196 protein-coding genes and 1 tRNA gene are annotated in these 224,711 nt (G+C 62.9%); 113 read left to right on the top strand and 84 right to left on the bottom strand.

The window, feature by feature from the left end; genetic code table 11:
* Nucleotides 1–238 precede the first annotated feature (238 nt).
* Entirely contained in the window at nt 239–1,429 is a 1,191-nt protein-coding gene (locus R2N11_RS15790) for a M20 aminoacylase family protein (protein ID WP_199032840.1), read from the bottom strand.
* Nucleotides 1,430–1,806: 377 nt separating this feature from the next.
* On the opposite strand from R2N11_RS15790, the gene R2N11_RS15785 reads away from it, so the two are divergent.
* Genes R2N11_RS15785 through argE form a run of 6 tightly spaced genes read left to right on the top strand, consistent with a single transcriptional unit; the run spans nt 1,807 to nt 8,555 of the window.
* Nucleotides 1,807–3,357, top strand: a complete 1,551-nt coding sequence (locus tag R2N11_RS15785; RefSeq protein WP_368735558.1) for an ABC transporter substrate-binding protein — start codon at nt 1,807–1,809, stop codon at nt 3,355–3,357.
* Nucleotides 3,358–3,384: 27 nt separating this feature from the next.
* Nucleotides 3,385–4,362: an ABC transporter permease gene (locus tag R2N11_RS15780; protein WP_199032841.1), complete on the top strand. Its 978-nt coding sequence runs from the start codon at nt 3,385–3,387 to the stop codon at nt 4,360–4,362.
* 1 nt (nt 4,363) lies between these two features.
* Complete coding sequence (locus R2N11_RS15775) at nt 4,364–5,278, top strand: ABC transporter permease (RefSeq protein WP_199032842.1); 915 nt, start codon at nt 4,364–4,366, stop codon at nt 5,276–5,278.
* Nucleotides 5,275–6,291 (top strand): ABC transporter ATP-binding protein, encoded by a 1,017-nt coding sequence (locus tag R2N11_RS15770; RefSeq protein WP_316681667.1) that lies wholly within the window; start codon nt 5,275–5,277, stop codon nt 6,289–6,291. Before R2N11_RS15775 ends, R2N11_RS15770 begins: the two co-directional genes overlap by 4 nt.
* On the top strand, nt 6,288–7,343 hold the full coding sequence (locus tag R2N11_RS15765; protein WP_199032844.1) for an ABC transporter ATP-binding protein: 1,056 nt from the start codon (nt 6,288–6,290) through the stop codon (nt 7,341–7,343). Before R2N11_RS15770 ends, R2N11_RS15765 begins: the two co-directional genes overlap by 4 nt.
* A gap of 12 nt (nt 7,344–7,355) precedes the next feature.
* Nucleotides 7,356–8,555 carry an acetylornithine deacetylase gene (gene argE, locus R2N11_RS15760; RefSeq protein WP_316681666.1) on the top strand — a complete coding sequence of 400 codons (1,200 nt, stop codon included), beginning with the start codon at nt 7,356–7,358 and terminating at the stop codon, nt 8,553–8,555.
* A gap of 69 nt (nt 8,556–8,624) precedes the next feature.
* Here argE and R2N11_RS15755 read toward each other — a convergent pair whose 3' ends face one another.
* Entirely contained in the window at nt 8,625–9,770 is a 1,146-nt protein-coding gene (locus tag R2N11_RS15755; RefSeq protein WP_316681665.1) for an ABC transporter substrate-binding protein, read from the bottom strand.
* Between the two features lie 262 nt (nt 9,771–10,032).
* On the opposite strand from R2N11_RS15755, the gene R2N11_RS15750 reads away from it, so the two are divergent.
* The 3 genes from R2N11_RS15750 to R2N11_RS15740 all read left to right on the top strand — a co-directional run bounded on the left by R2N11_RS15750 (nt 10,033) and on the right by R2N11_RS15740 (nt 15,113).
* On the top strand, nt 10,033–12,141 hold the full coding sequence (locus R2N11_RS15750; RefSeq protein ID WP_316681664.1) for a molybdopterin-containing oxidoreductase family protein: 2,109 nt from the start codon (nt 10,033–10,035) through the stop codon (nt 12,139–12,141).
* 11 nt (nt 12,142–12,152) lie between these two features.
* A complete protein-coding gene (locus R2N11_RS15745) occupies nt 12,153–13,253 on the top strand; it encodes an aminopeptidase (protein WP_316681671.1) in 1,101 nt (366 codons plus the stop codon).
* A 150-nt stretch (nt 13,254–13,403) separates the two neighbouring features.
* Complete coding sequence (locus R2N11_RS15740; RefSeq protein ID WP_316681663.1) at nt 13,404–15,113, top strand: long-chain fatty acid--CoA ligase; 1,710 nt, start codon at nt 13,404–13,406, stop codon at nt 15,111–15,113.
* Nucleotides 15,114–15,188: 75 nt separating this feature from the next.
* Here R2N11_RS15740 and trhA read toward each other — a convergent pair whose 3' ends face one another.
* The gene (gene trhA, locus R2N11_RS15735; RefSeq protein ID WP_316681662.1) at nt 15,189–15,806 is read right to left on the bottom strand and encodes a PAQR family membrane homeostasis protein TrhA; all 618 of its coding nucleotides are present in this window, start codon (nt 15,804–15,806) and stop codon (nt 15,189–15,191) included.
* A gap of 59 nt (nt 15,807–15,865) precedes the next feature.
* On the opposite strand from trhA, the gene arfB reads away from it, so the two are divergent.
* A complete protein-coding gene (gene arfB, locus R2N11_RS15730; RefSeq protein WP_199032776.1) occupies nt 15,866–16,300 on the top strand; it encodes an alternative ribosome rescue aminoacyl-tRNA hydrolase ArfB in 435 nt (144 codons plus the stop codon).
* A 40-nt stretch (nt 16,301–16,340) separates the two neighbouring features.
* Here arfB and R2N11_RS15725 read toward each other — a convergent pair whose 3' ends face one another.
* On the bottom strand, nt 16,341–17,657 hold the full coding sequence (locus tag R2N11_RS15725) for an MFS transporter (RefSeq protein WP_316681660.1): 1,317 nt from the start codon (nt 17,655–17,657) through the stop codon (nt 16,341–16,343).
* A 170-nt stretch (nt 17,658–17,827) separates the two neighbouring features.
* Nucleotides 17,828–18,988 carry a porin gene (locus tag R2N11_RS15720; RefSeq protein WP_199033293.1) on the bottom strand — a complete coding sequence of 387 codons (1,161 nt, stop codon included), beginning with the start codon at nt 18,986–18,988 and terminating at the stop codon, nt 17,828–17,830.
* 393 nt (nt 18,989–19,381) lie between these two features.
* Between R2N11_RS15720 and coq7 the strand changes: the two genes are divergently transcribed.
* From coq7 to lpxC, 18 genes are all read left to right on the top strand, one after another.
* A complete protein-coding gene (gene coq7, locus R2N11_RS15715) occupies nt 19,382–20,035 on the top strand; it encodes a 2-polyprenyl-3-methyl-6-methoxy-1,4-benzoquinone monooxygenase (RefSeq protein WP_316681659.1) in 654 nt (217 codons plus the stop codon).
* A 362-nt stretch (nt 20,036–20,397) separates the two neighbouring features.
* A complete protein-coding gene (gene mraZ, locus R2N11_RS15710) occupies nt 20,398–20,826 on the top strand; it encodes a division/cell wall cluster transcriptional repressor MraZ (protein ID WP_021196112.1) in 429 nt (142 codons plus the stop codon).
* Between the two features lie 9 nt (nt 20,827–20,835).
* Nucleotides 20,836–21,795 carry a 16S rRNA (cytosine(1402)-N(4))-methyltransferase RsmH gene (rsmH, locus tag R2N11_RS15705; protein WP_316681658.1) on the top strand — a complete coding sequence of 320 codons (960 nt, stop codon included), beginning with the start codon at nt 20,836–20,838 and terminating at the stop codon, nt 21,793–21,795.
* Nucleotides 21,796–21,812: 17 nt separating this feature from the next.
* Nucleotides 21,813–22,139 (top strand): cell division protein FtsL, encoded by a 327-nt coding sequence (gene ftsL / locus R2N11_RS15700; RefSeq protein ID WP_048933145.1) that lies wholly within the window; start codon nt 21,813–21,815, stop codon nt 22,137–22,139.
* Entirely contained in the window at nt 22,136–23,923 is a 1,788-nt protein-coding gene (locus R2N11_RS15695) for a peptidoglycan D,D-transpeptidase FtsI family protein (protein WP_199032261.1), read from the top strand. Before ftsL ends, R2N11_RS15695 begins: the two co-directional genes overlap by 4 nt.
* Nucleotides 23,920–25,464 (top strand): UDP-N-acetylmuramoyl-L-alanyl-D-glutamate--2,6-diaminopimelate ligase, encoded by a 1,545-nt coding sequence (locus R2N11_RS15690; RefSeq protein WP_316681655.1) that lies wholly within the window; start codon nt 23,920–23,922, stop codon nt 25,462–25,464. Before R2N11_RS15695 ends, R2N11_RS15690 begins: the two co-directional genes overlap by 4 nt.
* On the top strand, nt 25,461–26,900 hold the full coding sequence (locus R2N11_RS15685) for a UDP-N-acetylmuramoyl-tripeptide--D-alanyl-D-alanine ligase (RefSeq protein ID WP_316681654.1): 1,440 nt from the start codon (nt 25,461–25,463) through the stop codon (nt 26,898–26,900). The genes R2N11_RS15690 and R2N11_RS15685 overlap by 4 nt, the downstream gene beginning before the upstream one ends.
* Nucleotides 26,901–26,915: 15 nt before the next feature.
* A complete protein-coding gene (gene mraY, locus R2N11_RS15680; RefSeq protein ID WP_048933141.1) occupies nt 26,916–28,085 on the top strand; it encodes a phospho-N-acetylmuramoyl-pentapeptide-transferase in 1,170 nt (389 codons plus the stop codon).
* A gap of 164 nt (nt 28,086–28,249) precedes the next feature.
* Entirely contained in the window at nt 28,250–29,746 is a 1,497-nt protein-coding gene (gene murD / locus R2N11_RS15675) for a UDP-N-acetylmuramoyl-L-alanine--D-glutamate ligase (protein ID WP_316681670.1), read from the top strand.
* Nucleotides 29,743–30,984, top strand: a complete 1,242-nt coding sequence (ftsW, locus tag R2N11_RS15670) for a putative lipid II flippase FtsW (RefSeq protein WP_199032264.1) — start codon at nt 29,743–29,745, stop codon at nt 30,982–30,984. Before murD ends, ftsW begins: the two co-directional genes overlap by 4 nt.
* Nucleotides 30,981–32,069, top strand: a complete 1,089-nt coding sequence (gene murG, locus R2N11_RS15665; protein WP_199032265.1) for an undecaprenyldiphospho-muramoylpentapeptide beta-N-acetylglucosaminyltransferase — start codon at nt 30,981–30,983, stop codon at nt 32,067–32,069. Before ftsW ends, murG begins: the two co-directional genes overlap by 4 nt.
* A 15-nt stretch (nt 32,070–32,084) precedes the next feature.
* Nucleotides 32,085–33,536: a UDP-N-acetylmuramate--L-alanine ligase gene (gene murC, locus R2N11_RS15660; protein ID WP_316681653.1), complete on the top strand. Its 1,452-nt coding sequence runs from the start codon at nt 32,085–32,087 to the stop codon at nt 33,534–33,536.
* Nucleotides 33,533–34,528, top strand: coding sequence for a D-alanine--D-alanine ligase (locus R2N11_RS15655; protein WP_316681652.1), 996 nt, complete (start codon nt 33,533–33,535; stop codon nt 34,526–34,528). Before murC ends, R2N11_RS15655 begins: the two co-directional genes overlap by 4 nt.
* 23 nt (nt 34,529–34,551) lie before the next feature.
* Nucleotides 34,552–35,439 (top strand): cell division protein FtsQ/DivIB, encoded by an 888-nt coding sequence (locus R2N11_RS15650; protein WP_316681651.1) that lies wholly within the window; start codon nt 34,552–34,554, stop codon nt 35,437–35,439.
* Nucleotides 35,436–36,668, top strand: coding sequence for a cell division protein FtsA (gene ftsA / locus R2N11_RS15645; protein ID WP_199033303.1), 1,233 nt, complete (start codon nt 35,436–35,438; stop codon nt 36,666–36,668). Before R2N11_RS15650 ends, ftsA begins: the two co-directional genes overlap by 4 nt.
* 140 nt (nt 36,669–36,808) lie before the next feature.
* Nucleotides 36,809–38,011 carry a cell division protein FtsZ gene (gene ftsZ, locus R2N11_RS15640; RefSeq protein WP_316681650.1) on the top strand — a complete coding sequence of 401 codons (1,203 nt, stop codon included), beginning with the start codon at nt 36,809–36,811 and terminating at the stop codon, nt 38,009–38,011.
* A 460-nt stretch (nt 38,012–38,471) separates the two neighbouring features.
* Nucleotides 38,472–38,972: a peroxiredoxin gene (locus R2N11_RS15635; protein ID WP_316681649.1), complete on the top strand. Its 501-nt coding sequence runs from the start codon at nt 38,472–38,474 to the stop codon at nt 38,970–38,972.
* A 242-nt stretch (nt 38,973–39,214) separates the two neighbouring features.
* Nucleotides 39,215–40,132, top strand: coding sequence for a UDP-3-O-acyl-N-acetylglucosamine deacetylase (lpxC, locus tag R2N11_RS15630; RefSeq protein WP_039599895.1), 918 nt, complete (start codon nt 39,215–39,217; stop codon nt 40,130–40,132).
* Nucleotides 40,133–40,181: 49 nt separating this feature from the next.
* On the opposite strand, the gene R2N11_RS15625 is transcribed toward lpxC, so the two are convergent.
* The gene (locus tag R2N11_RS15625; RefSeq protein ID WP_316681648.1) at nt 40,182–40,703 is read right to left on the bottom strand and encodes a DciA family protein; all 522 of its coding nucleotides are present in this window, start codon (nt 40,701–40,703) and stop codon (nt 40,182–40,184) included.
* Between the two features lie 80 nt (nt 40,704–40,783).
* Here R2N11_RS15625 and R2N11_RS15620 point away from each other — a divergent pair, with 80 nt between their 5' ends.
* The 5 genes from R2N11_RS15620 to R2N11_RS15600 all read left to right on the top strand — a co-directional run bounded on the left by R2N11_RS15620 (nt 40,784) and on the right by R2N11_RS15600 (nt 47,456).
* Complete coding sequence (locus tag R2N11_RS15620) at nt 40,784–41,749, top strand: M23 family metallopeptidase (protein WP_316681647.1); 966 nt, start codon at nt 40,784–40,786, stop codon at nt 41,747–41,749.
* A gap of 258 nt (nt 41,750–42,007) precedes the next feature.
* Complete coding sequence (gene secA / locus R2N11_RS15615; protein ID WP_316681646.1) at nt 42,008–44,812, top strand: preprotein translocase subunit SecA; 2,805 nt, start codon at nt 42,008–42,010, stop codon at nt 44,810–44,812.
* Between the two features lie 74 nt (nt 44,813–44,886).
* The gene (gene argJ, locus R2N11_RS15610) at nt 44,887–46,116 is read left to right on the top strand and encodes a bifunctional glutamate N-acetyltransferase/amino-acid acetyltransferase ArgJ (protein ID WP_199031771.1); all 1,230 of its coding nucleotides are present in this window, start codon (nt 44,887–44,889) and stop codon (nt 46,114–46,116) included.
* Nucleotides 46,117–46,132: 16 nt separating this feature from the next.
* Nucleotides 46,133–47,017, top strand: coding sequence for an ATP-binding protein (locus R2N11_RS15605; RefSeq protein ID WP_199031770.1), 885 nt, complete (start codon nt 46,133–46,135; stop codon nt 47,015–47,017).
* Nucleotides 46,995–47,456 carry an NUDIX domain-containing protein gene (locus R2N11_RS15600; protein WP_430715448.1) on the top strand — a complete coding sequence of 154 codons (462 nt, stop codon included), beginning with the start codon at nt 46,995–46,997 and terminating at the stop codon, nt 47,454–47,456. The genes R2N11_RS15605 and R2N11_RS15600 overlap by 23 nt, the downstream gene beginning before the upstream one ends.
* Here the strand turns inward: R2N11_RS15600 and yacG are convergent.
* From yacG to ispB, 9 genes are all read right to left on the bottom strand, one after another.
* Complete coding sequence (gene yacG / locus R2N11_RS15595; RefSeq protein WP_104657216.1) at nt 47,449–47,652, bottom strand: DNA gyrase inhibitor YacG; 204 nt, start codon at nt 47,650–47,652, stop codon at nt 47,449–47,451. The two genes, R2N11_RS15600 and yacG, sit on opposite strands and share 8 nt — an antisense overlap.
* A gap of 8 nt (nt 47,653–47,660) precedes the next feature.
* Nucleotides 47,661–48,419 (bottom strand): cell division protein ZapD, encoded by a 759-nt coding sequence (zapD, locus tag R2N11_RS15590; RefSeq protein WP_199031777.1) that lies wholly within the window; start codon nt 48,417–48,419, stop codon nt 47,661–47,663.
* A 129-nt stretch (nt 48,420–48,548) separates the two neighbouring features.
* Nucleotides 48,549–49,163 (bottom strand): dephospho-CoA kinase, encoded by a 615-nt coding sequence (gene coaE, locus R2N11_RS15585; RefSeq protein ID WP_316681644.1) that lies wholly within the window; start codon nt 49,161–49,163, stop codon nt 48,549–48,551.
* 13 nt (nt 49,164–49,176) lie between these two features.
* On the bottom strand, nt 49,177–50,058 hold the full coding sequence (locus R2N11_RS15580; protein ID WP_316681643.1) for a prepilin peptidase: 882 nt from the start codon (nt 50,056–50,058) through the stop codon (nt 49,177–49,179).
* Between the two features lie 4 nt (nt 50,059–50,062).
* Entirely contained in the window at nt 50,063–51,328 is a 1,266-nt protein-coding gene (locus tag R2N11_RS15575) for a type II secretion system F family protein (RefSeq protein ID WP_316681642.1), read from the bottom strand.
* Nucleotides 51,329–51,372: 44 nt separating this feature from the next.
* On the bottom strand, nt 51,373–53,100 hold the full coding sequence (pilB, locus tag R2N11_RS15570; RefSeq protein ID WP_199031765.1) for a type IV-A pilus assembly ATPase PilB: 1,728 nt from the start codon (nt 53,098–53,100) through the stop codon (nt 51,373–51,375).
* Nucleotides 53,101–53,371: 271 nt separating this feature from the next.
* Nucleotides 53,372–54,646, bottom strand: a complete 1,275-nt coding sequence (locus tag R2N11_RS15565; RefSeq protein WP_199031764.1) for an HlyC/CorC family transporter — start codon at nt 54,644–54,646, stop codon at nt 53,372–53,374.
* 155 nt (nt 54,647–54,801) lie between these two features.
* Nucleotides 54,802–54,878 (bottom strand) — tRNA-Pro (locus R2N11_RS15560).
* Between the two features lie 16 nt (nt 54,879–54,894).
* Nucleotides 54,895–55,824: an octaprenyl diphosphate synthase gene (gene ispB, locus R2N11_RS15555; protein ID WP_316681669.1), complete on the bottom strand. Its 930-nt coding sequence runs from the start codon at nt 55,822–55,824 to the stop codon at nt 54,895–54,897.
* A 339-nt stretch (nt 55,825–56,163) separates the two neighbouring features.
* Here ispB and rplU point away from each other — a divergent pair, with 339 nt between their 5' ends.
* From rplU to proB, 4 genes are all read left to right on the top strand, one after another.
* Nucleotides 56,164–56,475 (top strand): 50S ribosomal protein L21, encoded by a 312-nt coding sequence (rplU, locus tag R2N11_RS15550; protein WP_004633023.1) that lies wholly within the window; start codon nt 56,164–56,166, stop codon nt 56,473–56,475.
* Between the two features lie 37 nt (nt 56,476–56,512).
* A complete protein-coding gene (rpmA, locus tag R2N11_RS15545) occupies nt 56,513–56,773 on the top strand; it encodes a 50S ribosomal protein L27 (RefSeq protein WP_004633021.1) in 261 nt (86 codons plus the stop codon).
* Between the two features lie 177 nt (nt 56,774–56,950).
* Nucleotides 56,951–58,060 carry a GTPase ObgE gene (gene obgE / locus R2N11_RS15540; protein ID WP_316681641.1) on the top strand — a complete coding sequence of 370 codons (1,110 nt, stop codon included), beginning with the start codon at nt 56,951–56,953 and terminating at the stop codon, nt 58,058–58,060.
* 38 nt (nt 58,061–58,098) lie between these two features.
* Nucleotides 58,099–59,223: a glutamate 5-kinase gene (proB, locus tag R2N11_RS15535; protein WP_316681640.1), complete on the top strand. Its 1,125-nt coding sequence runs from the start codon at nt 58,099–58,101 to the stop codon at nt 59,221–59,223.
* A 101-nt stretch (nt 59,224–59,324) separates the two neighbouring features.
* Here proB and R2N11_RS15530 read toward each other — a convergent pair whose 3' ends face one another.
* Entirely contained in the window at nt 59,325–59,966 is a 642-nt protein-coding gene (locus R2N11_RS15530; RefSeq protein WP_199031441.1) for a CNP1-like family protein, read from the bottom strand.
* The gene (locus tag R2N11_RS15525; protein WP_199031440.1) at nt 59,963–60,673 is read right to left on the bottom strand and encodes an RNA pyrophosphohydrolase; all 711 of its coding nucleotides are present in this window, start codon (nt 60,671–60,673) and stop codon (nt 59,963–59,965) included. Before R2N11_RS15525 ends, R2N11_RS15530 begins: the two co-directional genes overlap by 4 nt.
* Before the next feature lie 229 nt (nt 60,674–60,902).
* On the opposite strand from R2N11_RS15525, the gene R2N11_RS15520 reads away from it, so the two are divergent.
* The 3 genes from R2N11_RS15520 (at nt 60,903) to R2N11_RS15510 (ending at nt 64,352) form a co-directional block, all read left to right on the top strand.
* On the top strand, nt 60,903–62,627 hold the full coding sequence (locus tag R2N11_RS15520; RefSeq protein WP_316681639.1) for a proline--tRNA ligase: 1,725 nt from the start codon (nt 60,903–60,905) through the stop codon (nt 62,625–62,627).
* Between the two features lie 14 nt (nt 62,628–62,641).
* Nucleotides 62,642–63,397: a lytic transglycosylase domain-containing protein gene (locus R2N11_RS15515; protein WP_199031438.1), complete on the top strand. Its 756-nt coding sequence runs from the start codon at nt 62,642–62,644 to the stop codon at nt 63,395–63,397.
* 70 nt (nt 63,398–63,467) lie between these two features.
* Nucleotides 63,468–64,352 (top strand): 2OG-Fe(II) oxygenase, encoded by an 885-nt coding sequence (locus R2N11_RS15510; RefSeq protein ID WP_316681638.1) that lies wholly within the window; start codon nt 63,468–63,470, stop codon nt 64,350–64,352.
* Between the two features lie 105 nt (nt 64,353–64,457).
* Here R2N11_RS15510 and R2N11_RS15505 read toward each other — a convergent pair whose 3' ends face one another.
* Together R2N11_RS15505 and ffh are read right to left on the bottom strand one after the other, a co-directional pair.
* Nucleotides 64,458–65,009 carry a hypoxanthine-guanine phosphoribosyltransferase gene (locus R2N11_RS15505; RefSeq protein ID WP_199031436.1) on the bottom strand — a complete coding sequence of 184 codons (552 nt, stop codon included), beginning with the start codon at nt 65,007–65,009 and terminating at the stop codon, nt 64,458–64,460.
* A gap of 55 nt (nt 65,010–65,064) precedes the next feature.
* Nucleotides 65,065–66,477 (bottom strand): signal recognition particle protein, encoded by a 1,413-nt coding sequence (gene ffh, locus R2N11_RS15500; RefSeq protein ID WP_316681637.1) that lies wholly within the window; start codon nt 66,475–66,477, stop codon nt 65,065–65,067.
* Nucleotides 66,478–66,638: 161 nt separating this feature from the next.
* On the opposite strand from ffh, the gene R2N11_RS15495 reads away from it, so the two are divergent.
* From R2N11_RS15495 to ampD, 5 genes are read left to right on the top strand one after another with little or no spacing between them, the layout of a single operon-like run.
* A complete protein-coding gene (locus R2N11_RS15495; protein WP_199031434.1) occupies nt 66,639–67,547 on the top strand; it encodes a cytochrome C assembly family protein in 909 nt (302 codons plus the stop codon).
* Between the two features lie 48 nt (nt 67,548–67,595).
* Nucleotides 67,596–67,862: a hypothetical protein gene (locus tag R2N11_RS15490; RefSeq protein WP_316681636.1), complete on the top strand. Its 267-nt coding sequence runs from the start codon at nt 67,596–67,598 to the stop codon at nt 67,860–67,862.
* Nucleotides 67,863–67,891: 29 nt separating this feature from the next.
* Nucleotides 67,892–69,964 (top strand): ATP-binding protein, encoded by a 2,073-nt coding sequence (locus R2N11_RS15485; protein WP_430715450.1) that lies wholly within the window; start codon nt 67,892–67,894, stop codon nt 69,962–69,964.
* 26 nt (nt 69,965–69,990) lie between these two features.
* Nucleotides 69,991–71,640 carry a sigma-54-dependent transcriptional regulator gene (locus R2N11_RS15480; RefSeq protein ID WP_199031432.1) on the top strand — a complete coding sequence of 550 codons (1,650 nt, stop codon included), beginning with the start codon at nt 69,991–69,993 and terminating at the stop codon, nt 71,638–71,640.
* Nucleotides 71,633–72,235: a 1,6-anhydro-N-acetylmuramyl-L-alanine amidase AmpD gene (ampD, locus tag R2N11_RS15475; RefSeq protein ID WP_316681634.1), complete on the top strand. Its 603-nt coding sequence runs from the start codon at nt 71,633–71,635 to the stop codon at nt 72,233–72,235. The genes R2N11_RS15480 and ampD overlap by 8 nt, the downstream gene beginning before the upstream one ends.
* Nucleotides 72,236–72,314: 79 nt before the next feature.
* On the opposite strand, the gene R2N11_RS15470 is transcribed toward ampD, so the two are convergent.
* The 3 genes from R2N11_RS15470 to R2N11_RS15460 are packed head-to-tail and all read right to left on the bottom strand — an operon-like array spanning nt 72,315 to nt 76,746.
* Nucleotides 72,315–74,462: a phosphocholine-specific phospholipase C gene (locus R2N11_RS15470; RefSeq protein ID WP_199031430.1), complete on the bottom strand. Its 2,148-nt coding sequence runs from the start codon at nt 74,460–74,462 to the stop codon at nt 72,315–72,317.
* Nucleotides 74,463–74,501: 39 nt separating this feature from the next.
* Nucleotides 74,502–74,699, bottom strand: coding sequence for a hypothetical protein (locus R2N11_RS15465; RefSeq protein WP_199031429.1), 198 nt, complete (start codon nt 74,697–74,699; stop codon nt 74,502–74,504).
* A gap of 25 nt (nt 74,700–74,724) precedes the next feature.
* Nucleotides 74,725–76,746, bottom strand: coding sequence for an alkaline phosphatase family protein (locus tag R2N11_RS15460; RefSeq protein ID WP_316681633.1), 2,022 nt, complete (start codon nt 76,744–76,746; stop codon nt 74,725–74,727).
* Nucleotides 76,747–77,398: 652 nt separating this feature from the next.
* On the opposite strand from R2N11_RS15460, the gene R2N11_RS15455 reads away from it, so the two are divergent.
* The 4 genes from R2N11_RS15455 (at nt 77,399) to R2N11_RS15440 (ending at nt 83,540) form a co-directional block, all read left to right on the top strand.
* On the top strand, nt 77,399–80,362 hold the full coding sequence (locus R2N11_RS15455; protein ID WP_199033166.1) for a ribonucleoside-diphosphate reductase subunit alpha: 2,964 nt from the start codon (nt 77,399–77,401) through the stop codon (nt 80,360–80,362).
* 154 nt (nt 80,363–80,516) lie between these two features.
* On the top strand, nt 80,517–81,725 hold the full coding sequence (locus tag R2N11_RS15450) for a ribonucleotide-diphosphate reductase subunit beta (RefSeq protein WP_199033066.1): 1,209 nt from the start codon (nt 80,517–80,519) through the stop codon (nt 81,723–81,725).
* 148 nt (nt 81,726–81,873) lie between these two features.
* On the top strand, nt 81,874–82,305 hold the full coding sequence (locus R2N11_RS15445) for a DUF1090 domain-containing protein (RefSeq protein ID WP_199033065.1): 432 nt from the start codon (nt 81,874–81,876) through the stop codon (nt 82,303–82,305).
* Between the two features lie 140 nt (nt 82,306–82,445).
* Nucleotides 82,446–83,540 carry a M14 family metallopeptidase gene (locus tag R2N11_RS15440; RefSeq protein ID WP_316681631.1) on the top strand — a complete coding sequence of 365 codons (1,095 nt, stop codon included), beginning with the start codon at nt 82,446–82,448 and terminating at the stop codon, nt 83,538–83,540.
* Nucleotides 83,541–83,547: 7 nt separating this feature from the next.
* On the opposite strand, the gene R2N11_RS15435 is transcribed toward R2N11_RS15440, so the two are convergent.
* The 7 genes from R2N11_RS15435 to R2N11_RS15405 all read right to left on the bottom strand — a co-directional run bounded on the left by R2N11_RS15435 (nt 83,548) and on the right by R2N11_RS15405 (nt 91,314).
* Complete coding sequence (locus R2N11_RS15435) at nt 83,548–84,444, bottom strand: EamA family transporter (RefSeq protein ID WP_199033063.1); 897 nt, start codon at nt 84,442–84,444, stop codon at nt 83,548–83,550.
* A gap of 107 nt (nt 84,445–84,551) precedes the next feature.
* Complete coding sequence (locus tag R2N11_RS15430; RefSeq protein WP_316681630.1) at nt 84,552–85,907, bottom strand: peroxidase; 1,356 nt, start codon at nt 85,905–85,907, stop codon at nt 84,552–84,554.
* A 149-nt stretch (nt 85,908–86,056) separates the two neighbouring features.
* Entirely contained in the window at nt 86,057–87,604 is a 1,548-nt protein-coding gene (locus R2N11_RS15425) for a methyl-accepting chemotaxis protein (RefSeq protein ID WP_199032957.1), read from the bottom strand.
* Nucleotides 87,605–87,819: 215 nt separating this feature from the next.
* Nucleotides 87,820–88,275, bottom strand: a complete 456-nt coding sequence (locus tag R2N11_RS15420) for a DUF2147 domain-containing protein (protein ID WP_316681629.1) — start codon at nt 88,273–88,275, stop codon at nt 87,820–87,822.
* A gap of 64 nt (nt 88,276–88,339) precedes the next feature.
* Nucleotides 88,340–89,449 (bottom strand): collagen-like triple helix repeat-containing protein, encoded by a 1,110-nt coding sequence (locus R2N11_RS15415; RefSeq protein WP_316681628.1) that lies wholly within the window; start codon nt 89,447–89,449, stop codon nt 88,340–88,342.
* A gap of 140 nt (nt 89,450–89,589) precedes the next feature.
* Nucleotides 89,590–90,405: a collagen-like triple helix repeat-containing protein gene (locus R2N11_RS15410; protein WP_316681627.1), complete on the bottom strand. Its 816-nt coding sequence runs from the start codon at nt 90,403–90,405 to the stop codon at nt 89,590–89,592.
* A gap of 378 nt (nt 90,406–90,783) precedes the next feature.
* Nucleotides 90,784–91,314 carry a hypothetical protein gene (locus R2N11_RS15405; protein ID WP_316681626.1) on the bottom strand — a complete coding sequence of 177 codons (531 nt, stop codon included), beginning with the start codon at nt 91,312–91,314 and terminating at the stop codon, nt 90,784–90,786.
* A gap of 851 nt (nt 91,315–92,165) precedes the next feature.
* On the opposite strand from R2N11_RS15405, the gene R2N11_RS15400 reads away from it, so the two are divergent.
* Nucleotides 92,166–92,774, top strand: coding sequence for a histone H1-like DNA-binding protein (locus R2N11_RS15400; protein ID WP_199032962.1), 609 nt, complete (start codon nt 92,166–92,168; stop codon nt 92,772–92,774).
* Between the two features lie 246 nt (nt 92,775–93,020).
* On the opposite strand, the gene R2N11_RS15395 is transcribed toward R2N11_RS15400, so the two are convergent.
* The 10 genes from R2N11_RS15395 to R2N11_RS15350 form a co-directional block, all read right to left on the bottom strand.
* Complete coding sequence (locus tag R2N11_RS15395) at nt 93,021–93,488, bottom strand: outer membrane lipoprotein (protein WP_199031473.1); 468 nt, start codon at nt 93,486–93,488, stop codon at nt 93,021–93,023.
* A gap of 9 nt (nt 93,489–93,497) precedes the next feature.
* A complete protein-coding gene (locus R2N11_RS15390) occupies nt 93,498–94,433 on the bottom strand; it encodes a carbohydrate kinase family protein (RefSeq protein WP_199031474.1) in 936 nt (311 codons plus the stop codon).
* Between the two features lie 95 nt (nt 94,434–94,528).
* Nucleotides 94,529–95,029, bottom strand: a complete 501-nt coding sequence (gene tpx / locus R2N11_RS15385; RefSeq protein ID WP_199031475.1) for a thiol peroxidase — start codon at nt 95,027–95,029, stop codon at nt 94,529–94,531.
* 49 nt (nt 95,030–95,078) lie between these two features.
* The gene (locus R2N11_RS15380) at nt 95,079–96,563 is read right to left on the bottom strand and encodes a DUF3426 domain-containing protein (RefSeq protein ID WP_316681625.1); all 1,485 of its coding nucleotides are present in this window, start codon (nt 96,561–96,563) and stop codon (nt 95,079–95,081) included.
* Between the two features lie 96 nt (nt 96,564–96,659).
* Complete coding sequence (prmA, locus tag R2N11_RS15375; protein WP_199031477.1) at nt 96,660–97,556, bottom strand: 50S ribosomal protein L11 methyltransferase; 897 nt, start codon at nt 97,554–97,556, stop codon at nt 96,660–96,662.
* 1 nt (nt 97,557) lies between these two features.
* Nucleotides 97,558–98,925 (bottom strand): acetyl-CoA carboxylase biotin carboxylase subunit, encoded by a 1,368-nt coding sequence (gene accC / locus R2N11_RS15370; protein ID WP_199031478.1) that lies wholly within the window; start codon nt 98,923–98,925, stop codon nt 97,558–97,560.
* Nucleotides 98,926–99,065: 140 nt separating this feature from the next.
* Nucleotides 99,066–99,536, bottom strand: a complete 471-nt coding sequence (gene accB, locus R2N11_RS15365; RefSeq protein ID WP_316681623.1) for an acetyl-CoA carboxylase biotin carboxyl carrier protein — start codon at nt 99,534–99,536, stop codon at nt 99,066–99,068.
* A gap of 142 nt (nt 99,537–99,678) precedes the next feature.
* Entirely contained in the window at nt 99,679–100,158 is a 480-nt protein-coding gene (gene aroQ / locus R2N11_RS15360; RefSeq protein WP_199031480.1) for a type II 3-dehydroquinate dehydratase, read from the bottom strand.
* Between the two features lie 182 nt (nt 100,159–100,340).
* Nucleotides 100,341–100,865 (bottom strand): TlpA family protein disulfide reductase, encoded by a 525-nt coding sequence (locus tag R2N11_RS15355; RefSeq protein WP_316681622.1) that lies wholly within the window; start codon nt 100,863–100,865, stop codon nt 100,341–100,343.
* Between the two features lie 66 nt (nt 100,866–100,931).
* A complete protein-coding gene (locus R2N11_RS15350; RefSeq protein WP_199031482.1) occupies nt 100,932–101,609 on the bottom strand; it encodes a UDP-N-acetylmuramate--alanine ligase in 678 nt (225 codons plus the stop codon).
* An 82-nt stretch (nt 101,610–101,691) separates the two neighbouring features.
* On the opposite strand from R2N11_RS15350, the gene mpl reads away from it, so the two are divergent.
* The 7 genes from mpl (at nt 101,692) to mtgA (ending at nt 109,180) form a co-directional block, all read left to right on the top strand.
* Nucleotides 101,692–103,077, top strand: coding sequence for a UDP-N-acetylmuramate:L-alanyl-gamma-D-glutamyl-meso-diaminopimelate ligase (gene mpl, locus R2N11_RS15345; RefSeq protein WP_316681621.1), 1,386 nt, complete (start codon nt 101,692–101,694; stop codon nt 103,075–103,077).
* A gap of 7 nt (nt 103,078–103,084) precedes the next feature.
* The gene (locus tag R2N11_RS15340) at nt 103,085–103,717 is read left to right on the top strand and encodes a YqiA/YcfP family alpha/beta fold hydrolase (protein ID WP_316681620.1); all 633 of its coding nucleotides are present in this window, start codon (nt 103,085–103,087) and stop codon (nt 103,715–103,717) included.
* Complete coding sequence (locus R2N11_RS15335; protein ID WP_199031485.1) at nt 103,714–104,292, top strand: chorismate--pyruvate lyase family protein; 579 nt, start codon at nt 103,714–103,716, stop codon at nt 104,290–104,292. Before R2N11_RS15340 ends, R2N11_RS15335 begins: the two co-directional genes overlap by 4 nt.
* A 158-nt stretch (nt 104,293–104,450) precedes the next feature.
* Nucleotides 104,451–106,556 carry a ribonuclease catalytic domain-containing protein gene (locus tag R2N11_RS15330; RefSeq protein WP_199031486.1) on the top strand — a complete coding sequence of 702 codons (2,106 nt, stop codon included), beginning with the start codon at nt 104,451–104,453 and terminating at the stop codon, nt 106,554–106,556.
* A 53-nt stretch (nt 106,557–106,609) separates the two neighbouring features.
* Nucleotides 106,610–107,524, top strand: coding sequence for an energy transducer TonB family protein (locus R2N11_RS15325; RefSeq protein ID WP_316681619.1), 915 nt, complete (start codon nt 106,610–106,612; stop codon nt 107,522–107,524).
* An 11-nt stretch (nt 107,525–107,535) separates the two neighbouring features.
* Complete coding sequence (aroE, locus tag R2N11_RS15320; protein WP_199031488.1) at nt 107,536–108,453, top strand: shikimate dehydrogenase; 918 nt, start codon at nt 107,536–107,538, stop codon at nt 108,451–108,453.
* Nucleotides 108,454–108,475: 22 nt separating this feature from the next.
* Nucleotides 108,476–109,180 carry a monofunctional biosynthetic peptidoglycan transglycosylase gene (mtgA, locus tag R2N11_RS15315; RefSeq protein ID WP_199031489.1) on the top strand — a complete coding sequence of 235 codons (705 nt, stop codon included), beginning with the start codon at nt 108,476–108,478 and terminating at the stop codon, nt 109,178–109,180.
* A gap of 14 nt (nt 109,181–109,194) precedes the next feature.
* On the opposite strand, the gene corA is transcribed toward mtgA, so the two are convergent.
* Nucleotides 109,195–110,157 (bottom strand): magnesium/cobalt transporter CorA, encoded by a 963-nt coding sequence (gene corA / locus R2N11_RS15310; RefSeq protein WP_199031490.1) that lies wholly within the window; start codon nt 110,155–110,157, stop codon nt 109,195–109,197.
* 212 nt (nt 110,158–110,369) lie between these two features.
* Here corA and pyrF point away from each other — a divergent pair, with 212 nt between their 5' ends.
* A complete protein-coding gene (gene pyrF, locus R2N11_RS15305; protein ID WP_199031491.1) occupies nt 110,370–111,185 on the top strand; it encodes an orotidine-5'-phosphate decarboxylase in 816 nt (271 codons plus the stop codon).
* 44 nt (nt 111,186–111,229) lie between these two features.
* The gene (locus R2N11_RS15300) at nt 111,230–111,439 is read left to right on the top strand and encodes a metal transporter (protein ID WP_316681617.1); all 210 of its coding nucleotides are present in this window, start codon (nt 111,230–111,232) and stop codon (nt 111,437–111,439) included.
* 3 nt (nt 111,440–111,442) lie between these two features.
* On the opposite strand, the gene R2N11_RS15295 is transcribed toward R2N11_RS15300, so the two are convergent.
* From R2N11_RS15295 to thiL, 3 genes are read right to left on the bottom strand one after another with little or no spacing between them, the layout of a single operon-like run.
* Nucleotides 111,443–111,943, bottom strand: a complete 501-nt coding sequence (locus R2N11_RS15295; RefSeq protein ID WP_199031493.1) for a CinA family protein — start codon at nt 111,941–111,943, stop codon at nt 111,443–111,445.
* A gap of 33 nt (nt 111,944–111,976) precedes the next feature.
* Nucleotides 111,977–112,555, bottom strand: coding sequence for a phosphatidylglycerophosphatase A family protein (locus R2N11_RS15290; RefSeq protein WP_316681616.1), 579 nt, complete (start codon nt 112,553–112,555; stop codon nt 111,977–111,979).
* Nucleotides 112,552–113,559, bottom strand: coding sequence for a thiamine-phosphate kinase (gene thiL / locus R2N11_RS15285; RefSeq protein WP_316681615.1), 1,008 nt, complete (start codon nt 113,557–113,559; stop codon nt 112,552–112,554). Before thiL ends, R2N11_RS15290 begins: the two co-directional genes overlap by 4 nt.
* Before the next feature lie 240 nt (nt 113,560–113,799).
* On the opposite strand from thiL, the gene R2N11_RS15280 reads away from it, so the two are divergent.
* The 3 genes from R2N11_RS15280 to R2N11_RS15270 all read left to right on the top strand — a co-directional run bounded on the left by R2N11_RS15280 (nt 113,800) and on the right by R2N11_RS15270 (nt 117,672).
* Complete coding sequence (locus R2N11_RS15280; RefSeq protein ID WP_199031496.1) at nt 113,800–116,145, top strand: NADP-dependent malic enzyme; 2,346 nt, start codon at nt 113,800–113,802, stop codon at nt 116,143–116,145.
* Between the two features lie 484 nt (nt 116,146–116,629).
* Nucleotides 116,630–117,061 carry a ribonuclease gene (locus tag R2N11_RS15275; protein WP_316681613.1) on the top strand — a complete coding sequence of 144 codons (432 nt, stop codon included), beginning with the start codon at nt 116,630–116,632 and terminating at the stop codon, nt 117,059–117,061.
* The gene (locus R2N11_RS15270) at nt 117,058–117,672 is read left to right on the top strand and encodes a barstar family protein (protein WP_199031498.1); all 615 of its coding nucleotides are present in this window, start codon (nt 117,058–117,060) and stop codon (nt 117,670–117,672) included. Before R2N11_RS15275 ends, R2N11_RS15270 begins: the two co-directional genes overlap by 4 nt.
* A gap of 85 nt (nt 117,673–117,757) precedes the next feature.
* Here the strand turns inward: R2N11_RS15270 and R2N11_RS15265 are convergent, their stop codons facing one another.
* The 4 genes from R2N11_RS15265 to gcvA all read right to left on the bottom strand — a co-directional run bounded on the left by R2N11_RS15265 (nt 117,758) and on the right by gcvA (nt 120,669).
* Nucleotides 117,758–118,372 (bottom strand): YidB family protein, encoded by a 615-nt coding sequence (locus R2N11_RS15265; protein WP_316681612.1) that lies wholly within the window; start codon nt 118,370–118,372, stop codon nt 117,758–117,760.
* Between the two features lie 83 nt (nt 118,373–118,455).
* A complete protein-coding gene (locus R2N11_RS15260; RefSeq protein WP_199032635.1) occupies nt 118,456–119,205 on the bottom strand; it encodes a 16S rRNA (uracil(1498)-N(3))-methyltransferase in 750 nt (249 codons plus the stop codon).
* 40 nt (nt 119,206–119,245) lie between these two features.
* The gene (locus tag R2N11_RS15255; RefSeq protein ID WP_199032636.1) at nt 119,246–119,668 is read right to left on the bottom strand and encodes a VOC family protein; all 423 of its coding nucleotides are present in this window, start codon (nt 119,666–119,668) and stop codon (nt 119,246–119,248) included.
* A 74-nt stretch (nt 119,669–119,742) separates the two neighbouring features.
* Nucleotides 119,743–120,669 carry a transcriptional regulator GcvA gene (gene gcvA, locus R2N11_RS15250; RefSeq protein WP_316681611.1) on the bottom strand — a complete coding sequence of 309 codons (927 nt, stop codon included), beginning with the start codon at nt 120,667–120,669 and terminating at the stop codon, nt 119,743–119,745.
* 165 nt (nt 120,670–120,834) lie between these two features.
* Between gcvA and R2N11_RS15245 the strand changes: the two genes are divergently transcribed.
* The 13 genes from R2N11_RS15245 to R2N11_RS15185 all read left to right on the top strand — a co-directional run bounded on the left by R2N11_RS15245 (nt 120,835) and on the right by R2N11_RS15185 (nt 135,613).
* Nucleotides 120,835–121,911: a porin gene (locus R2N11_RS15245; RefSeq protein ID WP_316681610.1), complete on the top strand. Its 1,077-nt coding sequence runs from the start codon at nt 120,835–120,837 to the stop codon at nt 121,909–121,911.
* 33 nt (nt 121,912–121,944) lie between these two features.
* A complete protein-coding gene (locus R2N11_RS15240) occupies nt 121,945–122,964 on the top strand; it encodes a 2-dehydro-3-deoxygalactonokinase (protein WP_316681609.1) in 1,020 nt (339 codons plus the stop codon).
* A gap of 110 nt (nt 122,965–123,074) precedes the next feature.
* Nucleotides 123,075–124,079 carry an arabinose ABC transporter substrate-binding protein gene (locus R2N11_RS15235; protein ID WP_199032640.1) on the top strand — a complete coding sequence of 335 codons (1,005 nt, stop codon included), beginning with the start codon at nt 123,075–123,077 and terminating at the stop codon, nt 124,077–124,079.
* 42 nt (nt 124,080–124,121) lie between these two features.
* On the top strand, nt 124,122–125,648 hold the full coding sequence (gene araG / locus R2N11_RS15230) for an L-arabinose ABC transporter ATP-binding protein AraG (RefSeq protein WP_316681608.1): 1,527 nt from the start codon (nt 124,122–124,124) through the stop codon (nt 125,646–125,648).
* A 17-nt stretch (nt 125,649–125,665) separates the two neighbouring features.
* Nucleotides 125,666–126,676, top strand: coding sequence for an L-arabinose ABC transporter permease AraH (gene araH, locus R2N11_RS15225; RefSeq protein ID WP_316681607.1), 1,011 nt, complete (start codon nt 125,666–125,668; stop codon nt 126,674–126,676).
* Nucleotides 126,673–127,584 carry an SMP-30/gluconolactonase/LRE family protein gene (locus tag R2N11_RS15220; protein ID WP_316681606.1) on the top strand — a complete coding sequence of 304 codons (912 nt, stop codon included), beginning with the start codon at nt 126,673–126,675 and terminating at the stop codon, nt 127,582–127,584. Before araH ends, R2N11_RS15220 begins: the two co-directional genes overlap by 4 nt.
* The gene (locus R2N11_RS15215; RefSeq protein WP_233177128.1) at nt 127,571–128,443 is read left to right on the top strand and encodes an aldose 1-epimerase; all 873 of its coding nucleotides are present in this window, start codon (nt 127,571–127,573) and stop codon (nt 128,441–128,443) included. The genes R2N11_RS15220 and R2N11_RS15215 overlap by 14 nt, the downstream gene beginning before the upstream one ends.
* Nucleotides 128,444–128,446: 3 nt before the next feature.
* Nucleotides 128,447–129,244: an SDR family oxidoreductase gene (locus tag R2N11_RS15210; RefSeq protein WP_316681605.1), complete on the top strand. Its 798-nt coding sequence runs from the start codon at nt 128,447–128,449 to the stop codon at nt 129,242–129,244.
* Nucleotides 129,241–129,870, top strand: a complete 630-nt coding sequence (locus R2N11_RS15205; RefSeq protein ID WP_199031302.1) for a 2-dehydro-3-deoxy-6-phosphogalactonate aldolase — start codon at nt 129,241–129,243, stop codon at nt 129,868–129,870. The genes R2N11_RS15210 and R2N11_RS15205 overlap by 4 nt, the downstream gene beginning before the upstream one ends.
* Before the next feature lie 15 nt (nt 129,871–129,885).
* Nucleotides 129,886–131,034 (top strand): galactonate dehydratase, encoded by a 1,149-nt coding sequence (gene dgoD / locus R2N11_RS15200; RefSeq protein WP_316681604.1) that lies wholly within the window; start codon nt 129,886–129,888, stop codon nt 131,032–131,034.
* A 122-nt stretch (nt 131,035–131,156) separates the two neighbouring features.
* On the top strand, nt 131,157–133,172 hold the full coding sequence (gene tkt / locus R2N11_RS15195) for a transketolase (protein WP_316681603.1): 2,016 nt from the start codon (nt 131,157–131,159) through the stop codon (nt 133,170–133,172).
* Nucleotides 133,173–133,258: 86 nt separating this feature from the next.
* Nucleotides 133,259–134,257: a type I glyceraldehyde-3-phosphate dehydrogenase gene (gene gap, locus R2N11_RS15190; protein WP_316681602.1), complete on the top strand. Its 999-nt coding sequence runs from the start codon at nt 133,259–133,261 to the stop codon at nt 134,255–134,257.
* Nucleotides 134,258–134,578: 321 nt separating this feature from the next.
* Nucleotides 134,579–135,613 carry a LysR family transcriptional regulator gene (locus tag R2N11_RS15185; RefSeq protein ID WP_048933056.1) on the top strand — a complete coding sequence of 345 codons (1,035 nt, stop codon included), beginning with the start codon at nt 134,579–134,581 and terminating at the stop codon, nt 135,611–135,613.
* A gap of 72 nt (nt 135,614–135,685) precedes the next feature.
* On the opposite strand, the gene fur is transcribed toward R2N11_RS15185, so the two are convergent.
* A complete protein-coding gene (fur, locus tag R2N11_RS15180) occupies nt 135,686–136,117 on the bottom strand; it encodes a ferric iron uptake transcriptional regulator (protein WP_021196003.1) in 432 nt (143 codons plus the stop codon).
* Nucleotides 136,118–136,280: 163 nt separating this feature from the next.
* On the opposite strand from fur, the gene R2N11_RS15175 reads away from it, so the two are divergent.
* From R2N11_RS15175 to R2N11_RS15140, 8 genes are all read left to right on the top strand, one after another.
* Entirely contained in the window at nt 136,281–136,940 is a 660-nt protein-coding gene (locus R2N11_RS15175; protein ID WP_316681601.1) for an outer membrane protein assembly factor BamE, read from the top strand.
* Between the two features lie 110 nt (nt 136,941–137,050).
* Entirely contained in the window at nt 137,051–137,842 is a 792-nt protein-coding gene (dapB, locus tag R2N11_RS15170; RefSeq protein ID WP_316681600.1) for a 4-hydroxy-tetrahydrodipicolinate reductase, read from the top strand.
* 185 nt (nt 137,843–138,027) lie between these two features.
* Nucleotides 138,028–140,661: a leucine--tRNA ligase gene (gene leuS / locus R2N11_RS15165; protein ID WP_316681599.1), complete on the top strand. Its 2,634-nt coding sequence runs from the start codon at nt 138,028–138,030 to the stop codon at nt 140,659–140,661.
* A 30-nt stretch (nt 140,662–140,691) separates the two neighbouring features.
* A complete protein-coding gene (locus R2N11_RS15160; protein ID WP_316681598.1) occupies nt 140,692–141,216 on the top strand; it encodes an LPS-assembly lipoprotein LptE in 525 nt (174 codons plus the stop codon).
* A gap of 18 nt (nt 141,217–141,234) precedes the next feature.
* A complete protein-coding gene (gene holA / locus R2N11_RS15155) occupies nt 141,235–142,311 on the top strand; it encodes a DNA polymerase III subunit delta (RefSeq protein WP_316681597.1) in 1,077 nt (358 codons plus the stop codon).
* Nucleotides 142,312–142,381: 70 nt separating this feature from the next.
* On the top strand, nt 142,382–143,662 hold the full coding sequence (locus R2N11_RS15150) for a glutamate-5-semialdehyde dehydrogenase (RefSeq protein ID WP_316681596.1): 1,281 nt from the start codon (nt 142,382–142,384) through the stop codon (nt 143,660–143,662).
* 59 nt (nt 143,663–143,721) lie between these two features.
* Entirely contained in the window at nt 143,722–144,144 is a 423-nt protein-coding gene (locus R2N11_RS15145; protein ID WP_316681595.1) for a CopD family protein, read from the top strand.
* 17 nt (nt 144,145–144,161) lie between these two features.
* A complete protein-coding gene (locus R2N11_RS15140) occupies nt 144,162–145,583 on the top strand; it encodes a THUMP domain-containing class I SAM-dependent RNA methyltransferase (protein WP_316681594.1) in 1,422 nt (473 codons plus the stop codon).
* Nucleotides 145,584–145,616: 33 nt separating this feature from the next.
* On the opposite strand, the gene R2N11_RS15135 is transcribed toward R2N11_RS15140, so the two are convergent.
* The 9 genes from R2N11_RS15135 to R2N11_RS15095 form a co-directional block, all read right to left on the bottom strand.
* Nucleotides 145,617–146,639 (bottom strand): response regulator, encoded by a 1,023-nt coding sequence (locus R2N11_RS15135; protein WP_316681593.1) that lies wholly within the window; start codon nt 146,637–146,639, stop codon nt 145,617–145,619.
* A gap of 76 nt (nt 146,640–146,715) precedes the next feature.
* Nucleotides 146,716–147,822, bottom strand: coding sequence for a two-component system hybrid sensor histidine kinase/response regulator PhcR (gene phcR, locus R2N11_RS15130; protein ID WP_316681591.1), 1,107 nt, complete (start codon nt 147,820–147,822; stop codon nt 146,716–146,718).
* 8 nt (nt 147,823–147,830) lie between these two features.
* On the bottom strand, nt 147,831–149,174 hold the full coding sequence (locus R2N11_RS15125; protein WP_199031287.1) for a sensor histidine kinase: 1,344 nt from the start codon (nt 149,172–149,174) through the stop codon (nt 147,831–147,833).
* The gene (locus tag R2N11_RS15120) at nt 149,175–150,569 is read right to left on the bottom strand and encodes a class I SAM-dependent methyltransferase (RefSeq protein WP_199031286.1); all 1,395 of its coding nucleotides are present in this window, start codon (nt 150,567–150,569) and stop codon (nt 149,175–149,177) included.
* Between the two features lie 641 nt (nt 150,570–151,210).
* Nucleotides 151,211–152,248, bottom strand: a complete 1,038-nt coding sequence (locus tag R2N11_RS15115) for a response regulator (protein WP_316681590.1) — start codon at nt 152,246–152,248, stop codon at nt 151,211–151,213.
* Nucleotides 152,249–152,433: 185 nt separating this feature from the next.
* The gene (locus R2N11_RS15110) at nt 152,434–153,894 is read right to left on the bottom strand and encodes an NAD(P)(+) transhydrogenase (Re/Si-specific) subunit beta (protein ID WP_316681589.1); all 1,461 of its coding nucleotides are present in this window, start codon (nt 153,892–153,894) and stop codon (nt 152,434–152,436) included.
* Complete coding sequence (locus R2N11_RS15105) at nt 153,891–154,229, bottom strand: NAD(P) transhydrogenase subunit alpha part 2 (protein ID WP_199031283.1); 339 nt, start codon at nt 154,227–154,229, stop codon at nt 153,891–153,893. The genes R2N11_RS15110 and R2N11_RS15105 overlap by 4 nt, the downstream gene beginning before the upstream one ends.
* 76 nt (nt 154,230–154,305) lie before the next feature.
* Nucleotides 154,306–154,668 (bottom strand): aspartate 1-decarboxylase, encoded by a 363-nt coding sequence (gene panD, locus R2N11_RS15100; protein WP_199031282.1) that lies wholly within the window; start codon nt 154,666–154,668, stop codon nt 154,306–154,308.
* 87 nt (nt 154,669–154,755) lie between these two features.
* Entirely contained in the window at nt 154,756–155,895 is a 1,140-nt protein-coding gene (locus tag R2N11_RS15095) for a Re/Si-specific NAD(P)(+) transhydrogenase subunit alpha (RefSeq protein WP_021195986.1), read from the bottom strand.
* 274 nt (nt 155,896–156,169) lie between these two features.
* Between R2N11_RS15095 and R2N11_RS15090 the strand changes: the two genes are divergently transcribed.
* From R2N11_RS15090 to R2N11_RS15080, 3 genes are all read left to right on the top strand, one after another.
* Entirely contained in the window at nt 156,170–156,664 is a 495-nt protein-coding gene (locus tag R2N11_RS15090; protein ID WP_199033331.1) for an NUDIX hydrolase, read from the top strand.
* A complete protein-coding gene (mnmA, locus tag R2N11_RS15085) occupies nt 156,661–157,773 on the top strand; it encodes a tRNA 2-thiouridine(34) synthase MnmA (RefSeq protein WP_316681588.1) in 1,113 nt (370 codons plus the stop codon). Before R2N11_RS15090 ends, mnmA begins: the two co-directional genes overlap by 4 nt.
* Before the next feature lie 91 nt (nt 157,774–157,864).
* Nucleotides 157,865–159,463 (top strand): FMN-binding glutamate synthase family protein, encoded by a 1,599-nt coding sequence (locus R2N11_RS15080; protein WP_316681587.1) that lies wholly within the window; start codon nt 157,865–157,867, stop codon nt 159,461–159,463.
* A 24-nt stretch (nt 159,464–159,487) separates the two neighbouring features.
* On the opposite strand, the gene R2N11_RS15075 is transcribed toward R2N11_RS15080, so the two are convergent.
* On the bottom strand, nt 159,488–160,492 hold the full coding sequence (locus R2N11_RS15075; protein WP_430715449.1) for a porin: 1,005 nt from the start codon (nt 160,490–160,492) through the stop codon (nt 159,488–159,490).
* Nucleotides 160,493–160,758: 266 nt separating this feature from the next.
* On the opposite strand from R2N11_RS15075, the gene R2N11_RS15070 reads away from it, so the two are divergent.
* Genes R2N11_RS15070 through R2N11_RS15060 form a run of 3 tightly spaced genes read left to right on the top strand, consistent with a single transcriptional unit; the run spans nt 160,759 to nt 163,867 of the window.
* Nucleotides 160,759–161,643 (top strand): N-formylglutamate amidohydrolase, encoded by an 885-nt coding sequence (locus R2N11_RS15070; protein ID WP_199032725.1) that lies wholly within the window; start codon nt 160,759–160,761, stop codon nt 161,641–161,643.
* Nucleotides 161,644–161,648: 5 nt separating this feature from the next.
* Nucleotides 161,649–162,413 carry an IclR family transcriptional regulator gene (locus R2N11_RS15065; RefSeq protein ID WP_316681585.1) on the top strand — a complete coding sequence of 255 codons (765 nt, stop codon included), beginning with the start codon at nt 161,649–161,651 and terminating at the stop codon, nt 162,411–162,413.
* A gap of 35 nt (nt 162,414–162,448) precedes the next feature.
* A complete protein-coding gene (locus R2N11_RS15060; RefSeq protein WP_316681584.1) occupies nt 162,449–163,867 on the top strand; it encodes a YfcC family protein in 1,419 nt (472 codons plus the stop codon).
* A gap of 30 nt (nt 163,868–163,897) precedes the next feature.
* Here R2N11_RS15060 and R2N11_RS15055 read toward each other — a convergent pair whose 3' ends face one another.
* Nucleotides 163,898–164,506: a glutathione S-transferase N-terminal domain-containing protein gene (locus R2N11_RS15055; RefSeq protein WP_316681583.1), complete on the bottom strand. Its 609-nt coding sequence runs from the start codon at nt 164,504–164,506 to the stop codon at nt 163,898–163,900.
* 230 nt (nt 164,507–164,736) lie between these two features.
* On the opposite strand from R2N11_RS15055, the gene purB reads away from it, so the two are divergent.
* The 4 genes from purB (at nt 164,737) to R2N11_RS15035 (ending at nt 168,294) form a co-directional block, all read left to right on the top strand.
* Entirely contained in the window at nt 164,737–166,116 is a 1,380-nt protein-coding gene (purB, locus tag R2N11_RS15050; protein ID WP_316681582.1) for an adenylosuccinate lyase, read from the top strand.
* A 262-nt stretch (nt 166,117–166,378) separates the two neighbouring features.
* Nucleotides 166,379–166,960 carry a cytochrome b gene (locus tag R2N11_RS15045; protein ID WP_316681581.1) on the top strand — a complete coding sequence of 194 codons (582 nt, stop codon included), beginning with the start codon at nt 166,379–166,381 and terminating at the stop codon, nt 166,958–166,960.
* A gap of 103 nt (nt 166,961–167,063) precedes the next feature.
* Nucleotides 167,064–167,636 carry a YceI family protein gene (locus R2N11_RS15040; protein ID WP_316681668.1) on the top strand — a complete coding sequence of 191 codons (573 nt, stop codon included), beginning with the start codon at nt 167,064–167,066 and terminating at the stop codon, nt 167,634–167,636.
* 61 nt (nt 167,637–167,697) lie between these two features.
* Nucleotides 167,698–168,294 (top strand): YceI family protein, encoded by a 597-nt coding sequence (locus R2N11_RS15035; protein ID WP_199032762.1) that lies wholly within the window; start codon nt 167,698–167,700, stop codon nt 168,292–168,294.
* 130 nt (nt 168,295–168,424) lie between these two features.
* Here the strand turns inward: R2N11_RS15035 and secF are convergent, their stop codons facing one another.
* The 5 genes from secF to queA all read right to left on the bottom strand — a co-directional run bounded on the left by secF (nt 168,425) and on the right by queA (nt 174,137).
* Nucleotides 168,425–169,393, bottom strand: coding sequence for a protein translocase subunit SecF (gene secF, locus R2N11_RS15030; RefSeq protein WP_316681580.1), 969 nt, complete (start codon nt 169,391–169,393; stop codon nt 168,425–168,427).
* Between the two features lie 76 nt (nt 169,394–169,469).
* On the bottom strand, nt 169,470–171,362 hold the full coding sequence (gene secD / locus R2N11_RS15025) for a protein translocase subunit SecD (protein ID WP_316681579.1): 1,893 nt from the start codon (nt 171,360–171,362) through the stop codon (nt 169,470–169,472).
* Between the two features lie 121 nt (nt 171,363–171,483).
* Nucleotides 171,484–171,813 carry a preprotein translocase subunit YajC gene (gene yajC, locus R2N11_RS15020; protein ID WP_031329700.1) on the bottom strand — a complete coding sequence of 110 codons (330 nt, stop codon included), beginning with the start codon at nt 171,811–171,813 and terminating at the stop codon, nt 171,484–171,486.
* 108 nt (nt 171,814–171,921) lie between these two features.
* Complete coding sequence (tgt, locus tag R2N11_RS15015) at nt 171,922–173,073, bottom strand: tRNA guanosine(34) transglycosylase Tgt (RefSeq protein WP_199032759.1); 1,152 nt, start codon at nt 173,071–173,073, stop codon at nt 171,922–171,924.
* A 2-nt stretch (nt 173,074–173,075) separates the two neighbouring features.
* Nucleotides 173,076–174,137 (bottom strand): tRNA preQ1(34) S-adenosylmethionine ribosyltransferase-isomerase QueA, encoded by a 1,062-nt coding sequence (gene queA, locus R2N11_RS15010; protein WP_316681578.1) that lies wholly within the window; start codon nt 174,135–174,137, stop codon nt 173,076–173,078.
* A 92-nt stretch (nt 174,138–174,229) separates the two neighbouring features.
* Here queA and recG point away from each other — a divergent pair, with 92 nt between their 5' ends.
* Nucleotides 174,230–176,419 (top strand): ATP-dependent DNA helicase RecG, encoded by a 2,190-nt coding sequence (gene recG / locus R2N11_RS15005; protein WP_316681577.1) that lies wholly within the window; start codon nt 174,230–174,232, stop codon nt 176,417–176,419.
* A gap of 12 nt (nt 176,420–176,431) precedes the next feature.
* Here recG and R2N11_RS15000 read toward each other — a convergent pair whose 3' ends face one another.
* Together R2N11_RS15000 and R2N11_RS14995 are read right to left on the bottom strand one after the other, a co-directional pair.
* The gene (locus R2N11_RS15000; RefSeq protein ID WP_316681576.1) at nt 176,432–176,860 is read right to left on the bottom strand and encodes a hypothetical protein; all 429 of its coding nucleotides are present in this window, start codon (nt 176,858–176,860) and stop codon (nt 176,432–176,434) included.
* Nucleotides 176,861–177,089: 229 nt separating this feature from the next.
* Nucleotides 177,090–178,121 carry a diguanylate cyclase domain-containing protein gene (locus R2N11_RS14995; RefSeq protein WP_316681575.1) on the bottom strand — a complete coding sequence of 344 codons (1,032 nt, stop codon included), beginning with the start codon at nt 178,119–178,121 and terminating at the stop codon, nt 177,090–177,092.
* 744 nt (nt 178,122–178,865) lie between these two features.
* Between R2N11_RS14995 and R2N11_RS14990 the strand changes: the two genes are divergently transcribed.
* A complete protein-coding gene (locus tag R2N11_RS14990; RefSeq protein WP_316681574.1) occupies nt 178,866–180,611 on the top strand; it encodes a hypothetical protein in 1,746 nt (581 codons plus the stop codon).
* 91 nt (nt 180,612–180,702) lie between these two features.
* Here R2N11_RS14990 and R2N11_RS14985 read toward each other — a convergent pair whose 3' ends face one another.
* The 4 genes from R2N11_RS14985 to R2N11_RS14970 all read right to left on the bottom strand — a co-directional run bounded on the left by R2N11_RS14985 (nt 180,703) and on the right by R2N11_RS14970 (nt 184,208).
* Entirely contained in the window at nt 180,703–181,539 is an 837-nt protein-coding gene (locus R2N11_RS14985; RefSeq protein ID WP_316681573.1) for an undecaprenyl-diphosphate phosphatase, read from the bottom strand.
* A gap of 207 nt (nt 181,540–181,746) precedes the next feature.
* Entirely contained in the window at nt 181,747–182,643 is an 897-nt protein-coding gene (locus tag R2N11_RS14980) for an alpha/beta hydrolase (RefSeq protein ID WP_316681572.1), read from the bottom strand.
* 91 nt (nt 182,644–182,734) lie between these two features.
* Nucleotides 182,735–183,556 carry an AraC family transcriptional regulator gene (locus tag R2N11_RS14975; protein WP_316681571.1) on the bottom strand — a complete coding sequence of 274 codons (822 nt, stop codon included), beginning with the start codon at nt 183,554–183,556 and terminating at the stop codon, nt 182,735–182,737.
* Nucleotides 183,557–183,563: 7 nt separating this feature from the next.
* The gene (locus tag R2N11_RS14970; RefSeq protein ID WP_199031231.1) at nt 183,564–184,208 is read right to left on the bottom strand and encodes a TetR/AcrR family transcriptional regulator; all 645 of its coding nucleotides are present in this window, start codon (nt 184,206–184,208) and stop codon (nt 183,564–183,566) included.
* A gap of 105 nt (nt 184,209–184,313) precedes the next feature.
* On the opposite strand from R2N11_RS14970, the gene R2N11_RS14965 reads away from it, so the two are divergent.
* The gene (locus R2N11_RS14965; RefSeq protein ID WP_199031230.1) at nt 184,314–185,711 is read left to right on the top strand and encodes a DUF1254 domain-containing protein; all 1,398 of its coding nucleotides are present in this window, start codon (nt 184,314–184,316) and stop codon (nt 185,709–185,711) included.
* Nucleotides 185,712–186,031: 320 nt separating this feature from the next.
* Here R2N11_RS14965 and R2N11_RS14960 read toward each other — a convergent pair whose 3' ends face one another.
* Complete coding sequence (locus tag R2N11_RS14960; protein WP_199031229.1) at nt 186,032–186,247, bottom strand: hypothetical protein; 216 nt, start codon at nt 186,245–186,247, stop codon at nt 186,032–186,034.
* A 317-nt stretch (nt 186,248–186,564) separates the two neighbouring features.
* On the opposite strand from R2N11_RS14960, the gene R2N11_RS14955 reads away from it, so the two are divergent.
* Together R2N11_RS14955 and R2N11_RS14950 are read left to right on the top strand one after the other, a co-directional pair.
* Nucleotides 186,565–186,849: a hypothetical protein gene (locus R2N11_RS14955; protein WP_199031228.1), complete on the top strand. Its 285-nt coding sequence runs from the start codon at nt 186,565–186,567 to the stop codon at nt 186,847–186,849.
* A gap of 105 nt (nt 186,850–186,954) precedes the next feature.
* On the top strand, nt 186,955–187,815 hold the full coding sequence (locus tag R2N11_RS14950; protein ID WP_199031227.1) for a transglutaminase-like domain-containing protein: 861 nt from the start codon (nt 186,955–186,957) through the stop codon (nt 187,813–187,815).
* Between the two features lie 17 nt (nt 187,816–187,832).
* Here the strand turns inward: R2N11_RS14950 and R2N11_RS14945 are convergent, their stop codons facing one another.
* A complete protein-coding gene (locus R2N11_RS14945) occupies nt 187,833–188,093 on the bottom strand; it encodes a hypothetical protein (protein ID WP_199031226.1) in 261 nt (86 codons plus the stop codon).
* A gap of 558 nt (nt 188,094–188,651) precedes the next feature.
* Between R2N11_RS14945 and R2N11_RS26405 the strand changes: the two genes are divergently transcribed.
* Nucleotides 188,652–188,867: a YMGG-like glycine zipper-containing protein gene (locus R2N11_RS26405; RefSeq protein WP_368735544.1), complete on the top strand. Its 216-nt coding sequence runs from the start codon at nt 188,652–188,654 to the stop codon at nt 188,865–188,867.
* A gap of 75 nt (nt 188,868–188,942) precedes the next feature.
* Here the strand turns inward: R2N11_RS26405 and R2N11_RS14940 are convergent, their stop codons facing one another.
* The 4 genes from R2N11_RS14940 to R2N11_RS14925 form a co-directional block, all read right to left on the bottom strand.
* On the bottom strand, nt 188,943–189,824 hold the full coding sequence (locus R2N11_RS14940) for a slipin family protein (protein WP_199031224.1): 882 nt from the start codon (nt 189,822–189,824) through the stop codon (nt 188,943–188,945).
* Between the two features lie 90 nt (nt 189,825–189,914).
* Nucleotides 189,915–190,172 (bottom strand): hypothetical protein, encoded by a 258-nt coding sequence (locus tag R2N11_RS14935; RefSeq protein ID WP_199031223.1) that lies wholly within the window; start codon nt 190,170–190,172, stop codon nt 189,915–189,917.
* Nucleotides 190,173–190,245: 73 nt separating this feature from the next.
* Nucleotides 190,246–190,404: a DUF3309 family protein gene (locus tag R2N11_RS14930; protein ID WP_199031222.1), complete on the bottom strand. Its 159-nt coding sequence runs from the start codon at nt 190,402–190,404 to the stop codon at nt 190,246–190,248.
* Nucleotides 190,405–190,924: 520 nt separating this feature from the next.
* Entirely contained in the window at nt 190,925–191,515 is a 591-nt protein-coding gene (locus R2N11_RS14925; RefSeq protein ID WP_199031221.1) for a BPSL1445 family SYLF domain-containing lipoprotein, read from the bottom strand.
* A gap of 374 nt (nt 191,516–191,889) precedes the next feature.
* On the opposite strand from R2N11_RS14925, the gene R2N11_RS14920 reads away from it, so the two are divergent.
* The gene (locus R2N11_RS14920) at nt 191,890–192,072 is read left to right on the top strand and encodes a CsbD family protein (protein ID WP_199031220.1); all 183 of its coding nucleotides are present in this window, start codon (nt 191,890–191,892) and stop codon (nt 192,070–192,072) included.
* A 66-nt stretch (nt 192,073–192,138) separates the two neighbouring features.
* Here R2N11_RS14920 and R2N11_RS14915 read toward each other — a convergent pair whose 3' ends face one another.
* From R2N11_RS14915 to R2N11_RS14890, 6 genes are all read right to left on the bottom strand, one after another.
* Nucleotides 192,139–192,858, bottom strand: coding sequence for a Crp/Fnr family transcriptional regulator (locus tag R2N11_RS14915; RefSeq protein WP_316681570.1), 720 nt, complete (start codon nt 192,856–192,858; stop codon nt 192,139–192,141).
* Nucleotides 192,859–192,940: 82 nt separating this feature from the next.
* On the bottom strand, nt 192,941–193,993 hold the full coding sequence (locus tag R2N11_RS14910) for an AI-2E family transporter (RefSeq protein ID WP_199031218.1): 1,053 nt from the start codon (nt 193,991–193,993) through the stop codon (nt 192,941–192,943).
* A gap of 45 nt (nt 193,994–194,038) precedes the next feature.
* The gene (locus R2N11_RS14905) at nt 194,039–194,560 is read right to left on the bottom strand and encodes a hypothetical protein (RefSeq protein WP_199031217.1); all 522 of its coding nucleotides are present in this window, start codon (nt 194,558–194,560) and stop codon (nt 194,039–194,041) included.
* A 488-nt stretch (nt 194,561–195,048) separates the two neighbouring features.
* Nucleotides 195,049–195,669, bottom strand: coding sequence for a c-type cytochrome (locus tag R2N11_RS14900; protein ID WP_199031216.1), 621 nt, complete (start codon nt 195,667–195,669; stop codon nt 195,049–195,051).
* Between the two features lie 38 nt (nt 195,670–195,707).
* Nucleotides 195,708–197,048, bottom strand: coding sequence for a cytochrome C (locus R2N11_RS14895; RefSeq protein WP_316681569.1), 1,341 nt, complete (start codon nt 197,046–197,048; stop codon nt 195,708–195,710).
* 1,002 nt (nt 197,049–198,050) lie between these two features.
* Nucleotides 198,051–199,274, bottom strand: coding sequence for a glycosyltransferase (locus R2N11_RS14890; protein ID WP_316681568.1), 1,224 nt, complete (start codon nt 199,272–199,274; stop codon nt 198,051–198,053).
* A 509-nt stretch (nt 199,275–199,783) separates the two neighbouring features.
* Here R2N11_RS14890 and R2N11_RS14885 point away from each other — a divergent pair.
* From R2N11_RS14885 to R2N11_RS14825, 13 genes are all read left to right on the top strand, one after another.
* A complete protein-coding gene (locus R2N11_RS14885; RefSeq protein WP_316681567.1) occupies nt 199,784–201,169 on the top strand; it encodes a hypothetical protein in 1,386 nt (461 codons plus the stop codon).
* Between the two features lie 64 nt (nt 201,170–201,233).
* Nucleotides 201,234–208,499 carry a beta strand repeat-containing protein gene (locus tag R2N11_RS14880; RefSeq protein WP_316681566.1) on the top strand — a complete coding sequence of 2,422 codons (7,266 nt, stop codon included), beginning with the start codon at nt 201,234–201,236 and terminating at the stop codon, nt 208,497–208,499.
* A gap of 324 nt (nt 208,500–208,823) precedes the next feature.
* A complete protein-coding gene (locus tag R2N11_RS14875) occupies nt 208,824–210,995 on the top strand; it encodes a type I secretion system permease/ATPase (protein ID WP_316681565.1) in 2,172 nt (723 codons plus the stop codon).
* Entirely contained in the window at nt 210,992–212,335 is a 1,344-nt protein-coding gene (locus tag R2N11_RS14870) for an HlyD family type I secretion periplasmic adaptor subunit (protein WP_316681564.1), read from the top strand. The genes R2N11_RS14875 and R2N11_RS14870 overlap by 4 nt, the downstream gene beginning before the upstream one ends.
* Entirely contained in the window at nt 212,325–213,773 is a 1,449-nt protein-coding gene (locus R2N11_RS14865) for a TolC family protein (RefSeq protein WP_430715447.1), read from the top strand. The genes R2N11_RS14870 and R2N11_RS14865 overlap by 11 nt, the downstream gene beginning before the upstream one ends.
* Nucleotides 213,774–213,839: 66 nt before the next feature.
* Entirely contained in the window at nt 213,840–214,589 is a 750-nt protein-coding gene (locus R2N11_RS14860) for a DUF3592 domain-containing protein (protein WP_316681562.1), read from the top strand.
* Between the two features lie 271 nt (nt 214,590–214,860).
* The gene (locus R2N11_RS14855; RefSeq protein WP_316681561.1) at nt 214,861–215,511 is read left to right on the top strand and encodes a hypothetical protein; all 651 of its coding nucleotides are present in this window, start codon (nt 214,861–214,863) and stop codon (nt 215,509–215,511) included.
* 17 nt (nt 215,512–215,528) lie between these two features.
* Nucleotides 215,529–216,584: a hypothetical protein gene (locus R2N11_RS14850; protein ID WP_316681560.1), complete on the top strand. Its 1,056-nt coding sequence runs from the start codon at nt 215,529–215,531 to the stop codon at nt 216,582–216,584.
* A gap of 296 nt (nt 216,585–216,880) precedes the next feature.
* Complete coding sequence (locus R2N11_RS14845; protein WP_316681559.1) at nt 216,881–217,639, top strand: lysozyme inhibitor LprI family protein; 759 nt, start codon at nt 216,881–216,883, stop codon at nt 217,637–217,639.
* Nucleotides 217,640–217,855: 216 nt separating this feature from the next.
* On the top strand, nt 217,856–218,503 hold the full coding sequence (locus R2N11_RS14840) for a TnsA endonuclease N-terminal domain-containing protein (RefSeq protein ID WP_316681558.1): 648 nt from the start codon (nt 217,856–217,858) through the stop codon (nt 218,501–218,503).
* 2 nt (nt 218,504–218,505) lie between these two features.
* The gene (locus R2N11_RS14835; protein ID WP_316681557.1) at nt 218,506–220,428 is read left to right on the top strand and encodes a Mu transposase C-terminal domain-containing protein; all 1,923 of its coding nucleotides are present in this window, start codon (nt 218,506–218,508) and stop codon (nt 220,426–220,428) included.
* Nucleotides 220,421–221,326 (top strand): TniB family NTP-binding protein, encoded by a 906-nt coding sequence (locus R2N11_RS14830; RefSeq protein WP_316681556.1) that lies wholly within the window; start codon nt 220,421–220,423, stop codon nt 221,324–221,326. Before R2N11_RS14835 ends, R2N11_RS14830 begins: the two co-directional genes overlap by 8 nt.
* Nucleotides 221,323–222,396 (top strand): TniQ family protein, encoded by a 1,074-nt coding sequence (locus R2N11_RS14825; RefSeq protein ID WP_316681555.1) that lies wholly within the window; start codon nt 221,323–221,325, stop codon nt 222,394–222,396. Before R2N11_RS14830 ends, R2N11_RS14825 begins: the two co-directional genes overlap by 4 nt.
* Here the strand turns inward: R2N11_RS14825 and R2N11_RS14820 are convergent.
* Nucleotides 222,355–224,037 carry a hypothetical protein gene (locus R2N11_RS14820; RefSeq protein ID WP_316681554.1) on the bottom strand — a complete coding sequence of 561 codons (1,683 nt, stop codon included), beginning with the start codon at nt 224,035–224,037 and terminating at the stop codon, nt 222,355–222,357. The two genes, R2N11_RS14825 and R2N11_RS14820, sit on opposite strands and share 42 nt — an antisense overlap.
* 90 nt (nt 224,038–224,127) lie before the next feature.
* Nucleotides 224,128–224,481 carry a hypothetical protein gene (locus tag R2N11_RS14815; RefSeq protein WP_316681553.1) on the bottom strand — a complete coding sequence of 118 codons (354 nt, stop codon included), beginning with the start codon at nt 224,479–224,481 and terminating at the stop codon, nt 224,128–224,130.
* Between the last annotated feature and the right edge of the window lie 230 nt (nt 224,482–224,711).

Here is a 224,711-nt window from a genome sequence, read left to right as displayed (position 1 = left end):
CCCATCCCGAACAGGACCGTGAAACGACTCCGCGCCGATGATAGTGCGGATTCCCGTGTGAAAGTAGGTCATCGCCAGGCTCTCCCATAAAACACCCCAGCTCCACTCGAGCTGGGGTGTTTGCTTTTACGCGTGCAAAACGCGCTTCCCATCTCTTCTGCGCTGCCCTAAGCGCCCAAGCACCAGACCACAAAAAAGCCACCGATCCCGGTGGCTTTTACGCTTGCACAACACCCCCTCAGCCCCGCGCCAGGTACCTCTGTACCAACCTCACCCAGTACGTCGCCCCCAACGGCAGCAACTCATCGTTGAAGTCGTAGCTCGGATTGTGCAGCATGCACGGGCCTAAACCGTGGCCTTGCTCCCGGTGGTCGCCGTCACCATTGCCGATGAAGGCAAAGCAGCCAGGCTTCTCGATCAGCATGAAGGAGAAGTCCTCGGCGCCCATGGTCGGGTCGATGTCGGCATCCACGTTGTCTGCGCCTACCAGTTCACGCATGACTTGCGCTGCGAATTGCGTTTCCGCCTCGCTATTGACCGTGGGCGGGTAGTTGCGATGGAAGGCGAAATCGATCGTGCAGTCGTAAGCCGAGGCGATTCCCTTGGAGACTTCCTCCATGCGGCGCTCGATCAGGTCGAGAACTTCCGTGGAGAACGTGCGTACCGTGCCGCCGATCCAGGCTTCATTCGGGATGATGTTGGTGGCGTCGCCGGCGTGAAACTGGGTCACAGACAGGACAGCCGTGTCGATCGGACGTTTGTTGCGGGTGATGATGCCCTGCAGAGCCGAAACGACTTGCGCGCCGACGAACACCGGGTCGTTACCGTTGTGCGGCAGCGCGGCGTGTGCACCCTTGCCCTTGATCGTGATGCGGAATTCGTTGCTCGACGCCATCAGCGCACCGACGCGCGTGCCGAACGCTCCGACCGGCACGCCCGGCCAGTTGTGCAAGCCAAACACGGCGTCGCACGGGAAGCGCTCGAACAAGCCGTCCTTGATCATCTCGCGTGCGCCGCCACCACCTTCTTCGGCTGGCTGGAAGATCAGATGCACCGTGCCGCTGAAGTCACGGTGCTTGGCAAGGTAGTGTGCCGCACCAAGCAGCATGGCCGTGTGGCCGTCGTGGCCACATGCGTGCATCTTGCCTTCGTGCTTGGAGCGATGCGCAAACTGATTGACCTCGGCTAGCGGCAACGCGTCCATATCGGCGCGCAGGCCGATGCGCTTGCCCTCGCCGTTGCGGATGACACCAACCAGCCCGGTCTTGCCCAGACCACGATGGACTTCGATGCCCCACTCGGTCAGCTTGGCGGCAACCAAGTCGGAGGTGCGTTGCTCTTCGAAACAGAGTTCGGGATGTGCGTGGATATCGCGTCGCAGCGCCTGGATTTCGGGCTGCGCGGCTTGGATCTCTGGAATCAGCTTCATTGGGATACTCGTGTTCTGGCTGAAAGGTCTCAATCACGTTCGATGATACGCCGAAGGGCAATCTTCGGCCCACCGCACACGCGCGTGCGCCGCATGCATGCCGCCGTTGCATTCGCTCGTCACATGGAACGCTTCCTGCTTTTCACCCCCGCCCATGCGATTACGTCCCTGTTTTCGGAGGTTTCCTGAGGGGCGGCATAGGGAGATGCACCAATTTGTGGCGCCGCACATTGCCGAGCGCATGTGCGCGTCGCTATAGTCGGCGCGAGCGTTCTTCAGAAGCGCCGCCGCGCCGTCAGCAAAATCGATCTATCGATTCCTTCTTGGGGAGAAGAGCCGTGACCATGATTCGGACCTTGCGGCGTGTGGCCGCTGTGATGTGCGTGGCGGGATGTGTGATGGCGGGGGCCAGCCCGCAGGCGCTGGCTGCGGATCTGAAGATCGGCATGAGCTCGCCGCCGACGTCGATGGACCCGCACTTCTACAACCTGTTCTCGAACATCAACGTGTCGGAGCACATGTTCGAGTGCCTGGTGAAGATGGACGCCGATAGCCACATCATTCCCGGCTTGGCCGCGTCGTGGCGGATGGTCAACAACCTGACCTGGGAATTCAAGCTGCGCCCCGGTGTGAAGTTTCACGATGGCAGCGAACTGACCAGCGAAGACGTCGCATGGTCGCTTGATCGCCCGGCCACGATCCTCAACAGCCCGGGCAAGTTCGACACGTACACCAAGGCGATCATCAACAAGAAGATCATCGACAAGTACACGATCCAGTTGACGACATCGCAGCCGTATCCGCTGATGCTGTCGGACCTGACATCGGTGTTCATCGTGCAGAAGAAGGCGACGCAGGGGCTGTCGAGTGACGACTTTGCGCAAGGCAAGGGCATGATCGGCACGGGGCCGTTCAAGTTCGTCAGCTACGCGCGCGATGACCGTGTCGAGTTGGTGCGCAATGACCAGTACTGGGGCCCGAAGCCTGCGTGGGAGCACGTGACGCTGCGCTTCATCCCGAACGGAGCGACGCGCATCGCGGCGCTGCTGTCGGGGGATGTGCAAGCCATTGAGAATGTGCCGACGCCCGACCTGGCGCGTGTGCGCGGGGATGCGTCGCTGAACTTCTTCTCGAAGATCTCGCACCGCGTCATCTATCTGTATACGGATGACAAACGCGATCAATCGCCGTACGTGACGGGCAAGGACGGCAAGCCGCTCGACAAGAATCCGTTGAAGGACCCGCGCGTACGCCGCGCGATGAGCATGGCGATCAATCGCCAGGGCATCAAGGACCGCATCATGGAAGGCCTGTCCGAGCCGACCAACAACCTTGTGCCGCCGCAACTCTTCGGCCACAACCCGAACCTGAAGACACTCAAGTACGATCCGGAAGGCGCGAAGAAGCTGCTGGCCGAGGCGGGTTACCCCGACGGTTTCGGCATCACGCTGCAGACGCCCAACAACCGCTACGTGAACGACGAGAAGATTGCGCAGACCATTGCGCAGAACCTCACGCGCATCGGCATCGTGACCCGTGTGGAAGGCATGCCGATGGCGACGTTTGCGGCCAAGAGCATCCGGCATGAATACTCATTCGGCCTGGTGGGATGGGGTGCGCAGACAGGCGAAGTCAGCTCGCCGCTGCGTGCGCTGGTGGCGTGCGAGGATTCCAAGACGGGCTTCGGCACGGTCAACTGGGGCCAGTACTGCAACCCGAAGATGGACGCCGTCCTGACAAAGGCGCTCTATACGATGGACGATGGCGAGCGCTCCAAGCTGCTGCAGGAAGCGACGGCCATTGTGGTGGATGACGGCGGCATCATCCCGGTCCACTTTCAGGTGACGACCTGGGCGGCACGCAAGGGCATCACATACACGCCGCGCACGGACGAACGCACCTACGCGCACGGCTTCAAGCCGCAATAACCCTCTCTCCACAAAAGCGAGCCTCAGATGCTGGTGTTCCTGATCCGAAGGTTGCTGGAATCCGTGGCGGTGCTGTTGGTGATGTCGATTCTGGTGTTCCTGGGCGTGTACGCCATTGGCAACCCGGTCGACATCCTCATCAACCCGCAGGCTGACCAACAGGACATCGCCCGGACGATTGCCGCGCTGGGGCTCGACAAGCCGCTGTGGGAGCAATACCTGTACTTCCTGAACGGGGCACTGCACGGCAACCTGGGCGTGTCGTTCGCGCAGGGCACGCCCGCGCTCAAGCTGATCTTCGAGCGCATGCCGGCTACGTTTGAGTTGGCCATCTTTGCCATCCTGCTGTCGATCGTGCTGGGTATCCCGCTTGGCCTGTGGGCGGGGCTGCGCCCGAACGGTGTGGCCAACCGCACCATCATGACAATCTCGATCCTGGGCTTTTCGCTGCCGACGTTCTGGGTCGGGCTGATGCTCATCATGGTGTTTGCGGTGCAGCTCGGCTGGCTGCCGTCCAACGGGCGTGGCGAGACGCGCCTGCTGCTTGGCGTGCCGGTGAGCTTCCTGACACTCGACGGCATCCGCCATCTGATCCTGCCGGGCGTGACGCTATCGCTGCTGAATATCGCGATGGTGATTCGTCTGACGCGCGCGGGCACGCAGGAGGCCATGCTGCAGGACTACGTGAAGTTCGCGCGTGCAAAGGGCTTGTCGAACACGCGCATCGTCGGTGTGCATGTGCTCAAGAACATCCTGATCCCGATCGTGACGGTGGTGGGGCTGCAGTTCGGCTCGGTGATCGCGTTCTCCATCGTGACCGAGTCGATCTATGCGTGGCCGGGCATGGGCAAGCTCATCATCGATTCGATCCAGTTGCTCGACCGGCCCGTGATCGTGGCCTACCTGCTGGTGATCGTGGCGCTGTTCATCCTCATCAACCTGGTGGTCGATCTCGTCTATGGCGTGCTCGACCCGCGCGTGCGCCTGTCTGAAAGCCGGGGCTGATATGACGACTTCCGCCACTCCCGCCGCAAAATCGGCTGCTGAAGAGACGCCGCTGCGCCGCTTCGTGCGGCAGTTCTGCACCAGCCGCATCGCCGTGATCGGTGTGATCGTGCTGGCCATCATCATCGTGCTGGCGATTTTTGCGTCGTGGATTGCGCCGCAGAATCCGTATGACCTCGCCAAGTTGGACGTGCTCGATTCGCGGCTCGCGCCCGGTGAGAAGGCCTCCGATGGCATGACCTTCCTGCTCGGCTCGGATGACCAGGGCCGCGACATCCTCTCCGCCATCCTTTATGGCCTGCGCATTAGCGTGGGCGTGGGGGTGGTGAGCACGGTGTTCGCGCTGGTGCTCGGCACAACGCTCGGGCTGATCGCCGGCTTTGCAGGCGGGCGCATCGAATCGCTCATCATGCGCGTTGCCGATCTGCAGCTCTCCTTTCCGCCGATCCTGCTGGCGCTGATTCTGCTCGCGCTGCTCAAGCCGGGCATCACGAATATCGTGATCGCGCTGGTCGCGGTGCAATGGGCGTACTACGCGCGCACCACGCGCAGCGCGGCACTGGTCGAGCGCAGACGTGAGTACATCGAGGCCGCGCAGGTGCTGGGCCTGCCGCCGTCGCGCATCATGTTCCGGCATCTGCTCCCGAACTGTCTGCCTCCGCTCATCGTGATTGCTGCGCTGCAGGTCGCCTCGGCCATCACGCTGGAGGCGACACTGTCGTTCCTGGGGCTGGGCGTGCCGATCACCGAACCATCGCTGGGCTTGCTGATCGCCAACGGGTTCCAGTACATGCTGTCGGGCAAGTACTGGATCAGCTTTTTTCCCGGGCTGGCGCTGCTCGTGACCATCGTGTCGATGAACCTGGTATCCGACCAGCTCCGCGACGTGCTCAACCCGCGCCTGCAGACCCTATGACGACCGCCAACAGCAAACCGACGCTCGTCGTCGAGGGCCTGCAAACGCAATTCACTACGCGCGGTGGCATCGCACGAGCGGTGGATGATGTGTCCTTTACCGTCGGCCGCGGCGAGATCATGGGCCTGGTCGGCGAATCCGGCTCGGGCAAGTCGATGACGGGCTACTCCATCATGGGCTTGATCGACGAGCCAGGCCGCGTGGTTGGCGGGCGGATCGAGCTGACCGGCCGCGACGGCGTCACGCATGATTTGCGCGCGCTGTCTGCCCGCCAGATGCGCGACATGCGCGGCAACCGCATCGCCATGATCTTTCAGGACCCGATGATGACCCTGAACCCGGTCCTGCGGATCGACACGCAGATGATCGAGGCCGTGCAGGCGCATCAGCGCGTGAGCAAAACCCAGGCACGCGACATGGCGCGCACGGCGCTGGCGAGGGTCGGCATTCCGTCGCCGGACGAGCGGCTGACGGCGTACCCGCATCAATTCTCGGGTGGCATGCGTCAGCGTGTGGCGATCGCCATTGCGCTGCTCAACAAGCCGGATCTCATCATTGCAGACGAACCGACCACGGCGCTGGACGTGACGATCCAGGGGCAGATTCTGGCCGAGGTGCAGGCACTGTGTCGCGAAAGCGGGACGGCGCTGATCTGGATCACGCACGATCTGTCGGTGGTGGCCGGCCTGGCAGACAGCGTGTGCGTGATGTATGCCGGCCGCATTGTCGAGCAGGGCAGCGTGCGGCAGGTGCTGGAGGCACCGCGCCATCCATACACGTTTGGGCTGATTGCCTCGGCGCCCTCGCGCAACCCGCGCGGTGCGCCGCTGCGGCAGATTCCGGGCATGACACCATCGTTGCTGGCGCTGCCCAGCGGCTGTGCCTTTCGCGAGCGCTGCGCGTTCGCTACCGACGTCTGCAAGCAGGCACCGATGCTTGAGACGCTCGACGACGGCTGCGCACTGCGCTGTTTCCATCCCGTGACCATTCGCCCCGAGGAGACCGCCGCATGAACGCGATGCATCCTGAACACGATGCTGCTGCGGTGATCCAGGCCACGCCCAGCGCGGCGGTGCCCATCCTCTCGCTGCAGGGCATGTCCAAGCGCTTCGTCAAGGGCTTGGATCTCTCGTCACGCATCGCCAACTGGTTCGGCGCGGGCCTGACGCAAGAGGTGGTGCACGCGGTGGACCATGTCGACCTGGACATCGCTGTGGGTGAGGTGGTTGGGCTGGTGGGCGAGTCGGGCTGCGGCAAATCCACGCTCGGCCGACTGGCCGTCGGTCTGCACAAACCAACCGCCGGCACACGGTTGTGGAAGGGCGTCGATCTCGATCGTCTACCGCCCGAGCGCCGCCGCGAGAAGCAGCTCGCCATCCAGATGATCTTTCAGGACCCGTACGCATCGCTCAACCCACGCATGCGCGTGCAGGACATCGTAGGCGAGGCGCCCGTCGTGCATGGCATGGTCGAGGCAGCGGCACAGCGCGACTACGTGGCCGAGATGCTGACGCGCGTCGGCTTGGACCCCAGCCTCATGCGGCGCTTTCCACACCAGTTCTCGGGCGGGCAGCGGGCACGCATCGGCATTGCACGGGCGTTGGCGGTCAAGCCGGAATTCCTCGTCTGCGATGAGTCGGTGGCGGCGCTGGACGTGTCGATCCAGGCGCAGGTGCTGAACCTGTTCATCCGCCTGCGCGAGCAACTGAACCTCACGTACCTGTTCATCAGCCATGACCTGGGCGTGGTCAAGCACGTGAGCGACCGGGTGGTCATCATGTACCTCGGCCGTGTGGTGGAGTCTGCGCCCACGGAAGCGATCTTTGCGTCGCCCAATCATCCCTACACACAAGCGTTGCTGGCTGAAGCGCCTAAACTGGAGGTTCGCAAGAAGACCTACGTGGCGATCTCGGGCGAGATTCCCTCGCCGCTGCATCCGCCTGCGGGCTGCCATTTCCACCCGCGCTGCCCACATGCCATGCCGCGCTGCAAGTCCGAACAGCCTGCGCTCAAGGAGATTGCCCCGCTGCGGTTTTCAGCCTGCCATCTGAACGACCAGTCTTAGAGCCCTCGCATCATGCCCGCCGACGCAATTTCCGCTGCGCTGCAACCATCCGACGATGTCCTGCAACTGATCCGCACGCTGGTGGCGTTCGACACCGTCAGCCGCAACTCCAATCTTGGCTTGATCGAATGGGTGCGCGACCGCCTGCGTGCCCAGGGCGCCGACTGCCGCCTGACGTATGACGCCACCGGCGGCAAGGCCAATCTGTTTGCCACGCTGTCGCCGGGGCGCAAGCCTGGGCTGGTGTTGTCAGGGCACACCGATGTGGTGCCCGTGGACGGCCAGCCGTGGGACACCAACCCGTTCGATGCGCAGCTCCGCGACGGCCGCCTCTACGGGCGCGGCACGGCCGACATGAAGAGCTTCATCGCCGTCGCGCTTGCGCATGTGCCGGACTTCATGGCGGCAGAGGGCGATGCTGGCTTCCACCTGTCCCTCTCGTACGACGAGGAGATCGGCTGCGTGGGCGTGCGCAGTCTGCTGCGCGATCTGGAAGCCAATGGCATCCAGCCCGCCGGCTGCATCGTCGGCGAGCCCACGTCGATGCGCGCCATCATCGCGCACAAGGGCAAGCGCGAATACCGCTGCTGCGTGCGCGGCAGGGAGGCGCATTCCGCGCTGACGCCACAGGGCGTGAATGCCATCGAGTTTGCCGCGCTGCTGATCGCCCACATCCGTTCGCTGGCCGCGCGACTGGCTGCAGAAGAAGCGCGCGACGCGGCCTTCGTCGTGCCGAACACCACGCTCAACACCGGCACCATCAAGGGTGGCATTGCGACCAACGTGGTGCCGCGCGATTGCGAATTCACCTTCGACTTCCGCTACCTGCCGGGCACCGATCCGGATTGGCTGTTTGGCGAGGTCGAGCGCTACGCACATGACACGCTGCTGCCGCAGATGCGCAAGATTGCCGGCGATGCCGACATCAGCTTTGCCATCAAGGCCAACACGCCGGGCCTGTCGATCGCGCCGTCGCACGAACTCGTGGTGCTTGCGCAAGCACTGGCCGACAGCCGCGGCGCCGTGCCGGGCAAGGTCGACTACGGCACCGAGGCGGGCCTGTTCTCACGCGCGGGCATCCCAACGGTGGTGTGTGGCCCCGGCAATATCGAGCAGGCGCACAAGCCCAACGAGTACATCGAACTCACCCAGATCGTGCAGTGCGAGGCCTTCATGCGACGGCTTGCACAACGGCAGTTGCAGCCGGCCTAAGGGGCGGGCGCGGGCAACAAAAAACCGGGCGCGAGGCCCGGTTTTCTTTTTGGCGATGCCAGTGCCCGCTCAGCGGATCACCTGCCCACTCGAATTGATGATCGTCATCTCGACGAACTTCGAGCCAACATGGCTGGACGGCGAGAAGTTGACGTTGAAGCCACCCAGGTCATAGTTGCCCATCGACTCCAGCGCGGTGATCAGCTTCTCACGTGTGAGGTCGCGGCCGGCACGCTTGAGGCCTTCCACGAACGCGCGGGCGGCCACGTAGCCTTCCATGCTGCCGTAGTCAAAGTCGGAGATGCCATCGGCCTTGAGTAGCTTCTGGTACTCGCGCACCAGCGGCGACGAGGCCGTCTTCGGATACGGCATCACTTGCGAGATGATCACGCCGCCGCCTGCCTTGCCCAGCGTATCGGCCAGCGCCCGGGTGCCGACAAACGACACGTTGTAGAACTGGCCCGCATAGCCTTGTTCCTGCGCGCCCTTCACCAGTGCGGCGACCGTCTGGTACGCGCTGATAATGACGACCGCTTCCGGCTTCTGCGCCAGCACGGTGCTGACGGCGCTCTTCACGTCGGCGGTGTTGCGCGGCACGCTGGCTTGCGCCACGAGCGTCACGCCCTGGCCCGCGGAGGTGCCCAGCGCACGCTGCACACCGTCCAGGCCGGACTTGCCGTAGGCGTCGTCGTTGTAGATCACGGCGATGCGCTTGAGGCCGGTCGTGCGGATCTGCTGCACGATGGCGGCGGTTTCGTCGTTGTAGCTGGCGCGCACGTGGAAGACGTTGCGCGCAAACGGCTCACGCAGCGCCATCGCACCGGAGTAGGGCGCGAAGAACGGCACGCCTGCGGGCGTCGCCAGCTTGAGCGCCGCCAAGCTGGTCGGCGTGCCGACGTAGCCGAACAGCGCGAAGACCTTGGTGTTGTCGATCAGCGTCTTGGTATTGCGCGCGGCGGCATCCGGCTCGTAGAAATCGTCGAGCACCTTGAGTTCGATCTTGCGGCCGTTGACGCCGCCTGCGGCATTGACCGCGTTGAAGTACAGCTTGGCGCCCAGGTTCAGCTGCTGGCCGAGCGCGGCGGCCGGGCCGCTCATCGGCGCGGATTGGCCGATCAGGATGGTGTCGTTGGTCACGCCGACTTCGGCGTGGGCGGTGGTGGCCAGGCTCAGGCTGCTCAAGACGAGCGCGCAGGCGGACAAACGAGCGGTCATGCGAACAAGCGTGCTCGTCAACGAAATTGCCATGGTTTCTCCCCCCAGAGAAAGACAGTGATGGGCGCGCCCCCGCGCGCCGGAACAGCCCGCGCAGCCTTCTGCAAGGCCGGCGGCGCGCCATCATAATCGAATACAATCGGCACAAAAAGGCTGAAACCGGCTGCACGCGTGCCAGACGCATGCATGCAACAACCATGCGCGCAGTGCTGCACATACGTGCAACGCACGCGCCACTCCAAGTCCCTCGCGGAGCCCTCCGATGTCCACCCAAGTCATCCGTGCCGCCTGCCCGCACGATTGCCCCGACACCTGCGCCTTGCTCGTCACCGTAGAAGACGGCCGCGCCACGCGTGTGCAGGGCGACCCGGATCACCCGACCACGCAGGGCGTGCTCTGCACCAAGGTCAACCGCTACGCAGAACGCACCTACCACCCGAACCGCCTGCTCACGCCGATGAAGCGCGTGGGCGCGAAGGGCGAAGGCAAGTTCGCACCCATCTCGTGGGATGAAGCGCTCGACACCATCGCCACGCGTCTTGGCGAGATCGCCTCGCGCAACCCGCAAGCCATCCTGCCGTACAGCTACGCCGGCACCATGGGCCTGGTGCAGGGTGAGAGCATGGCCGCGCGCTTCTTCCACAAGCTGGGCGCGTCGCTGCTTGATCGCACGATCTGCGCATCGGCCGGTGCGACGGCGCTGCGCTATACGTACGGCGCAAGCCTCGGCATGGACATCGAGCACGTGCAGGACGCCAAGCTGATCCTGATCTGGGGCGCCAACCCCATCGCCTCGAACCTGCATTTCTGGACGCGCGCGCAGGAAGCGAAGCGCAACGGTGCCACGCTGATTGCCATCGATCCTTATCGTTCGCTGACGGCGGAGAAGTGTCATCACCACCTGGCGCTGCGCCCCGGCACTGATGCGGCGCTGGCGCTGGCGATGATCCATGTGCTGATTCGGGAAGACCTGCTCGACCACGACTACATCGCCAACCACACGCTGGGCTTTGATGCGCTGCGTGAGCGCGCGCAGCAATACACGCCGGAATACGCGGCCACGCTGTGCGGCATCGACGCGGCGGACATTGAGTGGCTCGCCAAGCTGTACGGCACGACGGTCGTGCGCGACAAGCAGCCGGCAGCCATTCGCCTGAACTACGGCATGCAGCGCGCCCACGGTGGCGGGCAGGGCGTGCGCGCGGCGGCGTGTCTGCCGTCGCTGGTGGGCGCATGGCGTGACAAGGCGGGCGGGCTGCAACTGTCCACCTCGGGCTTCTTCCCGATCGACAACGCCAAGCTGCAGCGCCCGGACCTGCTGCCCCGTGGCCCCAACGGCGAGGCCGCCGTGCCGCGCACCATCAACATGAGCACCATCGGCGATGCGCTGTTGCACACGGGCGATGCCGCATTCGGCCCGAAGGTCGAAGCGGTGATCGTCTACAACAGCAACCCAGTGGCTGTGGCGCCGGACTCACGCAAGGTGGCCGCCGGCTTTGCGCGCGACGACCTCTTCACCGTGGTGCTGGAGCACTTCCAGACCGACACGGCCGACTACGCCGACATCGTGCTGCCTGCCACCACGCAGCTCGAACATGTGGACGTGCATAAGGCTTACGGCCACACCTATGTGCTGGCCAACAACGCGGCCATCGCGCCGATGGGCCAGTCGCTGCCGAACACGGAGATCTTCCGTCGCCTCGCACAGCGCATGGGCTTTGCCGAGCCGTGCTTTACCGATTCGGACGACGAGATTGCCGCGCAAGCCATCCGCCGTGATGATCCGGCCGCCGCGCATATCGACTGGGCCACGCTCAAGCGCGAGGGCTGGCAGAAGCTCGCGCACCCGGCCGCGCCGCTTGCGCACGGCGGCTATCGCACGCCGTCCGGGCGCTGCGAGTTCTATTCCGAGCTGATGGCGAAGGACGGTCTTGACCCGCTACCCGGCTACGTGCCGCCGTACGAATCGGCCATCAGCACGCCGGAGCTGGCCAAGCGTTATCCGTTGTCGATGATCTCGCCGCCGGCGCGCAACTTCCTCAACTCGACCTTCGTCAACGTTGACAGCCTGCGCAGTACCGAGGGCGAGCCGCACCTCGACATCCACCCGGATGACGCCCAGGCGCGCGGCGTGGCCGATGGCGAACTGGTCCGCATCTTCAATGACCGCGGCACCATGCAGGCCCGTGCCCGCGTGACCGATCGCGCCCGCCGCGGCGTGGTGGTCGGCCTGTCGATCTGGTGGAAGAAGCTTGCACCCGACGGCACCAACGCCAACGAGCTGACCAGCCAGCGCCTGACCGACATGGGCCGTGCGCCCACCTTCTACGACTGCCTGGTGGAGGTTGCGCCGGCAGCGAAAGCAGCCTGACGATGGCATCCATGCGGGCCATCCGCGTGCTGTGCCTTGCGTTGTCGCTGGCTGCGTCAGGGTTGCTGGCCGGCTGCGACACCGTCGGCTACTACTACCAGTCGGTCTCTGGGCACCTGTCGCTGATGGCGCAGCGGCAGTCGCTCGACGACGCCATCGCCGGCGCGCGCGAAGCGCACAACGACAAGCTCGCCACACGCCTGGAGGATGCTCGCAGCATCCGCATCTACGCCTCGCGCGAGCTGGGGCTGCCCGACAACGGCAGCTACCGCGTCTATGCCAACCTCAAGCGCCCCTTCGCGGTGTGGAACGTGTTTGCCGCGCCAGAGCTGTCGGTCAAGCTCAAGGAGTGGTGCTTCCTGGTGGTCGGCTGCGTCACGTATCGCGGCTACTACGACCGCAACGCCGCCGTGGCCTACGCCGACACGCTGCGCGCCCAGGGCCTGGACGTCGACGTAGCCGGGATTCCTGCGTATTCCACACTGGGTTATTTCGATGACCCGCTGCTCAACACCTTCGTCGGCCTGCCCGAGGGCGAACTGGCGCGCCTGATCTTCCATGAACTGGCGCACCAGGTGGTCTATGCCAAGGGTGATACCGCCTTCAATGAATCCTTTGCCACCGCGGTCGAGACGATTGGTGTCGAGCGCTGGCTGGCCGATGCGGCAACACCGGAAATCCGCCAGGAATACGCCACGTACGACGCCCGCCGCGTACAATTCCGCGCCCTGTTGCTGGACTATCGGAACCGGCTTGAGATGCTGTACGCCAGCCCCGTGTCGGACGATGAGAAGCGCGCTGGCAAACGCGCCATCTTCGCGAGTCTGCAGGCGGATTACGCCAAGCTCAAAGCAAGCTGGGGCGGCTATACCGGCTACGACCGCTGGTTTGCGCAGCCGCTGTCGAATGCGCATTTGGGCGCGGTGGCGAGTTACCTGGAGTGGGTGCCGGCGTTCACGGCGCTGTATCACCGTGACGGTGGTGACTGGGCGCGCTTTTACGCCGACGTCAAAACCATGGCGCATGAGCCCAAGCCAAAGCGTGAGGCAGCGTTGCGGGCGCTGGCTCCGCCGGCGCTGCTCGATGCGAATGGCGTGGTTACGCAAAAGTGATGCCAGCGGCGGTTTCTGTGCCGGTTTCAAGCATGCACGATGGGCTGAGGGAACCGTCTAAGTTATTGTTTTGACACAAACATCCGCGTACGATGCGGAAAAAAACGAACGACCATTCGAAAAAATCGACAATCGCCAGGAGACACGCCCATGGATAAACCGTGGCTGAAGCAGTACCCCGCCGGGGTGCCGGCCGAGATCGATGCGTCGCAGTATCGGTCGCTGGCGCATCTGCTTGAAGATTCGTTCCAGAAGAACCGCAATCGCCGCGCTTTCGAGTGCATGGGCAAGGTCCTGACCTACGGCGAGATCGATACGCTGTCGCGCCAACTGGCGGCCTGGCTGCAATCGCGTGGACTGGCACCCGGCGCCCGCGTTGCGCTGATGATGCCCAACGTGCTGCAGTACCCGGTGGCGCTGGCCGCTGTGCTGCGCGCTGGCTACGTGGTCGTCAACGTCAACCCGCTCTACACCCCGCGCGAGCTGGAACACCAGCTCAAGGACAGCGGCGCCGAAGCCATCATCATCCTGGAGAACTTCGCGACGACGCTGCAGCAGGTGCTGCCCAACACGCCGGTCAAGCACATCGTGGTGGCCAGCATGGGCGACATGCTCGGCGGCCTCAAGGGCATGCTGGTCAACTTTGTCGTGCGCAGTGTCAAGAAGATGGTGCCGGCGTGGGAGTTGCCCAGCTGCATCCGCTTCAACACTGCACTGGAAGAGGGCGCCAAGCTGGCGCTCAAGCCGACCTCCGTCGGCCCGGACGACGTGGCCTTCCTGCAATACACCGGCGGCACCACGGGTGTGTCGAAGGGCGCAACGCTGCTGCACCGGAACATCGTTGCCAACGTGCTGCAGTCGGAAGCGTGGATGAACCCGGCGCTTACCAAGCCCGGCCGCGATGGGCGCATGCTGGGTGCCGACGAAGAGATCGTCACCATCACTGCGCTGCCGCTGTATCACATCTTCGCGCTGACGGTGTGCTGCCTGCTGTCGATGCGCAAGGGCGGGCTGGCCGTGCTGATTCCGAACCCGCGTGACATTCCGGGCTTCATCAAGGTGCTCAAGCAGTACCGCTTCCACATGTTCCCGGCCGTGAACACGCTGTACAACGCGCTGCTGAACAACCCGGAATTCAAGAGCGTCGACTGCTCCAACCTGCGTGTGGCCAACGGCGGCGGCATGGCGGTGCAGGAAGCGGTGGCCAAGAAATGGCTCGAGGTGACGGGCTGCCCGATCATCGAAGGCTATGGCTTGTCGGAAACCTCGCCCTCAGCCGTTTGCAACCGGACCGATACCGATGTGTTTTCGGGCACGGTCGGCCTGCCGATCCCGGGCACCGAAATCGCCATCCGTGACGACGAGGGCCGCGATCTGCCGATCGGCCAGGCGGGCGAAATCTGCATCCGCGGCCCGCAGGTCATGGCCGGCTACTGGAAGCGCCCCGACGAGACCGCCAAGGTCATGTACGCCGACGGCTTCTTCAAGACCGGCGACGTGGGCGTGATGGACGAGCGCGGCTACACCAAGATCGTCGACCGCAAGAAGGACATGATTCTGGTGTCGGGCTTTAACGTGTACCCGAACGAAGTCGAGGGCGTGGTGGCGATGTGCCCTGGCGTGCTGGAAGTCGCGGCCGTGGGTGTGCCGGACGTGCACTCCGGCGAGGTGGTCAAGCTGTTCGTGGTGCGCCGTGACCCGACGCTCACCGAAGAGAAGCTGCAGGAGTTCTGCAAAGAGCAGCTCACCGGCTACAAGCGCCCGAAGTTCATCGAGTTCCGCAACGAGCTGCCGAAGACCAACGTCGGCAAGATCCTGCGCCGCGAACTGCGCGACGAGGCGATGAAGAAGCGTGCCTGAGTCTGCGTAGCTGCAAAGAAAAAGCCGCGAGAGATCGCGGCTTTTTTGTTTCGTGGCGCCAGCAGATGCGGCCGGTCAGCCGACGTACAACAGGATGCTGATGAACTGGCACATACTGCCCGCCAGCACGAACAGGTGCCAGATGCCGTGGAAATGCCGCACGCGCTCGTCAAAGAGAAAGAAGCCGACGCCCGCGGTATAGAGCGCACCGCCTGCCACCAGCCACCACAGGCCCGGTGCAGGCAGCGCGGCCGCCAGCGGCCCCATGGCAATCAGCACCAGCCACCCCATCACCACGTAGATCAGCAGCGAGAACAGCCGCGTGCGGCGGCCGATCCAGAGTTCCTGCGCAATGCCGATGGCCGCCAGCGCCCAGTTGACGCCAAACAGCGTCCAGCCCCAGGGGCCGCGCAGCGTGACCAGCGCAAACGGCGTGTAGCTGCCGGCAATCAGCAGATAGATGGCGCAATAGTCTAGCCGCTGGAAGATCACCTTGGCCGGGCCGCGCAGGCTGTGGTACAGCGTCGAGATCGTGTAGAGCAGGACCAGCGTAGTGCCGTAGACCACGGAGCTGACGACCTTCCAGGCATCGTGGTGCAGTGCCGAGGATGTCACCAGCACCGCCATGCCGGCAGCGGCAAGGATGGCCCCGGCCAAATGGCTGAAGCCGTTGAAACGTTCTCCGTGATACATGCGTTGATCTCTCCAGGCGAACTCGGTTGATGTGCACTCTGGCGAACTACAATCCCGCCATGCCCAGCACCGACCTCAAAGTCACATCCCATTTGTCCATTCCGGAATCGGAACTGGTCGAGCGCTTCGTGCGCGCGAGCGGGGCCGGTGGGCAGAACATTAACAAGGTATCGACGGCGGTGGAACTGCGCTTTGATATCGCCCAATCGCCCTCGTTGCCGGAGGCGTTGCGTGCCCGTCTGCTGGCCAAGCGCGACCGCCGTTTGACTGCTGAAGGTGTGTTCGTGATCGATGCACAGCGGTTTCGCACCCAAGACCGCAACCGCCAGGATGCCCGTGAACGTCTGGTCGCGTTTATTGCGAGTGGGCTGTCCGTACCCAAGTCGCGCATTGCCACCAAGCCCACGCGCGCTTCCAAGACCCGGCGTTTGGATGGCAAGCGCGCACGCAGTGATATCAAGCGTGGGCGTTCCGGCGTACACACGTTGGATTAAGCGCGCCACAGGCGGATACCCGCGTGCAGCGCGTATCCACTTATATCAAGCTCGCGTCGCGCGTCTCGCGCATGCACAGCACGCCGATCAGGCTGACGGCCGCGGCCACCGAAACGTACATGCCCACCCAGCTCAGGCCACCTTGCGAGGCCAACACCTGCGCGATGTACGGCGCAATCGATGCACCGAGAATGCCGCCCAGGTTGTACGACACGCCCGCGCCGGTGTAGCGCACGTGGGTCGGGAACAGTTCCGGCAGCAGCGCACCCATCGGCGCAAAGGTCACGCCCATCAAGAAAAGCTCGATGATGAGGAACAGCGCCACCAGCGGCGTCGACCCGCTGCCCAGCAGCGGCGCCATCGTGAAGCCCGACAGGATGGCCGCGATGATGCCGACGATCAGCACCGGCTTGCGCCCGAAGCGGTCCGATGCCAGGGCAGAGAGCGGGGTCGCCAGCCCCATGAACACCACCGCCAGGCACAGCAGCCCAAGGAACTCGGGGCGCGAGAAGTGCAGCGTACTCACGCCGTACGACAGCGAAAACACCGTCGAGATATAGAACAGCGTGTAGCAGACCACCATGGCCAGCGCGCCCAGCAGCGTCGGCCACCAGTGGCGCGAGAGCAGTTCGGCAACCGGTACCTTCACGCGCTCCTGGCGGTCGATAGCGGCCTGGAAGGCCGGCGTTTCAGCAATCTTCAAGCGCACGTACAGGCCCAGCGCCACCAGCACCGCGCTCACCAGGAACGGCACGCGCCAGCCCCAACTGCGGAACTGCTCGTCCGACAGCGCGATCGCCAGCCCGAAGAACAGCCCGTTTGAGGCTAGGAAGCCCACCGACGGCCCGAGCTGCGGAAACATCCCGAACCACGCGCGCTTGCCTGCCGGCGCGTTCTCGGTCGCCAGCAGTGCAGCGCCGCCCCATTCGCCGCCCAGGCCGATACCCTGGCCAAAGCGCAGCACGCACAGCAGGATCGGCGCCAGCGTGCCGATGCTGTCGTACCCCGGCACCAGCCCGATCAGCGTGGTCGAAATGCCCATCACCAGCAGTGATGCGACCAGCGTCGATTTACGCCCGATCCGGTCGCCAAAATGGCCGAACAGGAACGAACCGATCGGCCGCGCAATGAACGCAATACCGAACGTGACGAAGGCTGACAGCGCCTGCGCCGTGGCCGAGCCGTGCGGGAAGAACACCGGCCCGATCACCAGCGCTGCTGCCGTGGCGTAGACGTAGAAATCGTAGAACTCGATGGCTGTGCCGATGAAGCTCGCAAAGACGATGCGCGAGCGGCTCGTTTCAGTGGCGGCGTCGGCGGCAGGTGCCGCCAAGGTAGAAGGCGTCGAAGAGGACATGCAGGTCTCCCGTGGAGTTCGCGTTGTTGTCGTTATGTGGGCCGCCCGTCAGGCTTCGGGCGGCTCGCCAGAGCATAGCGCGCGGCCATGCAAAAAGGCACCCGAAGGTGCCTTCCTGCGCCCGCCAAGGAGAGGGGCGGCGGGCCAAAAGCAGTCTGTGCTTGCGCGTGTCAGAACTTGTGGCGCACACCAACCGCCACGCCCACCTGGCTGTTGGAGTCAGGCGTAATGAAGTACGTCTGCGATGCGGCCGGCAGGTAACCAACGGACATGCCCGTCGAGGTGTAGCCGATCGAATCCCAGTTCAGCGAACCGTTGCGCGAGTACGCTGCCGTCAGGTACACGTCGGTACGCTTCGAGAAGTTGTAATCGGCGATGAAGTTCCACTGCTGCGGCTTGCGCGGGTTGACCGTGGTGCCGCCGATGGTCGCCGACTTGATGTTGTCGTAGTAGTACGACAGCGTCAGGCCGAGTGCCGTGGTTGCCTGGTAGTTCACGCCCAGCCAGTAGAGGTCGTCGCGGTGCGGCGTGAGCGCAGGCGTACCGGTGCTCGGGGCTTGCGTGTTGCCGTAGCGGTAGCCGCCCATCACCTTGACCGGGCCGACCGTGTAGCTGGCGGCGATGGCAGCGCGCTTGTCGCGACCGTAATCGTTGCCCGGCCCGCCGGCGAGCTCCTGCACCGACGGCACCTTCACTTCGTCATACGCCACGCCCAGGCCGAACGGGCCAGCAAAGTAGTTCGCACCGACGCCGTACGCCGAGTTGGCCGTGTTGCTGCCCGCACGCTCGCCGAAGGACCAGTGGCCCACGACCGTCAGCGGACCGAACGCGCCGGTGTACTTGATCACGTTGTCTTCGCGGAAGTTCGCGCCGAGCAGGCCGACCACCGGCTCCCACTGCGTCGCGTAGCCGCTTGGCGAGAAGTTCGCCATCATGTCGAAGATCGTGGTGTATTGGCGGCCCAGCGTGACCTTGCCCCAATCACCCTGCAAGCCCACGAAGGCTTGCCGGCCGAACAGACGGCCACCTTGCTGCAGCGTACCGGTATCCATGCCGAAACCCGATTCCAGCACGAACAGGCTCTTGAGCCCGCCACCGATGTCTTCAATCCCGCGCAAGCCCCAACGGTTGGAAGACAGGCCGCCTGCCTGCATCGCGAGGCGCGAACCGCTGCTGCCCGGAATGGCGACGCCTGCCGCCGTTACGTTCTGCTCATGGTTGACGTATTCGACGTTGGCGTCGACCACGCCGTACAGCGTCACACTTGACTGAGCCTGCGCAACACCCGCAAACGTGCCCAGCACTGCCAATGCCAGCAGCGATTTCTTCATCGGTCGGTCTCCAGATCTTTATTTATTGAACTTGGTGGCAGGCAGACCCTCCGTTCCCGTCTTCCCGCCCCACGACTTTCAAGTGAAGTCGCTGACAAATGTAGCAACGCGTCACAAGCCTCGGTCGAAATTTGCGAACGAATGTTCGCAAACGCCCGTTTGCTGTCTGATTCGGGCAACAAGCTGTTTCGAATTCAGAAATAGAAATGCGACGTGCGCTTGCGATTCCTCGCAGTTTTGGATGCGATCCCAATGCCAACAGGGTTATCCCGTACAGTTGTGTTTGGTGGTCCCGCATCTGATCGGGCGCAAGGCTATGCTGAGCCGGGGCCGTACAATGACGCATGCGCCGCACGCCATTGTCGGCGGCGCCTGATCTCAGGATCGACCCGTATGCTCGACACTTTCCTTCCCGAATTCGACCGCGCCCTGCGCGCGGTTGCCGGCATCACCCGCGCCAGCCGACCGAACCCCGCCGATGCCGTCGTCGTCTCTGGTGCATCTGCCACTGGCACCGATGACGCGGCCAAGCTCTCCGAGGCCGAGCGCCGTCATGCTGCTGGCCTGATGCGCGTCAACCATGTGGGCGAGGTGTGCGCCCAGGCGTTGTACCAGGGGCAAGCGCTGTTTGCGCGTGACCCGGCTATCCGAGCACAGCTCGACGAAGCTGCCCGCGAAGAAGAAGACCACCTGGCGTGGTGTGCCCAGCGTTTGCAAGAGTTGGGTGACCGCCCGAGCCTGCTCAACCCGCTGTGGTATGCCGGCGCCTTCGCCATCGGCGCGCTGGCTGGCCGCCTGGGCGACAAGATCAGCCTCGGCTTCGTCGCCGAGACCGAGCGCCAGGTCGAGCACCATCTCGACGGCCATCTCGACAAACTGCCCGAACAGGACACCCGCTCACGCGCCATCGTTGCTCAGATGCGCGACGATGAAATCCGCCACGGCGACAACGCCCGCCAGGCTGGCGGCATCGATCTGCCGGAACCGATTCGCCAAGCCATGCGCGCTGCGTCGCGCGTCATGACGACCGCCGCCTACCGCATCTGAGCTGCGTGCCGCCACCCGGCGGCAGCTTGCGCTCAACCGTTCGCCCGACTTGTGCCGCAGCCGCCCACTGCCTGCCGCAGCGGGCTTTGTCGCGCGCCGTTCTCTCACGTGGTTTCTACGTAAATCACGCTATCTCCTTCATTTGATTGAGAAAAGTGACACACGCGCTCAACCAGGGCGCGCTAAGTCATTGTTCTGATTGCAAATTTTCCCTCTCGCGGCCCGCCGCAAGCCTTGACCGCCTAAAGTGGTTCCTCTAAAGTGGGAAACAGTGTCAGAAAGTGTAGTTTTGTGGTTTGAATAGGCTGTTTTGAGGGCCAGTTGACGGCGGTACCACCCGCTGTCCGGAGAGAGAATCCAACGTGTTCCAGGGTGCGTCGGCGCTGACGCTGGATGCCAAAGGGCGGATGTCCATTCCGTCGCGGCACCGCGAAGCGCTTCAGCTGCAGGCCGAGGGCCGGGTGACTGTAACCAAGCACCCGGACGGCTGCCTCATGCTGTTTCCGCGCCCCGAGTGGGAACGCTTTCGCGAGCGCATTGCCGCGCTGCCGATGGAAGCCCACTGGTGGAAGCGGATCTTCCTGGGCAGTGCCGCCGACGTGGAGCTCGATACCGCCGGCCGTGTCCTCATCACTCCTGAACTACGCACGGCGGCCGCCCTCGAACGCGACGTGATGCTGCTCGGCATGGGCAGTCACTTCGAAGTCTGGGACGCCGCCACATACACCGCGAAGGAGCAGGCCGCCATGGCGCAAGGCATGCCCGACGCCCTCAAGAATTTCTCCTTTTGATGACGCGAGATGACAACCCAAGCCAGTACGGGACTGCGCCATCAAACGGTGCTCTTAGACGAAGCGGTCGATGCGCTGATCTGGCGCGACGATGGCATCTATATCGATGGAACCTTCGGGAGAGGCGGGCACAGCCGGCACATCCTGGAGCGGCTGGGGCCCGGCGGCAGACTTGTCGCCTTCGACAAGGACCCGGCAGCAATCACCGAAGCGGGCACCATCCAGGATGCCCGCTTCGCTATTGAGCATGACAGCTTCGCGCAGATGGCCCAGTGCCTGGACGCGCGCGGCATTGAACGGGTGGCCGGCGTGCTGCTCGATCTGGGCATCAGCTCGCCGCAGATCGACGAAGGCGCACGCGGTTTCTCGTTCCGGATGGATGGCCCGCTCGACATGCGGATGGACACCACGCGCGGCATTACCGCAGCCCAATGGCTGGCCGAGGCTGATGAGCGCGACATTGCGAGGGTGATACGGGACTATGGGGAAGAACGGTTTGCTGTACAGATTGCAAAGGCGATTGTTGCTCGCCGGGGCCAATCCGGGGATCGAGGTCCTCTCGATCGCACATCCGAGCTTGCCGCGCTCGTGGCGCAAGCCGTCAAGACACGCGAGAAGGGTCAAGACCCTGCGACCCGCACCTTTCAAGCTTTACGGATTCACGTCAATCAAGAGCTTGCGGACCTCGAAGCCGGTCTGAAGGCTGCCTTTGATCGCCTGGAACAGGGGGGACGTCTCGTCGTGATCAGCTTCCATTCGCTGGAAGACCGCATCGTCAAGCGCTTCATGCAGGCCCTGGCGCGCCCGGAGCAATCCGCCGCGCCGGAAATGCGTCGGATGCCGCTGCGTGCGCATGAGCTGCCGGCGCCGCAACTGCGTCTGCTGGGCCGGGTGAAACCGTCGGAGGCCGAGGTGTCGGCCAATCCGCGCGCGCGCTCGGCCATCATGCGTGTGGCTGAGCGCTGCTGACCGACGAGGCCGCCCCTATGAACCGCCTGAACATGTTCCTGCTGACCGCGCTGGTGCTGTGCGCGCTGTCGCTGGTCAGTTCGCAGCATCAGGCGCGGCAATTGTTTGTCGCGCTGGATCGCGCGCAGGCGGAAGAAAAGCAACTCAACACCGACTGGTCGCGCCTGCAATATGAGCAGAGTGCGCTGGGCAAAAGCGCTCGCATTGCCGATATCGCGAGCAAGCAATTGAAGATGTCGCCCGCGCAGGCGGGTCGTACGCAGTATCTGCAGGGGTTTGCCGATGTGCCAGTGGCGCCTGCCACGCCGGCCAGCGCGCCCACGGCTTCAGGAGTACAGCCATGAGCGGCGCACGTAAATCCAACGGCACTGCGGCGCGCGCGCGTCTCGGCCAGTTCTCTGCCAGCCCGGTGCTGGGCCTGCGCCTGCCGATGTGGCGCTCGAAGCTGGTTGTCTTCCTGATGTTCGCGGCGTTCATGGCGCTGATCGGTCGCGCGCTGTGGATTCAGGGCCCGGGCAATCGCTTCTATGAGGCCGAAGGCAAGAAGCGCTTCCAACGCACGCTGGAACTGCCGGCCACGCGCGGCAAGATCCTTGATCGCAACGGGCTGGTGCTGGCCACCAGCCTGCCGGTGAAGGCCATCTGGGCCGTGCCGGAAGATGTGCCGAACGACGTGCCCGGCTCCGACATGCAGAAGCTCGCCAAGCTGCTCGGCATGAACAATAAGGAACTGGCCGCCAAGCTGGGCGAAGACAAGGGTTTCGTCTACCTCAAGCGCCAGGTGCTGCCCGAGGTGGCCGACCAGATTGCCGCGCTCAAGATCGACGGTATCTATCAGACACGTGAATACAAGCGTTTCTACCCGGAAGGGGAGGCGATGGCGCACATCGTCGGTTTCACCAACGTCGAGGACAAGGGCCAGGAAGGCATGGAACTGGCGCGCGAGACAGATCTCGCGGGTGCGGCCGGACAGCGTCAGGTGATCAAGGATCGCCTGGGCCGTGTGGTGGAAGATGTAGGCGTGCTCAAGGCGCCGCGCGATGGCCACGACCAGACGCTGTCGATCGACGCCAAGATCCAGTACCTGACCTTCAACGAACTGAAGGCTGCGATTGAGCGCACCAAGGCCAAGGCCGCCAGCGCCATCGTGCTGGATGCCCAGACCGGCGAAGTGTTGGCACTGGCGAACTACCCGACCTACAACCCGAACGATCGCAGCCGTCTGTCGGGCGAGCAACTGCGCAACCGCGTGCTGACCGACACGTTCGAGCCCGGCTCGATGATGAAGCCGATCACCATCAGCCTGGCGCTGCAGCTCAAGCGCGTGACACCCACCACGCTGGTGCAGACCAACGGCAAATTCAACTTTGAAGGCGCGACCATTTCCGATACCAGCAATTACGGCACGCTGACGGTTGCGCAGGTCATCCAGCACTCGAGCAACATCGGCACGACCAAGATTGCGATGACGCTCAAGCCGCAGGAAATGTGGGACATGTTCACAAGCGTCGGCTTGGGGCAGGCGCCCAAGATCGGCTTTCCGGGCGCCGTGGCGGGGCGCCTGCGGCCGGCCAACAAATGGCGCCGCATTGAGCAGGCGACCATGTCCTACGGCTACGGCTTGTCGGTGTCGCTGTTCCAGATTGCACACGCCTACACCATCTTCGCGCACGACGGCGAGCTGATCCCGGTCACGATGTACCGCACCAATGGCCAGCCGCCGCAGGGTGAGCGTGTGATCTCGCCGGAGGTGGCGCGGCAGATCCGCCAGATGCTGGAGACGGTGACGGCACCCGGTGGCACTGCGCCCCAGGCGCAGGTGATGGGCTACCGCGTGGGCGGTAAAACCGGTACGGCGTGGAAGCACACTGGGCGCGGCTATGACCGCTCCAAGTATCGCGCGTCGTTTATTGGTCTGGCACCGATGTCGAACCCGCGCATCATCGTGGCGGTGAGCGTGGACGAGCCCACGGTGGGCAACCGCTATGGCGGCGGGGCGGCTGGACCGGTGTTTTCGCAGATCGTGGGCGGCACCCTGCGCGCACTGAACGTGCCGCCGGATTCGCCTGTGCGTCAGCTCGTGATGACCCCGGAAGTGCCGGAAGAGCCAGTAGGGGGGCTGCAATGACGGCCGTGCCGACCTCCGACCGCCCCTCCGTCGCCGTGCGCCTCGCGCCGGTGCTGGACTGGCTGCGCGCGCAGGTGCCGGCCGGGGCCGACATCACCAGCGATACACGCAAGCTTAGAACGGGCGACGTGTTCGTCGCGTATGTGCTGGGTAACGTACGCCAGCGCGGTGATGGCCGTCCGCATATTCCGCAGGCGATTGAAGCCGGCGTTTCCGCTGTGCTGGCCGAGGCGCATGGTTATGTGGTGCCGGCCGATGCGCCGGTGGGCATTCTGGCGGTAGACGGCTTGGCTGAGCTGGCTGGGCCGCTGGCCGCGCAGTGGTATAGCGTGCCTGGGCCGGACGCGCTGCGCGTGATCGGCGTAACGGGCACGAATGGCAAGACATCGTGCTCGCAGTGGATCGCGCAGGCACTGACCAAACAGGGCGAGCGTTGCGCAGTGGTGGGTACGCTCGGCACCGGGTTTGTCGATGCGCTGGTGGCCACCGGTTTCACCACGCCGGATGCCATCCAACTTCAGCACAGCCTGGCCGATCTGCACCGTGCCGGCGCCCGTGCTATCGCCATGGAAGTGTCCTCGCACGGCCTGGAGCAAGGTCGCGTGGACGGTACGCGCTTCGATATCGCGGTGTTCACCAACCTCACGCAAGACCACCTCGACTATCACGGCACCATGGCCGAGTACGAACTCGCCAAGGCGCGCCTGTTCAACTGGCCGGGTTTGCGTGCCGCGGTCATCAACCGTGACGACGCTGCCGGCGTGCGGTTGCTGCAAAACGCACGTGCCGGCATCGAGACCATCGAATACGGCATCGACGGCAACGCTGCCCCGCAGCACGGCGCCAAGCAATGGCTGCGCGCCACCAACGTGCGTGCACATCGCACCGGCACCACCTTCGATGTCGATGGTTCGTTTGGCCGTGCGACGGTGCATGCGCCGACGGTTGGCCTGTTCAACGTATCCAACCTGCTGGGCGTGCTCGGTGCGCTGCTGGCGGCTGGTGTGCCGTGGCAAGACGCCGTCGGCCGCGTGGAAAAGCTTCAGCCGGTGAGCGGCCGCATGGAGCGCTTTGGCGGCGAAGACGGCCCGCTGGTGGTGGTCGATTACGCTCACACGCCTGACGCGCTGGAGCAGACGCTGCGCGCACTCGCGCCGATTACCGAGGCGCGCGGCGGCAAGCTGTGGGCCGTGTTCGGCTGCGGCGGTGATCGCGACCCTGGCAAGCGTCCGCAGATGGGCGCCATCGCCGAGCGGCTGGCGCAGCATGTGTTGCTGACCTCCGACAACCCGCGCAGCGAAGACCCACAGCACATCCTCGACGAGATTGCCGACGGGATGGACGACCCTTATGCCGCCACGCAGATCGAAGATCGTGCCGCCGCCATCCTGCACGCAGTGCGCCATGCCGATGCGCACGATGTGATCGTCGTGGCCGGCAAGGGACATGAATCGACGCAGGAGATTGCCGGTCGCAAGCGGCCGTTCTCCGACCAGGAACATGTTCGCCTGGCTCTGGCCGCCCGCGGGGTGAACGCATGAGTGCCACCCAGACTGGGATGATGCAAGCCACCGATGCCGCCGCCTGGATGGCCGGTGCACACCTCGTCGGCCCGGACGCCGCCATCCGCCGGGTGACGACCGACAGCCGCGCCGTGGAGCCTGGCGACCTGTTCGTCGCGTTGATCGGCGAGCGCTTTGATGCGCACGATTTCCTGTCGGATGTGATTGCGCGTGGTGCCGCCGCGGTGCTGGTGTCGCGTGCGCTGCCGGACACGCTGGATGTGAGCAACGTCGCCGTGCTGACGGTGGCCGACACGCGCATCGCACTGGGGCAGCTTGCTGCCGGCTGGCGCCGCCAGTTCCCGATTCCGGTGGTGGCCGTGACGGGCAGCAACGGCAAGACGACGGTCAAGGAGATGATCTCCGCGATCTTCGCGCAGGCCGTGGGCGAGGATGCCCGCCTGGCGACCGCCGGCAACTTCAACAACGACATTGGCTTGCCGCTTACGCTGTTCCACCTGAACGCGCAGCACAAGCTGGCCGTGCTCGAACTCGGCATGAATCACCCGGGCGAGACGGCCGTGCTGGCCGCTATTGCTCAGCCGACCGTGGCGATGATCAACAACGCGCAGCGCGAGCACCAGGAGTTCATGGTCAGCGTGGAAGCGGTGGCCGAAGAACATGCGGCCGTGATTGCCGCGTTGCCGGTCGATGGCGTGGCAGTGTTTCCGCGTGATGGGGCCAATGGCGGTGAATACGCACCCGTGTGGCAAGCGGCGGCCGGATCGCGCCGCGTGCTGGATTTCGGTATCGAAGCGGGCGCGGTGACCGGTGTGGTAACGGACACCGCCGACGGTCAGCACGTGGATGTGCAGGCGCCGGGTCAACACTTCGCCTTCACGTTGCCGCTGCTGGGCGTGCACAACGCGCGCAACGCGTTGGCGGCCACGGCATGTGCGCTGGCGGCTGGCGTTGCGCCGGACGTGATCGCACGGGCGCTGAGCAACTTCTCGCCGGTCAAGGGCCGACTGCAGCGCAAGCCGGGCGCCCGCGGCGGTCTCGTCATCGACGACACCTACAACGCGAATCCCGACTCCATGTGTGCCGCCATCGATGCGCTGGTCACGCTGCCGGCACCGCGCTGGCTCGTGCTCGGCGACATGGGTGAGGTTGGCTCGCAAGGTCCGGCATTCCACGAAGAGATTGGCGCATACGCGCGCGAGCACGGCATCGATGCGGTGCTGGCCACGGGCGAACTGGCGCGCTACACGGTAGATGCCTTTGGCGCCGGCGCGCGGCATTTTGCATCCGCCGAAGCATTGATCGAACAAGGCGTGCCAGACATTGCACCGGGCGCGACGGTATTGGTGAAGGGCTCGCGCTTTATGCGGATGGAACGCATTGTCGAAGCGTTGGTCTTGAAAGACCCGGCTGCAGCATCGTCGGCAGATTCCACCACGCAACAGAAGCATTAAGGGAAGCAAGAACCCATGTTATTGGCATTGGCGCAATGGCTGCAGAACGACTACGGCTTCCTGCGCGTCTTCAACTATCTGACGTTCCGGGCCGTGATGGCATCCCTCACGGCACTGGTGATCGGCCTCGGGTTCGGGCCGTGGGTGATCCGTCGTCTGACGGAAATGAAGGTCGGCCAGGCCGTGCGCAGCTACGGTCCGCAGACCCACCTGGTCAAGGCCGGCACGCCCACCATGGGCGGTGTGCTGGTGCTGATCGGTATTGCCGTGTCCACGCTGCTGTGGGCCGACTGGGGCAACCGCTTCATCTGGATCGTGCTGCTCGTCACGCTTGGTTACGGCGCGATTGGCTGGGTGGACGACTACCGCAAGGTCGTGCACCGCGATCCAAAGGGCATGTCCTCGCGTGAGAAGTTCTTCTGGCAGACGGTGATCGGCCTGTTTGCTGCCGCGTACCTGGCGTTCTCGGTGTCGGAGACGAGCAACATGCGTGTGCTCGAACTCTTCCTGGACTGGGTGCGCAGCGGCCTGTCGATCAACCTGCCGGCCAAGTCGCACCTGATCGTGCCGTTCTTCAAGGAAGTCAGCTACCCGCTGGGCGTGTTCGGCTTCATCATCCTGACGTACCTCGTGATCGTCGGCTCCAGCAACGCGGTGAACCTGACGGATGGCCTCGATGGTCTCGTCATCATGCCGGTGGTGCTGGTGGGCAGCGCGCTGGGCATCTTCGCCTACGTGATGGGCAGTGCCGTGTACAGCAAGTACTTGCTGTTCCCGCACATTCCGGGCGCGGGCGAGCTGCTGATCTTCTGCTCGGCCATGGCCGGGGCAGGGCTTGCCTTCCTGTGGTTCAACGCGCATCCGGCACAGGTGTTCATGGGTGACGTTGGCGCGCTGGCGCTGGGCGGGGCACTCGGCACCATTGCCGTGATCGTGCGCCAGGAGATCGTGCTGTTCATCATGGGCGGCATCTTCGTGGTCGAGACGCTCTCGGTGATGCTGCAGGTGACGTGGTTCAAGTTCACCAAGAAGCGTTACGGCGAGGGCCGGCGTCTGTTCCGCATGGCGCCGCTGCACCACCACTTCGAGCTGAGCGGCTGGAAGGAGACGCAGGTGGTCGTGCGCTTCTGGGTCATCACCATGATGCTGGTGCTGATCGGCCTGTCGACCCTGAAGCTGCGGTGAGAACGGACATGACCGAACCCATCGCCCATCCCGACGACGACATGGAGCCGACGCTGACAGAAGCGGCGGCTGAGTCCGTCGTGGGTGCGGACCTGGAAGCTGTGGCCGCCACGTTCGACTCGACTGAGCCGATGCCCGCCGCCGAGACTGCGCAGGAACCGCGCATGTTCCTCGAGTTCGATGCGCCGTTCGTGCTGGTGCTCGGCCTGGGCGAATCCGGCCTGGCGATGGCGCGCTGGTGCGCTCGCCATGGCGCACGTGTGCGTGTGGCCGATACGCGTGAGGCGCCGGCCAATCTGCCGACGCTGCGTGCGCATGTGCCGGATGCTGAGTTTGTGAGCGGTCCGTTCACGGGCTCGTTGCTCGAAGGCGTGACGCTGGTGGCGATCAGCCCGGGCCTGTCGCCGCTGGACGCCAACGTCGCTGCGCTGCTGGCTGCCGCCAAAGAGCGCACCGTGCCGGTGTGGGGCGAGATCGAACTGTTTGCGCGTGCACTCGCCGGCCTCAAGTCCGCGCGGGGCTACGCACCGCGCGTGCTGGCCATCACGGGTACCAACGGCAAGACGACTACCACTGCGCTCACCGGCGCTTTGGCTGAACGCGCCGGTAAGACCGTTGGCGTGGCGGGCAACATCAGCCCGTCGGCGCTGGATAAGCTGACCGAGTGTGTCGACGCTGGCACGCTGCCGGACGTGTGGGTGCTGGAGCTCTCCAGCTTCCAACTGGAAACCACGCACACGCTGGATGCCGACGCCGCCACCATCCTGAATATCACGCAGGATCACCTCGACTGGCACGGCACGATGGAAGCCTACGCGGCTGCCAAAGGCCGCATCTTCGGCGCCAACACCGTGCGTGTGCTGAACCGTCAGGACGCCGGTGTGATGGCGTTCGCCAGCAAGGGTGGCAACGTTACCTTCGGGACCGACGAGCCGGCCACGCCGGATGCACTCGGCCTTCTGCGCGAAGGTGGCATGCCGTGGATTGTGTTGGCTGAGGCCGATGAAGATGATTTGCCCAAGCCCACGCGCCGTAAGAAGGGCGACACCACGCCTGCCGTGCCGGTGCCCGTGCGTCTGAAGCGCCTGATGCCCGCCGACGCGCTGCGCATCCGCGGCTTGCACAACGCCACCAACGCGATGGCCGCGCTGGCACTGTGCCGCGCCATCGGTCTGCCGGTGAGCGCGCTGCTGCACGGTCTGCGCGACTACGCCGGTGAACCGCACCGCGTCGAGCTGATCGCCGCGTTTGATGATCTCGAATTCTTTGACGACAGCAAGGGCACCAACGTTGGCGCGACAGTGGCAGCGCTGTCGGGTCTGTCCAAGCATGTCGTGCTGATCGCGGGTGGCGACGGCAAGGGGCAAGACTTCTCACCGCTGGCCGCACCCGTGGCGCAGTACGCGCGTGCCGTGGTGCTGATCGGCCGCGATGCGCCGCAGATTCGTGAGGCATTGGCCAATACCGGTGTCACGCTGGTCGATGCGCCGACGCTGGAAGCAGCCGTGCATGAGGCAGCCGGGCGCGCCCAGGCGGGGGACGCCGTGCTGCTGTCACCTGCGTGCGCGAGCTTTGACATGTTCCGCAACTACGAACACCGCGCCCAGGTATTCCATGAGGCCGTGGCCGCACTGGCGGCTGACCGAGGAGTCGTCCTATGAGCGACACCCAGATCAAGCGCAGCGGCTTCATCGGCGCCACCATCGGCAGCGCGTGGGGTGGCCTGCGCGATGCTGTTTCGGGCGTCAAGCCTACGCGCTCCAAGATGATGGAGTACGACCAGCCGCTGATGTGGGTGGCGATCGTGCTGCTCGGCCTCGGGCTGGTGATGGTGTATTCGGCATCGATCGCCTTGCCGGATTCGCCCAAGTACGCCAACTACAGCAACGGGCACTTCCTGGTGCGCCACATCTTCTCGCTGGTGATCGGTGTGGTGGGGGCTGTCGTGGCGTTCCAGATCCCGGTCAAGTTCTGGGACAAGTACGCGCCCAAGCTTTTCATCATCGCGCTGGTGCTGCTGATCATCGTGTTGATCCCGCACGTCGGTAAGGGTGTGAACGGTGCGAGGCGCTGGCTGCCGCTGGGCGTCATGAATTTCCAGCCGTCGGAGCTCATGAAGCTGGCGGTGGTGTTGTACGCCGCCAATTACACGGTGCGCAAGCAGGACTGGATGCAGAGCGTGCGCAAGGGCTTCCTGCCGATGGGCGTGGCGGTGGCCTTCGTCGGGTCGCTGCTGCTGTTGGAGCCGGACATGGGCGCGTTCCTGGTGATCGCGGCCGTGGCCATGGGCATTCTTTTCCTGGGCGGCGTGAACGGTAAGCTGTTCGGTGGGCTGGTGCTGACGGCAGTGTCGACGTTCTCGCTGCTGATCGTGGCGTCGCCGTGGCGTCGCGAGCGGATCTTCGCGTACCTGAATCCGTGGCAAGAGGAATACGCGCAGGGCAAGGCTTACCAGCTTACGCACTCGCTGATTGCGTTCGGCCGTGGCGAATGGACGGGCGTTGGGCTGGGCGGCAGCATCGAAAAGCTGCACTACCTGCCTGAGGCGCACACCGACTTCATCCTCGCCGTGATCGGCGAGGAACTCGGTTTTGTTGGCGTGCTGATCGTGATCCTGCTGTTCTATTGGATGGTGCGCCGCGCCTTCGAGATCGGTCGCACTGCGCTGCAGCTCGACCGCACGTTCGCTGGCCTGGTCGCCAAGGGGCTGGGTATCTGGATTGGCTGGCAAGCGTTCATCAACATGGGCGTGAACCTGGGTCTGCTGCCCACCAAGGGCCTGACCTTGCCGATGGTCAGCTACGGTGGCTCGGGCATCCTGATGAACTGCGTGGCGCTCGCGCTGCTGCTGCGTATCGACTATGAGAACCGCGTGCTGATGCGTGGGGGCAAGGTATGACGACTGGCTCGTCTCCGCGCACGCTTCTCGTCATGGCCGGCGGCACGGGCGGCCACATCTTCCCGGCGCTGTCGGTGGCCAAGCTGCTGGCCGCGCGCGGCTGGAAAGTGGTCTGGCTTGGCAATGCGAACGGCATGGAAGGCCAGCTCGTGCCCAAACACGGCTTCCCGATGGAGTCGGTGCAGTTTGGCGGCGTGCGCGGCAAGGGCTTTATGACGAAGCTCCTGCTGCCGCTGAACCTGCTGCGTGCGTTCTGGCAGAGCCTGGGCGTGGTGCGCAAGGTACGTCCGAACGTCGTGCTGGGTATGGGCGGCTATATCACCTTCCCGGGCGGCATGATGAGTGTGCTGCTGGGTCGCCCGCTGGTGCTGCACGAACAGAATTCGATTGCCGGTCTCGCCAATCGCGTGCTCGCTCGTGTGGCCGATCGCGTGCTGTGCGCCTTCCCGAATGCGCTGGCTGGCGCTGAATGGGTCGGCAACCCGATCCGCGCGGATCTGGCGATGCTGCCATCGCCGCAAGTGCGCTATGCCGAGCGCACCGGACCGCTGCACGTACTGGTGGTGGGGGGGAGCCTGGGCGCCGCAGCGCTGAATGATGTCGTGCCTAAGGCGCTGGCCTTGCTGCCCGCCGACACGCGCCCCGTCGTCATCCACCAGGCGGGCGCCAAGCAGATCGATACGCTGCGTGCCAACTACGCCGCTGCCGGTATCGATGACACGCACGCGCAGGCGGTGCCCTTCATCGACGACATGGCTGCGGCGTATGCGCATGCCGATCTCGTGATCTGCCGCGCAGGCGCAATGACAGTTTCTGAAGTGGCCGCGGCGGGTGTCGCGGCGTTGTTCGTGCCGTTCCCGCATGCGGTGGACGACCACCAGACCACCAACGCGCGCTTTCTGTCTGAACGCGGCGCGGCGCTGTTGGTGCCTCAGCCGGAGCTGGGTCCGGCCTCGCTGGCAGATACACTCGCGTCCCTGACGCGTGCGCAATTGGCCGATATGGCGGCTAAAGCACGTGAACAGGCAAGGCCGGAAGCGGCCGAGCGTGTCGCCGACGTGTGTGTTGCGGTGGCACGGGCATAGGGAAGGAATCGACTGATGAAGCACATCGTTAAGAACATCCATTTCGTGGGCATTGGCGGCGCCGGCATGAGCGGCATTGCCGAGGTGCTGCTGAATCTGGGCTACCGCGTGACGGGCTCGGACTTGGGAACCAGCGCGGCGACGCAGCGTCTGGCCTCGCTGGGCGCTACGGTCATGCAGGGCCACGCGCCGGAACACGTGGTCGGCGCCAACGCGGTAGTGGTGTCCACCGCCGTGCGCGGTGACAACCCGGAAGTGCTGGCCGCCCGTGCCAAGCGCATCCCGATCGTGCCGCGCGCGGTCATGCTGGCCGAACTGATGCGCCTGAAGCAGGGCATCGCCATTGCCGGCACGCATGGCAAGACCACGACCACCAGCCTGGTCGCCTCCGTGCTGGCTGAAGGTGGTCTGGATCCGACCTTCGTGATCGGCGGTCGCCTCAACTCGGCTGGCGCCAACGCGCGACTGGGCACGGGCGATTTCATCGTCGCCGAGGCGGACGAGTCCGACGCATCGTTCCTCAACCTGTTCCCCGTGATCGAGGTCATCACCAACATCGATGCCGATCACATGGACACCTATGGGCACGACTTCGCGCGCCTGAAGCAGGCGTTCATCGAGTTCACGCAGCGCCTGCCGTTCTACGGCATCGCCGTGCTGTGCGTGGATGACCCGAACGTGCGCGAGATCCTGCCGTTTGTGTCCAAGCCAGTGGTGCGCTATGGCTTTGCCGAGGATGCGCAGGTGCGTGCCGTCAACGCGCGCGCCGTGGACGGTCGCATGGAATTCACCGTCATCCGCCAGCTCAACGGCCACGCTGAGCCGCCGCTGTCGATCACGCTGAACCTGCCGGGTCTGCACAACGTGCAGAACGCGCTGGCCGCCATCGCCATCGCCACCGAGCTGGAAGTGCCGGACGAGGCCATCGTCAAGGCGCTGGCCGAGTTCAACGGCGTGGGCCGCCGCTTCCAGCGTTATGGCGAGGTGCCGACCGCCGATGGAAAGGGCCGCTTTACGCTCATTGACGACTACGGCCACCACCCGGTCGAGATGGCCGCCACGCTGGCTGCAGCGCGCGGTGCCTTCCCCAATCGCCGCCTCGTGCTGGCCTTCCAGCCGCACCGCTTCACGCGTACGCGCGATTGCTTTGAAGATTTCGTGAAGGTGCTCGGCACCGTCGATGCACTGCTGCTGGCCGAGGTGTACGCCGCCGGCGAACCGCCCATCGTCGCGGCCGACGGTCGTGCGCTTACCCGCGCGTTGCGGGTGGCCAACAAGATCGAGCCGGTGTTTGTGGAACAGATTGAAGACATGCCGCAAGCCATTCTGGATGCGGTGCAGGATAACGACGTGGTCATCACCATGGGTGCAGGGACGATCGGGCAAGTGCCGGGTCAGGTGGTTGCGCGGCAGGCAGAAGTACGCGCGCCGAATGTGGTCGATCTGAACGGAGGCGCGGCAGCATGAGCACCGGTCCGTTCGTTCCGCATCCGATGATTGACCCGACGTCCCTCGGCAAGGTTGGCGTGCTGCTGGGTGGCCGCTCGGCCGAGCGGGAGATCTCCCTGCTGTCGGGCAACGGCGTGCTGGCGGCGCTGCGCTCGCGCGGCGTCGATGCACATCCGTTCGATCCGGGCCTGCAACCGGTGGCCGATCTTGCCACGCAGGGTTTCGATCGCGTGGTGATCTCCCTGCATGGCCGCTTTGGCGAAGACGGCACGATCCAGGGCCTGCTCGAGCAATTCGGCATTCCGTACACCGGCAGCGGCGTACTCGCGTCTGCGCTGGCAATGGACAAGGAAGCCACCAAGCGCCAGTGGCAGACCCACGGCCTGCCGACACCCGACTTCGTCATGCTCAAGGCCGACACCGACTGGCAAACCGTGGCCGACCGCCTGGGCCTGCCGTTGATCGTCAAGCCGGCACGCGAAGGTTCGTCGATCGGCCTGACAAAGGTGACGAGCGCCGCCGAGCTGCCTGCCGCCTATGAAAAGGCCGCGCGACTGGACCGCGACGTGATGGCCGAACAGTTCATCGACGGCGACGAGCTGACATGCCCCGTGATCGGTGAAGGCGAGAGCGCCACCGCGCTGCCCCTCATCCGCATCGTCGCGCCGCAGGCCAACTACGACTACCAGAACAAGTACTTCACCGACGACACGCGCTACGAGTGCCCGGCACCGATTCCCGCCGATGTGGCGGCGCGCGTGCAGGCGCTGGTGGTGCAGGCGTACCGCGGGTTGGGCTGCCGTGGCTGGGGCCGTGCCGACATCATGCTGCGCAAGTCCGACAACGCGCCGTTCCTGCTGGAGATGAACACGTCGCCGGGCATGACCGGGCATTCGCTGGTGCCGATGGGCGCGCGCGCTGCGGGCATCAGCTACGAAGATTTCGTGTTGCAACTGGCGGCCAGTGCGTCGCTGGAGCTGCACGCAAGTACCGATTGGAAACCTGAGTAAGCCGAACTGGTCAGCACAACGTTATGTGGCACAACACCCGTCTCCTCAACGCCGTCGCGAGTGCGCTGTATGCGCTGCTCGCGCTCGGCGGCTTGGGCGTGGGGGCGGTCTGGCTGATGCAGCGTCCGATGTTCCAGTTGCAGCAGGTGCGTGTGATGCCGATGGCCGGCAGCGAAATGCGCCACGTGAACGTGCCGAGCCTTCGCGCCAACGCGTTGGTCAAGCTGCGCGGCAACTTTTTCACGCTGAACCTGGATGACGCACGTCAGGCCTTCGAATCGGTGCCCTGGGTGCGCCACGCCAGCGTGCGTCGCGTGTGGCCCAACGGGCTGCTGGTGGAAGTGCAGGAGCATGAGGCGCTGGGCACGTGGGGTGGCAACGATTCCGGCAAGCTGGTCAACACATACGGCGAGGTCTTCGTCGCCAACCTGGCCGAGGCGGAAGACGACGCCGATCTGGTGGCGCTGGCCGGCCCCGACGGCACCGAGCAGGAAGTGGTCGACAAGCTGGAAACCATGACCGAGTGGTTCAAGCCGATGAACACCGAGCCCGTGAGCGTGACGCTCACAGACCGCTACGCGTGGCGCGCGCGGTTGTCCAACGGCACGGTCGTCGAGTTTGGCCGCGAATTGAATGATGACGATCGCACCGCGCTGGCCGCGCGTGCCCGCCGCTTTGTGCGTGCGTGGCCGCAGGTCACGCAGCGCTGGGGTGGTCAGATTGAATACGCCGATCTGCGGTACCCCAACGGGTTCGCGGTTCGTGCGACGGGTGTGCGCTTCCTGACCGATGCGCAGGCTGCGGTGCTGGCCAAGGGGGGCAAGTTGCCCGGCACCAGCAATGCTGCAAAGCCGAAAGCGAATGCAGCGGCCAACAACAAAGCAACGCGAAGCACAGAGAAAACGCGATGAGCAAGGAATACAAGGATCTTCTGGTCGGGCTGGATATCGGCACCTCCAAGGTGGTGGCGGTGGTGGCCGAGCTGCGTCCGGACGGCGCCTACGAGGTCATCGGCATGGGCCAGACCGAATCGAAGGGGCTGAAGAAAGGCGTGGTCGTCAACATTGAGGCGACCGTCCAGTCGATTCAGAAAGCGCTCGAAGAAGCGGAGCTGATGGCGGACTGCAAGATCGGCGAGGTGTTCACGGGTATCGCCGGCAGCCATATCCGCAGCTTCAATTCGAGCGGCATGGTGGCGATCAAGGACAAGGAAGTCACCTCCACCGATGTGGCGCGCGTGATCGAAACCGCCAAGGCCGTCAACATCCCGACTGATCAGCAGATCCTGCACATCCTCACGCAGGAATTCATCATCGACGGCCAGGAAGACGTGCGCGAGCCGATCGGCATGAGCGGTATCCGCCTGGAGGTGAAGGTGCACATCGTGACCGGTGCGGTGAGTGCGGCGCAGAACATCGTCAAATGCGTGCGCCGCTGCGGGCTTGAGGTGCACGACCTGATCCTGCAGCCGCTGGCATCGAGCTTGGCCGTGCTGACGGAAGACGAGAAGGAACTCGGCGTGGTGCTGGTCGACATCGGCAGCGGCACGACCGACATCGCCATCTTCAGCGAGGGCGCGATCCGCCACACGGCTGTGATCCCCATCGCTGGCGACCAGATCACCAACGACGTCGCCATGGCCCTGCGCACGCCGACGCCGGACGCCGAAGACATCAAGGTCCAATACGGCATCGCCAAGCAGGTGCTGGCTGACCCGGACGAGATGATCGACGTGCCGGGCGTGGGCGACCGCGGCCCGCGCACGCTTTCGCGTCAGGCGCTGGCCGCTGTGATCGAGCCGCGCGTGGAAGAACTGTTCTCGCTCGTGCACCAAGTGGTGCGTGAATCCGGTTACGAGGAGCTGCTCTCCAGCGGCGTGGTCCTCACCGGTGGCACCGCAATGATGCCCGGCATGGTGGAGTTGGGCGAAGACATGTTCTTGAAGCCTGTGCGTGTGGGGGTGCCCGAGTACCGCGGCAACCTGCACGAGGTGGTGAAGAGCCCGCGTTACGCGACGGTCATGGGCCTGCTGCAGGAAGGTCGCGTGCAGCGCATGCGCGGGCGAAAGGTGGTTGTGCAGTCCGGTTCTGCCAAGCAGATGTGGACGCGCATGAAGGAATGGTTCATCGGCAACTTCTAAGTGCGGGGCGCTTGGGTGTTGGCGATGTGCTCCCTGGGGGAGCGAAGCTGAGTTTCTTGTTTTGATGTTTTTTGTTCAGGAACCAGGGGTTGCGGCGGGGAGGCTGCATCGTCTGGGACTGATCACTTCTGGAGGCAACGATGGACTTCGACATGATTGAAACGGAAATGCAGGACGGCACCATCATCAAGGTGGTCGGCGTCGGCGGCGCGGGCGGTAACGCCGTGCAGCACATGATCAACCGCGGCGTGCAAGGCGTGGAATTCATCTGCATGAACACCGATGCGCAGGCGCTCAAGCGTTCGACCGCTTCGCGCGTGCTGCAACTGGGCAGCACGGGCCTGGGCGCCGGTGCCAAGCCGGAAGTTGGCAAGCACTGCGCTGATGAAGCTCGCGAGCAGATCGCCGATGCATTGCGCGGCGCGCACATGGTCTTCATCACCGCCGGTATGGGCGGTGGCACGGGCACGGGCGCGGCACCGGTGGTCGCGCAGATCGCCAAGGAAATGGGCATCCTGACCGTGGGCGTGGTCTCCAAGCCGTTCGACTTTGAGGGCGCACGCCGCTCGAAGGTTGGCGAGCATGGCGCCAACGAACTCGAAGGCAACGTCGATTCGCTGATCGTCGTGCTCAACGAGAAGCTCTTCGAAGTCATGGGCGATGACGCCGAGATGGACAAGTGCTTCCAGTGCGCCGACGACGTGCTGCACAACGCCGTGGCCGGCATTGCGGAAATCATCAACGTCGACGGTCTGGTGAACGTCGACTTTGAAGACGTGAAGACCGTGATGGGTGAGCAGGGCAAGGCGATGATGGGTACGGCTACCGTGTCCGGCGTCGACCGTGCACGCCTGGCCGCTGAGCAAGCTGTGGCAAGTCCGCTGCTGGAAGGTGTGGACCTGTCGGGTGCGCGTGGCGTGCTGGTCAACATTACGGCCAGCCGCTCGCTCAAGCTGTCCGAAACCAAGGAAGTGATGAACACCATCCGCAGCTATGCCGCGGAAGATGCCACCGTCATTTTCGGTACGGTCTACGACGATGCCATGGGCGACGCGCTGCGCGTGACCGTGGTGGCGACGGGCCTGGGCCGTGCTGCCCGCAACAAGCAACAACAGCAGCAGACGATGACGCTGCTCAAGACCGGCACCGACAACCAGCCGGTGGCCTTTGGCGGTGGCGCCATGGGTCATTCGGTGGCGGCCGCGCCGGACTACAGCAGCTTCGACACCCCGGCCGTGTGGCGCAGCTCGCGTGAGTCGGCATCGGCTCACGTGGCAGCACTGCAGGAAAAGGGCGTCGACACGTACGACATTCCGGCATTCCTGCGCAAGCAGGCCGACTGACCGGGTAAGTTGCCCGCGCACGTCCGGCTGCCGGTGGCACCCCATGCCGCGTGCGGCTCACGGCTCCCCTCCCGTGACCGCCGTTGTGTGATGGCCTGCCGCTGAACAGCCGACAGCGCGCGACGAACCGGACACAGTCGTTGCCGCCGGGCGGGCTGGCCTCTGGCCGCCTCCCCGGAAGGGTTCATCCCGCCCGGCGGGTGTGCCCGTTCGTCGTGCCGCGCGCGGTGCAATGGTTCTGATGTGGTTGTCTCCCAAGACCGCCCGCGTGATCTCCTCACGCGGGCGGTCTCGTTCTTAAAACCTGTTCGTGATCCTGCTGCGCGGCCTGATCTTGGTCCTGCGATGCTCCCCGTACGCGTGTACGGTTGCGCTTCTCAAACCAAGCTCAGACCACTCGCCACGGATCGCGAACAGGTTTTATGATCGTGGTATCAGTGCGCAACGATTCGTCACCATCATGATCCAGCCTGGTCAACCACTTCCCGACGCAACGCTGTACGAGTTCTTTGAAGTGGAAAAGGACGGTTGCGCGCTCGGACCCAACGCCTTCTCGGTCGAGCACCTGACAGAAGGCAAAACCGTCGTCATCTTTGGCCTGCCTGGAGCCTTCACGCCGACGTGCTCGGCGCGGCATGTTCCTGGCTACGTGGCGAACTACGACGCGCTGCGCGCCAAGGGCGTCGACGAGATCTGGTGTGTGTCGGTCAACGATGCCTTTGTGATGGGCGCTTGGGCTCGCACACAGGGCTCCGACGGCAAGGTCCGCATGCTGGCCGACGGCAGCGCAGAGTTCACACGCAAGCTCGGCCTGGACCAGGATCTCTCCAAGCGCGGTATGGGTGTGCGCTCGCAGCGCTACGCGATGGTCGTGAAAGATGGTGTGGTAACAGCGCTACAGGTGGAGGCCCCGGGGCAGTTCGCCGTCAGCGATGCGGAATCGATCTTGGCGATACTCTGACGCCACGCCAAAACCCTCCAAATGGCGGAGCCCAGCCCGCCAAGCATGCCGCCGCAAGACTGATGCGGCATCCGCAGGCCATTCGCGCACGTTAAGGTTGAGCAGAATGCGCAGACCCCTAACATCCCGATACAAAAGTCGCTTTGAAGGCGGGGGCGTGAAAATGGTATGATTAGGGTTATCACCTATGCGAACCGCATAGAAAAAAACAATCGCAGAATATCCGTGAGTTGAGGGCGGCCATGTTGAAACAACGCACCATCAAGTCCGTCGTCAAGACCGTCGGCATCGGGTTGCATTCCGGCCGTAAGGTGACGTTGACGTTGCGCCCGGCAGCCGCAGGCACCGGCATCGTGTTCACGCGCGTCGACCTCGACCCGGCTGTTGAGATTCCCGCCAGCGCCAGCGCCATCGGCGATACTCGCCTGGCTTCCGTGCTGCAGAAGGATGGCGCCCGCGTGTCGACCGTCGAGCACCTGATGTCGGCGTGCGCTGGCCTGGGTATCGACAATCTGTATATCGACGTCGATGAGGAAGAGATTCCCATCATGGATGGCAGCGCAGCCTCGTTCGTGTTCCTGCTGCAATCGGCTGGCATCGAAGAGCAGGGTGCAGCCAAGCGCTTCATCCGCGTGACCAAGCCGGTGGAAATCCGTGAGGGTGACAAACTCGCCCGCCTGGACCCGTACTTCGGCTTCAAGCTCGCGTTCACGATCGAGTTTCGCCATCCGGCTATCGACAAGACGGGGCGTACCTTCGAAATCGACTTTGCCGATACCAGCTACACGCGCGAGATCGCCCGTGCGCGCACCTTCGGGTTTGCGCATGAGTTCGAGATGCTGCGTGAAGTGGGCCTCGCGCGCGGCGGCAGTCTGGACAACGCCATCGTGCTCGACGAACACCGCATGCTGAACAACGACGAACTGCGCTACGGCGACGAGTTCGTCCGCCACAAGATTCTCGACGCCATTGGTGATCTGTACGTGGTGGGTCATCCGCTGATCGCGGCCTACACGGCGCACAAGTCGGGCCACGGCCTGAACAACGCGCTGCTGCGCGCGCTGCTGGCGGACGAAACGGCTTACGAGATCGTCACGTTCGACAAGCTGGAAGAAGCGCCACGCGCCTTCCTGCCGCAGTTGCAGCCGGCGTTTTCCTGATAGGCAGCCGCGGTTGTAAGCATGAAAAAAGCGCCCTACGGGGCGCTTTTCATTTGGGTGCCGTGCGCGGCGGGATATGCCGTGCAACCATCTCCGCCAAGGCCTGGCGCAGCGGCGAATCGGGCAATTCGTTGGCCAGCGTCGCTAGGCTGTTGAGCCCAACTGCTGTCATCTTGGCGCGTTTGGGCGGCTTTTCGGTCTCTTGTGGCCATAAGCTGTCATTTCCGCCCTGCGGTTGTACCCGTACACGAATTGCGGTAATCTGCGATCCCCGGCGTTGCAGACGCTCCAGCAAGGTGGGTACCACCTGCCGTAAGCGCGCCGCAGCCGCACTATGTGCGGCGAGCAACACCAAGGTCGCTTCTCGGCTGTCGCGCGCATCGTTCTTGATGCCACCGATCGCCACGCCGCCGCCCAAGCCGGGCGGCAAGAGCGACAACACCTCCGCTTCCAACGACGCCAATTGCTTGGCTGCCTGCATCAGCGGGCCGACCGAGCCGGCACCCGAGAGCCAGTCCTGGACCGGTTTTGCTACGGGCGTCTTGAGAGCGGGATGAACAAAGATTCGCATGCCGGCATTGTAGGGCGCTTCATTGCGCTTTCGTGCCGTTGGGCGGCTTTTTTGTCCCTTCTTGGGGCCATGGGCGAGCGATGCAGATCATCCTGATTCATCCGCGCAAGACTGGCGCGGTGCACCTGTCGCGGCGCAGTGTCGTCGCGGCGATTGGTGCGGCGCTGCTGGCTGTTGCGGCATTGTCGGGCGGGGCGATGTGGTTGGCGGTCAAGCAGGGCCTAGTCCCTGGCGCAGCCCTGTCCGGTACCTCCGGTGCGGACTCCAGCGTGACCCGCGAAAACCTCAACCTGATGGCCGCGCGCATCGGTGAAATGCAGGCGCAGATGGTGCGCCTGGATGCACTGGGTGCCCGCGTGTCAGGCCTGGCCGGCGTGCCGCCGCGCGAGTTCGACTTCAAGTCGCAGCCCGGACGTGGTGGGCCGGAGGGCGCGTTCTCCCGGTCGATGTCGATGCCGGAGATTCAGTCCGAACTCGACCGTTTGACGCGCTCGGCAGACCAGCGCAACGATTACCTCAGCGTGCTCGAGAGCACACTGATGGACCGCCAGATCCACGCCAAGATGATGCCGACAGTGCGCCCGGTGGCGGTTGGCTATGACTCGTCGGGCTTTGGCGCGCGCATTGATCCATTCACCGGCCGGCGCACGCAGCATGACGGCGTGGACTTCGTTGCGCCCGTGGGCACGCCCATCGTGGCGGCAGCCGGCGGCGTGGTGGTGGCCAGCGAATACCGCAGTGACTACGGCAACATGGTCGACATCGACCACGGCAACGGCCTGAAGACGCGCTATGCCCACGCATCCAAGGTGCTCGTGAAGATCGGTGACATCGTCAAGGCGGGTGAGCGCATCGCGCTGGTGGGTCGCACCGGCCGCGCCACCGGGTCGCACCTGCACTTCGAGGTGCACGTCAACGACGTACCGCAGAATCCGGTGGCCTTCCTAGAAAACGCTGGTCAACCCAAGATGGCCGCGACCAAGGCGCCAGCCCCGCAGGTTGCAGCGGCCGACATCGGCAAGAGCATGACGGCCGCCGGCCACTGACTGCGCCGGGTTGCAATTGGGGCGCCCGTCCCCAGATCAGCGTGAGTGTGCGGTTGCCCGCCCGATTCCGGCGGGGTTCAATGCTGTGCCAAAGTGCGGCGTTCCTGCCACATCTGGCCGGTCCGCTGCCATCAAACGGGGGTTTTGCCCATGCTAAACTCCCGCCTTTGCGCCAACCCTATTCGGGCCGTTGCGCCGCCTGCGTTTCGCGGTCTTCCGCGAGGTGCTTTCCGGGTGGTTCGTCGGCCCTAGCCATCGATGATCACGGGCCTTCTCAAGAAGATTTTCGGCAGCCGTAATGAACGGCTGATCAAACAGTACCGCCGCAAGGTGGCGCAGATCAATGCGCTCGAGCCGAAGTTCGAGGCGCTCTCCGATACTGAGCTGCAGGCCAAGACCGAGGAGTTCCGCCAGCGCTTTGCCAAGGGCGAGACGCTGGATGCGCTGCTGCCTGAAGCGTTTGCCGTGTGCCGCGAGGCCAGCAAGCGCGTGATGAAGATGCGTCACTTCGATGTGCAGATGATCGGCGGCATGGTCCTGCACGACGGCAAGATCGCTGAAATGCGCACGGGCGAGGGCAAGACGCTGACGGCGACCCTGGCGGTGTACCTGAACGCCATCTCCGGTCAGGGCGTGCACGTCATCACGGTCAACGACTACCTCGCGCAGCGTGATGCGGAGTGGATGGGCCAGCTCTACAACTGGCTGGGCCTGTCGGTGGGGGTCAACCTGACCACCATGGACCACGACCAGAAGCAGGCCGCGTACGCATCGGATATCACCTACGGTACCAACAACGAGTTCGGCTTCGACTACCTGCGCGACAACATGGTGTACGACGCCGGCCAGCGCGTGCAGCGTCCGCTGAACTACGCCATCGTCGATGAGGTGGACTCGATCCTGATCGACGAGGCGCGTACTCCGCTGATCATCTCCGGCCAGGCCGAAGACCATACCGACTTGTACCGCCGCATGAACGGCATCCCGGCGCAGCTCACGCGTCAGATCGGTGAAGAAAAGGCCGATGGCACGGGCGTTGAAAAGCCGGGCGACTACTACGTCGACGAAAAATCGCACCAGGTCTACTTGACCGAATCGGGCCATGAAAAGGCCGAGCAGATCCTGCTGCAGGCTGGCCTGATCGGCGAGGGCGAATCGCTCTACGCGCCGCAGAACATCACGCTGATGCACCACCTGTACGCCGCCTTGCGCGCGCACAGCCTGTTCTTCCGTGATCAGCACTACGTGGTGCAGAACGGTGAAGTGGTGATCGTTGATGAATTCACCGGCCGCCTGATGACGGGTCGCCGCTGGTCCGACGGTCTGCACCAGGCCGTGGAAGCCAAGGAAGGTGTGCAGATCCAGCAGGAAAACCAGACGCTGGCGACCATCACGTTCCAGAACTACTTCCGCATGTACACCAAGCTGGCTGGCATGACCGGTACGGCCGATACGGAAGCGTACGAATTCCAGGAGATCTACGGCCTGGAAACCGTGGTGATCCCGACCAACCGCACGCCGCAGCGCAAGGACTTGCAGGATCAGATCTACAAGACCGGCAAGGAACGCTACGACGCGGTCATCCGCGATATTCAAGATTGCTACGAGCGCGGTCAGCCGGTGTTGGTGGGCACCACATCCATTGAAAACTCTGAGCTGCTGTCGAACCTGCTGAACCAGGTCAAGCTGCCGCACCAGGTGCTCAATGCCAAGCAGCACGAGCGCGAGGCCGCAATCATTGCTGAAGCGGGCCGGCCCAAGGCAATCACCATCGCGACCAACATGGCTGGTCGCGGTACCGATATCGTGCTGGGCGGCAACGTGGAGAAGCAGTCAGGCTTCGTGATGGCTGACGAGTCGCTCTCTGATGCGGAAAAGGCCAAGCGCGTGAAGACGCTGCAGGACGAATGGCAGTCGCTGCACGAGCAGGTGAAGGCCGCGGGCGGTCTGCATATCATCGGCACCGAGCGTCATGAGTCGCGCCGTATCGACAACCAGCTCCGTGGCCGTGCGGGCCGTCAGGGCGACCCGGGGTCGTCGCGCTTCTACCTGTCGCTGGACGATCAGTTGCTGCGCATCTTCGCGGGCGACCGCGTGCGCGCCATCATGGACCGCCTGAAGATGCCCGAAGGCGAGCCGATCGAAGCTGGCATCGTGACGCGCTCGATCGAATCGGCCCAACGCAAGGTGGAGGGCCGCAACTTCGATATCCGCAAGCAACTGCTGCAGTACGACGACGTTGCCAACGACCAGCGCCGCGAAATCTACAAGCTGCGTAACGAGATCCTCGAAGCAGGTGATATTGGCGATGTCGTCAAGAACCTGCGTGAATCCGTGTTCACCGAGCTGTTCCGCAGCTACGTGCCAGCGGAAACGATGGAAGAGCAGTGGGATGTCGCCGGGCTGGAGAAGGCGCTGCGTGATGATTGGGGTGTTGACCAGCCGTTGGTGAAGACGCTGGAAGACGCGCAGTCGATCGAAGACGAACAGCTGCTGAAGATGGTGATGGACGCCGCCGAAGCGGTGTACGAAGGCAAGGTGGCACAGGTTGGCCGCGAGTCCTTCGCCGGCTTCGAGCGTTCGGTGATGCTGCAGAGCCTCGACACGCACTGGCGCGAGCACCTGGCTGCGCTGGACATGTTGCGCCAGGGTATCCACCTGCGCGGCTACGCGCAGAAGGACCCGAAGCAGGAGTACAAGCGCGAGTCGTTCGAACTGTTCGGTCGCCTGCTCGACACTATCCGCAACGAAGTCACGCGTATCGTCTTCACGGTGCGCATCCAGTCGCAGGAGCAACTGGAGCAGGCTTCGGAGCAGATCGAAGAAGACCTCTCTGCGCTGAGCAACGTGCAGTACAAGCACGATGAATTCAGCGAACTGGCCGAAGTGGCCGCGGGCGATGCTGAGATTCACGGCGCAACGCCGGGCATGGCGGCGCCGCGTTCGGCTGCATCGGCGGCTGCCGCCGCGCTGGCCGGCGAGGTGCCCAAGGTCGGCCGCAACGATCCGTGCCCGTGCGGCTCCGGCAAGAAGTACAAGCAGTGCCACGGCAAGCTGGCCTGACGCTGTCTAGAACCTGTTTTCTGTTGATTCACGATGCCCGCACTGCGGGCATCCTCATTTGAAAGGTGTGCTCCATGGCTGTGAATCTCGTTGCGCCCGCCGCAGACTCCCTGTTGCCGATCGATGGTGTGGACCTTGGCTGGGCCGAGGCCGGTGTGCGCAAGGCCAATCGCAAGGACGTGCTGCTTGTGCGCATCGCCGAGGGTTCGAGCGTGGCCGGCGTGTTCACGCAAAACCGCTTCTGCGCCGCGCCTGTACAGGTGTGCCGCGAGCATCTGGCGAGCGGCAAGGGCGCACGTGCCATCGTCGTGAACACCGGCAATGCGAATGCCGGTACCGGTGCACCGGGTCTCGCGCATGCACGTCAGACGTGCGATGCGGTGGCTAAGCTGCTGGGCGTGTCGGCGGAACAGGTGCTGCCGTTTTCGACCGGCGTGATTCTCGAGCCGTTGCCGGTGGACCGCATCGTCGCCGGGCTGCCCGCCGCGCAGGCCAACGCGAAGCCCGACAACTGGCTGGCCGCTGCTGAGGCCATCATGACCACCGATACCGTACCCAAAGCGGCGTCCGCCACGTGCACGCTGTCGGGCAAGACCGTGCGCATGTCGGGCATCAGCAAGGGCGCGGGCATGATCCGCCCGAACATGGCGACCATGCTTGGCTTTATCGCCACCGACGCCAATGTGGATGAGGCCGTACTGCAAGGCTTGGTGCGCTACGCGGCCGATCACTCGTTCAACAGCGTGACGGTGGACGGCGATACGTCGACCAACGATTCGTTCGTCGTGATCGCCACGGGTCGTGCCGGCACGCCGCGTATCGATTCCGAATCGCACCCCGACTACGCCGCACTGCGCGAAGCACTGACGGGCCTTGCGCAAGACCTCGCACAGAAGATCGTGCGTGACGGCGAAGGCGCCACCAAATTCATGGCCATTCAGGTGGAAGGCGGGCGCAATGTCGAAGAGTGCCGTCAGATCGCCTATGCGGTCGCGCATTCGCCGCTGGTCAAGACCGCGTTCTACGCGTCGGACCCCAACCTGGGCCGTATCCTGGCCTCTGTCGGCTATGCCGGTGTGAACGACCTCGACGTGAATGGCGTCAACCTGTGGCTCGACGACGTGTGGGTCGCCCGTGACGGTGGCCGCAACCCCGACTACCGTGAAGAAGACGGCCAGCGCGTGATGAAGCAGGCTGAAATCACCGTGCGCATCGCGCTTGGCCGCGGCGACGCCACTGCCACCGTGTGGACGTGCGACTTCTCGCACGACTACGTGTCGATCAACGCGGACTACCGCTCGTAATCCGGAGCCAGCCGCCATGTCGTCTGATCTTTCCGCACGGCTTGACCGTTTCCTGGGGCGGCTCGAGCAATGGCTGCCCCCTGAGCTGACCGAAGCTGACTGGAGCGAGGCGGTTGCCTTCCGCTGGCGCAAGCGCCAGAGCCTGTTCGGCAACATCGGCTATCTGGCGCCGATCCGCCAACTGCCGCCGATCCATCTGAGCGATCTGCACAACATCGAGCGCCAGAAGGACGCCATCGTGGCCAATACGCGCCAGTTCGTGCGTAAGCTGCCGGCCAACAATGTGCTGCTCACCGGCGCGCGCGGCACGGGCAAGTCGTCGCTGATCAAGGCCTGCCTGAACGAATTCGTGAAGGAAGGCCTCCGTCTGGTGGAAGTCGACAAGGATGACTTGGCCGACCTGGGCGACATCGTTGAACGGCTCTCCACGCGCCCTGAGCGCTTCGCGATTTTTTGTGACGACCTCTCGTTCGAAGAGGGCGAGTCGGGCTACAAGGCGCTCAAGTCTGCGCTGGACGGCTCGGTGGCGGCGCAGTCGGACAACGTGCTGATTTACGCCACGTCCAACCGGCGCCACCTGCTGCCGGAATACATGAAGGACAATGAGACCTATCAGCACACGGCGGACGGTGAAATCCATCCGGGCGAGGTGGTGGAAGAGAAGATCTCGTTGTCTGAGCGTTTTGGGCTGTGGTTGTCGTTCTACCCGCCCAAGCAGGACGAGTATCTGACCATCGTCGGCCACTGGCTCAGGCACTTCGGCTGCAGCGACGAAGACATCGCCGCCGCACGTGGCGACGCGCTGGTGTGGGCGCTGGAGCGCGGTTCGCGTTCAGGCCGTGTGGCATGGCAATTCGCCCGCGACTGGGGCGGCAAGCATGGGCGGCAGCATGTCGGCTGACAACATGATGCTGGTGCCGCCGACGCATACCCCCGACGGCCGCAAGATCACCGAAGTGGCTGTGGGCGTGCTTGTGCAGCCGGACGGTCAGTTTCTGCTGGCGCAGCGCCCCGAAGGCAAGCCGTATGCGGGCTACTGGGAATTCCCTGGCGGCAAGCTTGAGGCGGGCGAATCGGTGGAAGCGGCGCTCACGCGCGAGCTGAAGGAGGAGCTGGATGTCACGCTGCGCACCTGCGTACCGTGGCACACCATTGAGCACGACTACCCGCACGCGTATGTGCGATTGCACTTCTGCAAGGTGACGTCGTGGGAAGGCACGCTGCGTGCGCTGGAGGGCCAGGATTTCGCTTGGCAGACGCTGCCGATCAGCGTCGATCCGGTGCTACCGGCGACGCTGCCAGTGTTCGAATGGATGCGCGAAGAAGCGACGGCTAGTTGAGCTTGCCGCTCGTATCACCACCCGGTGCGTCGGGCAGATCGTCGTCTTCCACCACGGGGATCGTGTACTGCTCGGCTGCCCAGGCGCCCAGGTCGATCTGTTTGCAGCGTTCAGAACAGAACGGGCGGTAGCGGCTCTCGGATACCCAAGGGACTGGCTTGCCGCAGGTCGGGCATTTGACGGTCTTCACATTCATGGCGCGGCTCAGAAATTGCAGAGCTTGAGCTGGAACGGGATATCCGCGTCGACCGGCTTGGGGCGCAGGTCACCATCCTGCTGGGTGAAGCGCACCCAGAGCATGTACTTGTTGGCGCTGATCTCAGGAATGAACCCCAGCGCTGATTCATCCAGGCGCACCTGCATGAGCTGGTATACGCGGCCCGACAGCATCTGCTGATAGCTACCCGTATTGGCAATGACCTTGCCACTCTGGCCCGATTCGCGCAGCAGGCGCAGCACGATCATCGTGGCGTCGCGCAGCGGCACCAGGGGCTGGGCCCATTTGATGATGTCGGCGCGGCGCCGCTCAGGCAGATGATGCTGCCATGCAAAATACGCCGGCAGATCGAATTCACACGTTCCGCCCGGGATGATGGCGCGGCTGCGGATGCTCGTCAGCCACTCGTTCTCGGCGATGAGCTGGCCGGCCTTGCCGTGCGTGGCGGTGAGGTTGCCCGAGGCGGTTTCCAACTCGCTGATGACGGCGTCGAGGGCATCCTGGTCGATCTGCGGATTGGCGCGCAGCGCGGTGAGCGTCTGGCGCTGGCGATCGAGTTCTTTGAGCAGGTCGGATTTGAGGTCGGCGCGGCCCGCTACGTCGACCACCTCGAACAGCGTGGTGAGCGCCACATGGTGCTGCAGCGGGTGTTCCTGCACGAGAAAGAAATCCAGCCGCTCGAACAGATCTTCGAGCCGCAGCAGCGTCCGAATGCGTTCGTTGAAGGGATATTCGTACAGGATCAAAACTTGGGTGCCCGATTTGGCTGGCACGAAGCCCGTTTGGCTTCGATCTGCCCGCATTCTATGCGAGACCCTCGCGCATCACAATGCAAAGGGGCCACAAGGCCCCGTTCTGCCGCCTTTCAGATGGTTTCAGCTCGTCCGCCAGGCCTGGTCCAGTCGGTCGATCTGCGCAAGGAGGTCGGCCAGCGTGCCGCTGTTGTCGATCACGTCGTCGGCGGCAGCCAAGCGGGCTTCGCGGGAGGCCTGGCGGGCAATGATGGCTTCGACCTGCGCACGCGGCAGGCCATTGCGGGCGATCACGCGGTCAATCTGGGTTTCGACCGGGCAATCGACCACCAGGATGCGGTCGACCAGCGTGCGCCAGCTGTGATGCCCTGCCAGCGATTCCACCAGCAACGGAACGACGTAGACGAGGTACGGATGGGCCTCCGATGCCTGCGCAGCTGCGCCACGTGACAGGGCGATCTCCCGGATCAGCGGATGCGTGATCTGCTCGAGCCGCGTCTTGGCTGTTGCATCGGAGAAGGCGAGGGCGCGCATGGCGTCGCGGTCCATGGCACCGTCGGCACGCAAGATGCCGGGGCCGAAGGCTGCAACCAGTTGGGGAATGGCAGCTCCGCCCGGCGCGCTGATCTCGTGGGCGATGGCATCGGTGTCGACGATGACGGCACCGCGCTCGGCCAGGCGGTCTGCCACGTAGCTCTTGCCGCTGCCGATGCCGCCTGTCAGGCCGATCACGCGCATGTTGATGGTGCCGTTACGGTGCCAGCAGGGGCCCGAGCCCCGTCAGCATGACCAACTGCGGGCCAGCCAGCAAGGCGATCACGCCGGCACCTGCGATGAATGGCCCGAATGAGAAGGGCGTTTCGCTGCTGATGCCGCGTGCCATGCGAAACAGCCCGAAGACCAGCCCCACCACCGAAGACAGCAGCACGAGCAGCGGCAGCGCCTGCCAGCCGAACCACGCGCCTAGTGCGGCCATCAGCTTGAAATCGCCATAGCCCATGCCCTCGCGGCCGCGCAGCAGCTTGTAGGCCCAGTAGATCGACCACAGGAAGAGGTAACCGGCCATTGCGCCGATCACTGCGTCGTGCAGGTGCGCGAACATGCTGAACAGGTTCACGCCCAGTCCGAGCCACAACAGCGGCTGGGTGACGGCGTCCGGCAGCAGTTGGGTGTCGGCGTCGATCATGGTGCCGGCCACCAAGAACCACAGCAGCACGGCCGAGGCCACCGCCACCCAGGTCGGCCCAAAGTGCCAGAAGCAGGCTCCCGTGAGCAGGCCGGTGGCCAGCTCAACCGCAGGATAGCGCCATGAGATCGGCGTCTTGCAGGCGCTGCATCGCCCGCGCAGCGCCAGCCAGCTCACCACGGGGATGTTTTCAACGGCCTTGATCTGGTGACCGCAAGACGGGCAGGCCGAGCGTGGCACGACCAAGTTGTACGCGTCAGGATGCGGGAGCGGTTCCTCGCGCAGCTCGGCGATGTAGTTGGCTTCCTCGCGCTCGATCATGCGGGGCAGCCGGTGGATCACCACGTTGAGAAAGCTGCCGACGAGCAGGCCAACCAGCCCGCCTATCCCGGTTACAAACCACGCCGGCAGTTGCTCCAGCGTGGGGATGACAAAGACATCATGCATTGCGTTAGACCACCGTACCGAGCTTGAAGATGGGCAGATACATCGCTACCACCATGCCGCCAATTAGTACGCCGAGGAAAACGATGATAACGGGCTCGATCAGCGTAGAAATGTTGGCGACAGCCTCATCCACTTCGCGCTCATAGAATTCCGCCACCTTGAGCAGCATGTTGTCCAGTGCGCCGGATTCTTCACCGATCTGCGTCATCTGCAGCACCATGTTGTCGAAGACGTGCGTGGCCTGCATGGCGTTGGTCAGGCTGGTACCGATGCGTACCGCCTGTTGGATCTCCAGGGTGGCATCGTGATAGATCCAGTTGCCAGCAGCGCCAGCCACGGAGTCCATCGATTCCACCAACGGCGTGCCCGCGGCGAACATGGTAGCTAGCGTGCGTGTCCAGCGCGCGGTGGTTGCCTTGCGGATGATGTCGCCGAAGATGGGTATTTTCAGAATGAAGCGATGCGTGGAGCGCTGAACGTTCTCAGACCGTTTGAACGCGCGCGTGAAAAGCGCAATGCCGATGACTGGGCCGAGTACGATCGGTATCCACCACTTCACGAAGAAGTCCGAGATTGCGATGACGAACAGCGTTGGGGCCGGCAGGTCGGCGCCGAAGCTGGAGAACACGCCTTTGAACGAGGGCACCACGAAGATCATCAAGACCACGGTGACTGCAAATGCCACCGTCAGCACCGAGATCGGGTAGATCATGGCCGACTTGATCTGTGCCTTCAGCGCAAGCGACTTTTCCATGTACATGGAGAGGCGCTCGAGCAGGGCATCGAGAATACCCCCCTGTTCACCGGCATCGATCAAGTTGCAGTACAGCGTGTCGAAGTACTTCGGATGACGACGGAACGCGGCCGCCATGCTGCTACCCGACTCGATGTCGACGCGGATTTCCGTCAGCAACTGCGTGAAGTTCGGGTTGGCGTGGCCCTTCGCGATGATGTCGATGGATTGCAGTAGTGGCACACCGGCCTTCAGCATGGTCGAGAGCTGGCGCGTGAAGTACGCCACATCCTTCGGCGTGATCTTCTTGCCGCGGGCGGCACGGCGGCGCTTGGATTTGGTGATCGACAGGCCCTGCTTGCGCAGGACGGCATTCACCTCGGTGATGCTCTCGGCGCGCATCTCGCCCTTGAAGATCTTGCCTTTGCGATCCTTGCCTTCCCACTCGAAGATGTACTGCGTGGGTGCCTTCGTCTTGGCGGTCTTGCGTGCCGGCGCGGCGGCCGCGCGGTTTGCGGCAGGTGCTCGTGTGGCCATGGTTGGTTCCTACCCCCCGGTATGGGAACGATTGATCGAGAAGGTTATTGGTTCGTCGTGGCCAGCACTTCCTCGAGGGAAGTCAGCCCCTGCTTCACTTTCCTCAGGCCCGATTCGCGCAGCGACAGCACGCCATCCTTGCGCGCCTGTTCGGCGATCTGCAGCGCTGTGCCATGCGTCAGGATGATCTCTTGGATCGCCTCGGTGATCGGCATGACCTGATAGATGCCGACCCGGCCCTTGTAGCCGCTGCCATTGCAGGTCTCACAGCCGACCGGATGGTACGGTTGCCAGGAACCGTCGAGGTCCGCCTCGGTAAAGCCGGCGTCGAGCAGCGTTTCCCTGGGCAGTGGACCGGGCTTCTTGCAATCTTTGCACAGCCGGCGCCCCAGGCGCTGCGCCGTGATCATCAGCACCGACGATGCAATGTTGAACGGCGCCACGCCCATGTTCATCAGGCGGGTCAGCGTGGTTGGCGCATCGTTGGTGTGCAGCGTGGAGAACACCAAGTGGCCAGTCTGCGCGGCCTTGATCGAGATGTCGGCCGTTTCCAGATCCCGGATTTCGCCCACCATGATGATGTCCGGATCCTGCCGCAGGAACGATTTCAGCGCCGCCGCAAAGGTCAGCCCAGCCTTGTCGTTCACATTGACTTGGTTGATGCCGGGCAACTGGATTTCCGCCGGGTCTTCGGCCGTGGAAATGTTGATGTCGCCCTGGTTCAGCTTGTTCAGGAACGTATACAGCGACACCGTCTTGCCTGAGCCCGTCGGCCCCGTCACCAGCACCATGCCGTAAGGGCGCTTGATTACATCCAGCAGCAACTGCTTCTGCTCGGGCTCGTAGCCGAGCTGGTCGATGTCGAGCCGCTCGGTGGACGATTCCAGAATCCGGATCACGATCTTCTCGCCGAACAGCGTTGGCAGTGTCGACACCCGGAAGTCGATGGCGCGCTCGATCGTCTCCTTGTTGTCCTTATCCTTGCGGTCTTTCGGGACGGTGATGAGCAGCTTCATGCGGCCGTCCTGCGGCACGCGTTTTTCCGAGATGTCCAGGCGCGAGAGCACCTTGATGCGGGTGGCGATTTTGTCGCGGATATCCAGCGGCGGCTGCGCGACCTGGGCCAGGATGCCGTCGATGCGAAAACGCACGCGGTAAAACGTTTCAAACGGCTCGAAGTGCAAGTCCGACGCGCCGCGCAGCAGGGCTTCGGTAAAGAGTTTCTGCAGGAAGCGCACCACGGGAGCATCGTCGATGCCGTCTGCTGTGGTGCGGCGCGTTGCGGCGGCAGCCCCCGGGTCGTACTCGATCTGCTTCGCTTCCTGCATGGGGAAAAGCGACTTGATCTCGGCCGGCGCCTCGTTGGCAAGGCTCAGTTGGCGCACCAGCTTATCGTGCTCGACGATGACCGTTTCGATGGCCACGTTCATTTTCTGGCGAAGCTCTTCGATCGGCTTCGGATCGCTCGGGTCGGACGTGGCCAGGATTAGGCGGTTATCGCGGCGGCCCAACGGCAGCAGGCGCAGTTGCGCGAAGTGCTTGTTGGCCGTGAGCACGGCCGGCACGGTGTCGAGCTTGTACTGGGCCAGGTCCAGCAGTGGCATCTGGTACTTGCCCGCTACGAACACGGCCAGGTCGTGCGCGCTCATGATCCCGCTGCCAACCAGTTCGTCGATCAGCTGCGTGCGCTTCTCGCGCGCGCTCTGTTCCAACTGGGTGAGTAGCGTCGGCGCGATCCGCCGGCTCTGTGCTAGAGCGAGTCCGAGTGTCATGAGTCCAGTCTGTCAGGCTGCAGCCGACCATTTCAGCGCACACCCAGCCCCACCGCCGAGAGGGTGCGCCCGCCCCCCAAGGCGAGTGTGTTCTATGTTTGCAGCCGGTACCCCACCCATTCGTGGGGGGTGGTGCCCGGAACCGGGGCAGTTTGCCGACCGCCCCTGGATTTGTAAAGCGCACATCAGCGCGCAGCTTGCATTTGTGCCACATCGGCAGAAAACCGCCCGGGCTGAAGTATTCGACCCGGTTTCTGTCTTGCGAGTGGTCTCAGCTACGCTTGGACGCCACTGGCCGGTGCAGGCGCACAGTGCGGATCGATTGGCTGTCCATCTGCACGATATCCATGACGCACCCGGCAATCTTCACGCTGACCGTCGCCTCGGGAATCTCCTCCAGCACTTCCAGGACCAGTCCGTTGAGCGTCTTCGGGCCGTCGGTCGGCAGGTTCAGGCCCAGGCGCCGGTTCAAGTCGCGCAGCGACATGCCCGCGTCAGCAAGATAGGCGCCTTCGGCGTCCCAGGCTTGCTTGCCGGCGCTCGGCAGCGTGGTGGTGAACTCGCCGATCATCTCTTCGATGATGTCTTCCAGCGTGACCAGCCCCAGCATGTCGCCGTACTCGTTGACGATCAGGCCGATGCGGCGGCGATTTTCCTGAAAGTACTGTAGCTGCCGAAACACGGGCGTGCCGCTCGGCACGAAATACGGCTGCGCCAGCAGTGCACGGAAGTCGTCATGCGTGAGCTCGGTGTCGCCCAGCAGCGACAGCACCTTGCGCACATGCAGGATGCCGATCACCTGGTCGCTGTCCTGCTCGAACACGGGCAGCTTGTTGTGATAGCAGGTCTCGAGCTGCTGGATCACCTCGTCAATCGGGCGCGACAGGTCGAGTGACTCGACGCGGGCGCGCGGCGTCATCACGTCATCCACAGTGATGGCGTCGAGGTCGAACAGGTTGAGCAGGATGCTGCGGTGCTTGTGGGGGATGAAGTTGCCCGATTCCAGCACTAGGGTGCGCAGCTCCTCGGTCGACATCCGTTGCTCCGGCGCGGCTTTCGTGTTGATGCGTGCCAGGCGCAACACCCCCATGGCGAAGGCGTTGACCACGGCCACCAGCGGCATCGTGATCTTCAGCAGCGGTGCGATGACGAAGCTTGCCGGAAACGCAATACGCTCCGGATACGTTGCCCCGACGATCTTGGGCGCGATCTCGCAGAAGATGATGATGAGGAAAGCGACCACTGCCGTGGCGATGGACAGCGTCGTCCCGCTATTGCCGAAGTAGTGGATGGCAAGGGTGGTGATCAGCACCGGCACGGCGGTATTGATCAGGCTGTTTCCGATCAGGATGAAAGAGAGCAGCTTATCGGTCTGGCCGAGCAATTGCTGTGTATTGCGCGCGCCCGAGACGTTGGACTTGGCGAGATGACGCAGGCGATGGCGGTTGAGCGCCATCATCGCGGTTTCGGAAATCGAGAAGAAGGCGGAGCAGCACAGCAGCAGCGCGACGGCGCCGATTTGTGCCCAGAGCGGCCAAGAGTCCAAGGTGGGGGAGGGTGAGCGGCGAGGGGCCCACTATAGCAGAGGGGGTTTGCGGCAGATGTACCCATGTCGGCTCGGCTTGCGTCGGAGGCGACTCTAGAAATTGCGCACAAACGAAAAAGCCGAATCAACATGCAGTTGATTCGGCTTTCATAATCTGGTCGGGGTGAGAGGATTCGAACCTCCGGCCTCTACGTCCCGAACGTAGCGCTCTACCAGGCTAAGCTACACCCCGAAATCTCATTGTTGCGTCAGGACTGACGTTGCAGCGAGAAAGCACACAAGTCTATCAGCGTCTGACGGAAAAGGGAAGGGGGTAATGCATTTGCTGCCGTCTCGGCAGCAGCAGCCTCGCGCTCAGCGGCCTGACGCGTGTATTCCAGCGCGCCTGACGCTTGAATGGCCGCGAAGATCGCGTCGAAATGCTCGGTGCCGCCTTGCTCGATCGCCTGGCGCACCAGGGCACGTTGTTCTTCCGTACCGTTGCGCAGCAGGTAGATGAGCGGCAGCGTCGGCTTGCCTTCGCGCAGGTCGTCGCCGGCGTTCTTGCCCATCTGGTCAGCGGTGGCGGTGTAGTCGAGCAGGTCGTCGACGATCTGGAAGGCTGTGCCGATGCGGCGGCCGTATTCAGCGGCGGCCTCTTCGGTGGCGGCATCCGCGCCCGAGAGCACCGCGCCGATCTGCGCGGCAGCCTCGAACAGCTTGGCGGTCTTGTAGCGGATCACCTGCAGGTAGCGCTCTTCCGTCACGTCGGGGTCGTGCATGTTCAGCAACTGCAGGACCTCGCCCTCGGAGATGATGTTGGTGGCGTCGGCCAGGATTTGCATGATGCGCATGCTGTCGGCCTGCACCATCATCTGGAAGGCGCGCGAATACAGGAAGTCGCCCACCAGCACGCTGGCGGCATTGCCGAACACGGCGTTGGCGGTCTTGCGGCCGCGGCGCAGGTCGGATTCATCGACCACGTCGTCGTGCAGCAGTGTGGCGGTGTGGATGAACTCGACCACGGCGGCCAACTTGTGGTGATACTCCCCCTGGTAGCCCAGCGCATTCGCCACCAGCAGCAGGATCACCGGGCGCAGGCGCTTGCCGCCAGCGCTGATGATGTATTCGCCGATCTGGTTGATCAGTACCACCTCCGAGCCGAGGCGGCGGCGGATCACGGCATCGACGGCGCGCATGTCTTCAGCGACGGGGGCGAGCAGGACGGAGGCGGAGGTCTGGGTCAAGGCGAATTCCGGCGGAAGGCGGTGTGACGGATGGTTTGCTTGCGCGCGCTCGATGCAGCGCAAAAACCGCAAGATTATAGAGCAAGCAGGTGACTTGCCCCGGCAGTGCCGCGACAGCCAGGTGGCATGGCAGGCCGTTGCGCGGGCAACACGCGATTAGTCTTTGATTTGCTTGGGTTTTTCTTGTATAGTTGCGAGTTCTCTGTGTCCGCTTTTCGCCTACGCGGATTGCAAGTGGCGCGAGAGTCACGTTTAGTTCAAGAATTAACGTTCTTTTATCGAGGTCCGACAATGTACGCGGTCGTAAAAACCGGCGGTAAGCAATACAAGGTTGCTGCTGGCGAAAAACTGAAAGTAGAACAGATACCGGCGGACGTTGGCGCAGAAATCACGCTTGACCAGGTGCTCGCAGTGGGCGCTGGCGACCAACTCAAGGTTGGCGCGCCTCTGGTGAGCGGTGCTGCCGTCAAAGCCACCGTCATCTCCCACGGTCGTCACGACAAAGTGCACATCTTCAAGATGCGCCGTCGTAAGCACTATCAAAAGCGCCAAGGGCATCGTCAAAATTACACCGAGTTGCGTATCGACTCGATCGTGGCCTAAGGCTGCATCGTCTACGTAACCGGATAGGAGTTCAGTCATGGCACAGAAAAAAGGCGGCGGTTCCACACGGAACGGCCGCGATTCCGAGTCGAAGCGCCTGGGCGTTAAGGTGTACGGTGGCCAAGCCATCAACGCTGGCGGCATCATCGTTCGCCAACGCGGCACCCGCACGCACGCTGGCGTGAACGTGGGCATGGGCAAGGACCACACCCTCTTCGCGCTGGTCGATGGCCACGTGAAGTTCGCCAACCGCGGCGAAGGCAAGAAGCAGTTCGTCGACGTTGTTCCGGCGGCCTGATTCAGCCTTGTAGTCCAAAGGCCCCGCACCCGTGCGGGGCTTTTTCGTTTCTGACGCTAACAAAACGCGACGCCTGATCCTGGGCAGTACGATGTTCCAGGTGCATTCTGTTAGTGCTGGCGCAGCAGCGCCGATTCTTTTACCTGCCGTGCGCATGCCGCACGGGCGGAGACCTCCATGAAGTTCATCGACGAAGCCCGGATTGAAGTGATCGCTGGTGATGGCGGCAACGGCAGCGCCTCGATGCGCCGCGAGAAATTCGTCCCGTTCGGCGGCCCGGACGGCGGCGACGGCGGGCGTGGCGGCAGCGTGTGGGCTGTCGCTGATCGCAATATCAACACGCTGATCGACTACCGCTTTGCCAAAAAGCACCTTGCGCGCAACGGCGAAAACGGCCGCGGTGCCGATTGTTACGGTGCCGCCGGCGAGGACATCACCCTGCGCATGCCGGTCGGCACCGCCATTTACGACGCTGACACGGAAGAGTTGATTGCCGACCTGACGCTCGACGGCCAGCGCCTGTGCCTGGCGCAGGGCGGGGAGGGTGGCTGGGGCAACATCCACTTCAAGTCGAGTACCAACCGCGCACCGCGCCAGAAGACCGACGGCAAGGCCGGCGAGCGCCGCAACCTGCGTCTGGAACTGAAGGTGCTGGCCGATGTGGGCCTGCTCGGCATGCCCAACGCCGGCAAGTCGACGCTGATCACCGCCATCTCCAACGCGCGCCCGAAGATTGCCGACTACCCGTTCACGACGCTGCACCCGAACCTGGGTGTCGTGCGCGCGGGGCCGTCGAAGTCGTTTGTGGTGGCGGACATCCCTGGCCTGATCGAAGGCGCTGCCGAAGGCGCGGGTCTGGGTCACCAGTTCTTGCGCCACCTGCAACGCACGCGTGTGCTGCTGCACGTGGTGGATCTCGCCCCGTTCGACGAGAGCGTCGACCCGGTGGCTGAGGCCAAGGCTATCGTCGGCGAGCTGAAGAAATACGACGCCGAGCTGTACGACAAGCCGCGCTGGCTGGTGCTCAACAAGTTGGACATGGTGCCCGAGGACGAGCGCGAAGCCCGCGTGAAGGACTTCGTGAAGCGCTTCAAGTGGAAGGGCCCAGTGCACCGCATTTCTGCGCTCACGCACGACGGCACGCAGGCATTGGTTCACGCGATTCAGGATTACCTCGACGAGCTGCGCGCCGAAGAGGATGCGGCGGCCGCCGCGCCGGATCAACGTCTGGACCCGACGCTGCACAACGTCAGTCATGACAGCGGCGACGACAGCGCCAACGCATAAGACACACAACACCAACATCCTTCGGAGACTCGCCCACCATGGCCTTGCGTTCGCTGATTGCCGATGCGCGCCGCCTTGTCGTCAAGGTCGGTTCCAGCCTGGTCACCAACGATGGTCGCGGTCTGGACCAATCTGCCATCGCCCGCTGGGCGGCGCAGATCGCTGCACTGCGTGCGGCTGGCAAAGAGGTCGTGCTGGTCAGCTCCGGTGCCATCGCCGAGGGCATGCAGCGCTTGGGCTGGAGCAAGCGCCCGAAGGAAATCCATGAACTGCAGGCCGCCGCTGCCGTCGGACAGATGGGGCTGGCGCAGGTCTATGAGTCCGAGTTCGCGCGGCACGGCATCCGCACCGCGCAGGTGCTGCTCACGCATGGTGACCTGGCCGACCGCGAGCGCTATCTCAATGCCCGTTCCACGCTACTCACGCTGCTGAGCCTGGGTGTGGTGCCGATCATCAACGAGAACGACACCGTCGTCACCGATGAGATCAAATTCGGCGACAACGATACGCTGGGTGCGCTTGTCACCAACCTGATCGAAGGCGATGCGCTGATCATCCTGACCGACCAGCGCGGCCTGTACACGGCCGACCCGCGTAAGGACCCGGATGCGCGCTTCGTCGACGAGGCGCAAGCCGGCATGCCTGACCTGGAACAGATGGCCGGTGGCGCAGGCTCCAGCATTGGCAAGGGTGGCATGCTGACCAAGATTCTGGCGGCCAAGCGCGCGGCCAAATCGGGGGCGCACACCATCATCGCTTCTGGCCGAGAGGCCGACGTGCTGGCGCGCTTGGCAAATGGCGAGGCCATCGGCACGCAACTGCGCGCACAGACCGGGCGCATGGCCGCCCGCAAGCAGTGGATGATCGACCACCTGCAATTGCGCGGTCGTGTCGTGCTGGATGCCGGCGCGGTGGACAAGCTCACCGCCGGCGGCAAATCGTTGTTGCCGATCGGCGTGACCGAAGTGCAGGGCGAGTTCGCGCGCGGGGAGGTGATCTCCTGCGTGGACGCGGCCGGGCGCGAGGTGGCTCGTGGGCTGACGAACTACTCGTCGGCGGAGGCGCGGCTGATTGCGCGCAAGGCGTCTTCGGAGATTGAAGCTGTGCTGGGCTACGTCAGCGCCGCTGAGCTGGTGCACCGGGACAACCTGGTACTGCTCTGACTGCCGACTTGAGCCATCTGGGCGCGATCGGCGCCAGCAAAAAAATAAGGGGATGAACCCAACGGTCATCCCCTCATCCCCTCTGAACAAGCCGTTATTTCTTACGGCCCGGTAAACCCTCTTCCCGAATCCTTCAGCCGGCGCACCAGCGTCGCAGGTTTTCCATCCCCAGCCACGGACCGCACGTCACAGAAGTACGAGCGCATCAGCGCCGAGGCATAGTCCGTCGGGCCGCCGCTGCCAACGCGCTGCCAATCGGTGGCAGGCTTGTAGGCGTTCATGCTGGCGGATTCCGCATTCGCGGTTTCGTTCATGTCGACGGCGCGGTTGCCGATCCACTGGTTGGTGTCGTTGCGCAGCGTGGCATAGATGCGGCGCTCGGCGGTGTCGCAGCGCAGGCCTTCGTAGTTGACGTTGCGCGCGCCAGTCTTGCTGGTGATCAGCACGGTGTAGCGCACCACGTTGTCCTTGCCGATGGAGACCGATTTCGGATCGATGGCAAAGCGCAGCGGCGATTCACTGCGGCCACCCACATCGAACGGTACGGCATCACGGTCGACCGGCGGGGCGGGGAAGGTGACGGCATCTTCCTTGAAGGGCTTGTCGTTGAACGGGTCCATCAACAGCTTGTCTTCGATGTTGCCGGTAGGGGCGTGGCCACATGCCGTCAGCGCCAGCGCAGTCGCCAGCGCGAGCGGCACGAGAGCGCGGTGCGCTCCACGTGTCGTCGTCTTCACATTCACGAGTTGTCCTTGGGACGTGTGTCGTCAGGGTTGGAGGATGAGGCGGGTTCCGACGTTGTCACCGTCTCGACGATGACCGTCGTGGTGGTCACCGTCATCACCGCTTGAGGGCGTGGGCCGCGCGCATTCTGTCCGCCGGGGCGGTTGTCGCGGCCTTCGTTGCCCCCGCGATTGTCTGCCCGGTGGTCGCGGTGCTGCCCGCCGCGTCCATACGGAGACAGCGGCGCGCGATTCTGCCGCTGCACGAAGCGCGAGAGCTCCGACAACGCCAGCTGATACACCTCGCGCTTGAACTCGATCACGGCTTCCAGCGGCACCCAGTACTGGCTCCACCGCCAAGCATCGAACTCCGGATGCTCGGTGGCGCGCAGTTGGATGTCGCAGTCGCGACCGACCATGCGCAGCAGGAACCAGATCTGTTTCTGGCCCCGGTAATGGCCGCGAATTTCGCGGCGGATGAACTTGTCCGGCACCTCATACCGCAGCCAGTCGCGCGTGCGACCGACGATCCGGACGTGTTCTGGCAACAGGCCGACTTCTTCGTGCAGTTCGCGGAACATCGCTTGTTCGGGCGTTTCGCCGTACTTGATGCCGCCTTGCGGAAACTGCCAGGAGTGCTCGCCAATGCGCTTGCCCCAGAACACCTCGTTTCTTGCGTTGATGAGGATGATGCCGACGTTCGGGCGAAAGCCTTCACGATCGAGCATGACTGCACCTCGAATACTTTAGAATTACGCCGATTATAGAGCGGTGCATCGTCCTTCTGTGTCCTGATGGCCGGATGCCGCAATGTTGCCGCTCACTCGCGCCTCCTGGGGGAGGAGCGCCTCGCACTCGGATGTGCGTCTGGCGTCTCGCCGTATCCCTTGATTCCGGTGGCTTTTGCCCTTGTCCTCGCGGCTTTGCATGGCCGCGCCATCCCTTATTGTCAGTCGCATGAAAGCGTCCCAGTTCTTCATTTCCACGCTCAAGGAAGCGCCCGCCGACGCGGAGATCGTGTCGCACAAGTTGATGATGCGTGCCGGCATGATCAAGAAGCTCGGCGCGGGCCTCTATACGTATATGCCCGTGGGTCTGCGCGTGATCCGCAAGGTCGAGCAGATCGTGCGCGAAGAAATGAACGCCGCCGGTGCGGTGGAAGTGCTGATGCCAGTGGTGCAGCCGGGTGAGCTGTGGCAGGAGACCGGCCGCTGGGACAAGATGGGCGACGAGCTGCTGCGCTTCAAGGATCGCCACGAGCGTGACTTTGTCGTCCAGCCGACGTCGGAAGAGGTGGTGACCGATATCGCCCGTACCGAGATCCGCTCGTACAAGCAACTGCCGGTCAATTTCTACCAGATCCAGACCAAGTTCCGCGACGAGCGCCGTCCGCGCTTCGGCATCATGCGTGGCCGCGAATTCACCATGAAGGACGCGTACTCCTTCGACCGCGACGCAGAGGGCCTGAAGGTCTCGTACCAGAAGATGTACGACGCCTACACGCGCATCTTCCAGCGCTTCGGCCTGCAATTCCGCGCGGTGGCGGCCGACAACGGCGCTATTGGCGGGTCGGGCTCGCATGAATTCCACGTGATCGCCGATACGGGCGAAGACGCCATCGTCTACTGCCCGAATTCGGACTACGCCGCCAACATCGAGGCCGCCGAGGCTGTCGCGCCCGCCACGCCGCGCGGTGCCGCCACCGAGGCGCTCACCAAGACGCACACGCCGGGCCGTGCCAAGTGCGAGGCCGTGGCTGAGCAACTGGGCATTGCTCTGCAGCGCACGATCAAGTCGATCGTGCTGGCCACCGACGTTGAGGGCGGCGAGCCCCAGATCTGGCTGCTGCTGCTGCGCGGCGATCATGAACTCAATGAGGTCAAGGCATCGAAGGTGCCTGGCCTTGCCGACTTCCGCTTCGCCACCGAAGGCGAAATCCTGCGCGTCTTCGGCACGCGCCCCGGCTACCTCGGCCCGATCGGCACGAAGCTGCCGGTCAAGGTGGTGGCTGACCGTACGGCGGCGGCCATGAGTGACTTTGTCGTCGGCGCCAACGAAGAGGACTGCCACTTCACTGGTGCCAACTGGGGCCGCGATCTGCCCGAGCCCGAGGTCCATGACCTGCGCAACGTGGTGGAAGGTGACGCCTCGCCGGACGGCAAGGGTACGCTGGCGATCTGCCGCGGCATCGAAGTCGGTCACGTGTTCATGCTGGGCACGAAGTATTCGGAGGCGATGAACGCCACGTTCCTCGACGAAAACGGCAAGACCCAGCCGATGGTGATGGGCTGCTACGGCATCGGCATCACCCGCATCCTGGGTGCAGCCATCGAGCAGAACTACGATGCACGCGGGATCATCTGGCCCGCCTCGATCGCGCCGTTCCAGGTGGTGATCTGCCCGGTCGGTTACGACCGCTCCGACGCCGTGCGCGAGGAAGCCGATCGCCTGCACGCCGAGTTGGTCGCCGCCGGCATCGACGTGATGCTGGATGACCGCGGCGAGCGCCCGGGCGCGATGTTCGCCGATTGGGAACTGATTGGTGTGCCGTTCCGCGTGGTGGTGGGCGACCGCGGCCTGAAGGAAGGCAAGCTGGAGTTCCAGGGCCGCCGCGACGAAGCCGCCACCGCAGTGGCACCGGCCGATGTGCTGGCCACGCTGAAGGCGCGTCTCGCGCAGTAATGGAGCTGACCCGCATGCGCCGCTTCCTGTCTGCCCGCTCGATCGCTGCTGTGCTGTGCGCAGGGGCGTTGCTCGCGGGCACACAGGCGGCGTGGGCGGGTGCCCAGAAAGAGGAGTATCTGGCGGATTCGGTGCGCAGCGCGCTGTCTGCCGCCGTGGCCGACAGCCGTCCGCTGCGTCCGGTGTTCGCCAGCAATGAGGAGCAGCTTGGCTATCTGCGCTGGCTGGCCGAGATGTCGGTGCGTATGTCGGGCAAGATTCCGCAGGCGTCGGTACGCGTTGAGCTGATCGAAACCGCGTATTACGAGGCCAAGCGTGCTGGGCTGGACCCGGCGCTGGTGCTGGGGCTGATCCAGGTGGAGTCGGGTTTTCGCAAGTACGCCATGAGCAGCGCAGGCGCGATGGGCCTGATGCAGGTGATGCCGTTCTGGACACGCAGCATTGGCGACAACGACGCACGCAAGCTGTTCCACCTGCAGAGCAACCTGCGGTACGGCTGTACGATCCTGCGTCATTACCTCGACATCGAAGGCGGCAATCTTTATCTGGCACTGGGCCGCTACAACGGCAGCCGAGGCCAGCCGCAGTATCCGAATGCGGTGCTGGCGGCCTGGAAGCGCTGGCAGTACCAGGAGTCGAGTGCGCTGACCGTATCGGCACCCGTGCCGGCCGAAGCACCGCCGCCGCGCGCCAAGGCGCTGCCGGATGTGCCGGCGCGCAATCCGTTCTCACCGTTGCGTATTGCAGCAGGTTCGGCGGGCGGGTCCTGACCGGCTGTTGCATGGTGGTCGGCCTACAATAAGGCCATCTTTTTCGTTCGCCGCATCCACGTCACTCCGCATGTCTACCACCCAACCGTACGCCACCATGTCCGACGCGCTGCACGACTGGCTGCAGCGTCACGTGGCAGAAGGCTTCGAGGCTGATTCGCTGGTCGCCTCGATGGTGCAGTCCGGCTACGACCGCGCCTTCGCGCGCCGCGTGGTGGATGAGGCGCTTGCCAAACGCCCGCCCGCGCCCGCCGTGGCACCCGTGCCAGCGCCCGCTGCCCAATCTGCGCAAGCTGCCGACGGGGGTATGGAGAACAGCAACGCCGTGCGCACCGCCGATGGCGACATCCCCATCCTGTTTGCGCTGGAGACGCCGCGCATCGTGCTGTTCCAGCACTTCCTGTCGGATGAGGAATGCGATCAGCTCATCGCGCTGGGGCACAACCGCCTGAAGCGCTCGCCCGTGGTGAACCCGGATACGGGGGAGGAGAACCTGATCTCTGCGCGCACCAGCGAAGGCGCGATGTTCCAAGTGGGCGAGCATGCGCTCATCGCCAAGATCGAGGCGCGCATCGCCCAGGCCACCGGCGTGCCAGTCGAACACGGCGAAGGCTTCCAGGTGCTGCACTACCAGCCCGGCGGCGAATATCAGCCGCACTTTGATTTCTTCAACCCCGGCCGCAGCGGCGAGGCGCGTCAGCTCGAAGTGGGCGGCCAGCGCGTGGCAACGCTCGTCATCTACCTGAACAGTGTGCAGGCAGGCGGTGCGACGGGCTTTCCGAAGCTGGGTCTGGAGGTGGCGCCGGTCAAAGGCAATGCGGTCTTCTTCGTCTACAAGCGCCCCGACGGCACGCTGGATGAGGACACGCTGCACGCCGGTCTGCCGGTCGAGCGGGGTGAGAAGTGGATCGCCACCAAGTGGCTGCGCGAGCGGCCGTATCGTCGCGGAGCGTGAGCTACGCCGAGTCAACAAGCCATTCCCCAGAGGGGTTGAGAGAATCCCGGGCAACAAAAAAGGGCAACCGTCGAGTCGCCCTTTTTTGTTGGTTCGTCCGCTGCGTCAGACGTTCTTCAGCGCCCGGATGGTCGGCAGGTTACGCCAGTAGCCCTTGGCGTCCATGCCGCAGCCAAACACGTAGCGGTCGGGCACGTTGAAGCCGCAGAAATCCGGGTACAGCGGCTTGTCCTTGGCGAGCGTCTTCTCGCACAGCACGGCGGAGTAGAACTCGGCGGCACCCATGTCGATGATGCGTGAGCGGATGGCCGCCATCGTTTCGCCTTCGTCGAGGATGTCGTCGAGCACCAGCACCGTGCGGCCCTTGACCGACTCGCGCGGCGCCACGCGCCACTGCATCTCTTTGCTACCCACGGTCTGGTTGTTGTAGCGCGACAGGTGGATGTAGTCGAACTCCAGCGGGAACGCCAGCTTGGGCAACAGCATCCCGGTGAAGACGGCCGCACCGCCCATCACGGACAACACCATCGGGAAGGTGTCGCCGATCTTCTCGGTGATCTCGGTGGCCATGCGGTCCAGCGAGCCGCGCACGGCGTCTTCGCTGACGATTTCTTCGGAGTTGGCCCAGAGTTCGCGGGCCTGTTCTGCGCTCAGCATCGTGTCAGTCAGTGAAACAAATTAAGTCGATCGGATCGGGGGCAGGGTGGCCGGCTCAGCGGCCGAGCAGGCCCTTCATGCCGCCTTTCATGCCGCCCATGGCGCGCATCATCTTCATCATGCCGCCGCCCTTGAGCTTCTTCATCATGCCTTGCATCTGGTCGAACTGGTTGAGCAGGCGGTTGACTTCCTGCACCTGCACGCCGGCACCCGCAGCAATGCGGCGCTTGCGGCTGGCCTTGATGAGTTCGGGCTTGGCGCGCTCGGCCGGCGTCATGGCGTTGATGATGCCTTCCATGCGGCGGACCTGCTTTTCGGCCTGGTCCATGTTGGCGCCCTGGGCCTGCTGTGCAAACTGCGCAGGCAGTTTGTCCATCAGGCTGCCCAGGCCGCCCATCTTCTTCATCTGGCCGATCTGGGCCTTGAAGTCTTCGAGGTCGAAGCCGCCGGTCTTCTTGATCTTGGCGGCAAGCTTCTGCGCCTCTTCCATGTCGACACCGCGCTGGGCTTCTTCCACCAGCGCGAGGATGTCGCCCATGCCCAGAATGCGCTGGGCCATGCGGTCGGGGTAGAACGGCTCCAGCCCGTCGAGCTTTTCGGCCACACCCACGAACTTGATCGGCTTGCCCGTGATGTGACGCACCGACAGCGCCGCGCCGCCACGTGCATCACCGTCGAGCTTGGTCAGCACCACACCGGTCAGCGGCAGGGTGTCATTGAAGGCCTTGGCAGTGTTGACGGCATCCTGGCCGAGCATCGCGTCGACCACGAACAGCGTTTCGGCCGGCTTGAGCGTGGCGTGTAGCGCGGCGATTTCCTGCATCATCGCCTCGTCGATACCGAGGCGGCCGGCCGTATCGACGATCAGCACGTCGTGGTAGTGCTTCTTGGCCCAGTCCAGCGCGGCGGCGGCAATGTCCACCGGCTTCTGGTCGGGCTGCGAGGGGAAGAAGTCTGCGCCGACCTGTTCGGAGACGGTCTTCAACTGCGCGATGGCGGCGGGGCGATACACGTCGCACGACACCGTCAGCACTTTCTTCTTCTTGTTCTCTTTGAGCCACTTGGCCAGTTTGCCGACGGTGGTGGTCTTACCGGCACCTTGCAGGCCGGCCATCAGGATGATCGCGGGCGGCGTGACGTTGAGGTTCAGCTCTGCCGCACGCCCACCCATGATGGAGGTGCCGGCGCCTTCGAGCGCTTCCTGGCCGCCGATGATGGCGGTCAGCTCGCGCTGCACGATGCCGACCAGCGCCTGCCCTGGCGACAGGCTGGTGATGACTTCTTCGCCGAGCGCCTTTTCCTTGACGCGGGCAATGAACTCGCGCACGACCGGCAGCGCCACGTCGGCCTCGAGCAGTGCCAGGCGGACTTCGCGCAGCATCTCGGCGGTGTTGGCTTCGGTCAGGCGCGCTTCGCCGCGCATGGTCTTGACCACGCGCGCGAGCCGTTGGGTCAGGTTATCCAGCATGACAGTGTGAGGATCCGGAATTGGGGACGGGGTGAAGATGAGGCCGGCGCTCGCTTGGCGCGCACCGGCTAGGAATGTGCGTTCCGCGTGGCCGCCCGACGAGGCTTTCGACGGGGGCGGGCCCCAGCCAAAACCAGGGTGCGCTGCGGTAAACTGTGCAAATGGCAATTGTACTGTATGCGCTGACGGCGCTTCTCTATGGCGCCCTCGCTTCGGTTGCGTGGGCACGACGTGGCGGGCTTGGAGCCCGGGCCGCTGCCGGTGCCATTGCGGCTGGCGGACAATCGCCGGGTGCCGCTGTACTCGTGCCACCGCCCCCCGCCACCGATGCAGGCCCCGCCTGGTGGCGCTGGGCCTTGCTGGCGGCGCTGACCGCGCATGGCTTCTTGTTGCACGAGACCATCTTCCCAGCCAGTGCGATGGTGTTCGGTTTTGCCTACGCGCTGTCGGCCATGCTGTGGCTGGGCGTAGGCATCTTCTGGATCGAGAGCCTGTTCTTCTCGCTCGCGGGTCTGGGCGTCCTGGTGATTCCCGTGGCGCTGGTTGGTAGCCTGCTGCCGCTGGCGTTTCCCGGCACGCAGATTCTGGGCTATGCGGCCAGCCCGCTCTTCAAGCTGCACTTCGCCATCGCCAATGTCGCCTACGGGCTGTTCACGCTGGCGGCGTTTCACGCGATCCTGATGCTGGCCGCCGAGCGCCGCCTGCACACCATCAACCGCCCTGCAGAGGCCAACTGGTTCAGTCGCTGGCTGGATCTGCTGCCGCCGCTGCTGACGCTTGAGAAACTGTTGTTCCGCCTGATCGGCGCGGGCTTTGTGCTGCTGACGCTGACCATCGCTTCAGGCGCGCTGTTCTCCGAGCAGCTGTTCCACCGCGCCTTCCAGTTCGATCACAAGAACGTGTTCGCCGTGCTGTCGTGGATGATGTTCGGCGGCATTCTGGTTGGCCGCCGTTTCCGTGGCTGGCGCGGGCGCGTGGCGCTGCGCTGGGTGATGGCGGCGTTCTCGATCCTGCTGCTGGCCTATGTGGGTAGCCGCTTTGTGCTCGAAGTCATCCTGCACCGCGTATAGCGCGTTCTTGGCTCCTCCCGATTTTCTTTCGCTGTCGTTTTCACTTCCATGGCCCGTCCTGTCCTGCTGATCCTGATGCTGCTCGCCGGTTTGTGGTGGCTGAGCCGCCTGGGGACGCGTCCGTCGCGTTCGTCGGGGGCGCCTGGGCAAGCGTCATCGCAACAAGGCGGCGCCAAGCGTGCGTCTGAACGTGCCGCTTCCCAGCCGATCGAGCAGTGCGATGTGTGCGGCGTGCATGCTCCGCGCACCAATATGGTGGCACTGCCCGGTGGACGCTACCGCTGCCCGGAACACGCCGACCGGGGCGGCGCGTGATGCCCGAGGTGTCCCGCTCGCAACCTGAGATGCAGTCCAAGCCCGTCGCTCCGGACGCGGCGCCCAAGATTTCCACCCGGTCTGGCTTTCGCGCGCTGCTCTCACGCCTGAATGCCTGGCGCGCATTGCGCTCGGTCTGGCTGGAGCCGGATCCCCCTGAATTCCAGTGGCGCCTGCTGCGCTATTTCGCCTTCAGCCGTGCGGCGGTGGCGCTGGTGCTGCTGCTGTTTGTCATGGTGCCGCGTGAGCACAATGAAACGGCGGGGCTGCCCAACAGCGAGGCGTTGCTCAGCCTGGTGCTGCCGTATTTGGCCGTGGCCCTGTTGATTCTGGCTGCAGCCGGATGGTGGCGCTCGCGGTTCCAGTTCCGCGTACGGTTGGATGTGGTGCTGGATCTGCTGTTCCTGGGGCTGGCGTACGCTGTGCTGTCGCGTCTGTCGGCCAGTGTGGCGATGGTCTTCCTGATGCCGGTGCTGGCTGCCGGCGCGCTCACCAGTCTGTTGTTCGCGCTGTTCACGGCGGCGGTGGCGTCGATGGTGGTGCTGGCCGATCCGTTCCTGCAGATGCTGGGCGATGGGGTGATCGCGCCGGGGCTGGCTTCGGCGGGGCTGTACGGCCTCGTCTACATGATGGCCGCGTCGATGATGTATGGCCTGTCGCACCGGCAGATTGCGCAGGAGCGCCTGACCATGGCGCGCGAGCGCGAGTTGCGCCTGCAGCAGTTGGTCAACCGCTTGATGGTCTATGACATGCAGGACGGCGTCATGCTGGTGCGTGCCGACGGCCGCGTGGTGGCAGCCAACCCGGCGGCAGCCATGCTGCTGGGTGTGCCGCAGAACGCCTTAGTGAACAGCGGCGCGATGCTGTTCGATCTGAAGGACGTGCCGCACCTGCGCCCGCTGCTCGAAACGCTGCGTCAATGGTTGCGCCGCAAGAGCCGCCATCCCAGCGCCGGCGATACCGCGGGCGAAGACGACGCGCCGCGCATCCTTGATCTGCTGCCTGTTGCTCCGGGCGGCCGGCGGACGCTGCATGCCCGCTTGCGCCTGCGCTTCATTCTGCCGAGCTTGGCCAACCTGCGCAGTGTCTATATGGATAGCCTCGTCAGCTCCATTGGCCTGGGCCTGCCGGGTGAGATTGGCGAGATGCCGCGCTTGCGCAACCAGTCGGCCGAAGCGGCAACGCAAGGCTGGTCGGCCGACGACGAAGCCTTCCTGCGGCACGAGTTGCACGACACCGTGCTGGTCCACGTGGAAAGCTGGGAGCGTGTGGCGGAGCAAGCGCAGCAGGAAAAGCTCGCCTCGATGGGCCGGCTGGTGGCGAGCGTCGCGCATCAGATCCGCAATCCGCTGGCGGCGATCAGCCAGGCTGCCGAGCTGCTGGATGATCCGGGAGAGGGCGAGCATGCCCGCTCGGTAGGCGCCAACCCGGGCTCCGGCGTCGAAACGCGCCTGCTGCGCATCATCCGTGACAACGTGCGCCGGCTCGATCAGGTGGTCGCCGATGTGCTGATGCTGTCGCGCCGGCCGCGCGGTGAGCGCGTGCGCGTGCAACTCGCGCAGGTGCTGCCAGAAGTGGTGGAGCGCTGGCGTGCCGAAGCGCTGCGCCGCGCAGGTGCCGCAGGGGCATCAGGCGTCGGCACCGAGATCAACCCCAATCTCGTGCGTGTGGCGGTGGATCTGGACAAGCCTGTGATGTTTGACCCGGCGCAATTGCAGCAGGTGGTCGGCAACATGCTCGACAACGCGTTGCGCTACTGCCGCCGCGTGCCAGGCTCGATCCTGCTGGCCGCCTATGCGCTGGATGAGACGCACGCTGAACTCGTGATCTGGAATGACGGCCCCGAGGTGCCCACCGAGCAGCAACGCAGCCTGTTCGAGCCGTTTTTCACGAATGACGCGCAAGGCACTGGCCTGGGGCTCTACATGGCGCGCGAGTTGTGCAGCGCCAACGATGCGCAGATCCGATACGGCGCCATCGCACTGGAATCCTTGCTCGATCGCACCGGAGCGTTGACCATGGAGGCGCGTGAGACGCTGCCGCGCCGCGCCTTCGTGATCACCCTGATGTTTGATCAACCTGCTTTGGCCGTAGCGGAATGAACCGCCGGCCGCCTCTCTGCTGATCCATGTCCAAAGTCGCCATCGTTCGCGAACCCATTCTCGTCGTTGATGACGAAGCCGACCTGCGCGAGCTGTTGGAGATTTCCTTGCGCCGCATGGGGCACGACGTGGTGCTCGCCAGCGGTCTGGCCGAAGCGCGCGAGGCCTTGTCCCGCCAGCGCTTTGCGCTGGTGCTGACCGATATGCGCCTGGGTGACGGCCTGGGCATCGAACTCGTGCGCCAGCTGTCTGCCACGGCGGATCGCACACCGGTGGCCGTGATTACCGCGTATGGCAGCGCCGAGAACGCCGTAGAAGCGCTCAAGGCCGGCGCGTTTGATTACATCGCCAAGCCGCTCTCGCTCGATCAGTTGCGCAGCCTCGTGCTCAACGCGCTGGGCCGCCAGCAGCGTGATCCGGACCCTGGCAGTTCCGACCTGGCCGAGCGCACCAATGACCTGTTGCCTGGGCACTCCGCTGCCATGCAGGAGGTGCGCCGCTCGCTGATGCGGCTGGCGCGCAGCATGGCGCCCGTGGTCATCAGCGGGGAATCGGGCAGCGGCAAGGAGCGTGCTGCGCGCGCCATCCATGCACTCTCGGCACGTGCATCGCGGCCGTTCGTGGCGGTCAACTGCGGGGCGATTCCCGAGAACCTGATGGAGGCCGAGTTTTTCGGCTACGTGAAGGGCGCATTCACCGGGGCCGACAGCGACCGCCAGGGCTTCTTCCAGGCAGCCAACGGCGGCACGCTCATGTTGGATGAAGTGGCCGACCTGCCGCTGACCATGCAGGTGAAATTGCTGCGCGCGCTGCAGGAGCGCCGCGTGCGCAAGATCGGCGAGAGCCGCGAAGACCCCGTCGATGTGCGTGTGGTGTGTGCGAGCCACCAGAACCTGGCGCGGCTCGTTGCCGCCGGCCGCTTCCGCGAAGACTTGTTCTATCGCCTGAACGTGCTGGAACTGCGTATGCCCACGCTGCGCGAGCGCGCGGAAGACGTGCCCGTGCTGGCTGGCGTACTGCTCGAGCAGCTCGCCAATCGCTATGGTGATCCGCGCCCCAAGCGCCTGACGCGTCCGGCGCTGCAGCAGTTGTGCGCGTACCCGTTCCCGGGCAACGTGCGCGAGCTGGAGAACCTGCTCGAGCGCGCATACGCGTTTTCCGAGGGCGAGTCGATCGATGTCGATGACTTGGGTGCACTCGGTGCCGAGATCGAGCGCTCGCCGCTGTTCCACCGTACGCGCGAGGCGCAGGCCGCGGCGCAAGGTCTGCAGGGTGGTGGTCACACGATGACGCCGCCGCCCGTGACGGGCTGGCCTGATGCGGTCTATATGCCCGCGCCGGCGTCGAGCCCAATCGCAAGCCCGATGGGCATACCGCAGCCGATGGCGCGACCCGCCGAATCGGTACCGGCCGCCGCACCCGCTGAGCCTGCGCTGCCGAATGTGGCACTGCCGATCGACTTGCCGGCGTATCTGGAATCTGTCGAGCGCAGCGTGATCCTGGCTGCGCTGGACCAGACCGGCTTCAACCGCACGGCGGCGGCCAAGCTGCTCGGCCTGTCGTTCCGTCAATTGCGCTATCGCATGCAGCAGCTCGGCATTCGTGACCCGCGCGACATCGAAACGGCAGGCGGTCTGGGTGAAGCCGGGGGCAACGGCCTGAACGGCGATGCTTGAGCAGAACGCCCTGCACGTCGATGCCGCTGGCTGGGTGGAAGGCATCCGCCGCCATCCGTCACCCAACATCGACGAGCGGCCCGAAGGCATGCCGATCGACCTGATCGTGCTGCACAACATCAGCCTGCCGCCTGCGCAGTCCAGTACCGATTTCGGCACGGACGATGTGCTCGACTTCTTTACCAACACGCTCGACTGCGACGCGCACCCGTACTTCGATCAGTTGCGCGGTGTACGCGTGTCGGCGCATTTCTTTGTCCGTCGCACGGGCGAGTGTGTGCAGTTCGCACCGTGTGGCGCGCGTGCGTGGCATGCCGGCGCGTCGGACTTTTTCGGTCGTACGCGCTGCAACGATTTCTCGATCGGCATCGAGATCGAGGGTACGGACGATCTGCCCTTCACGCCCGAGCAGTACGCCAACACGGCGTCACTCGTGCGGGCAATCTGCGCGGCGTATCCGATTGCGGCGATCGCCGGGCATTCGGACATCGCGCCCGGCCGCAAGACCGATCCGGGGCCTTGCTTCGACTGGGCGCATCTGCGTGTGCTTGGCGGCTTCAACGTAGCGCTGTTTCCGTATCAACACGCGCTCTGAAATAGAAACGGGCGGCCCCCTTGCGAAGGCCGCCCGCGTTCTCCTCCCTGCAGATCTTTCTAGTTCTTAGTTCACCGCCTTAGGTGCCCATGGCCGGGTCGGACACGCTGTCCTTGCCGGTTTCCATACGGCCGGCAAAGCGCCGCGTGAAGCCGCCCTGCGGCACCGTCACCGTGAAGTCGTACCAGTTGCCCTGGCGCGCGATCGGCCAGTGCTGGTCGAGTTGCTTGCCCGCGGGAATGTCGAACGTCCACGGGCCATCGGTGCGATACGCGTTGGGCTTGACGGTGAAGGTGCAGCCGGTGGTGCCGGTGTTCATCATCGTCACGTAGACCTCGGCGTTGGCCAGGTCGTAGCACACGCGGATCTCCGGCGCGCTCGAACCCGCGGCCGACACAGCGCTCACATCGCCTGAGAACGCACGGTGGAAGCCGTTGGGGCCGAGCACCCACAGGTCGTACTTGCCTTTGTCGGCGGTGTAGACGTCCCAGGCATCGTCGAGCATCTTGCCGGCCTCAACCGCGTAGCGGCGCGGCACGCGGTCCAGGTGCAGGCGGTCGTATACGTGGAACACCGCGGCGGCCGTGCCGGTATTGCTGAAGATCAGGCGCAGGGCACGGTTGGTGGCGTCTTCACGGGCGCTGACGTGCAGCTCGTACGGCAGGGCGCGCGAGGGGCGCGTGCCCGTTGCCTGCACCGGCAGTTGCTGTGCGGCCACGGAGGGCACCGGCACCTGCGGCTTCAACCCTTGCGCGGTGCGGATCGAGTCGGCGGTGGCCTTGTCGCGGCTGGGCAGCGTGGGCAGCGTCTCGTTGTTCGGGTTGACGAAGTTGAAGGCGCTGGTCAGGTCGCCCAGCACGGCGCGGCGGTACGCGCTGATGTTCGGCTCCTTGACGTTGAAGCGCAGCTCCAGGAAGCGCAGCACCGAGGTGTGGTCGAACGCCTGCGAGTTGACCCAACCGCCGCGGCTCCATGGCGAGACGATGTACATCGGCACGCGCGGGCCGGGGCCGTACGGGTTCTTGTCGGTGTGGTATTCGCCGGCGGTGCTCACTGTCGATTTGCCGGCCAGCACGCCGTTGTCATAAGCCGGGGCAGCGGGCGGCGGCACGTGGTCGAAGAAGCCGTCGTTCTCATCAAAGTTAATGAAGAGCACGGTCTTGCTCCACACCGCCGGGTTGGCGGTGAGCGCATTGAGCACTTCCTGCGTGTACCACGCGCCCTGCACGGGGCTCGACGGTCCGGGGTGCTCGGAGTACGTGGCCGGGGCGACGATCCATGACACTTGCGGCAACTGGCCGGCGGCAATGTCGTCCTTGAGCGCTTGCAGGAAACCGCCGTCGGGCATGGTGTTGCCCACACCCTTGATCAGCGGGCTGATCGTCTCGTCAGCCGGCGTGTATGCCGGGAACGGGCTGCCGTCCTTGGCGTTGCCGCGTGCGGCGTTGGCGTCGCGATACGTCTTGAAGCCGGCGAGCGGATTGTCGGTGAAGTTGTCCGGCATGTTCTGGTAGACCTTCCACGACACGCCGGCCGTTTGCAGGCGCTCGGGGTAGGTCGTCCAGTTGTAGGTGACACCGGCATCCAGGTGATCGCCGCTGTTGTCGATGACGGGGCCGCCTGCCGCGCCCGTCGGGTCGTTCGTGCCCGTCCAGTGGAACAGGCGGTTGGTGTTGGTGCCGCCGTGGAAGCCGCAGTGGTACGCATCACACAGCGTGAAGGCGTTGGCCAGCGCGAACTGGAAATCCAGCTCGGCCTGCTTGTAGTAGCCCATCGACTGCGTCTGCTTGTAGGTCGGCCACTTGCTCATGCGGCCGAGGTCCCACGCCTGTTGCGCATCGGGATAGCTGTGCGGCGTGCCCGAGACGCGCTGCGCGTTGCCGGCGCTGCTGTCGAGGTAGTACGGCAGCACCGTGCGCGATGTGCCGCCGCTCGTGTAGGTCTGCTGCCAGACGTTCAGGCCACCCGCCAGCGGGATCGGGAAGCGATCACCAAAGCCGCGCACACCCTGCAGCGTGCCGAAGTAGTTGTCGAACGAGCGGTTCTCCTGCATCAGGATCACCACGTGCTCGATGTCGCGCATCGTGCCGGTGGCGTTGTTGGCCGGAATCGCCAGCGCGCGGCGGATCGACGGCGGGAAGGCGGCCAACGCGGCGGCGGAAATCGCGCCCGTGCTGGCCATCTTGAGGAAGTTGCGGCGGCTGCCGTTGTTTGTGTTGGAAGTCATGTCGGTCTCAAACGCAAGTCGATGAGGAGGCAGCGCGGCTTACGGAGCGCAGTGCAGGTTCGGCTTGTTGGCCGGCGGTTGGCCGGGCTGATCCGGCTGGGCCGTGCCGGGGTTACCGGTGCCAGGCGTGCCGTCGTTCGAATCACCGCCGCAGGCCGACAGCGACAAGGTGGCGGCGCACAGCAGCGCGGCGGCCAGCCAGTGCGGCCGCGCGAGAGGGTTGATGAAGGGCTTCATGAGCGGTCTCGTTCGGGTTGGGGGGTCAGGGGTTCAGTGACGACAGCGGCTGGTGCGAGCCGTTGATCGACTTCAGTTCGTCCAGCGTCAGGCGGCGCGTCCACATGGCCAGGTCGTCGTAGGCCATCACACCCTTGAGCGAGCCTGAGTTGTTGGGCACGTAGTTATGCGTGGCGTCGTCGTTCAGGCCCCAAACCTTGGTGGCCAGGCCATTGAGCTTGGTGACGTCGGTGTTGGCGATGGCGCGGTCCTCGGTCTTCTGCACACCCAGTACCGGGTCGAGGATGTAGGCGCTGAACAGCTTGGTCTGCGTGTCGACCGACAGGGCCAGGTACGCCCACTGGTTGGCGCTGAACTTCATGCCCTGGATGTCGTCGCGCTTGCCGCCGCTGCCCAGGTTGAAGCGCACTTCGCAGCCGCCGAACAGGCCGAAGGCGATGCCCGCGTTGGCGCCCGAGGTGTAGTTCTTGTTGGACAGGATCGGCTCACCTGTGCCGTTGCCCTGCGTGCAGTCCGACTTGAACCAGAAGCCAATGGTGAATTGCGGGCTCTGGGCGATATCGGCGCCGTTCTGCGTGAGCTTGTAGGCGTCGATGCGGGAATCGACCGACAGTGCCTTGCCGCCAAACGGATCGGTCACGGCCGAGCCGCCGTCGGTGCCGGCCACCCACGGGCCCAGCGTCGAGCCGGCCTTGCGGTCGGTCGGTGGCAGCGGGTCGAAGCTGTAGTACATCGCCAGACCGTTGGTCAGCGTCGTGGCCAGCGGTGTCGGCGCCACGTAGTTGATCTGCGCCAGCATCGACACCGGCACGTTATTGCGCACCAGCGTGTAGTTGATGCGATAGAGGCCGCTTGCGGTGGCGATGCTGCTGTCGGTGTACTGCGTGGCCGTAGCGGGTAGCGTGGCGACCTGCTTACCATCGCGCAGCACGGTGATCGAGTCGCTGGCGGTGGTCGGGTTTTGCCAGTTCAGCACCAGCGAGGCGCTGTAGGCACCCACCATGCTCTGGAGGTTGCGCACGCCCACCGTGTTGCCTGTGAGCGCAGCGCCGTCGAGCTTGTGCGCCATCGCTGGCACGGCGGCGTTCAGCTGTGCGAGCACGGTCGGCACGATGTCGGCTTCGCTCGGCAGGGCGGCCAGCGCGGCTTCGGTCGTGGGCGCAGCCGTACCGTTCTTGCCCAGGGCCGGATTGACGGTCTTGTTCAGCGCGATGAAGGCGGTGCGGTTTTCCAGCGTGGGCGCCGAGGTGGTGGCGCCGGTGGCATCCAGCCCGTGGCTGGTCGTGACGACCACGAGCCAGTCTTCGTTCGGGTTGGCAGCGCGGCGCTGGGCGATGGCGGCCTGCAGCGTGCCGATGGCCTGGTCGACGCTGCCAAGAGCGGCGGCATACGCATCGCTTTGCAGGCCCGAGGCGAGAGCGGCGGCCGCGGGCGCGGTGTACTGCGCAAAGACGACGTCATAGCCGGACTGCACGAGCTTCACGCTGTTCTGTGTGACGCATGTGTCCACCTGGGCGCAGTCGACCAGCGTGTCGAGGTTGCCGGCCTGTTGGTCGGCCTTGAGCAGCGCGGGCAGCACGGCCGAGCTGACGGCTGCGCCCAGGCGCTGCGTGGTGCCGGCGGCCTTGGCGGCGCTGCGCGCGTAGCTGAAGACGGTCGGGGCGGCCAGCGTGACGACGGTGTCGTCGGTTACGCCGTGTCGGTTCTGCCAGGCGCCCGACAGCACGGTGGCCCAGCTCGGCGTATCCAACGGCGGTTGCGCGGTGGTTGTGCCCAGCGTGCCGCCGGTCGAGGCGGGCATCACGGACAGCGTGCCCAGGTTCGGCAGGCTGCGCTGCAGCAGCGCGCTCTGCACCTGCGCATAGGTCGCGCCATCCACGCCCACCACCAGCACTTTCTTGCTGGCGCTGGTGGACGGCACATTCGTGCCGCCAGGGTTGGCGACGGGCGCGCTGTCGCTGCCCCCGCCACAGGCCGCCAGCGTGGCGGCCACGGTTGCGCCCAGCGCGGCCGTGAGCAGGCGGCGGGCAGGTTGGTTCGAAGCCATGTCGGTTTTCCTCGGTCTGTGTGCGCGGCGCGCGGGCGCGGGCCGCTCTGATTGCGCTCCCCCGCAATGCGACCGAAGAGTAGGGACGGGGCCTGTCGCTCAGGTGACAGGCGCGGCAAGAATACTGATGCCGCTATTCGGATTTCTTGAGTGCACGAGGAATCATCGGAAGCCGATGCGGTGCATCTGCGCACCAGTGCAGTGCGCGCCACACATACCCCTACCGCAGATGAGGTGAGGTCTATTGATCTTGCGAAGGTGATAGAAAGAATTATTCTGGAAATGTGTCCATTGCGACGCCACACGCGAGTCCCGACGGCCCTTTGTACAGACTGGGATGGCGGGCTTGCGGCGCTGCATTCCGATTGCAAAAAAGCCCCCGAAACCCCATCTGTCAAGACTAGGCAAATTCGATTGGCCCACTATACTTAGCGCCAATCCCGGGGTGACACACTAGATGTAGTGGTGAATTTCCGGGATTCTCATTTCGGCGCCCGCGCGGGGGCGAGCGTACGGCGGGTCAAGCCGGCGCTTGGGGGCCGAGGAAAGGCAAGGGCCTTTTCCGTCTCTTTTTCTCTGCGCGGCGCAAGGGTTTGCCAAGGGTTCATCACCCCAGGCGAGCCGCCAATCGAACGGTTCAACAGGAGTCCTTATGCAAACGGCCCAATCCGAAATTCACTCCGGCACCGCCAATCCTTCCCAATTTGCGCAAAGTGCTGGCGGCACGGCCGTGGCCCCCGGCACCGGCTACGCTGACTACAAGATCATCCGCCGTAACGGTGCGGTGGTTGGTTTCGAGCCCTCCAAGATTGCTGTGGCGATGACCAAGGCCTTCCTCGCCGTGAATGGCGGGCAGGGCGCTGCTTCCGCGCGTGTGCGCGAGCTGGTCGACCAACAGACGCAGAACGTGGTGCGCGCCCTGCTGCGCAGCCGCCCGAACGGTGGCACGTTCCACATCGAAGACGTGCAGGACCAGGTGGAACTGGCCCTGATGCGCTCGGGCGAACACGACGTGGCCCGCGCCTACGTGCTGTACCGCGAGCGCCGCGCCCAGGAGCGCGCACAGGCCGGCGAAACGCAGCAGCAACCGGCCTTCATCGGCCTGAACGTGACCGACGGCGGCATCACCCGCCCGCTGGACATGGTGGCGCTGCGCAACGTGATCGTCTCGGCCTGCGAAGGTCTGGGCGACGCAGTGGACCCGGAGCCGATCCTCAAGGAAACGGTCAAGAACCTGTATGAAGGCGTGCCGATGAGCCAGGTGTACGACTCGGCCATCCTGGCCTCGCGTACCCTGATCGAAAAGGACCCGGCGTACAGCCAGGTCACCGCGCGCATCCTGATGCATACGATCCGCCGCGAGATCCTCGGCGAAGAAGTCACGCAAGCGGAAATGAGCGCGCGTTATGTCGACTACTTCCCGCAGTTCATCAAGCGCGGCATCAACGCCGAGCTGCTCGACGACAAGCTGGCCCAGTTCGACCTGGTGAGGCTGGGCGCGGCGCTGGACGCCTCGCGCGACTTCCAGTTCAACTACCTCGGCCTGCAGACGCTGTACGACCGCTACTTCCTGCACATCAACGAAACCCGCATCGAGATGCCGCAGGCATTCTTCATGCGCGTGGCGATGGGCCTGGCCCTGAACGAAATCGACCGCGAAGCCCGCGCCATCGAGTTCTATCAACTGCTGTCGTCGTTCGACTTCATGTCGTCGACGCCGACGCTGTTCAACTCGGGCACGCGCCGTTCGCAGTTGTCGTCGTGCTACCTGACCACCGTGTCGGATGATCTGGACGGCATTTACGAAGCGCTGAAGGAAAACGCGCTGCTCTCCAAGTTCGCCGGCGGCCTGGGCAACGACTGGACCAACGTGCGCGCACTCGGCTCGCACATCAAGGGTACGAACGGTAAGAGCCAAGGCGTGGTGCCGTTCCTGAAGGTGGTCAACGACACGGCTGTCGCAGTCAACCAAGGCGGCAAGCGCAAGGGCGCCGTCTGCGCGTACCTGGAAACGTGGCACCTGGATATCGAAGAATTCCTGGAGCTGCGCAAGAACACCGGCGACGACCGCCGCCGCACGCACGACATGAACACGGCCAACTGGATTCCGGACCTGTTCATGAAGCGTGTGATGGAAGGCGGCGAGTGGACGCTGTTCTCGCCGTCCACCTGCCCGGACCTGCATGACAAGGTCGGCAAGGCATTCGAGCAGGCCTATCTGGGCTACGAAGACAAGGTCGCGCGCGGCGAGATCAAGCTCTTCAAGAAGATGCCGGCGCTGCAACTGTGGCGCAAGATGCTGGGCATGCTGTTCGAAACCGGTCACCCGTGGATCACGTTCAAGGATCCGTGCAACATCCGCAGCCCGCAGCAGCACGTGGGCGTGGTGCACAGCTCCAACCTGTGCACGGAAATCACGCTGAACACCAACGACAGCGAAATCGCCGTCTGCAACCTGGGTTCGGTGAACCTGGTGGCGCACCTGGTCAAGCAGGCCGACGGTAGCGTGGTGCTGGATCACGAGAAGCTGAAGAAGACCGTGCGCACCGCCATGCGCATGCTCGACAACGTGATCGACATCAACTACTACGCGGTCAAGAAGGCACGTGACTCCAACCTGCGCCACCGTCCGGTTGGCATGGGCATCATGGGCTTCCAGGACGCGCTGCATGTGCTGCGCATTCCGTACGCCAGCGAAGGTGCCGTGCAGTTTGCCGACACCTCGATGGAAGCGGTCTGCTACTACGCCTACTGGGCATCGACCGAACTGGCCGAAGAGCGTGGCCGCTACAGCAGCTACAAGGGCTCGCTGTGGGATCGTGGCATCCTGCCGCAAGACTCGCTCAAGCTGCTGGCCGAAGAGCGCGGTGGCTATCTGGAAACGGATATGTCGTCGACGATGGACTGGGACAGCCTGCGCGGCCGCATCAAGCAATACGGTATGCGCAACTCGAACTGCGTGGCGATCGCCCCGACGGCCACCATCTCGAACATCATCGGCGTGTCGGCCTGTATCGAGCCGACGTACCAGAACCTGTACGTCAAGTCGAACCTGTCGGGCGAGTTCACGGTGGTCAACGACTACCTGGTGCGCGACCTGAAGGCACGCGGCCTGTGGGACGAAGTGATGGTCGCCGACCTGAAGTATTTCGACGGCTCGCTGGCCCGCATCGACCGCATCCCGCAAGACCTGCGCGACCTGTACGCAACGGCCTTCGAGGTGGAGCCGACGTGGCTGGTGGAAGCGGCCTCGCGTCGCCAGAAGTGGATCGACCAGGCGCAGTCGCTGAACATCTACATGGCCGGTGCGTCGGGCAAGAAGCTGGACGATACCTACAAGCTGGCATGGCTGCGTGGCCTGAAGACCACGTACTACCTGCGCACGATCGGCGCCACGCACGTCGAGAAGTCGACCGTGTCGCGCGGCACGCTGAACGCCGTGTCGTCGGGTAGCGATGTGGGTGGCGTGTCGGCGGCGGGTGCATCGCAGGCTGCGCCGACCAGCGCGCTGGATGCCGCTGCTGCCACCGCGCAGGCCATGCCGGAAGCCGAAGGCGCCGTGTGCACGATGCGCCCGGGCGACCCCGGTTTCGAAGAGTGCGAAGCCTGCCAATAAAGCACTGAGCGGGCTGTTACCAAAGCGCCCCAGGGGCCGCATGGCATCAATGATGCGGCTCATTCACTGACATCGGCGACCGGGCCGGTGGTGCGCGTGTATCGAAACATGCGCTCCACTGGTCGGTCCAACAGAAATACAACGGAGAAACTCCATGCTGAGCTGGGACGACGACGTCAAACCTGCCGCACAACCGCAAGCTGCACCGCAACCGGTGTATCAACCGCAGCCGCAACTGCAATCCGTGACGCCGGATCAGGGTGGCATGCTGCCCCCGTCGGCCACACAGGCTGTCGGTACCGGCATCCTGGGCAACAACCCGAACGCTGCTGCCGCACAAAGCAACCGCCGCGTGAACGCTGCCGACAAGCGCGTCATCAACGGCGCGACCGACGTCAACCAACTGGTGCCGTTCAAGTACAAGTGGGCCTGGGAAAAGTATCTGGCCGGCTGCGCGAACCACTGGATGCCGCAAGAAATCAACATGTCGCGCGACATCGCCCTGTGGAAAGACCCGAACGGTCTGACCGAAGACGAGCGCCGCATCATCAAGCGCAACCTGGGCTTCTTTGTGACGGCCGACTCGCTGGCCGCCAACAACATCGTGCTGGGCACGTACCGCCAGATCACCGCGCCGGAATGCCGCCAGTACCTGCTGCGTCAGGCGTTTGAAGAGGCGATCCACACGCACGCCTACCAGTACATCGTTGAGTCGCTGGGCCTGAATGAGGCCGAGATCTTCAACGCATACCACGAGGTGCAGTCGATCCGTGACAAGGACGAGTTCCTGATCCCGTTCATCGACACGCTGACCGATCCGTCCTTCAAGACCGGCACGCCGGAGAACGACCAGAAGCTGCTCAAGAGCCTGATCGTGTTCGCCTGCATCATGGAAGGCCTGTTCTTCTACGTGGGCTTTACGCAAATTTTGGCGATGGGCCGTCAGAACAAGATGACCGGCGCTGCCGAGCAGTACCAGTACATCCTGCGCGACGAATCCCTGCACTGCAATTTCGGCATCGACCTGATCAACCAGATCAAGCTGGAGAACCCGCACCTGTGGACGGCCGAGTTCAAGGCCGAGATCACGGAGCTGTTCAAGAAGGCCGTCGACCTGGAATACCGCTACGCGGAAGACACCATGCCGCGCGGCGTGCTGGGCCTGAACGCCCCGATGTTCAAGGGCTACCTGCGCTTCATCTGCAATCGTCGTTGCCAGCAGATCGGCCTCGACGCGCTGTTCCCGAACGAGGAAAACCCGTTCCCGTGGATGAGCGAGATGATCGACTTGAAGAAGGAACGCAACTTCTTCGAGACGCGCGTGATCGAGTACCAGACCGGCGGTGCGCTGTCGTGGGAATAATCGATTCCCGCTCCCAAGTTTGAAGAAAAGGCCCATTCGGGCCTTTTTTATTTGTCACGGCCTGTTGAGAATCTGTTGAACCTGATGGGCTGTGACCAACGATCATCCTATCGTGCTGTATCGATGGACTGAATATAAGGACGCTCCTATGAAGAAGACCCTCCTCGTCGCCCTCATGCCGTTTGCCGTGCTGGGCACGTCTGCGGCGTTTGCCGACACGACGAACTGCGCCACCAAGATCCGCGCGATTGAGACGCAGATTGAGATGGCCAAGCAGTATGGCAATACGTTCCGGATTGCCGGCCTGCAAGACGCACTGGCGAACACCAAAGCCAACTGCACCAATGCAGGTCAGGCCGAGTACGCAGAACGCAAGGTGCGCGAAGCCGAACGGGACGTTCAGAAGGCGCAATTGGAATTGCGCGAAGCCGAAGACAAGCTGCGGGATTCGCGTAGCAAGGGCGAGGTCAAGCGCATCGCCAAGGCGCAGAAACGACTGGCCGAGAAGCAGGACAAACTGCGTGAGAAGCAGGAAGACCTGCGCAGTGCGCAAGCAGATCTGACCGCGCTGAAGGGCTGAGTTTCCCGAAAGGTGTCATGACAGGATGGACAGGGGCTTCGGCCCCTGTTTTTGTTGCAGCACCGGAATTGCCTGCATTCGGCCCGCCCCCGATAATCCAAAGCGTACGACCGTTGTCTTCCCACCATCCTGGGCCCCACATGACCGTCGAATCCTTCTTCTCCCAAACCTACGATGAAGCGCGCGCCAAGTTCCTGGCGGCTGCCCAGGCCCGGGGGATGGGCGTCGCACGGCATCTCCACCCGGATGCGCTCGGGCCGTCCGGGGAGCCGCTTTCGATCGACACGGCGCTGTTCTCGCCGACACAGGCCGATGCGCTGCTGGTCGTCACTTCCGGCGTGCACGGTGTGGAGGGGTTCTGCGGCTCCGGCTGTCAGATCGGTTTGCTGCACGACGATGAACTCTTCGCACGGCTGGCGGCGTCCAGGCTGGCGCTGCTGTTGGTGCACGCAGTCAACCCGTATGGGTTCGCCCATCTGCGCCGTGTGAATGAAGACAACGTCGATCTCAACCGCAACAGCGTCGACTTTGCCGAGGCGGTGTCGGCCAATCCGGCCTATCTCGAGGTCGATCCGCTACTGCTGCCGCCAACGTGGCCGCCCAGCCAGGCGGATCAGGCAGCATTGCAGCACTACATGGTCACGCGCGGCGAGAAAGCCCTGCAGGACGCCGCAACCAGCGGGCAATACCGCGTGCCGGACGGCATGTTCTACGGCGGAACCGCCCCCTGCTGGAGCACTGTGCAGATGCGCGGGCTGGTGTCGCGGCATGTGGCCGCCGCTTCTGGCCACATCGCCCGCTTCATGTGGATCGACCTGCATACCGGGCTCGGCCACTACGGCCACGGCGAGAAGATTTTCAACAGCCCCGACCCGGCTGAGCTTGAGCGCGCCATCCGCACGTGGGGTGCGGATGTCCGGCCGATTGCCGCGCCGGGGTCGGTGTCATCCGTGGTCAAGGGCGATCTGGTGGGCGTGGCGTACGAACTGCCGCCCGGCATCGAGAAAACCTGCGTCACGCTGGAGTTCGGCACACTCGCCCCGCTGGCGGTGCTACAGGCGCTGCGGGCAGACCACTGGCTGCATCGACATCCGGAACGTGGCGCTGCGCAGGCGGCCGGTATCCGCCGCGCGCTGCGCGATGCGTTCTATTGCGATGTGCCTGAGTGGAAGGGCATGGTCTACGCGCAGACGCGCATGGCTGTGCTGCAAGCCGTGGCGCGGGTTTCCGGCTAGAACACTCTCACTTGCTGTGCGCTGGCTTGGGGGCGCGCACCGTCAGTGCGCACCCTGCAGACGCGGCGATGATGGCCAGAATGGCTGTCCACTGCCGTCCGGTCAGTTGCTCGTGCAAAACGATGGCCCCGGCCAGTGCACCGATGGCTGGCTCCAGGCTCAGCAGCACAGAGAACGTCTTGCCCGGCAGGTGCTTGAGTGCCACCATCTCCAGCGAATACGGAATCGCGCTCGACAGCAGCCCGATGCCCAGCCCCGCCAGAATGAGCGACGGTGTCAGCAGTGCGGACCCCGCCTGCGCCACGCCAAACGGAATCGCGAACAACGCCCCCACGGTCATGCCCAGTGACGTGGCCTGGCCCGCGGGCAAGCCACCAAGGTTCTTGCCGGTCAGGATATAGAGCGCCCAGCACACACCGGCTGCCAGCGCGTACGCCGCCCCCAGGTGATCGACCTGGCCGACCGCCTTGTCACCAACCGACAGCATCAGCAGGCCTACCACCGCCAGCCCGATCCATACGAAATCGAGCGCCCGGCGCGACAGCACCACCGCCAGCACCAGCGGCCCGGTGAACTCGATGGCGATCGCAATGCCAATCGGCAGCCGTTGCAGCGACAGATAGAACAGCAGGTTCATGCTCGCCAGCGTGACGCCGTACATGGCGACGCGACCGGCGTCTGCGCGGGTCAGGTGCAGGCGCCACGGCCGCCAGAACGCCAGCAGGATCGCCGCGCCGATGGTGATGCGGTACGTGACGGTGCCGGCCGCCCCCAGCACCGGGAACAGCGTCTTGGCAAACGAGTTGCCCAGGCACACGGAGGCCATCGAACCCATCAGGGCAAGAATGGGCATCCAGGGGGACGATGTGGTGGAAGCGGAAGAGGCGGGGGCAGCGGAAGACATGGGCGGTGCAGCAGACGCAACGCTACAGCATAGCCGCACGCTGTCGAGAAAACATTGCGTTCTCGGCAGCGTGGGTGCGGGTTTTTCTCGAAACGCGGGCGGAGCCCTTACAGGGCTGCTGCGCTGGGGCGGATCACGTCGATCAGCAGCACGCGCTGCCCTTCGCGTTCGCCGTCCGGGCGTGGTGTGACACCGCGCTGCGGGCGCGGGGCGGCCAGTGGCGCCGGGTCTTCGGCACTCATGCCGAACACGGCCAGCTTGGAGGCTGCAATCCGCTGCAGTGTGCTGCGCACGCCGGGCACGTCCAAGTCCTCGGGGTCGAAGCCGGTGGTAGCTGTCCAGTCGTCTCGGACAATATCCTGAAGGCCGTTGGCCATCTCAAACTGCAGCGATGCGCCGAACCCCTTCTGCAGCGAATGCGTGCCGAGCAGGTATTCAGCCGTCAGGAAGCCGCGCAGCCGCGTCCAGAATGCCAGCGCAGAGATATTGCCGCTCTTGAGCGCGTGGCTTGGGGCGACTTCCCAACTATGGTCGAGCAGCCTGTTGATCAGGCGTCCCCAGGTTGGCACTTCGGTGCCGGCGGAGCAGTCCTCGCCCGCACCTTCTGGGCGGGCAAGCTGGCGCAACAGGCCGGTGAACGAGCCCGTCATCGGACGCGTGCCGCCCGCTTGTAGGCCCGAAGGCCAGCGCCATTGCAGCGGTGATAGCGGCCGGGCGCCGGGCCACTGCGAGTGGGCTTGCAGGCCGGTGCATGGTGTCAGGTAGCGCCATTGACGCTGATCGCGGCCGATGCGGCGTAGCGGCTCCAACTCGGACGACAGATCAAATTTGCCGAGAAAGGCGGCATTGCGCGACTTGATCGGCGAGCGGGCGTAGACGTTGAAGTCGGGCCAGCCTTCGTACAGGTTGATCTGCGGCAGCGTGTGGTGCTTGTCCAGCGCATCGTCGGGTTGATCGATGCGGCGAGCAGTGAGGAACAGCGCGCGGCAATCGAGCGTGGGCACGGCACCGCGCAGGCGGAACAGCACCAGCAGGTCGCCAAACTCGGCGGGGCGTGCTTCAGCGCGGGCCGGGTAGGCGTGCGGTTGCTCTTCTGGCCAGAATGTGGTCAGGCGCAGGGCAGCACCCGGAAATGCGCTGCGCAGTCCTTGCCGGAGCAGGCGCAGGCCATCTGCACTACGCAGGATGCGCAGAATGGAAAGATCATCGCGCAGCGCGGCGTCAGGATGCGGGCCGCGGCCGCCGTTTTCCGCCGCCAGGGCAAACCGCCACAAGGCGGTATCGCTAGCCAGATCCTGCGCAGCGATATCGCGCGCGGTGTTGGGGCGGGCGCCAGACATCGGCTCGCGGGCGCCGCCGGGCGTATCTCCAGGGTTGTCTCCTGTTACGGCCTGGGCGCTGGTAGTCGACCCGGCAATCGCGCCAGTAAGGCCCCTGAATGGCGGCCGGTTGCGCTCGGGCATGGCTATTCCAACGTGTTGTTTGTATTGATTCCTCTGCCGCCCAGCATAACACCATGCGGCAACACCGGGCACGAACCGCCGCCCCTCCGCTCGTTGGGGATTTGGGCGGGGTTCGGCTCGCGCTTTCGGCCCCAGTTTCGGGCGCCGGATCAGACCGTGCGGAACGACGCCACGGCGTCGCGCAGCACCTGCGCCTGTTCTTCCAGCGACAATGCTGCCGCCGCTGCCTGTTCGACCAGTGCGGCGTTTTGCTGCGTCACCTCATCCATCTGGTTGACGGCCTGGTTGACCTGCTCGATGCCCGAGCTTTGCTCGTCCGACGCCGAGCTGATTTCGCCCATGATGTCGGTCACGCGCTTGACCGCCACGACCACTTCATCGATCACGCTGCCAGCTTCCGCCACCAGCGTGGTGCCGTTTTCAACGCGGCCCACAGAATCGCTGATCAGCTCCTTGATCTCCTTGGCCGCAGTGGCACTGCGCTGCGCCAGGCTGCGGACCTCACCGGCCACGACTGCAAAGCCGCGTCCTTGCTCGCCGGCGCGTGCCGCTTCCACGGCGGCATTGAGCGCGAGGATGTTGGTCTGGAACGCAATCCCTTCGATCACGCCGATGATGTCGGCAATCTTCTTGCTGCTGTCGTTGATGCCAGCCATGGTGTCCACCACCCGGCCAACCACTTCGCCGCCCTTGATGGCGATGTCCGATGCGTTGCCCGCGAGCTGGCTGGCCTGGCGCGCATTGTCGGCATTTTGCTTCACGATGCTGGTGAGTTCTTCCATGCTGGACGCCGTTTCTTCCAGCGAGCTGGCCTGCTCTTCCGTGCGCTGCGACAGATCCGCATTGCCGGCGGCGATCTGCTTGGTGGCGCTGGCAATCGAATCCGCCGACGTTTTGATATGCCCGATGGTGCCCGTCAGTTGCTGCTGCATCTGCGCCATGGCGACCAGCATGCTGTCGCGGTCGTCCGGGCGGGTTTGCACGCGCACGGCCAGGTCACCGGCAGCAATGCGGCGGGCCACCTCGGCGGCGTAGCTGGGTTCACCGCCCAGCCCACGCTGTACGTTGCGAATGATGAGCGACATGGCCGCCGACACCATGCCACCCACCAGCAGGATGACGATCAGATTGGCGATGAGCGAGTGATGGTAGGCCGCGTCCACCTCCTGCAGGAACACCGCGCTCGACAGGTTCCAGTCCCACGGCGCAAAGCGCTTCACATAGCCGATCTTCGGCAGGGCGGTCTCACTGCCGGGCAGGCGGCCCTGGTATTCGGCAAAGCCAAAGCCCTTGTCTTTGGCCGCGTTGACGATGGTCGGGTAGACGGGTTTGCCGGTCGGGTCCTTGAAGCCGGCGGTGCTTTTGCCGACCATGTCGGCCAGGGTCGGATGCATCAGCAGGATGAACTGCGAATCGACGACGAACAGGTAGCCGGTGGTGCCGTAGCGCATCGAGGCGAGCGTGGCCAGCGCGGTCTTCTTGGCGTCTTCCTCGCTCATGGCACCGGATTGCGCCTTGGCGTGATACAGCTTGGCAACACCCTCGGCCGCATCGACCAGATTCTGCAGCCCGACTTTGCGCTCATCGAGCATCGTCGAGCGGGTTTCCATGGCACTCCATACGCCGACGCCAATCAAGCCCAGCCACATCAGGGCCAGCGCCAGGCGCAGTTTTGCTTTGAGTGTCCACTGTCGCATGTCGCGTTTTCTCCACTTTGTTGTGCCCCTAGCGGGCAGTTCCCTCCGGGTGTAACGGCGGCCTGCGGCTGGTTCTTTAGTGAAGGCTTAATTAAGGCAGGGTGCGGCGCTGTGCATGCGCAAAAAAGAAGGCGCCGGCTAGCACCGGCGCCCGAAGAGACGGCGCCCACAGAGGGCACCGCCGCGCGTTGGGAGGCTTCTTTATTAGCGGGGGTTTACTGCTCGCGAATCCATGTTTGCGAGCGGCCGAGCAGGCTGATACCGATGAAGCCGCGCACAGTGAGCTTCTTGCCCGTCTCATCCAGCGACATCTTGGCGCTGTAGACCTTGCCGTTTTCCGGGTCGAGGATGTTGCCGCCATCCCAGTTGTTGTTTCCGTTCGCCTTCAGATCCTTCAGGATGATCAGACCCTGGATCGGTTGGTCCTTACGGTCGTCCGTGCACTTGGTGCAGGTTTTGCTCTCGTCGCCCGGCACCAGGATCTTGGTGACCTTGCCTGTGAACACGCCACCGTTGTCGACGATGGTCACTTCGCCTTTCTGTTTGCCCGTGTTGTCGTCGATGGTCTTCCAGGTGCCTGCGGGGGTGGCTTGCGCGAAGGCGCCGCCAGCGGCCAGTGTGAGTGCCAGTGCGCCGGCCAGACGTGCAAGAGAGTGAGGGGTGCGTTGCATCGTGGTGTCTCCTTATCAGGGTAAAAAAATCGGTGAGGGTGATCGGTCGCGCAGATCGTCTTGTTCAATGGGCGCTCAGCGCACCGGTCAGGGGGGACAGCGGATTGCTGCCCGAGCCGCCGGCGACGTTCGTGACGCCACCTAGCGCATTTGTGATCGGGGCGAGCGGGTTGGCGCCGCCCGACAGTGCACTGGTGATCGGCGCCAGCGGGTTGCTACCGCCGGCTGTGCCACCGATGCCACCGCCCAGCGCATTCGTGATGGGCGCGAGCGGGTTGGTCGAACCGCTGCCTCCACCGTTGACCAGGCCACCGGCGCTGGCTACCGTGCTGCCCACTGCGCCGACGAGGCCACCCACGTCACGCGTGAGTGCATTGCCGCCTGCTGCGCCGACTTGCGCTCCACCGCTCTGCAGGGCACCGCCCACGGTGTTCAGCGCACCGGCCAGCGGCGCGCCGAGCATGGTCGCCGCACCTACCTGCTGACCGGCCCCCGCAACCTGCGAAGACAGCGGCACGATCGCATTGCTCAACTGCTGCGTGACCTGCTGCACCGGTCCGCTGGACGTGCCAATGGTCACCAGCCCACCGGCGCCTTGTGCCACCTGGCCGAGTGCCGACACGCCGCTGCCCACCGGCGAGGTGATCGGATTCAGCGGCGCCAGCGGGCTGCCCGCGGCACCCAGATCGCTCACGGTTTGCCCCGCATTCACCAGCGTGACGCCTGTCGAGTGCACCACGGCGCCCGAACTCTGCACCGTCGTGCCGACCGGGTCGGGCGTCGAGCCGATCTTGCCCAGCCCGTTGCTGATGCCACCGCCCAGCGTTTGGACTGTGTTGCCGGCGGAGGTGATCGTTGCACCCAGATCCTTCTGCGTAGCCGTGCCGCCCACGATGGGCAACGATGCCGTGCCGATCGTCGTGCCGAGGTCGCTCACCGTCTTGCCGGTCTGCGTAACGACGTTGCCGCCGTTGCTGGCAACGTTGCCGACAGGCACTGCGCCCGGGCTGTTGTTGGCGGTTGACGACGGGGTCGTGTCGCCGTTCGGATTGCCGCCCGAGGCGCAACCGGCCAGCGCAAGCACGGCCAGTGCGGCCGCCGCCAGCAGCGTGCGGGATGACGCAGAAGCCGACGACGAAACGGAAGAAGTTTGGAGCGGGGTTTGAATCTTCATGGTGAGTCTCCTTGTCAGCGCGGCCCGTACCGCGTAATCACCACCGGGTGTCAGAAGAACGCGCATCTGGCGTCCAGTGGGCAGCATCCGCCTGCGTTTGCCGTCGAATGCAAAGAACGTTTTCTCAATCACTGAGGCCATCAGTGATGCGCGCCGGGTGATATGCCCGACAGCAGTCCGCCGACCAGTCCGCCGACCGTCGAGCCGATGCTGCCCAGCCCACCCACCGGCGAACTCGTGGTGGCACCGCCGCCGAGCGTGCCGGCACCTGGAATCGCCATCGTCAACGACCCGACTGCGGTCGTCACCGGTGCCAGCGCGCTGCCGAGCCCGCCAGGCAGCGCACCGACGAGTGCGCCACCCGGTGCAGTCGTACCGCCGCCGGCAGAAGGCGCAATCGGCGTGACCACCGCAGACAGCCCGCCGGTGATCGTGCCGAGCGCACTCATCGTGTTGCCTAGCGTCGACACCAGCGCATCGCCTTTGCCAGCTGTGGTGATCGTCTTGCCCTCGCTGCCGAGTGCGCTGCCCAATGTCGTCAGCACGCCGCCGACCGGTGTACCCAGACCTGTTGCCGCGCCCAGTGTCTGCGTAGCGGAAGTCAGCGTGGTCGTGAGCGGCACGATGGCTGCCACGGTGGTCGTCGTCACTTGCTCGACCGGACCGGTCAGCGTTGCGATCGGCGTGCTGCTGGTGCTGCCCGATGCGGTGCTGCCGTTGCCGTTCGACCACGTTGGCGAACTCGACGCCGTGATCGTCGGCTTCGATTGCGGATCGCTGCCGCCGCCCAGCGACGTTCCCATGTCACCGCTACCCGAATTCGCGCACCCAGCCAGCAACACCAGCGACGCAGCCGCCACTGAGCAAGGCATCCGGCGCAACGTACGACGCTGGGTCTGCGGGAAAACCCCACACTCCGGTGGGTTCGAACTGAACAAGAACGCTGGATCGCGCATCTTGTGCCTCCACTGCTTAGAACGCTTCTGTTGGACCCCTTCTGTCTTGCGCTCTTTCTTCCTCGGGTATGTCACCAACCGAGTGTCTGACACGTGCGGTTGGCAACGATCTCCCTGTCTCATCACGGGCCACGCGCAGGTCCGCGCCACGCCGCGCGATCGATGCCGTGCTGACGTGGTGATCGGATCGTGAAGTGAAACCGAATGGCATGACAATCAGCGCCAACCTGACGCGCCGATATGCGATTGCAGCATTCCAACGTGGTCGATCCTCGTAAAGCGCTGGCTGAAGCCGGTCTCGGAGTATCGACGCTGCAGCAAAGATGGCGCCCGGATTGCCGTAGAACAAACCTTCTATCGTCGCAAAACCGCCTCGTTTCAAACGCGGTTGCGCGCGGTTTTCATCAGCTGCTGAGCAGGGTTTCCCCGCGATGGGGGACATGCCGGCGCGTGCGCGTGTCGCCGTGATCGCGCGTTTGTGCACACGACACGTGTGGATGTGTTCGCTTGCGTGTTCATCGACCTGCGCGATGACATTGGTGCGTCATCTCGCATCGACATCGATGCGAACGTGCCGACGCGATCCACCTTGACGCGCATCGCGCCGTCGACGATCACGCGTTCGATGTACGGCACGCGAATTGCGGCACGTGCATGCGTCGTGTCGAACGTTTTGGTCATCGCGATTGCGTCGAGCCCGCACATCGCGCGTTGCACGCAAGCGAGGAGCGCGTCATCGATGTCGATGAACACGTTCAATGTGTCGATGCGCATGCGTGCTGCGCGTCGACTGCGTGTGATCGCGCGAAAAATTCGTGCGCGTTGTCGTATCCGCGCATCGTTTTTTTCGACACGCATCGCGTTGCTCGCGCAGCTGACACGCACGACATCGCAGCGTTCACGCGTCATGCGCGCGCATGCTTGCGAGCGACACGCGCACAACATTGCGTGTTGCTGTAAACCGGCATGAACATTGGGTTCGCGGGAAGCGAGTGTCTGCGTGAAGCAACGCGTTGACGTGATGTCACGACGCAAGAAAATGCGCAATCGAGAGGTCGACATGCGTGCTTGCGCGATCCAAATCGCGACGACGCACAGACGCGGCGCAATCCTTCACCAAAACTCGCCGCGCTTTTTGCATAAATCTCTTAACATCACCGCGCAAACGAATTATGATTCGCCTTGACAAGACGTTGACTTCGATGCAAGGGCGGTTCGCGCGATCAACGACGATGAACTTCCAAGCAAGCGGCAAGTGAAAGGTAGTCGAGGAGCGTAACCACTTTGATGCACGCCACGCCGACAGGGCTGTTTGAACTCGGTGCCGTCTCTGCGATCCCTTCGTTGGGATGGGCGTACTACCCCCAAAAGAAAACGCGCGCTCTCCAGATTTCCGCTGTCTGCAAAGTCACGCTGCAAGCGGCTTTGCACTCTACACAGCGACTCGCGCAAGATCAGGTTTCAACCGGTGTGGCCACGATGCCCCGGTTCTCTCAATTGATGAAGACTCGCCGGATGCAGTTGGTCCGGCCGGCTGCGGCTGCGCGTGTGTGCTCAGCCGAGATGTGCAACTTGCTGCGTGCGTCCACCGCGCGGGTTGCGGGTCTTCCTACCGAATTCATTAGCGTGCGGCTGCAGTCTGGTGGCGCGCCGATGAATCGCTCGCTCGGTTGGTCTGGCGATGCCAATGCATCGTGGGATCGGGCCGGTCGGGTTGCTCAATCTCGATAGTTCGATACCCAATCTCGAAGGAGTTTCCCATGGCAACTGCTGCTAAGAAGAAACCGGCCGCCAAGGCCCCGGCCAAGAAGGCCGCTGCGAAGAAGGCTCCGGCCGCTAAGAAGGTCGCTGCAAAGAAGGCTGCTCCGGCCGCCAAGAAGGCACCGGCAAAGAAGGTTGCTGCCAAGAAGGTTGCAGCTAAGAAGGTCGTTGCCAAGAAGGCACCGGCAGCCAAGAAGGCCGCAGTGAAGAAGGTTGCTGCCAAGAAGGCACCGGCAGCCAAGAAGGCTGCAGTGAAGAAGGTTGCCGCCAAGAAGGCACCGGCTGCCAAGAAGGCCGCAGTGAAGAAGGTTGCCGCCAAGAAGGCACCGGCAGCCAAGAAGGCCGCAGTGAAGAAGGTTGCTGCCAAGAAGGCACCGGCTGCCAAGAAGGTTGCTGCTAAGCCTGCTGCGAAGAAGGCTCCTGCTGCGAAGAAGGCGCCGGCCGCTAAGAAGGCTGCTGCCAAGCCTGCTGCGAAGAAGGCTCCGGCGAAGAAGGCTGTCGCCAAGCCCGCTGCTGCTCCGGCCGTTGCACCTGCTGCTGCACCCGCTGCCAAGACCGCGCTGAACCCGGCTGCTGCATGGCCGTTCCCGACTGGCAACCGTCCGTAAGTCATTCTTGCGACGGTGATCCTCCGGGACCACAGCGGCGCGCAGGTCGCGCCCACCTGATCGGATACTTTGTATCCGGTCCGCAAGACCTGGTGTCTTGCACCGCCCGCCGATCGGCCTACGCCCCGGCGGGCTTTTTCTTGTCCGGGTGATGGCCTGCGCGTTTCTCCAGGACGAAAAAAAACCGCACCGGCGCGACACCGATGCGGTCTTGCTGATGCGTCAGGCTGGCTGCCCGGCGATGGGTCAGTGCGTCACGCGGGTCACGCCGCCCGACGACAGCAGGCGTACACGCTCGCCGGGGCGGAAAGCCTCGTCGGCGTCTTGCGTGATGGCGCGGTACTCGCCGTTGTCCAGCTTGACTGTGATTTCCAAGCCGGGGCGCTTGTTCATCTGACCTTCGATCGCGCTGCCTGCAACGCCACCCAGAATCGCACCCAGCACACCTGCTGCCACCGAACCGTTGCCGCGGCCAATGGCGGCTGCAGAACCGATGCCGCCGATGGCGCCGCCGGCAATCGTGCCCACGCCGGTCTGCTCGCGGTCGATCACGACATTGCGGACCGAATCCACCGTGCCAAAGCGCACGGTCTGCTCGCGCTGCGCCTGTCCCGAGGTATAGGCGCTGTTGGAGTTGGTGCCCATGGCGCAGCCTTGCAGGCCAAGGGCGGCGACCAGCAGGGCCGCAGCGCCGATGCGATAGATGGGTTTCATGTTCATTCCTTATTGATACCGGTACCCGAAAGCAGATTCGAAGCGCCGGGCAATCTCGTCGACGGGCAGGCCGTGATTCTGCGGGCCTTGGCAAGCGATCTTGAGGGAGCCCATCAGGCTGGCGAGTCGGCCGGTGGTTTCCCAATCCATGCCGTTCTCGATGCCATAGAGCAGGCCGCCGCGGAACGCGTCGCCGCAACCGGTCGGGTCGACCACACGTTCGGCCGGCACGACCGGAATAGTGTACTGCTTGCCGCCGGCGTGAATTTCCGCCCCTTCTTCCCCGCGCGTGACGATGAACGCCTCGACGCGTTGCGCAAGCTCCGTCGCACTGTAGCCCGTGCGTGACAGCATGACCTGCGCTTCGTAGTCATTGACCACGACGTAGCTGGCGAGTTCAACGAAGCGGCGCAGGTCGGCGCCGTCAAACAGCGGCATCGCCTGGCCCAGGTCGAAGATGAACGGCACGCCGGCTTCGGCAAATTGTGTGGCGTGATGCAGCATGCCGTCGCGGCTGTCGGGGCCCACCAGGCCGAGCTTGGCCGGCAGCGCATCCTTGACCGAGTTCACACTCGACTGGCTCATCGCGCCCGGGTGGAACGCGGTGATCTGGTTGTTGTCGCGGTCGGTCGTGATCATGGCCTGCGCGGTGAACGTGTCCGGGATTTCCGTGACATGCGCGGTCGAGATGCCGAGCTTCTTCAGGTAATCCAGATACGGCCCCGCATCCTGACCGACCGTGCCCATGATGATGGGCTCGCCGCCGAGCAGCTTGAGCGTGTAGGCGATGTTGCCTGCGCAGCCGCCGAACTCCCGGCGCATGGTCGGCACCAGAAAGGAGACGTTAAGAATGTGGATTTTGTCCGGCAGGATGTGTTCGCGGAAGTGCCCGTCGAACGTCATGATGGTGTCGTAGGCAACCGAGCCACAGATCACGCTGGCCATATTGGAAGGCTCCAGATGTGAACGCGGCCGTCCAAGCGGACGGCCGTGTGATGAATGCGAGACCGGAGGCCGGTCTCACGGCAATGCGGGTGAGCTTACTTCAGCGCGGCCAGGGCGGCGTCGTAGTTCGGCTCTTCCTTGATTTCCGGCACGAGTTGCGAGTACAGGACGTTGTCGTTGGCATCGAGCACGACCACGGCGCGGGCGGTCACACCTGCCAGCGGGCCCGACGTGATGTCGACACCGTAGGCTTGCTTGAAGCCCTTGTCACGGAAGGTCGACAGCGGCTTGACGTTGGCGATGCCTTCGGTGGTGCAGAAGCGGCCGGCAGCAAACGGCAGGTCGGCGGAGATCGACAGCACGACGGTGTTGTCCAGCTTGGCGGCGGCTTCGTTGAACTTACGCGTGGAGGTGGCACACACCGGGGTGTCCAGGCTGGGCACGATGTTCAGGACCTTGCGCTTGCCGGCAAAGTCAGCCAGCGACACGTCTTTCAGGTCTGCGCCAACCAGCGTGAAAGCCGGGGCCTTCGCGCCGACGGTCGGGAATTGGCCGCCGACTTCGATCGGGTTACCGCCAAGGGTCACGTTTGCCATGGTGTTGCTCCTTCCTTTGATGCGTGTTGGGGGTGAGTCTAGGGAAAATTCAGGGGTAAAAAATCAGCACCCGGTAGTTGGCCGTCGGGCGCTGGGACTGGAATCGTACCCGAATCGGCAGCTCGGCGCGGGCGGGCAGACCTGACGTACCGTATGCACTGTCGGTCGGGTTCAGGTAGTCGCTGGGCAGCAGCGCGCGGCGTGAGAGCAGTTGGTCCTGTAGATCGGTCGTCACCAGCTCGATGGCCGGCAAGGCGACTGGGTTGCCGGCGCGGTTGCGAAGCGTGGCGGTCAGCACGTACTGGTCGGATGCATCACCTTCCTGACGCTGCAGTTGCGACGACTCGATCTGCAGCGCGTCGAGGTCGCGCGGCGGGGCGATCTTGCAATGCAGCGGTTGGCATAGCGCCTCCCACAATGGTCGTGTGGACGGCGCGCGGCGGGCGATTTCCGAACGACCAAGGAAGAGCGCCTGTGCCACGGCCAACACGATCAGGAATCCGATCGCAATGCGCGCCAACGCACGGCGCCCTGTCGACTTGCGTACCTGCTCACGCGCCTGTGCGGCACGCAAGAAATCGAGTGTGGCGGCCGAGACACCATGGTTCGGCCCACGCGCTTTGCGCGGACGTGGTGCGCCGGTGAGCGTCCGCTGTGGTGTCGGACCGTCGTGCTCATCATGCGCGCGGCGCGCGTGATGGTTCCGGCGCGGCACCGGCGCGAATATCGTGTGCGGATCGGTCTCGTGGCGCATCCAGACCGAATCGTGCTTGTCCGCGTCGGCGGGCGTTGTCGGTGCGGGCGCTTCGGGCTTCGTTACCGCAGGCGTGGGTACGGGCGGGACGACCGTCTCGGGCGGCAAATCTGCCGACCGTTGCTTGGGCAGGGCTGCCGCGAATGCATCTTCGTCGTCCTCAAACTCCCGGATCGGCGGCAGGCCGTGAAACGGATCAGCCGGTGCCACTGGCGGCGTGTTGGGCGATGCCGGTGTAACGGGCGCGGCGGTAGGTACGTCTGCGACGGGCTCAGCCGCGGGTGCAGGTTCGGCAGCAGATTTGGCCGGTGACTCGTCAGTCAGCGGGCGCGTATCAGGGGCGGTTGGATGCGCGTCTGGAATTGGCGTTGCGCCTTCGACTTCGCCCAGATGTACTTCGGCGACGCCTTCATCGGCAACGTCCTCCTCCCAGATCAAAGTCATGCCGAAGCCGTGGTCGTCTTCGGCCGTGGGCGTTGCCGGAGAAGCTTCGGCTGGTGCCTCAGTCGGCGGAGCGGAGGGTTCTGCGGGGACGGGTGCGGGCGTGGTTCCGACGGCCGGTGCACGTGGGTCAGCTTGCTGCGGTGCCGGTGTGGCCGGTGTTGCTGCCGGCGGCGTGGGCGTCGCGCCCAGTTCGATCAGATGCGCGCGCCCGTCAAAGACGTGATTGCAGCGCCCGCAACGGACGAGTCCGCCCCGTAGCCGAAGCTGATCGGCGACGACGCGGAACGCGGTTTGGCAATTGGGACAGCGGGCGGCGAGACGTGGCGCGGATGCCATGCAGAACAAGGAGAAAAAAGCCGACCGCGCGAGTATTGCAGACAGTGACGCCAGCGTCGACCTTTGCGGGTGACGCCAGCACGCATTGCCGTGAAATTACGCGGGTTTCACACCGTGCAGGCAGACCCAGCCGTCACGCGCACGCCACACCGTAAGCGGAATGGCCGAGGCGTACGCCGCAGCCACTTCTTCCGCCTGGCGCTCCAGTACGCCCGACAGGATCAGCCGGCCACCCGGGCGCACGCGTGCGCACAGCATGGCCGCCATCAGCTTGAGTGGGTTCGACAGGATATTGGCGACCACCAGGTCGAACGTGCCTTCCGGCGCATCGTCGGGCAGGGCGAACGTGGCTTCGACGTGGTTGCGCTCGGCGTTGTAGCGCGAGGCTTCCACGGCGTTCGGGTCGATGTCGACGCCGACGGTTTCACCGGCACCGAGCTTCTTGGCGACGATGGCCAGAATGCCCGAGCCGCAGCCGTAGTCGAGCGTGCGCTCTTCCGGCTGCACGTGCTGCTCCAGCCATTCCATGCACAGGCGCGTGGTCGGGTGGCTGCCGGTGCCGAAGGCCAGACCCGGGTCCAGTTCCAGCACCACGGCGTCGGGCTCCGGTGCGTCGTGCCACGAGGGCACGACCCAGATGTGCTCGCCGATGTGGATGGGCTCGAACTGCGATTGCGTCACGCGCACCCAGTCCTGCTCTTCCACTTCGCGCACGGTGTACGCCGGCAGCGGCGACAGCTTGATCTCGTTGGCGGCGGCTGCCACCAGCAGTGCCGGATCGGCGTCGTCCGCCAGCAGCGCGACCACGCGCGAACGGTTCCACGCCAAGCGCGTCGGCTCGTGGCCGGGCTCGCCGAAGAGTGGCTGTTCTTCGGGCGTGTCGGCATCGGCGTCTTCCACCGACACCGACAGCGCGCCCAGGTCGAACAACGCCTCGGACAACGCCTCAGCGTCGTCACGGGCAACTTCGAGCACGCATTCGCGGTACGTCATGTTATTTGCCGCCACCCTTGGCCACTTCCTGCTGCGCCAGACGGTGCTCCAGGTAGTGGATGTCGGTGCCGCCTTCGACGAAGTTGGCGTCGAGCATCAGGTCGCGGTGCAGCGGCACGTTGGTCGAGATGCCTTCCACCACCATTTCCGACAGGGCGATGCGCATGCGGGCAATCGCTTGCTCACGCGTGGCGCCGTACGTGATGACCTTGCCGATCATCGAGTCATAGTTGGGCGGCACGAAGTAGCCGTTGTAGGCGTGTGAATCCACGCGAACACCAGGGCCACCCGGCACATGCCACGACGTGATGCGGCCCGGCGACGGCGTGAACTTGAACGGATCTTCCGCGTTGATGCGGCACTCGATGGCGTGGCCCTTGAGCGTGATGTCCTTTTGGCGGAAGCGCAGCTTTTCGCCGGCCGCCACGCGGATCTGCTCCTGCACGATGTCGATGCCGGTGATCATTTCCGTGACCGGGTGTTCGACCTGCACGCGCGTGTTCATTTCGATGAAGTAGAACTCGCCGTTCTCGTACAGGAACTCGAACGTGCCGGCGCCACGGTAGCCGATCTTCTTGCAGGCATCCGCACAGCGGTCACCAATGCGTTCGATCAGGCGGCGCGCGATGTGCGGTGCCGGCGCTTCTTCGATCACCTTCTGGTGGCGGCGCTGCATCGAGCAATCGCGCTCGCCCAGCCAGACGGCGTTGCGGTGCTGGTCGGCCAGAACCTGGATTTCCACGTGACGCGGATGCTCCAGGAACTTCTCCATATAGACTTCCGGGTTGCCAAAGGCACGGCCGGCTTCTTCGCGCGTCATGTTGACGGCGTTGATGAGCGCAGCCTCGGTGTGCACCACGCGCATGCCGCGGCCGCCACCGCCGCCCGCGGCCTTGATGATGACCGGATAGCCGACCTTGCGGGCCGTTGCCAGGATTTCCTTCGGGTCTTCGGGCAGGGCGCCTTCCGAGCCCGGCACGCAAGGCACGCCGGACTTGATCATGGCTTGCTTGGCCGACACCTTGTCGCCCATCAGGCGAATCGACTCGGGCGTCGGGCCGATGAAGGTGAAGCCGGATTGCTCCACGCGCTCGGCAAAGTCGGCGTTTTCCGACAGGAAGCCGTAACCGGGGTGGATCGCCTGGGCGTCGGTCACTTCTGCGGCCGAAATGATGGCCGGCATGTTCAGGTACGACAGCGGCGATGGCGCCGGGCCGATACACACGGCTTCGTCGGCCAGCTTGACGTATTTGGCTTCCTTGTCCGCCTCGGAATAGACCACCACGGTCTTGATGCCGAGCTCGCGGCAGGCGCGCTGGATGCGAAGAGCGATCTCGCCGCGATTCGCAATCAGGATCTTGTCGAACATCGTGTTCTCGCTACAAAAAGGGGAGGCGAGGGCGCTATGGCTGGGTCGCCATTAGTCGGCCCGCGCGCCCGATTGTGCCAATTAGGCGCTCGGATGCGGCAGGGGAGCCTGCCGCACGATGAGGATCTGATGCCGGAAGATCAGCCGATGACGAACAGCGGCTGGCCGTATTCCACCGCCTGGCCGTTCTCGATCAGGACTTCCTTGATGACGCCGGCCTTGTCCGCTTCGATCTCGTTGAGCAGTTTCATGGCCTCGATGATGCACAGCGTCTGACCTTCCTTGACGGTGTCGCCCACCTTGACGAACTCAGCGGCGCCCGGCGACGGCGAGCGGTAGAACGTACCGACCATCGGCGAGGTCACGATGTGGCCGGCCGGCAAGGCCGGGGCAGCAGCTTCAGCGCTGACGGCAGCGGCGGCCGGGGCAGCGGCGCCGGCGACGGCCGGGGCGGCTTGCATCTGCATCGGTGCATATTGCATCGGGGCCATCACTTGCTGCGGGGCCGACTTGACGATGCGGACCTTGCCTTCACCTTCGGTCACTTCGAGTTCCGAAATGCCCGATTCGGCCACCAGGTCGATCAGCGTTTTCAGCTTGCGCAAATCCATGAGCGTTCTCCTGCAGCGTCGGCGGTCTGGGGCGTGGGATGCGCGCGAATGGCTCTTCAGCGGCACATCGGTAAAAGCGCTCCAGGCGCTGGCGTCGTTGCGTTGGTTAAGTGATTGAGGTGAAAGGGAGGAAGACGGCTGGTCAGCCGCCGTGTTGATCGCTGCTTTGGTCGATACAGTAGTCCAGCGCGGCCAGATAACCGCGCCAGCCCAGCCCACAGATCACGCCCACCGCTTGGTCCGCCAGATACGAATGGTGGCGGAACGGCTCGCGGCGGTGCACGTTGGACAGGTGGACTTCAATGTACGGAATCACCACCCCGGCCAGCGCATCGCGCAGGGCCACGCTGGTATGCGTATAGGCCGCCGGGTTGATGATGATGAATTCGACGCCTTCGCTCTTGGCCGCGTGAATGCGGTCGACCAGTGCGCCTTCGTGGTTCGACTGGAAGTGCGCCAGCGTGACACCGCGCGCCTTGGCACGTTCGGTCAGGGCGGCGTTGATGTCGGCCAGCGTGGTTGCGCCATAGACTTCCGGTTCGCGCGTCCCCAGCAGATTGAGGTTCGGGCCGTGCAGCACGAGCACGTTACGAAGCGCTTTAGCGGTCGGTTTTTCAGCCACGATTTGACTGGTTGAGCGAAGTTGGGCGCAATTTACAGCAACTTAGAATGCTTTGTCTAGTTTTTGCTGAAAAGAGTTCGAGGAACTGGTGTTTTCACCGATCTTGCCAACTGCACCGTCAATTTTGTGTAGAAAGAAGGGTAGTTGCGCGCACATGACCGTCATATGACGATTTTGCATATTCACGTGCGCTGCAGCGCCTGACGCAGTTCGTCAGCGTGCACGCGGCCCATCTTTCTGAAAGTGATTTCGCCTTGTGCGTTAAGGATCACAGTAAACGGCAGGCCGCCCATCTCGTTGCCAAATTGCCGACCCAGCTCTGTGCCACCGAAACCGGCCACCGCAATTGGATACGTGACGGGTACCTTACCCAGGAAGGCCTGGATATTGGCCGCCGTATCGATACCGATGCCGACAAACTTTGCCTTGGTCTTCTGCTCCTGGGCGAGTGCGGACAACTCCGGCATCTCTTCCACGCAGGGGCCACACCATGGTGCCCAGAAATTGATCACCACCTGCTGCCCCCGGAATGCCGACAGATCGATCGGCGTGCCATTGGCGTCCGGCAGCTTGCTGCTGTAGAACGCGGCGACGACATTGTCGGCCGGCGTCTTGGGTTCGGTGGCCTTGTGTCCGGTGTAGATGCCCAGGGCTGCGGCAATCGCGCCGGCAATCAACAGGGCAATCAGGGTGGTACGGCGGGACATGGTTCGGGCGGTCTCTCTATATACAGACAGAGGCGAAGCGTGCCGGATTGTACTCCTCTTGGCGGATCACCCCTTCGATAGGAGGGCGCGCACGGCTGCGGCATCTCCGCGCGCAGCTTTGCCGCTGGCGTCGGTGCGTCGGGCGCCGCGCACATCATTCATGTCATAGAGGGCGATGTGCACGCCGACCGGCGTACCGGTTTCGGCGCGCAGTTCCTGGGCCAGTTCGCGGGCCTCGCGGCTGGCCGGCCATTGGCCACGCCACAGGAAGCTGAGCGTTTCCACCTCGTCGCGGCCAGCGAAGTGAGCGCTCTCTGTTGTGTCGAAGTCCACGCCGGCATTGAGCAGGAAGATCGCCACGTCTTTCGGGCTGTCGCAGAAGACCTGCAGGTGGATGTCGGAGTGCTCGCTGGCGGTGCCGTTGAAAACCGCGCCGGCCAGGTACGGGTTGTGCACCTGCAGCCCCTCCATCAGCACCAGCGCGATGCGGCGCAGCAGCGCCAGTACGCGTGGCTGGGAATCGGCCTGGAACAGCGCCTGGTATTCGCGGACTTCGGTTTCGACCTGTTCGTTGTCGGGCAGCCAAACGCCTGCGGCGCGCGATTCCGTGCCGAGCACCTGGCGCGCGGCCTTGCGCTTGGCTGTGGCGTAATCGGCACCGTCCTCCGCAATCATGCGGGCGGCGACGGCGGCAATTTCTTCCCGAACGCGGGTCGGGTCGAGGAGGGGGCGTTTGGATGACATGATTTCTATTTTACTGAAGCGCGCGCGTCTGCCCGTAGGCATGCCCGGTACAATGCCGCGCAACGTAGTTGAGATGGCTCCCATGCATATCCACATCCTTGGAATCTGCGGCACCTTCATGGGCGGCATTGCCCTGATCGCCCGCCAGGCCGGTCACCGTGTTACCGGCTGCGACGCCAATGTCTATCCGCCGATGAGCACCCAGCTCGAAGCCCAGGGCATCGAGCTGATCGAGGGTTTCGACCCCGAACAATTGTCGATCGGCGCGGATCTGTACGTGATCGGTAACGTGATCTCGCGCGGCAATCCGCTGATGGAAGCCATCCTGGATCGCAACCTGCCGTACGTTTCCGGCCCGCAATGGCTGGGTGACAACGTGCTGCGCCAGAAGTGGGTGCTCGCCGTGGCCGGCACCCACGGCAAGACGACCACCACCTCGATGCTCGCCTGGATTCTGCAGGACGCCGGTTACAACCCCGGTTTTCTGGTGGGGGGCGTGCCACGCAATTTCGGGTTGTCGGCGCGGCTGACCGAATCCGACTTCTTCGTCATCGAGGCCGACGAGTACGACACGGCCTTCTTCGACAAGCGCAGCAAGTTTGTTCACTATCGCCCCCGCACGGCCATTCTGAACAATCTGGAGTTTGATCACGCTGATATCTTCCCTGATCTTGCGGCGATCGAAGCGCAATTCCATCATCTCGTTCGTACTGTACCCGGTCAGGGGCGCTTACTCGTCAATGGCCGTGAAGACAGCATGAAGCGCGTGCTTGCACGTGGATGCTGGTCAGAAGTCGAATATTTCGGCGTAGAAGAGGGTGATGGCTGGAAAATCGCCAATTTGGGCGACGACGACAGCTTCGACGTACTCTTCAACGGCCAGACGCAGGGCCGGGTGCATTGGGCCCTACAGGGCGACCACAATCGCATGAACGCGCTGGCTGCCATTGCCGCTGCGCGCCACGTGGGTGTGCCGACGCCCCAAGCCATTGAAAGCCTGGCCCGTTTCGAAAATGTGAAACGCCGCATGGAAGTGCGCGGCACCGTTGATGGCGTGACTGTCTACGACGATTTCGCCCACCACCCCACCGCTATCCGCACGACCATCGATGGCCTGCGCCGTCGTGTCGGCAGTGCGCGCATCCTGGCGGTGCTGGAGCCGCGCTCGAACACCATGAAACTAGGTGTGATGAAGCAGGCGCTTCCCGATAGCCTGATCGGCGCCGATCAGGTGTTCGCTTACGGTGCCGGTAGCGGCAAAGATGCCATTGGCTGGGACCTGGCCGGCGCGCTGGCGCCGCTGGGCAAGCGTGCGACGGCGTTTTCCGACCTGGCCACGCTGGTTGAAGCCGTGACCGCTACCGCGCGTCCGGGTGACCACGTATTGGTGATGAGCAACGGTGGCTTCGGCGGCGTGCACCAGAAGCTGCTGGACGCGCTGGCTGAGCGTGCCGGTGCTGCCAACTGATTCATGTATGTCGGCTTCCATCGTCTATTTGCACGGATTCCGCTCGTCGCCGCGCTCGTTCAAGGCGCAGTTGCTGGGCAATCGGATGGCCTCGGTCGGGCTGGCCGATCAGTATGTCTGCCCGATGCTGCCCGTCTCGCCGCGCGAGGCGATGGCTGAAATTGAGGCGTTGATCGCTGACTTGAGTACGCGTGATGGAGCAAAGCCGGTGCTGATCGGCTCATCGTTGGGTGGCTATTACGCCACCTGGCTGGCTGAGCGCCACGGCTTGCGTGCCGCGATGCTGAATCCTGCCACGCGTCCAGAGCGGGACCTGGCCAAGTACGTGGGTGAACAGCCGCTCTGGCATGGCGGCGGCACGATTCGCGTCGAGCCGCATCATCTGGATGAGTTGCGCGCGCTGGCCGTGCCTGCCATTACGCAGCCTGACCGCTACTACCTTCTGGCATCGACCGGCGACGAGGTGCTCGATTATCGTGAGATGCTCGCCCACTTCCCCGGCGCCGCCACCCGCGTGATCGACGGCAGCGACCATGGCATCAGCGATTTCGCGCAGTACATGGACGAAGTGCTCGTCTTCTGCGGCGTTCCTGCCGACTTGCTGGCGGCGCACCCGTTTGACGGCAGCGCGTCCGCATGACTGAATCCCCGTCGTACCCGCGCAGCCTGTGGCGCAGCGCGTTGCCGCCCGCCGTCGTGTACGACCGCCATTGGGCGCTCTGGGCGGTTGGTGCAAATTCGCTGACGGCGCGCCTGCGTGCCGCATCCTCCACGTTTCGGGTTCAATTGCTTGGCCAGAAACGGGCAATGCCGTTGCGTGACGAATGGCGCTGCCTTGGCATGACGGGCCCCGCAGAGACACTCGCGCGAGAGGTTTTGCTGATCTGCGACGACATTCCCGTCGTGTATGCACACACCATCGTCCACCCGCGCAGCGTGGCGCTGGACTGGCCATTTCTGAAAGCGCTGGGCACGCAGCCGCTTGGGCATTCGCTATTTGCGGACCCGCGCGTGGCCCGGGGTGCTTTTGAGTTTGCGCTGCTCGATGCGCGCCACCCGCTGGTGCGCCGGGCGCACCATACGTTGGGTGATGCACCGATCACTGGCGTTGAACGCCTGCCGGCACGGCGCTCCGTGTTTCGGCGCGGGGCGAGCGCGATGCTGGTGACAGAGGTGTTCTTGCCGGCACTGGCCGGGTTCAAGCCGCCAAGGTAGGCGCGAAGTCGGCGTATTTTCGACGGTTCGGAGGCCGTCCCAGTGCGGTATCATCGCCCCCAACTTTTTGTCGCCGTGCACCGGGTTTTCTGACATCCGGACGCGCGGCGAATCCATCTCATTCAAAGCGGTGCTCCCGCCGCAATCCAGACATATCCATGCAGTTGCTGTTTGAAGAAGGCGGCGAGATCCGCGCAGGCACCGTTTTGTCCCAACAGGGCGAGGCCTACCAGGTCGAGTTGCCGAGCGCTAAGCGCACCAAGGTCAAGTCGCGCGATGTGTTGCTGCAGTTTGCCCAGCCTTCGGCCGGTGAACTGTCGAAGGCCGCGCACGCACTGTCGACGGACATCGATCTGGATTTCCTCTGGGAATGCGCACCAGCTGATGAGTTCGGCTTTACCGACCTGGCCGGCGAGTACTTCGGCGCCGGGGCGGATGCCACGCAGCAAGCCGCGCTGGCGATTGCCCTGCATGGCTCGCCCATCTATTTCCGCCGCAAGGGCCGCGGCCGATATCAACGTGCACCGGAAGATCAGCTGAAGGCTGCGCTGGCCGCCGTCGAGCGCAAGAAGCAGCAGGCTGCTCTGCAGGCTGAGTACGAAGCCGAACTGAAGGCGATGCGCCTGCCCGAGTCCTTCCGTGGCAAGACGCTGCAACTGCTGTTCAAGCCGGACAAGAACAGCCTCGAATTCAAGGCGCTGGACGCCGCGTGCACGGCGCTGGGTCTTTCGCCGATGCGGCTGATGGTGGCAGTGGGCGGCATCGCCAACGCGCGTGCGCTGCACGAGGCGCGTTTCCTCTCGGAGTGCTTCCCGAAAGGCACCGGTTTCCCGGATGTGACGGTGCCGGAACCCGTGCTCGAATTGCCGGCCGCCGATGTACGCGCGTTCTCGATCGATGACGTGACCACCACGGAAATCGACGACGCCATCTCCGTCACGCCCATTGACGATGCCACGGTGCGCATCGGCATCCACATCGCAGCGCCGGGTTTCGGTATCCAGCGTGGCGATGCGCTGGACGCGATTGCGCGCCAGCGGCTGTCGACCGTGTACTTCCCGGGCGACAAGATCACGATGCTGCCGGAGTCGGTGGTGGATCGCTACACGCTGCAGGAAGGGCGCGCGTGCCCGGCGCTGTCGCTGTACGCAACGGTTGACCGTGCCACGTGGACGGTTACCGCCAGCGAAACGCGCTGCGAATCCGTGACCGTCGCCGCCAACTTGCGCCACAACCTGCTTGACGATGTGATCACTGCCGAAGCGCTGGCTGATGGCTCGGGTGACTACCCGTTCAAGGCCGAGCTGGCCGTGCTGTGGCCGTTCGCATGTGCGCTGTATGACGGCCGTCAGCAGGCGCGTATTGCCAGCGGCCTCAAGCCCGAAGGCGCGCAGAAGGGCGACTACTCGTTCTACATCGACCCGATTCCCGAGGCCGAAGGTGGCGGCGAGCGCGTCCGCATCGAGCAACGCAAGCGCGGCTCGCCGCTGGACAAGATCGTCGCCGAGATGATGATCCTGGCCAACAGCACCTGGGGTCGCATGCTGGCCGATGCTGGCGTGCCCGGCATCTACCGCACGCAGAAGGCGTGGGGCATGCACCGCACGCGCATGCAGACGTATCCGGCGCCGCACGAAGGCTTGGGCGTGGCGCAGTACGCGTGGAGCACGTCGCCGCTGCGCCGTTATGTAGATCTGGTCAACCAATGGCAGATCGCGGCGGTGGCACAGCATGGCGTGACGGCCAAGCTGATCGCACCGTTCAAGCCGAAAGACGCTGACCTGCTGGCCGCCGTGGCCGACTTTGAAGGCACCTACGCCGCCTATGCCGACCACCAGTCGACCATGGAGCGCTACTGGTGCCTGCGCTGGCTCAAGCAGGAAAACCGCACGCGCATGCAGGCCGTCGTGCTCAAGGAAGGCGCCGTACGCTTTGCCGACATTCCTTTGGTCACCAAGGTGCCGGAACTAGCACAGACGGCGCGTGGCACGCATGTCGTGCTCGACATTCTCGACACCGACGAGATCAGCCTGGAAGTGTCGTGCCGCGTAGTGGAAGTCCTTGCCCCGGCTGCCGATGCAGAGGCCGAAGCCGCGGCAATCGAAGACGAACTGGCCGAAGCGGAAGCCGCGGCTGCCGAGGTGGACGCGCCGGCCGAACCACAACCGGCCACTGATGGGGAAGAGGCCCGTGCGGAAGCTGATCCTGCTGTGGCGTCGCCGCCGCAGGACGGTGAGAGCGGTGGAACGCCTGCCGCTGCCTAACTACAATCGCAGTCTGACTTTCCTCTCGCGCGTTACCTTAGGAATCACCCCTCATGGCCGCCCTCGCAAACCGTCCGGACTGGTCCGGCAGCAGCACGCTCACCAAGGCATTGGTCGTGTCGCTTGCCGTGCATGTCCTGCTGCTGTTCGTGCGCGTGGTGGCGCCCGAGGCCTTCGACATCAAGCGCGACGATCCGGGGCTGGACGTGGTGCTGGTCAACGCCAAGTCGTCCACCGCGCCGGCCAAGGCAACGGCGGTGGCGCAGGTCAACCTAAACGGCGGCGGCGAGTTCGATCAGCAGCGCGCCACCACGCCGCTGCCTGCCGATACCAACGAGCAGACCGGCGATGCCATCAAGCTCACGCAGCGCCGTGTTGAATTCCTTGAGCAGGAGCAGCGCCGCCTGCTGACGCAGTCGAAAGACCGCGCGCCGATGGTGAACGATCGCCAGGTCAAGCCCGGTGAGCGCCCAGTGCCGTCGCCCACCAACGGCACGGATGACAGCACCACGCAGGACGAAATCGCCCGCCTGCAGGCCGAGATCGATCGCAACCTCGAAAACTACGCCAAGCGCCCGCGCCGTAACGTGCTGACTGCTGCCAGCGCGCGCCAGGTGGATTACGCCCGCTACTACGATGCCGTGCGCCGCAAGATCGAAGTGCGCGGCACGGCCAATTTCCCCAGCCAGAACGGTCGCCCGCTGTATGGTGAACTGATCCTCGTAATCAGCATCAACCGCGACGGCCAGCTCGGCTACAACCAGGACGGCTACAAGATCGAAGGCATCGAGATCGCCAAGAGCTCGGGCAACCCGGCGCTGGATCGTCAGGCCGTGGCCATCGTGCGGTCGTCCGCGCCGTTTGGCGGCTTCCCGGCGGAGATGCGTAAGCGCGTCGACATCCAGGATGTGGTCGCCACCTTCAAGTTCACCCGCGCTGGCCTGGAAACTCACCTGCAGACCCGCTGAGGTCGTCGTTTATGCCGTCGTCGTTTCAAGAGGCCATCCTCGCCGCCGCGAGTGCGCCACCCACAGATCGCTATGGCGTGATCGGCAATCCGATCTCGCACAGCAAGTCGCCCACCATCCACGCCGCGTTTGCGCAGCAGACCGGCGAGCTCGTCCGCTACGACCGTATCTACGCCGAGCTGATCGCGTTTGAAGAAACCGTGCTGACCTTCATTCGCGAAGGTGGGAAGGGGCTCAACGTGACCGTGCCGTTCAAGCTCGATGCGTATTCGATGTCGACGTCGTTGTCGCTGCGGGCAGAGTCGGCAGGGGCAGTCAACACGCTCAAGTTCGACGGCGACGAGATCTTTGGCGACAACACCGACGGCGTTGGCCTGATGCGCGATATCACGCACAACATCGGCAACGACCTTGCGGGCGAGCGCGTGCTGCTGCTGGGGGCCGGCGGTGCGGCGCGCGGCGTGCTGCTGCCGCTGCTGGAGCACAAGCCGTCGCGCGTGTTCATCGCCAATCGCACAGCCGATCGCGCCAACATGCTGGTCGATCGCTTTGAAATCTCGGCCAAGCTGCACGACGCGGAGCTGGTGGGCGGTGGCTATGACGAGCTTGCTGTCGATGACGTGTTCGACGTCATCATCAACGCCACGGCCAGCAGCCTGCAGGGAGGGGTGCCGCCGATTCCAGGCACCGTGTTCGGCCCGAACGCGCTGGCCTACGACATGATGTACGCCGCACAGCCGACGCTGTTCATGCAGTTTGCCAAGCGCTACGACGCCCGCACCTGGGACGGCCTGGGCATGCTGGTCGAGCAGGCGGCGGAATCGTTCTTCGTCTGGCGCGGCGTGCGCCCGGATACCGCGCCGGTGTTGCTCGGCATGCGTGAAGCGCTGCAGGGTGAGGCCGTCGTGGCTGCCCGCGCGCGTCGTTGAACGCCCGCCCAGGATACGCACGATGATGCGCTGGCTCGGCTACGTGATCGGTTGCTTCGTGGCAGGCGTGGTCGCACTCAATCTGTACTTCTTTGCTGCCATCGCGAGCTGGCAGACGTTCGATCCGTCTTCCACCGCGTTCATGCGCGCCGAGCGCATGCGCCTGTGCGGCGTCAACGTCGTTACCTGCAAGGTTGACCACCGCTGGGTCGACTACGACCAGATCTCGCGCAACCTCAAGCGCGCGGTCATCGCCAGCGAAGATGCCGACTTCGTCTCGCACAGCGGCTGGGAAGTCGACGCCATGCTCGACGCATGGGAGAAGAACAAACGGCGCGGCCACGTGGTCGCGGGCGGTTCGACCATCACGCAGCAGCTTGCGAAGAACCTCTTTCTCTCTGGCGAACGCCACTACCTGCGCAAGGGCGAAGAACTGGCCATCACCTGGATGCTGGAGTTCTGGCTCGACAAGGAGCGCATCCTGGAGATCTACCTGAACTCGGTGGAGTGGGGCGAAGGTGTGTTCGGCGCAGAAGCCGCCGCACAGCATTACTTCAAGCGTCCGGCTTCACAACTGACGGTGGGTCAGGCGGCGCGTCTGGCGGCGGCATTGCCCGCGCCCAAGTGCTTCGACAAGAAGAGTTACTGCGCCAATGTGCACGTGAACTTCACACGCAAGGCCACCATCATCGCCAACCGCATGGGCTCGGCCACGCTGCCCGATTGAAGCGCGTGGGTGGCTTACTTGAGCCAGCCCTTGCGCCGGAAGTACACCAACGGAATCGCCGCCGACACGATCATCATCACGATCGCGTACGGATACCCTTCGGCCCAGTCCAACTCCGGCATCACCTTGAAGTTCATGCCATAGATCGAGGCGATCAGCGTGGGCGGCATCAGCGCCACCGACACCACCGAGAACAGCTTGATGATCTTGTTCTGGTTGATGTTGATGAAACCGACCGTGGCGTCCATCAAAAAGTTGACCTTGTCCGACAGGAACGCCGTGTGGTTCTCGATGGAGTCGATGTCGCGCAGCACCTGGCGCGCTTCGTCCTGCTGGTCGGTGGACAGCAACTGGCTGCGCAGCAGAAACGACACCGCGCGGCGCGTATCCATCACGTTGCGGCGGATGCGGCCGTTCAGGTCTTCCACGCGTGCGATGATCTCCAGCACATCGGCGGCGGCGGCGTCAGTCACCTCGTCGGCCAGCACACGTTTGCTGGCGTCTTCCAGGCGTTCATACACCTCTTCGATGGAGTCCGCCGAGTATTCAGCGTCGGTGGCGTACAGATCCATCAGCACGTCTTTTGCGTTGCGTACCGAACCCGGGCGCAGCCGTGCACGCATGCGCACCAGGCGGAAGGCGGGCAAGTCTTCGTCGTGGATGGAGAACAGCACATCCTTGGTCAGCACGAAGGCCACGCGCACGTTGCGCGAGGTGGTCTCTTCGTCGAGCAGGAAATCGGTGCGGATGTGGATGTGGCCGTCTTCGCCCTCGAAGTAGCGGGCGGACGCTTCCAGGTCCCCTAATTGCTCCAGTTCGGGCAGGACCACGCCATAGGCTTCTTTGATCCAGGCAAGCTCTTCGTCGTCTGGGTCGATCACGTCGATCCAGATCGGCTTGTGCTGCAGCAATTCGCTGCGTTCTTCGACCTGTTCTTGCGCGAGACGGCCTTTTTGCACGACGAACAGGTTGATCATGGAGGTTCCTTGAAGCGGGTGTTGAACGGGCGGTGCGAAAAATCGCGCCGAGTGTAGCGTAAAGAAGCGACCGGTTCAGCCACAAACAGTGGCTTGGCGCGCACGCGTCGGATCAATGCCACGCCCGGAAGATCGGGCCGCCGGATCGCCCGACGGGTAAAATGCGGTGAAGTCATGCGGCAGTCCGGCCGCGCCATCACATTCTCGACATCATGCGATTTACCGAACAACTGGCTGCCGCCTGGCAGCGCAACAACTCCCTGCTGTGCGTCGGGCTCGACCCCGATCCGGCGCGCCTGCCGGCGTCGCTTACCGGCACGGGTGGGGCGATCTTCTCGTTCTGTCGCGCCATTGTCGATGCCACAGCGGACCTGGTTTGCGCGTTCAAGCCACAGATTGCTTACTTCGCTTCACAGCGCGCTGAAGACCAGCTCGAGCAGCTCATCAACTACATCCACGAGGCGTATCCGGGCATCCCGGTCATCCTCGACGCCAAGCGCGGTGATATCGGCTCCACCGCCGAGCACTACGCCAAGGAAGCCTTCGAGCGCTACCAGGCGGATGCCATCACCGTCAGCCCGTACATGGGCTTCGATTCGATGCAACCGTACCTCGCGCATGCCGACAAGGGCGTGATCGTGCTGTGCCGCACCTCCAATGCGGGCGGCAGCGACGTGCAGTTCCTGGAAACCGGCAGCCGTCCCGTCTATCAGGTCGTGGCTGAGCGCGCCCGCAATGTGTGGAACACCAGCGGCCAGATGGGCCTGGTAGTAGGCGCAACCTTTCCGCAGGAGATCGCCAAGGTGCGCGAGATCGTCGGAGACATGCCGTTGCTGATTCCGGGCATTGGCGCACAGGGTGGCGACATCGAAGCCACCGTGCGTGCCGGCCGCACTGCAGATGGCACCGGCATGATGATCAACTCGTCGCGCGCCATTTTGTACGCCAGCAGCGACAGCGACTTTGCCGATGCTGCCCGCCGTGTGGCGCTTGCCACGCGCGACCAGATCAATCAATACCGCGCCTGATCGACACCGTCGGTCCGGCTGTCCGGTGTTTAGGTGAGGACACCATGGCCACGCATCTCCAACGCCCGATTCCGGCTGCCAGTCTGCGCCGCGAGGAAGAAGGTAAGGATCCGGACCGCAAGTTCGAGAAGGAACGTGACGGTGGGCACGAGCATGTTCGCGACCGCCGTCGCGAACATGACCATGAGCATCAGCCGGAGCACGAGCACGAAGAGCGTCACCGGCCGGATCACCCGAACGAAGCTCGGGTCTAGGGACTAGGACTCTGCGGAATCCAAAAAGTCGAGCAGGCCCCGCAGTGCGTGCTCGGCGGCCTGCAGGCGCACCTGCTTGCGGTCGCCCTTGAAGTGGCGCGTTTCCACGCGCGTCTGCAGGCGGTTGCTCCAGCCAAAACACACCATGCCGACGGGCTTGTCGGGCGTGCCGCCGGTCGGGCCCGCCACACCGGTAATCGCAACCGCCACCTGCGCACGGCTGTTGAGCACCGCACCTTCAGCCATCGCATGCGCTACCGGTTCGCTCACCGCACCGTGTTCGCGGATCAGCGCGGCCGGCACCCCCAGCATCTGTGATTTTGCCTCGTTGGAGTATGTGACGAAGCCGCGCTCGAACCACGCGGACGAACCCGACACATCGGTAATGGCGGCGGACACCAGCCCGCCCGTGCACGATTCGGCGGTCGCCATCGTCAGGCTGCGCTTGTGCAGCGTGTCGCCGACCAAGTCGGCCAGTTGGGCCAGGGCGCGGGATTCAGCCATTGCAATACCTTCGGAGCTTCAAGACGTCAAACGTCAGAACGAGCGCCACAGCGCAAACACCAGCAGCGTATAGAACGCGGCCAGGATGTCGTCGACCATCACGCCGTAGCCGCCGCGCACGCCAAAGCCTTTGAGCGTGCGGTCGTAGTAGCGGATGGGCGCGGGCTTGACCATGTCAAAGAAGCGGAACAGCAGGAACGCCCCAAACTGCCCGCCCAGCGTGGTCGGCGTCACGAACGCCAGCACCAGCCAGAAGGCGACCATCTCATCCCACACCATGGCCCCGTGGTCAGCCACGCCCAGGTCGCGCGCCGTGCGGGCGCAGGCCCAGATGCCGATCACGAAACCGACAGCCGCAATCAGCAGCCAGGCCGGTCCGGCAATCCAGCGTGCCAGAACAACGTAGATCAGCCACGCGTAGAGCGTCCCCATCGTGCCCGGCAGGATGGGCGACAGGCCCGAGCCGAAGCCCAGCGCCAGGATGCGTGCCGGATGAGCGAGCATGAAGCGTGCGGTCGGGCGGCGGACTTGAGCGGTTTGCCCTGCTTCGAGCGTCATGGTCTCGGGCTGGCCCGGCGGGTTGGCGGGTGGAAAGGGGGCTGAAGACATCATGATGCGGATGAGAAATGATCGAAACTGCCGTGCGTGAAGGTGACAGGCGCACCCTGTGCATCAACAAGTCGTAGGCCGGGCTCGGCATCGATGCGGCCGGCGCGTGTGACGGCAACTCCGGCCCGTTGGCCTGCTGCAAGCACAGCGTCGCGCGCCTCGGCAGGAGCGGTAAAGCAGAGTTCATAGTCGTCACCGCCGGCCAGCGTGCATTGCAACTGGCGTGCGGCCGGTTGCGCTGCGAGCGTGGCGGAGCGCGGTACGCGATCGACCTCGATGGTTGCGCCAACGCGCGATTGCGCCAGGATATGGCCCAGATCGCCAAGCAACCCGTCGGACACATCGAGCGCCGCACGCGCGATGCCACGCAGTGCCAACCCGAGTGCGACGCGCGGTGTCGGCATGTCCATACGCGGCTGCACCTGGGCGAGTGTCTCGGGCGTGAGCGGCCATTCGGCGCGCAGCGCACCCAGTGCGAGTCGTGCGTCGCCGACCGTGCCGGAAACCCACAGGTCGTCGCCAGCGCGGGCAGCATCGCGGCGTAACGCCGCAGCGGCGGGTACGTCGCCGAACACGGTCAAACTGAGCGTGAGTGGCCCGCGTGTGGTGTCACCGCCAATCAGCTCGCAGTGAAAGGTGTCTGCCAGCGCCAGCAGGCCTTCGGAAAACGGTTTGAGCCAGGCTGGATTGGCTTCCGGCAAGGCCAGGGCCAGCGTAAATGCGCGCGGCTCTGCCCCCATGGCGGCCAGATCCGACAGGTTGACAGCCAGCGCCTTGTGTCCAAGTGCTCTGGGCTCCGCATCGGGAAAGAAATGTCGACCGGCGACCAACATGTCGGTGGAAATCGCCAACTCATGGCCGGGGCGGGCGCCGAGCAGGGCGCAGTCATCGCCGACCCCCAGGATTGCCTGCCGGGCCGGTCGCGTGAAATAACGGCGGATCAGCCCGAATTCGGATAGTTCGGCGGCGTTATCAGCGGAGTTGGCGGAGGCGGTGGGCTTGGACACGGCAGCGGCAATGATAGAAAGAGGGCAAGCCCGATGGTGCCGTGATAGGGCGGTGGAATATTGTAGCGAATGCGCACGGCACTCCCACCCAAAATCCCGTTGTGAGATCGGTTTTCACTATATAAAATGACGGGCCCAAGGAGGCGGACCGTAGTACCGTGACCCTCATGTGGTTTCCCGGTGGCCCGCTAGATGCGACGGCCGGCGCGTGCGCCGGTCACCCATGACGAGAGACACCCCATGACCACGGTGGATACCCAGCCTCAACAGCCCGCCCGCACGGATGAAGAACTCAAGGCGCAACAACGCGCCGCCCTGCGTAAAGCCGCGCTGGAGTATCACGAGTTTCCGACCCCGGGCAAGATTTCCGTCACGCCGACCAAGCCGCTGTCGAACCAGCGCGATCTGGCCCTGGCGTACTCCCCTGGTGTGGCCGCGGCGTGCGAAGAGATCGTCGAAGACGTCGCCAATTCGTTCCGCTACACCGCCCGCGGCAACCTCGTCGGTGTGGTGACCAACGGCACCGCCGTGCTTGGCCTGGGCGACATCGGCCCGGAAGCCTCCAAGCCGGTGATGGAAGGCAAAGCCGGTCTGTTCAAGAAATTCGCCGGTATCGATGTGTTTGACATCGAGATCAACGAAAAAGACCCGCAAAAGCTGGTCGATATCATCGCCTCGCTGGAGCCGACCTTCGGCGGCATCAACCTGGAAGACATCAAGGCACCGGAGTGCTTCTTCGTCGAGCGCGAACTGCGCAAGCGCATGAAGATCCCCGTCTTCCATGACGATCAGCATGGCACCGCCATCGTTGTGGGCGCGGGCATCACCAATGCGCTCAAGGTGGTCGGCAAGGACATCAAGAAGGTCAAGCTGGTGGCGTCGGGCGCGGGCGCTGCGGCGCTGGCCTGCCTGGATCTGCTGGTCGACCTGGGCCTGCCGCGCGAAAACATCTGGGTGACGGACTTGGCCGGCGTTGTGTACGAAGGCCGTACCGAACTGATGGACCCGGACAAGGCGCACTTCGCACAGAAAACCGACCTGCGCACGCTGGCCGAAGTGATCGACGGCGCCGATATTTTCCTGGGCCTGTCCGCCGCGGGCGTGCTCAAGCAGGACATGGTCAAGAAGATGGCCGACAAGCCGATCATCTTCGCGCTGGCCAACCCGAACCCGGAAATCCTGCCGGAACTGGCCAAGGAAGTGCGTCCGGACGTCATCATGGGCACCGGCCGCACGGACTACCCGAACCAGGTCAACAACGTCCTGTGCTTCCCGTTCATCTTCCGTGGTGCGCTGGATGTGGGTGCAACCACCATCACGCGTGAGATGGAAGTCGCCGCCGTGCACGCCGTAGCAGAACTCGCCCGCCAGGAGCAGAGCGACATCGTCGCCTCGGCCTACGGCATCCAGGATCTCTCGTTCGGCCCCGAATACCTGATTCCGAAGCCTTTTGATCCGCGCCTGATCGTCAAGATCGCGCCGGCTGTGGCCAAGGCCGCCATGGATTCCGGCGTGGCCAAGCGTCCGATCGAAGACATGGATGCCTACCGCCAGCACCTGCAGCAGTTTGTCTACCACTCGGGCACGTTGATGAAGCCGATCTTCTCGGCAGCCCGCAAGGTGCCGATGGAGAACAAGCGCATCGTCTTTGCCGAGGGTGAAGAAGAGCGCGTGCTGCGTGCCGTGCAGATCGTTGTGGATGAGAAGCTCGCCAGCCCGATCCTGGTCGGCCGCCCGGGCGTGATCGCCCACCGCATCGAGCGCTTTGGCCTGCGCCTGCGCGAAGGTGTGGACTTCACCGTGGTCAATCCCGAGCACGACGAGCGCTTCCGCGATTACTGGGAAACGTACTACAAGCTGATGGCGCGCAAGGGCGTGACGCCGCAGTACGCCAAGCTGGAACTGCGCCGCCGCTCTACGCTGATCGGCGCCGTCATGATCCACAAGGGCGAAGCCGACGGCATGATCTGCGGCACGGTCAGCAACACGGCCGCCCACCTGCGGTACATCGATCAGGTCATCGGCGGTACCAACTGCGTGTACGCCGCCATGAACGGCCTCGTACTGCCGGGCCGCCAGATCTTCCTGACGGATACGCACGTCAACGTCGACCCGACCGCCGAGCAGCTCGCCGAGATCACCATCATGGCCGCTGAAGAGCTGTGCCGTTTCGGCATCAAGCCGAAGGTCGCGCTGATGTCGCACTCGAACTTCGGTTCATCGGAAGCCCCTTCCGCCGTCAAGATGCGTGAAACGCTCGCCATCCTGCGTGAACGTGCCCCGAACCTGGAAGTCGACGGCGAAATGCATGGCGATGCCGCACTCGATGAGAAGCTGCGTGAATCGCTGGTGCCGGATTCGACGCTCAAGGGCGAGGCCAACTTGCTGGTCATGCCCAACATTGATGCCGCCAACATCGCCTACAACCTGCTGAAGACGGCCGCCGGTAACAACATCGCCATCGGCCCGATCCTGCTGGGTGCCAAGAAGCCGGTTCACATCCTGACGCCGTCGGCTACGGTGCGACGCATTCTCAATATGACGGCGCTGACCGTTGTGGATGCCGCCGCAGAAGCGCAGCGTTAATTCCGCACTGCACGAAAAAGGGGAGCGCATGCTATTGCGCTCCCCTTTTTTTGATCGGTAAGTTTGCGTGCGCTTACATTCGTTCAATGTTAGTTGTGGCTTCAAAAACCCCTTCAAACATCGACCGCCGGTTGATTGTTGTCATCGATGAGCGTACCCTTACGGCCTGAAGGGGTGCTTCTGAGCACATGAGGCCTGCGCCGGGCCAGACGGGGTTGAGAAAGTGATTTCTTGGCCATGCGCTTGACCGGGTTTGCCTCATTCTGGTGCGTGCAATTGGATGGTTTTGCAGGCGGAAGGATTCCCCAAGTCTCCGGCGGTCGCCCGACTTGTCATTTCCCCCGCAAGCCTCTCAAGCATTGAGCCGCTTCGCTTTCAGCTGCAAACCGGCCGTCCGGATCATGGTCTGGCGGCCACCTGCGCTTGTGACCTGTGCCAAGCTCAAGCTGTTCGCTTGGCACGATTCTCCCGTTAGGGCTTGCTGATGACCAAGCGACTTGGAGCGTGGATTGGCCGCTCCGTATTTCAGGCAGTAGTGCGTGGCGCGCTGGCGGTGACGCTCGCGTTGTCCGTGGCTGGCCTGCCGGTCAATGCAATCGCCAGGGGTACGACCGGGTTGGCAGTCGCTGCGGGAACCATTCGCGCAACGGATTTGCCCAACGAGGCACAGCGCACATTTGCACTGATCGAGCAGGGCGGTCCATTCCCATATGCAAAAGATGGCAGCACGTTCGGCAACTATGAACGACGTTTGCCTGCGCAGCGGCGTGGCTACTACCGCGAGTACACAGTCAAGACGCGCGGCGCGCGCAATCGTGGCGCCAAACGCATCATTTGCGGTGGCGATCAGCAAGCGGTCAACGACTGCTACTACACGGAAGATCACTACAACAGTTTTCAACGGATACAGCGATGACGACCAACATGTTTGGGCTGGACGACTCGCTCACCGCACGCGATGAGCGCGTGGCCCGTGAAGCGTGGCACAAGGCGCAAAATCTGTACGACGGCGTGGTCGGGATGCAATCCCTGGGTGCGCGTGTTGGGGGCGCGGCGGCAAAACCGCAGCAGAACATCATGACGCAGGACATCACCAAGACGGACGACGACGGAGGTCGCGAAGACGCCATGAACCTGTTCAAGACGGTGCGTCCGAATATCGTGCAGTCGATCCGCGCGTTCCGCGTGGCGGATTTAGCAGAATCGGCGGCCAGCCTGGGCCAGCACTTCCTGTATGCCAATTGCGCGGCGGCAACCACCAAGAGCGAAGTGCTCGACGTGATCGCGCGTGAGTTCCTGTTCCCGAAGCATTTCGGCAAGAACTTCGATGCGCTGGCCGATTGCCTGACCGACATGATCTACAAGGCCGGTCCGCAACCGGGCTTCGTGATCGTGCTGGAAGGCCTGCCGTGCCAGCCCAAGTTCGACAAGGAAGCGCGCGAGGTGCTGCTGGACGTGTTTCGCGACGCAGCCGAGTTCTGGGGCGAGCGCAAGGTGCAATTCCGCGTGTTCTACTCGTTCGCGTGAACTTGAGCTGATTCAGCGCTGATTGATCGGCGTTGCAACAAAAAGCCCGCAGATGCGGGCTTTTTGCTTTGTTGCGGCGATGTTCTCAGGCCGCTGGCAGCGTGCCTTGCGGGGTCAGATGGTTCACGGCTTCCGGCAGGCCTTCAGCCAGCTGATTGGCGAGGTCGCCTTCATTGATGCCGAAGGTGGCGGCCAGCTTTGACACTTCCTCCAGTGCGCCCGTGCCGCTCAGTGCTTGCGTGATCTGCTCGCCGGAGACGGGCAGGTTCTGGCCGTTGCCGATCCACGATTTGACCTGTTCGCCCAGGCCGGCTTGCTCCAGGATCTGCTGCAGCGGGCCGAGGCCGGCTGGTGCTGCTGCGTCGACTGCGGCGGCGTGATCCGTATTGCCGCCACCAAGCAAGCCGCCGAGCAGGCCGCCAAGGCCACCGGCGCCACCTGCTCCACCCAGCAAGCTGCCGAGCGCACCTGCGCCGCCAGCCGCACCCAGCAGGCTGCCCAAGCCGCCCAGTGAGCCGAGCAGCCCGCCGCCTTGATCCGCCTGCGGCGCCGCATCGCCGGCACCTTGTGCGTTGCTGCCACGCTTCATTGCCAGGTAGGCCAATACGCCCACGGCCAGCAGCACCTTCTTGTTACCCAGCAAGGACGATTGGCCGCCGCTGGCGTCACCGCCGCCGAGGATCGAATCGAGTAGACCCATGATGAAGCTCCTTTGATTGATGGCGGGAAAGGGGATTGGGCCCGCCGGGTGGGATCAAACGGTCAATCTTTAGTCGTCAACATTCAGAACTCGCCGAGCACGGCGTGCAGCGCGGACATTGCAACCAGCGCCGCCGACTCCGTTCTCAGAATACGTCGCCCGAGTGTCAGCGGTAAGAAACCCGCACTTTCGGCCAGCGCTTCCTCGTCGGGCGAGAGTCCGCCTTCCGGGCCGATCAGCAATTCGACGCCAGCGTTCTCGATGTGCTCGCGCGATTGCACGGCCCATTGCGTGAGCGATTGTGTGCCGCGCGGCGACAGCAAAACGCGCGGTGTCTCGGTCGACTTGGCCGTCGCCAGCCACTCGCGCAGCGTGGCGACGGGCGCGACGGCTGGCACCCGCGCGCGGCCGCATTGTTCGCAGGCGGCCTGCACGAGGGCTTGCCAGTGCTGCACGCGCTTGGTGGCACGCTCGCCGGAGAGGCGCACCACACCGCGCTCGGTCTGCAATGGGGCGATGGCGTGCACGCCCAGTTCGACCGCTTTCTCGATCAGCCAGTCCATCTTGTCGCCGCCGGCAATGCCCTGCGCGAGCGTGACGGCGTAGCGCGCTTCGGTATCGGGCCGCGTGGCATCGGCCAGGCTGGCAGTCGCATCGCGTTTGTTGATGGCATCGAGCCGCGCGCGGAATTCGTGGCCGGAACCATCGAACAGGCAGATCTCGTCACCGATGGCCAGACGCAGCACGTGGATGTGGCGCGTGACGGCGTCAGACAGGGTGACGGTGGTGTGCGGGGCGAGCGGGGTGTCGACGTAAAAGCGGGGAAGCCCCATTTGAAGCAATCCTTGTGGTGAGTCAGGTCAGGCGAAGCCGTCAGCCTTCGTTGGCGGGGCGGCAGGCCAGACCCCAGCGGTAGCCATCGGGGTCGCGCACGGCGGCATAGCGTTCGCCCCAGAAGGCGTCGTGCGGTGCCATGACGGATGTGGCGCCCTGGTCCAGCGCACGCTGGAAGACGGCGTCGACGTCTTCGCAGTACAGGTGGAAACTCTGCGGGCATTCGAAGCCGGCGGCAGCCGGGGCTTTGGCGGTGGAGCCGAATGCACCTTCAGGGGCAAACATCAGCGTGAGTTGGCCCTGATAGGTCATCTCCACGTGGATGGGGCGGCCATGATCGTGCACTTCATCCTGCACGTCGAACCCAAAGGCATTGCGATAGAAAGCGATAGCGGCCGACGCATCATGCACGGTCAGGTACGGGACGAGCCACGGTGTATTGGCGGGACGGGGAAAACTCATGGCGTGCTCTCTTCGGAGGAATCGCAGTCCGGGCGACTAGTGTAGAGCGCCTGTAACGCCACAATCAAAAGAAATCAAAACACCTCGCCCGGCATCTGCTGGTTGCGCGCGCGGCCGCCGCTGCGTGCGACTTCATCCGCAAGCCATTGCCGGAAGAGCGCGAAGCCCGGGTGCTCCACCGCTTCGTGCGGATGGATCAGGTAGTACGACAGGCGTAATGATGCCTCCGTCGCCAGCGGCCGCACGAGGCGTCCGGCCGCGATGTCGTATTCGACGAGGATGCCCTGGCCGAGCGCCACGCCTTGGCCGTCAATGGCGGCCTGCAGTGCCATCAGTGCCTCAGAAAAGGCCGGCCCGCGTGTGGCATCGATCTGGCGCACACCCACTTCATCGAGCCATTGCTGCCACGTCGGGTGATGCGCGAGATGGCGCCCGCCGCGCTCATGCAACAGCGTGTGCGCGGCCAGGTCTTGCGGCATGCGGATCGCCTGTTGTAGCGCGGCGTTGCACACGGGGAAGAAGTCGGTGGAGGTGAACCACTCAACACGCAGGTTGGGCGCGTTGACCTGGCGGTCGTCGATGCACAGGTCGAACTGGCCGTGATCCTGCACGTCGGCGGTGGAGACTTCGACGCGCACATGCGGATGCTGGTTGAAGAAGCGGTACAGGCGCGGCACCAGCCATTTGGCGCCGAAGGTTGGCGGCACGGCCACGCGCAGCGGGGCGTCGGCGGTGTCCATCAGCAGGTCGGTAGCTTGTTCCAGCGCACGCAGGGCATCGCGCACGCGGGGGAGGTAGTTGTCGCCGGCGTCCGTCAGTGCGAGCTGGTTGTTGCGGCGGACGAACAGCTTTTTGCCGAGATGATCTTCGAGCTGTTTGACCTGATGGCTGACCGCGGCGTTGGTCACGCAGAGCTCGTCGGCAGCCCGGCTGAAGCTCAGGTGGCGCCCTGCAACTTCAAAGACGCGCAATGCATTGAGGGGAGGGAGGCGCCGTGGCATGCGTTCTCGTTAAGAAAAATTTAACGTATCGCGAAGAATTTGTAGTTTGCCACGTTAAGGCCCGGGCGACTACAAATGCGCCTGGGGACGGCAGCCAACTTCGCCTCCGCGATCTCAAACCCGCGAAGCGCCGGACCCCACCTAAAAAAACACACAGGAGACGTCATGAATCGAACCACCGCTGTTCGCGGGATGCTGGCGCGCGGGCTTGGGCTCATGCTCACGCTGGCTTGCTGGACCGCACCCACCTTCGCGCAAACCAACGTCACGCTGTACGGCCGTGTTGCCGCCGGCATCGACTATCAGAACAACGTTGCGCCCACGGCGACATCGCCCGGCGGCAGCCTCTGGCGTGGTGCCGACAACCAGTGGGGGACCAGCATGTTCGGTCTGATGGGCAAGGAAGATCTGGGAGGCGGTCTGCAGGCCGTGTTCCGCCTGGAGTCGGGCTTCCACTCCACGGATGGCACCACCAACGGCAACGCGCTGTTCAACCGCCGGTCGTACGTCGGCCTGTCGAGCCCGACCTGGGGCACGCTGACCGTCGGCAAGAACCTCTTCATCAGCAACGATGTCTGGTTCCTGGATCCGACTGGCCAGCAGTTCATCGGCTCGGCCACGCTGGTGCGCGGGCGCAACTGGCAGGGCGCCAACAACATCGTCGAGTATCAGAGTCCCACGTGGGGCGGCTTCCAGATCGGCCTGCAGACGGGGCTGGGCGAGCAGCCGGGGTCGTTCAAGAACAGCCGCCGGGATGGTGTGTCCGCCGTTTATTCAGCCGGGCCGGTGGAAGTGCGCGCGATCTATGACGTCATTCGCGATGCGGACGGCAAGTTCAGCGATATCTTCAACTTCTCGAAAGAGGCGACGCTGGGCGGCATCTACACCATCGGCAAGGCGAAGCTGTTTGCCGTGTACGAAAACCTCTCTGCGCCGGATGCCCCGGTCGGTGCGCCCACCAAGGCCAACCATTACTGGCTGGGTGTGAACTACGAGCTCACGCCAGCGCTGACGCTGATCGGCGCGGCGTACCGCATCAACGTGAACCACGGCGGCGGCAACGCCAACCTGTTCATGCTGGGCGCGAACTACAACCTGTCCAAGCGCACCATGCTGTACGCCAGCGTCGGCACGGTGCAGAACAGCGCCAACGCCAACTTCTCGGTGGAGGCGACCAACAACAATCCGGCGCCGGGTAAGAACCAGTTGGGTGCCTATACCGGCATCGTGCACTCGTTTTAAGCCACGGCCCTTCTCTCCCAAGCAATGCCACGCATGAACATCCTCACCATCGATACCGGTACCACCAACACGCGCGTCACGGTTTGGCGTGATGACGTTGCACTCTGCCAGGCCGCGCGCCAGGTCGGGGTGCGCGACACCGCCATCACCGGCAACAAGACGACGCTGCAGCGCGGCGTGCAGGACACCGTGGACGCCGCGCTGCAGAAAGCGGGCCTCGCCATCAGTCAGGTCGACCTCGTGCTGGCGTCCGGCATGATCACCTCCAACGTTGGCTTGCACGAAGTGCCGCACCTGGTGGCGCCGGCCGGCCTGCGTGATCTGGCGGCCGGCATGGTGCAGGCGAACATCCCCGAGGTGTGTGCTCAGCCGATCTGGTTTGTGCCGGGGGTGCGTAATCCGGTGGACAACCTTGGCCTGCACAACATCGAGTCGATGGACATGATGCGCGGCGAAGAGGTTGAGACGATGGGCCTGGTTTCGCGACTGGGCATCACCGAACCAGCGGTGATCGTGCTGCCGGGCTCGCATTCGAAGTTCGTGCATCTGGACGCCGACCAGCGCATCACCGGCTGCGTGACGACGCTGGCAGGGGAGTTGCTGCACGTGATTACGCACAACACCATCCTGGCCGATGCGCTGGATTCGGACTTCGCCAGCGAGGTCGATCCGGAGATGTTGCTGGCCGGCGCGCGCAGCGCCAGCAGCATCGGCCTGGGGCGTGCCTGCTTCATGGTGCGCACGCTGGGTCAGTTCACGATCTACGAGCGCAATGCGCGGGCCAACTTCCTGCTGGGCGCGGTGCTGGGCGCGGATCTGCTCACGCTCAAGAACAGCAGCGCGATCCGCATGAACCCGGGCACGCAGTTCGTCATCACTGGCAAGCCGCTGCTGCGCGAAGCGCTGGCCGTGCTGGTGTCTGACGACGATTTCTTCTCGGGCAAGGTGACAGTCACTAGCAGTGAACAGCAGGAACACCTGGCCGGCAGCGGCGCGATTGCGATCGCACGCGAGCGGGGTCTGGTGAAGACGTTGAAGGTGGCGCAAGCCTAGCGCTGGCGCGGCCAAGCCGATTTATCCACAACGGTTATCCACAGTAGTTGTCCACAGTGGTTATCCACAGCAAAACAGGGGCCGCCAAGACGGCACCGAAAGGAGACAAGATGAACCAACAACGACGCATTACCTTCAAGGCCATTGCGGCTGCCACGCTGTTTGCCATGGCTGGCGGCATCTCTGCTTTTGCTCACGCAGCGGAGGAAGTGAAGATTGGCTTTCTGGTCAAGCAGCCGGAAGAGCCCTGGTTCCAGGACGAATGGAAATTCGCTGACCAGGCCGCCAAGGAGAAGGGCTTCAAGCTGGTGAAGATTGGCGTGCCCAGCGGTGGCGAGGTGCTGACCGCCATCGACAACCTGGGTGCGCAGCACGCGCAGGGTTTCGTGATCTGCGTGCCGGATGTGAAGCTCGGGCCGGCGGTGGTGGCCAAGGCCAAACAGAACAACCTGAAGCTGATGACGGTGGATGACCGTCTGGTGGACGGTGCCGGCAAGCCCATCGAATCGGTCCCGCACATGGGCATCTCCGCCACGAAGATCGGCGAGCAGGTGGGCGACGCCATTGCGCAGGAGATGAAGAAGCGCGGCTGGAACCCGTCGGAAGTTGGCGCCATCCGCATTGCTTACGACCAACTGCCGACCGCCAAGGAGCGCACCGACGGCGCGGTGGCTGCGCTCACCAAGGCGGGGTTCCCGGCTGCCAACGTGCTGACCAGCCCGCAGGCCAAGACGGACACCGAAGCCGCCTTCAACGCCGCCAACATCACGCTCACCAAGAACCCGAAGTTCAAGCACTGGATTGCGTTCGGCCTGAATGACGAGGCGGTGCTCGGCGCCGTGCGTGCGGCCGAAGGCCATGGTGTGAAGCCGGCCGACATCATCGGTGTGGGCATCGGCGGCAGCCAGTCGGCGATGAACGAATTCGCCAAGCCCGAGAAGACCGGCTTCTTCGGCACCGTGCTCATCAGCCCGAAGCGTCACGGCTATGAGACCTCGCTGAACATGTACGACTGGATCAAGAACAACAAGGCGCCAGACCCGCTCATCCTGACCAGCGGCCGCCTGATGACGCGCGACAACGAGAAGGCCGTCCGCCAAGAGATGGGCCTGTGATCTTGCCGATGACGCGCATCGAGATGAGGAAGGAGACCGGCCATGTCGGCGTTTCTTGAGTTTCGTGGCATCAGCAAGGTGTTTCCGGGCGTGCGGGCGCTGTCCGATGTGTCATTCGGCATCGAATGCGGCCGCGTGCATGGCTTGCTGGGCGAGAACGGCGCGGGCAAGTCGACGCTGTTGAAGATCCTCGGCGGCGACTACCAGCCCGATGGCGGGCAGATCGTCGTCGAGGGCAAGCCGACTGCATTCCCGACCACGCGGGCCGCGCTCGATGCCGGTATTGCCGTCATCCACCAGGAACTGCAGACGGTGCCCGAGCTGACGGTGATGGACAACCTGCTGCTCGGCCACCTGCCGGCCAGCGGCGGGTTCATTCGTCAGCGCGAGGCGATGGCGTGGACGCGCGAGCAACTCGGCCGCATCGGCGTTGATCTGGACCCGCGCGCCAAGCTGAAGCACCTGTCGATTGGCCAGCGCCAGATGGTGGAGATCTGCAAGGCGATCCTGCGTGATGCGCGCGTGATTGCGTTGGATGAACCGACGAGTTCGCTGTCGATCCGCGAAACCGACATCCTCTTCCGGCTGGTGAAGGACTTGCGCGCGCAGGGCCGGGCGTTGATCTACATCTCACACCGGCTGGATGAAATCTTCGAGCTGTGCGACGGCTGCACGATCTTCCGCGACGGCCGCAAGGTGGCGGATTTCCCGTCGATGGCGCACGTGACGCGCGATGAGCTGGTCGCGCAGATGGTTGGCCGCCAGATCGACGACATCTTTGATTACCGCCCGCGCACGCTGGGTCAGGTACGCCTGCAGGTGGAGGGGCTGATGGGCCCGAAGCTGGCGGAACCGGCCAGCCTGTCCGTGCGACGTGGTGAGATCGTCGGGCTGTTCGGACTGGTGGGCGCGGGGCGCTCGGAGTTGGCGCGGTTGATTTACGGTGCCGACCGCAAGACAGCAGGAACGATCGCGCTGGACGGCGCACCGATCCGCATCCGCGATGTGGCCGACGCCATCCGCCAGGGCATCGTGCTGTGCCCGGAAGACCGCAAGGAAGAGGGCATCATCGGCTGCCGCTCGGTGTCGGAGAACATCAACATCAGTTGCCGGCGCCACCAGCGGCGCTTTGGCCTGTTCGTCAACGACAAACAGGAAGCGAAGACAGCAGACCACTACATCGCCCGCCTGCGCATCAAGACGCCCAACCGCGAGCAGCCGATTCGCCTGCTGTCCGGTGGCAACCAGCAGAAGGCCATCCTGGCGCGCTGGCTGGCGGAAGACGACATGCGCGTCCTGATCATCGACGAGCCCACGCGTGGCATCGACGTGGGTGCCAAGAATGAGATTTACCAGGTGCTGTACGAGCTGGCCGAACGCGGCGTGGCTGTGCTGATGATCTCCAGCGAACTTCCGGAAATCCTTGGCGTGGCCGACCGCGTGCTGGTGATGAGCGAAGGCCGCATCGCCGGAGAACTGCCGCGCGAGCAGGCCAACGAACAGGCCGTGCTCAAGCTCGCCCTGCGTCCTGAATCTGCGCCGCTACCGACGGCACCGCTGGCTGCCTGAGAACCCCGGAGTCCAAGATGTCCCAGTCTCAACCTTTGCAACATGCTGATGCCTTGGCTGCATCGGCTCGTACCGCCATGAACAAAACGCGCCTGCTCCGCCTGCTGGACGACTTCAGCCTCCCGCTGATCTTCGCCATCCTCTTTGCCGCGCTCTCGTTCTCGGTCGAGTACTTCTTTTCGTGGCAGAACATGGTGGGCCTTGCGCTCTCCGTCTCGCAGATCGGCATGGTGGCCTGCACCATGATGTTCTGCCTGGCCTCGCGCGACTTTGATCTGTCGATCGGTTCCACCGTGGCGTTTGCCGGTGTGCTCTGCGCCATGATCATCAACGCCACCGGCAGCATTGCGCTGGGTATCGGCGTGAGCCTGGTGGCGGGCGCGGTGATCGGCGGCGTGAACGGCTTCGTGATCGCCAAGCTGAAGATCAATGCGTTGATCACCACGCTGGCCACGATGGAGATCGTGCGCGGCCTCGCCTTCATCGCCTCGCATGGGCAGGCGGTGGGGGTGTCGGAGATGGCGTTCTTCGATCTGGGCAACACCATCATCCTGGGTGTGCCGACGCCGGTGTGGGTGGCCGCGCTGTGCTTTGTCGTCTTTGGCGTGCTGCTCAACAAGACGGTGTACGGGCGCAATACGCTGGCCATCGGCGGTAACCCGGAAGCGGCACGGCTGGCGGGTGTGAACGTCAACATGACGCGCATCGTCATCTTCCTGATCCAGGGTGTGATTGCGGCACTGGCGGGCGTGATTCTGGCCGCGCGCATCACCAGCGGCCAGCCGAATGCGGCGCAGGGCTTCGAGCTGAACGTGATCTCGGCGTGTGTGCTGGGTGGTGTCTCGCTGATGGGCGGGCGTGCCAGTATCAGCGGCGTGCTGGTTGGCGTGCTCATCATGGGCACCGTGCAGAACGCGATGAATCTGCTGAACATCGATGCGTTCTACCAATACCTCGTGCGCGGCGGCATCCTGCTTGCGGCGGTGCTGGTGGACCAGTTGAAGCATCGCGGCGGGGCTGAACGATGAAAGCCACGACGCTCTCCGATCTGCGCTGCACGCTGGGCGAAGGCATCGTCTGGGACGACGCCCTGCGTGTGCTCTGGTGGACCGACATCCAGGAGTCCTTGCTGTGGCAGCACGATCCGGCGACGGGGCAGGAGCGCCAATGGCCGCTGCCGCAGCGCATGGGCTCGTTTGTGCTGACGGACGAGCCGGGCGTGCTGATCCTCGGGCTCGCCAAGAACGTCGCACGCTTTGACACACGAACCGGCACGCTGACGTTGCTTGCTCCGGTGGAGCCTGATGTGGCGGGCACCCGGGTCAACGACGGCCGGGCGGATCGCTCCGGCAATTACGTTTTCGGCACCATGCACGAAGGCGGCCCGGAGCCCGCCGGCAGCTTCTACCGTTTTACGCCGCTGGGCGTGCTGCAACGCTTGGCCTTGCCCAACGTCACGGTCGCCAACAGTATCGCCTTCAGCCCCGAGGGCACGACGATGTATTGGTGCGATACGCACAGCCGCCGTATCCACGCCTGCGACTACGACGGCCAGAGCGGCGCGACTGGGCACGTCCGTGTCTTTGCCGACTTGCGTGACGCGGATGACGGCGTGGGTCACAAGGGCTCACCCGATGGCTCCACCGTCGATGCCGAAGGCTGCCTGTGGAATGCGGAATGGGGCGGCAATCGCCTCACACGCTATGCGCCGGATGGGCGCGTGCTGGTGCATCTTGCGGTGCCGGCATCGCAGCCGTCGTGTTTGGCATTCGGCGGCGCCGGCTTGGACACGCTGTATGTCACCAGCGCCCGCGAGGGTTTGTCTGCACGCCGTTTGGCTGAAGACGTGAATGCCGGCGCGGTATTTCAACTGACCGTGCCCAACGTGCGTGGACTACCGGAGGCCCGTTTCGGCCATGCCCATGTTGCAGCTTGAGAACGGCGTACTGCGCGCCGACGTGCTGCCCGAGTCGGGCGGAGGGCTGCTGCGCTTTGACCTGCTGCGTGGTAACGAGGTCGTGCCGGTCTTCCGGCCTGCTCAGCTTGACGAGGCATTGCGTGAGCCCAAGGCGCTGGCGTGCTACCCGCTGGTGCCGTGGTCCAACCGCATCGGCGGCGGGCGTTTCATGTTTGCGGGCCGGACCATCGAGGTGCCCCTCACGCGCGACGACGAAACCTATCCTTTGCACGGCCACGGCTGGCTGATGCCGTGGCACAAGGTGGCCGAGGGGGAGGCGTTTGTCGAGCTGGCGGCCATGGTCGACCACGGCACGCCGTTCCGCTACCTCGCGCTGCAGCGCTACACGTTGGCAGGCAACACACTGCAGATTGCGCTGACGGTGCGCAACGAGGGGGCGCCGCTGCCGTTCGGGTTGGGCGTGCACCCGTTCTTCCCGCGTACGCCAGACGTGCGCCTGCACGCGAGTGCAACCGGCATGTGGCAATCCGCGCCGGACGATCTGCCCACCGTCTTGCAGGCACCGCCTGCGCATGCGGATTTCCGCAAGCCCCGGCAACTGGAGCCCGGTCACACCATCAACCAAAGCTTCGAGGGCTGGGACGGCGCTGCCGACATCATCTGGCCTAGCCGCCGCCTGTCGGTGCGGGTAACGGCCACCACCTCGCGCTATGTGCTGTACACCCCGGCCCAGTACGACTTCTTTTGCTTTGAACCCGTCGATCACACCATCAACGCACACAACCTGCCGGGGCTGCCGCAAGACCACGGCCTGACCATTCTCGGTACGGGCCAGAGCTTGCAGCGCGGCTACCAATTCACCGTCACTACGATCTGACGCATGACTGCTTCTCCCACGTCTTTCCCGCCGCGCCTCGCCGGCAAGGTCGCCCTGGTGACGGGCGCCACGCAGGGCATCGGCGGTGCGATCGCCAAACTGTTCGCGCAGCACGGTGCCCGCGTGATCGTCAACGCGCTGGTGCGTGACGAACGCGCCGAAGCCTTTGCTTCTTCCATCGACAACGACGACAACATCCTGCTTGTGCAAGCCGATGTGCGGCACCGCGATCAGATTGATGCGATGGTCGCGGCGGGCGTCGAGCGCTTTGGCGGCATCGACGTGCTGGTCAACAACGCGGGCATCAACGTGTTTTCCGATCCGCTCAAGCTGAGCGAAGACGACTGGGCGCGCTGCCTGTCGGTCGATCTGGAGGGCGCATGGCATTGCGCGCGCGCCGTGCTGCCGCACATGCTGGCGCGCGGGGCGGGCAGCATCGTCAACATCGCCTCGGTGCACGGGCACAAGATCATTCCGGGCGCGTTTCCGTATCCGGTGGCCAAGCACGGGCTGATCGGGCTCACGCGTGCGCTGGGCATCGAATATGCGGCGCGCGGTATCCGGGTGAATTCGATCTCGCCGGGGCTGATCCTCACGCCGATTGCCGAGGCCGGCTTTGCCGCCGCCCCCGATCCTGAAGCCGAACGCCGCCGCCAGGCTGAACTGCTGCCCTGCAAGCGCATCGGCGAGCCCGAAGAGGTGGCCTACACCGCGCTGTTCCTTGCCTCTGACGAGGCGCGCTTTATTAACGCGACCGACATCCTGATCGATGGCGGCCGCTCGCAGCTCTATCACGAATGACCTGGACAACCCACCTTCCGCTGATCGCCATCCTGCGCGGCATCCGACCCGACGAGGTGCTTGCGCATACGCAGGCGCTGGTCGATGCGGGTTTTGATGCGATCGAGATTCCGCTCAACTCGCCCGATTGGGCGCAGAGCGTGCAACTGGCGGCGCGCGCCTTCGGTGACCACGCGCTGATCGGTGCCGGCACCGTGCTCAAGCCGGCCGACGTTGCGTTGATGGCGGCGGCCGGCGGCAAGCTGGTCGTCACCCCCAACACGAATGCGGATGTCATCCGCGCGGCCGCTGCACGCCAACTCGCCACGTGCATCGGCTGCATGACGGCCACCGAAGCCTTTGCCGCACTCGATGCAGGTGCCGAGGCGTTGAAGATCTTCCCCGCTGGCGCGCTGGGCCCTGGCTACGTGCGCGCACTCAAGGCCGTGCTGCCGCCCGAGGTGCCGGTGTTCGCCGTCGGCGGCATCACGCCGGAGAACCTCGCCGACTACCTTGCCGCCGGGTGCATCGGCGCCGGGCTCGGCAGCGATCTCTATCGCCCCGGCCAGTCCGTCGAGCGCACCGCTGAGCGCGCCCACGCCTTCGTCGCCGCTTACCGCTCCGTCCAATCCGACCGCACCGCCTAATCGCACCATCGATCCATGAAAATCACTCGCCTGACCACGTATCGTCTGCCTCCGCGCTGGATGTTCCTGAAAGTCGAAACCGACGAGGGCGTCACGGGCTGGGGCGAGCCCGTCATTGAAGGCCGTGCGCGCACGGTGGAAGCGGCGGTGCATGAACTGTCCGACTACCTCATCGGCCAAGACCCGAGCCGCATCAACGACCTCTGGCAGACCATGTACCGCGCTGGCTTCTACCGCGGCGGGCCGATCCTGATGAGCGCCATCGCCGGCATCGACCAGGCGCTGTGGGACATCAAGGGCAAGGTACTGGGCGTGCCGGTGTACGAACTGCTCGGCGGCCTCGTGCGCGACAAGATGCGTACCTATAGCTGGGTCGGCGGTGATCGCCCGGCCGATGTCATTGCCGGCATGAAGGCACTACAGGCCGGTGGTTTCGACCACTTCAAGCTCAACGGCTGCGAGGAGATGGGCATCATCGACACCGCCCGCGCGGTGGATGCGGCGGTGGCGAAGGTGGCGGAAATCCGCTCCGCCTTCGGCAACACGGTTGAGTTCGGGCTGGACTTCCACGGCCGTGTTTCTGCGCCGATGGCCAAGGTGCTCATCAAGGAATTGGAGCCGTACCGCCCGCTCTTCATCGAAGAACCCGTGCTGGCGGAGCAGGCCGAGAGCTACGCTCGCCTGGCCGCCCACACCCATCTGCCGATCGCTGCTGGCGAGCGCATGTTCTCGCGCTTCGACTTCAAGCGCGTGCTGGAAGCGGGCGGGGTGTCCATCCTGCAGCCCGATCTGTCGCACGCCGGCGGCATTACCGAATGCCTGAAGATCGCCGGAATGGCCGAGGCCTACGATGTGGCGCTAGCGCCGCACTGCCCACTTGGGCCCATCGCACTGGCCGCCTGCCTGCATATCGATTTCGTGAGCTGGAACGCCACGTTGCAGGAGCAGAGCATGGGCATCCACTACAACAAGGGCGCCGAATTGCTCGATTACGTGCGCAACAAGGCCGATTTTGCGCTGGAAGGCGGCTATATCCGCCCGCCGCGCCTGCCCGGATTGGGCGTGGATATTGACGAAGCGCTGGTCATCAAGCGCAGCAAGGAGGCGCTCGACTGGCGCAACCCAGTGTGGCGCCACGCCGACGGTTCCATCGCGGAGTGGTAAGCCGGGCGCGGGAGGAAGGGCAGGGGCGGCTGCAGCCGGTTGCAACCATCGAAAACCGACCCAGCGGGGACATCCCCGTCTGGTAAAATCGCGGTTTTCCCGCCTTCTGCCCGCAGGTTCGCATGACCGCTCCCGCACTCCACTCGAATACCAACCAGCCCACCCAATTGATGGCCAACGCCATCCGCGTGCTTGCCATGGACGCCGTTCAGCAAGCCAATTCGGGCCACCCCGGCGCGCCGATGGGCATGGCGGACATCGCCGTGGCACTGTGGAGCCGCCACCTGCGCCACAACCCGCTGAACCCGCGCTGGCCCGATCGCGACCGCTTCGTGCTGTCGAATGGTCACGGCTCGATGCTGATCTATGCGCTGCTGCATCTGACCGGCTACGACCTGCCGATGTCGGAACTGAAGAACTTCCGCCAACTGCACAGCAAGACCGCCGGCCACCCGGAATACGGCATCACGCCGGGTGTGGAGACCACCACCGGCCCGCTGGGCCAGGGCCTCACCAACGCCGTCGGCATGGCGCTGGCCGAACGCCTGCTGGGCCAGGAGTTCAACCGCCCGGGCTTCGACATCGTCAACCATCACACCTACGTCTTCCTGGGCGACGGCTGCCTGATGGAAGGCATCAGCCATGAGGCCTGCTCGCTGGCCGGCACGCTGGGCCTGAACAAGCTGATCGCGCTGTGGGACGACAACGGCATCTCGATCGACGGCGACGTCGTCCACTGGTTCAACGACGACACCCCGAAGCGCTTCGAAGCCTACGGCTGGAACGTGATCCGCGCCGTGGATGGCCATAACGTGGCCGCTGTCGACGCCGCCATCGCCGAAGCCAAGAAGTCGAACAAGCCGACGCTGATCTGCTGCCGCACCGTGATCGGCAAGGGCGCCCCCAACAAGGAAGGTGGTCACGACGTGCACGGCGCCCCGCTGGGCGGCGTGGAAATCGCCGCCGCGCGCGAAGCGCTGGCCTGGCCGCACGCCCCGTTTGAAGTGCCGCAAGCCGTGTACGACGCATGGGATGCCAAGGGTCAGGGCCAAGCCCTGGAGAAGGCCTGGAACGCGCTGTTCGATGCCTACTCCGAGCGCCACCCGGCCGAAGCCGAGCAATTCGAGCGCCGCATGCGCGGTGAACTGCCGGCCAACTTCGAGAAGGCCGTCGCCGAGTTCGTCGAGAAGTGCGAACTGAAGGCTGAAACCATCGCCACCCGCAAGGCCAGCCAGAACACGCTGGAAGCCTACGGCCCGGTGCTGGGCGAACTGCTGGGCGGCTCGGCCGACCTGACCGGCTCGAACCTGACCAACTGGAGCGGTAGCAAGGCCGTGCGTGTGGATGCCTGGGGCAACCACATCAACTACGGCGTGCGCGAGTTCGGCATGAGCGCCATCATGAACGGCATCGCGCTGCATGGCGGCTACATTCCGTACGGCGCCACGTTCCTGACGTTCGCCGACTACAGCCGCAACGCCCTGCGCATGGCCGCGCTGATGAAGATCCGCTCGATCTTCGTCTTCACGCACGACTCCATCGGCCTGGGCGAAGACGGCCCGACGCACCAGTCGATCGAACACGTCGCCAGCCTGCGCCTGATCCCGAACATGGATGTGTGGCGCACCGCCGATACCACCGAAACCGCTGTCGCTTGGGCAGCCGCCATCGAGCGCCAGAACGGCCCGAGCTGCCTGATCTTCAGCCGCCAGAACCTGCCGTTCCAAGCCCGCAATCCGGCCACGCGCGAAGCCATCGCCCGCGGCGGCTACGTGCTGCGCGATGCGGCCAATGGCAAGCCGGACGTGGTCATCATCGCCACCGGTTCGGAAGTCGGCCTGGCGGTTGGCGCTGCTGACCAACTGGCTGCCGAAGGTATCCATGCGCGTGTGGTGTCGATTCCCTCCACCACCGTGTTCGACAAGCAAGACGCCGCCTACAAGGCCAGCGTACTGCCGGCCGGCGTGCCGCGTATCGCGGTCGAGGCGGGCGTGACCGATTTCTGGTGGAAGTACCAGGTGCAAGCGGTGGTCGGCATCGACACGTTCGGTGAGTCGGCCCCGGCGGGCGTGCTGTTCAAGCACTTCGGCTTCACCGTCGAGAACGTCGTGAACACCGCCAAGAGCGTCATTGCTTAACTGAATTTGCGCACGCGGCACCCACGAGGTGCCGCGCTGGTTTTTATCGCATCGTCGATTTCATTTTTGCTATCAGGAGACTGACCATGACCATCAAGATCGGCATCAACGGCTTCGGCCGCATCGGACGCATGGTGTTCCGCGCCGCCATCGCCAACTTCAAGGACGTTGAAGTCGTTGCCATCAACGACCTGCTCGAGCCCGACTACCTGGCGTACATGCTGAAGTACGACTCGGTGCACGGCCGCTTTGACGGTGAAGTGTCGGTCGACGGCAACACGCTCGTCGTCAACGGCAAGAAGATCCGCCTGACCGCCGTGAAGGATCCGGCCGAGCTGAAGTGGGGCGAAGTCGGTGCTGACGTGGTGATCGAAGCAACCGGCATCTTCCTGACCAAGGAAGGCGCACAGAAGCACATCGACGCGGGCGCCAAGAAGGTGATCATGTCGGCCCCGTCGAAGGACGACACCCCGATGTTCGTGTTCGGCGTGAACCACGCGTCGTACAAGGGCGAAGCGATCATCTCGAACGCCTCGTGCACGACCAACTGCCTGGCACCGGTTGCCAAGGTGCTGAACGACAAGTGGGGCATCAAGCGCGGCCTGATGACCACCGTGCACGCTGCCACCGCCACGCAGAAGACCGTGGACGGCCCGTCCAACAAGGACTGGCGCGGCGGCCGCGGCATCCTGGAAAACATCATCCCGTCGAGCACTGGCGCTGCCAAGGCCGTGGGCGTGGTGATCCCGCAGCTCAACAAGAAGCTGACCGGTATGTCGTTCCGCGTGCCGACCTCCGACGTGTCGGTGGTCGACCTGACCGTCGAGCTGGAAAGCGCTGCCACGTACGCTGAAATCTGCGCCGAAATGAAGGCACAGAGCCAAGGCGCGCTGAAGGGCGTGCTGGGCTACACGGAAGACAAGGTCGTTGCGACCGACTTCCGCGGTGACGCTCGCACCTCGATCTTCGACGCTGAAGCCGGTATCGCGCTGGACGGCACCTTCATCAAGGTCGTGAGCTGGTACGACAACGAGTGGGGCTACTCGAACAAGTGCCTGGAAATGGCGCGCGTGGTGGCCAAGTAATCGGCACTTTGTGGCACGGGAACCGTGCCACTCACGTATTCATGATGCAAGCCAGTTAATTTGACTGGTGCTTCATGCAAAGGCGGCATGATGGGCTTTCAAGCCTGTCATGCCGCCTTTGTTATAGTGCGAAACGAAAACGTTTGCGTAGAAGCAAATTTAGGGTGCAGGCCACTGGAATTCGCTTTGAAAATTGGGACGTGTTCCGTACACTGAACAAATACTACATTGTGATGTGGCGGCTATTTGCGCCCCATCTGGCCGTTGCTCCCGCAACGTTTGCCATTTCAGCTTTCCAACGTGTCTGAGCCAAGGCGTCCCATGGTCAACGTCGATACCAAGCTGTTGGTGATTTTTGTCGAGCTGCTCAGCAAGCGGAACGCCACGTATGTCGCCGAGAAGATGCACATGACCGCCCCGGCGGTGTCGCATTCGCTGGGCCGCCTGCGCGAGATCTTCGACGATCCTCTCTTTATTCGCGTCCCGCATGGCCTGACGCCAACACCCAAGGCGCTCGAGCTCGGTCCCAAGGTGCGCGAGATGCTCGACTTGTGGGCAGCCATCAACGAAGGCGATATCGCCACGTTCGATCCGGCGGAGGCCACGGGGGCGTTCAACGTCAGCTTTGCCGGTACGCTGGGCGATGCGTTGTTCGACCGCTTCCTGCTGCGCATCAAGCGCCTGGCACCGGGCCTGCAGGTGCGCCTGACCGAATCGTCCTCATGGGAGGCCGACGTGGCCGCCATGCGCGCCAACGAGCTGGACCTGGCGTTCTCGCCGTTCCCCACACGCCACCCGGAGATCATGGAAGAGGTCGTGACCTCTTTCAACATGTGGGTCTGCGCACGCAAGGACCACCCGATCCTCGCTGAGCGCTGCACGCTCGAGCAGTACCTCGAGTGCGAGCACATCTTCATCGCGCAGGGCAGCCCGGGCAACCGCGTGGCACCGTCGCTCATTCCGCTGGACTACGCGCTGCAGCAGCGCGGCCTGAAGCGCAACTCCACCATGACCGTGCACGGCTGGCGCACCCAGGCCGAGGTCGCGAGCCAGACCGACATGATCTTCACGGTCAACTCGCTGATGAAGGATCTGGTGTGCGATGCGTACAACCTGAACGCCTTCCCGTTGCCGTCCGAGCTTGAAACCGTGCTGGGCCTGAACATGCTGTGGCACCGCAGCCGCAACACGCATCCGATGCTGGTGTGGGCGCGTCACCTGTTCAAACAAGTGGTGGCCGAGTACACCGGTCAGGCATTGGGCGCACCCGCGCACTCACCGCTGCAAGCGGATGAGTCAGGCAAGAGCGGTAAGGGCGATGCCGAAAAGGAGGGCGAGACGCGGCTGTCCGTCTGACGTCCGCTGTGTTCCCGCCCCAATGAAAAACGGCCGCTGACAACGCGGCCGTTCTCTATTGTGGGCGGCGCTTCAACGCTTCGGGCGATGCGGGCAGGGCTCTTTCGTGCAATTGCCGTAAAGCGACAGCGCGTGCTCCTGCAGCGCAAAGCCGCGCGCCCGGGCGATGCTTTGCTGACGTTGTTCGATCTCGGCGTCAAAGAATTCTTCCACGCGGCCGCAATCGAGGCACACGAGGTGATCGTGATGCTTGCCCTCGTTGAGTTCGTAGATGGCCTTGCCGGACTCGAAGTTGTTACGTGACAGCAGCCCGGCTTGTTCGAACTGGGTCAGCACACGGTAGACCGTGGCCAAGCCAATATCCATATGCTCGGCGAGCAGGATGCGGTACACGTCTTCAGCGCTCATGTGGCGCTCTTCGCTGGTCTGAAAGATCTCGAGGATCTTCAACCGCGGCACCGTGGCTTTCAGACCGATATTCTTGAGGTCTGCAGGACTCGGCATGCGCCAGGCTCCCTAGAGTACAATGTTCGGATATTTCAATCATAAGGGTTTTGGCGGCAAAAGTCCTATTGGACGGGCTGAACAGGCATATGGAATGTGCCCGGGCCGTCGCCATCCCCCACGTACCGGGCCCGCCCCGGGACCGTTTCAAGGCCGATCGCTCATGACCTTTTCCGTTGCGCGCAGTCCTGTCCGTTTTGCCACCATCGCTGCCCGTCGCGGCGGCCTCGTACTGGGTGCCATGCTTGCCGCATCGGCATTGCTGACCGGATGCGGGACCTACGACAGCACCACGCGCAAGATCGCCAATGCCATCACGCCGTATCGCATCGACATCGTGCAGGGCAACTTTGTGTCGCGCGAACAAGCCGCGCAGCTCAAGGAGGGCATGACGCGTGACCAGGTGCGCTTCGTGCTCGGTACGCCGCTGCTGACGGACATGTTCCACGCCAACCGCTGGGACTACGTCTTCTCGTTCAAGCGCGGCAACACGAACGTTGTGCAGGAACGCAAGCTGACGCTGTGGTTTGACGGCGATCGTCTGGCCAAATGGGTAGGCGCCGATGATCTGCCGTCCGAGACCGAGCTGATTGCCGAGATCGACGGCATCAAACGCCCGAAGAAGGATGCCGCTGAGGCCGCCGCCGCTGCGGGTGCCGCACCGGCAGCACGCGCGCCGTCGATCCCGTCGGCTGAAGTGAGCGATCGCGTGCAGTCGACCACCGGCGCCAAAAACACCGTGGACATGACGCTACCGGAGCGCCGCACCGGTGGTGGCGGCACCGATGCCGCCGTTCCGCCGCCGGCCACCCAGTCGCAGTGACGCCCCGAAGGGCGGATTAGCCGAACCGGCAACCCATCTTCAAGCGAGCGGCGGACTGGTTCCGCCGCTTGTCCGTTGTACAGACCGCTTTCCATTTTGCTTCGACCGACATGAAAATCGCGATTGCAGGCGCCTCGGGCCGCATGGGCCAGATGCTGATCGACACCGTATTGCGTACCCCGGGTGCAACGCTGGCTGCGGCACTCGACCGTCCCGGCAGCGAAGCCGTGGGCCAGGACGCCGGCGCCAAGCTGGGCAAGACCACGGGTGTGATCGTGACCGATGACGTGCGCGCAGGGTTGTCGCAAGCCGACGTGCTGATCGATTTCACGCGCCCTGACGCGACGCTCAATCACTTGAACATCGCACGTGAGTTGGGCACTGGGGTGGTGATCGGCACAACCGGCTTCACGGCTGAGCAGAAAGCCAGCTTCAAGACCTACGGCGAGTCGATCGGCGTGGTCTGGGCGCCCAACATGAGCGTAGGCGTGAATGCGACCTTCAAGCTGATCGAGTTGGCCGCCAAGATCCTGGCGCAAGGCTACGACGTCGAGATCATCGAAGCGCACCACAAGCACAAGATCGACGCGCCGTCGGGCACTGCGCTCAAACTGGGCGAGATCGTTGCCGAGGCGCAGGGCACCAAGCTAGCCGACCGTGCGGTCTATGCACGCGAAGGCGAGACCGGCCCGCGTGAGCTCGGCACCATCGGTTTTGCCACCGTGCGCGGCGGCGACATCGTGGGCGACCACACCGTGCTGTTTGCCGGCGAGGGCGAGCGCATCGAGATCACGCATCGCTCCAACACGCGCCAGTCGTACGCAGAGGGCGCCGTGCGTGCGGCGGTGTTCCTGGCCGGCAAGAAGGGCCTGTACGACATGAACGACGTGCTCGGCCTGTAAGTTCGGTGCTAAAAAAGGGCTGCCGGCGGGCCTGTCCGGCGCCTTTTTGCCGCGTTGTCATCGCCCGGATAAGGTGGGAGGCGACGGTATAATCGGGCCCTTCTCGCGAATTTTCGTCATTCAATCCGGCCGCGCACGTTGATGCTGCGGCTGCAATCGTCCGGGACGCCGGGCGACCCATCACCATGCAAGACAAATACTCCCCGTCCGACGTCGAACAGCAAGCGCAGCAACACTGGCAGTTGCAAGACGCCTACCGCGTGACCGAACACGCGCGCGCCGCCGACGGCTCGGACAAGCCCAAGTTCTACGCCTGCTCGATGCTGCCGTATCCGTCGGGCAAGCTGCACATGGGCCACGTGCGCAACTACACGATCAATGACGTGATGACGCGGCAGCTGCGCATGAAGGGGTACAACGTGCTGATGCCGATGGGCTGGGACGCCTTCGGCATGCCGGCGGAAAACGCGGCGCTCAACAACGGCGTGGCACCCGCCGCCTGGACGTACGACAACATCGCTTACATGAAGAAGCAGATGCAGTCGATGGGCCTGGCGATCGACTGGTTGCGGGAGGTTGCCACCTGCAACCCCGACTACTACCGCTGGAACCAGTGGCTGTTCCTGAAGATGCTCGAGAAAGGCATCGCCTACCGCAAGACCGGCACCGTGAACTGGGACCCGGTCGACCAGACCGTGCTCGCCAACGAACAGGTGATCGACGGGCGCGGCTGGCGCTCGGGCGCGGTGGTGGAAAAGCGCGAGATCCCGATGTACTACCTGCGCATCACCGAGTATGCGGAGGAACTGCTGTCCGACTTGAACCCGCTGGGCTGGCCCGAGCGCGTCAAGCTGATGCAGCAGAACTGGATCGGCAAGAGCGAGGGCGTGCGCTTTGCGTTCCCGCACAGCATTCCCGGTGACGATGGCAAGGTGATCAACGACGGCAAGCTGTACGTCTTCACCACGCGCGCCGACACCATCATGGGCGTGACCTTCTGCGCTGTAGCTGCCGAGCACCCGATTGCCACGCACGCCGCGCAGACCAACCCGGCGCTCGCCGCGTTCATCGAAGAATGCAAGCATGGCAGCGTGATGGAAGCCGACATGGCGACCATGGAAAAGAAGGGCATGCCGACCGGCTTGACCGTCACGCATCCGCTCACGGGCGAATCCGTGCCGGTATGGGTCGGCAACTACGTATTGATGAGCTACGGCGACGGCGCCGTGATGGGTGTGCCGTCGCACGACGAGCGCGACTTCGCCTTCGCCAACAAGTACGACCTGCCGATCAAGCAAGTGGTTGACGTGAAGGGCCAGCCCTACGACACGACGACCTGGGCCGAGTGGTACGGCGACAAGGAACACGGCGTGCTGGTCAACAGCGGCAAATACGACGGTCTGAACTACAAGCAAGCCGTCGATGCCGTGGCCGCCGACCTGGCCGCCAAGAACCTCGGCGAAAAGAAAACCACCTGGCGCCTGCGCGACTGGGGCATCTCGCGCCAGCGCTACTGGGGCACGCCGATCCCGCTGATCCATTGCGAGAGCTGCGGCGTCGTGCCGGTGCCCGAGCAAGACCTGCCGGTGCGCCTGCCCGAAGACCTCGTGCCGGACGGCACCGGCAACCCGCTGGCCAAAGACCCGCGCTTCCTGGAATGCACGTGCCCGTCGTGCGGCAAGCCCGCGCGCCGCGAAACCGACACGATGGATACCTTCATCGATTCGTGCTGGTACTACATGCGCTATACGTGCCCGGACGGCGCCACCATGGTCGACGCCCGCAACGATTACTGGATGCCGATGGACCAGTACATCGGCGGTATCGAGCACGCGATCCTGCACCTGCTGTACGCACGCTTCTGGACCAAGGTCATGCGTGATCTGGGCCTGGTCAAGTTCGACGAGCCGTTCACCAACTTGCTCACGCAGGGCATGGTGCTCAACGAGACGTACTACCGTGAAGACGCCTCGGGCAAGAAGCAGTGGATCAACCCGGCGGACGTGGACGTGCAGACCGACGAACGCGGTCGCCCGGTAGGCGCCACGCTCAAGGCTGACGGCCAGCCGGTGGTGATCGGCGGCGTGGAGAAGATGTCGAAGTCGAAGAACAACGGCATCGACCCGCAGGCTCTGATCGACCAGTACGGCGCTGATACCGCACGCCTGTTCACCATGTTTGCCGCGCCGCCCGAGCAGCAGCTCGAATGGAACGACGCTGGCGTGGAAGGCGCCTCGCGCTTCCTGCGTCGTCTGTGGAACTTCGGTGTCGCGCACGGCGATGCGATTCGCTCCGGCCACGGCAATGGTGTGGTCGCTGGTGCGACAGATGCCGACCGCGCGCTGCGCCGCGAGCTGTACACCGTGCTCAAGCAAGCCAACTACGACTACGAGCGCCTGCAGTACAACACTGTCGTCTCGGCGACGATGAAAATGCTCAACGCGCTGGAAGGCGCCAAGGACGCCGGTGCCGATGCCCGCCGCGAGGGCCTGGGCATCCTGCTGCGCGTGCTGTACCCGGTGGTGCCGCACATTACCCACGTGCTGTGGGCGGAACTGGGCTACGCCAGCGTCTATGGCGATCTGCTCGACGCGCCGTGGCCGCAGGTCGATGAAGGCGCGCTGGTGCAGAGCGAGATCGAACTGGTGCTGCAGGTCAACGGCAAGGTGCGCGGCAGCATCGTCGTGCCGGCCGATGCCGACCGTGCAGCCATCGAGGCCATCGCCGCCAAGGATGAAGCGGTCCAGAAGTTTGCTGAAGGCAAACCGCCCAAGAAGATCATCGTGGTGCCCGGCCGTCTGGTGAACGTGGTGGCCTGATTGGCCGCCTCCCTCAAGGAACGCATGGTTATGTCGTTGTCCCGCAGTTTGCCCCGCCGTCGATTTGGCCGCGCTGTCATCGCCCTGGCTATTGCGCTGCCGGCGCTGTCCGCCTGCGGTTTCCACATCCGCGGGAATACCGACTTCGCCTTCAAGCGGCTGTACATCAACCTGCCACAGAACTCGCAGATGCGCGCGCAGTTGCGCCGGCTGATCGACAACGGCTCCGACACCGTCATCGTGTCGGACAAGAAGGACGCCGACGCGTTGCTCGACGTGCTGGCCGAAGACCGCGTGAAGACCATTTCGTCGCTCACGCCGCAGGGCGTGGTGCGTGAGTACCGCATCACGTATCGCTTCCGCTTCCAGTTGCGTGATGCGCACGACAACATGCTGATTCCGCCGTCGGAGATCACGCAGTTCCGCGATCTGTCGTACAACGAGACGCAGGTGCTGGCCAAGGACTACGAAGAAGCCGCGCTCTATCGCGACATGCAGGGCGACACGATCAACCAGCTCGTGCGGCGACTGGCTGCCGTGAAGCTGCCGTCGTAAGCGGCGGACACTCCGGTCATGCAACTGCGGCTCGATGCGCTCGAAGGGCACCTCAAACAGGCCAGTACCAAGGGTTTGGCGCCGCTGTATGTGGTGCACGGTGACGAGCACCTGCTCGTGCTGGAAGCCATCGATGCGTTGCGTCAAGCCGCGCGTGCCCAAGGCTTTACTGAGCGTGACGTGATGAGCGTCGAGCGCGGCTTTTCGTGGTCGCGCGTGACCGAGGCGCAGCAGTCGATGTCGCTCTTCGGCGACCGCAAGATTGTCGAGCTGCGTATTCCCTCCGGCAAGCCGGGCAAGGACGGCGGGGAGGCGCTGCGTGCACTGGCTGCGGGCACGCCCTCCGGCCCTGCGACCGACACCATCACCCTGATTACGCTGCCGCGCCTGGACTTTGCGACGGCCAAGTCGGCATGGTTTGCTGCGCTGGAAGGCGCGGGGGTATCGATCAAGGTCGATTCCGTGGACCGCACCAAGCTGCCTGGCTGGATTGGCGAGCGCCTTGCCCGCCAGCAGCAACGCGTGGAACCCGGCGAGCCCGGCCGACGTGCCCTGCAGTTCATTGCGGACCGCGTGGAAGGCAACCTGCTGGCAGCGCACCAGGAAATCCAGAAGCTCAGCCTGCTGCATCCGCCGGGTGTGCTGACGTTCGACGATGTGCACGATGCGGTGCTCAACGTGGCGCGTTATGACGTGTTCAAGCTGTCCGAAGCCATGCTGGCCGGCGATGTGCCGCGCCTCGTGCGCATGCTCGAAGGCTTGCGCGGCGAGGGCGAAGCCACGGTGCTGGTGCTCTGGACGTTGACCGAAGAAATTCGCGTATTATCAAAAATCGCCTCGGGCGTGGCCCAGGGCAAGCCGGCGGCTTCGATGCTGCGCGAGCTGCGGGTCTGGGGCGCACGCGAACGGCTGGTGCCGCAGGCGGCACAGCGGCTATCGCAGCGTGAGCTGGAAGGCGCGCTCTCCATGGCGGCCAAGCTGGACCGGCAGGTCAAGGGCTTGCGAGAGCCATCGCTGCCAGCCGAACCCTGGGATGGCCTGCTGCAACTGGCGATGCGTATCGCGCGGCCCGGTAGTCTCCCGGTGACAGCCTGATACGCACCCGCACCCGCATCGAATAGTCCTCTCATTGAATTCGCCGGCGCATTGGCCGGCCGCGATCATCATGAAGCAGCTCGACGTGAACGAATACATGGCCCTGGTCGGCCGTCAGGCGCGTGCCGCCTCGCGCGGCATGGCCCGTGCCGGTACCGCGCAAAAGAACCGTGCATTGCTGCACATCGCCGCCGCCATCCGCCGCGATGCCGCCAAGCTCAAAGAGATCAACGCCCGCGACGTCGAGCGTGCCCGCGCCAACGGCCAGGACGCCGCTTTTATCGACCGTCTGACACTCACCGACCGCGCCATCGCCACCATGGCCGCCGGCCTTGAGCAGATCGCCGCGCTGGCGGACCCGATTGGCGAGATCAGCAACATGAAATTCCGCCCGACCGGCATCCAGGTCGGTCAGATGCGCGTGCCGCTGGGCGTGATCGGCATCATCTACGAGTCTCGGCCGAACGTGACGGTGGATGCGGCGGCGCTGTGCATCAAGTCGGGCAACGCGACCATCCTGCGTGGCGGCTCGGAAGCGATCGAGTCGAACGGCGCGTTGGCCGCGCTCATCGAAGAAGGGCTGGCGGATGCCGGCCTGCCGGCCAACGCTGTGCAAGTGGTGGCCACCACGGATCGCGCCGCAGTCGGCAAGCTCATCACCATGACGGAATTCGTCGATGTGATCGTGCCGCGCGGTGGCAAGAGCCTGATTGCGCGCCTGATGGAAGAAGCGCGCGTGCCGATGATCAAGCACCTGGACGGCATCTGCCACGTCTACATCGACGCCGATGCCGACATCGAGAAGGCCGTGCTCGTATGCGACAACGCCAAGACGCAGCGCTATGCGCCGTGCAACACGATGGAGACGCTGCTTGTTTCGCGCGACATTGCCGCGCGTGCGTTGCCGCCGCTGGTCAAGATCTATCAGGACAAGGGCGTTGAGCTGCGCGTCTGCCCGGCCACGCGGGCCACGCTGGAAGCCGCCGGCTTCGGCAACCTGAAGGACGCGGTTGAAGCCGACTGGCACACCGAATACCTCGCACCGATCCTGTCGATCCGCACGGTGGATGGCCTGGACGCTGCCATCGAGCACATCAACACGTACGGCTCTGCGCACACCGATTCGATCATCACCGAGAACTACTCGACCAGCATGCGCTTCCTGCGCGAGGTCGATTCGGCCAGCGTGATGATCAACGCGTCCACGCGCTTTGCCGATGGCTTTGAGTACGGCCTGGGCGCAGAGATCGGCATCTCCAACGACAAGCTGCACGCGCGCGGGCCGGTCGGGCTGGAGGGGCTGACCTCGCTCAAGTACGTTGTGTTCGGGCACGGCGAGATTCGCACCTGATCTGATATCCGCCACGCGCCGCCGAGAGCGGCGCGCATTTTTTTTACGGGACTGTTCGCATGCTGTGGGTCAAAGCGTTTCACATCGTTTTCGTGGCGTCGTGGTTTGCCGGGCTGTTCTATCTGCCGCGCATCTTCGTCAATCTGGCCATGGAAACCGAGCGCGCAGCCATCACGCGCCTGCTCATCATGGCGCGCAAGCTGTTCCGCTTCACGACCATGCTGGCCATCGTCGCGATCCTGCTGGGGCTGTGGCTGTTTCTGGGTTACCGCATCGGCATGTATCCGCCCAACGGCTGGATGCACGCCAAGCTCGCGCTGGTGCTGGTGGCGATCGGCTATCACCATGGCTGTGGCGTGCTGCTGCGCAAATTCGAGGCGGGCGCCAACAAGCGCTCGCACACTTTCTACCGTTGGTTCAATGAACTGCCGGTATTGTTGTTGTTGGCCATCACGATCCTGGTGGTCGTGAAGCCGTTCTGATTTTTTTTGGTTTTCCGATGGCAACTGCATACTTCGCGCCGTGCCCGCGTGGGCTGGAACAGGCGTTGGCCGATGAACTGGCCGAGATCTCCATCCGCCCCGAGGTGGATGAGCTGGCTGCGTTTGAAGTGGGCCGCACCGTACCGGGCGGCGTGCACTTCTTCGGCACGCAGGGTGCGGCGTATGCCGTCAACCTGCACAGTCGCATTGCTAGCCGCGTGCTGATGCGTTTGGCCTCGCGCGGGTATCGCTCGGAAGACGACATCTACGCGTTGGCCGCCGCGCAGCGCTGGGAAGATTACTTCACGCCCGACGAGATGATCCGCGTGGACGTGACCGCGCACAAATCGCCGCTGCAGAGCCTGAAGTTCGTCGGCCTGCGGGTGAAGGACGGTGTTTGCGATCGCTTCCGCCAGCGCACCGGTGCGCGCCCTAGCGTTGATACCGTCTCGCCCGACGTGCGCATTTACGCGTACCTGACCGAGACCGACTGCACGATCTACCTCGACACCACTGGCGAGCCGCTCTTCAAGCGCGGCTGGCGTGAAGAGAAGGGCGAAGCGCCGCTGAAGGAAAACCTCGCGGCGGGTATTCTGCGCCTGACCGGCTGGACGGGCGCTCACGGCGAGCCGTTCTATGACCCGATGTGCGGCAGCGGCACGTTCCTTGTTGAAGCTGCGCAACGCGCGCTGGGCATTGCACCCGGCAGCAAGCGCGCCTTCGCCTGCGAGTGGCTGCAAGACCATGACGCCAAATGCTTCAAGCGCTTGCGCGAAGCGGCTGCCGATGCGGCTAGCGCTTCCATGCGCCGTGCGCCGCCGCCGGTGGCCGGCGCCGATATCTCCACCGACATGCTGGCATACGCCCACGCCAACTGGCAGCGCGCCGGTCTGCCCGGCGAGCCGCTGCTCAAGCAGGTCGATGCGCGCTTCGGCAAGCCACCGTTCGATGTGCCCGGCGTGCTGCTGATGAACCCGCCGTATGGTGAACGTATCGCCGTGCGTGGTGCACAGGGATCGCGCCGGCGCCGGCCCGACGGTGAGGGCGAGGAAGACGGCACCGTGTTTGAACGCGCCAGCCGTGCCATGGGTGCTCCACGCGACGACACCCGTCGCCCGATGCGCGAGCAGCGCCAGCCCGAGCCGCTACCGCCGGTCGATCCGGTGGAAGAGGCGGCCGCCAACGAATTCGCCCAAGCCTTTGCGGGCACGCTCAAGCGCGAGTTCTCCGGCTGGAAGGCGTTCGTCTTTACCGGCGATCTTTCGATGCCGCGCCGCATGCGGCTGAAAGAATCGCAGCGTACGCCGCTCTATAACGGCAACATCGAATGCCGCCTGTTCCGCTTCGAGATGGTGAAGGGGGGGATGCGCGACCGCCCCGAGCGCTCTACAAAGGGCGACCCTGCTTCGGGTTCCGAAAACGACAACGCCGACGCGTAAGCATCGGCGTTGTACGAAAGGCCGCAGGCAGAATCAGGTGGCCTGCTGATTCTCCTGGAATTGCTCCATCCACCCCGCCAACTGGTCTGGTGTGAGTTGCGTCAGGTGATCAACCAAGCGCAGCTTGACGGTGGCGCCGTCGCGCTCGGCCTGGATCGCCCCGCCTTTGCCGTCAAGCCATAAAAGGTAAGCCAGCCACTTGGCATGCGCTTCCGACACCTTGTGCGTTGACGCAGTGTCCAGGAATTCCGTCAACGTGGTGAGGTCGGTGACCACCGCTACATCGCCACCGGCCGGCGAGACCTTGCCTTGCAGCACGTCGGTCAGCACGTCCAATGCCTGCGCAACAGGTGCGCTGTCGAACCGTGACGACAGGTCTTGATAAATCTGCCGCACCGCGTGGCTCAGCTCACCGGTGCGCAGGCTTTCCTCGCTGACGAGCTCGGTGTAATCCTTGACTGCCCAATCCGGTTGTTCCATGGCGTGCAGCCCGACGGCCGCCGCCGCGTGCAGGTAGTCGTTGACTGCGCTGAACGACGGCAGCCCTGACACCGCCAGATACAGCGTCTGCAGTGCACCGATGCGATGCGTGAGCGTCTGGCTCTGGCGCACGGTCATCTTCTCGCGCAGCAGGGCATCGCGTTCGCGGCGCAGGTCGGAAAACTCCAGTGCCTGTTTCAATTCCACGCGCAGGGCGGTGATGTCCCACGGCTTCTTGATGTAGCGGTGGATCTGCCCTTGGTTGACGGCTTCCACCGTATCTTCGATTTCCGAGTACGCCGTGGTCAGGATGCGCACCAGGTGCGGATAGCGCTCGCGTGCATAGCGCAGCAACTCGTTGCCGAGCTCACCGGGCATGCGCTGGTCCGACACGAGCACGCCCAGCGTGGCGGCGTGCTGGTCAAGCATGCGCTTGCCTTCTTCGACCGAGGTGGCGGTGACGACCGGCGCCAGTGAACCGATGGCACGGCCGAAGTAAGTCAGCGCCAATGTCTCGTCGTCCACGTACAGGATCTTGGGCGGGTTAGTGGGCGTGTGGCCCCCGGGATTGGTCATCCATCACTCCTCATAGCAAATGCGGTAAATGCGCAGATCATGTTCGGCGTGGTTCGTGTGCGTATCGTTGATGGTGTCATGGGAACGTCAGAGTCACGCGCGTGCCTGCGCTGGGTGCAGAGTCAATCGCAATCGCTCCCCCGAACGATTGCATGATCCGCGTACAGAAAATCATGCCCATGCCGTTGCCGCCTTCTTCGGCGCGCGTCGTCACGGGGTCGATGGTCAGCCGCTTGAGGACGTCCGGGGCAATCCCCGGGCCGTTGTCTTCGATGCGGATCATGTGGCGCACACCACTGGCTTCCGGCACGTTGCGGGCAATGATCTCCAGGCGTGGCACTTCGGTGCGCCGCAGTGCATGCAGCGCATTGCTCGTCAGTGAAGACAGCACCAGCATCACGCAGTTGGGCAATGTGACGATCGGGAAGTCTTGCTCCACGCGATACGACACCCACTCCCGTTGCGCACCCGTGAACGGGTACGTGTCGAACAGTGAGCGGATCAATCCGCTGGCGCTGTTGGGCGTGGCCGCCGTGCCGGGCTTGCCGTAGGTGTTGCGCACCGAGTTCAGGAACGAGGCGATCACCGACAGGCAGTAGCGCGCGTTGTCCTGCACGCGGTCTGCCGCGCGGCCGATTTCCGGCAGCGCTTCCGGCACGAACTCGGTCTGGTCTACGCGCATGCGGATGCCGCGCGCGAAGTTGGAGATGGCTGCCAGCGGTGTGTTCAGCTCGTGCGCGAGAAAGGCGAGCGTCTCGTCGATTGCCATCAGGCGCTGTGTGCGCAGCAGACGGTCCTGGCGCAGCGCCAGCGCCTCCTGCAACGAGCGTCGTACGTCTTCCGGTTTGTAGGGCTTCTCCAGGATCTTGAACACGCGGCCGGTGTTGACGGCCTGGATCAGCAGGTCCTTGTCGGCATAGGCGGTGACGAGGATGGTGGCGATGTCGCCGTACTCCGCATCAATGAAGCGCAGCAGTTCCGTGCCGTTGCCGCCGGGCATGCGAAAGTCCGTCAGCACCACGCTGATGCGCTCGTGCGCGTCGCGCAGCACAGCCTTGGCTTCCTCCACGCTATTGGCCGTCAGCACCTCGTAGCCGTCGCCGATGGTGCGGGCGAACCACTTGCAGGCCTGCAGCTCGTCGTCGACGTAGAGGATGGTGACGGTGTCCGGCGTGATGTCCATGATGCGTCCTACTCCGAGCGCGGCAGATCGAACGTGAAGCGTGCCCATTCGCCTTCCTGACTCGTCACGGCAAGCGTGCCGCCGTGGCGCTGGATCACGCTGTAGCTGATCGACAGCCCCAGCCCCAGGCCCTTGCCGACTTCGCGCGTGGTGAAGAATGGTTCGAACACGCGCGAGAGATTCTTCTCGGAGATGCCCGGGCCGTTGTCTGTCACGACCACGTGTAACCGGCCGTTGATCCATTCGGCTGCAATTTCGATGCGCGGGTTTTCGCGCTGCACCTTGTGCATGGCCAGCGCCGCGTTCGACAGCAGGTTGATCAGCACGCCGATGATGGCCGCTTCGTCACCGCGCACCAGCGTATCGGGCGGCAGCCTGCGTTCGACCGACACACCGCGCAGTTCGTGGCTCGTCAGGCGGATGGCCGAATCGATGGCCTTTTCCGCCAGGAAGGGCGAATCGGCTTCGCCTTTCTCGGGGCTGCGGTAGGCGAAGGTCTTCAGGTCCGAGACGATATGTTGCACGCGCTGCATACCTTCCTTGGCGTCGGTCAGGCATTCGAGCAGCATGGGGCTGTCCTTGGCGGTCGGGTCTTCCTGCGCCACGGCAATGGCCATCAGGCAGAAGTTGACCGGGTTGTTGATCTCGTGCAGCAAGCCAGCAGATAGCGTGCCGATGGCGGCCATCTTCTCCTGCTGCAGGAGCTGGCCCTTGATCTCAACGAGGCTGCTGTTGGTGCTCTCAAGCTGGCTGTTCTTGTCGGCCACTTCCTCTTTGAGCTTGAAGAGTTCAAACCGGCTGCGCTCATTGAAGTAGGTGCAGAAGACGCCCAGCGTGGAAGTGAAGATGAGGAACTGGGAGTTCACGAAGAACGTGCTGCCGGCCACGCTGGCCGGATCATGTGCCAGGCAGGCCACGAGATACAGCGTATAGGTGATGACCCCGAAACCGATGGTCTGCTTGGTGTTGAATGGCAGCACGCTGCCTGCCGCAAAGACAGCCAGGTGCAGGCCGGTTGCGTAGATCGAGTGGGCGCCCTCCGTGACGGAGATCATCCACGCGATCATGATCTGCGGGAAGCACAGCCAGAGCAGGGTCAGATACGAGAGCCGCTGTCTTCCCCATCGCGTTGGCAGGATCAGATAGACGACGAAGATCAGGAACGAGACAAAGACGCGTGCAAAGAAGAACGGCTTGAGACTGCCGGGGTAGGTGTTGTAGTCCAGCCCTGCGCCCATCAGCACCAGCACGATACCGACCAGCGCCGTGGTCCGGCTGAATGACAGTCGGAAGCCTTCTCGCTCGGCGCGGTAGAACGCGCTCTTCAGGGGATCACTTGCGCGCTCGGTCATCTAGATCACCGTTGCCTCGCAGAACACGTTGACACCGGTGGTGTCGACGTAGGCCTTGATGTCCCGGCACGCGTCGTCCGGGAAGGTGGCTGAGAGCTGTTGTTCATCCCGGTAGATCAGATACCACTCGAGCAGGTGCTCCATCGTGAAGAGCCGCTCGGGGTTGTTCGAGTGCACGTTGGTCGCCAGGATGCGTCCACCCGGACGTGTGCGCGTCGTGAAATAGGTCAGCAATCGATTGCAGACCTTGTCCGAGATGTAGTCGAACAGCCCCGCACAATAGACGGCATCGCAGTCGCGGACTTCCTCGGCCCTGCGCGCGGGGCGCTTGATGAGTTCATGCACCGACTGGTGAACGAACTCAGCCTGCAGCGTGGTCCCTCCTTGCCGGGCTGCTTCGGTCAGCCGGGCCTTCGCGTAGTCCAGCGTCTCCTGGCTGAAATCGATCAGCTCGAACTCAAGCAGATGCGGTTCTTCGAACTCCCGCAGGAAGCGCTGGATTTCCACCGCCGGGCCGCAACCAAGATTCATGACGCGGTATGTGCGCCCCTCGGCCTTGGCCTGCATCGCGAGCTTCTTGAGGAAATCGACCAGGATGTCGATGCGGTTTCTGTGCGCCTGCGCAACCTGCGCCTTCAGGAACGTAACGTTGATGATCTGGAAGTACGTGCTCGGTCCTTCCTGCGGGTCACCCAGAATCTGGTTGACCATCTCATAGTCACCCGCGTAGCCCAATGGCTTGGTGAACGTGCGGTAAACAAACGGCGAGCGCAGCAGCAGCGGATGCAGCGCGGTCTGTGCGAAGGCGCGGTGGGAGGGCGCAAGGCTGGCTTCGATGCCGGAGGCCTCCGTCTCCAGGATGTCCAGGTAGTGCTTGACCCGGAGCATCACCGGCTCGGCCAGCTCCATGAAGACATCGGTGCGCAGCTTGTTGTCTTCGCGTGGCAAGGACTTGGACAAATCGACTTGCTCGACCCAGCGCGAGACCTCGGCCAGGAAGGCGCGCATCTCGTTGATGACGATCTGGTACTCGCGCTGGATGCGGAAGCGTTCCTGCCAATCCCGCACGAACGTTCGCGCTTCTTCGCCGACAGAAGCGGGCGTGTCGGCCACCTCCGACAGCTCACGCCATTCGTCGATCAGCGTGAGCGAGACGACAGCGGTCAGGCCGGTGTTGACCAGACTGATCACCACCGCCTTGCCGAGGTAGACCTGACGCGTACCGATCTTGATCGCCAGGTCGGAGAGGACCTCGCTCACCTGCACGATCGAGTACGGGTTGTAGATCTCCATCACCAGGGCGCGCCGCTGCAGCGTAATGATGGTGCCGCGGACCTGCTGACCCTGGGAGTTGCGGAAGCTGACCGCCGGATCGATTTGGTTGGGTGAGTACACGGTGCGAATTTGCCGGAGACTTCAGGGAAAACGTCTGCCAAGCGGGACGCTCACTCCAACAACCGCGCGCCCGGGCCCGCACTGCAATTTCGGGCACAGCGAACACAGCACCGCCGCAGCAAGAGACCGCCGGGCATGCCATCGCATCAGTCGTGAAAGCGTGCTTGAAGCCGTCCGCTGGCCGCGCCTACCGCGCGTCGGCCTGGGGCGTCTCTCGCCCAAACCCGCTTCGAGAAGATCAGAGAAGGCGACCTGCCATTGCGAAAGCGATCATGCTTGCGCAACCTGCAGATCAACAGCGTGGCAACGGGAATCGTGCGACCGCAAACAGACTGGAACGATGCACTCCCCTGACATCCGCGACACGCGCCGAATTGGCGCGCGGCCCGCTGCTGCATCCCAAATCGTCTCTCAAGGAGAATCCCGCACAGTAATACTTTCGGAGCACCGGACCATACGTTGCCTGCCGACGCTCTCGCATCGCCATGATGCCGCAGCACTGCCACGGTTGCATCAGGGTGATTGCACCGGCGCATGCTCTGACGTCATGGGTGCCGGGTGATTCAAACGATTGTACTTGCCCAATGTGGCCCACACAATGTGGATTCCCGCAGTGCAGCACAAATCAGAATGTGGCGTTTTCAGCGCGGCTTGCGGCCGGTGAGCGCGTCCGGATCCTGCTTGTAGTTGGCGAGAAACTGGGTATAGCTATAGACCTGTGCGGGCAGCAGATGGCTGGGCATGTCGAACAGCGCGTAGTAGTACGGTTCGCGCCCCTGGCAGACCTCGGCGGGCAAGCAGTACTCCTTCCAATCTACGCAGGCTGGCGTGTACATGCCGTCACCGGGCCAGAAGAATGGGACGATCTGCTTGTTGTGCAAGCCTTTGAGCAGTTCGTCGGGCGCGTCGTAGGCCTCGGCGTTTTCCAGGTGCGTGAGCATGCTCGCGTTGGTCTCGATGACCATGAGCGTGGCGCGCCCATCAGCGGTGAGCAGCAGCACGCCGGCCGGATGCGGATACAGGTAATACTCGATGAAACGGTAGCGCGCAGACAGCTCGCGCACGAGCTGCGTGACCGCCGGGTCCGACAGGAAACTGAACGAGTGGCGCGACAGCAATTCGCGCAGCGTGCTCGACAGACTGCTGAAGTAGCGCATCTGCAGCGCTTCGATCTCGGCACCCAGGCGCTCGGCCATGGCTGGGTGATCCTTCTTGATGTAGCGGTCGATCAGCCCGTCGTTGAAACCCTGCACGGCGATGTTCTCGTCGGCCATACCGGTGAGTAGGATCGTCATGCACGGCAGCTCTTTGAGCTTGGCGCAGAACTCCAGCCCGTTCATGCGCGGCATAGAGTAGTCCACCACGATCACCGAGGGCTGCAGGAACCGATTCACTTCGTGGATCTGGCGGTAGACGCGGTCGACGTCAAGCTGGATGGTGCGGCGCTCGCTGGAGAAGGTGAGATCGTCGTGCGTCACGCGCACGGGCAGGAAGCCCGGCATGCGCAGCGAATGCCACTGGCGCAGCCACGCCAGCGCCTCGTCCGGGTCGTTGAAGGCCAGCATTGCCCGCGACGGGTCCATCTGGAACCCGAGGCTTTCCACGAACGACTGGCTGTCGTCGACCACCACAGTCAGGGTCGGATGGAAATAGACCGGCAGGGCGCTGTCCTGTTGCATACGTCGGGATGGCTGGAAAGAGGGCCGAAAAAAGGGAAAGAAGGGCAAACGAGGCAGCGCCGGCTGGTGTGGTCCGCGCTGCCCGTTAGCACTAAGTTACTGCCTGCCGCCACCGGGGGCAAGCCGAACGGGGGTGAACTGCTGCCGCAAACTGAGGGTGGGTTGATGGCAGTCAGCGTACGGTCTTACTCCACAGATTTCACCATGTCTTCCACCACCTTCTTGGCGTCGCCGAACACCATCATCGTCTTGTCCATATAGAACAGCTCGTTGTCGAGCCCGGCGTAGCCGGCGTTCATGGAGCGCTTGTTCACGATGATGGTCTTGGCCTTATAGGCTTCCAGGATCGGCATGCCGGCAATGGGCGACTTCGGATCGTTCTTGGCCGCCGGGTTGACCACGTCGTTGGCGCCCAGCACCAGCACCACGTCGGCCTGGCCGAACTCGCCGTTGATGTCTTCCATTTCAAACACCTGGTCGTACGGCACTTCAGCCTCGGCCAGCAGCACGTTCATGTGGCCGGGCATGCGCCCCGCGACCGGGTGGATGGCGTATTTGACCGTCACGCCCTTGTCCGACAGCTTTTCGGTCAGTTCCTTCAGGGCATGCTGCGCGCGTGCCACGGCCAGGCCGTAGCCTGGGACGATGATGACCGTCTCGGCGTTGCCCATCAGGAAAGCAGCATCATCCGGCGAGCCCGACTTGACCGGACGCTGTTGCCCGCCACCAGCGGCCGCAACGCCGGCGGAAGCCTCCGAGCCGAAGCCGCCCAGGATCACGTTGAAGAACGACCGGTTCATCGCGCGGCACATGATGTAAGACAGAATCGCACCGGATGAACCGACCAGCGAGCCCGCAATGATCAGCATCGGGTTGTTGAGCGAGAAGCCAATGCCTGCCGCCGCCCAGCCCGAGTACGAGTTCAGCATCGATACCACCACCGGCATGTCAGCGCCGCCGATGGGGATGATGATCAGCACGCCCAGCACGAAAGCGATGGCCGTCATGATGACGAACGGCAGCCAGCTCTGCGTCAGGAAGAACAGGATGCCGAAGCCCAGCATGGCCACGGCCAGCAGCAGGTTCAGCATGTGCTGGCCGGCAAACTGCACCGGCGCACCCTGAAACAGCCGGAACTTGTACTTGCCCGACAGCTTTCCGAAGGCGATCACCGAGCCCGAGAACGTGATGGCGCCCACGAACGTGCCGATGAACAGCTCCACGCGGTTGCCCAGCGGCAGCACGTTGTCGCCGGCCATCGTGATGCCGAAGGCCGACGGTTCAGCCACGGCCGCTACGGCAATACACACCGCCGCCAGACCGATCAGCGAGTGCATGGCGGCCACGAGTTCCGGCATCTTGGTCATCTCGACCGTGCGTGCCACGTAAGCGCCGATGCCGCCGCCGACCACCAGGCCGGTAAAGATAAGGATGAAGCCCGTGGACGAGCCGCTCTCGGTGCCGGCAAACATCTCCGCCTTGAGCTTGTAGATGAGCGCGAGGGTCGTAACAGCGGCGATGGCCATGCCTGTCATGCCGAACGCATTACCGCGCCGCGCCGTGGTCGGATGTGAGAGCCCCTTGAGCGCCTGGATGAAGCAGACCGACGCCAGCAGATACAGCAGGGTGACGAGGTTCATGCTCATTGCTTGGTCTCCCCGCTTGTGCCATTAGCGCCAGCTTTGGCCTTCGGCTCTTTCTTCTTGAACATCTCCAGCATGCGCTGGGTGACCAGGAAGCCGCCAAACACGTTGACTGCTGCCAGCGCCACCGCCACCACGCCCATCGTGCGGCCCAGCCCCGTCTGCGTCAGGCCCGCCGCCAGCATGGCGCCGACGATGATGATGGCCGAGATGGCGTTGGTCACGGCCATCAGCGGCGTATGCAGCGCCGGTGTGACGGTCCAGACCACGTGGTAGCCGACGTAGATCGCCAGCACGAAGATGATCAGGTTGATCACCGTGTGATTGACCAGCTCCATGAGTGCTCCTCCTCGCTTCTTGGTCGATGTGCCGAGCAGCCCCGCGTTGGTTGTTCTACGGGGCCGCCTTGGCACGTCAGATGTCCTTGATGGCCTTGATCTTGTTGCCCTCGCCCAGCAGCACGACCTTGGGCTTGTAGCTGGCGACTTCTTCTTCGTTCATCGGTGCGTAGGTGCAGATGATGAGCAGGTCGCCCACGTGTGCACGGCGCGCGGCGGCCCCGTTGAGCGAGATCTCGCCCGAGCCGCGCTTGCCCTTGATGATGTAGGTCGAGAAGCGTTCGCCGTTGTTGACGTTGTACAGCTCAATCTTTTCGTACTCGCGCATGTCGGCGGCGTCGAGGAGATCCTCGTCAATGCCGCACGAGCCTTCGTAGTCCAGATCGGCCTGGGTGACCGTCGCGCGGTGCAGCTTGGCGCGAAGCATGTTGCGTTGCATGAAGCTTTCCTTGAAACAGAGATGACTGAAACCAAAGCGCCACACGCGGCGGGGCGGGTGTTGCTGCGCCTGCCGCGGTCTCCTTTGTTATTTGGCGGTGCTCGTGGCAGCGGGAGCACGCACCACCTGGCCGGCCTGACTGAGCAGGCAGGCGGCCACGATGTCGTCTTCGAGGTTGATGGCGAGGCCACCATCCTTGTCGATGATCAGCTTGAGGAAATCCAGCACGTTGCGCGCATAGAGGGCGGAGGCATCGGCCGCCACCATCGACGCGAGGTTGGTATAGCCCACCAGCGTGACGCCGTGCTTGACGACCACGCGATCGGCTTCCGTCAGCGGGCAGTTGCCGCCTTGCGCTGCCGCCAGGTCGACCACCACCGAACCCGGCTTCATTGCCTGCACGGTGGCTTCGGACAGCAGCGTCGGCGCGCGGCGGCCCGGGATCAGCGCGGTGGTGATGACGATGTCGGCCTGGCTTGCGCGCGTGTGCACCAGCTCAGCCTGACGGCGCATCCAGTCCGGTGGCATTGGGCGGGCATAGCCGCCCACGCCTTGCGCGATCTCGCGTTCTTCGTCCGTCAGGAACGGCACGTCGAGGAATTTGGCACCCAGCGATTCGATCTGCTCCTTCACGGCGGGGCGCACGTCGGAGGCTTCGATGACCGCGCCCAGGCGCTTGGCCGTGGCAATCGCTTGCAAGCCCGCCACACCGGCGCCGAGGATCAGTACGCGCGCGGCCTTCACCGTGCCGGCGGCGGTCATCAGCATCGGCATGAAGCGCTGATAGTGGTTCGCGGCCACCATCACCGCCTTGTAGCCGGCAATGTTGGCTTGCGAGGAGAGCACGTCCATGCTTTGTGCGCGCGTGGTGCGCGGCGCGGCTTCCAGCGCGAAGGCGGTGACGTTCGCCGCAGCCAGGCGCGCGGTGTTCTCGTCGTCAAACGGGTTGAGCATGCCGACCAGCACGGCGCCGGCTTGCATCTGCGCAAGCTCCGCAGGTTCGGGTGAGCGCACCTTGAGCACGATCTGTGCGCCCAGTGCCTCGGCAGCGGTGCCGATCTTGGCGCCGACGGCCACGTAGGCCTCATCGGGCTGCGCGGCCGCCACACCGGCGCCGGATTGCACCGTCACCTGATGGCCTTGCGCCACGTACTTCTTGATCGTCTCCGGGGTCGCGGCAACGCGCGTCTCGTCCGCCCGCGTCTCCTGCGGGATGCCGATGTGCATCGTGTTCTCCTCGTTGTGGTGCGCGCAAGAGGTGAAGAAGGGCGCGCTTTGATCGGTTTTGTTGAACGATGTGCAGCTTACCCGAAGTTTTTGGCAGTGGGACGCTCCTCGAAGATCACATCGGTATTCCAAAGGAGTGAAGAACACGGGCCGATCCGTCGCAAACGTGTGCCGAACTGAGCACAACTTAGGACAACGAACGACGAGCCGCCAGCGCGAGCGGGAAGTGCGTCCGCCCGCTACAATAACGCCTTGTTTTTGTTGTCTTTTTGCCATGAGCCAAGCCGTTCGCTGGAAACCCAGCGTCACCGTTGCCGCCGTCATTGAACAGAACGGGCGCTTCCTGCTGGTCGAGGAGCACACCGATGCCGGTCTGCGCCTGAACCAGCCCGCGGGCCATCTCGACCCGGATGAAAGCCTGGTGGATGCCGTCGCTCGCGAGGCGCTGGAGGAAACCACGTACAGTTTCGTGCCGACCGCCTTTCTTGGCTGCTACATGGCGCAGTTTCAGCCGCCGCAGGGCGATCCGGTCACCTATGTGCGAATGGCCTTCACGGGCGAGCTTGGGCCACAGGACCCGCGCCGCACGCTCGACGAGGGCATCGTCCGCACGGTCTGGATGACGCCGGACGAGATCCGCGCCAGCCGCGATCGGCATCGCAGCCCGCTGCTGCTCGCTTGCGTGGAGGACTACCTGGCCGGCAAGCGCTATCCGCTTGACATCATCCATACGCACGCCAGCGTGTATGGCTTGGGGGTGGCGCCATGAGCAAGAAGCGCGTCGTCGTCGGCATGTCCGGCGGCGTGGATTCCTCCGTCACGGCGTGGCTGCTCAAGCAGCAGGGCTACGAGGTCATCGGCCTGTTCATGAAGAACTGGGAAGACGATGACGACAGCGAATACTGCTCGACCCGACAAGACTGGATCGACGTCGTCTCTGTCGCCGACCTGGTTGGCGTGGACGTGGAGGCGGTCAACTTTGCGGCCGAGTACAAGGACCGCGTGTTTGCGGACTTTTTGCGCGAGTACTCCGCCGGCCGCACGCCCAATCCTGACGTGCTGTGCAACGCCGAGATCAAGTTCAAGGCCTTCCTGGACCATGCGATGGCGCTGGGCGCGGACACGATTGCCACCGGCCACTACGCCCGCGTGCGAGAGGTCGATGGTCGATTCGAACTGCTTAAGGCGTTTGACCACACCAAGGACCAGAGCTACTTCCTGCATCGGCTGAATCAGGCGCAGCTCTCGCGCACGCTGTTCCCGCTGGGCGAGATGCCGAAGACGCGCGTGCGTGAGATTGCGGCAGAGATTGGCCTGCCCAATGCCAAGAAGAAGGATTCCACCGGTATCTGCTTCATCGGCGAGCGGCCGTTCCGCGATTTCCTCAACCGCTACCTGCCGACCAAGCCGGGTCCGATCAAGACGCCCGACGGTAAGACGATCGGCGAGCACATCGGCCTGGCGTTCTACACGCTGGGGCAGCGCAAGGGCATCGGCATTGGCGGCAGCCGCGATGGCAACGGCGATGCCTGGTACGTGGCGCGCAAGGACATGGCGGCCAACACGCTGTACGTGGTGCAAGGCCACGACCACCCGTGGCTGCTGGCGCATACCGTACATGCAGCTGATCTGAGCTGGGTTGCTGGTCATCCGCCCGCAGAGGGCACGCAGTTGGGTGCCAAGACGCGCTATCGCCAGGCGGATGCGCCGTGCACGGTGGCCCGTGCCACCGGCGGTGCGCTCACGTTGGCATTTTCCGAGGCGCAATGGGCTGTCACGCCGGGTCAATCTGCCGTGTTGTACGACGGCGAGGTTTGCCTGGGTGGCGGCATCATTGCTTCAGCCGAAGCGGCTGTGCCCGAGAAGGCTGCTGCTTAGGCGATTTTCGCAACAGTCCGTTGTGACGGCTGCGGCCATCATCGGGGTCGTTTAAGCTGGCGCCCTGATTTGTCTCCACACAGGGTTTGTCATGCTGCCACGTCGCTATTGGGCCTTTGCGGGTGTTGTGCTGTTGTTCGTCATCACTGCGGGGTTCTGGGCCACAGGGCATCTGCACTGGGCGTGCGCGTTCATTCCGGGCTTGCTGGTGCTGCTGGGCATCTATGACGTGACGCAGACCCGCCACTCGGTGCTGCGCAACTACCCGCTGTGGGGCCACTTCCGCTTCCTGTTCGAGTTCATCCGCCCGGAAATCCGCCAGTACTTTGTCGAAGACGACACCGACGAGCGTCCGTTCTCGCGCGCCCAGCGCAGCATCGTCTATCAGCGCGCCAAGGGCGAAGTCGACAGCCGCCCGTTTGGCACCGAACTGGATGTGAAGGTTGCCGGGCACGAGTGGATTGGCCATTCGCTGGCGCCCACGCGCATCGCCTCGGCGGATTTTCGCGTGCTGGTGGGCGAGGGGCGTGCCAAGCCGTATTCGATGTCGGTGTTCAACATCTCGGCGATGAGCTTCGGGGCGCTGTCGGGCAATGCCATTCGCGCGCTCAATCGCGGTGCGAAGCTGGGCAACTTCATTCATGACACGGGCGAGGGTTCGATCTCGCCGTACCACCGCGAAGAGGGCGGCGATCTGATCTGGGAAGTCGCTTCGGGCTACTTCGGTTGCCGCGATGCCAATGGCCGCTTTGATCCGGACAAGTTTGCCGAGCAGGCCCGCAGCCCGCAGGTGAAGATGATCGAGGTGAAGCTCTCGCAAGGTGCCAAGCCTGGGCACGGAGGGGTGCTGCCTGCCGCCAAGGTCACGCCCGAGATTGCCGCTACGCGTGGTATTCCGATCGGCCAGGCCTGCGTCTCGCCGGCCGCCCACTCGGAGTTCTCAACGCCGCTGGGGCTGCTGCAATTCGTGGACCGGCTGCGCACGCTGTCGGGCGGCAAGCCGACGGGCTTCAAGCTGTGCATTGGACACCCGTGGGAGTTCTTTGGCATCGTCAAGGCGATGCTGGAGTCGGGCATCCTGCCGGACTTCATCGTGGTCGATGGGGCGGAGGGCGGTACGGGCGCCGCGCCGCTGGAATTTACCGACCACGTTGGCACGCCGCTGCAGGAAGGGTTGCTGCTGGTGCACAACACGCTGGTGGGTACCAACCTGCGCGACAAGATCAAGATCGGCGCGTCGGGCAAGATCGTTACCGCCTTTGATGTCGCCCGGACGCTAGCGATGGGGGCTGACTGGTGCAACTCAGCGCGCGGCTTCATGTTTGCGCTGGGCTGCATCCAGGCGCAGAAATGCCACACCGATCGCTGCCCGACGGGCGTCGCCACGCAAGACAAATCTCGCCAGAAAGCACTGGTGGTGCCGGACAAGGCCGAGCGCGTGCATCAGTACCACGACCACACGCTGCACGCGCTGCTGGAGTTGACGCAGGCGGCAGGCCTGCAACATCCGGCGGACTTCCGCGCGCACCACATCGTGCGTCGCGTGTCGGGCAACGAGGTGCAGTTGCTCTCTACGCTGCTCAAATACCTCGAACCCGGCGATCTGCTCGCCGGGCGCTACCGCTATCAGCTCTATGAGCGCTACTGGCCGATGGCCCAGGCCGAGCGGTTCGACCCGGTGGCGGTGTAACGCTCATCAGCGCGATCACTTCGATCAGAACAAGTGCTTGATGCCGGCGCCGTAGGTCGTTACCCGGTTGCCGCGCACATTCGAATTTGGGTCTTCGCGGTCGAAGAACACGTAAGGCATGGTGCGCTTGCTGAGGTTGTAGCCGTAGCCGATCTGGAGCTTCTTGAGCCGGCCCGCGCGGTCGGTCTGCACGTCGCGCTCCATGTAGTTAGCGGTGATCTGGTGCGCGGTGCCAAACGGCACCGTGAAGCCCGCCAACCAGTAGCGCACCTGTGAGCGCGTGGTCATCGTGCCGGCATAGCGGTCACGGCCGATCACGGCATAGGTATTGACCACCGTGAAGTTGTAGCCGACCGCCAACTGCACCTTGTCGTTGAAATCATTGGCGACCAGGCCGCCGCGCTTGTCATCCTTCGAGTAGCCAAGGCCAGCAGAGAACGGGCCATTGTCGTAGTTCAGGCCGACGTCGTAGGCGCGCCAGTCGCTTTCGAATCGCACAGGGGCGGCCGGATTGGCCGGCGGCGTTTCCGGGCCGGCAAAGTACATCCGCGCGCGCAGCGAGAAGCCGCCGAAATCCGGCGATTGATACCCAAAGGCATTCGACACGCGGTTGCGCGCATTGAGCACCTTGGTGCCGATGGCCGTGGCGCCCGCATCGTGGATGACGAAATCCGTGATGTGCGTGATCTGCGAGTAGATCGGTGAACCCACTGCCGTGGCCGAGTCCAGTCGGCCCAGGGCAAACGCGCCGAACGCGCCGGTCAGCCCCACATAGGCATTGCGGAACTGCGGGTTGACGGCCGTGCCGTCGTCGGCGTTGAAGCCTTGCTCCAGGCCGAACACGGCGGCCATGCCGTTGCCCAGGTCTTCCTTGCCACGCATGCCCCAGCGTGAGGCGTTGTCGGTTTCCTGCGCGGCGGAGCCTTTCGGGCCCTTTTGGACTTCGGCATCAAGATCGACGCGTCCGTACAGGGTGACGTCGGCAGCGGTGCTTGGGGTGGCGACCGACATCAGACAGCCGAGTGCCATCAGGCTTGCCGGGACAAAACGTTGCATGGAGTTCCTCCTCTATGGTTTTATAGAATAAAACAATGTTTCATAAAATCGTGCGGGCGACCACAATCCGGTGTCAAGCGCGTCGATATGGGTAATTTCCCGTAAACGTCTGTAATAAGAGGTTTATTCCTCAATGACGGTGTTTACGGGATAACCCGCGTTGCCAGGATGCACGCTGTGCCATCACACTTCGGTTTCATTAAATAAAACAGTGTTTCAAAAAACGCTGCGCGTGTTCGATGTCGATGCCGTCTCCTTCCGCCTTCCACCTCACGCTGCCGCAGGCGCCGGCCATGCCTGTCGTTTTCGATTCGCCGCATAGCTCGCGTGCGTTTCCGGAGGGCTTCACGACCGTGGCGCCGGAAGAGGCGCTGCTGACCACGTGGGATGCGTACGTCGACGAGTTGTGGGCTGGCGTGCCGGAGCTGGGCGGTACGTTGCTGGCGGCGGCCTTTCCGCGGGCGTACATCGACGCCAACCGTTCGATCAACGACATTGATGCGGCACTGCTGGCTGAGCCGTGGCCCACGCCGCTGCAGCCTGAGTCCTACACCGCGCGCGGCATGGGGCTGATCCGCCGGTTTGCGCTGCCCGGTGTGCCGATGTACGACGCGCCGTTGTCGCTGGCTGAAGTGCGTGCACGCATTGACCAGTACTACCTGCCGTATCGCGCGGCGCTGGAAGCGGCGCTTGACGGCGCGTGGCAGCAGTTCGGCCATGTCTGGCACGTCGATTGCCACTCGATGAAGTCGCGCGGCAACGCCATGAATGAAGACAACGGTGCGCTGCGCCCGGATGTTGTCGTGAGCGACCGCAGCGGCACCAGCGCCGATCCGGCATTCACCGCGTGGGTGGCCGACACGCTGCGTGCGCTGGGCTTTCGTGTGCAGATCAACGACCCTTATCGCGGTGGTGATCTGGTGCGTAGCTACGGCAATCCGGCAGCGCAGCGGCACAGCATTCAGATCGAACTCAACCGCGCGCTCTACATGAATGAGGCTACCTGCGAGAAGCACGATGGCTTTGAGGTTTTGCGTGGACAACTGACCCGTTTCGTGGAAGCCTTGCGCGGCTATGTTGGCGAGCAACTGCGCCACGAACAACTGAACAATCAGAAGGGTTAGGTGCCATGAGCTACATCGTCGAATCGGTCGACAGTGCGTTGTCGTTGCTGACGCTGGTGGCGGAACATCCGGGCCTCGGGGTGACCGAGCTGTCCAACCGTCTCGGCATCAACAAGTCGCGCGCGTTCCGCCTGCTGCATACGCTGGAGGCGCACCGCTTCGTCATTCTCGATGCCAAGACGTCGACCTACGCGCTGGGCCCGCAGGCCTTCGTGGTGGGTGTCGCAGCTGCCGCGCAAGATGCGGTGGTACGCACCGCGCATCGGCACATGTTGCTGCTCAACCAGCAGGTGAACGAAACCATCATCCTGCGCGTGCGAGAAGGGCAGGAGACCGTGTGTGTGGCGCGCTGCGAGACCTCGCACGAGATGCGCATCATCGGCCGCGTCGGCAACCGCCGCCCGCTGTGGTATGGCGCGGCGGGCAAGGTGCTGCTGGCGTTCGCCCCGCAGGAGGTGCGCGCGCAGTACCTGGGCAAGGTCAAGCAACTCGCTGCCGAATCGCTCGGCCCCGAACCGCAGGTCATCGCCGAGCAGATCGCCGCCGTCCAGCAGAAGGGTTACGCCACCAGCTTTGGTGAAGTCACGCCCGGTGCCGCTGCCGTGTCCGTGCCCGTGCGCGACGTGAGCGGTATGGCTGTCGCCGCGCTCAGCATTTCAGGGCCGGACACGCGCATCACCGCGCGTGACGTGCCGCAATTGCTCGAGCCGCTGCTGGCCTGCGCTGCAAGCATTGGCCGCGAGCTCGGCTACAACCCGCCACCCCCCTGATTCTTCAATAACGATCCGCCGCAGGAGCCATTTGCATGTCCGCCACCCTGGAGACCGAACGCGTAGAAACGCAGCGCCCGCACGCCGGGTTCATGCACCCGATTGTGATGATGCTGTGGGTCATGCTCGCAGCCATCTGCATGACCTACCTTGTGGACGCAGGCAAGTTCGAGCGTAAGGGCAAGCTGGTGGTGCCCGGCACGTACCAAGTGGTGCCCAAGGTGGCCGGGCTGCCGGAATTGACCTCGCCGATGCCCCACAAGAGCACGCCGGCCGAGGCCCATGCGGCCAGCGTGGTCGGCGCGGTCATGGCGATTCCGCAAGGGCTCATCAAAAGCGCACCGCTGGTGTTCATGGTGATGTTCGTGGGCGGCATGTTCGGCGTGATGCGCCGCACCGGCGTGATCGACGCTGGCATTGATCGCCTGCTGCAGATCACGGGCGGCAACATCTATCGCCTGGCACCCGCCGTGATGATCGTGCTCGGTCTGGGCAGCAGCTTTCTCGGGTTGATCTCGGAATACCTTGTGGTGATCCCCATCGTGGTGGCGATGGCGCGGCGGCTTGGCCTGAATGAGCTGTACGGGCTGGCGCTGGTGACCATTGCCGCCAAGGTCGGCTATATCGCATCGGTCACCAATCCGCTGGCGTTGCCGATTGCGCAGCCGCTGGCTGGCGTGCCGCTGTTCTCGGGCATCGACATGCGCCTGGCCGTGTTCGTCGTCTTCATGGCCATCGGCATTGGCTACTGGCTCTGGCGTGTGCGGCGGTCCGGGCAAGTGACGACCTACGTGCCGACCGAGAACAAGCGCCTGTCGCGCAGTCATGTTGCGGTGCTGCTTGTGCTGCTGGCATCGAGCGTGATGATGATCGTCGGCACCCGCCTGTGGAGCTGGCACAACGTTGAACTGGCCGCGTTCTACATCGTCATGGCCATGGCGATTGCGCTGGCAGGGCGGCTCGAGTCGCGCGTGGCATCCGAAGCGTTTGTCGACGGCATGAAGGGGATGATGCTGGCGGGGCTGCTGATCGGACTTGCATCCGCTGTGGAGCTGATCCTGCAGAACAGCCTGGTGCTCGACACCATCATCCACAGCCTCACGCGCCTAACACAGGACAGCGCGCGCCCCGTGGTGGCCGGCGGCATCATGGTCATGGAGATGATTCTGGACGTGTTCATGCCGTCGCTGTCGGGCAAGGCGGCGGTGAGCATGCCCATCCTGGCGCCGATCGCGCACCTGTCAGGCGTGAGCGGGCAGACTACCGTGCTGGCATTCCTCATGGGCGGCGGCCTGATGAATATGGTCACGCCCACCTCGGGCATGCTGCTGGCCTATCTGGCGACGGCGCGCGTGAACTACGGCCAGTGGGTAGCCTTCATCTTTCCGCTGTTCGCAGCGCTGTTTGTGCTGTCGCTGCTGGTGCTGGGCGTGGCGGTCGAGATCGGCTACTGACCGCCACCCAAATCACTTGAATCGACCAACTTACTGCGGCTGGGTTTCGATGAAACTCGGCCGCTTTTCCATCCGTGCGTAGAACGCGGCCAGGTTGGCGTGGCGTTCGCGCCAGTCGATCTGCGGCTGGCGGAAATCCAGGTAGCCAAGCGCACAGCCAACACAAATGTCGGCCAGCGTCAGGTGGTTGCCGTTGCACCAGGTCTTGTCGGCCAGCCCCTGTGACATGGCCTTGAGTGCGTCGTCGATCTTGTGGTTCTGACGTGCCAGCCATGCTTCGCTGCGCTGCTCAGGTGTGCGTTGCGTGTGCTCGATGCGCAGCATGAGCGCGGCGTCGAGCAGGCCGTCGGCCAGCGCTTCCCAGCAGCGGACTTCCACGCGCTCGCGGCCCGACGGCGGGATCAGGCGCGCCACCGGCGATAGCGTGTCGGCATATTCGGCAATCACGCGGGAATCGAACAGGGCGCCGCCGTCGTCCATCACCAGGCAGGGCACCTTGCCCAGCGGGTTGAACTGGTGGATCTGCGTGTCGGCGCTCCAGACGTCTTCCAGCACGAACTGGCAGTCGATTTTCTTTTCGGCCAGCACCACTCGCACCTTGCGGGTGTACGGGCTGGCGTGGGATCCGATCAGTTTCATAGGCATGTCTTGTTGGAGGCGGAAGTATAGCTGCGCACTTTCCCGCGTGCTCTGGGCGGCGCTTCAACCAAACGGAGGCTTGCCAAGGTCCCGGATTGGCCCTGAGACCGGCGTGCCGGGTGGTAAAATCGCGGGCTCGCTGGGGTGCGCGTATGCACCTTGGTTCAACGCTCGATGCAGCGTCCGGGTTGTCCGGATTGAGATTCCCTTCACATTTTTCCCCGCCTGCCATGTCGTCGCTTTCCGCACTGACCGCTCTGTCTCCCATCGATGGCCGCTACGCTGCCAAGGCCGATCCGCTGCGCGAGTGGCTGTCGGAAGCCGCTTTCATGCGCAACCGCGTGAAGGTAGAGGTGCACTGGCTGATCGCCCTGTCGCAGGCCGGCCTGGCAGAAATCCCGCGTTTTTCGGCCGAAGCCGAGCAAGCGCTGCTGGCCCTGGTCGAAAACTTTGCCGAGGCAGACGCCGCCCGCATCAAGGAAATCGAAGCCGTCACCAACCATGACGTGAAGGCCGTCGAGTACTGGATGAAGGAGCGCGTAAAGGGCAACGCCGAGCTGGAAGCCGCGAGCGAATTCATCCACTTCGCGTGCACGTCCGAGGACATCAACAACACCTCGCACGGCATGATGCTCAAGGGCGCGCGCGACACGGTGGTCGTGCCCGCACTGCGCCGCGTGCAGGCTCGCCTGGTGGAACTGGCCCACGCCAACGCCGATGTGTCGATGCTCTCGCGCACGCACGGCCAGCCCGCCAGCCCGACCACGCTGGGCAAGGAAATGGCCAACGTGGCCGCCCGCCTGGACCGTGCCATCCGTCGTATCGAGGCAGTGGAATTGCTGGGCAAGATGAACGGCGCGGTGGGCAACTACAACGCGCACCTGTCGGCGTACCCGCAACTGGATTGGGAAGCCTTCTCGAAGAATGTGATCGAAAGCCGCCTTGGCCTGACGTTCAACCCGTACACCATCCAGATCGAGCCGCACGACTACATGGCCGAACTGTTCGATGCCGTGGCGCGTGCCAACACGATCATCCTGGACCTGGACCGCGACGTCTGGGGTTACATCTCGCAGGGCTACTTCAAGCAGAAGACCAAGGCCGGCGAGATTGGCTCGTCGACCATGCCGCACAAGGTCAACCCGATCGATTTCGAAAATTCCGAAGGCAACGTCGGCCTGGCCAATGCAGTGCTGCGTCACCTGTCGGAAAAGCTGCCCGTGTCGCGCTGGCAGCGTGACCTGACGGATTCGACCGTGCTGCGCAACATCGGCGTGGCCTTCGGCTACAGCCTGCTGGCATACGACGCCTGCCTGCGCGGCCTGGGCAAGCTGGAAACCAACCCGTCGCGCCTGGCGGAAGATCTGGACAACTGCTGGGAAGTGCTGGCTGAGCCGGTGCAGACCGTGATGCGCCGATATGGCATCGCCAACCCGTACGAGCAGCTCAAGGAACTGACACGCGGCAAGGGCATTTCGCGCGAGGCGCTGCGTGACTTCATCGGCACACTGGCCATTCCCGAGGACGCTCGCAAGCTGCTGCTGGATATGACGCCGGGCAGCTATATCGGCAAGGCTGAAGAGCTGGCGCGCCGAATCAGCAGCCTTTGATTGTTTCGAAAATTTGTTGGCTGCACTGAAAACAGCCTCCTCCGTATGACTACGGAGGAGGCTGTTTTGCTATGTGGGCTCTGTAGAATGTACCGCGCTACCCTATTGGTCGCCGTCTACCATTCATCAAAAAATTTGAATTTCTCGGTGAACTTGAGGGGGTCCTGCTTGGCCGGATCGCTTCAATAATGCACAAACATTTGGCGCCGTGGTCTTATCGGCAGGCGCCGCTTACCAAGAGCGTCCCAAACTGAGGGAACCGATGTCACAAGCTGCCCAATCAAATCTCGCCATGCGCGCCGCTGCTGATGACGGCGCTTATGGCAAGCCTGCCATCGCGCTGCACTGGATCATCGCGCTGCTGATCTTTGCGGCGTTCGGGCTCGGTCTGTACATGACCGACATTCCCGGCTTTACGCCGACCAAGCTGAAGCTGTACTCGTATCACAAGTGGATTGGCGTGACCGTGCTGATCTTTGCCGTGCTGCGCGTGCTGTGGCGCCTGACGCATCCGGCGCCGGCCCCGGTGGCCGGTATGCCGAAGTGGCAGCATCGGGCTGCCGAAGGTGCACACCTTGTGTTGTATCTGCTGATTCTGGCGGTGCCGCTGACGGGCTACCTGTTGAGCGTGGCGGCAGGTATCAAGGTTGTCTACCTTGGCGTGTGGGAAATGCCGATGCCCTTCGAGAAAAGCGATGCACTCAAGGACATCTTCAGCTTCGCGCACCAGTGGTTGAACTGGACCATGGCCGCCATTGTTGTGCTGCATATCCTAGCCGCGCTCAAGCACCACATGGTTGACCGCGACGGCACGCTGCGACGCATGCTGCCCTTCCTGCGCTGAATTCGTGCGCTGATTTCCAAACGCACCGGTGTGTGCCGGTGCCCTGGCTTCCCATCCTGACCAAGACCGCCGGCACGACCGGCCTGACCGAAGGAGTCTGATGATGAAACGTTTTGTGCGCCCCCGCGCTATCGCCCTGGTTGCCGCTGGCGCGCTGTCGATCGCTGCGGTATCGGTATCGGCCATCGCCCAGGTGGACGCTGCCAAGAGCAGTGTGACGGCCACCGGTAAGCAACTCGGCGTGCCGATGGACATCAAGTTCGGCAAGTTCGACGCCACCGTGAACTACAACCCGGCCAACGTGGCTGCGTCCACGGCCAAGGTCGATATCGACATCAACAGCGTCGACGTGGGCAGCAAGGAATACAACGACGAGCTGAAGAAGAAGGATTGGTTTGACGCTGCCAAGTATCCGAAGGCCACCTTCGTGTCGTCGGCATTCAAGCCGGGCGCCAATGGCAAGGTGGACGTGGTCGGCAAGCTGACCATCAAGGGCGTCACGCAGGACGTGACCGCACCCGTCACGTTCAAGCAGGACGGCGCCACCCAGGTCTTTGAAGGCGCGCTGCCCGTCAAGCGCAATGCATTCAAGATCGGCGATGGCGATTGGAAGGACACCTCGGTCGTCGCCGATGATGTGACGATCAAGTTCCGCGTTGTTATCGCCAAGAAGTAATACACCCCTCAGCGTCGCGTTTTTGCTCTCGTTTTCGCCCCCATTACCTGCTGGAGTTCACATGAAACTGCGTACCCTCGTTGCTGCTCTGTCTGCTGTTGCCGCCACCGCCGCGTTTGCTGCACCGGCCACGTACCAACTGGACCCGACTCACACCTACCCGAGCTTTGAAGCCGACCACATGGGCGGCCTGTCGAAGTGGCGCGGCAAGTTCGACAAGTCCAGCGGCTCCGTCACGCTGGACCGCGAAGCCAAGAAAGGCACCATCGACGTGACTGTGCAGACCGACAGCATCGACTTCGGCATGGCCAAGCTGAACGATCACGCCAAGGGCGCTGAAATGTTCGACGTGGCGAAGTACCCGACTGCCACCTTCAAGGGCAACTTCACCAAGTTCAAGGGCGATGTGCCGACCGAAGCCGAAGGCCAGCTCACGCTGCGTGGCGTGACCAAGCCGGTCAAGATGGAAATCGACGCGTTCAAGTGCATGCAGCACCCGATGCTCAAGCGTGAAGTCTGCGGCGCTGACGCCGAGATGAAGTTCAACCGCGACGAGTTCGGCATCGACTACGGCAAGGCCTACGGTTTCAACATGGAAACCAAGCTGAAGATCCAGGTGGAAGGCCTGAAGCAAGACGCCAGCGTCGCGCAGCAATAAGCTGCCACGCGCGGCAAATAAAACGCCCCGGCTTTCAAGGCCGGGGCGTTTTTATTGGTAATTCCGACCCAAAGAAAAAGCCCCGCGATTGCGGGGCTTTTCTTGTTGCCTGACCGGCTGGGGAGGGTACTCAGACCTGCGCGCCGAAGTTCGGATCATCGTTCGGGCCAGTGGCCTTCTTCTCGGACTTGACGAGGTCTTCGCGCTTGACGCCCAGCCACATGCACAGCGCGGCGGCCACGAACACCGACGAGTAGATACCAAACAAGATACCGATGGTCAGCGCCAGAGCGAAGTAGTGCAGTGTCGGGCCGCCGAACACCAGCATCGACAGCACCATCATTTCGGTCGAACCGTGGGTGATGATGGTCCGCGAGATGGTGCTGGTAATCGCGTGGTCGATCACCTCGTGCGTGTTCATCTTGCGGTACTTGCGGAACGCCTCGCGGATCCGGTCGAAGATCACGACAGACTCGTTCACGGAGTAGCCCAGCACCGCCAGGATACCGGCCAGCACCGATAGCGAGAACTCCCACTGGAAGAACGCAAAGAAGCCCAGGATGATGACCACGTCGTGCAGGTTGGCGATGATGCCCGCCACTGCAAACTTCCACTCGAAGCGGATCGACAGGTAGATGACGATGCCGATCACCACGAACAGCAGCGCCAGCAGGCCATCGGTGGCGAGCTCCTTGCCGACCTGCGGGCCGACAAACTCGACGCGCTGCAGCGTGGCGTCGGGGTTGGTGGCGTTCAGAGCCGTCATGACCTGCTGGCTCTGTACGGCCGAGGGGATGGGCTTGCCATCCGGGCCGCTCTTGAGCGGCAGGCGGATCATCACGTCGCGCGAGGTGCCGAAGTTCTGCACCTGGGCGTCGGCATAGCCGAGCTTCTCGACGTCGGCGCGGACCTTCGGCAGATCAGCGGCCTGGGTGTAGGCGACTTCCATCACCGTACCGCCGGTGAACTCCACCGACAGGTGCAGCCCCTTGTGGAACAGGAAGAAGACAGCGGCGATAAACGTGATGAACGACACAGCGTTGAGAACCAACGCGTGCTTCATGAACGGAATATCGCGGCGGATGCGGAAAAACTCCATGGTCTGCCCTTTGTGGCAACCGGCCCGCGAGCGTGGGCCAGTGCCGGTTATGCAAGATGTCTGTGGGTGAGGTGCCTTACTGCTTCGCCGGCGGCTGTGCGTTGGGAGCGGTATTGCCCGGCTTCCAGATCTGGCCGATTGCCAGGCCTTGCAGCTTCTTGCGGCGGCCGTACCACAGGTTGACCAGGGCGCGGTTGAAGAACACCGCCGAGAACATCGAAGTCAGAATGCCCAGGCAGTGCACCACGGCAAAGCCCTTGACTGGACCGGAGCCGAAGGCGATCAGTGCCAGGCCCGCGATCAGCGTGGTGACGTTCGAGTCCACGATGGTTGCCCACGCACGCTCGAAGCCCGCGGCAATCGCCATCTGGGCCGAGGCGCCGTTGCGCAGCTCCTCACGGATGCGCTCGTTGATCAGCACGTTGGCGTCAATGGCCATACCCAGTGCCAGCGCGATAGCGGCAATGCCCGGCAGCGTGAGGGTGGCCTGCAGCATCGACAGCACGGCAATCAGCAAGAACACGTTCACGCCCAGCGCCACCACCGAAAACACGCCGAACAGCATGTAGTACACGACCATGAACACCGACACCGCCAGGAAGCCGTACAGCGCCGAGTCGAAGCCCTTGCGGATGTTGTCGGCACCCAGCGACGGGCCGATGGTGCGCTCTTCAATGATCTCCATCGGCGCAGCCAGCGAGCCTGCGCGCAGCAGCAGCGCCAGGTCGGCCGAAGCTTCGGTCGAGCCCATGCCGGTGATCTGGAAGCGCGAGCCCAGTTCGGACTGGATGGTGGCCACCGTCAGCACTTCGCCCTTGCCCTTTTCGAACAGGACGATGCCCATGCGCTTGCCGATGTTGTCACGCGAGACATCGCGCAGCATGCGGCCACCCTGGCCGTCGAGCGTGATGTCGACCGACGCATTGTGGTTCTGGTCGAAGCCTGCCGAGGCGCTGGTGATGCGGTCACCCGTGAAGATCACCTGCTTCTGCAGCAGCACCGGAGCGCCGCGACCTTGCGTGAAGAGCTCGTCGCCCAGGGGCACCGGGTCGCCGGCGCGCGGCACGAGCGGCGCATTCGGGTCGGCCAGGCGGGCTTCGAGCGTGGCGGTACGGCCGATGATGTCCTTGGCCTTGGCGGTGTCCTGCACGCCGGGCAGTTGGACGACGATGCGGTCCGGGCCCTGTTGCTGGATCACCGGTTCGGCCACGCCCAGTTCGTTCACGCGGTTGTGCAGCGTCACGACGTTCTGCTTGACGGCGTTGTCCTGCACTTCCTTCATCGCGGCCGCGGTAAAGGTGCCGGTGAGCGTGGCGCCGTCAGCGGTCTTGTCGACGCTGTAAGCCAGTTCGCGGGTGGAATCCGCCAGCACGCCACGGGCGCGGTCGGCGTCGTCGGCGTTGCTGAACTTAATGGTGATCGCGTTGCCGCTGCGATCAATGCCGTTGTGGCGGATGCTCTTGTCGCGCAGTTGCGTGCGGATGTCACCGGCCAGCGAGTCCAGCTTCTTGGTGACCGCGCCGTTCATGTCGACTTGCAGCAGGAAGTGCACGCCGCCACGCAAGTCCAGACCCAGGAACATCGGCAGGGCGTGGATAGAGGTCAGCCAGCGCGGCGAACCCGACAGCAGGTTCAGCGCGACGATGTAGGTCGGATCGGTCTGGTCGGTGTTCAGGCCGCGGGCCAGGATGTCCTTGGCCTTGAGCTGCGTGTCGGTGTCGGCAAAGCGCACACGCACGCTGGCCGAGGTACCGTTGTTGTCGAAGAACACGCCGTTGGGCTGGATATTGGCCGCAGCGAGCAGGCTCTCAACCTGCTTCTGGACGTTCAAATCGACCTTGACGGTGGCCTTGCCCGAGGACACCTGCACGGCAGGCGCCTCACCGAAGAAATTCGGCAGCGTATAGAGGAACCCGATGGCAAGCGCCACCAGGATCACAAGGTATTTCCAGAGCGGATAGCGATTCATCTTGCTTGGATGGCGGTGAGGCGGCCCGTCAGCGATGCGGGCGTGGGCGCGGATTCTTAGAATAGGCGCTGCCAGGGGTTCCGGCGCCCGCGTACAACGCTCGGGCGCCGGTCATACCGGATTACAGCGCTTTGAGCGTGCCCTTGGGCAGCACAGTCGTCACGGCGCTCTTCTGGACGGTGATTTCAGTGTTGGCAGCGATTTCAACCACCACGAACTGCTCGGTCACCTTGGCAACCTTGCCCAGGATGCCGCCGGCGGTGACGACTTCGTCGCCCTTGGCCAGGGCTTCGAGCATGGCCTTGGTTTCTTTCTGGCGCTTCATTTGCGGGCGGATCATGATGAACCACAGCACCACAAACATCAGGATGATGGGCAGGAAGCTCATCAGGCCACTGGCGGCGCCGCCCGCCGGGGCGGTTTGTGCGTAAGCGTCGGAAATGAGGAACACGGTCAAAACTCCGTAAATGGGTCGTCAATCGGTCAAAAATTGGACCGAACATTCTACCATTGCCGCCTTGCGGCAAATGGGCGCATGGCCAGTCCTGTCAAGGGGGTGTCAGAGTGCGCCGCGGGCCCGGTCGGCGGCAAAGCGCACCTGGAATGCGGCAAAGCTGTGCGACTCAATGGCGGCGCGCATCTCAGCCATCAGCTCCAGGTAGTAATAGAGGTTGTGGATGGTGTTCAGGCGTGCACCCAGGATTTCGCCCACGCGTTGCAGATGGTGCAGGTAGGCACGCGAGAAATTGCGGCAGGTGTAGCAGCCGCAGGTTTCGTCCAGCGGGCGTGGGTCATTGCGGTGCACCGCATTCTTGATCTTGATGTCGCCAAAGCGGGTGAACAGCCAGCCGTTGCGCGCGTTGCGGGTGGGCATCACGCAGTCGAACATGTCGATGCCGCTAGCGACGCCTGCCACCAGGTCTTCCGGCGTGCCCACGCCCATCAGGTAATGCGGCTTGTTGGCCGGCAGGCGCGGCGCCACGTGCTGCAGCACGCGCATCATGTCTTCCTTCGGCTCACCCACCGACAGGCCGCCGATGGCATAGCCGCCGAAACCCTGGCCGCCTGCATCGGCGTCAATGGCTTGCAGACCCGCCAGCGATTCGTCGCGCAACTGCTCGAACATGCCGCCCTGGACGATGCCGAACAGCGCGTTCGGGTTGTTCTCTCGCGCGAATTCGTTGCGCGAGCGTTGCGCCCAGCGCAGGCTCATGCGCATCGACGCAGCGGCTTCTGCCTCGGTGGCCGGGCGACCATCGATCTGGTACGGCGTGCATTCGTCAAACTGCATGACGATGTCCGAATTCAGCCGGCGCTGGATCTGCATGGAAATCTCGGGCGACAGGAATAGCTTGTCGCCGTTGATGGGCGAGGCGAATGTCACGCCTTCTTCGGTGATCTTGCGCAGATCGCCCAGCGAAAACACCTGAAAACCACCCGAATCGGTCAGGATGGGCTTATCCCAGCCATTGAAGCCGTGCAGGCCTTTGTGCGCATCCATCACTTCCAGCCCTGGGCGCAGCCACAGGTGGAAGGTGTTGCCGAGGATAATCTGCGCGCCGATCTCCTTGAGTTCCGCCGGCGACATCGCCTTGACCGCGCCATAGGTGCCCACCGGCATGAAGATGGGTGTTTCCACGACACCGTGGTTCAGGGTCATGCGGCCGCGTCGGGCAAGGCCATCGGTGGTGAGCAGTTCGTACTTGAGCATGGTCAGGCAGATTGGGTGTCGGCGGGGTTGCGTTCCGCGCGCGTGAGGAACATGGCGTCGCCGTAGCTGAAGAAGCGGTAGCGCTGGGCAATGGCGTGCTGGTAGGCGCCGCGGATGGCGTCCATGCCGGCAAATGCCGATACCAGCATCAACAGCGTCGATTTGGGCAGGTGGAAATTGGTCACCAGCGCGTCGACCGCACGGAAACGGTAACCCGGGGTGATGAAGATATCGGTCTCGCCGCTGCCCGCATTGAGCGTGCCGTCGGGCTGGGCTGCGGATTCAAGTGCACGCATCGACGTGGTTCCCACGGCAATCACGCGCCCACCCGCCGCCCGCGTGGCGCGGATGGCCTCGGCCAGTTCGGGCGAGATGGCATACCACTCGCTGTGCATGCGATGCTCGGCGATGTTTTCCACGCGCACCGGCTGGAACGTGCCGGCACCCACGTGCAGCGTCAGGAAGCCACGCTGGATGCCCCTGGTGTCGAGCTCGGCAAACAGCGCATCGTCGAAATGCAGGCCGGCTGTGGGCGCCGCCACCGCACCCGGGTTGCGTGCGTAGACGGTCTGATAGCGCGTCTCGTCAAAGCTGTCCGGATCGTGCTCGATATAGGGCGGCAGCGGCAGGCGGCCGTACTGCTCGATCAGGTCCAGCGCCGGTTGCGGGAAGCGCAGCGTGAAGAACGGTTCGGCGCGCGGGCCCACCGTCACATCAAAGGCATCGGCCAAGCGCAGTGTGGTGCCCTCGACCGGCGACTTGCTGGAGCGGATCTGCGCCAGCACGGTGTGCTCATCCAGCAGGCGCTCGACCAGCACCTCGACCTTGCCGCCGCTGGCCTTGTGGCCAAAGAAGCGGGCCTTGATGACGCGTGTGTCATTGAAGACCAGCAGGTCGCCGGGGCGCAGGTAGTCGACCAGATCGGCAAACTGGCGGTCATCAAAGTGCACGCCATCTTTGGCACGGCGCACAGCCAGCAGGCGGCTCGCGGTGCGGTCGGGCAGGGCGGTTTGCGCGATCAACTCGGGCGGCAGATCGAAATCGAAATCGGACAGCGTCAGCATGGATGGGGCGCGGTTGAAGAATCGCGCCAAGTGAAGAGAGCGGCGCCGGTACAATCGGGCGAAACCGCAAAGTTCGCCATTGTAAACGTCCTGTGCCGCCTCGCGCCCGTTCCGCCGCTGATACCGCTCCACTGCCCGACGCTGATACCGCGCCGGCGCCGAAGCCAAAACGTGCGACCCCGGCAGACAAGCCGGCCAAGACCGCGCGCCCGGCCGACAAACTCGCCAAGCTGGGCCTGCACCGCGACGTTGATCTCGTCCTGCATCTGCCGATGCGCTACGAGGACGAAACCACGCTCCTGACCATCGCCGAGGCCACAGCGCGCGCCAACACTGGCTGGGCAGCGCAGGTGGAAGGCACGGTCACGCGCAACGAAGTGGCGTTCCGGCCGCGCCGGCAACTTGTTGTGCACATCGCCGATGATTCGGGCGAACTGGTGTTGCGCTTCCTCAACTTCTACGGCAGCCAGGTCAAGCAGATGGCCGAAGGCGTGCAACTGCGTGTGCGTGGCGAGGTGCGCGGCGGCTTCTTTGGCGCGGAGATGGTGCACCCGACCGTGCGCACCGTGGCGCCCGATGAACCGCTGCCCGATCGTCTGACGCCAGTGTATTCGACCGTGGCGGGCGTGCCGCAGGCGTATCTGCGCAAGGCAATCCTGAATACGCTTGCACGCACGCCGCTGCCGGAAACGGTGCCGAACAGCCTCATTAACGGCCCGCTGGCGCCGCTCAAGCTGATGGCGCCCGCCGAAGCCGTGCGCCTGCTGCACCAGCCCACGCCCGACGTGGATGAGCACAGCCTGGTCGAGCGCACGCACCCGGCGTGGCTGCGCATCAAATTTGATGAGCTGTTGTCGCAGCAGCTCTCGCTCAAGCGGGCACAGGCGGCACGCCGCACACGCAACGCGCCAGTGTTGCGTGCCAGCGGCGAGGGCGGCCTGCTCGCGCGCTTCATGCATGCGCTGCCCTTCAAGTTGACCGGCGCCCAGGCCCGCGTGTGGGAAGAGATCCGCGCCGATCTCGCGCACCCGTATCCGATGCAGCGGTTGCTGCAGGGCGACGTGGGCAGCGGCAAGACCGTCATCGCTGCGTTGGCCGCGTGCCAGGCCATCGACGCCGGCTGGCAGGCCGCGTTGATGGCGCCGACTGAACTGCTGGCCGAGCAGCACTACCGCAAGCTCTCCTCATGGCTTGCGCCGCTGGGTGTCGACATTGTCTGGCTGGCCGGCAGCCTCAAGCGCAAGCAGAAGGACGAGGCAGCCGCACGCGTGGCGGACGGCTCAGCGCAACTTGTGATCGGCACGCACGCGCTGATTCAAGACACGGTGACGTTCGCACGCCTTGGCCTGGCCGTGGTGGATGAACAGCATCGCTTTGGTGTCGCGCAGCGGTTGGCCCTACGTGGTAAATCCGGCGTCAAGGCAAGTCATGGCGACGCACCTGTCGCCGCCAACGCCCAGGTGCCGCACCAGTTGATGATGTCGGCCACGCCCATCCCGCGCACGCTGGCGATGACGTACTACGCCGACCTCGACGTCTCCGCCATCGACGAATTGCCGCCGGGGCGCACGCCAATCGTCACGCGGCTGGTGAACGACGCACGCCGCGACGAGGTGATCGAGCGCATCCATGCCGCCGCACAAGAGGGGCGACAGGTCTACTGGGTATGCCCGCTGATTGAAGAGAGTGAAGCACTGCAGTTGCAAACGGCGGTGGAGACCTTCGAGACACTCTCTCAAAGCCTTGCTGGTTTGAAGGTGGGCCTGGTGCACGGCCGCTTGCCTTCCGCCGACAAGGCCGCCGTGATGAGCGCCTTTGCCAGCGCAGAGCTGCACGTGCTGGTCGCCACCACCGTCATCGAAGTGGGCGTGGACGTACCCAATGCCTCATTGATGGTGATTGAGCACGCCGAGCGCTTTGGTCTTGCGCAGTTGCATCAGTTGCGCGGGCGCGTGGGGCGGGGCACGGCGGAATCAGTGTGCATCCTGCTGTATCAGGCGCCGCTGTCGCCCACGGCCAAGCAGCGCCTGCAGACCATGCGCGAGACCACCGATGGTTTCGAGATTGCCCGGCGCGATCTGGACATTCGCGGCCCTGGTGAATTCCTGGGCGCGCGGCAGTCGGGCGAGGCCATGCTGCGCTTTGCCGATCTCAACCACGATGCGTGGCTGGTCGAGTTTGCGCAGGGTGCCGCAGAGCAGATGCTCGCGCGCTTTCCCGAAGCGGTGGAGGCGCACCTCAAGCGCTGGCTGGGCGAGCGCGAGCACTATCTGCGGGTCTAGCCGCCCGAGGCGCTAGCGGCGCGATCCGCCTTCATGACCCCCCCCCTCATGCCCGCCGTGGAATCCGCCACGGAAACCACCGCGTGCAAAGCCGCGGCCATCATGGCGGAAGAACACGTTGTGCATGCGGTGGATGTGGTGAAAGCGATCCACGAAGACCACGCTGCCTAAGAACACGGGCGGACCCCAGTACCACGTGTCATCCAGGTAATACGGTGGGCCGTAGTCGGTGGTGGGGCTGCCGTCGGTGTCCACCATCTGCCAGGTTCCGTCCGGTTGCAGGCACGCGGTGCCTTGCACCTCCTGCATGACGCCGTTGATCTCGGTTTGTCCAGTCATCGGCTGGCAGGTGCCGACCGGCATGTCCTGCGCGGTTGCGCATGCGCAGATGCCCAGCGTGATCAGCGCCATCGTCAAGGTTGTCAGACGCTTCATGTTCATCCCCCAACACCAGGAATGCCCGACGTCTCAATACGTGCTGCAGCGGTAGTTCAGTGACCGGTCTGGTCGTATTGCCTGGCACATCGGTTTGCCTGCGGGATGGCGCGGGCGTGCTCGCACAACGCATCCTGCACCCACGTAAACCGAACGGGCCCGCGCTTTATTCCGGCGCGGGCACGTTGCAGGTGTAACGGTTTATTGCCGGGTGACGTAAGCGATGCGTCGGCCTTCAATGCTCGGTGGCCGTCGGCAGGGCCTGCTTGCGCAGGCGTTTGGTGGCGTACATCGCGCGGTCGGCCTGATCGAGCAAGGTGGTGATCTCGGTGCCGTCTTCGGGCATGAATGCGACGCCTACGCTTACGCGCAGGTCCAGCGGCTGGCCTTCAAACGCGTAGGGCTGCTGCACCTCTTCAACCAGGCGCTCGCATTGGGTCTGCGCGTCGTCTCGCGCATCGATGCCCGGCAGGATGACGGCAAATTCATCGCCGCCCACGCGCGCCACGGTGTCGGAGCGGCGCGCGCTGCGGCTCATGCGCTGCGCGGTCTCGCGGATGGCCGCATCGCCGGCGCGGTGGCCGTAGCGGTCGTTGATGGTCTTGAGATTGTCCATGTCGACGTTGAGCACGCCGAGCGCGCCTTGCGCACGCTGCGCGAGGTGGATCGACTGGCGCAGACGGTCGTAGAACAGTGCACGGTTGGGCAGATCGGTCAGCGCATCGTGCGTGGCACGCAGGTAGAGCTGGTCGCGCTCGGCATTGGCCGCATGGAACATGGCCGCGGCAATCAGCTCAGACATCAGTTCCAGCACGCCGACATCGCGCTCGGTAAAGGCATCCACCTCGGGTGCCACCAGCTTGAGTACGCCCACCGTCGTATCCAGATGCTTGAGCGGCGTCACCACCATTGAGCGCAGGCCAACGCGGCGGCATGCTTCGCGGTCTACGCGCGGGTCGATCTCGGCGTCTTCGCAGCGCAGGATGGCGCCGGTTTGCACACACAGGCCCGACAGGCTGCCCTGGCGCGCCAGGCGCAGGCCCAACAGCGAGTCAGTCAGCCCGGACGTGGCGCGATAGACCATCTCTTCGCCCTCGGCCAGTTCCAGCACGGCACCGGTCGCGCAGGTCAGGCGCTGCGCCCGCTCGGTGACGAGCGCCATGATGGCTCCAAGGTCCGTACCAAGCTTGGCGATTTCGGACTGCGCTCGCACGATCTCGATGAGGGTGGCGGGGTCCTGCAGGCTGGCGTGATGGAAGGTCGACATGCGGTGGCAAAACGGGTCATTCGAGTCGCAAATTCTAGCGTGGTCGGCCAAACTGCGTAGATCAAATTGCTGCTGCTGAATCCGAGGGATTAGGGTGTTCGGATACCTCGTATTGGTACGCGCAAGTGATGTGGCGGCAGCGCTCTTTCGTTGGGAAATCAAGCGTGATGCATGCGCGCTGCTCGCTTCATGCACCGGGTTGAGATGTATTGACCGAGCGTGACTGAGACGCGGGGTGCATGGTGTCTCTGGCGGGTGAGTCGCCATGACTTCATGCCTGGCAGAGGCTCCACGGAGCGACCGCGCATGGCTTCACGAACAGCAGCGAGCAACGCACGCAGTACATCAGGTTGTGTCGGAAACGTTTGGCCCCGAGCGTATCCAAATGCAGGCGTATCTCATGCGGTTGCATGCACATCAGAGCAAAGAAAATTTCATGCTTGGCCGCGCAGACCATCTCCTAGGCTAGGACTGCCATTGCGCAGTCCCCGCGCAGCGCGCGCCGGATCCACACACAACAATTACGGCGATGCACTGTGCAAGCGAGTGCAGTCATCGGGGCCCCCTCCGAACTGCAGCGCGCAAACCAGCCCCCCGGTTTGACTGCGCCGTTCATGCCGCTGCCCGCGTTGCGCTTGCGCGCCGCAGGGTTCGCGACACATCCATGCAGGAGATGAACGCACCCGATTCCCGATTTCCGATTCAGCACCAAAGAAGCAATGACCACGACCCTGGGGAGGAGCTATGTCACTGCGTTTCGGAGTTCAGCAAGCTTTGCGTGGTGCGGCGCTACTGGCCGCACTGAGCCTTGCACAGACAGCTGCGGCGCAAGCCGTGCCGACCGATGCCGCCGGAGGATGTCCGATCTCGCCGGCCACCGTCGCCAGCTTTTTTGAGAGCGGTACGGTCACGCTCAACGGCGTGGTCAAGCCCGCTGACAGCACCGTGGCGCTTGCGCCCAACTGCGGCTTCTTCCAGTGGACGGAGCAGATGTTCCTGTGGCTGACGTCACCCGCGCCGGCCACGTATGGCGGCGGCAGCCACGTCATGTTCTCGCCGCAGTTCTACACGGTCAGCCCTGAAGACAGCAGCGGACGCCGCAACTTCATCCCCAACTCGCCGGGGCGGCCGATCAACATGTTCCTGCGTGCAATGGAGCTGGGTCCGCATGGCCTGCCGATCGTGATGGCGCGCACCGGGCAGATCGTGGAAGTGCCGCACGAAACGCCGGGGCAGAAACCGCCGTCAATTCGCCTGGCCAACGGCAAGCTGATCCCGGGCACACAAGTTCAGAACGTGCGCAAGACTGAGCAGGGCACGCTGGAACTGCTCGATGCACGTGGCAAGCTGCTGGTGCCGAAGGTGCTCAAGCTCGCGCCGATCGTTCGCCAGCGCGCGCTGCTGTCGGCAGATCGGCCGGTGCCAATCGTGCCCATGAAGGCGTTCACTTCCGCCATCCAGGCGCGCAAGCTGGTCATCAAGGGCATTCCGATTTTCATTGATCCCGCGGGCAATGTGATCGACGTCGAGCCCGGCCAGGCAGACAGCGGGGTGCTGATCTCGCAGAACGGGTCGTTGATCTACTACATCATCGCCGTGAACGATGTCTTTGCCTTCCACCGCACGATGCAAGGCGCGGCGGTGATCCCGGGCAACACGAACATCGCGTTCCCAACCTCGATGGCCGATGTGAATGCCGTGGTCAGCTTTGCAGCCAGCAAGGGCCACACGATCCAGGACCCGAAGGCCCTGGCCATCGAGACCAAGTCGAGCTGGATGGATGCCAGCAAGGTGCCCAACCCGAACGACTACATCCAGGTTGAAGCCGTGGTCCCGACGTTCGACAAGAGCAACCCGAACAACTGGGTTCCCAACGGGCAGACGACGCTGAAGCTGGTCATGCTGGGCCTGCACGTGGTGGGCTCAACCAGCGGACACGGCGAGATGGTGTGGGGCACGTTCGAGCACGAGGGCAATGCACCGAATGCCACCTACGCCTACAACTCGACGAGCGGCCTGAAGACCGTTGCGCAGAACACCTCGGGCAGTTGGCTCTTCACGCCCAGCGGGTCGAGCGGTCCGTTCAACGCCACCAACAACAGCTGGACAGGCACCGCCATCACCGGCACGCCGGTGGGTCCGTCGCCCGTGCTGCGTGCCAAGCCGTGGGGCTCGAACGACGGCGGCAACCCTGCCAACGCGGCCGGCCTGAATACGCAGGTGATCTCTGCCAACGCCAGCGTGATCTCGCAGTTGAACGCGGCAGACGTGCGCCGGCAGTACTTCCAGCTGGGCACGACGTGGACGATTGGCGGTGCACCGCCCAACGGTGGCAACGAGGTCGGCACGAACCATCTTGCCAACGCGACGATGGAGACCTTCGTGCAGGGCGCGACGCCATCTGCCCCGAGTGCCAACTGCTTCTCGTGCCATACGACCAACAAGGTGCCGGTCAGCCATGTCTATCCGAGACTGACGCCGCTGCCCTGATCGGCAACGGGGCAACCGGATGCCGGTTATCGACGGATGCGAGAGCGTCCGTCGATAACCGGCGGTGATTGGCGGTTAGCCAAACGCGGTCTCAGCCCGCAAACATCCACACGGCAGCCGATGCGGCCAGGCAGTAGCAGCCGAACAGATACCAGCGGCCCTGCTCCAGCCAGCGTGAGAGCCAGCGCAGTGCCACCAAACCGGCAATAAAGCTGAACACCATGCCCAGCAGGCTCGGCGCCAGCATGTGCAGCATGCTGTCGGCTGTGCCCGCGTAGGCCTTGTAGAAGCGATAGCCTTCCTTGACGATGACCGCCGGGGTCAGCACCACGGCGAGGGCGAAGCTGAACTCCTCGGCACGGCGACGCTGCACGCCCACCAGCATTGCGCTGGAGATGGTCGCGCCCGAGCGCGACAGCCCACGAAACGGCAGGCACAGCCCCTGCACGGCTCCGATCCAAAGGGCGCGCCAGCCGGTCAGCGCTCCGGTGGCCGTGTTGGCGTACCGGGACGACACGATGATCAGCACGCCGGCCACGGCCAAGCTGACCGCCATCAACCTGGAATTGCCAAAGAGGTGCTCCACCTCGAAGCTGTCGGCGCCGCCCATGAAGACGTGCTTGATCACATAGAGCAAGGTCAGCCCAACGACACCTGTGGCCGCCGTGGCCACGGCCAGCTGGACGCCGTTGTTCCATAGCGCCTTGGTTGACGAGAAATACGTCTGCCGCCACGAGCGCCAGAAGTACACGATGACCGCAAACATGGTGCCCGTGTGCAGCATGACCAGCATCAGCGTCATGTCGGGCGAGGTCGGGTCCAGCCCCAGCCATCTTTCGGCCAGGATGACGTGGGCCGAACTGGAAACCGGCAGCAGCTCGGCAAGGCCCTGTACACAGGCCAGGATGATGATGTGGAGCGTGGTCATGCTTGGTGGGGGCGATGTACTGAATGTTGTGTGGTGACGTGCTCGTGGCATGGCCAAGGCTTGTCAGACCGGAACGGTATCAGATCATCAAGACGGGTTCGTGCTGTCGTGATCGGCGGGCCATGGAGGCCAAGTTTCTCGTCAAGCCCGAGGTGGCTTGAGGGGCATCGGCGCCGTACTTGCACGTGCTGCCCCTGGCCGATCCGATCAAAGGTGCCTGCCGAACCATTCGGCTGCGGCACTGCTGGTCTGCTCAAAGTGTTCGATATACGGCGTGAAGTGCCCGCCCCTGATCAGCACCAGCGCCTTTGGTTGCAGTGCCCGCTCGTAGGCCTGCAGGCAGAGGTCGACGGGCGTCAGGACATCCTTGTCGGCCACGATCATCAGCAGGGGGATGGGAGAGATGCGGTCGATAAAGGCGCCCGGCTCGTTCTCGCGCGACAGCTCCGCACTGCGTAGGGTGACTTCGTTGCGCCAGTTCGGGGCGAACGGTGCGGTGTCGGTAAAGAAGCGGAAGCTATCCGCGCCGGCCATTGCACACGGCGCTGTCGGGTCGGCGGACACGGCGGGCATCGTCATCGGTGCGGCACCCTCGAAGCGCTGCTGCCTGTCCTGTGCGAAGCGCGCCAGCGCGGCCGGCACGAGATCGGCACGCGTGCGCCGCAAGGCGGATTGGTAGCCACTGATGGTGGGCACTTGCGACACCACGCACTTGACCCGTTTGTCGACGGCAGCGACCTCCAGCACATGGCCCCCGCTGAAGCTCGTACCCCAGGCGCCGATGCGCTGGCCGTCTACCTCTGGCCGCGTCAGCAGGTAGCTGATGGCGTCGCGATAGCCACGCTTTTGCAGCACGGGGTCGGCCTCTTGGCGCGGCTGGCCGTCGCTCGCCCCAAAGTTGCGATGGTCATACACCAGCACTGCAAAGCCGCTGCGGGCGAAGACTTCGGCATAGCGATCAAGGTATTGCTCTTTGACCGCGGAAAAGCCATGCGCCATCACGATGGCCGCGCTGGCCCGGTCTGGGCGCGCATCTGCGGCTAGGTAGAACCAGCCGCGCAGGATCACGCCTTCGGATAAAAATTCAACGTCTTCACGCACCATGTCGGGTCCTCATTCGTTTTGCTGCACGGATTGTGCTGGGCAACACGATAGGCGGCGCACCTCAGCGGCGCATCTGCGTGGCGGACGTTTCCTACGCCGAATCGGACAACGTGGCGTACGCGCTGGGCGGCACACCGATAAAGCGCCTGAACAGGGCCGAGAACGCCCCCACGGTCTCATAGCCCAGCTCGGCCGAAACTGCCGTGACCGGCATGCCAGCGGCCAGCAGGGGCAGTGCCGCACAGATGCGGGCCTGCTGCCGCCAATGCACAAAGGACAACCCGGTCTGCGCGATGAACAGGCGCGACAGCGTGCGGCTCGACGCGCCCGCCTCGGCGGCCCAATCTTCCAGCGTGCGCGGGTCTGATGGGTTGGCAAGGATGGCGTCACAGATGCGGGTCAGGCGACGGTCCGACCCCGATGGCAGCGGTAGGGGCGGGTCTGGCGACCACTCGATTTCTGCCAGCATCAGCTCGGTCATCAGCGCCTCGCGGCGCGCCGGCGTATGCCCGACAGGCAACGCCGCCACGCGCACGAGCAACTCGCGCAGCAGTGGCGACACATTGACCATGCGCGGCACCGGCGGTGCGCCCTGCCCGCAAGCCTCGGGGCTGACGTACGCCGTGCGCATCTCGACGTCGCCACAGGCGCGCATGGCGTGCGGTATGCCCTGCGGAACCCAGAGCGCTTTCTGGGGCGGAATGCGCCAGAGCGCGTGGTTGGCCGTGACTTCCACCACACCGCTCGTCGCGAAGATCAACTGCGCGCGTGCGTGCGCGTGTGCCGCCACCACGAAACCGTTGGGGAACCGCTTGGGCATCACTGCCGCCAGGCCCGGCGTGCTCTGGTAGTCCAGCGGGTTCAAGCTCTTGGTATCCAGCACCGGGCCGTGCAGTTGGCGGGGCCGGTGCACGCTGTCATCAGGTTTTAGCGGAGGCGGCATGTACTTGGTGATTGTTGCCGCACGCGTGCAGGAACCCCTGGATCAACGCGAGCAGGCTGTCTTCGAAGGCCGCGCTGGCGAGCCATTGTTCGTTGTGCGATAGCGCGCTGCCGATGGCACCCATCACCGAGCGTGTGAGCACGAAGGCCTCGATAGGCGAGAGCGTCACGCGCCTCCCGTCGGTGTCTCGCAGCGGAGCCGAAGTCAGAAATGTTGAAACGTGTCCAGGCGTGATCAGCGGGTTGTGTCCGCGCGCGATGGCCTGTTCCAGCACGATGCGGCGTACCTGGTGCCGCCCGCCGAATCCGCTGAGCAAGGTGCGGATGATTTGCCGCAGACGTGCCTCCGGCGACTGGGCATCCGGTGCCGTCAGGACCGCCAGCAATTCGGTCGTCAGGTAGTCACTTTCGCGCTGGGCCAACTCGTCCACCACCTGCTGCTTGTTGCTGAAGTATTGGTAGAGCGTGCCAATGCTGATGCCGGCCACCTCGGCAATGCGGTTGGTCGTGAGCGCCTCCAACCCTTCCTTGTCGAGGATCTCGATTGTCGCTTCCAAGATGAGTTCGACCTTCTCGCGCGAGCGCACCTGGCACGGCTGGCGTCGCACAAGTGATTGATCCATCTTGGTTTTTGTCTTCGGCGGCGCGGCCATGGAACGCGAGTGGCAGGATGTGAGCAAGGCTCATATTATGGGCGAGGTATCTACAAAAATACGAGGAGGAGATCGATGTTGCCCAGCCGACGAAGCCCTGCGTTGACCACGCGTTTGCTTGCGTTCACCGCCGCGTGCCTGTGCACGCATGTGGCGGTCGCAGCCGCTCAGGATTGGAGCCCGACCGATGCGGCGCCGTCGCAGCAGGTCACGCTGCATCAGGCGTTCGACTACGCATTTCCGCTGGTTGCGATGGGGCGCCTGCGTGCCGGCATGTTGGGCGCAGACGCCAAGCCCGGCCGCTCGCAGCTCAACACTTGGCTGCACCAGCACAAGCTGTCCGGCCCGGATGACCGCTGGGTGACCACACCCAACAGTGACACGGCGTATTCCACGCTGTGGTTGGACCTGCGGCAAGGGCCGGTGGCGCTGTCGATTCCGGACATGGCCGGCCGCTACTACTCGCTGGCCTTCCTCGACATGGCGACGAACAATTTCGAGATACTCGGTCGGCGCGCCAACGGCACACGTGGCGGCACCTTCGTCGTGGTCGGACCAGATACAACACAGCCGCTGCCGCCCAATACGCAGGTGATTCGCGCGCCAACCAACGACGTGCTCGTGCTTGCGCGCATTCTCGTCAATGGCGATGCCGACATGCCCGCCGTGATCGCCTTGCAAGACCAGTTCAAGGTGCAGCCGTTGGGTGCCAGCAAGACGCCGCCCCTGTGGCAGGCGCCGCCGCCGGTCGAGCAGAGCCCGCAAGCCTTTGTCGACATGGCCAACCTGATGCTGGCGCGCAACCCCGCGCCGCGCTATGAAGATGCGCTGATCCAGCGTCTGGCGTCGGTCGGCGTTTGCGGCGCGGCTTGCCGGTGGGATGCGTTGTCGCCGGAGATCAAAACGCTGTGGGCGCAGCAGTTGCCGGCCATGCTGGCCTCCCTCAAGGGCGGGCTGTCCGCCGCTGGGCCCAAGAGTGACGGCTGGTCGTATTCAAAGGACAACCTGGGCGATTTCGGCACCGACTATGCGTACCGCGCGCAAGTCGCCCTGGGCGGCCTGCTGGCGCTCAAGACCGTTGAGGCCATGTATCCGATCAGCTTTGTTGACCAACAGAAGCAGCGGCTTTCCGGTGCGCATCGGTATCGCCTGCACTTGCCGAAGGGTGCGCTGCCAGTCAACGCGTTCTGGTCGCTGTCGATGTACGAAGTGGAATCGGACGGCAAGCTGTTCTTCACGTCCAACCCCATCGGACGTTACGCCGTTGGCGACCGCACCGCCGGCCTCAAGACCGGCAGCGATGGCGCAATCGATATCGTGATCCAGCGCGACGCGCCGGCCGATCCGGCCCAACGGGCCAACTGGTTGCCGACCCCGGCCGGTGACTTCGCCCTGGTGCTGCGCGCATATGAGCCCAAGGCCGAGCTGCGTGATGGCCGGGTGCGCGTGCCCGCCATCGAGCGATTGGACTGAGCAAGCAGCGTTTCGCACCGCCGGCTCTGCGCACTCGGTGTGCGTGCCGGTGGGCGTGCATATGCGCTGCCGTCAATGGCGTGGTCGGGCAGTGCCTCTGATGGCGGTCATCATCCTGCCCGTCTCGCAGCCCGCTGCAATGGGGTCTTACACAGCCAGCCGGCTCATGATTGTCCTGGCTGGGCTGCCATGTCGATCATGAGCGTGGCCGCCATGACGATGCTCCTATTGCAGGCATCGACACGCAAACACATTGTGCGCATGTCGACGCCGACCTCTCGAAAGAGGGGGGCGTGCCTCCCTCAATGGCACTCCGTGCTTCAGCGCGCAAACTCAGCACGCTGTTGTCCCAGCAGTATCCCAGCGCTGAATGCGATGCCGGAGGAAATGAATCCTTCCGGAATGGCGGCCTCTTCCCAGCCGGTGGCACGTCCACTGCTGGGTGTGAAGCGATACTCGGAGATCCAGCGCCGGTCACTACGCTGCGTCGTGCGTATTTCAAGCGTTCCGTTTGGCAGGTCAAGCGAACTGATCATAGAGATCCTCGTAGCGGTTACCTCGGCATGCCGGAACGTGCCGGCTCACTGTTTTTGTGCTTTCAGCGTAGTTTGCTGGCGAGGACCTGTCGGCTCGGTACCGTACAGAAGTCAGTCCGTTATGGGTCTCTTCGTTCAAAGCTGTGGCACTGCCACCGCCACCGCCATGCGCGAAGACATTGGCGCATCAGACCACGCGATCCATGCGTCTGCCACCGTACCGACTCCTTTTCGGAGAACGAGGATCTTGGTTCCTGGGGCATTCGTGCGACACATACCGATTGCCGCACGGGTGCCTCTTTTCAACGGAGATCGACGTGGATGCCTATCCGACTTGCTGCTACAAGGGGTTCGATGTCTATCCCCTGATCTACCTGTTTGACCCGCCTCGGGAATGGCATGAGCGCCGTCCAGACCGGGCATATAGCGCCTCCGTGGTGATTTGCCAGGAAGGGGCATCTCCGGATCTGGCGCACTCCCGTATTTTTCATCTGAACGGTGAACCATGGGAGAGCATCGGTACGGCCAAGCGTGCCGCCATGAGGGGCGCTGAAGACATCATCGATGGCTTCGTTCCCGGTCAGTCCATGCCCCTCGCGTAATCGCCCACCCGCTCGTGGGCAGCGGTGGGACTCACTGACACTGCTTTTCACCCATCACTTGTTTTGCCAACGACCACGTGGTTCCGGGGGCTACAGGAGGGTCGTATGGTTCGCATGCGTTACTCGGTTCGCTTGGCTTATGAAGTCTGTGATCCAACTGCGGATTTCATTTTCAATGTTCACGCCGCGAAGACGTCTCGCCAGACGATCGTTGCCGAATCGCTGCATCTGATGCCGGCGATATCAGTCGTGCCACACACCGAGCCGATCTTGCTCAATCGCCGTCTGCGTGTACGGGCGCCTCGTGGCAACTTCATCTTGGCCTATGAGGCGACGGTGGATATGGACCACCTACTGACACCCGCCGAACTGCTGCACGAAGTATCCATTGCGGATTTGCCGCTCCATGTCATCCCATTCCTGACCCCTAGCCGCTACTGCGAGTCGGACCGGCTCATGGAGTTTGCGCAGCAGGAATTCGGCGGCTGCCACCGCGGCTATCCGCTGGTTATCCGGATTCGAGACTGGGTCTATCGCCACGTACGGTTCGTGCCGCAATCGACAAGCGAGCGAACGTCTGCGGTTGGCACACTCGTAGAGCGAAAGGGCGTGTGCCGCGACTATGCGCACCTGATGATTGCGTTGTGCCGCGCGTTGAGCATACCGGCGCGCTTCGCAACCAGTCTCGACTATGGCGCTGATCCATCGCTGGGCTTGCCCGACTTCCACGCCTTCGTGGAGGTTTTTCTTGGAAACCAATGGTATCTGGTCGACCCGTCGCAAGCAGCGGTGCCCATGGGACTCTTGCGAATCGGCACCGGACGCGATGCGGCAGATGTGCCCATTGCCCTGGTGTTTGGCAACGTCAAACTGTCGCGGCCGGTCGTGGAAGTTCAGGCCCTGGCAAGCGTGGATCTGAAAACCAGCATGCCAATCGACACGGCTCAAGGAATCAGTACGTGGTGAGATGCCGAAGTTTCGACCTATCCCTCGTCCTTCATAGAAGGCTCTTCTTGGGGGCCGAGAATCACGTCTACCGCAGCGCGGCCGGCCAATTCGCCAATCAGGTGCGCCCAGCGTCGAGAGAAAGGGCCGCCATGGACCTTGATGCGCTTGCCTATCGCTGCGACGCCAGACGGCTTCATGGGGCCGTCGATGCTGAACCACAGATCGAACATGTCCTTGTGAGTCCCGATCAACTGCAAATGAATTTCGAAGCCACGGTACTCGATTGTGCGTGGCATGCTGCGCCTCCATTTTTCTGCCGCCTCTGCAAGCGTAGTGCATCGAACCGGGAACGATAGCCGCTATTGATGATTGCAATGGCCGTGCGTGTCTTATGCGGCGAGCCAGAGTGGGTTCCTTTTGCCGGCTCCAGAAGACGTTGAGGACTGCGCACATCCTTAGTTGATATGCGATGGCACCAAGGCTGGTACAGAACCTTGGCATATCCCGTGGCGCGCTTGGAGCGGTGTGCCATCCCTGGTCGGCACCGCCTGCTTTAGCGTGCAGGGTCGGTGCATTGGTGCCGCCAGTAGTATCCCCGCGCCGCATGCCTGGCCAACATGCGAAGACAATCCAGCATCAAGCCGCGCGATGAATGCGTCTGCCGCCGTACCGACACCTTTGCTGTGAACGAGGATCTTGGTGCTTGGGGCATTCGCGCGACACATACCGATTGCCGCAAGGGTGACCTGATGGGCTATACACCACGTTCGTGGCCTGTATAGAAAATTCAAGTCTCGCTTCAGCGCTCTCTGCAACAAAACGCTTGGGGTGCGATCGAGACGGAGGTGCACAAAATGCGTAACGATCGAATGGCAGGACTGTGCGGTGCGATGTTGTTGATCGCGACGCTTGCGACTGGGTGTGCCGGGATGTCTCGACGCGGCGCGGATACAGCAATCGGTGCTGGCGTTGGCGGTGTAGCCGGCGCAGTGCTGACAGGCGGGAGTGCCGTGGGGACAGTGGGCGGTGCCGTCGTCGGCGGGGTGGTGGGCAACCAGGTCGGAAGATAGCCTGGGCATGACCATGGAACTATGGAAATGAAACACGGCATTCCCACATCTGCGGGAATGCCGTGTTCCGTATCGCTACGCCGCCGCTACCGCTGTCTTGAGCGGAAGAACCGCGCTCGTTGGCTCTGTGCTACTGGAGACCCCGAATGCAACCGCAACAGGATTCATGCTGTCGACCATCGACGTTGGCATCAGGATCGTAGCGCCACGTTCCTTCGTGGTCTCGTAGATGATGTTCATGGCGCGCAACTGCAGTGCCTGTGGATGCCCTTCGTACATGCCCGCAGCTTCGACAAACTTGGCCGCGATGGCCGCCTCTGCCGAGCCCAGGATGACGCGGGCTTGCTTCTCACGCTCCGCCTGCGCTTGCCTGGACATCGCATCCTGGAGTGCGACGGGGATGGCCACGTCGCGCACCTCCACCGACGATACGGTTACGCCCCATGCTGCGGTCTTCTCGCCGATCTCAGCGCGCAACTGCTCATCTGCCGCCTTACGATCGGACAGCAGCGCCGACAGCATCGAGGCACCGATCATTTCACGCAACGAAGTCTGCGCGACGCGGTCGATCGCCTGGCGATAGTCGGTAATGGCCAATGCGGCTTTCTGCGCGTCGTGGACGTGCCAGAAGATGATCGCGTCAACGTTGACGGGCACGGTGTCTTTGGTCAATGCCTGCTCCGCATTGAATCCGGTGGTCTGGATGCGTTCGTCAATGACCGCCGTCACGCTGTCGACAATCGGCAGGATCATGAACAGCCCGGGCCCCTTGACGCTTTGCAGCTTGCCCGCCCGCAGGATGACGAACTTCTGCCATGCATTGGCCATCTTGAGCGTTGCCGCGAGCAGGATGGCGGCGATGGCAAACAGCGGCGCCAATAGAACGGAGACGAACATACCCGTGACAGCACCCAGGAACAGGAGCAGGACAACGAGGAATGCGGTGATGGGATTCATAGGGGACCTCGCAAGCGAGTGAAGCTGCAACCGATGGCCCAAAGATCACGCACTTTGGGGCCGGGGATTCGAGATACCGGAGCCCCCTGACTATCCGAAGACGCGTGACCGGATATCGTCCTCAAAATCAATGACCCATTCCGGGCCCAGCGCCCCGTTGTATTCACGGACAGTCTTGCCCATCCGTACGGTGACGCTGCGGTCGAGCGCCTCGGCTGGTGCAGTGCTCGAAAAATGCTCAACAGAGGACACGTCGAAGCCATCGGGCGCCAGGCCGTTCCGCAAACAGACGTCACGAAACGCGTCGCGCTCCAGCTCCGGGAATTGGCGGATGGATTGATCGAGCATCACGTTCTCCTCATTCTCGCGATATGCCGTCGCCTGTGTCGCCGGCTCCTTGGCGCGTATCGAAGCACAAACTTCAGAGTCGCCCCATGAGCAACAGCACGAGAACGATGAGCAGACCCAAGCCGATCGCACCGCTGGGCGCGTAGCCCCAACCATTGCTGTAGGACCACCTTGGGAACGCCCCAACCAGCAAAACGGCCAAGACGATTAGCAGTAGGATTCCGAGAGACATGATGTCCTCCTCGTTGAGTAGATTCCCCCCACCCGTGTGCCCAACGCTGGGCGAAAAGCGCTCCACGGTTGTTTCATCATGAGGTTGGCGCGCGCCGCTTCTTCAGGGCTCGTCGAGGGGCTGGGCGCGCCTCATCTTTTTGAAGGATAGATGGGAACGGGTTTGAGAACGGTCCGGTAGCGTACGCGCTGGCGGATAAGATTGCGCACCTTGTGCCATCGAGAAACATCGATCGACCGGTCGCCAGCCGGTGCATTGAATACCGGCTCTCCTAGTGGTGCTCATGATCTCGGGAATCCTCGCGGTCACCCCCGTATCCGCCATGTTGGCCATTTTCATAGCCGCCCTGGCGAGCGTCGTGGTAGCCGCCATCAGGAACCCACAGACAACCGGCCAACGCGGCGATCCATATCCCCATGACCGTATAGATAACTGCGCGCATGATGTCCTCCTGACAACGTGGTCCTATAACGAGGCGGTGGCACAAGCTGCATAGGCGGCCGGTGGCATCACTCCTGCGCTACAGCGATTTGAGTTTCGAGATCTTCGTGCCCTCGAGCGTCACGCCTGCCATCAGCCCGCTGTTGGTGAGCACGAAGGCCTGGACGGGCCCGGTTGCTGTGGAGCTATCAATGTTGCCGTTTGCACCCACCTTCAGCACGGCAACTGACGCATCACCGCCCACGGACCAACCCTCGCTGCTGCGAAATCGGTCAAGCGAATCCTGTGTCATGAAGAGGAAGATGATGGCTTTCGATTGCGCGCCGATCTGCCATCCAATCGAAGCCGTTGTTGTGCTGTAGTAGCCGGTCGTGCTGCCGCCGGCACGCAGCGATCCTTCACCGTACTGGCCACCGATGCCAAAACCAGCGGCAATGACTGATGGGAACACCAGTACGCCCCGGGCTTTGCCAACCAGTTCACGTGAGCCATTGGCAGCGGTGTAAAGACGAGCAAGCGTTGAGTCGACGGCCGTATCGATGGTGTGTCGCTTGTCGGGTTGGTGTGCGGCTGCTTCCGACGTTCCTGTCGTCGTGCAGCCGGGAGTCATGAGACCGATTGCCGTAGCGACGGCCATCGTTGTCACTGCTGCCAAACGTTCTTTTCGCATCTCTGCCTCCACCGTGTCTCAGGTTATGTTCAGCGTATGCCACGGCGGAGGTGGTGACGGTACGACAGCGTACCGAGAGGCACGACGCGAGCAGAATTTGTGAGGGCGCGTAGTGCGTGATACGCAGCGGTTTTGCTCCAACGCGGCAGGCGATGCGGTGCAACGGAGCAGGTGATCACGGCAACATGCTGCCATCGTCCGCTTCCGTACAGACGGCACTGCGACGCAGGAGAAGAATGATGATTCGTTGGACGGGGGCTTTATTTGCGCCGGTCACGTGGGAGTTCGGGGCGCAACCCCGCCACACGGTGCACGGTTAAGACACGGCGTACCCGGCGACCAACGCGGGTGTTGAATTTGCAAGGAGCATTGCCATGAACAAGGATCAAGTGAAGGGCCGCCTTGAAGATGCGAAGGGAAAGGTGACGGAAGCCGTCGGCAAGGTCACCGGAAAAGACGCGACCGCAGCGAAGGGAAAGGTCGAGCAGATTGCAGGAAAAGCGAGAGCCGCATACGGCGACGCACAGGAAGCTCTCAAGAAGCAACATAAGCCCTGAGCGGGCAGTGCGGTCGATACCGATACGCCGATCACCCCTGAAGGTGACGGACAGACGGACCGGCGATCAGAGCGCCTGAAGGTCTGGAAGCAGACGGTCAAACTCCCGCTTGACCACGGCGTAGCATTCACAGACGCGGCCTTCGAGGCCTGGCCGGTCCAGCACTTCGATATTGCCGTGGCTATAGCGGATCAATCCAGCGGTCTGCAGCTTCAGCGCCGCCTCGGTGACACCGGATCTGCGCACACCCAGCATGTTGGCGATCAGTTCCTGCGTCATGCGCAGCTCGTTGGACGGCAGGCGGTCCAGGCTCAGCAGCAGCCAACGGCACAACTGCTGATCGATCGAGTGGTGGCGATTGCAGACGGCCGTTTGCGCCATTTGCGTAATGAGTGCCTGGGTGTAGCGCAACAACAGGCGCTGCATGGCGTCAGCGCGGCCAAACTCCTGTTTGAGAAGGCGGGAGCTCAGGCGGTATGCCGTTCCCGCGCTTTGGACCACGGCGCGGCTGGGCGTGGTTTCGCCGCCCATGAAGATGGCAATGCCGACCAGCCCCTCGTTCCCGACAATCGCGATCTCTCCTGACGAGCCGTTCTCCATCACATAGAGCAGGGACACGATGGCCGTGATGGGAAAGTAGACGTACTCGGGTCGGTCGCCCGACTCGTAGACAACGTGCCCCAGCGGCATGTCGACCAGGACAAGCTCTGAGGCGATTCTCGACCACTCATCAGGAGGAAGTACTGACAGCAGATGGTTCAGCTTCGGATTCGGTTGCGCCACCATGGCAGCCTCCTTTCGATTCGCCGTGGGTTCGTATCCCAGCCATCAATGACTGTCGGGTGACAGAGGTGACGGCTGCCGTGGGTCAGCGCACCTCGTTGCCTAGGCTGTGCGCAGCCCACGCTCGTGACAACACAATTTTAAGTGCGGCGATCACGGGCACGGACAAAAAAATGCCAGCCACCCCACCGAGCTGTTCCCCTGCAAGCAGCCCCACAATGACGAGGAGTGGACTGACCTTCACTCCTTCGCTCATCAGATACGGGTTCAGCACGTAATCTTGGAAGAGGCGGTACGCGACGATGAATCCAATCAGCCAGAGCAAGTGCGGATACCCGCTGAAGCCGGCAACCGTGATGGTTGCCACCACCGCAGCCAACGGCCCAGCGAATGGAATGAACTCCAGCACCGCGGCCGTGGTTGCCAGCAACAGCGCATAGGGCACACCCAGAGCGTAGAACGCGATGCTGTAGAAAATCAGTGTGGACAGCGACAACAGCAAAAGTGCCCGGACATAGCGGGACAGGAGCGTGTCCAGATCCTCAATGATGCCCGCCCACATGCGCTTGTCGGAAGACCGTATCCACGAGAGCAGCGCGGCATGAATCGACGGTGCTTCGTTGATCATCAGAAAGCTCATGATTGGGATGAGCACGAGATAGACGAGATTGCTTGCCGCGTGCATCACACCCAATCCAACGTTGCGAACCAGCGGCATGGCCTGGTCTGAGCTTGTCGATAGTTGCTCACGTATGAACTCCAGGATGCGCGCGCGCAATGGCTCCAGAAAGCTCGGCAGCGAAAGACGATCCGCCATGGTGGCGGTATCAAGCAACTTTGGGAGTTGATCGGCGAGCCTGCCCGCTTCTTCCTGAACCGTTACACCAAACACCGAGCCTGCGACAATCGCCACGACGATCACCAGAATGAAGACGATGCCGATCGATACGCCACGTGGAACCTTGCGCGGCATGCGCCGTTCGAGTTGCTCGACGAGCGGGTACAGCAAGTAGCTGAAGAACACCGCGAATATCGTGACCAACAGCACGGACGCAATCTTGTAGACGATCAATACGGCCAGCGCGAATAGGAAAACTGTCCAGGCAATTTTGCCGGCGCGTGGATCAAATCCGAGCATGACGATTCCTCCCTGTCGGGGCTGTAGAAAAGCGAGCCCTGATCGTTAGATTTTGCTCACGTGCGTCGCGATGCTTGCACTGATCTTGCTGATCGCCGCGTGAACCTTCGTTAGCGTGTCAAAGAACTCGCTGAAATGCGCGGCGTCCATACGATGATGCGTTGCGATTGCATTGGCCAGTTGTTCTCTAAGCTGACGGATGTTGGCAAGCAATGCGATGACATCGCGCACCAGTTCGGGGGTACTGAGGTTGTGCAGCTGAATTGCGGCAATCGCTGCTTCAATCTCATCAACTGCGCGAATATCGAATGACTTTTCTCCTGTGGCAATTGCACTTACGGCTTGCTTATCCGGCAGTTCGCCGATAACGCGCCGCACCAGCTCCTCTGCCGCCAAGGCAATTTCGCTGACCGCTTTCGCCAGCGTGCGCCTCTCCATTCGCCGTTCCGTGCGCTGTAGGAGCCATCCAGCAAGCCATGTTCCCGCAATCGCGACAATGATGGCGACCGCCTGTACCCACGCCGCTAACGCAGGGTGCTGTTCGATCCAATCCAGAAGGTTGCCCATGAGAAGCGTTGTCGGTTCCTGACCCCACGGCAAACGGTCGCGTTTTCACTTGAGGCCCGCGGCCAGCATCGCAACGGCATGCGAGATCCATTCTGGCGGTTGAATCTGTCGGCTTCGAGAACTTTCCTGAAATGTTGGGCCCAACCGGCATCATCGCCGAGTGGATGGTCTGTTGCCATGTGGGGCGATAGTCGGGTTGCCGTCACATCTGTTGGCCGCTGCAGTGGAGGTGGGCACGGCGGCCGGCGCATGCTGGCCGCGGCGGCGAGTCAGCCGACCACCAGCGAAGTTGATTTCAGAAAATTGCGATGATGACCGCAACGATTCGCGGCCTCGTGCTCCGCCTCAAGGAGGAAGGAGGTACGGGACTACGGCGACAGTGGCCCCGTCACCCTTCAACGCAACAGCGGCATGGTGATGAACTGCTGAGGCTCGGTTGGTCTACGTAAGCCGTGCTCTGTAACACGATTACGAATCGTGGCTGCCTGCTATTGGGCTTGCAGAAAGGCAGCCACCGCTTTCGCCTGTTCGTCCGTCAACGTGTGCGCCACGGCACTCATCACCGGGGCGTTGGCGCGCGTGCCATTCTTGAAGACGCCGATCTGCCGCAAGAGATAAGCCTCATGCTGTCCCGCCAAGCGGGGGAACGTGTCGATGCCCTCCGCATGGGCGCCATGGCACGACGCGCATGCCGGTACCCCTTCGGCTTGCAGACCATGCTCAAAGATCTCTTTCCCTCGTGCCACTAGGGCCGGGTCGCCGGCCGGGCCAGGCGGGGCGGTTTGGCGCGCGTAGTACTCCGCCAGCGAGGTGATGGTCGCATCGTCCAATTGCGAAGCGATTCCCCACATGAACGCCTGCGCGTCGGTTTCGCCGCGCCCCTTGTCGCGGAAGCCCTTCAACTGCGCTTCCAGGTAGTGCGGTACCTGTGCGTCCAGGCGTGGAAACATCGGCGACTCGCTCTTGCCGTGCGCGCCATGACAGGACGAACACAGTTGCGCCGCCAGCTTTTCGCCGTCTGCTGCGCCAGCCGTCGCGGACCAGCCAACTGCCGCGAAGGTGACCAGGCCCGCAAGCCAAGTCCACCAGGGTTTTCGGTGTCTCTTCATCTCGCGCCTCCCCTCACTTGGTCGTGCCCGTGTGGCGGCTAGAACATGAACCAGCCAAGCAGATAGATCGTGTTGTTGTCGATCGCATTTCTGCCATTGCCGTCGTAGTTGGTGTGGGCACCGTTGAACTTGAGGTACCACGTGTACTGCAATGCCAGCTTGATCTGCGGATGCGGTAGGTAGTTGAGTTCAAAGATCACGCCTTGCGTATCGGGGCGGCCGTTGGCACTGCCTGTTACGGGCGCGGGGGCGTAGAGGCCGGGGTCTGCATTGCCTGTGGTTGAGAAGTAGGCCAGGGTGGCGCCGTACTCGCGCTGGTAGTAATACGACGCCTTGGCCTTGAACGTGTTCAGATGATCAGTCGGGTTGGCGGGCGTCGGGCCTGCGCCGATGCCGCCGCTTGGGAAGCTGGCGCGCCAGTCTTGATGTTCGTAGATCCAAGCCACCTGCGCGGTGAACGCGTGTGTCATGGTCAGGTATTGATACTGAGCGTCGAGTGCGTAGTCCTGAAAGCGGTCGGTCGGCGTGCCTGGCATCGTGTTGTCCGGATACCGTTTGGCCAGCAGTCCGAAGGTGCCGAACATGATCGAATGCGACCCCCACTCCTGGTTGTAGGCAACGCGCCAATACGGATTGGCGCCGCTCAGTCTGGCCACGCCGCCTGGGGTGGCCGTGTCTTGCCCAGCGCGGAAGATCGAGAACGCCTGGTCGGCAGTGCGGTAGGCACCGAATTCTGCATAGACATGGCGTTGCCAGAACGCATACGCGCTCGCGCCCACAACCTGCTGGGCCAGGCCGCCATCGACCAGCGTACCGGCCAGCGGTGGCACGCCAATGTTGGGCGCCGCATACGGATACCCAAACGCCGGGCTGCTGTTCCAGACATCGGAGACGGTCGGGTTGTTGTTGACCGTGATGCCGTAGATGAAATCGACGTCCTCGCGCGTCAGGTGCCACGCGGCGCGGATGTCAGTGTTGTCTAGCGCGCTGTGGTGGGCGATGCCGTCGTACGTCCACTGCGCGAAGGCGCCGACCGGACCGGCGATGCGCCCGGCATAGAAGAGGCTAGCCTGCTGTGGGACAGTGTCTCCGTTGCGGACGAAATCGAAGTTGTCCTGATCAATCGTTCGCGTGTTGGTGCGCGAGATCTGCACCATGCCCGAGACCGGGATCGTGCTGTAGTTGGACAACGTGTAGCCGGTCATCTTGAAGAAACGGCCAAACGGAGTGAGTTCGGGAAAGCTGACGTGGCAGGCCATACAGGCCATACCGGTTTGTCGTGCGAAGGCGGGTACCGCGCTTGCTCCGTCTGACCACGCTATGAGGCCGGCAAGCAGCAACCAGACAAGCGCATTGAGCGCCGCAATGGGTCGTTGCATGGTGCTCCTCCGCTTTTTTTGGTTTTCACCTGCACGCTCAAACATGGAAGGCGTTTGAGTTGATGTTGTCAATCTGATGACGAAGCTGGCTGATATGGATCAAGGCGGGTGAAGCCAGATCGAGCGGCAGCGTTTTTGCAGATTGTTTCGGCTACCGTGTCTCACGTGGTGAGTTGCACGTTTGCGTCGGCGTCAAATTGCGCCAAGGTAGGAGCCCGTCGGTTTCGATGACGGTCACTGCCGGCCACATGGGCGTTGCCTGACATCGCACCTGCGCGCTTTGCGCGTCAGTTTGTCAACCGCTAACCACGCCGGACTCTCCAGCCTGACCCTCTCCAATTCTGGAGAAGATGCCAGGCGGATGTCGACAGAGCGAAGGCAAGTGCAATACGGTCCGCTCTCGGCTCGTCACCAGCGAAGTTGATTGCAATGGATTGCGGCTGTGATCCCAGTCGCGCCCCGTGCAAGGTAGGGAGCCGGTGGCACAGCCCAGGTTCCCCCGCTCAACGCGACGATCGCCAGCACCAGCGCGAACAGCGTCGCACTTGATGCGAGCCCCACGGCGTCGGTTAGATACCCGGTCGCCACTGTTAGCAGACCCGCAGGTGGATCGAAGCGCGCTCCCAAATCCGGCAAGCGGGCGTAGCTTCCCCGCGTTCGCTACTGTTGTGAGCGTTCTGGCCACCGCGGTATGTACGGGCCCAAAAAGCGGTGTCCCCTGGGGGGACTCCCAACTTGGGCGGCGCGGAATGCATCCGGTCTGGGCGTTGCCGGTAGAACAGCCGCAGGCAAGGGGCCAGGCGAATCCGGGTTGCGGAGTCGCTTCGACAGCATGCAGCCGACTTCGCTATGTCGGCAGCGAAGGTCATATTGTCGGTGTAGCGAAGAAAACTAGAAAAAAGGGCGTGTTCGCCCAAAGAAATAGCGAAGTTTGTTAGAAAAAATAGCGAAGATAGCTAGAGCAGTGAGGAGCGAACGTGACGAACCGTCGTGCTTTCCCTTCTATGCAAATCTTTGGGCTGGCTGCCCCTGATGTGGGTTCGTGGCGGCGGTCAATATTGCGCTGGCAATTTCCGCTACCGCCTTCTCCATTGAGCAGCTTTGGTACTTCGACGCAAAGCATTGGGCGTGCACTCGGAGTGATTCAGTAGATAGCGCCCTCCCAACAATTGCGTGGGCGCTTTCAGCGGTGCGTGGTGGTGCCCAGTGCACGCCGGCCCCGAATGCCTCAACGCGTCGAGCAAGCAGGGCTTGTTCAACAAACTGTGGGGTCATGAGTAACGGGACGCCAGCCAGCAATGCATCTGACACGGTGCCGGCACCCGAAGCGATCACCAAGTCCGCTGTGGGCAAGAGGACCTGCAACGAAACAGGGTGATTCAGGATCGTAAAACCCTGTCCCCGGAAAGCGTCTGCGGTTGCTGGTGAGACACCTGGAATGACGCAGAGGGCGTTAGCCGATTGCTCCTTGAGTGCCGCCAGTAAATGCTCAAGCCCCGGCGTCGAGGGGCGCAAATAGGCAAAGATGCGCTTGCCCTCTGCCGCAGGCCAAACAACCGAGGGCGCTTTTGGCATTGCAGCGACCGGGCCGATATAACGTTCCTCCACGCGAGCGCCATAGTGATCAAGCTCTGCGAACGTTGTCATCAGGCGTTTCGTGCCAGCGAACAAGTCGTGGGCACGAGTAAGAGGCGACTTGCCATATTGACGCAAGATGCCATTCATCAAGCTGACAACGGTTTGGTCTGCTGCCGCGAGCCTACCTTCTGGAATCTGCTCCCACGGCACGATGGACGGCAGCACATCACTAGCAGGAGGCAACTCAAAACCCGTGCAGGTCAGTACGGTGGGTATGCCCACCGCTTTGGCGGCGAGCAGTGCCGTTGGTGCGTGGTTGATGACAACCGTGTCGGGCTTGAATAGTCCGAAGATGGTGAGCCACCCATTCACCAGACCAGCTAGGAGCGAGGTACTGCTGTATCCAGAGGTAATCAGTATCTCGGCATAGCTCACCGGAGCCAGGATAGACAGGGCCGACCGGGGTACCAGTGGCGCTTGAACAAAGCGGAAGCCTTCGCTGGCCAGGACCTGTTGTGCGGTGCCTACGTCTTTCACGCACAACATTACCTCGTGTCCCATCTGCCTCAAAGCGATCGCAATCGGAAGGTCGCGGGTAACGTGACCGAAGTTGTCTCCCAACTCCCAGGCAAACAAGACGCGGCTCATGCTCTAGATATGAAAATATATAACATCAGATTTTAATTTTGTGGAAATTAAGACCGCCCCACCAAATGGGTGGGTGTCATTTCTATAAGCGTCTGCTAAGGTCCCGTGAGTCAATAAAAATTCACAGTATGTGGGGCGGGAGGGATGGGCGACGGCAATCGAACCGCAGCGTACTTCAGCGTGCCATGCCAGTCTAGGTTCGGAGTTAAGAGCGGTAAGCGATCTGTGGCCCCATCAATTGCGATCACTGTTCGATGCGCGAGCGCTTCATTCGCTGGCGAAATCTTCCCACACAACTCACGTTGTGGTTGAAGCCGGGTTCTATGCATTCCTGCGTCTTACAGGGAAGCATGAGCAGAGAGCAGACACCTCAGCGACACGTGCAATCCGATTTGCATCTAGTTCTCAAAGATGGAACTCGGATAAAAATGCTATTTCTCAAGTCGTCTTGATGGCATGGTTGGTGATAAATTTAATAATTGGTTTGATAAATAAAAATGGTCGGTTGTGTGTCAAATGAAAATGAAAAAAATAAAGATCTACCCACCCGGGCGGGCGATAAAGGACTGGGTCGTTTCGATTGTGATTCAAATAAATTTACTTCGCGGTCCATGTTCTTGAAAAAAGTAATTTTGACTGCTGTATTGGCAACAGGGGTGCCTACCCTAGCAATCGGCTTCGACTTTGGATTCTTGGGAAGTGACTATAAAAAAGTCTCCGAGACCACATGTGCGACGAACGGTCGACTACTGAGTGGAGCCGAGCTAATTAAGACGGTTGATTCGGGATACGCATTATCAGTTCATACGCAAATTGATGCGGAACTGATAAAAATTACTGGCACCGGCCAACCGGGTTGGCGTTCTGTCTGGGAAAAGCCTGGATTCCAGCAGGTTGCGCAGGGGTTGTCGCAGTTAAATAATGGAAGCTATCTTTTGCTAGGGCGATCAGATTTTCCTGGGCAAGCGGAAGAAACATGGGGTGACTCGATTGAATCTCATAGTCTCACGAGGATCAGCTATCCATTAATTCTGCCATTCAATAAAGACGGGGGTCAGGGTGCTTACAGAATCCATAGTGCGCCGAAGGGTATTGGGCGGGCACATCTATCGCGCGCAATTCAAGTTGGTGACGGGGTGGTGTTCTTCGGTTTGAAGCGAGTTCCACTTTCCGAGGATAGGGGGGGGAACTACAGCCCGTGGATATTCAAGATAAATTCGGCCGGAGCGATGGTTTGGGAATATTTAATTCAGTCGGATGGTGATGAGCTGATTAAGGATGTCAACGAAGTTTACGGGAGTTTTTCGAAGCCGGTAGTTGATGGGGGCGGCAATATTATTGTCGCAACCCAGGTTGCTAGGTTGAGAGAGATAAAAGGGGTGGGTCGAAAAGGCAGTACCGAGTTGGCAGGTGAGAATCCTCGCCTATTAGTGGTTAAGTTAAATTCTGATGGAAATGAGATTGCTCGCTACAGAGACTACCAGTCCGGTGGCGGGATTCTCGCTTTGAATTCCAATGAGATCCACGTGTTCGCAAGTGCTGGTGTAGCAAATCAGTCGCGAGTTGTCCATGTCGTGCTATCGAGAGAATTGCGAGTGATCAGGGAAAGCGGCATCGCCATAGGCGATTTTTACCCTCGCGCTGTCGTTACCAACAGTCGATCAGGAGGATTTCATATGTTCGGTGTCGCGAAAGACGCTTGGGGTGGAGGAGGGAGCGCGACGCTCGTTTACGTGGATGCAAAGGGGGCGATAAAAAGTAAAACCTCTTTGGGTCGCGGAACTTGGCCTAGCGATATGGTAGAAGGCACTGAATTGGGTGAAGTTGCCGTTATCTACACTCGCTCAGAAAAAAATTCTGGAATATTTTTCTCTCGATATAAAGTTAGTGAGTGATAGTTAATGAATTAATCGCTTATTTGGTGGAAAATAAATAAATTAATATACATGGGGGTTATCGGTGACGGTTTCTATTGACGCTCAACTCGCTGCGGAGCTTACTCAGGATGCATATTCCACGGATAAGTACGGGAAGGTTTTTGCAAAATTACCCGGCACCTGGATGGAGGTTCAACGTTATGGGTACACAGCTGATTCGACTGGTGGTCCCCAAATTGAAAATGGCGGCGCTTTTCGTATCTTCGTGAATAACGATACGAAACAAATAGTTTTTGCATTCAAGGGGAGTACTTTTCATCGCGACGATGGTAGCTTTTTCTTGGATGATTGGATAAGCGATCTTGGAAACAATGGAAGCGCTGTTGTTGATCCAGTAGTGGATTTTGCGAATCTCCGTAAAAATGATCTTATGGGGCCGGGTGGTCCATATGAAGGGTATGATCTAACAGCTGTTGGTCATAGTCTCGGAGGTGCGGAGGCTCAAACATTCGCTCTTGCTAATACTTGCAATGCCTTTGTCTATGATTCTTTGCCGGTGTCATCCTCTTATTTGGAAAATCTAGCCAAGCAAAGAGGAAGTGATGTAAGAAATGTACTTTTTGATTATGCCGCCTCAGGCAAGCAAACGATCTCCACGTATCTTGACGGAGAGGTCGCAACATTTTGGTACAGCACTCTACAACACGCAGTCTATCTGGATCACAAGCCAACTATTATCCCAAGTGATTTTGGTGCGACGAGCGCAGGCTTGGGGGCTTGGGCAGCCACTATAGGAGGCCTGCCTTTTACCGGGTTGCTAACATTCATTGGCATTAAAGGTGTTGGACATATGCTGGGAAATCTAACCTCAGCTATGAAATATTTTCAAACAGATCCAAAGACAGGCCGAATAATTGTTCCAGGAAGTGCTCAGCCTTTGGAAGTCTCAACCTCGAGCGATCCAGGCTCAGGAAGTGCAGTTGCATCTGCGGACGGACGCGGGGCGTCCAATGTGTCTGTCATAGTGGATGGCAACATTGGAACAATCTCAGGTGGCAGTATTGCAGGGACATTGGTCGAGAATGCGGATGGTAGTATCTCTGATCAATGGCAAACAAATGGCCGTATCGGGATAGACAACTATAACGTAGATCATTCGTCTTCTGGCCGAGTGACCTACGCGAACGGTGGTTACGCTACCTACCTCGATGATGGTCAAGGTAATACAACCATCAATTACTACACCAAGAATGGAAATCTAATCAGCGCAAGCTGGGTGCATTCTGATGGTTCTTCTGGTACGCACACCGAGATCGAAAATGGTTTAACCAATGTTTCGGGCGTGGGAGTCTTCAATGGCAGAAATAGTCTTTACGAGACTCAAACGAACCCGGACGGCACTTACCAGATACGCACTGATGATGCAAACGATCACGGCACTACAACGGGGTATACCGCTCAAGGTAGTCAACTGTCGCAAAATCTTTGGCAGGGGTCCGGGGTAAATTACGATACGAGCAACAACACGGCCACCACGCTAAACGTTGGGCAGGGGGTGAGCGTTACGCAATACCGTGATGCTCAAGGCCGTCTTACTCGCGATGAATGGAGTGCCGCTGACGGCAGTTACGGTAGCGACACTTTTAATGCCAGCGGTGCAATCTCGGGCACGACTACCAATGCGGATGGAAGCTCCGATTCGTTTACTCTTTACCAGTCGCCGACCGGTGCAGCTGCCAGCTTCCAGCTCTCGCCGGGCAACTTCGTCACAACCGTCGGGTCACTGGATTTGACACGTGACCACTATCGCAGCGACGGAACACTTGAATCTGATCAATGGCAGCTTAGTGACGGCAGTAGCGGTAGTAGCAGCTTCACCAGCAATGGTGCCGGAAATGGAACATTTGTTCATGTCGACGGCACTACGAGTACTGTGACCCTCGATATGATGGGGAGCATTACTGTCGATAACTATGATGCTCAAGGTACCAAAACCACCCAGGATTGGTGGCACTCGGACGGTACCCATGGAGTAACAGAGTACTACAGCAACGGTAGCTACACGACGTATGCCTACTCAATTAACGGTACAGTTACCGTTAATGCATATGGGTCTGACGGTGTTAGCTCGGGTGAGCAACTGGCGCTAGCCGGCGGCGTTGTCAGCCTTGATGGCACTAATTTCGGAAAAATCGTCAATCCTGATGGTACTTATACGGTTTGCTATAACGACGCAAACGGTGATTCTCTGCTATTTCAGTTCAGTGCAGCCGGTTATTTGAATAAAACCGACCACGTCGCAAATAGCCGTTCCCCGGAGAATGATTTTTCGGGGCAACTGTCTAACGGCAGCACATGGACAAGTCCTTACAATCCAAATACGCCAGTAATTACTGCTGCGGATGGTGCGAAATATACAATTTATACCAATGCGGCAGGTGTGGAAACAGGCCAGGATTGGAAAAAATCGGATGGTAGCCACGGGACGGATATATTCAATGCCGATGGCTCCCGGAACGGAATTCAATACAATGGCGACGGAAGTTATTTCACCTATACGAACGATGGCAGGGGAAATCAAACGCAAAACTCGTTTGATGCGACGGGAAAAGCCACTGGTGATACATGGGTGGATTCTAACGGTTCCTTTGGGTCGGATACTTTTGGGGTAAATGGGGCAAGCTCGGGCATCGCAAAAAATGCAGACGGTAGTTACGCTACGTACACAGATGATGGCACCGGCAACAGAATCGAGCGCGACTACACTGCAGCCAATGTGATTGCGACGGATTGGTGGAGCAAGTCAGATGGTACTTACGGTGATGAGATCTTCAATTCCAGTGGACTGAAGATTGGGTTCGATACCTTCAATCTGAATGGATCTGGACACGGAGTTACCACGTCTGCCAACGGCAACGTTCAATACCGTTTTAGAGACGGTAGTGGGAGTGTCACGAAATACACCTATGGCGCTGCTGGCGCGCTTATTTCGGGCTCGTGGGCCGACGCAAATGGCGGATCGGGAGCAACCACGTTCAATGCCGATGGGTCGAGCAGCGGCTCATCCACAAATGCGGATGGCACCACCAGTGCATACACCGATGACGGCCAGGGTAACAAGGTTACCAAATACTATTCGTCATCCGGTGTGCTTACGGGAGATGCTTGGATCAAGTCTGACGGTACATCCGGCAGCGATACATTCGATAGCAATGGCAATGTGACCCAGGCTACGACGATCGCTGCGAATGGGAGCAAGACTGTTCAAACGAACGACGGCCTGGGAGACACGTCCACTACCCAGTACGACTCGGCAGGTAACAAGACTTCTGATGTTTGGCAGTCCGCAAATGGCTCCCATGGAAGCGATCAGTTGAACAACGGAGTGTGGACCGGCATTAGCTATGCGATGGATGGCAGCCATAGCGCAACGACGACGGACGCATCTGGCAACACTACGGCGCAGCAATTCAACAGCGCCGGTACGTTGACGGGTAGCTCCTGGTCCAATGTGGATGGAACGCATGGCAGCAGCACGTTCTCCGCAGATGGTTCGAGTGATAGCTTGGTGTACAACCGTGACGGTAGTCACAGCGAGACCACGGCGGATGCCAGTGGCAATACCGTAACGAACTACTATTCCCCCACGGGGCAGCTGCTTTACGATACCTGGCGGCATGCGGATGGTACGTCAGGCCGCGATAACTTCACGAGCGCACAAAGCGACGTGGCTGCCAATTTTCAGAAAGATGGCGTGTTTGCGATCGCGTCTTCCGATAAGTCGGGGTCCACTTACGTCAACGTCTATAACGGCGCTCATACGTTGCTATACACCATTCGCGAGGACCAGACTACCGGGAGCGATGGGGGTTATGGTGGTGGCTACGGCGGGGGATATGGTGGAGACTACGGAGGTGGGTACGGTGGTAGCTATCCCTCCCCGACGGGAGCCGTCCAGACCACCCAGGGTGCAGGCGGCATTCAAGAGGTACAGGGGTTTAGTGTTGCGGGCGGATCGGTTTCCAACGATGAAAGATTGGTTGACGGTAGCTACTTCAATCGTCAATGGGCTGGCACTAACGAATCGGTGCTGAACGGCCTGACTGTTACATCGACTTCAAGGACTTACGATATCCCTTCAGCCCAGGGAGCGTTTTCCTCACCCGCATCTCGGTTTGGGCAGATCATACCGATTGGCGGTGGATTTGAGATCCAGACGCAAAACGGTCTCATCGTCTACGACGACGGTACGGGGACCGTGCAGTATATGGGGCAAGCTTGGGGCTACTCTCCCGCGCGGGTGTCCAGCTTGGCTGGTGCCGTCAACTACGCCAGTAACACCTATCAAGAGACGGACACGTACGCAGGTGGCGGATTCAGAAAGTTCACGACACTTAACGGTGTGATCGTTTCCGACACATGGTCGGATGGTCACGGGAACAGCGGAACCTATACGTACACTCCTCTCACAGGAGATCCTTTCCGCGCAGGTGCGGTTATCACGCGAACGGGGACGAATGCTGCAGGCTATTCGTTCACAGCAGTGCAGGGCGCGCCTACTGTTTACCGCAATCCGGATGGCTCGATAGCTGAGATCAGTCAGACCAACTCCAGCGTGCTGCATGATCAGAACGGTAGCGCAAACTCCGCTTCCGTAATTTCCTCCGGTCCGTACGCTCCGATCACGGGCTTTCAGACGGTAGCCGTAGATCAGTTCGGGGACAGTATCTCAACGAGCTATCGCTATGGTTCCGACGGCAATCCGTCCAACCAGATTGCCCACTCCTCTTGGGTGACGCAGGACGGTGCTACGGTTACGGCAGACTTTAATCTCGCCACCGGTGAGGGTACTGAGACGATCAACTACGTAGACGGGTCCCATACTCTCGTTACCAATGATGCCAATGGCGGTTATATCGCGCGTAACTACGATGCAAGCGGGACGCTGGTCAGTGATCAATGGCAGGATGGGCAAGGCGGCAGCGGATTCGATTCGATTCAGTCAACCGGCATCGTAAATTCCACGGCCACCTACCATCTGGCTCAAGGCGTCACCGAGTCCACCTCAACCATCACTCAGGTGGATAGTTCGTATGTGCGAACTTGGACTAAGACGGACGGTTCGCGTGGCACTGATGTCCACAACGCGGACGGCACTGGCTCCGGCACAGCTCAATTCACCAATGGAACATCGAGCGCCTACACCAGCACTGCTCAGGGGGGCGTCACGACGCTCATCTACGACGCGAGTGGCAACCAGGTTAGCTATGCGGTAGCCAACGTTGATGGCTCCGGAAATTGGCTGCAGACCACCTACGACCTCACCGGTCTCAAGTTGAGCGACCAGTGGACGCATTCCGATGGCGTAACGGGTTCTGATGTCTTCAACGCGGATGGTTCCGTCGAAACCAAGACATCGCAGACCGATGCTACGGGTATCACCACAACCACGGATACTGTTGCTCAACCGGACGGCTCGTTCCAACGCACCTGGAGCAAATCAGATGGTTCAAGTGGGACTGATGTCCGCAACGCCGATGGCTCGATGAGCGGCACCAGTGACTCGCCAGCAGACGGCCATGGTAGTTACACAGACGATGGCCACGGCAATGTCGTTCATACCATTGCTGCAACTGCCGATGATCAGACAGTGGTTGGTGCCACCGTCGGTGTGAATGTGCTGCAGGCAGATGCTGCATACAACAACGTTACTCTGCGTGGTGGTCAGGGCAACGACACGTTTGCTATGAATGCTGTTGCGGGGTCTTGGGACACCGCTGTACTTGGTGATGGCAACAACACCGTATATGGCCAAGATGGAGACGATGAAGTTGATCTAGGTGCAGGCAACAACACCGTCAACCTCGGAAATGGCGGTAACTACATTACCTCCACGCAGAGCCAGGGTGCTGGTAACGGCAATAACGCGATCTATCTGGGCGACGGTCAAAACGCGGTGTGGTTGGGGGATGGCAACAACATTCTAGGGGTGGGCACTGGGCGCAATTGGATCAATGTCGGCAATGGCGACAACACGCTGTACGCGGGTCATGGGGCAGCGAACAACACGATCCAGTTTGGTGGTGGCTCAAATACTGTGACGGTTGGAGATGGAGCAAATACCATCAATGGCGGCAACGGCAAAGACACGATTTGGGGTGGTAACGGCAACAATCAGATCACCGTCGGCGACGGAGACGACACCATTGGGTTAGGTAGCGGAAACAATGTTGTGACCACTGGCAACGGAGCAAGCAGCGTTTCCGTTGGTGACGGCACTAACCAGATTCGTCTGGGCGGTGGTTCGAATGTTGTCAATGCTGGCGCGGGAGCCAATATCATCCGCGGTGGGAATGGCAACAACGCTGCCTACGTTGGCAATGGAAACAATGACATTGCATTTGGCAGCGGCAACAACACCGTTGGATTGGGCACGGGCAACAATAGTGTCACTCTCTATGGTGGTTCCAATACCGTCTACGTAGGCCAAGGAACCGGCAACAACCGCATATATGTTGGCGATGGCACAAATGTGGTGACGGTGGCGGATGGTGCCAACTACATCAACGTTGGCAGTGGCACTGACCATCTGTACGGTGGCAATGGCGACAACACCTTGTGGCTCAACAACGGTGTCTACACAGTCAACCTCGGGAGCGGTTCCAACAACATCCATGCCTGGGACGGTGATAGCGCGGTGTACGTTGGCAACGGCAACAACCAGATTACCCTGGGCCGTGGCAACGACGTAGTCAATGCGGGCAATGGCAGCAATACTTTGACGACTGGTGACGGCAACAGCAACATCTGGATGGGCACGGGCAACAACACCATCCAGGCTGGCAACGGCAACAACACCATCGGTGTGGGTAGCGCTGACGGCAGTACCAATGCGATCCAGGTTGGCGATGGCAACAACGCCATCGCAGTAGCCGCCGGCACCAACGACATTCGTGTCGGCAACGGGACGGACACGGTGCAAACCGGGAATGGCGTCAACACGATCCATCTTGGTGCTGGTCAGGTCACGCTCACCAACTATGGTGGGCAGGACACGGTCAACTTCGCATCGACGGTGCAGGACGACCAACTCTGGTTTGCTCAGGATGGCAACGACCTGCTGGTTACCGTGGATGGGACGTCGTCAAACCTGCGATTGACCGACTGGTTCAATGGTGCAACGCATGCGACCTTGGTTGCAGGTGACGGGCACCAGTTGATCGACAGCCAGGTGAACTCGCTCGTGCAGGCGATGGCGCAGTTTGCACCGCCCGCAGTGGGGCAGACGACGCTGCCGCAACCGCAGCAGGACAACCTGATGCCCGTCATTGCTGCTAGCTGGCGCTAAGTGGTGAAAATGCTCGGCCGCTCCTTCGTGGGGTGGTCGAGCATTCCACCCTATGGTTTATTCCGTTGCTGACGCAGGATGTCGTTGCAAAGGAAAAAATACATGAAGCGCTGCAACCGGCGAGTTCGGTTGCAAGCAGCTTGCTGGGGAGGTTTGTGATCTACGCGTAGCGGGCTGGCTCTGTGCCGCTACGCATCTCGTTTCCCTTGATGGTCGACCGGCCAGGCTTCGCTGCACAGGTCGGCTGGCCTGTCATCGCCTTCGCTCCGATTTTTGACCCGATATACGCGCCAAGCCATTCGCTTGCGTTCGGGTGAGACGTACATGACTCAAACCTCTATTCACCCCGCATCCGCAACTCAGGATGGCGGTGCGTCCCCTGACATCGACACGGCGCTGGCGTGTGTCCTGATCATGGCCAGTCTGCACGGCGTTGCGGCGGACGAGGCTCAACTACGCCACGAGTTTGGACATCGTCGATTCGATACGCAAACTCTGCTGCTCGCGGCCAAGCAACTGGGCCTGAGCGCCAAGCTGGTCAGGCAGTCTGCTGATCGACTTGACCGTGCGCCGCTGCCCGCGATTGGAATCGACCAAGCAGGCCAGTACTTCATCATTGGCAAGTACGACGCGGCAGGAGACTCTCCGCGTGTGCTGATCCAACGCCCAGGCACTCCTCCCAGCGTCCTCGCGCTCCAGGACTTTCTTGCCACATGGAGCGGCGAGCTGATCCTGTGCACCAGTAAGGCCAGCTTTGCCGGTGACATGGCCAAGTTCGATTTCACCTGGTTCGTGCCGGCGGTCGTCAAATACCGCAAGCTGCTCGGCGAGGTTCTTCTGGTCTCGCTCACGCTGCAGATCATTGGTCTCGTCACACCCATGTTCTTCCAGGTGGTGATGGACAAGGTGTTGGTCAATCACGCCATGAAGACGTTGAACGTGATTGCCATCGGCTTGATCTGCGCGATCTGCTTTGAAGTCACGCTCACCAGCATCCGCACCTGGGTGTTTGCCCATACCAGTAGCAAGATCGACGTCGAGCTGGGCGCGCGCCTGTTTCGTCATCTGTTGAGTTTGCCGCTGGCCTACTTCCAGGCGCGCCGCGTCGGCGACTCAGTAGCTCGCGTGCGAGAGTTGGAGAACATCCGCAGCTTCCTGACCGGCAATGCCATGACGGTCGTGCTGGATCTGCTGTTCTCCTTCATCTTCCTGGCGGTGATGCTGTGGTACAGCGCCTGGCTCACGCTGATCGTGGTGATCTCGATTCCGCTGTACATCGCGCTGTCGGCCATCTTCACGCCCATCATCCGCGCGCGACTGAATGTCAAGTTCAACCGGAACTCCGAGAATCAGTCCTTCCTGGTCGAGACCATCAGTGGCATCGATACCGTCAAGGCGATGGCAGTGGAGCCTCGCTGGACCCAGAAGTGGGATCAGCAACTCGCCGCCTATGTGACGGCAGGCCTTGCCGTCACCAACGTGGTGACGATCGCTAGCGGTGGCGTGACCCTTGTCAGCAAACTGGTGACGGCCGGCATCATGTGGTGGGGCGCAAGTCTCGTTATCGACCACAAGATGTCAGTGGGCGAACTGGTGGCGTTCAACATGCTCGCTGGTCAGGTTTCATCACCGATTCTGCGTCTCGCACAGCTCTGGAACGACTTCCAGCAGGTCGGCATCTCGATGAGCCGCCTGGGCGACATCCTGAACGCTCGTACCGAAGTCGTCGGCCAGAAGTCGCGTCTGCCTAAGCTCGCCGGCGCCATCGGCTTTGATCAGGTGGCGTTTCGTTACCGGCCAGACGCGCCGGACGTGATTCGCGGGATCTCCCTGGCGATCGCGCCTGGCGAGGTGATCGGCATCGTCGGTCGATCCGGCTCGGGCAAGAGCACGCTGACCAAGCTCGTGCAGCGCCTGTATGTGCCAGAACGTGGCCGGGTCCTGATCGATGGCCAGGATATCGCCATCATCGATACCGCTTCGCTGCGCCAGCAGATTGGCGTGGTGCTGCAGGAAAACACCCTCTTCAGCCGCTCGATTCGCGACAACATTGCATTGACCAATCCGGCCGCTCCGCTGGAGGTGATCATCGAAGCGGCGAAGCTGGCTGGTGCGCATGACTTCATCTGCGAGCTGCCGGAAGGCTACGACACCGTCGTCGGCGAGCACGGTACGGGCCTGTCTGGCGGGCAGCGCCAACGTATCGCCATCGCACGCGCGTTGATCACCAACCCTCGAATCCTGATCTTCGACGAGGCGACCAGTGCGCTGGACTACGAGTCAGAGAAGATCATTCAGGACAACATGCGCCGCATTTGCCAAGGGCGCACCGTGTTGATCATTGCGCACCGCCTGTCAGCTGTGCGCGAAGCCAATCGCATTATCGTGATGGAGCGCGGCCAGATCGCCGAATTGGGTAGCCACGCGGAACTGCTCAAGAACCCGCAGGGCATCTATACCCACCTCTACAACCTCCAGCAGGGAGGTACGGTATGAGCCTGCGCCATCGCACACAAGCGTGGGGCGATCTGTGGCGGCGCTACGGTGCCGCCTTCCGCCACGCTTGGCAGCATCGTCATGCCATCACGATGCCGAAGTTCATGCCGCATGAAGCGGAGTTCTTGCCCTCGGCGCTCTCGCTGCAGGCACAACCCGTCTCGCCGGTTGGACGCTGGGTGGCTCGGGTGCTGATGCTGCTGATCCTGGTGCTGCTGGTGTGGTCTATCGTGGGCAAGATCGACATCATCGTGAACGCGCAGGGCAAGATCGTGCCGTCGGGGCGGACCAAGACGATCGCCTCGGTGGAAATCGCCAGCGTGCATGCCCTCCACGTCCAGGAGGGGCAGGCGGTGAAAGCCGGCGACCTGCTGGTCGAACTCGACGCCCGCGCGAGCGACAGCGAACGCGACAAGGCCGTCGGCGATGCGCAACTGGCACGTCTGCAGGCTGCACGTTCCCGTGCGCTGCTGGACGCCATTGACCGCGCAAGGGCTCCGGTCTTGCCACCGGTGGACGAGGTACCCATCGAACGCTGGCGCGAGGCGCAGCAATACCTGCAAGACCAATGGCGCGACTACACGGCCAAGCTCACACGGCTGGACGGTGAGATTCGCCGCTATGGGGAGGCACTCCCGTTGGCAGCCCAACGGGCGCGGGATTACGCCGACCTCGCTGGCAGTCACGATGTTTCGCGCCACGCCTATCTAGAAAAGGAACAGGCGCGCGTGGATCTTGAGGGCCAACTCGTCGACGCCCGCAACCAGAAGGCCGCACTGACGGCAGAGACCCGCCGTGTTGCGCAGGACACTCTGAACGACGCCAAGAAGGTGCTGGGGCAGTCTTCCGAGGATGCCAAGCGTGCAAGCGTGCACAGCGAACTGCTCAAACTGGTGGCGCCCGTGGATGGCACTGTGCAGCAGTTGACCGTTCACACGGTTGGTGGCGTCGTGCCGGCCGCGCAACCGCTGATGCAGATCGTGCCGCAGCAGAGTGTGGTGGAGGTCGAGGCCTTCATGGAGAACAAGGACGTCGGCTTTGTCCAGGAAGGGCAGGAAGCCCAGGTCAAGATCGACACGTTTGAATACACCAAGTACGGCACGGTGCCAGCGCACGTCACTCACGTATCGCGTGACGCGATCGAGGATGAAAAGAAGGGCCTGATCTACTCAGTCAAGGTCGCACTCGACAAGAACACACTGGACGTCGATGGCAGGCAAGTCGCGCTGACTCCTGGTATGAGCGCGACGGTGGATATCAAGACTGGAACGCGGCGCGTGATCGAGTATGTGCTCTCGCCGCTGATCCAGCATGGACAGGAAAGCTTGCATGAGCGGTAAGGTGGGAGAACGCGCAACCAAAGCGCTGTTGTACGGAGTCGCCTGCGGGTTCGCGTTGTTGTACGGAAGTGCGGCATCGGCATGGAGTTGGCCGGCACGTCTTGACGACCCGCTCTACGCGCGCCCTCCGGTACTGGATCGTGGAGCAGTACTGCCAGGCGATGGACAGCCCATCGGGTGTCCATTAGGCGCGGCGGTGGACCATCCGCTCACGCTGAGTGAAACGGTTGATCTAGCGCTGTGCAACAACCCGCAGATCAAGGCGGCATGGGCGGCGATCAAGATTCAGGCGGGCGCAGTCGGCGAGGCGCGAGCCGCCTACTTGCCGACAATGACATCGACGCTGTCGCAGTTGCATACGCGCAATGAGTTTCCCGGGCATCCGGAGGCCAACAACTCAACGGATGGGCATACCCTATACGCCGGATTGAACTGGCGCATCTTCGATTTCGGTACCCGGGCAGCAAATCGTGAGGCAGCCAACGCATTGCTGGTCGCTGCCATGACAGCTCACGATGCCGCGTTGCAGAAGACGCTCGCCAGCGTAGTCGGCGCCTATTTCGATGTGTTGACGTCGCATGCCGCAGTCTCGGCGAGGGCGGAAGCGACCAAGCTGGCGCAAGACACGGTGGACGCAACCGAACGGCGAGAGAAGAGAGGTGCCGCTGGCCAGGGCGACACACTACAGGCGCGTACAGCGCTGGCCAAGGCGCAGCTTGCCGAACAGCGGGTTCGTGCGGACGACAACAAGGCCGTCGCCGTGCTGGTCTACGCGGTTGGGCTGAAACCGGGCGCCCGTGTTCAACTGGCTGAGATGCCCGATGGAGCATCCACCGAGGTGGTAGGTGATCTCCAGGGCTGGCTGGATGAAGCCATGACGCGACATCCGGCCATCGCGGCGGCAAGAGCTCAACTGGATGCTGCGCGGGCCAAAGTGCGCCAGGTTCGCGATGAAGGTCTGCCAACCATCGACTTGACCGGCAACGTGTACCAGAACGGCTACCCGAATCAGGGGCTGCAAGGGACGCGATCGACGGTCACGACAGTCGGTGTCACGCTGACGATCCCGTTGTTTGAGGGCTTTGCGCGGACGTACAAGGTCCAAGGTGCTGCTGCGCAGGCGGAGCAAAGCGCGGCGCAGTACGAGGATACCGAGCACCAGATCCTGTCGGATGTGATTAAGACGCACGCGGATGCGGTGTCGGCACTCAGCAATCTGGAGGCATCGGACACGCTGCTGAAGTCCGCGCGAGCGGCGCTTATGTCATCGGAGCGGCGATATGCGCGAGGAGCGGCAGACATCCTAGAACTGCTGTCGACTCAATCCGCGCTGTCGGATGCGCTGCAGGAGCGTGTTAGGTGCGTCTCGGAATGGCGCTCAGCACGCCTGCGCTTGATGGCGACTGCAGGTGTACTGGGACGGGCGAGCATCGAGTAGGTAAGCTCGAGTAACGTGCGTACCAACAGCTCGCGGTATGCACCAATCGGACGCGGGTCAAATTGAATGAACAGATTGCCGTTTGCGATACAGCTAGCTGTGGCATCACTGGTCTTGCTAGGTATCCTCATCGTTATCGGCATCGATTGGCGATGGGCCTCAGTGACCATGGCGATTGTGTTCGTTGTTGCTTTAGTTTTACCCCGGGAAATAGCCACACCATCTCCCCGCTCGCTACGAGAGGGAAACGGATCGTCGGACAGCCCTCTATTTGGTCGGGGTGAAGAGGATGATCCTGTGACACGCAGCGACAAGCGAATTGTGTCGGCAATCAGCTGCGCCCTCGCAGCAGCAACCTTACTTTGGGCAAGCGAGCATCTGGCTTACGAGGCGGTATACGCCTATCAATTGGCGCAGGCCGAACAAACATGGCCCAAAACAGACGCCGTCATTGTCCATTCGCATGTTGAGGAATCACGTGGAAATTCAATGCGCTGGGCGCCAGTATGGGACTACAGCTATACCGTCAATCAGGAGCGTCACGTCGCGCGCAGCACAGATCTCGCCAGTGGCTCCGCTCAAGCATGGTATGAGACTCGCGAGCAGGCTGAGGATGCCGCGGATGATAGACCGAATGGTTCGCGCAGCGTTGTCTACTACGATCCGAGCGACCCCAGTCATTCTGCTCTGGATCGGCCCGATCCCGCTTGGAGGTGGGAGGGCATCACTGTGGCAGCTTCTTTCTTGTTGTTGGGCGTGCTGCTAGCCGTGATGGGGCTGCGAGAGTTCAGGATGAGTAAAAATCAGACTACATAGGACGCTCCGGATTTGATGCCGGCTATCGGCCAGGAACTGACATTCCTGCATGCTCCTGCAGCGCAAGCGGCCAAATTTCCCGATGCTGAAACTAATTCAGGGACGTGGCCGCATGGACTATGCGTCCTGACCGGCTCTTCGCCCCAAACCATGGAGAGGATACGTGTTGGCGGCCTTTGGGTTTCTCCTGCTCTGTCTGTGTTACCTCAGCCCGTTCATGCTCCCGCCACTCGTGTTGGGCTGGGGCCGGCGGCTTGAGGTGAGCTTCTGGATGTTCGTTGCCGCATCCCTCGTCCTGAGAGTTGCTGCTTGGTACGACGCGTGTCAGATTGACGCAAAGACCTACCCAAACGATATATCGCTTGGGTCTTGGTATTCGATCCTGCTTGTTGGGTGGTTCGGCCTAGGATTGGGGCTGGCACTGAGAATCGTGATCGTGTTTTTCCTTCCATACTTCGGTTATCACGACAAGGATGAGGACGAGTACGGGAGTCTTGAGCGCTTCAAGAAATGGATCGTCGGCACGAAGCCGGCCCAACTCTCTTTCGCATCGAAAGTTCTCCTGCTGTGGCCGCTTGCAGCGGGTGCGATCAGCCTGCTGCTGACACAAAGGCGAGATGATGACTTGCGATACGTCTTCAGTTTGTTTCACTCATCGACCGACATGGTGGCGGCGATCCTGATCGGGATTGCACTAGGCATTGCTTTCTGCAATGCGCCGATCAGATGGGCCTTGTTCAGTGCGCTGCCGGCCGTGCTGTTCCAGTTCTATTTCTTCTGGATGGACCAGAATTATGTAGGTGCGCCAACGTGGAGTTCGATAGCGACCCACCTGGGAACACTCCTTGTCCTCATACTCGTGCCGGCCTATGTGACGGGACTGCTGCGTTGCAGGCAACAAACTCACTTGGTGAGTCATTAATCCTAAGCGCATCAACGATGAAATCACGGCTCCTATTTCCAATACTGCTGTATGTCTGGAAAGCGGCGATTGCCGCAACTAGCTACCCCAACACGGAAGCCATGACGGAAGACATGGTCGACAAACAGTCCGCATGGTATCGAGCTTGCATGGCAGCGGAGGGCGCTGTTCCGCCGGCCTCGGACCTTCCTTCCGTTACACAGCGACAGTCTGCTACTGCCTGCGTCCCGGACGACCTGTACTACGACACAAAACATCGTCCTTATCGTACCGAAGCTGACTGGGCTCAGGTGAGAGCCTGCGCCTTCGCTCAAGACGACGTAGGCGTGTTGATGATGCTGTATGCAAATGGCTTCGGCGTAAAAAGAAGTTCAGCGACTGCAGTACGTCTTGCCTGCCTTCTCGGTGGGGCGCCTGCAGAGGAGCAGTCGCGGGTTGTCCACCTTTCCATGATGGATGGCAAAGACGTCGGGTCAGAGTTCGATATTTGCGACGACGCCACAAGTGGGTTCATGGCCGGCTATTGCACGCATATTGAAGACCGACAGCGCACTCAGAAGCGAACCAAAGTCCTCGCGCATTTCGCGCATAAGTTGAATAGGCGAGAGCTAAGCGCATTCGAGCAGTTGCAGACGGCGTTATCAGCGTTTGCTCAGCGGCGCGGCGATAGCGAGACCGACATGACAGGGACGGCCCGTGCTGCCCTTGCTATTCAAGCTAGCGCCGATGAATACGACGCTTTTATGAGTCTTCTTGGAAAGGTTGAGGTCGGTGGGCTACAGCGGGGCGACGGAGCTAAAGTCAAAGACCTGAACCGGCAGATGAGCCAGGCGTTGCACGACGTCATGTCGATCAAGGGAATGCAAGCGGACTCTCCAGACAGGATCGGATATACGACGATCACGAGGGCCGATGTCGTTGAAGCGCAGCGCGCCTGGCTGCAGTACAGGGATGCATGGATTCACTTCATTGGGACCCAAAGGCCCCCGCATATAGACCCTGATTCCCTTACCAGCTACCTAACAACCCGGCGAGTAGAGCAGCTTCGCACCCTACGTGAACAAGCGCAGTAGGGCCCGGTCACTTTTGGAGTGAAATTGGTCCTCCAGGCCCCGGGGTACTCGATGGCCCTACCCGACCGCTTTCGGCCAAGAGCGGTCATCGACACCGATAGAGAGTGTGTGGAACTTATGAAGGTAAGGCAGCGGAAGGTTGAACGTGCGCTCGCAATGCTTAGCGGAATCCTATACATCGTTTGCTTGGCTACGCCCGCATATCATCCCGCAATAGGTTATGCCGAAGCCGGAGTTTATTACGGCTGGGCAGCTCTATTGCTTGGGCCTATTGGACTCTTCGCCGGTCACTTTTCATGGTTGGCGAATCCAATACTATGGAGTTCGTGGATTGCACTTCGGAAGGGTCATTTTTATGCTGCTTTTACCACTGCTGCTGTTGCGATAGCGGTGGCTCTCACGTTCCTTGCCGGAAAGACAATTGCAGTGGGAGACTCGGGCGAATTCCCATACGAAGTGCGCTTCGGGTACTACGTTTGGCTCGCCAGCATTGCGCTTGCAGGAGCCGTCGCAGTGAGCCACATTGTCCGGAGAGACATCGAGAAAGCAGCGGCCGTAGCCACTCGGCGGAACTGAGACCTCAGACTACGCCGACGATGACCAGAGCTCCCTTGTTACTGACTGCTTCGCTACTAGCATGCGGTGGCGTCGCTCATGCAAGTACCGATTGCGGCAATCCTGTTACTTCGGCCGATGTCGCGGCATGTGCTGACCGAGAAAATTTGGTAACTGAGCAAAAGTTGGGCGCTGTCTATTCGCAAGTTCTCATGGGCCCGAGGAAGGTCGACAAGGCATACGGTCACTCATACCCCAATCGCCCGCCGTTGCACGCAGCCGAAAGCTTCGCGGCAGCACAACGCGCATGGCTGAACTTTCGTCGCCAGTCGTGTCATGTCGAGGAGCTTGTTGTTCGCAATAGCAACCCGAGTAGGGGCGACCAACCAGCTATTGCAGTCGCCGCTTGCGAGAGCAGGTTATCGTCCGCGCGAGTGGCCGAGCTGGAAAGCTTAGTCACCACGTACGACATGTCCGCCAGCAAGGACTACCGCCAGTAGCGGCGAACAGATAGGCGCAGTCGCTCTCCTGGCGCCAGTGCGGACAGACTGGTGGCTCGCGCCCGTAACGGCCTGGCGCTGTGTGCACTACATAAGTGTTCCGGGCCGACCTAGACTGAAACACGCTCGCAACGCTGAGCCCCCTCGTGATGGAGGGTCGACAAGTCTGGGTGGGGAAAGCAAGAATCCACGGATGTGTGCTTTGTGGAGCGCTTTATGCCGGTGCGCCGGATCCCCAAGAACTACCTCTTTGTCACTGGACGCCACCCCTCCCCGTTGGCGGATGAGGTCATCGAATTCGAGTCGATTCTGGAGAAGGAGTACATGCTCCTGCTCGACTCAGATCCTCAAGTGGAATCGTACGCATGTCAGCCGGTCAAAATTCCGCTGTCTCGCGGCCGAGTTTATGTTCCAGATCTGCTAGTGACCTACCACTGTTCTCCGTCGGGCAATCGGCGGTCGCCGGAACTGGTGGAAATCAAGAAGCGGGAATACCTGGATCGGCACGCTGAGACCTATCGCGAGAAGTTTGCAGCGGCAACTGTCTTTGCCGAAGAACGAGGCTGGGTTTTCGTTACCCGGACAGAGATCGACATCAGGACACAGCACGTTCAAAACCTGAAGTTTCTGCATCGGTATCGCCATACGCCCGCGGACCCGGTCGCAGTGGAGCGCTTGCTTGCTGCGATGCGCCGGCTGGATAGTCCAACGACCCCCGAGACGCTACTTGGCAGTTTGGCGGACACCTTAGAGTTGCGCGCCGGGCTGATTCCCGTGCTTTGGCATCTTGTTGCTCACGGCGAAATCCAAGCGGATCTACAGATTCCGTTGACGGATAGCACGCAGCTATTTCTACCGAGCTAGCCATGGCAAGCAAGCCGTTAGGAAAGACGCCGACTCTTCTGCCGATTAAGAAGGGCAGCAGCTACAGTCACGATGGGCGTGCATACACAATTCTCCGCTACGCCGCCTTGGACCAGGTTCTCGCACGCGAGGAGGCGTCGGGACAGATTGTCATTTTGAACATAGGGTCGCTCAAGCCTCCGTTCAGAGGCAGTGATGGCTCACCCGAGCCACAGGGCCAGATCGACCTCGAAGACGTATCGGATGACGACTGGGAAGTCGCGCAAAGCCGCCTAGACATCATTAGTCCTCTGCTTGCTCTCCGGCGGAATCGAAAAAAAGCGGACTACGTCGCCGTGGCAGCCAACGCAGACGTGAGTGTCCCGACGCTCTATAACTGGCTGCGGACCTACCTTGGGTCTGAACAGCTGTCTTCGCTGATACCGACGCGCAAGGGCGGTGGCCGCGGGCGCAGTCGCCTCGCGCCGGAAGTGAAGCTGATCTTGGACAACTACGTTCAAGAGCACTATCTGACCATGCAAAAGCCGTCAGTAGCGAAGGCTGCCAGGGAAATTCGCCGCCTGTGCTATGTCGCGGAACTTGAGCCTCTTCCGGCCGTGTCGACGATCCACCGGCATCTAAGTTGGTTGGATGAGCAAGAAGCGCTTAAGCGTCGGGAGGGGCGCCGCGCTGCCGAGCAACGATTCAGCGTGAACAAGGGATCCATTCCTGACGCCGAATGGCCGCTTGCCATGGTTCAGGTCGATCACACTTTGCTGCCCGTCATCATCGTGGACGAGACGCACCGCAAGTCGATCGGCCGGGCCTGGATCACCTTGGCAATCGATGTGTTCAGCCGCGCCTGTTTGGGCATGTACTTGTCTCTGGATCCACCTTCAGCGATGTCCGCGGGCATGTGCATCTCGCACGCCATGTTGGACAAGGGCGAATGGATGGCGCGGCTGGGATGCGGCGATATTGAGTGGCCTTTCCGCGGCCCCATCGACGTTCTCCATATGGACAATGCCAAGGAGTTCAGAGGCAAGATGCTGGCCGTCGCTGCGCGGGAGTACCACATCGACATTCACCTCCGGCCAGTCAAGCAGCCTCGCTATGGTGCACATATCGAGCGGCTCATGGGCACCGTATCGGAGGAACTGAAAGAGCTCAAAGGGGCAACCTTCGCGAATCCTCAGCAGAAAGGAGAGTACGACGCTGAGGGTAATGCCTGCATGACCATCGACGAGCTGGAGAAATGGCTTGTCCTGATGTTTGCTCGATATCACCGAGACGTTCACGCTGGCATTGGCACGACGCCACTGACCAAATGGACCGAAGGCATTCTTGGCACAAGGGGAAAGATGGGCCGTGGAATCCCGCCGCTAGTCACCGATCCCGAGAAGGTCCGCATCGACTTCATGCCTTTTGAGGAGCGAACGATCCGAGGTGATGGGGTTGTCAACGACAACATCCACTACTTCCACGATGTCTTGCGACCGTGGATTGGGGAACGCGATCCTGACAATCCGAGGAAAGGTAAGCAGTTCCGGTTTCGCTATGACCCGCGTGACATGAGCGTGTTGTACTTCTTCGATACCGATCTCAAACGTTATCAGGCGATTCCCTACCGAGATTCGAGCTTGCCGCCGGCAAGCATCTGGGAGATACGTGCAGCCAACAATGCGGCGAAGGCCGCAGGCATGAAGGAATACAGCGAGCGGGATTTGTTTGCGCTGATCGCGCGGCAGCGCGAACTCGAAGAGGCCGCCGCGGCACAGACCAAGGCGGCGCGTCGTGCTGAACAGCAACGCAAGCAGCAGGAAAAAGCTCGCGCGCAGAAATCCAAGGACTTGCCACGGGCCTCGAAGATCGAGCCGTCCAGACTTGCGCCAGCAGTCCGTGGGTACGACCCAGACGACATTCAGGCACTGAGCGACGATGAATAGCACGACAGCTGAGTACGACCACCTCAGCCCAAAAGCACAGGAGTATCTGGACCTGCCAACCAAGGATCGGATTCGGAAGATTCAGGAAGGCACGTGGTTACAGCTTGACCATGCGACGACCACGCTTCAGAAGCTGGAGGACCTGCTCGACTATCCAAAGGTAACGCGGATGCCGAGCTACCTGATTGTGGGTCCGTCATATAGCGGCAAGACATCCATTCTTGAGCGGTTCCGCAATGAGCACCTTCCAGACTTGGACCCTGAGCATGAGGTGACCCGGTGTCCGGTGGTGATGGTCGACGCACCACCCAAGCCCGACCTGTCCGACTTCTACAGTCGGATCATGGATAGTCTGATGACGCCATATAAACCGACGGCCCCAGTCTATGAAAAGTACTCGCAGGTCAAGCGTCTCTTTGGTGAGATGGATGTGCGCATCCTCATCATCGATGAAATCCACCATCTGATTGCCGGCGGCCTGACCAAGCAACGCGAGTTTCGCAACGCGATCAAGAGCCTCAGCAATGAGGCGAAGGTCAGTATCGTCGCCTCAGGGATCGAAGAGGCATACAACGCGTTCAATGCCGATCCGCAGATGTCGAGCCGATTCGTCCCGATCGAGATGCCCAGTTGGACTCCTGGCCGGCAGCTAGGGACGTTGCTGAAGACGCTAGAGCGTCGGACGCCGCTGCGCAAGCCATCGGGGCTGCATTATCCCGAGATGATGCAGGCGATCTATATGAAGAGCGAATCCACTCTCGGTGACATCTTCGATCTCGTGAAAACGGCGGCTGTTGATGCCATCCGTTCTGGCGACGAAGTGATTACCGAAAAGCAGCTCGAAGCGTTGGACTGGGTGCCACCCTCCAAGCGCAAAACGTACAGGCGAAGGCCGTGAAAACGTGGTCATGTGCCAAGACGCCGCTCTGGCCAGTTCGATACAAGCCTATGCCTGATGAACTGTTGTCGAGCTGGATCGTGCGGTTGGCACATGGCCATGGAATGAGAGCGAAGTCGTTCTGCAATCTCGCGCTTGGAGCGAAGACCCGGGTGATGACGGTGGATGTAGATCGGTTCAGCCCAGAGTGGCTTCTGGCATCCCTGGCTTTCCACACGGGGACACGCCTGGAAGTCGTTCGTCAGACCACGCTGCGCGCTTATGAAGGAATGCTGTACCCCCAGTTCCACACCGCGGGCTGTCTGCCGTGGGTGATCTCCGTCAAGCTGCCACGGAATGCTCGACTCGGTCCAGGCCTCCAGTTTTGCCCGTATTGTCTGAGGGACGATCCGGTACCTTACTTTCGTCTCCATTGGCGCGTCGCGCTGCTGACCTTCTGCGAACGGCACCACTGTTTGCTACTCGATCGGTGCCCGAACTGCGGGGCCTGCTTGTTCATTCAGAGGGTAGATACGGACTTACGTCGTACTGAGAGCGATGGCATCTGCCATTGCCACAACTGCGATTGCGATCTCCGGCATGCGGATGCGACGCGAATCGATGATCGGGGAAGTGGTCTGCTGCCTCAGCTACAGCGGCTGACGCATAATCTCCAAGTCTCGTGCATGCCGTATCTACCAAACCTGATGGAGCGTCTGCACGCTATGGCAGTGACCTTGCTATCGGGCAAGGTCAAGCCGCGCCTGTGTGATTGCCTGGCTTGTCGCTTCGGCTACCCAGAGCTGGAGATTGAACTGGCTAGAAAGCCGGCGCTGGAACTACAGCCTGTACTCACTCGGCACGCGGTATTGCTATGGTCGCTCTGGCTTCTTCAGCACGATTCTGAAGCGCACTCGATACCGCCCAAGCCCATTGCGCCTCTGCATCATCAGTTCATCAAAGACATCCTGAAGCAGTACCGATGCGAGGCAGGTTTGCCGACGCGTCGTGATTCACCAGTCGGAGCATCAGCAGAGATGCGTGCCTTATCACTGCAGGTACGCGATGGCCGCGTGGTTGAGCTGCATTGAGAGCCAGGACCGCAGCTCGTCGGGAGTGTTTGCCAGTGTGTGCTCCAAAGCCACTACGTGATAGGCGGTACCGTTCTGCACGGAGATGAATGCCCCCGTCGCTGCCTGGATCGCGCGTTGTATCGCTTCGTCACTCGTGTTCTCCAGCGGGACTGCAAACGATATGGGTGGACTGGCTTCGTGAACCATGAACAACGTGGATGCGTCCTTCGACGAGACCGCGAAGGCGGCTACACGCTTGAGCCGGTGCTCGTCTTCAGGAACCAACAGGTGCTCGTTCAGTACCCCATCTTCGTCCGCGATCAGTGGCATAGGAATGGACCACCCGTCGTCACGGCTCGCCGTTAGCACTCGCACGGAAGCGTTATGCAGCGTGGATAGTGCTTTGACTGCGTGACCCAAGAATGCCGGTGGGTCGGGAACTTCGTCGTCGCCTTCGACGATCTGTGCTTCTCGAATGCGTTTTGTGGAGCCGGGCTCGCCAATCGCATGCTCACTGATTGGTTCACCGGGCGCGGCGCTGGCGCGGGGTTTTTTTCCGGCTATGGTTCGGTCAGCGAAGACGTATTTGTTTTCCAGGTCGGTGAATCGCCGATTGCCGCGCACGGGCATCGTAGCCGGAGCGAGCTGCGACGAAGGGTCGTGCTCCTCCAGACTGATCTGGGCGGGCTCCTTGGTTTTCCGGGCTGTGGGCGGCGCTTCCTGCGGCGGAGCATCGGGCGCCATGCTGGTAGTGCGAGCTTTTTTGCCACCCGTCACATGAAACCGCAGTGACTTGAAGGGGAACGGGTGCGAGCAGCTCAGCAGTTGATAGACGAGGAACGTTCCTTTGGGATCATTGCCTCGCGACAGCCACTTCCCGGCGGCTCGCAGTGTTGTCGTTCCTTCGAACGGAAATAGGGTCTGCGGATAAATCTCTTGGCGAGCCTGGGCGGCTCGTACGCAGGAGGCACCAATCATTTTGGCCGCGCGCCATGCCAGCCGACTGCCGGCGATTCTTGCAACATCCTCGGCGCTTGCGCGCGGAATGCGGTCGGCAAGTTGGAGCGTCATCCGGTTGTGCCGATCTATTGCCGGCGCCCCCGTGTAAAGATGCCCTCTATCGAGTTGGGGATGGAACAGCCTGTTGAGGAGTTCGCTGGACGAGCCGAAGTAGAAACGGATCAACTCCATGCAGGGCACGACAAGGAGCTTCCCGTCTGGCAACGTGACTCGAACACAATAGGAATGCGTATTCTCGCGGTGCCCAACATGCTCCTGGAGCGGCAGCATAAAGCTGCCATCCTCAAAGCTCGATCCAGCCTTTACTAGCTCACTGGTGTTCTGGCTGATCTCCAGATTCTCGCAATGCAGTTCTTCGTCAGCGGCACGGGATTCCAAGCCCTGTTCGCGCCACACGTCGCCGATACGCAGGAGCATTGTGGTTCCGACCGAAACCCAGCATCGAGTCTGCTGCCTTTCGGTTTCGCGGAGCGAGAGAAGCGATAAGCGACTGCTGCCTTCAGGGCACTTGTCCTTGGACAAGGAAACCAGAACGGACGGATGGCGCCGTCGCACCATGCGATCGGGGAAGGCGATGGGGCCGAACCAATCCACGCGCCAACGGCCTTCCCTTTTTGGAAACGCGTTTATGCGGAACATGTGATCCTGATCTGATCGTCAAACCATCGCCAGGCAACGGGGATCGGTCTGGCCGCGGCCGAGCGCCGATGACGACTTTCTGGTTGTTGCTTACGCCCGGCTATGACGGAAGTACAGATACACCAGTCCGATCGGCGCAATAAAGATCGCGAAAGCCCAGCAAATCAGCATCGTGCTGAACTTGGCAAACAGCATCACGACTGCGTTCACGAAGAAGACGTTGTTGCCGAGGATGAAGTTCATCACGCCTTCGTACACGAACCGGGCATATGGATAGAGCGCGGTGCTGACTAGGGAAAATAGGATGAGCTGGTAGGGAATCGGCTTTCCAGCGTTGCTAGCAAAGAAGAATAAGAATGCGGGGAAGATCAGCCCGAATAGAAAGTGCCGGAAGTAGTAGGGACGAGAGAGGCCACCAAATGTTTTGGCAAACAGTGTATTCATAAGTCAGTTGTTCGAAGTCGGTGAGCGCTGGCGCGCGAGCCCCGAAGAGACTTGGCATTACTCACTAATGCGAATGAAACGGCGGTAAATTAATCCGCTGTACCCCTCTCACGAAGGGCAGTTCATTGTAAGCACCCGGTGAACCCGTCTTGAAGGGGACCCGCGTAGCAAGGAGCATCGTGTCCATCTAGTTCTAGGTGGACACGTGGACACTATCGAAGAGAGCGCGC

This window comes from Ralstonia flaminis, from assembly GCF_958415495.1.
Taxonomy (GTDB): Bacteria; Pseudomonadota; Gammaproteobacteria; order Burkholderiales; family Burkholderiaceae; genus Ralstonia; species Ralstonia flaminis.
Note: the sequence above shows the minus strand (reverse complement) of the source record. Positions and strands in the feature narration are given on the sequence as shown.

What these genes read in the sequence shown, in the direction of transcription:
- R2N11_RS15790 (WP_199032840.1), bottom strand. Translation starts at nt 1,429, where the DNA reads ATGAAGCTGATTCCAGAGATCCAAGCCGCGCAGCCCGAAATCCAGGCG.
- R2N11_RS15785 (WP_368735558.1), top strand. Translation starts at nt 1,807, where the DNA reads ATGTGCGTGGCGGGATGTGTGATGGCGGGGGCCAGCCCGCAGGCGCTG.
- R2N11_RS15780 (WP_199032841.1), top strand. Translation starts at nt 3,385, where the DNA reads ATGCTGGTGTTCCTGATCCGAAGGTTGCTGGAATCCGTGGCGGTGCTG.
- R2N11_RS15775 (WP_199032842.1), top strand. Translation starts at nt 4,364, where the DNA reads ATGACGACTTCCGCCACTCCCGCCGCAAAATCGGCTGCTGAAGAGACG.
- R2N11_RS15770 (WP_316681667.1), top strand. Translation starts at nt 5,275, where the DNA reads ATGACGACCGCCAACAGCAAACCGACGCTCGTCGTCGAGGGCCTGCAA.
- R2N11_RS15765 (WP_199032844.1), top strand. Translation starts at nt 6,288, where the DNA reads ATGAACGCGATGCATCCTGAACACGATGCTGCTGCGGTGATCCAGGCC.
- argE (WP_316681666.1), top strand. Translation starts at nt 7,356, where the DNA reads ATGCCCGCCGACGCAATTTCCGCTGCGCTGCAACCATCCGACGATGTC.
- R2N11_RS15755 (WP_316681665.1), bottom strand. Translation starts at nt 9,770, where the DNA reads ATGACCGCTCGTTTGTCCGCCTGCGCGCTCGTCTTGAGCAGCCTGAGC.
- R2N11_RS15750 (WP_316681664.1), top strand. Translation starts at nt 10,033, where the DNA reads ATGTCCACCCAAGTCATCCGTGCCGCCTGCCCGCACGATTGCCCCGAC.
- R2N11_RS15745 (WP_316681671.1), top strand. Translation starts at nt 12,153, where the DNA reads ATGCGGGCCATCCGCGTGCTGTGCCTTGCGTTGTCGCTGGCTGCGTCA.
- R2N11_RS15740 (WP_316681663.1), top strand. Translation starts at nt 13,404, where the DNA reads ATGGATAAACCGTGGCTGAAGCAGTACCCCGCCGGGGTGCCGGCCGAG.
- trhA (WP_316681662.1), bottom strand. Translation starts at nt 15,806, where the DNA reads ATGTATCACGGAGAACGTTTCAACGGCTTCAGCCATTTGGCCGGGGCC.
- arfB (WP_199032776.1), top strand. Translation starts at nt 15,866, where the DNA reads ATGCCCAGCACCGACCTCAAAGTCACATCCCATTTGTCCATTCCGGAA.
- R2N11_RS15725 (WP_316681660.1), bottom strand. Translation starts at nt 17,657, where the DNA reads ATGTCCTCTTCGACGCCTTCTACCTTGGCGGCACCTGCCGCCGACGCC.
- R2N11_RS15720 (WP_199033293.1), bottom strand. Translation starts at nt 18,988, where the DNA reads ATGAAGAAATCGCTGCTGGCATTGGCAGTGCTGGGCACGTTTGCGGGT.
- coq7 (WP_316681659.1), top strand. Translation starts at nt 19,382, where the DNA reads ATGCTCGACACTTTCCTTCCCGAATTCGACCGCGCCCTGCGCGCGGTT.
- rsmH (WP_316681658.1), top strand. Translation starts at nt 20,836, where the DNA reads ATGACAACCCAAGCCAGTACGGGACTGCGCCATCAAACGGTGCTCTTA.
- ftsL (WP_048933145.1), top strand. Translation starts at nt 21,813, where the DNA reads ATGAACCGCCTGAACATGTTCCTGCTGACCGCGCTGGTGCTGTGCGCG.
- R2N11_RS15695 (WP_199032261.1), top strand. Translation starts at nt 22,136, where the DNA reads ATGAGCGGCGCACGTAAATCCAACGGCACTGCGGCGCGCGCGCGTCTC.
- R2N11_RS15690 (WP_316681655.1), top strand. Translation starts at nt 23,920, where the DNA reads ATGACGGCCGTGCCGACCTCCGACCGCCCCTCCGTCGCCGTGCGCCTC.
- R2N11_RS15685 (WP_316681654.1), top strand. Translation starts at nt 25,461, where the DNA reads ATGAGTGCCACCCAGACTGGGATGATGCAAGCCACCGATGCCGCCGCC.
- mraY (WP_048933141.1), top strand. Translation starts at nt 26,916, where the DNA reads ATGTTATTGGCATTGGCGCAATGGCTGCAGAACGACTACGGCTTCCTG.
- murD (WP_316681670.1), top strand. Translation starts at nt 28,250, where the DNA reads ATGTTCCTCGAGTTCGATGCGCCGTTCGTGCTGGTGCTCGGCCTGGGC.
- ftsW (WP_199032264.1), top strand. Translation starts at nt 29,743, where the DNA reads ATGAGCGACACCCAGATCAAGCGCAGCGGCTTCATCGGCGCCACCATC.
- murG (WP_199032265.1), top strand. Translation starts at nt 30,981, where the DNA reads ATGACGACTGGCTCGTCTCCGCGCACGCTTCTCGTCATGGCCGGCGGC.
- murC (WP_316681653.1), top strand. Translation starts at nt 32,085, where the DNA reads ATGAAGCACATCGTTAAGAACATCCATTTCGTGGGCATTGGCGGCGCC.
- R2N11_RS15655 (WP_316681652.1), top strand. Translation starts at nt 33,533, where the DNA reads ATGAGCACCGGTCCGTTCGTTCCGCATCCGATGATTGACCCGACGTCC.
- R2N11_RS15650 (WP_316681651.1), top strand. Translation starts at nt 34,552, where the DNA reads ATGTGGCACAACACCCGTCTCCTCAACGCCGTCGCGAGTGCGCTGTAT.
- ftsA (WP_199033303.1), top strand. Translation starts at nt 35,436, where the DNA reads ATGAGCAAGGAATACAAGGATCTTCTGGTCGGGCTGGATATCGGCACC.
- ftsZ (WP_316681650.1), top strand. Translation starts at nt 36,809, where the DNA reads ATGGACTTCGACATGATTGAAACGGAAATGCAGGACGGCACCATCATC.
- R2N11_RS15635 (WP_316681649.1), top strand. Translation starts at nt 38,472, where the DNA reads ATGATCCAGCCTGGTCAACCACTTCCCGACGCAACGCTGTACGAGTTC.
- lpxC (WP_039599895.1), top strand. Translation starts at nt 39,215, where the DNA reads ATGTTGAAACAACGCACCATCAAGTCCGTCGTCAAGACCGTCGGCATC.
- R2N11_RS15625 (WP_316681648.1), bottom strand. Translation starts at nt 40,703, where the DNA reads ATGCGAATCTTTGTTCATCCCGCTCTCAAGACGCCCGTAGCAAAACCG.
- R2N11_RS15620 (WP_316681647.1), top strand. Translation starts at nt 40,784, where the DNA reads ATGCAGATCATCCTGATTCATCCGCGCAAGACTGGCGCGGTGCACCTG.
- secA (WP_316681646.1), top strand. Translation starts at nt 42,008, where the DNA reads ATGATCACGGGCCTTCTCAAGAAGATTTTCGGCAGCCGTAATGAACGG.
- argJ (WP_199031771.1), top strand. Translation starts at nt 44,887, where the DNA reads ATGGCTGTGAATCTCGTTGCGCCCGCCGCAGACTCCCTGTTGCCGATC.
- R2N11_RS15605 (WP_199031770.1), top strand. Translation starts at nt 46,133, where the DNA reads ATGTCGTCTGATCTTTCCGCACGGCTTGACCGTTTCCTGGGGCGGCTC.
- R2N11_RS15600 (WP_430715448.1), top strand. Translation starts at nt 46,995, where the DNA reads ATGGGCGGCAGCATGTCGGCTGACAACATGATGCTGGTGCCGCCGACG.
- yacG (WP_104657216.1), bottom strand. Translation starts at nt 47,652, where the DNA reads ATGAATGTGAAGACCGTCAAATGCCCGACCTGCGGCAAGCCAGTCCCT.
- coaE (WP_316681644.1), bottom strand. Translation starts at nt 49,163, where the DNA reads ATGCGCGTGATCGGCCTGACAGGCGGCATCGGCAGCGGCAAGAGCTAC.
- R2N11_RS15580 (WP_316681643.1), bottom strand. Translation starts at nt 50,058, where the DNA reads ATGCATGATGTCTTTGTCATCCCCACGCTGGAGCAACTGCCGGCGTGG.
- R2N11_RS15575 (WP_316681642.1), bottom strand. Translation starts at nt 51,328, where the DNA reads ATGGCCACACGAGCACCTGCCGCAAACCGCGCGGCCGCCGCGCCGGCA.
- pilB (WP_199031765.1), bottom strand. Translation starts at nt 53,100, where the DNA reads ATGACACTCGGACTCGCTCTAGCACAGAGCCGGCGGATCGCGCCGACG.
- ispB (WP_316681669.1), bottom strand. Translation starts at nt 55,824, where the DNA reads ATGCGCGCCGTCGATGCCGTGATCCGCCGCCGCCTCGGCTCGGAGGTG.
- rplU (WP_004633023.1), top strand. Translation starts at nt 56,164, where the DNA reads ATGTACGCGGTCGTAAAAACCGGCGGTAAGCAATACAAGGTTGCTGCT.
- rpmA (WP_004633021.1), top strand. Translation starts at nt 56,513, where the DNA reads ATGGCACAGAAAAAAGGCGGCGGTTCCACACGGAACGGCCGCGATTCC.
- obgE (WP_316681641.1), top strand. Translation starts at nt 56,951, where the DNA reads ATGAAGTTCATCGACGAAGCCCGGATTGAAGTGATCGCTGGTGATGGC.
- proB (WP_316681640.1), top strand. Translation starts at nt 58,099, where the DNA reads ATGGCCTTGCGTTCGCTGATTGCCGATGCGCGCCGCCTTGTCGTCAAG.
- R2N11_RS15525 (WP_199031440.1), bottom strand. Translation starts at nt 60,673, where the DNA reads ATGCTCGATCGTGAAGGCTTTCGCCCGAACGTCGGCATCATCCTCATC.
- R2N11_RS15520 (WP_316681639.1), top strand. Translation starts at nt 60,903, where the DNA reads ATGAAAGCGTCCCAGTTCTTCATTTCCACGCTCAAGGAAGCGCCCGCC.
- R2N11_RS15515 (WP_199031438.1), top strand. Translation starts at nt 62,642, where the DNA reads ATGCGCCGCTTCCTGTCTGCCCGCTCGATCGCTGCTGTGCTGTGCGCA.
- R2N11_RS15510 (WP_316681638.1), top strand. Translation starts at nt 63,468, where the DNA reads ATGTCTACCACCCAACCGTACGCCACCATGTCCGACGCGCTGCACGAC.
- R2N11_RS15505 (WP_199031436.1), bottom strand. Translation starts at nt 65,009, where the DNA reads ATGCTGAGCGCAGAACAGGCCCGCGAACTCTGGGCCAACTCCGAAGAA.
- ffh (WP_316681637.1), bottom strand. Translation starts at nt 66,477, where the DNA reads ATGCTGGATAACCTGACCCAACGGCTCGCGCGCGTGGTCAAGACCATG.
- R2N11_RS15495 (WP_199031434.1), top strand. Translation starts at nt 66,639, where the DNA reads ATGGCAATTGTACTGTATGCGCTGACGGCGCTTCTCTATGGCGCCCTC.
- R2N11_RS15490 (WP_316681636.1), top strand. Translation starts at nt 67,596, where the DNA reads ATGGCCCGTCCTGTCCTGCTGATCCTGATGCTGCTCGCCGGTTTGTGG.
- R2N11_RS15485 (WP_430715450.1), top strand. Translation starts at nt 67,892, where the DNA reads ATGCAGTCCAAGCCCGTCGCTCCGGACGCGGCGCCCAAGATTTCCACC.
- R2N11_RS15480 (WP_199031432.1), top strand. Translation starts at nt 69,991, where the DNA reads ATGTCCAAAGTCGCCATCGTTCGCGAACCCATTCTCGTCGTTGATGAC.
- ampD (WP_316681634.1), top strand. Translation starts at nt 71,633, where the DNA reads ATGCTTGAGCAGAACGCCCTGCACGTCGATGCCGCTGGCTGGGTGGAA.
- R2N11_RS15470 (WP_199031430.1), bottom strand. Translation starts at nt 74,462, where the DNA reads ATGACTTCCAACACAAACAACGGCAGCCGCCGCAACTTCCTCAAGATG.
- R2N11_RS15465 (WP_199031429.1), bottom strand. Translation starts at nt 74,699, where the DNA reads ATGAAGCCCTTCATCAACCCTCTCGCGCGGCCGCACTGGCTGGCCGCC.
- R2N11_RS15460 (WP_316681633.1), bottom strand. Translation starts at nt 76,746, where the DNA reads ATGGCTTCGAACCAACCTGCCCGCCGCCTGCTCACGGCCGCGCTGGGC.
- R2N11_RS15455 (WP_199033166.1), top strand. Translation starts at nt 77,399, where the DNA reads ATGCAAACGGCCCAATCCGAAATTCACTCCGGCACCGCCAATCCTTCC.
- R2N11_RS15450 (WP_199033066.1), top strand. Translation starts at nt 80,517, where the DNA reads ATGCTGAGCTGGGACGACGACGTCAAACCTGCCGCACAACCGCAAGCT.
- R2N11_RS15445 (WP_199033065.1), top strand. Translation starts at nt 81,874, where the DNA reads ATGAAGAAGACCCTCCTCGTCGCCCTCATGCCGTTTGCCGTGCTGGGC.
- R2N11_RS15440 (WP_316681631.1), top strand. Translation starts at nt 82,446, where the DNA reads ATGACCGTCGAATCCTTCTTCTCCCAAACCTACGATGAAGCGCGCGCC.
- R2N11_RS15435 (WP_199033063.1), bottom strand. Translation starts at nt 84,444, where the DNA reads ATGTCTTCCGCTGCCCCCGCCTCTTCCGCTTCCACCACATCGTCCCCC.
- R2N11_RS15430 (WP_316681630.1), bottom strand. Translation starts at nt 85,907, where the DNA reads ATGCCCGAGCGCAACCGGCCGCCATTCAGGGGCCTTACTGGCGCGATT.
- R2N11_RS15425 (WP_199032957.1), bottom strand. Translation starts at nt 87,604, where the DNA reads ATGCGACAGTGGACACTCAAAGCAAAACTGCGCCTGGCGCTGGCCCTG.
- R2N11_RS15420 (WP_316681629.1), bottom strand. Translation starts at nt 88,275, where the DNA reads ATGCAACGCACCCCTCACTCTCTTGCACGTCTGGCCGGCGCACTGGCA.
- R2N11_RS15415 (WP_316681628.1), bottom strand. Translation starts at nt 89,449, where the DNA reads ATGAAGATTCAAACCCCGCTCCAAACTTCTTCCGTTTCGTCGTCGGCT.
- R2N11_RS15410 (WP_316681627.1), bottom strand. Translation starts at nt 90,405, where the DNA reads ATGCGCGATCCAGCGTTCTTGTTCAGTTCGAACCCACCGGAGTGTGGG.
- R2N11_RS15405 (WP_316681626.1), bottom strand. Translation starts at nt 91,314, where the DNA reads ATGACGCGTGAACGCTGCGATGTCGTGCGTGTCAGCTGCGCGAGCAAC.
- R2N11_RS15400 (WP_199032962.1), top strand. Translation starts at nt 92,166, where the DNA reads ATGGCAACTGCTGCTAAGAAGAAACCGGCCGCCAAGGCCCCGGCCAAG.
- R2N11_RS15395 (WP_199031473.1), bottom strand. Translation starts at nt 93,488, where the DNA reads ATGAAACCCATCTATCGCATCGGCGCTGCGGCCCTGCTGGTCGCCGCC.
- R2N11_RS15390 (WP_199031474.1), bottom strand. Translation starts at nt 94,433, where the DNA reads ATGGCCAGCGTGATCTGTGGCTCGGTTGCCTACGACACCATCATGACG.
- tpx (WP_199031475.1), bottom strand. Translation starts at nt 95,029, where the DNA reads ATGGCAAACGTGACCCTTGGCGGTAACCCGATCGAAGTCGGCGGCCAA.
- R2N11_RS15380 (WP_316681625.1), bottom strand. Translation starts at nt 96,563, where the DNA reads ATGGCATCCGCGCCACGTCTCGCCGCCCGCTGTCCCAATTGCCAAACC.
- prmA (WP_199031477.1), bottom strand. Translation starts at nt 97,556, where the DNA reads ATGACGTACCGCGAATGCGTGCTCGAAGTTGCCCGTGACGACGCTGAG.
- accC (WP_199031478.1), bottom strand. Translation starts at nt 98,925, where the DNA reads ATGTTCGACAAGATCCTGATTGCGAATCGCGGCGAGATCGCTCTTCGC.
- accB (WP_316681623.1), bottom strand. Translation starts at nt 99,536, where the DNA reads ATGGATTTGCGCAAGCTGAAAACGCTGATCGACCTGGTGGCCGAATCG.
- R2N11_RS15355 (WP_316681622.1), bottom strand. Translation starts at nt 100,865, where the DNA reads ATGTCCCGCCGTACCACCCTGATTGCCCTGTTGATTGCCGGCGCGATT.
- R2N11_RS15350 (WP_199031482.1), bottom strand. Translation starts at nt 101,609, where the DNA reads ATGTCATCCAAACGCCCCCTCCTCGACCCGACCCGCGTTCGGGAAGAA.
- mpl (WP_316681621.1), top strand. Translation starts at nt 101,692, where the DNA reads ATGCATATCCACATCCTTGGAATCTGCGGCACCTTCATGGGCGGCATT.
- R2N11_RS15340 (WP_316681620.1), top strand. Translation starts at nt 103,085, where the DNA reads ATGTCGGCTTCCATCGTCTATTTGCACGGATTCCGCTCGTCGCCGCGC.
- R2N11_RS15335 (WP_199031485.1), top strand. Translation starts at nt 103,714, where the DNA reads ATGACTGAATCCCCGTCGTACCCGCGCAGCCTGTGGCGCAGCGCGTTG.
- R2N11_RS15330 (WP_199031486.1), top strand. Translation starts at nt 104,451, where the DNA reads ATGCAGTTGCTGTTTGAAGAAGGCGGCGAGATCCGCGCAGGCACCGTT.
- R2N11_RS15325 (WP_316681619.1), top strand. Translation starts at nt 106,610, where the DNA reads ATGGCCGCCCTCGCAAACCGTCCGGACTGGTCCGGCAGCAGCACGCTC.
- aroE (WP_199031488.1), top strand. Translation starts at nt 107,536, where the DNA reads ATGCCGTCGTCGTTTCAAGAGGCCATCCTCGCCGCCGCGAGTGCGCCA.
- mtgA (WP_199031489.1), top strand. Translation starts at nt 108,476, where the DNA reads ATGATGCGCTGGCTCGGCTACGTGATCGGTTGCTTCGTGGCAGGCGTG.
- corA (WP_199031490.1), bottom strand. Translation starts at nt 110,157, where the DNA reads ATGATCAACCTGTTCGTCGTGCAAAAAGGCCGTCTCGCGCAAGAACAG.
- pyrF (WP_199031491.1), top strand. Translation starts at nt 110,370, where the DNA reads ATGCGATTTACCGAACAACTGGCTGCCGCCTGGCAGCGCAACAACTCC.
- R2N11_RS15300 (WP_316681617.1), top strand. Translation starts at nt 111,230, where the DNA reads ATGGCCACGCATCTCCAACGCCCGATTCCGGCTGCCAGTCTGCGCCGC.
- R2N11_RS15295 (WP_199031493.1), bottom strand. Translation starts at nt 111,943, where the DNA reads ATGGCTGAATCCCGCGCCCTGGCCCAACTGGCCGACTTGGTCGGCGAC.
- R2N11_RS15290 (WP_316681616.1), bottom strand. Translation starts at nt 112,555, where the DNA reads ATGATGTCTTCAGCCCCCTTTCCACCCGCCAACCCGCCGGGCCAGCCC.
- R2N11_RS15280 (WP_199031496.1), top strand. Translation starts at nt 113,800, where the DNA reads ATGACCACGGTGGATACCCAGCCTCAACAGCCCGCCCGCACGGATGAA.
- R2N11_RS15275 (WP_316681613.1), top strand. Translation starts at nt 116,630, where the DNA reads ATGACCAAGCGACTTGGAGCGTGGATTGGCCGCTCCGTATTTCAGGCA.
- R2N11_RS15270 (WP_199031498.1), top strand. Translation starts at nt 117,058, where the DNA reads ATGACGACCAACATGTTTGGGCTGGACGACTCGCTCACCGCACGCGAT.
- R2N11_RS15265 (WP_316681612.1), bottom strand. Translation starts at nt 118,372, where the DNA reads ATGGGTCTACTCGATTCGATCCTCGGCGGCGGTGACGCCAGCGGCGGC.
- R2N11_RS15260 (WP_199032635.1), bottom strand. Translation starts at nt 119,205, where the DNA reads ATGGGGCTTCCCCGCTTTTACGTCGACACCCCGCTCGCCCCGCACACC.
- R2N11_RS15255 (WP_199032636.1), bottom strand. Translation starts at nt 119,668, where the DNA reads ATGAGTTTTCCCCGTCCCGCCAATACACCGTGGCTCGTCCCGTACCTG.
- gcvA (WP_316681611.1), bottom strand. Translation starts at nt 120,669, where the DNA reads ATGCCACGGCGCCTCCCTCCCCTCAATGCATTGCGCGTCTTTGAAGTT.
- R2N11_RS15245 (WP_316681610.1), top strand. Translation starts at nt 120,835, where the DNA reads ATGAATCGAACCACCGCTGTTCGCGGGATGCTGGCGCGCGGGCTTGGG.
- R2N11_RS15240 (WP_316681609.1), top strand. Translation starts at nt 121,945, where the DNA reads ATGAACATCCTCACCATCGATACCGGTACCACCAACACGCGCGTCACG.
- R2N11_RS15235 (WP_199032640.1), top strand. Translation starts at nt 123,075, where the DNA reads ATGAACCAACAACGACGCATTACCTTCAAGGCCATTGCGGCTGCCACG.
- araG (WP_316681608.1), top strand. Translation starts at nt 124,122, where the DNA reads ATGTCGGCGTTTCTTGAGTTTCGTGGCATCAGCAAGGTGTTTCCGGGC.
- araH (WP_316681607.1), top strand. Translation starts at nt 125,666, where the DNA reads ATGTCCCAGTCTCAACCTTTGCAACATGCTGATGCCTTGGCTGCATCG.
- R2N11_RS15220 (WP_316681606.1), top strand. Translation starts at nt 126,673, where the DNA reads ATGAAAGCCACGACGCTCTCCGATCTGCGCTGCACGCTGGGCGAAGGC.
- R2N11_RS15215 (WP_233177128.1), top strand. Translation starts at nt 127,571, where the DNA reads ATGTTGCAGCTTGAGAACGGCGTACTGCGCGCCGACGTGCTGCCCGAG.
- R2N11_RS15210 (WP_316681605.1), top strand. Translation starts at nt 128,447, where the DNA reads ATGACTGCTTCTCCCACGTCTTTCCCGCCGCGCCTCGCCGGCAAGGTC.
- R2N11_RS15205 (WP_199031302.1), top strand. Translation starts at nt 129,241, where the DNA reads ATGACCTGGACAACCCACCTTCCGCTGATCGCCATCCTGCGCGGCATC.
- dgoD (WP_316681604.1), top strand. Translation starts at nt 129,886, where the DNA reads ATGAAAATCACTCGCCTGACCACGTATCGTCTGCCTCCGCGCTGGATG.
- tkt (WP_316681603.1), top strand. Translation starts at nt 131,157, where the DNA reads ATGACCGCTCCCGCACTCCACTCGAATACCAACCAGCCCACCCAATTG.
- gap (WP_316681602.1), top strand. Translation starts at nt 133,259, where the DNA reads ATGACCATCAAGATCGGCATCAACGGCTTCGGCCGCATCGGACGCATG.
- R2N11_RS15185 (WP_048933056.1), top strand. Translation starts at nt 134,579, where the DNA reads ATGGTCAACGTCGATACCAAGCTGTTGGTGATTTTTGTCGAGCTGCTC.
- fur (WP_021196003.1), bottom strand. Translation starts at nt 136,117, where the DNA reads ATGCCGAGTCCTGCAGACCTCAAGAATATCGGTCTGAAAGCCACGGTG.
- R2N11_RS15175 (WP_316681601.1), top strand. Translation starts at nt 136,281, where the DNA reads ATGACCTTTTCCGTTGCGCGCAGTCCTGTCCGTTTTGCCACCATCGCT.
- dapB (WP_316681600.1), top strand. Translation starts at nt 137,051, where the DNA reads ATGAAAATCGCGATTGCAGGCGCCTCGGGCCGCATGGGCCAGATGCTG.
- leuS (WP_316681599.1), top strand. Translation starts at nt 138,028, where the DNA reads ATGCAAGACAAATACTCCCCGTCCGACGTCGAACAGCAAGCGCAGCAA.
- R2N11_RS15160 (WP_316681598.1), top strand. Translation starts at nt 140,692, where the DNA reads ATGTCGTTGTCCCGCAGTTTGCCCCGCCGTCGATTTGGCCGCGCTGTC.
- holA (WP_316681597.1), top strand. Translation starts at nt 141,235, where the DNA reads ATGCAACTGCGGCTCGATGCGCTCGAAGGGCACCTCAAACAGGCCAGT.
- R2N11_RS15150 (WP_316681596.1), top strand. Translation starts at nt 142,382, where the DNA reads ATGAAGCAGCTCGACGTGAACGAATACATGGCCCTGGTCGGCCGTCAG.
- R2N11_RS15145 (WP_316681595.1), top strand. Translation starts at nt 143,722, where the DNA reads ATGCTGTGGGTCAAAGCGTTTCACATCGTTTTCGTGGCGTCGTGGTTT.
- R2N11_RS15140 (WP_316681594.1), top strand. Translation starts at nt 144,162, where the DNA reads ATGGCAACTGCATACTTCGCGCCGTGCCCGCGTGGGCTGGAACAGGCG.
- R2N11_RS15135 (WP_316681593.1), bottom strand. Translation starts at nt 146,639, where the DNA reads ATGACCAATCCCGGGGGCCACACGCCCACTAACCCGCCCAAGATCCTG.
- phcR (WP_316681591.1), bottom strand. Translation starts at nt 147,822, where the DNA reads ATGGACATCACGCCGGACACCGTCACCATCCTCTACGTCGACGACGAG.
- R2N11_RS15125 (WP_199031287.1), bottom strand. Translation starts at nt 149,174, where the DNA reads ATGACCGAGCGCGCAAGTGATCCCCTGAAGAGCGCGTTCTACCGCGCC.
- R2N11_RS15115 (WP_316681590.1), bottom strand. Translation starts at nt 152,248, where the DNA reads ATGCAACAGGACAGCGCCCTGCCGGTCTATTTCCATCCGACCCTGACT.
- R2N11_RS15110 (WP_316681589.1), bottom strand. Translation starts at nt 153,894, where the DNA reads ATGAGCATGAACCTCGTCACCCTGCTGTATCTGCTGGCGTCGGTCTGC.
- R2N11_RS15105 (WP_199031283.1), bottom strand. Translation starts at nt 154,229, where the DNA reads ATGGAGCTGGTCAATCACACGGTGATCAACCTGATCATCTTCGTGCTG.
- panD (WP_199031282.1), bottom strand. Translation starts at nt 154,668, where the DNA reads ATGCAACGCAACATGCTTCGCGCCAAGCTGCACCGCGCGACGGTCACC.
- R2N11_RS15095 (WP_021195986.1), bottom strand. Translation starts at nt 155,895, where the DNA reads ATGCACATCGGCATCCCGCAGGAGACGCGGGCGGACGAGACGCGCGTT.
- R2N11_RS15090 (WP_199033331.1), top strand. Translation starts at nt 156,170, where the DNA reads ATGAGCCAAGCCGTTCGCTGGAAACCCAGCGTCACCGTTGCCGCCGTC.
- mnmA (WP_316681588.1), top strand. Translation starts at nt 156,661, where the DNA reads ATGAGCAAGAAGCGCGTCGTCGTCGGCATGTCCGGCGGCGTGGATTCC.
- R2N11_RS15080 (WP_316681587.1), top strand. Translation starts at nt 157,865, where the DNA reads ATGCTGCCACGTCGCTATTGGGCCTTTGCGGGTGTTGTGCTGTTGTTC.
- R2N11_RS15075 (WP_430715449.1), bottom strand. Translation starts at nt 160,492, where the DNA reads ATGGCACTCGGCTGTCTGATGTCGGTCGCCACCCCAAGCACCGCTGCC.
- R2N11_RS15070 (WP_199032725.1), top strand. Translation starts at nt 160,759, where the DNA reads ATGTCGATGCCGTCTCCTTCCGCCTTCCACCTCACGCTGCCGCAGGCG.
- R2N11_RS15065 (WP_316681585.1), top strand. Translation starts at nt 161,649, where the DNA reads ATGAGCTACATCGTCGAATCGGTCGACAGTGCGTTGTCGTTGCTGACG.
- R2N11_RS15060 (WP_316681584.1), top strand. Translation starts at nt 162,449, where the DNA reads ATGTCCGCCACCCTGGAGACCGAACGCGTAGAAACGCAGCGCCCGCAC.
- R2N11_RS15055 (WP_316681583.1), bottom strand. Translation starts at nt 164,506, where the DNA reads ATGAAACTGATCGGATCCCACGCCAGCCCGTACACCCGCAAGGTGCGA.
- purB (WP_316681582.1), top strand. Translation starts at nt 164,737, where the DNA reads ATGTCGTCGCTTTCCGCACTGACCGCTCTGTCTCCCATCGATGGCCGC.
- R2N11_RS15045 (WP_316681581.1), top strand. Translation starts at nt 166,379, where the DNA reads ATGTCACAAGCTGCCCAATCAAATCTCGCCATGCGCGCCGCTGCTGAT.
- R2N11_RS15040 (WP_316681668.1), top strand. Translation starts at nt 167,064, where the DNA reads ATGAAACGTTTTGTGCGCCCCCGCGCTATCGCCCTGGTTGCCGCTGGC.
- R2N11_RS15035 (WP_199032762.1), top strand. Translation starts at nt 167,698, where the DNA reads ATGAAACTGCGTACCCTCGTTGCTGCTCTGTCTGCTGTTGCCGCCACC.
- secF (WP_316681580.1), bottom strand. Translation starts at nt 169,393, where the DNA reads ATGGAGTTTTTCCGCATCCGCCGCGATATTCCGTTCATGAAGCACGCG.
- secD (WP_316681579.1), bottom strand. Translation starts at nt 171,362, where the DNA reads ATGAATCGCTATCCGCTCTGGAAATACCTTGTGATCCTGGTGGCGCTT.
- tgt (WP_199032759.1), bottom strand. Translation starts at nt 173,073, where the DNA reads ATGCTCAAGTACGAACTGCTCACCACCGATGGCCTTGCCCGACGCGGC.
- queA (WP_316681578.1), bottom strand. Translation starts at nt 174,137, where the DNA reads ATGCTGACGCTGTCCGATTTCGATTTCGATCTGCCGCCCGAGTTGATC.
- R2N11_RS15000 (WP_316681576.1), bottom strand. Translation starts at nt 176,860, where the DNA reads ATGAACATGAAGCGTCTGACAACCTTGACGATGGCGCTGATCACGCTG.
- R2N11_RS14995 (WP_316681575.1), bottom strand. Translation starts at nt 178,121, where the DNA reads ATGTCGACCTTCCATCACGCCAGCCTGCAGGACCCCGCCACCCTCATC.
- R2N11_RS14990 (WP_316681574.1), top strand. Translation starts at nt 178,866, where the DNA reads ATGTCACTGCGTTTCGGAGTTCAGCAAGCTTTGCGTGGTGCGGCGCTA.
- R2N11_RS14985 (WP_316681573.1), bottom strand. Translation starts at nt 181,539, where the DNA reads ATGACCACGCTCCACATCATCATCCTGGCCTGTGTACAGGGCCTTGCC.
- R2N11_RS14980 (WP_316681572.1), bottom strand. Translation starts at nt 182,643, where the DNA reads ATGGTGCGTGAAGACGTTGAATTTTTATCCGAAGGCGTGATCCTGCGC.
- R2N11_RS14970 (WP_199031231.1), bottom strand. Translation starts at nt 184,208, where the DNA reads ATGGATCAATCACTTGTGCGACGCCAGCCGTGCCAGGTGCGCTCGCGC.
- R2N11_RS14965 (WP_199031230.1), top strand. Translation starts at nt 184,314, where the DNA reads ATGTTGCCCAGCCGACGAAGCCCTGCGTTGACCACGCGTTTGCTTGCG.
- R2N11_RS14960 (WP_199031229.1), bottom strand. Translation starts at nt 186,247, where the DNA reads ATGATCAGTTCGCTTGACCTGCCAAACGGAACGCTTGAAATACGCACG.
- R2N11_RS14950 (WP_199031227.1), top strand. Translation starts at nt 186,955, where the DNA reads ATGGTTCGCATGCGTTACTCGGTTCGCTTGGCTTATGAAGTCTGTGAT.
- R2N11_RS14945 (WP_199031226.1), bottom strand. Translation starts at nt 188,093, where the DNA reads ATGCCACGCACAATCGAGTACCGTGGCTTCGAAATTCATTTGCAGTTG.
- R2N11_RS26405 (WP_368735544.1), top strand. Translation starts at nt 188,652, where the DNA reads ATGCGTAACGATCGAATGGCAGGACTGTGCGGTGCGATGTTGTTGATC.
- R2N11_RS14940 (WP_199031224.1), bottom strand. Translation starts at nt 189,824, where the DNA reads ATGAATCCCATCACCGCATTCCTCGTTGTCCTGCTCCTGTTCCTGGGT.
- R2N11_RS14935 (WP_199031223.1), bottom strand. Translation starts at nt 190,172, where the DNA reads ATGCTCGATCAATCCATCCGCCAATTCCCGGAGCTGGAGCGCGACGCG.
- R2N11_RS14930 (WP_199031222.1), bottom strand. Translation starts at nt 190,404, where the DNA reads ATGTCTCTCGGAATCCTACTGCTAATCGTCTTGGCCGTTTTGCTGGTT.
- R2N11_RS14925 (WP_199031221.1), bottom strand. Translation starts at nt 191,515, where the DNA reads ATGCGAAAAGAACGTTTGGCAGCAGTGACAACGATGGCCGTCGCTACG.
- R2N11_RS14920 (WP_199031220.1), top strand. Translation starts at nt 191,890, where the DNA reads ATGAACAAGGATCAAGTGAAGGGCCGCCTTGAAGATGCGAAGGGAAAG.
- R2N11_RS14915 (WP_316681570.1), bottom strand. Translation starts at nt 192,858, where the DNA reads ATGGTGGCGCAACCGAATCCGAAGCTGAACCATCTGCTGTCAGTACTT.
- R2N11_RS14910 (WP_199031218.1), bottom strand. Translation starts at nt 193,993, where the DNA reads ATGCTCGGATTTGATCCACGCGCCGGCAAAATTGCCTGGACAGTTTTC.
- R2N11_RS14905 (WP_199031217.1), bottom strand. Translation starts at nt 194,560, where the DNA reads ATGGGCAACCTTCTGGATTGGATCGAACAGCACCCTGCGTTAGCGGCG.
- R2N11_RS14900 (WP_199031216.1), bottom strand. Translation starts at nt 195,669, where the DNA reads ATGAAGAGACACCGAAAACCCTGGTGGACTTGGCTTGCGGGCCTGGTC.
- R2N11_RS14895 (WP_316681569.1), bottom strand. Translation starts at nt 197,048, where the DNA reads ATGCAACGACCCATTGCGGCGCTCAATGCGCTTGTCTGGTTGCTGCTT.
- R2N11_RS14890 (WP_316681568.1), bottom strand. Translation starts at nt 199,274, where the DNA reads ATGAGCCGCGTCTTGTTTGCCTGGGAGTTGGGAGACAACTTCGGTCAC.
- R2N11_RS14875 (WP_316681565.1), top strand. Translation starts at nt 208,824, where the DNA reads ATGACTCAAACCTCTATTCACCCCGCATCCGCAACTCAGGATGGCGGT.
- R2N11_RS14870 (WP_316681564.1), top strand. Translation starts at nt 210,992, where the DNA reads ATGAGCCTGCGCCATCGCACACAAGCGTGGGGCGATCTGTGGCGGCGC.
- R2N11_RS14865 (WP_430715447.1), top strand. Translation starts at nt 212,325, where the DNA reads ATGAGCGGTAAGGTGGGAGAACGCGCAACCAAAGCGCTGTTGTACGGA.
- R2N11_RS14860 (WP_316681562.1), top strand. Translation starts at nt 213,840, where the DNA reads ATGAACAGATTGCCGTTTGCGATACAGCTAGCTGTGGCATCACTGGTC.
- R2N11_RS14855 (WP_316681561.1), top strand. Translation starts at nt 214,861, where the DNA reads ATGTTCGTTGCCGCATCCCTCGTCCTGAGAGTTGCTGCTTGGTACGAC.
- R2N11_RS14850 (WP_316681560.1), top strand. Translation starts at nt 215,529, where the DNA reads ATGAAATCACGGCTCCTATTTCCAATACTGCTGTATGTCTGGAAAGCG.
- R2N11_RS14845 (WP_316681559.1), top strand. Translation starts at nt 216,881, where the DNA reads ATGGTTGGCGAATCCAATACTATGGAGTTCGTGGATTGCACTTCGGAA.
- R2N11_RS14840 (WP_316681558.1), top strand. Translation starts at nt 217,856, where the DNA reads ATGCCGGTGCGCCGGATCCCCAAGAACTACCTCTTTGTCACTGGACGC.
- R2N11_RS14835 (WP_316681557.1), top strand. Translation starts at nt 218,506, where the DNA reads ATGGCAAGCAAGCCGTTAGGAAAGACGCCGACTCTTCTGCCGATTAAG.
- R2N11_RS14830 (WP_316681556.1), top strand. Translation starts at nt 220,421, where the DNA reads ATGAATAGCACGACAGCTGAGTACGACCACCTCAGCCCAAAAGCACAG.
- R2N11_RS14820 (WP_316681554.1), bottom strand. Translation starts at nt 224,037, where the DNA reads ATGTTCCGCATAAACGCGTTTCCAAAAAGGGAAGGCCGTTGGCGCGTG.
- R2N11_RS14815 (WP_316681553.1), bottom strand. Translation starts at nt 224,481, where the DNA reads ATGAATACACTGTTTGCCAAAACATTTGGTGGCCTCTCTCGTCCCTAC.